Here is a 221,699-nt window from a genome sequence, read left to right as displayed (position 1 = left end):
GGCCAATGTCATTAAGTTAATCTCCGAGACAAGATCGTAAATAGAAAGTGAATCTGAAACGGCATGGGAAAAGCCCTGTGCCGTTTATTTTTTTGATGCAAGACTGATAAATAGGAACAGCAAACAAACGGATGGACGATCCGCTTAAAAAAATGTTCATATGAATCGAATTATGCTACTCTGTAGACGAAGCTGACAGCTGATTTATATCGGATTTTGCGCGTATTCTTTTGTCCCGGGCGAATGGGTCGAATCGGCAAAATGTTTTTTCGAATCAGCGCTTCAACATCGAGCGGGGGTTCATCGCCTCGAGAGCGCAAGAATTGTCTGCAAACGAGAACGGCAACCGTGAAATTGACTTGATATTGGTGCCGTTTATCCATTTGCGAAATGACGACGTGCGAGGTCATCATTTCAGCGAAGTTGTATAGAATCATTCTGGCATAAATCTCTTGGGCGATGAACGCTTGCTTCTTTGCGTGAAAACTTGTCAGACCAACCGTGTATTTYAATGCAACGAGGTTTCAATGCCCCATCGCATGTGATAAAGGGATCTGAGTTCATCGGGAGGGAAGTCTGCGGCAGAAAGATTCGTAATGACGGTTTCATAAGCGCCGTCAGGTAGGATGAAACGAACAACCCGAAAAGATAGCGGGTAAAYCATGTTCTCATGCATATCCAAAAAATCAAATGTAGAATTGGTCGGAAGGAATTTGTAACCAGGATAAGCCTGGAACGCTTTGGTTTGTTTTCTGGTAAGTGTCAGATGAATGTCCCGATCAAACTCTCCGCTAGCGGGCAAACGTAAGCTAGACAGAATACCACTGGAATTCAAATCCTTTACCCGAATGACATAGTGCCACCCTTTACGTTCAATATGCGCGAAATTGTTGTAGCTTTCATAGCCTCTGTCCGCAATCACAATGGTTTTGCTCTTGATGGGCGAACGATCAACCATGGTTGCCAGCGCCCTTCCCTCGTTAATTAGCCTTTTTGGCTGGACAAGAGCATCCACGTAAAGTCTGTTACATAGATCGTACGCTGCGTTCAAATGCAGGAGGTTATAGCCTTTCGTGTTGGGTTGACTTTGAAAGAAGCTATTCTTRTCAGTTGGATCCGTTGTGATATGTAAATCCGAACCGTCAATAGCAAGTARTCGATACCCATGGTAATCCCTGATATCCTTGTACGTTTGGTTTTTTCAAGGGGCTTCGCCACACACTTACAATCGCCTGTCAAGTTCTTTTTCCTCATTTGGGCAAAAAAAGAGCAGGCTATCTTTTTGATAACCTGCTCTTTTGCATTCTATTGAACTTACACCTTAACTTAATGACATTGGCCACGCGGCAGCCCTTTTGATTCTCAACTATCGTTCCCCGATAGCTTAGAACGGAGATTAAACGAATACTCGAGAGATTTAGAAAAAAACATTGATGCTATTTTCCCTCAGTGTTTTTTTGTACGTTTTATGAAGCAACTTCATTTCCAAGCATTCGGACGAGTTCGTCTCGATTTATGAGTCGGACCTTAGCCTTGTTGGCTAACTCGATGGCTGCTTTCGTGAAATACGAAGTGGTTATGACATAACATTCCGTGCAATCATACATAATCTTACCGGCAATTGCTTCTTGGACTGCTGCATTGCCTACACTTGTTTTTCGGCCATATCTTTTTGCTTGCACAGCGATTCGAACATTACCCTTTTGGAGTACCAAGTCAGCTCCGTGGTCGCCGCTCACCGCTGTATCTTTTACAGAATAACCGCAGTTCTTAAAATATCGTGCCAATCGTTGTTCGAATTGAATGCCGGTCATCTGGTCGATTTCATCAATTCTACTGGTATTCCGTAACCGGATTCGTTCTCGAGCCTCAGCTTCCTCTTTGTCCATCTTCTCTATAAAATTCAGAGCCTTTTGTATTTTATCGTGCACCGAAATTTGATTCCATAACTCTTCCTCTGCTTGAGTTTTTGGCGAAATAAAATTTCCAAATAAAAATCGTATTATAATTGCTAGCAAGAAATATCCGAGTGTTAGAAGAATGATATTTTTGAAGCTCAGCCATTCTGTTAAAAATCCAATAATAACACCCAAGAACGGCAACCAAGAAGATATTTGGAAGGCGTCTTTCCAAGTCCTTAGCTTATAAATTCTCTTATAGTTCTGTTTCGTGTGTTCAACCACACATTTTTTGCAATAATTCGGATAGTATCCGACTGGAGGATAATGTCGCAAGTGTAGTTGCTCTTTGAATAATGAATTGAAACTGTTTTTCTGAGCAAATTCGGTAATCTCTTTCTCGTCGTACTTTAACTTTTGACCAGGTTTAATGGAAAGGTGTCGGAATCGTTTCTCAACTTCAATTCCACATGCCCTACAATGCCCTAATCTATAAACTGTTTTTGGTGCCGGCACTTCTTCTTCTTCTTCTTCTTCAATTCCATTATCAGCTCTTATTTTGTCATTCCGACATTTTTCACATTTCAACTTAACGTATCCGAATTTGACTCCGTGGTAGCATTTTTTAAAAATCACATCATCAATGAGATAGAATTTTATAAATACCAAAACCATCAAACCAATTAAACCATATCCCAACAACGCGAAAATTGTATCTAAATAGTCAGGATACCCAAAAAATTCTTTCAACGAATCGTACAATTCCATTCACCTTCTACAAAAATTGATAGAAAAAAAGCTCTAGGGGGATTCCTTCCCTCCATAGAGCTTGTACTTTGCCGATGCTTTCGGTCTAGATTATTTTACCACGTTAATAGAAAAATGGAAATAGTGTACCTTATCGCCTTCCTATCTTTTTCACTCGAGTTCAAGCGTTTCGCGAACTAGATAGAACTGCAAACGGAATTGAAAATTAAGGAGCAGCTGCCGGCAGCCTCGTTTTAATGTTTTTGGAGCTAACGTTTCCCGTTAGTTGAATCCAAAACGTTAAATTTATGTCATTTTATCTTTGCAAATATGAATGTATCCCTAAGCTCACTTCCATCAACTGAAAGATCTTCGTTTTTAATTATACCTTCGAGGATAAACTTCAATCGTTCAGGTATCGCCTTGCTTTTGCTGTTTTTTGTATCACAGCGTATCTCCAATCTTCGAGCATTCAATTGATTAAATGCAAAATCACAGATACCTTGAACTGCTTCAATCATATAGCCTTTTCCACTATATCGCGTGTCAATCCAGTAACCTATCTCAAACTTCCTTACATCCCAGTCAATATTGTGTAAGCTTGAAGAAGCTATGAACTGCCCAGAACCCTTCAAAAATACAAGAAGCCTTAGGTTTTCACGGAGTAAAAACTTAACGTGTGCTTCTCTTATACCAACTTCTGAATCATATTCAGTATGCTGTGTCTGTGCCCACTTCATCCAAGGCTTTAGCTCCTCAATTGAAGCATTGACAGCCTCACTTACAATCTTGCCATCCCCTGGCTTTGGCGTTCTAATAATAAGTCTTTCTGTAAAAAACTCATCTGGAAAATCGATCATTATAGGATTCATTGCATAGCCTCTTTTTACCCTATCATACAAAAAAATCCTTATTATTGAAACAAATAGGCAGGATGCGGCTACGCTGCCCGTTAGTTGAGAAAATGGCAGCCAGATTCATAGCAGCCGTTTCATCGTGTTTATTCAACTATCGTTCCCATTTAGCTTAATCACGCGATGTCTCATCAAGTTATCTAACTATAATCTTCAATCAATGATATTTTCCTTCTTTAATTCCAAATACTTACTTCCCTTTTAGTTGAAGCGTAACTCCAATCTTCAATCCGTTAGGAAATTTCGGAAGTATTGGTTCGGCGTGAGCAATGGCACGAAACAATTTGGATGAATTGTTAACATAAATACGCTGTTATTATTAGTGTTAACACTGTTTACAATGTTAACAATTGTGAAGGTAGAGAAGACGAGTCGCTGGTGCGAACTCGCCGTGGGAACACCTCGAGAGTCCGCTCGAAAGAACACACCATCACTTCGTTGCCGCTCTTGACAGCGATCTTTGAACTGCCCCGCCAAGCAAGCTGCGCGAGCCACGGCGACGAGCAGCAGTGCACGAGGCAATGAACAGGCCGACTACCTTCCCACAGTGACCATGGCCACTGCGTGTCTATTCCTGACCACTCTCGGTGGCACCCTCCCTAACTAGGAGGACTCCTTGACTACGTAAAATACGATTACCCCGCAGCTCTCTCTTTTGAAAAAACAGACAAAAGCCGCCCCTATTGGAACGGCTCATATACATTGAAATCCTTAGTATGATTTTTAGAATGTACGCAAATATCATTATCTACATGAAACAAATACCAATTCCGATATAATAAAATGACAGAATTGAATTCGAAAGGGCGAACAAATTGGAGAAAAGTTGAAATAAAAGAGTATTTGAAAAATATGAAAGACCTCGATGGTGGTTATTTGTAAGTATAGTCGGCTTATTATGTTTCCTCCGGAAGATTAATCAGGAGCGCGAGCTGCAGCTTCGCCGTGCAGCGTGCTGTTTCAGTCTAATACTTTATTTTCTTTCCAAAGCGAGGATGCGCATGCAAAGATAACTAAGTAACGTTAGAGTTATAGGATTTGTTTTGATGACTTAATTCCATTCTAATATCCTGAACATCCTCCGATAGTTTTTCGTATTGTTTTACAAGCCCTTCAAACTGCTTGGCTATGTCGGAAATGAATTCTAAAACCTTACGTTCTCGCTCGATGCTTTCTTGCTCTCTTCGCCTACTTTCCTTAAGTTGGTAATAAAATAAGTAGATAAACAGAACGGCCCAAATGCCTTGCTTCATTGCAACTTCGATAATTTGCTGATTCATGAATTAACCTCCCACTATAAAGTAATGTTCTCTCCTGTTTTGTCTAAGGGATGCCCTTGCTCTTACGGAACTGTTCTTTATGAGGTTCAGCTCGGCGAGCCAAATAATTTGTTGACCGTGATCATATTTGTTTAGATCTCCTACTTCAGCTATCATCCGGTCGAGAAAAAAATTCCGAGTATACAAAGGTATCTTTTTCAATTAAAGCTCAAATTACTTCAATACAGGAATGGTCTCAGTAGATTCGACTATGGAGATACTCACCAAATTTAACCTTTGTACGTTGAACAAGTTTTCTCACTTTTGAGTTGTACGTCGTCTCACCCATTAGTGAAGCAATTTCTTTTAGCGGGTAACCATGATCTAAGAGTTGAACAACGGATGCATATCTTTTGTTAAGCTTTGAGAACTCGCTTACAAGCGTCCTTGAATGCTCCCTTTCGAAATAATGATCTTCCGCAGATGGTGATTGAACCAGTTCAAGTAAAGTAGAGCTCGCTTCATCCAAATCATCCTTTCCGGCTGGTTTATCTAATGAGAATGTGAGAAGCCTTGCCTTCTCATATTTGCGATCCGGTTGGATTTTGCCCCGAGTCTCATAACTCCGCCATACATCTGCTTCCTTTAATCTTACATTGGCGTAATAACGTGGTAAAAAATCTCCAAGCTCAATGTCGTATCCCATGGTTGCCTGAAATAATCCTTGGTTAAATTGAGAAATAAAGTCCTCCAAAGGTATATTTACCCCTGTTCGTTGTGCGCGTTGATATGAATTTCTTGCTCTATTAGTAATGAGTGATTTTAATTCCAGAAACAATTGGCTAAATGCCCACTGGTCTTGGTTTTGAGCGAAGTTATACGCAAGGTCATTTAATCGACAATTATTGATAGTTTTTTTCATAATGTGTGCATCCCCCCGATTTTTTGTTTCTATTTATGTATGTCGGATGGGAACACTTGTTCGTGACACTTAACCAAATTTATCATCTTTTGGAAGTTTGGTCAATGAAAAAAGCCGAGGTCTATACATCCTGACCACGGCTTGGGTTGAACGCGATAAGCATTCAATCTATGTTTAAAAAGTAATCAAATCCGCTAGCAATTTGTAGAAAATACTTAGTTGTAGCTGATGCTTGGTTGGCTTGAGTATCTGGTTCTTCAAGATAGGTTGAGATGGTTCTCATCCGTTTATCCTTATCTCGAAAATAGAAGCCAGCAGCAGGGATAATCACCTTTTCATTGTTGTCCTCAAAATAGATCTCTAATTCTACACCAGCCCGCTTCCCTTTAGGGTATGGGAACGGTTCAATTCCCTGATAATAAGCAAGAATTTCTTGCCTTGTTAGAGTTGAGCTTAAAGCTATTATCGCTACTACGTTCCAGTATCCCCCACTTCCTCCTCCATCAATAAAATTTTTGCCATTGAATTGATACTTTGTAATAAGTGAAGTTTCAGCCGGGAGCGGATAATTAAAAAGGTGTGCTGCAAATTGCTCTGACACCCGTTCTTTGCTTGTACCAGACTGAAGCACCAATATAACGCCAATTATGAATATGGCAATAATTGATCCTATCCATAAAATCCTTTTCATGAGCATGCCCCTTCTCATTAAATGCACTCTTTTTTTATAAACGTAAGTGAAATGGATAAAGTTTCTTTCAACATAAAAAACCGCCAAGCAAATGCTTAGGCGGTTTTAAGAGGTCCTATTATTGTTCACGGATCAATTTATTGAATTGTTCAAAAACCATGTAGTACTGATAGGTTTCATCACCATATAGGACAGCTTCATCCCCAGTACCGTTATAACGTGTAATTACTTTTTTCGTCTTTGTAGCATCATACTCATAATAAATTTGATTCAATGAAACTAGATTTGCAGCACGAATGAGAACAAGGGCACATGTACTAATATTATAAACCTGGTCCGTATTTAGCTTTTCCCAAACCAGCCCTTTGTCATTCCAATCTGCGGCATCGTATATTTGTCCAGAAATAATTCCACTTTGTACAGCATAGTTATTTGAATCAATGGCCGTACTCGCAAAAATTTGTCCGTGGCCAGTGCTACAGTCATCTACGGCTCCAATAGGGTACGTTGGGGCTGGCGTAATTAATTTAAGTGCTAGCGGCAAGTTATCCCAAGTCTCGTAACTCTTTTTATAATTGTAATAAGACCTTACAAAAGCGTCCTTCCCAATGTCCTCTGCTCCTTCGAAGCACAATTCTCGAAATAGAACAGCCTGAATCATTGCTTTTCGCATGCTGTAGGTTTGGCTAAGTTGAGTAATTAAATTGTCATACTCAAATACTTTAGCTACAGCGTCTTCCCGAAAACGTACTGCCTTCAATATTTGGGCTGCACTCATGTGTGTATTTGCAAGAGTGATTAACTGGCTTTCTAAAGTTGATCTGTACTGTTCTTTGAAAAGCTCGTCATCAAGAGTGGTTATCTCGATAGGTGAACCAACAAATGAGACACCAGGATTTCTACCCGAATTGATATTGTTATCTATCTCAATAAGACCATCACCGCTACCGATTGTAATGGTTGAAATTTGATCGAATGCCCAATCCTGTGGGAGCGGGTAACCCAAATTCCCACTAAACCCAGTCGACATATCACAGACGAAGCTGCTGATGGAATAGCCTGCTGCAGCAACACGGCTACAAACGTTTCTTGGTCCATAAATGCCTATCCGATATCTGCCGCCTAGAGCGTTCATTTTGTTAAACAAGGCTCTAAAGTGTGGGATGATATTGGTACTTACATCCCCGTCAAGAGCGTCGAAATCAACAGCAAAGTAAATAATGGTTCCGGATGGAAATCCATAGCTATTCGCTGCAATTAGAGCACCTTTAGCATCTTTTGCCCCTTGTGTAGGGTTAAAATAGTTCAAATTGTTACCTGAGGATTGATAAATGGGATAGACCTTCATCCCCGCTCCAAAAATGGTATCCAATTCGCCAGGTTTGATTTTTTTCCAGTCACCAATAATATAACGTCCGACGGTTGTGTAACCATTGCTGACTAACGTTTGAGCTCGTGCAGGGGTAATCGTGGTCACACAGTCAATTGCAGTACCCTTCCTTGTTTTGTCTCCTGTACTAACGAGCAGGGATGCCCAAGTTTGCTTACCAACATTACCATCAACTGTGAGCATACAAAAAGCTTGGAATCGACGAACAGCTTCCCGGCAACCTGGACCAAACGATCCGTCGAATCCGTTTGGATCAAAGCCATTAACATATAACGAATATTGAAGAATAGAATTGAATTTCGTTAGCGTGCTTCCCTGTGACAAGTTTGGGAGAAGAGCTGTTGTCGAAGGACCGAAGGTACCATTGGGCTCAGGAATCCCCTCTTCAATTTGCAAGGCATAAATTAATGCTTTATTTGTCGTCCTAGAGTATCGCCCGTCACAAGCAATTAAACCAATAACGTGGGAATAATTTTTATTTAAATTCTGTTGAATAATCCGCACCTTAGGATCGCCAACATTAACATATGCATCCATATTCAGTAGTGCTTTAAAGTACATGGGCGTCGTAATCCCATTTGCATTTGGCATTCCAGCATCCGTCTGAAATGTAGTAATGGCTGCTTTTGTGTTGTTCCCGTATGTTCCTGTTATGCCGGTTGGATTGTATCCCTTACAGTAAAGAGCACCTTGGAGAATTTTAATGATGTTCTTTGTTTTAGGATTTGTAGCATCCGAAGTCGTCGAAAGTGTAGGGCAGAGATTTGTTGTTGTCGGCCCGAAAGTCCCATTAGGTGATGGAATGCCAAGTTCAATTTGTAGCGCTGTTGTAAGAGCTGTAATCGTTGGCCATCCTGTTTTTCCATTTTCTTCGATTTGAGCGTAGTTAGGGTTATTTGCATAGGTTTCATTTACCCACTCTTGAACTGTAAGCACCATTTGATCCATAATATCAACCTCTTTTCTTTTAATTTGTATATGGGCTCTTCCATTCACTGAATTTGCAGCCTCTGATCATACATGTCGTAACTGTTCCTTAAATTGTGACTTATGGTAAGTAAATTAAACTATTTATATCTCGCTGCACAGCATTTGAAGCGTTCGTTTATTGGTTGGCCATATTTTCTTAATTGCGCAACATTCCTTATTTAGATTCGTCCAATAATAAACAAGGATTCCGAGTATAAGGAGGAGATATTTTGAAACTATCAAGGATTGTTGCAGGCGCGTTAGCACTTGTCTTCGTTGCAGGGGGGTCAGCTTATGCTTCAGCTGAATACACAAAAAGAAGTGAACAGGCGAGTTCTGAAAGCATGCAAAGGGATACCTCAGTTGCTTTTTCACCCGAAGTATCGTCTGTACCAAAGACTACGCTTTCTGAAGCAGACTATGTTGAGTACAACCCTCTAACAGGTAAAGAAGAAACAAAGAAGGGATACATTTTTAAGACCGACGATTCAGGTATTTCCAAGCGTATGGATACCGATGTGTTGCAATTTGTTGAGAATCGCAGTACAGAAACGAAGCTCCTACTTACACACTCGTACAAAGTGATTGATGCTTATATTCTAGGAAGTGCTGAAACGCAGGGATTGGGTGACTTCGAGCTTGACTCTTTTGAAGTTGAACGACTCCTAAATGTCGATTGGGAACAGTTCAAAACGTTGTACGCTGACGAGCTTGAGCGCGCAAAAGAATTCGTAAAGGAAAGCAGTGAAGGAGTTGCCATTCCATGGGGTAGAAAAAAGGATGGTGGACTACTCAGTATCGTTTTTGAAGTTGATAAGGCATATGCCGGTGCAATCGATAACCTTTCTTGGTCCAATACGGAACCAGCCGACGTAAATGGTATTAACGAGGAAGAAGAACATGCCATGATACGCGAATTATCCGTAGATACTCGCTTTATGAAAGCACGAGACATCCTGCAACGCTATGACACTTACATGTTCGGGAATAAGATGACAATCGATGGAGTGAAGCCCGACGAAAGGCCAATTCCAGAAGAGAATTTGTCAATGCCAATGAAGGAACAAATCAGCACTGATAAATAAAGACAATTGATAGATCCCTTGTTCAAAAAAGGTACGGTCACTCAAGTGACTGTACCTTTTTTATCACAAGGATTACCTTTGTTTATCTATACTCAAGCAAGCCTAGTTTGCGAAACAAGATGCCTTTGATTTGACAATGGCATCTTTTGCGATTTTTACCAGCTGCCATAAACCGAAATTGTGCTTTTCGTAGAACCCTTGGCTAGACCGACTGGAACGAAACCATGGTAATCCGTATTGCTGGTCCCTGCATAAATGGAATTCCAGGTACCGGTAGCCGTAGTACGATAATAACGAATCAACAACCAATCCGGATTGGACGATCCTGAATCCCCCGCTTCTGAGTCACGCATAGCCACTTGACCACCTGCAGGAATAGTAATTCCTGACGAAGAAGCATTTGGCTTATAAATCGTTGTCGCATGGCGAACATTAAAAACATCATGAGTCATGTTTTTGCTACTACTATAGTCGTACAACGATGTGGTCGAGCTTGAATGATCTCCGTAAGGACTTTGCAAGTTGCTGAAACCGGTCATAAACATGTACCCCTTGACAACTTGACCTGCGGAATTCCGGAACTTAATTACCGCATAACCTGGACTCGTATCAGCTTTGTCATAACACCAAACCTCATTGTCGTAAATTGTTCCGATTTGTGTGCTGTGGTCGCTGTCCTCAACCTTAACATTGAAACCCGATCTGTTAACATTAATCGTACCCATTTTAAATCCCCCTACTAGATTAGTTAAAGTCAGCGTGCCGACTTTATACTTAGCTATGTCGCCACAAAATTGATCCGTGTGACGGACACAAGGAGGAACTAGTAAAAAAGTTCCAAAAACCCAGTAGCATGTGTTCACCTCTAGGAAGCTTTAAAGGAATCGCTACATTCTTGAACGAACAACATGGTGAAACACCAAGGTAGCATTAAAGGAACTGGCTACATTCTGGAAAGAACAATATTATAATTCTCTAAATGAACTGTCTAAAATTGATTGAAAGCGGAATTTGAAATCCTTTACAATATTGCTAGTTATGTTGCTAAATCGGGGTGGGCTATACCATCTCACACAACTTTTAGGGAGTGCCCCCATCAATAGATGATACCCAGCCCTAAAAATTCTGATCCCCCTATATCAATGCTTGAAACCCAGCACATCAAATTCTGAAAGGCGACGCCTATCAAAATTTGATGTGCGACATACCCCCTGTTTTTTCGCCTTTCAAATTTTGATAGGGGGATATCAGAATTTGAAAGGCGAAATCCACTTATCAAAAAATGATCCCCTCCTCTATCAAATTTTGATCCCTCCCTATCAAAATTTGATAACGAATAAATACAATCTAAGCAGCACATAGTATCTAATAAAGACAATCTTTAAGATTTAAAGATTCATCATTGTAAATAATAGAAGTCTTCCTGGATCATGATAAAACAAAAAAGACTGCCCCTTAGTAGGAGCAGTCTTAAATATTATCTAAAGGAGACCCAAACCTTTGACTCCTTGCTATTCTGATAGTTATTGAGCAATATATCTAATTCTTGTGATATCTTCAGTACCTCTTTGGAAGACAATCCATACTGTTCGCTTGCTTCTATCATCTTTTGTCGCGTGCGTTCAATGGCCTCCAGAGTACGATCTATTTTATCCATGAGACCCCTCCATCCTATTTATCGGCAGATATGTATGGTTTGACCATAGCTGCTCATCTTGGAGGAGGCCGGTATCAAATAAGACTCGCCACCATGTTCGAAAAGCATTATTGATGGCTACTCTCTCTCCACCTTGAGGATAAGGACCACTTAAGCGGGTCCCACAGACCAAATACGAGTTAGTTAATCCACGTTCAAATAGCTCGTCCTCTATCCACGCTTCAAAGGCGCGGGCGAATAACTCATGATCACGCCGCCAGTATGTACCACGAGATATTGCATCAAGATAAAATGCACTTGAATCTGTCGGGACATAGAAAGCATTTGGTACTTCTCTACCCAGATCGTGAAGCATTTGGCAGTAAGTGAAACCCACCTCATGCCATTGTTTAGTCGAAAGACGGTACGTACCTTTCAATCCGCCAAGCGCCTCTGATACATTATAATCGTATCTCTCAAGGTTTTTCAGCACACCAGACTTGTAGCGTCCGGACGGCTGCGGTATTTGATCAGGTACTATAACCTCCAAGTATCCATCACCTTCTTTAAGCGTCTTCATAAGCCGCTCAAAGGCTCTAGACACTGTACGAGGTATTTTATCACCTGCACTGTTTCCAGACAGTGGTGCCCGCTTCCCGTTTGTAAAACCATGCGATAGAGAGTAGAGATTAAAGTCCAGAGCATGAGCCCATTCATGCGCTTTAGATCCACCACCACGAAGTTTGGTGAAATTGAATATATTTTGGTCAGGTTCGTAATGCGCGGACGCTGAACCACTTCCCCTGGCTCCGAATGCTATGCCAAGGCGACCATAGAAGCTAAGTGACATACGCGGTATTTCAAGAACTTTTGCAAGATCCGAATGTGCATCACCGCAACATAAGACATGGTATCGCCCAGCTGCATCATCAACCCACTTACCGAATTGCACCCCACGATAACCATAATGTTCTATTAGGTCTTCAGGTTTGTTGACACCGGAAGGTTCTAGAGATAATCGAACCACTTCTTCTGGAATCCTTCGCTCCCAGCGTTCTTTGCTGACTTTTTTAGATGCTGATTTGGATTTGGGCTCCGCCCACTTCCAATCCTTTCCGTCCTCAGAATGAAATGCCTTTTGGAACAATTGAAGGAAGCCTGCTGCTTTTCTATTTTTGCCGAAGAATGTGTATTTGAACTTACTACCAAGAGAGAGCCAAAATCGATAATTAATCAGTTCTGGATTTTTTTCTAACTCCCTCTTGTTCATCGACCAATAACCTTTATCAAATTGCTTGCTCAATTGATCGTACGCAGACCGGAAATCGTTCTCCGTGAATGATCCCGCAAAAACTAATTTAAGTTGTTCTATAGCTTGAACGAAATATTCCCGCTGCTTAGGATCGTCTTCTGGACGCTGTGCTACACGATCCCACATCATTTTCACCGCATATGCGGCTTCCGAGCTGTATCCAAGATCTCGAAGTATAGCCGGTGAAAATTCTCCAAGAAGTTCATCCTTGCAAATCGCATCAAATGCCCGTGTCGGATCAAGTTCGAGCTCTGCGTACCATTCATCGGTAAACTTAGTTATTGCGGCGAGATGCTTACGAGCACCTTTCAATTCTGCACCCACGTCATAGGAGAACGACCTCTTACCGCCGCCGGAAGTAGTTACCTGATTGTTATTAAGAACGTTAACTATTCCTGTACTGCCTTCCTTTGTCTCTGCAAAATAATCGAACAATGTGAATTCTCTTTGTTCCGCCATAATTGTATAACCTCCATAGACCCCCGCTTCCAGGCGGGGGATTTTTAGGTCCGCCCCGCCTGGCCGGGAATAACTATGGTATCTAATTAGAAAATCTGACCGTCACCCGAGTAAAATGCTCTTAGATAGGTAGTGTTCTCATTTTCTACATTTACCTCTATTGACGTGAATATAAATTTGCAAAGCAAATACATTCTCAAATTAATGCGATTTATTACTATCGGGAGACCATGCATCTCTTAGTCGCTTCATATATGGTGATTCAAAGTGAATGATCCCATCTAGTTCGGAATCTCCATTTCGAGCTTGAATAGCTCCAAATAACTGATCATTAATGAGATGGTGTATGTCGGTTTTAATGTCCTCCATAACCCCTGTAAGGTTCTCGGCAGCTGCTAGATTTATAAGTCCAGCCAAATGACCGAGTGCAAACTCAATTGAGTATACGCCTTTTTGAATGAGTAACCTTATCTGATCTCTCTCGTTATGAATAAACTGTGAAATGCTCCTTGTATCCAACATATAACCTCCTATGCGTTAACCATGATGATATTTTTTTTCTGCTAATATCCGCTTAATTGCAACTTCATCTTCCTCGTTGAATTGATCAACACCAGTTCCATAAGGATCAAATACTGAATGAAAGGATAGTCCTCGAAACGCACCTGTTACGCCTAACATCATATATATTGCCTCTCTAAAACGCCTGGTAACTGGAAAGCCCTCAATCGTTTCACGTTGAAGTACCATTTGATAGGCTGCGCGGATTTCATTTTCCCGCCATTCAATTTCAAGATCAATCATGCTTTCAAGTAGGTGTGATCGACTATCGATCGTTAAATCACCTATCCCGCTTCCGATTTTCGAGATACCCACTCTCTGGAGTCCTACCATTCCGCCGTAGCGAATGTCTTGTCCAATCGCTTTGAGGATACTGCGGAATCGGTAATACTTTTCATATTCCGGAAAGGAAGAAACTAAGTTACCCATGCTGCGATCATTGGAGATCGTACAAAGATAACACCCCGTTCTCGCGCTTTTTCCACATTGCATCATCGCTTCATTGTCGTTTACGACGGCAGCCCCTAATGGGCATTCACTGCCGGCAGCAGCTCCATAGAAAGCCAACAACTCCGTGTTTCTAGCACCGTACCGGCTCCATGGTGCTCTGTTGAATGCAAGATAGGTCACAACTTCCTGACTGGTCCAGTCACGAATCGGACTTGCCGTTCGAATGGAACCAACTGGATGATGACCATAGAAATCTTCCCCGAAGTATTTCTGCAGGCTTCGCTTGCGGTTACCACTTTCATTGTCCCGACTTCCCATGACCAAACAAGTGTCTTCGATCCCTTCGGCTAAAAAGACTGCTTCCAGAAATTCACGTGCCGGCTCAATTTTTAATCTCCGAACGCAATATTTAAAGGTCACAGATGGAGCCTGATAACCCTTGCCGATTATACATACGAGAAGTGTATTATCTTCTCTTGGCTCAACGATGTGGTATTCCACCCATGGCAGCGCCTCAGCCAGTGCGTTCTTCAGATCATGTATGAGCGATTTCACACCTGGATTTTCAACTAGGGTATCCGCACTAATAACAGTGATCTTCTTCGAAGGATCAGGATATTTAATGGCATGTTCGAGCATTAACTGTGTAACCGTCCGGCTGTCCTTTCCCCCGCTATTGAGTAATCCAATTCTCGTATTCTCATTATAGATTTTCTTAATTCGTTCCCGTGTCGCTTCCAGCAAATCCTCATCTAGCTTTTCCAAAATATCTAATGTCTCACCCTCCGTTACCCTTGTTCGGCCTCTCTTTCCAATATCCAATGTCTCGACGTTAAAATCGAGAAACGGTTGGCACCGATCTTCAGGATAAGCCTGCGGTTCACGGTTTGCTCCATAAGGAGGTATCACGTTCTGCATATATACCTCAATATGCAACGAGCAAGTATTATGAAGACAATACATTTGGAATTTATGTTTCGGACTTTGATAATGCCAATCTTCTCCATCGTCAACAATTGCATCGATCATGGCTTGTACAGGAATGTACAACTCAAAGCCGCTTTTCTCTAGAAATGAAAAAAGCGAGCCCGCTTGGGAATCGCGCTCAAAGATCAATTCCCAACTCAAACCGCTATTTGCTGGTATACAATCTTGTTGAGGCTGGTCTTTAATAAAATGGTGCAAAACATAAAAGGTCTCCTGAAAAAAAACAGCAGTCCAATCACGTACTGTACCATGAAATAGGAAGCCAGCATTCTCTAAATAATCCCAAACATCTGTCGTTAGATTGTTATAATCCTTTAGCCGTTTATCAACTGCCACCTTTTGCTTTTGATCAACGAACATATACTTTTCCATTCCAATCTCCTCCTTGATAATGGACATAAAAAAAAGAAGGTATGAAAAAAAGCATACGGATCCCGTCTGCTTCTACATACCTTCTTTTGATGGCCCTTATATATATGCTATAAAATAGCTACCCTTCTTTGCCGAATAAGCGACGGCAGAGAATAGAAAATCGAATTTCATAATAGGTAAATTATACCTTGAGGACTCGTTATGTGACAATAGGAACAAAATGAAATGCCACATAAACGGGAGTCTTTAATATTAAATTTGAGAAATGCCACACGAACGGGAGTAATTTGGGTACTAATGAATCAAGTAGCAGCAGATATCATTAAACTCCCGTCCGCGTGGCAGTCTACTCCCTTTTGTGTGACTATCCACACCCTTCCGCGTGGCAGGCCCACTCCCTCTTTTGTGATGGGATACTCCTTTCCTTGTGGCACAACACTCCCGTCCTTGTGGCACTAGCACTTAATGAGGTTAATAATCATACGGGTTTACGGCTTCCTAAAACAGATTTAAACAATAAAAATACAAAACCAAAAAAAAATAAAACTATATAAATATAAAAAGATGTTTATGGCTTTAATAATTAACAAGGTAGTGTAATATGAAACAGAGTAAATAACACTCCCGTACGTGTGGCAGTACATTTATGAAAAAAAGGATAATGCCCTTACGTGTGGCACTTCTATAATTTCTCAAATTTGAGCCAAAATACGTTCAAATGTCACTTATATTCAGTTTTAACTTAGTTATAACTCCCCTACATGTGGCATTTCTCTGGTTTTTTCTAGAATTTTACTGCCACACGAAAAGGAGTAGAAATCAAACGTAAAGTGCCATATAGTTTTATATAAATCTATTATTAAGAGAGTGGAGGCAGCCTTATGGATCAATTACAAATTGAATTAGATTTTGAAACCGATCGCATTGCCGACCACTATATCGTAACGGAATCCAACGCACTTATTGAAGCACGTACTAATCTTGATCTTTATGAAGAACGCTTAATATACATATTAGCTTCACGTATCAATCCAGAAGACACACATTTCCGTACTTGTTTTTTTAGTGTAAAAAAGATTGCAGAGAAATTGGATCTAACTGAAAAGAACTTTTACAAACGAGTTCGAGAAATAATTGATCGGCTGCAGCATAAACAAGTCATCATTGAAGACCAAGCCAGTAATTCAACACTCAAAGCAAACTGGCTTTCAGCTTCACGTTACTATCACGGAAAAGGGATCATTGAGTTAGAATTTTCACAGCTACTTGGACCTTACCTCCTTCAGCTAAAAAATAATTTTACGAACTATAAATTATGGAACGTATTGTATTTAAAAAGTTTTTATTCTTCCAAACTGTATAAGCTTCTCAAGCAGTATCTCCCATTAGGTAAAAGGAAATTTTCTACGCTTGCTGAGTTGAAAGATAAATTAGAAATTGAAGACGGTAAATACACACTTTACAGTCATTTGAAAAATCGAATACTCCTGAATGCGCAGCGTGAGCTCGAAGAAAAAACCGACATTCGATTCACCATTGAAGAAATAAAAAATGGAAATAAAGTTGTTGGGGTTACCTTTCACATCTTCAAGAACAATCGTGCTCCTCGAATCGGAATAAATGATGCCGAATACATAGATAGCGAAACGGTTTACGATTTGCTAGGGCGCTTTGAAATTAATAAAAAAACTGCAAACGAGCTCCTTTCTAATCATGGAGAAAACCATATACGTGCGAATATTAAATATGTATATGAAAAGAAGCAAAACGCAGAAATAGGCAGCCTATCAGGATACATTATTAAAGCGATAAAAGAAAACTACGCCGCATCTGATAAAGAATATATGCCCGAAGATGAAAAAGATTTGAAAACATCACTTGATCAATTAAACTTACGTATTAGACAAACCGTAACGTTTTACGATCAATGCGTTCGAGAGAAAATTAAAAGTCGGCACGCAGCACAAGAAGAACTCGTTGGGCAAATTGTTCGAGAAATAGAATCAACGAGTCACCAACGTCTAACTAAAAATATGCGCCCTTTAACGGAAGAAGATTTAGAACATCCTCACGCTCGAGAAGCATTCCTCTTACATATGTAAAAAAACTCCGTGGGCTAATACCCCCGGAGTTTTTTTTCGTCAATAGTTTCATAATTACTAAATAACAAATCCTATTTGACCAGATTGATCAAGAGATAACTTTAGATTGTCACTTTTTTCCACCCTTTGTGTTGAACTTTCTGAGGCATGCCTCCTGAAGAACACAGAGGCAATTTCATTGGCAAAACTTTTTATTACTCTTCCACAAACACTTTGACCTATCATTTCATAGATTCGATAAATGGGAATATGAGAAGGAAATTCAAACCAATCAGGTATCGAAAAAATACGACGTAACTCGCTTACTGTAAGAAAGCGCCAACTCTTTCGATCCTTGCTAAGCACATAAGAATTGCTCGCTGATTGCGATCGATATCGTCGTGGTATGCACTGTAATTCAGTAGCCTCTTCAGTCACAAACGTCTTCTCGATATTCCTCTCTGACCATGAATTATTTTTTTCTGCCTTAGACTTAAAACTATTCATCCATTTATCAAGTGATTTCCACACGTGAACAGTTGATGCCGGGTCTAAGAATTCCTTTAGACGCTTATGACGTACTGCTGGTGGCTTTGGAATTCGAAAGAGATCAAAGTCTTCCTTGTCCCTAAAAGATACCGCATATGAACGATCTCGACGTGCTATGCTGCCGAACGCATGACTCTCTAACCGGATAGGACCGACATGATAAGGGAAGTCATGAGACAGTAGTTGTTGCAGATCATTATAGGTCGACGATTGGTAGAACTGCGGAACATTTTCATAAAAAATAACACGCGGTTCTGCAGCTTTTAAAATTTTATATGTCCCGAGAATTAAATTGTCAAAATACCCTTGGTCCAAATCACCAAGCGACGAAAATTCTGAACAATCTAAAGTGACAAAAGCCACATCTCCTTTTGCAACTAAATTAACATCGCGTAAATCAGAATTAACCAAGAAGCTGTATGGAAGATTATGTTTCAATACGCTTGCACTGTCTTCCTCGATCTCAACCTCCATTGTTGCTGTATAGAAGGATGTATCAACAAATAGCGATGAACCAAGTCCGCTCCCCGCACATATTGAAATAAGGCGGAGTCTTTCATCTGCAGGAGATTCAAAAGTTTCTGATTCGAATAGTCGAAAACGAAGCGGGCGAACAATCACTTGTCCAAAGTCACCATTTCGATAGACACTGATTTCAATCTTATCCTGGATACATAGCACCGTAGAGAATTTTTCTCCACTTGCATCAACTAAGGGACGCGGCTGCCCGCTCACTCTATTAACTCTTGAGGAGACACTCACTTCGTGAACATTACCAGCATGAGTATAGGGACTATTCTGCAGCGTGATCGTCTTTTCATCTTCATCTACATGAATATAAAGAGTGACACCAGGTTTGAAATTAGCCGTCTCGTTAACAATATGCTGAAGCCATAATCGAGGTTTACCCCGTTTACTACTAACTGTATAAACCTTCTGTAAGATAAGCTTATTCTTCATATTTGGTTATCCCTAGTACGGTGGGGAAATCCCCCGCTGTACTAGGGACTTCCTCCTTCCGATATTAAGAATTTATATTTCCTTTATATAAATCATTACAGGAGCAGCTGATCTTGATGAGATGATTCGCTGATGTTTATAAACCATTTCCCGCGCTGCAGGTGGTTAATATTTAATTCGCACCAATAGTTACATTCTACGTTCTTTTCTCTGTATTAATTTTGCCCCATTGTAAGTCTTTGAAAGAAAGGCAATTCTAACGGATTTATTACCCCATCTAAGCATTCAGAATCATAATGATATTTTCCGTCGTACAACCACACATGGTAACAAACCAAACTTTTAGGTTCGAATTTTTCTACTTTTTTTCGATATTCTTGAAAATATTTAAAAGGTACACCAAGAGAAGACATAGAATCTTCTCGCCAATCTTTTATACATTCACAGTCTCCAGTGTAATCGCTAAGGCTAACATTAGAGGATATAAAATCAAATGTACAAAAGGTTTCATGCGAACTTAATCCTTCAGAAGTATATGACGAATTCAGATATTCAGCAAAATCTTCACAGCATCCTCTGTTAATTGACTTCGGAGTTAATGGTGAGAACTCTATATACGACTGTAGTGCTTTCTCTGCTACTTCTTTATGTTTTTTTGATAGTATGAATGGCTGTACAGGCTTCATCTTAAGCATAATATCTCGCTCTAATTGACCAAGCGTTTTTACCGAACGCACAAGTATATCTAGAACCGAAACTCCTCGAGCATTACTTCGATCTTTCTCAAACTCTCTTAATGCCCAAAGAAGTGTGACATTATCACGGTTCATTCGATCGACAATATATCCACACAGTTCGGCATAGTCAAGATCTACGGACCATTCACTTTTAGGCAGAATAGATACCATGCAGCGAAGAGTGGTACCGTATTTCGAGTCCCACTCCCGTAAGTTGCCCGTCATTTCCGCCTCTTCAATACCAACACCAATCACTTCTACCAGATCACTAACCTGGTAAACATCAAGGTCTTGATAATCCACTAAATGTTTAATTAAAAATTCCGATTCATTCTCCGGAATGCCATATTTAATCCCGATATTCCGTAGAAGACCTAGAAGTTCGATTTTAAATACTACTATTCTTAATTCAGCATTTTGTGACTGTCCACCATTCGCTTCATCTTGTGAGGTGAAGGTAAATGACAACGTATCTGTTCCCCTTTTGATGTAAGCTTCCGCGAAGGAAAATTCATCTGAATACGGGCCGATTACCTTGTAAGAAACTCCTTCCTTTAAATCCGCGAAATGAAGGTCTGTGCTCGGAATAAAACCTGTACCTTCGCAAAGATTACATCCAACACCAGTGCACTGACATACAATTGAAAATTTCATTTTAATTACCCCTAAATTACTCCCCGCTGCACCGAGGAGTGAAGATTGTCCCCGAGTGCAGAGGGTAAAGACTTAAAATATAAAGGTCCCGTTATCCTTTGATCGTTCTTCTATTAATAGATGAACTTATATTCGATGAGTTACTCCGCATATCCTGGATAATAGCCTCCAAAACGGCTGTCAGTTAATTATCGTTACCGTAGTAATCTCTCATAAACTGTTCTTCTTTCTCGAATTTCTTTATATTTTCTATTTCGATTCCAACAATGACTTTGGTTATTACAATTGCACATCGTTCTACCGGATCGGTATCCCGCTCCCTCTGGGAGAGAACAACATAAGGTATATCGAATCCGTGCTCGAAGAGAATCATATTCTGAGCCAATTGCTCAACTGTGACACCGGCAGCCTGCAGTTGGTCATCAGCAACGCGAATGCGGAGAGTTACCTCAATCTCTTGTGCCATTTGAATCCATCTCCTCTGCCTGTTGATATAAGACGCACAGTCCCTTTTCAATTAAAAAGACTGTATCTGGTGTCATACCATGAAAATGTATGGCCATCTCAACAATCTGTTCTTTGATACGTTGGAACTTAAAGTCGTTTGGATGACGTAAATGATCCTCGATAGCTTGAAGTAAAGTCGGCCCAAACTCGTTTGTGCCTAATAGCTTTGCATCAAATCCTTGAGGAAAAGTAAAATACTTGCGTCCAGGCTGAACAACTTTGTTATATTCTTTAATGAGCTGCTCTGCAGTATCCGCTGGCCGAGAGCGGTAACACCAATAAGATCCATTCTCAAGCCGGCACCAAATCGTTTTGTATTCCATCATTGTATTTGGCACGACTGCATACAGGCTTTCTGACTCTATTAACATACTATTCATATCAATCACTCCATTAGCTCCCGCTGCACCGGGAGCTTTTTTGTTTAGGCTCCCATGCAGGGGAATGTCTGCTAATATAAATGAGATAACTAGTTCAATAATCAACATCTAATTTCATCTTATAAAATACCGCCTGCGTCAGAAGGCAAACGCAAATTGATCAGTCGTTATTTTACCTTTTCGACTCGGTATGGCGGGTACAAGTTGAATTGGAACCTCCATCTTGTCATAACCGGTTACATCACCAGGACTGGCATACCAGGGGGCATAGAAGTACATTTGGATTTTGCAGAGCTTCACTGCGATTCCAGATATATCCTGAGCATATCCGCGAAGGAAGTAGTTTGAAGCTGGTAAAAGCATCGCACCAGTTCCAACACAGGGATCCATGACCGCTTGTCGTTTTTTCTCCTCTGGGTCTCCATCGCCATGTGTCATTTCAACCATCATACGAGTAATTGGAAATGGAGTAGGAAAGTAACCAAGCCCCGACTTATATCCCTTTCCGGTCTCGTCACACAAAACTTGTGAAAGATAATCTGTTGGATTATCCAGGACAAGAAATAGATCAAATTCACGATAGAAGTGTTCATTTAGTTTCGCAGATATACGCGGCTTCTCATCCGTACTGGCCAGGCCCCATAGGAGCCAATCCGAAAAATGATCGATAGTCGCTTCATGATGAGATAAGCAACTTGTGAACATGTTCTTAGTCGCGAGCGTCCTTGCCGATCCGAGATCGGCCCACTCAATTTGTGGAATAGGTCCACTCCCGGTTATCGTGCCCTTCTGCCTAATCTCCAACCAATAATCCCAGCGCCCCCATAAGAGAGCATCATAAGTAAATAGAAAGGGCAATAGCCACCCTCTTTTATCGAATACTTCTAAATGGCTTTTGGGCATCCCACCAATTGCCCGGGCATATCCTGATACTTCATGTGGCAGCCGTGCAAGTCTCTCTGGTGTGAAGCGGGATACTCGATACAAGTGATCTTTGTTTTTCTCCTTAGTCACTAATTAACAACCTTCCAATCCCTCCCCCTCTGCACAGGGAGGTCGATATTCCCCCGTGCAGAGGGTAAAACTATTCAATTAACATGGACGAATTGATAGGGGGCGAGCATTAAGCCCGCTATTTGCAGCGAGCTGATAGGCATCAACGATTCCTTTAGATGGAATCAAAAGGTCTTTCATCGCCTGGTTCCTATAATCGAACATGGCTACCCGATGATACCGGAGCTGGGTACCGGTTAACAATTCATAACGATTTTTTACATGCTGTAACAGCAAAAAATAATTATTTTTTGAGTTCTCTTCGCTCTCCAAGTAATGAGAGATGCTATAACTCAAGATACGTATTCCTAACACTTCCGGATCTAATCCATCTCTATCCAAGTAATCACAGTTATCGCAGCTCTCGCTTCGATTGATGCGGTTAGAAATACAGGCTATTGAGTTGATAACCCTTTTCTTTACATAGGAAGCCATTGTGTAAAAATACTTTAGCGTAAACGTTGTCTTTGTCATGGTTCATGATTCCCTTCAGCGAAATATGATGTTGGCTTGGCTATAAATTTCATGATGTAGCTTCTCAATTTCTTCCTGAGTATTCTGTACATAGTCGATATCACTCTCGTGGATCGTTGACCCGTTTGTCAGATTTAATTCATGGATTGAGAATAATACCTCGTTGTAATTAGCTGCCGTTACAAGGAAGAAGAACTGATTATTTATTCTTTTCCAAGGAGTAGTTAAACTACTCAGTTGCCTTTCAATCTCTTCAGGTGACAAAAACCATGCCTTTACGTATAGGTTTTTTGTGTTCTCAACTTCCATAAATGAATATCCTCCTTGTTTGGAAACGAAAAAAAGAACGCAAAAAAGACATACGGTCTCCGTATGCCAATGCGCTCCAATATTCGTACCTTTGTAAAATCGCTGAAAAGCGTCTCCTTCCCTGCTCGAATAAGTAACGGCAAGGAAAATTTTTCGTCATTCGTAATGTATTCTATTATACACCAGCGGGTAAACCCAGTAAATAAGTGGTCTGCGATAACGGGAATTACTTTCTGGCGAATGGATTGAATTCTGCTCTTCTTAATTTTCTTTGGACATGAAACAAGAATCGATATTTGACAATGTGTGAAGGGGGAATTCTCTGAGTGTTGATTTGAGAAGGAAGGAGCAGAATAAGAGGATCTTCTCTGCTCCTTGTAGCTTGTTCGATTTAGTGGTTTACGCTTCCTTTAGTAGCCTTCTAGTGCGAGCAAGAGCTCTCGGATGGCGTCGTKTTTKTTTTTTATTTTTAGGTTGATATCCTTGCTGTTCCTTTCGGATACAATTCGCCAGATCTATTAAATGTAGCGTCATCCGCTGATAATCAAATTGCTCAGTCAAGTATTCGCTCCAATAATTTTCATTATGCACCGTTTCATTTCTTATTTTCCGGATGGACCATTCAAATTCCTTTTCTTTATTATTCAATTGTATCGTGAATTTAATGTCTTCCAAAATTGCTTTCTTAGTGGTTTCTGATAAGAAGTAGACTTTTTCCACACAGCTTTCAAGTTGGTAGTTGTATTGCTCTGGTTTTTTATGCCGAAATTTCTTTCGATATAGCCGCTTTGCTTCTACGATAATAGGGAATAGCAGAAGGCGATATGCTCCGTGAAATGCCAACCAATAATCCTGATTTAAATATGCATTCAACGTTTGTTCTTCAATCGATTTATTCTTTTTGCCGGAGACTTCTCTTACGTTTCTCAATTCATCGCGCCGGGTTTCTAAGGCACACTCCATAGCTACCAAGTTGAGGTCTTCTAATTTCTTTGCCAAAATACAGGTCCCCTTTCGGATTAAGAGCATAGAGTCAATCGAATCCGTCTCCTCATCGTCTTCTAAGAGGTCACCGGTTGTCTCCTCGATACTAGAAAAACAGTAGAATGGCTCGACGAGGAGGACGATATACTTCGTATAGTTGTTTCGACGAACATCGCCCATCGATTAAAGTTTGTAACCGGCGTAACAAGAACTTATGAAGTAGGATCGACAAAGCCGTACATAAGCTCCTAATCTCGGCAGGTCAATCTTTCGCTTCTTCTGAACCTTCAATACACGTTCTGCTCGCTTGAGCCATTTTCAAAGCTCCGTTTCTGCTGCTTGGTAGTAGCCGGCGGCTCACTCTTAGACCTCGATGGATTCCGGCATGGCCACTTCAATCGCATCCAGCAGTTTTCCTGTTAAATTCCCCATTTCGTCCTTGAAGAAACGGTCAATTCGGTTTCCCTGCAGTTAGGTACCTTCATCCGTGATGACGGATGCATGGAAGAATGAGTTTGGACGACTTTGTTTTCTATCCCCATCTGGTTCCACGATTCTCAAATCTGTACCCGTCACGCCTGCCCTTACGTCCAGGAGCTTTCTGATACAGTTCAAATGAGCCTTCCTCAAAGCGAAATCTTAGACATTCGGCTTTGATCTCGATTCGCCCCTCCCCTTGATTGAAGATGTTTCTGGCATAGTGAATCCCGCATGTAGCATCATTCTCCGGTCACTCTCCATCTCAGCCGTCCGGAATGAGAGGATCGACACCGACTTGACTTCCCGATTGAAAGCATACTGCATCGTGATTTCCTCACCCATAGCGTAAAATAGGACCTTTCGTTCGTCGACCGTTCTTGTGTCATCATTCCTATCGTCTTCCTGGAAGGCCAGGATATGTCGCACGATAATGTGAATGAGCATCTCTGCGTCTTTCGGGTCCTCGAAATACTGGAATAGGCATTGAGCCTGTGGCAGCCATTCCACGATAAAACCTGTGCTGTCCGCAACCTCCGAGCGTAGCCGCTCCGTATGGAAAGACAGCGGCTGCAAGGTCACAACGATCTGCGAACCCAGAACCCGATTGGAGGCATATACAGCTGTGAGAGTCGGAAGCTTCGCTAGGACCACAAAAACTTCGTTGACCAGCTTCTCGATATCAAGCTGTACGATATAATCCTCCAGCGTACCCTGATTAGCGCAGCGGCGTCTCAGTACCTTGAGAATCCAGACCAACCTGCAGGCTTCCTCCACGTGTTTCCCATTGGTCAGCTTTCTCAAAACGGCCATCAGCGGTTGCCCTTTGCTGTTCCACCCATAGTAAGGATTGCGGTACTCAAACTCGTCATCCGCTATTTTCAAGCGAGCACTCATGAGAATCTCTTGCAGACAGCTCACGATAAAAAGCGGATTCAAATCGTGTTCCGCAGCGGCGCCTTGCTGTTTCACCTGTTCAAACAGTGGCTCGATATGCACGGACAGTCGGATCAGCTCACTGCGCTCTTCTCCGGTGGTGTCTACACGCCCAAAGACCGCTGCCGCAACCTTATCAATTGATTTTGCAACATAAGCCTTGGGGTCTTTAACGATAAGTGGCGGGAGCTCGAGAGGCTCTATGTTTGCTTGGAGCATCCCCATCGTTTGGCTGCTTTGCAACAGGAATGCAATTGCCCTGCTCAAATCGTCGGTCTTCGCCAGCTGCTTCATCTGCGACACCCGAAGGTAGAACGATTCCATAACCTTCGCATTCCCGACTCCCACAAGCGGCGGAAATGCGGTCAATTCGCGGGCCAGTCCGTCCCGAATCCTTTTCAATTCCTGTAAACGAACCTCCCGATCGAGCTTCCGGTTTGAGGCAATGATTGCAACTCGCCTAAGCTTCTCATGCCACAACGAAACACTTACATTAAGCGTTGTCTCCACATCCTGGGGGAACACGTCGCCTACCTCCCGGCGAAGCTGCAATTGCAGTTCGGTGACGATACTCCCGTTTGCGCTGTCTTCCCCTATAGAGCGTTTGTCGACGTTTTCGAGACTGGTTTTGGACAGCAGATCTGTAATTCTCACTTTGCCCGAATACGACTTTTCGAACTGATACAGCAGCTTGAGCAGTTTTAATTTCTCGAATTGCTGCTCCTCGCCATAGGTATCCAAATCCAAATAAAGCCGCTTCTTGAGCAGAGGGCGTAGCCCACTAGGACTGCCGACAAGCTTCTGCCTGATGTTAATGGGAGTCTCATTCTTGGACCGTTCCGGGCTTTCCACTTCGGCTTCTCCTTGAATCTCTTTAATGAGCTCTTCCATCGTCAGTGATCCACCATCATACGGTACGCCTATATCGAAGCGCACCAGCTTCTTATCGGAAATGATCATGTTCAATCCCCTCCTTTTTTCTACCAACTGTAACTGATTGATCATATCGCTTATTATAGCCCAACCTGGTTCGGACGCTTAGCATAAAAAAGTCGAAAAACCAAAAAGGAAGTGAGCCCTCACGGCCTTGAAAGGCAGCGCGTTCATCGGCCGGTGCAGCATGACATACTCCTAGCCGACGAGCCAGTAACTACCCGGCGTGAAAGTCTGGCCCAGATTATCGCCGGTTGCATATCTCAGGGAGCTCGAGTACGGGTAGTGTTTTTTGCTTTCCTTCTCTTTTGCAACTACTTTATTTTCTCTACAACTTTATTTTCTTCTTACAATTAGACTGCATCGCTCGCAGCACATCCTTAGAAGAGATAATCCTCTCCCAGTTAAAGTGAGTAAATTATGGTAAAATAAGAGTATTAGAAATTCGTCAGTTCATGACGAATCTATGATAACGAACTCATGGATATGATGAGAAGATAAGGGGTCTTCAAAATGAACATTTTAAAAGAGCAACAAGTCCACGACAACCTGCAAAACCAGAACAAAACGGAATTATGGGACGAATATCGTCAGCTCACCGAAGGACTTATCCGCAATCTCGATGGTAAGCGTTCCATCTTAGGCGGACGAGCCTTGTTGCTTGGCGCCGGCAACGGCAACGATCTTCCCCTCGAATTCTTGGAAAAAGGATTTGAAGAGATTGTGCTTGTAGATATTGATCAATCCGCGCTGGACAGGCTACTTACGAAAGTTAGCGATCCTAATAAGTTCAAAACCGTCATTGCCGATCTATCGGGCGTCAGCGATCAACTGCCCTCTTCTCTTTCAGACAAGTCCGAAGCCGAACTCATTCATCTCATGGAAGGCTTGACCTATAATCCAACATGGGCAACCTCAATTCAAGGCCAATTCGACTTCATCATGACCTGCCATATCACAACCCAATTGGTCGCTCCAGTCTTCATGAACCAAGTGTCGTTTCTGCCTTCGCAGTTCGGTGCATTCAATGTTAACCTAAACAAACTGGCAAATCTCGTTGTGGAAGGACTCATAGAGGCAATCCAGTCGCTTCTCTCGGTTAAAGGCGTCTTGTTGCATTCGACGGACACATTCGAACTGGGATTTGACGGAAACGGAAACCCACTGCGCCCACATACAGCCGAAATCATTAAAGCGGTCCAGGGTGATTTGAGTAAGCTCTATACGATCGTTCCTCTGCTCGGACAATTAGCAGAGAAAAGCAACCACATTACCGGTAGTACGGCTCCTCTAGAGGTGTTCGAAAAGCTCTATGATAGACTGACAACGTTCGTCAATGCTTGGCATTTCGAAGACAGTCCACATTTCCAGAAATATTATATCGTCTTCGGATATGCCCTCACCAAGAAAGCATAAAGGCATCGTTTCACAAGCGGCAGTCTAAGACGTTATCAATCTAGTCTTGGTCCGCCGCTGCTTCTTATATTGGATCAGTCTAAAACTCTTTTTCATTTGAATTTTTCATTTTGATATATTGCGGTAACCCGATGTCGCTTTAAAATACTACTCACTGTTACGCTAACCTGCCAGTTAGCGTAATGAAAAAATGAAGCAGCTGCTGACTGCAACTGCTCCATGGTGTGTTTAACTAACGTGTCCCGTTAGCGGAACAACTAACTTTTGGATTATTAATTATTAATTAATCATTTCTTTTAAAAATGGAATAAGAAAAATAAATCACTCCACCAACACCTAAAATCATTGATATACCAAACAATATCCATACTATTTCCATGGTGATTGTTAAACAATTGTTTCCTTAACAAATTCGTCTGACGTCGCTATTGGCTTACAGGTATTTCAATCGTGGATTTGTCAGGGTTTAATACAAATTCCCACACTTTCCCGTCATCTCCCTTGTAGAAGAATGAATACATAATAGCTTTTTCCTTTTGGAAGTTAATAAACAACTGGTTTACAACATTCCCATCAATTATATCTTCGTGGGCAACCGCTTCTAATCTTCGTTCATAGTGTGCGCCTTCTTTATTGGTAGTATCATAAAGCCAAAGTTTTCCTCCATCTGCTTCACCAGAGATGTAATTTTTTCCAAATGCTAGTTCTACTTCAGACATCGAAAGACCAATTTCTGCTTTTTCCTTGATAAAATCTATATCTAATGTTTTGGATGATTCACCTGCGCAGCTTGAAAATACAATAATTACAACAAAGCCGAGACAAGTAGTTAACAACTTTTTCATTTCAATTCCTCCCTTTTGTTGTACCATAAGCCAGTAATAAATCCAGAGGTTCCAAATAGTACTGCGATAATATTAAAGATTATATCCCTCTTTTGTGTAGTTGTTTAGTTCTAACATTTATAGTACTCCCTTCGATATCGGTAATTGTTAGAGCCCAGAAAAAACAGCCGATTGCCACCACTCAATCCTCCCGTTAGTTCAACACCTAACAGTACAACTGTACAATAACTTTTTGTGAAGATGTAAAAAGAGCTGCCGCAGCAGCTCCTTCTTCGTTTGTATAGGGTCCTTCATTGAACTAACGTTTCCCGTTAGCTCAATTTCAAACAGTATATGGGTTCATCATGGAAGCCTTTTTCAATTTCACCTGCTCATTTTGTTCGCTCTACAAAATACAGAAAAAATTCCATATCTATATTCCTAAAATTCTTAGTATCTTTATCAATAATATTCATACCGTTTCGAACAGCAACTTTTTGAGCGGCTACATTTGTGTCCCTAATAATAGAATAAACCCTATTTGCATTAAGAACTGAGAAAGCATATTCCTTGCAAGCAATTGCCGCTTCTGTTGCGTAACCTTTGTGCCAATACGCTTTTTGAAACAAAAACCCTATTTCCAAAATTTCTTTTTCTCTCCAGCCTTGCATTGTCAAGCCACATTGACCAATCATTTCGTTTGTTTCTTTTAATACAACAGCCCAAAGTCCAAAACCATACTCTTCATATCTTTTAAGATGTCTGTTAAGCCAATTTTGTGCTTCTTCTAAGTTGAATGCACTTTCATAAGCAGCACGCATTACTTCCTCATCACACAATATTCCGCACAATGCATCATAATCGGACTGCACCATTTCTCTAATTATAAGACGTTTTGTTTCTATCAAAAATCTCCCACCTTTCTATTATATTAATAACCTTTCAAAATTTTTCTTATAGGATCCTTAATTATGGCATAATCTGTAATATTTGAACAAGAGAATAATTAATTTTTATTGAACTATCCTGCCCGTTAGCGTAATGAAAAAAAGGAGCAGTTGCCTATGCAAATGCTCCTTTTTGTGTTCAACTATCGTTCTCCGTTAGTGATAAATTATTATACTTTTTCACCATACAAATTTTATAGTCGATATGACAATTAATTTCAGTTATTTCATGTACAGATACCCATTTGAAAATTGAAATAAAGCGTCCAACGAGGAAAATGTCTGTTCTTTCGTTCATTTATATTAGTCTTACTCGCCTACCATGCCGTCACCATCACGATCATCCATATATTTGTACAGCCAATGATCACTCGTTATTGGCATACTATAACCTGCCGCTTTTGCTTCTTTAATCGTTACTTTTCCATTTCCATTTGTATCAACCTTTGCAAGATCGCCCTTTGTGTTTGTACTATTAGGTTTAGAAGTTACATCGCCTGTCAAACCAAGCGATGCGTTTACCTCGTCAGGGTTCACGTTATCAAATTTATCAACAATCACTTTACCTTTTAACGTATAAGTGTACTGATAACTTGAAGGAATTTGTGTTTTGGTGTTCGGATAGGTGATAATCGCTTCGAAATTCGTTGCTCCGCCTGCTTTGCGTATCGTATCTTCCATATACGCTTGATCACCATGCCTGTTTAGCGTGCTATCTTGCGGGGTAATATTATATGCATTTGATACCCCTCCGAGTGAATCAGCAATGATATGTCCTTCATCCAATACGTCACTTTCGACACCAGGAACCTTTGCCTCATCAGGGTAGTATCTGCCAGACGATAATACAGGTTCTTTACTGTCGTCTTGTAGAATAATTTCAGTAGCACTGACTCGCACTAATTGCCCATATTCATTAGTAAATGCCCAATATTCACGGTCTCCGTAACCAATGTCAACAACAACTTTAGGTTCACGATGCCCAGACAAATCACCACCATCAACCTCAATAAGCTTGTATCCTGAAAACAATTCATTACTTGGTTTGGTACTTTCAAACAACTTTGCCGTTTTCAATACTTTCTTGTAATCACCTAAATAATCATATTTCGACTTGTCGTTGCTGTCGTAAGTGCAGGAAATCATTACTACTTTCCCAGCATCTATGTTATAGGCAAATGAATAACTCGTAGTAGAAATCACCCCAACACCTTCTGTGTCAGGGCTGGTATATGTGATAGTCCAACCAGGTAAACCCGCAATTGTTGTTTTCTCTGATTTTTGTATATCTGAGTTGGCAATTTTCCCTGCTTCCAAGGTACTCTTAACAATAGAAGGTATACTACTATTAAAATCTTCTTGTGTCCCTGAAAAATCTTTAATCTGAAATAATATAGACGCATAATAATCTTTTTCTTCAGGATAATAGTGCATCAAATTTTCCGTTGAACCTTTGTCTAACACATCGAAATAAGATGGAAAGGAAAAATCAATTCCGCTCCAAGTAATCGTTTTGTTAGATTTTGTGTCGAATCCACTTAGATTTCTACCACTTGATACTCCGCTTGCCTCCGTGACTTCAGAAGCGGATGCATTATTTTCTGCTTTTGTGCTTATGCTTGAACTTGACGGTGTTTTTGCTTTATCTTCATGCCCATTCGAATCTATAGAACATCCCACTAATGTAAAAATAAAACACGCAATAAAAAAAATGTTGATTATTTTTTTCACTTCGTTCCTCCTCGACTTATTTCTTTCCTTTTCTCTAAACCTCATAGAAAACTCCATAACCATAGAATTTACGTAGAATCTGATCCACCAGCTGCAATTTCCCTAAGTCTTTTTTTTTATTTAGCAGTTGTTTTTCATCCATAACACCTATAATACAAACTATTATCCTTATTTTATCATATAGTCTTATTGAACTAAACTGCCGTTAGCTTAATGAAGCGGCGGCAGTCTAATGCTTTATTTTCTCAGTCTACAACTTTATTTTCCGAGTCTAACACTTTATTTTTCAGTCTAATACTTTATTTTCTTTGGACACCTCGCATGCAGGAGCGGGGCCGACAGCTGGATCGTGATATAAAAGCCGGAGTACGATCGGGTGTACGTGGAGCGCTTTGCCGGGATATATTTCCCTATCCGGCTGATGTGGACGGCGAACATGTCACTCTCTAAGTACCACCTCGAGCGCCCCCCTGCGTCAACAGTGGCGAAGTTTGTGAAACAGCGTGACAGTGTAGTGGCATGCACTGGCTGTTCCACACGATGTTCCTCTTGCTGTTTGGAGAACCCTGCGCCTCGGAATACGTAAACATGTCCTTGCTGTACCGCTTGGTGGCCTCGTTCATGCTGGAAGTCCCGGTATGGCATATCGCTCCGGTCCTGCCCAAAATTCGATGACGTCTACCTCCTTCCAGCTTCTGTTGCTGTTGGTCGATAGGATACAGTACACGTCGATAGCCATAACGGAGATTGAAGCCTTATTCTACATTCGCCGAGTCAGGGCGGGTAATCGGTTCGCCGGACTGCAACAAGCTTCGGATCTTGGAGAAGTATTGAAAGACAGTTCAGTCAACAAAGTCGGATGGACACTGTTTTATTGTAAAAACTACCAAATATCGATAAAATGAATAATGTAATTGTTGTTGAGGAGGTATAAGAGAACGTGCGTATTCCAGCAGATGAATTTGAGGATTTTATGTTAAACAGGTCTGAAATAGTAATTGATTCTAGCGGTTATCTTGATTTATATCGAATGAGTCCTGAGGTTTCCGCTGACGTTTTGAATTGCCTTTGGCGAATAAATGAACTGCTTTGGTTGCCGAACCAAGTTAAAGAAGAATTTAATAACAGGTATAAGTCTGTTATTGCTGATGAGAAAGACAAACATAAAAATATATTCAAGGATTTAAAAAATTCTATCGATAGCGCAAAAGAAAAGGTTAACACACAGTTACAGAAGTTTTCGAATTACAAGATTAAAGATGCGAAGGAAGTTGCTGAATCAGCGGTTCGTAGGCTTGATGAGATCATTACAGAAATAGAAAGCGCTTCTGTTTCACTTAAAGAACAAAAGCATATAAAGAGAAAACTCCTTGAGTCAGGTCAAGTCGAAAAGCTTGTTGGCGAGTTGTCAAAAAGAGCTTCAGCAGGTACACCGTTTGGATATACCGAATTAATTGCGATTTATACAGAGGCCTACATTCGCATTCAACACGAGATCCCTCCTGGATTTAAGGATACCAGAAAAGATAAAAAGGACGAAAAAGGAACAGCGAAATATGGAGATTTCATTATTTGGAAGGAAATACTTAAACGGACAAAAGAAAAGGACTCATCATTTATATTCGTCACAAGTGATGTGAAGGCTGATTGGTGGGATCTTAGCAAAAATCAGCGAACTCAGCGAGAAGAGCTTGAGGTCGAGTTTAGTGAATACTCTAAGAACCGATTACTTATAATGACATTCGTCGAATTCGCCTCATACCTACTTAAATATTATTCTATTGATATCGAATTAGATGATATTGAAGATAGTGCTGACAATATAATGACTAGATTAGCAAGCCGAGTTGATTTCGAAGAAGTTGTCAATGGGGATGGTACGTTAACTGAATTTTTGAATCATTCGGGAGAGCTTCAACCATATTTAGATGATGTAGTGGTTGATGTGGAGGTCTGGGGAATCGGTTTTCCGGCCATTTCGTCAATTTCAACCAGAATTGAAGGCGATCACGTAACAATGTACGGCTTTTTTGAGATCGACGTAGACGCTACTGTTTATGAAAAGGTCGGAACCGACTTTCAGGTTTCCAAAACGGCCGATATAAATGTGTTTTCAAATATTAGTTTCGAGTTTGATATCGATAGAGAGATGAAACATGTAATTCAAAAATCTGTTACGATAAAGGTTGAGGATTTTTCTGTATTCGATGCGAGAATCCGCAGTGACGAGAAAATTATAGATCAGGACGACGATGATGAATCCCCTTATTTACCGGAGACTACCCACGATCTTCTTTAATACTCGCAACTGCTTTAAACAGACCTCTAACTCTATCTCTATAGAACGAGTATAAATTTCCAACTTACTTCTACATGGAAAAAAAACCTCATTACCATAATTGATGCAATAAAAACTTCCTTTTACATAGAAACTTCTTTTTAAAATTTTAGCCGTGAAAAAAAGATCGCCACAGTTGTAATAACTGAGCGATCATTTTTTTATATTCTGAAATTTAAAAATGGCCTTACTACCTCGTCAGGATCGTAATTCATAAAGAAAAATTCGGTTTCTCTGCGTCGTTCCTGACCCAGTTCTGCTTTCACAACAGCACCGACACGGGCTTCAACCGTCCGTATGTGGAAGTTTTTATAAAGATCAAGTACAAGCGGGTGTCCATAGTAAGTGACTAGGCACTTGCCCTGAATACCGTGTAGTAATTCTGCAAGATCAATATGATCTTTCTTATTAAATCCGCCCAGATAGAAGTGCTCTTTGTCTACATAGGGACTATCAATAAAAAAGAACGTATTTGGTCCATCATATCGTTTGATCACTTCTCTAAAATCTAGGGACTCAATTAAAATAGAACGAAAGCGCTGCTCGAAAGAATCCAGTCGAACAATAGAATTTTGATAATCAATCGCTGAATTTTTCACCTTACCGTAACGAAATCCACTTGGTACACCATTTGCTGGAATGATTCGTTGTCGCAGCAGATAATACCAGCGTGCTGCACGCTCCACAGGGTTCGCAGGAGCCGCGGACTTCAACATCTCATTATAGAGTTGTCTACTCGTTGGGAGAGATCTTAAGGCTTGTAGAAGATCTGTCTTTTGACTTCTTAGCGTCATTAAAAAGTGAATGAGCTCTGAGTCAATATCATTGAAGATTTCTACTGGGCTTTGAGGCTTAGCAACAGATAAGTGAGCACCGCCTCCAAAAGCGTCCACAAAACAATGATGTTTAGGAAAAAGTGGAACAATGTGTTTTGCAAGAAAATGCTTTCCACCGAACCATCTCAGCGGACTGTGGGTTTTAATTACATTTTGAACGGACTCCGTATTCATACCAATCTCTCCATTTCCAAATCGGGTTTAGTCGATTCGGAAAAGGCAGGACTCATGTTGTCCTCTTATACAATCTCGAAAGAACCGTATAAGTGCTACTCTGTCCAGTTGAACGATTGCTCGGAGGGGGCTACAGTGAACCGCAAAACGGAAAATCCCGCTCCTCCGTCGCACCTATAATCAGAGAGTTGGTCGTGGAGCTGCTCTTTTTATGACTTTATACATTTAAACATCCTCCTGCTTACTCTATCAATTACTCATACACTGGCAAATTAGTGATTCTGTGACCGGCGTGATCGAGCATTGCCCATTTATATCCACCAGCTGCAGCGTAAGAGATAATATCAAGAATAGCGGATGGAAAACTCTCTTTATTTAAAATTACATCGTAATCTGAAGGGATTTCGATAAACCAACCCATAATTGCTTTCGATTTATCATAAACTGCAACAGCAAACCGTTTTTCTTTGGCAGCATCAATCCAGGCCTTTGCCTCCTCAGAAATATGTACGGTCGATAGGATCAATACATTAGTGTTATTTTTTTTCATTTGAAATCCTCCTACCACGCCCCTTTCAACAGGGGAGCGTGATTCTAGCTCCCCCTGTCAAGGAATATACTAATTACCTAAAATAATTCATACTATTCAGTCTCGTTCAAAATACCGGCCATCTCGATACTTCTTGCTGGCTGACTTTGAACAACTGACACAAAAATACATCACACCAGTTTTATTAACGCCATCAGGGCTTAAACGATCCGCAACGAAATCTATTTCTTCACTAGGGTTTCCAAAGGATTTCATACATCCACTACAGCTTTCGAAATCAAATTCTTGATTTTCTTCAGCCTCATATTGATTGTATTCTAAGCTGCCATTACTAAAGGAATTTTTGTACTGGGTAGTTAATACAGAATCGCCAATTACATTCGAGGTAAAGACGATTAGTAAAGCATCCGCTTCTTCAAGGCCTTTTCTTACCATGTCGTCAACGACGAATTTCAAGTATTTATCCTTCATAACTAATCGGCGCATGTTCTCTTCTTCGAAAATGGGCTCAACTTCATGGTCAACTATTATCATGCAAAATGCCTCCTTATTCATGCCTCTACTGAATCATTTGAGCAAAGCGACTTGCAAGCGCAGCAGTGATTCATTAATTCTGTTTTCTGCTTGAACAGCGTACTGTCGTTTTAGCAAATAACAGGTGAATTTTGCAATTGACTTGCCAAACATGCTCTTGATTCGTTCATAATCCGTGCTGGCATGAAGGTCAGATAGTGATTTTTGAGCTTGAAGAAATGCCTTAAAATTTCCGTTCTGATCCTCCTGTTCCATCATCGTCTCAAGATCAGTTAGGGCTTTGCTCGCTTCCTTCCGTTTTTGACGGCAATTGCCAAGCAAAGATTTTAATTCACCGATATGATTTTCAATACCATAAAGCTGCGCACGAGAATCATACTCTGTTACGATTTGGCTGGCTTCTTCAGGCGTCCAATCTTTTATGATTGCCGATACATGTCGCTTCTCACGGTTTATCTCTTTTAATTTGCGTTGATTGCGTTCCTCTTCAATCAACGTTTCGTAGGAAGATGCCTTCGCACCAAGAGGCACTCCGGCACCATAGAGTCGATACTGGATTCCGTTTGCTTCTAATAATTCCATAAGCGGATCCGCCACAGTTTTGCCCGCATGGATTTCAACGAATGGAAGCGGGACATATGACAAGACATGAGCTAGAATTTTACTTGCAAAATGACGGCAGGCTTCCTTTCGTGGATGATATTCTTGAACCGGGTATGGTTCTACGATCTCATCAAAGCCGATGATACGCTGCCCGTATTGACTTAAAAAGAAAATATCTTCCCGTGGAAAATCCCGCTCCGTCATATAGTTCATGACTGCATTAACCCATCTACTTCGCTGTCCCTGATAAAACCGGTGAGCTTCCATGGGTTCGTTTTGTCTGGTAGAAGACTCTGTGATAAAAGCAATCCTACGCATGGTAGACACTCCTTCTCATTATATGAATTACCTAATCACACGCGAACATCAACTTCAAAGTGCCATTTACCAAGCTTTGCTTCTTTACCTCCAACCGGTGATACTTCCAGAATACAAGTTGGGACGGTTAGCTGCTTGGTTACCTCATCCTGCCATAGGCGTGAAGGGATCACATGTATACATGAATTGAGCCTCTTAGCCAATTCGTCCGCCTTCTTGCTTGCTTCTCCTGCAGTAAGTGTAAATTCCTCTACAACATCTGGGACGTTCGGTCCTCTGTTATAACCTGCTGTGGCAAGCAACTGTAAGCGAATTAGTTCAGGCGTCTCATTAGTAATACGGAAGCCTGAAACCAATTTGCCAGGAGCCTTTGGCTTGATTTTAACCATTTTTGACTTTGATGCCGCAGTAGCGGGAACCGGTTTTTCTACGCAAATAAATTTATTCCATTCAGTTATGCTGTTGCCCCCGCCGTCGTAGGTGTCATATCCATAGGTTCGGTTCAAACTCTCCTCGAATTGCATACGAGCTGCATATTCATCCATCCCAAAGCCAAAACCCGATCGTCTATCTCTTCCCATTTTTTAATTCCTCCTATTTTGTGTTTGCTTCAAATTACCAATAAATTACGATGCGACTTTTAATGTACGGCATCCGCGCTTAGCAAACCTGAGGCCTATTCCCTTTAGCTTGTAGATGGAGCATCTGAGTTGAGCTGAATGATAGGGTTCATCCCCGGAGAAAAGCAGGCTCATTGGAATATCCACGAACACCAGCTCTTTGCCTTTAGCACGCTTCTGGATTCCACTCTGATCGGAATACCATGAAGGCAGCAATGGCGGACGATTTAGTGACACCCCACGATTGCGAATTGCAAACAATCGTACTTTTTCGCAGCTTAACGTAGCTAAAATAGCAATTATCATTTGCAGCATTACAAATCGCTTTACCTGTAACATTTAAAAATCCCCCCATATGAAATTTAAAATGATATATTTAATCGCCAGTATTTCTTCTGACTGATTGGGTGTTTATCCACCCGTTGTCTGCTATGACTATTCCAACTTCCTCCTAGACTCTTCCCTAACAACTGAAACCCGGCTGCACGTAAAGAAGAGCCTGACTCTTCATCGAGCGTATACGTGATTAGGGAATGGTAACCCATCTCTCTCGCTACGCGTCTTGCAGCAGCATACAGCTTGCTGCAGGAGTGAACATACGCATTGTTGACACAGAGGCGAGTCACTTCAAGCGTATAGCCATTGTCTCGATGCCTGGATACAGGTCTACCCGCAGTAAGAACACCAATCAGTCTTTCACCATTAGTTAGCCCAAGAGCAAACTTCATACCCTGTGGCGCCATATGATGTCGATGATGCTCATTGATAAAGCTGCATGCCTGACGAAAAGATACTGGCGTTAGAAGCGTTTCGAATTTTTCATACTCCGGATAGAAATCGGCCATAAAACGATTCGCCTGCTTACGGCTCAGTGCCGAATCCCAAAGTAATTCGAACCCATTAATATGCAAGTCCCATCGTCGATTATTGAGCTCATCATCAGAATAGATGAGATATTTCTTCATCACCTCATGGACGAAAATCCAATAAAAGCTCACAGGTTTAGGAAAAGACAGTTGTGTATGACTAGCCAATAAGTATTTCATTTTCCAATTCCTCCTCTTTTGGGCACAAAAAAAAGGAGACGCAAAAAAACATACGTGTCCCGTATGTTTAAATGGTCTCCTATTTATCGTGCATATGTTTAATCGCTGTAAAGCGGCTCCTTCCCTGCAAGAACATTTCGAGCTGCAAGGAAAATAATGTTTGTTTCGGAATGGTTATATTATAATATGATACTTACTAATATGTAAACTATAAGAAGAATGTTAAAGCGAGGTAAGTTATAAGTCTTTTATATACTAAAAATACTTAAATCCGTGCGATCCGGCCGAGGAGATGCATACATCTGTTCCGGCATTTACCAATAGGTGTTGAGGATAGGTGGGTCATGATGTTGTTCGCGTGGTAGCGGAACAAGTTGCCGTCCATCGTGTCAGAAGCAATGAGAAAACATACCCGCTCATTGCCGATCACTACGCCCATTTGAGAATTAAAAGCACAGCACTTCGGCCTGGAGATTAGCGAGTGACTCCAGCACTGTGGTTTAAAAATTTAGAAAATCGTCAGCATTTGCAAGCTAACTGCAAATTCGCTAGTCTCCTGACACCTCGGCCGGCGAAGAGATCACGCTGCATCAGCGCATTCGGAAGAACAACTGGGAGTACGTGCTGCAGCTTCGCCGCGAGCTCGGCCCCGGCCGCAGGCGAACCTTAACGTCTGAACTGGCGCTTCGGAAGAATAACTAGGAGCACGAGTCGAAGCTTCACCGCGCGGCTGATCGCGGCGTGTGAATTGATCGCTGAACCAGCGCTTTAGCCGCCGTGACAGTCTATATCATTATTTTTCGAGTCCAACTACTTTATTTTCTTTTTACAATTATCACTTATTTGACTCTTTACTCTTCTTCCAAGTTCGATGATCCATAACTTCATCAAAGGTTAGAGTAAAATCACCATAAGCTCTAACGTTAATTTGAATCCTTCCAATCACTTCTTTTGCAGAGATCATTCCGCTTACTCCGAATTTTTCTAGATATATTTCGATAACGTCATCTTCAGTTAAATTATAATACAAAAGATCCTCAACAATAGGTGACCATATACAGTATCCACCATTAGGCTCTTTTAATATTTGCCATGACATGCAATTGTCCCTCTCAAATATGCTGGTTTTCCTTTAGATTTATCCCCGGAGTATCTTTTAAATTTACAGGCCTGAAAAAGTAGGACCATACTAACTCACCTCGTGAATTTATGAAAATAATGTAGTACCACAATAACGTGTAGGCATTGAATCAAAAAAACCGCCGAGGCCGAGGCCGAAGCGGTTTACCTTTATGCAAATGATGGTTTCTTATCAATTACCTTGCCACTATAGACCTTTACATATTCCTTGTCTGTGCCTTCAACGGATGGACCGGTGAAAACAACTCCAATGCTGGAATCTCGTTTAATTCCTTTACTTGTGGAGATCAATACGTGATTAGCTCGCCCCGTGCGATGGCGGACACGACCAGACCCGATGGTACGAACCGTAGGTTTTCTTCCAATTCTTTTCATTTCGAATCCCCTCCAACCAAAGCTTTAATGGTACCTAGGAGCTCTGCATTAATCCTGATGATCTCTTCAAAGTGTTCATCAGATAAAATTCGATTACCCGAGATGTGAACAGAGAGAACATGCTCCTTATCTAAAGGATAGCACAAGATGTAAACCTCTTCAATTCCCCGACGCAAGAAAAACTCGAATTCTCCTGTATTGAAGGCACCCACAACATAGATTTTTTGATCACCATCTGTTTTTCCATCGTTTTCGTTGAGTTTATATGTTCTTCCCCGTCCTACGTTTCCACCGACCTGCTGGATATTTTCATCATCGCTTTTTTTCCAAATCGCTGCACCAGTTGTAGTAAAGCTATGAGGTGGCAAGAGGGAGTTGCGGATCGCCTCGGAAAAAGCGGTGTACCGCTCCATAGGATTCGTAACGGTTACATTTCTAATGTACTCCCAAAAAAAACGGAGGATGCTCTGCTTACGGTCAATGATGGCCTGCTTCTCGTCTAGTAGTGTTTTCGGGTCCTGAAATAATTGCTGCTGCTCGATGGCTTTCATGATTTCACCGCAAGCAGTATCAACCGCAGCAGCATACTTGCCATCAGCACGTTGTCCGTAACTGAGTAATGTAAGTCCAGCCAAGTCCGACAGCAAATGGAAATCAGAAACATTCGTTCCCTGAATTAAATCGTCTCGCTCCGGAAGATCCCGAGGTATGATGCAGAATACGCGTCGTCTTCCTAATCTCCCCCAAAATAAACCCGCTTCAAAAAGAGTGTTATCTCGTGTTATAAATACGGGCTTTTTCCTTATCATTGCTACATCATCAGCTGCAAATACGAAAATACCGAAATCATTTACACTAAGTTCTTTTTCAAGTGCTTCCATTGTGTAATCATTGGCACCAAAGGTTCCTGCATACCAAGGATTCACTTGAGCCACATATTCAAGTTGGGCGCTCACCGCACGGGCATAATCAATCGCTTCCCGAGAACAGCCGATAAAGACGTTTGGCTTACGATTGGTTGTATTCAAGGTACTGGTCTCCTTTTAGGGTATGATAATTCCCATTGTTTATAAGTATACAGGCCTCCCCCATTACAGGGAAGGTCTGTCCAACTCCATTTTCTTGATCACCTTAATGCTGTGCCAAAAGTTGGCGGTAGCAGATCGAAGTTCATCTGAATGTCCTTATATCGATCCTCCAGAGCTGCAAGAGTCCGAACGTTAAAGCCAAGGGCTTCTTCACTCGTCATCCCCGTTGGAGCCTTCACGTCGCCAACTAAGGAGGTCAACGTACGAAAGATCCTACCGTTCAACCATGAGCTTGCGTCTGCAGAAAACCATGGGTACTGCATCAACAGCCGGGTTGTTCCGAGACCGAGTGCGTGGAAATTTGCACGGTCTCCGAAGCGTCGAAAGATTTCAGCAAACACTTCCGCCCGCTTCCTACGACTGACTAAAACAGAACCCCCTATTGCAATAACATCGTGATCCTCTTCTACCATTTCCTCAAGCACATCTAGAGAACTCTGTACATGAAAGATAGGAACCGGCTTTCGTCCGACAACCCGCTCCAAGTAAAGCGTATTTCTCCGCGTTGTCTCTGGATCTCCGATAATATCTAGTGTTAGGAACTGGTATATAGAATCAGAATGGCGTATACAAAACTCTGCATATGATTCCAAATCAATGGGTTTTATGAATTTCCCCTTCTGCGCTGCTTCTACTATCGTCTTTGCACCAGGATCTAGGATTACGCATTTGTAATCAAAACCGAGTTGCTGAAGATTTAATTTCCAGCTGTCTGTAAGATCTGAACGAAGATTAACGAAATTAAGCAATATGAAGGTTCCTCCATTCTGCTTAACTATGCGAACATCATCCTTCGATTTACTAACGCCACTGAATATATAACGTAGGCCACGCATGCTTAGACGAACCCCACCGGTCTTCGTTTCTGAAACCTTACAAATATCAACCATGATCGTTTTAATCAAACCAGCAAGCGCGCTTGAAAAAGAATTGATCTTGATCAAGGCCTTTAGGGTCGTAACACGACGATAAAAGAGAAAGGCAATCGCACGCCGTAAGCTTGCTCTAGGGATACGATTGGGACGTTTGCTCTTTTCAGTTGTAATGTATATGAAATCGGAAGTAACTTTCTGGATGATATTTGGACGTTTCCCCTTAACCGTAAGAAAGGTATACCCTTCCTTTCCGAACTTACGGAAGAATGCCCGCTCCTTTTGAACTGCTTTCATTGTGAATTGAGGATTCATAGTTCTCCACCATCCCATACATTCAGGTCCCTCATTAATGCGCTCGTGTACCAGGCGGGCGAGCCCGCCATAGTTACAGCGGAGCTTCCCTCCTTAGTTTTGAATATGAAATACATAGTAAATGCTATTTGACGAGCGAGTATGGAAAGGCATGAGCCGTAGTCTGGTCAAACATAGGTTTTCCTGCAGTCTGGCTAGCTGCCCTGCGCTTCTCAATAAGCACTACGACTTCTTGACCACCTCTCTTAGAACAAAGATGGCCCCATTTATGACTTATCTTATATTGCGTCTCCCAATGTTTCTGAATCGCATCCACTTCCCAGATGCCGACCTGTACAGAATGCTCACATTCATATTTCAGGTAACACCAACCACCATTCTCTCTGCCGCCAAAACCTCTAGTTACGGTATAGACATTAACCCATATGCCAAGACCAAACAGACTTGTAAAAATGTGCCAGGGCCATAAAAGAGTATCGATGCAGTTTTGTAAGAGAGTCTTATTCGGTAGAGGGGGATTGTTTAGATCCGGGAAAACAGGCGGCGATGCAGCCTTCACTACTCTAGTAGGTACTGGCTTCATCGCAGCTGCGAGTTGTTCTTCAATTTTCTCTAGGGCCTCAAACAAATCGATCTGTTCAACCTTCTCCATGCGGTCACCCTCCAATCCTAGAGCGGAAGCGGGATTGAATCCTTCCGATGGCATTGAAGGTGCGTACAGCGGTCATACGTATGCCAGCGAGCTTTTCAGCTATCAGATCACGCATGAGTGGTCTGAGATAATCGCGATCGCAAATGACATAGCTGCCGTCGGGGAAGACGACCTTGTTTCGATCTTCTTTCTCGAATACGCTAAATGGCTTATAGGCGACTACAGTACCAACACGGCCGACGAGTGAGTTTGAAGCATGGTTCCACCCGGCCCCCATTTTCACCTGACGACCGGCGGGATAAAGTTGAATGTTATCTGCTTGCTTCATATTGAATTACCTCCGATTTTTTTGATACCAATCCATCATTGATCTCCGAATGCCCCACTTTACTTCTTCGCGATGATGATATACTCCACAGGACGTTTCTCATGTACTTCACGAATATAATCAGCGAATACCCAGCGACCGTTCTTTTTCCAGTAATGTGCTATGTTTCGGAGAATGAGAAAATCCATGATTAGCCGAAGCCCGAAAATATAGCTTCGGCTGCCTGGAAGGATCTTCGCTTTATTCGATCTAGTTGCTGATTGAAATAGAAAAGTTTGCGCAACAAGAATGCAGTCTGGATAGCCACTATCAAACTTCTGGATCGCATCGACAAACACCCGGTGAAATTCGACTTTCCCGAGGTTGTAGAAGCCGAGATACGGAAGAAAGTGAAGGGCGTAGATGCCGTCATTCCGCCTGCTTACGACGAAATAGCGATTCAGGTATCTACCCTTATACCGCGCCCTTAAACATAGGCTTAAGGTCGACAAAGGAAGTAGGATTGCGATGCAAATTGGTATTAGCATGATCGTAAAAACGATCGTTATGAATAGGACCAGAAAATTTTCGAACATTCGTATTACCTCCTTGAAATAGAAAAAGAAGACGGCAATCTATGCGCCATCTCCCTATTTCCTTGACTATTTGCTATGATTTAGCTTCGAATATTTAACCTATCCATCTTGAATTCTAATATAGGAATCAGATTAGACCCTGCTCCTTTAAGCTAGCCCATCTGTTGCCACCAAGACCACCGATAATAATGTGGTCTATTATGGATATACCGATAATTTCTCCCGCTTCAGTGATTCGTTTTGAAATGGCAATGTCCTCCGGAGAGGCGGTCGTATCACCACTGGGATGGTTATGGCAGACTATGATGGATGCTGCACCTTGTCGAATGGCTGCTTTGAACAGCTCTCTGGGATGAACAAGGCTAGCGTTTAGATGTCCGATTGAAACCACTTCTCGTCCAATGACCATGTTCTTCGTATTTAAGAATAGTGCAACAAAATGCTCCTTATCTTGATACTTAAGGTCTTCGATCAAAGGAATGGCATCTTTTGCCGTTCTGATAAACACTGGGGAAGAGAGATTGTTTTTACCAACACGCCTCGCAAATTCGAATATGGCCATCAGACTGAAGCTGCTCTTCTCGTCTAATCCGAATATTGTTGAAAGTTCAAATTCAGACAAAGAAGCCAAATATGGCAACCCCTTTTGAAGGATATCATCCGCAGTAGTAGAAATTGGACGATTCCGTAGAAGCGGGGCCAAAATGGTAACCATCAACTCTTTGTTTGATAGCGATCCAGCATTGCATGTTTGGTAGTAATTCTCTCGTACTTCCCTAACTACAAATTTATTTAAATCTGCGACATTGTCGTACATTTTTATATCCTCCTGGTATCTGAAATGTGAAATGGGAGCGCAGCGCGCTCCCATTTTTCCTCTAACTATTTCCGTGAACTGAGTTGACCAATTACGGTGCAATTCTTTATAGTTTCACGGGCTTTCGTCATCCGAGAACATTTCATTAACAAAAGTTTCTGTTGTCTACTCATATATATTCGCCCAACCAAATGCCAGGGAATACCCCAGCACATTTGGTAGTGGGCTTCCTCCCTACATTATGGTTTTATAAACCTTCCAATTGCCTCCAACTTCTTGCTGTGATGCACGTGATCGCTGTTACCCGTTAGCCGGCAGCGAAAATATCAAATTGGATCTGAGCGTCTGGCCGAGTATTTCCTAGCAGGTTATGCTTGATCTCTTCTAGCCAAGTCGAAAATCGGTGATGCTGTATCGCTTTTTTTCCATCCTTACTCCTGACTTCAAAATGATAGATGCCGGGTCTTATCGGAAAGAATGAATAGCGATACTGCTTTTCCTCTTTTGTCCAGATTAGTGGTGATGACTCCTGGAATCCATATAGAGAATTGAATTCCTCAAGATGAACAACAGCCTGCATCCAATAAACCGTTGTTGGCGAGTACTGGCTTACGATATAGAACCATTCGGCAAGTAAACGCTCAAAACCACTCTTATCCGTGTTACCGTTTGCATGTTGCCATCGGATCCAAAAGAATGATCGTTCCTGGTTACTAACGCCCGGTCTATATTCAACCTGCAGATGATGATCACCGATGGAGCGGGTCCATTGATTGCGTTTTTTAACATCTGGTTGTAGTTTCAGCTGTTCAAAAGCTTTTACTAAACCATTAAGTGGCAAATCGATGCGCCATTTGAAAGCAATATAGTCCAGCTTCATAGCATCACGCCCCTAACTTAATGCCTTGGGCGATAGTCGTCCCAAGAGGGAGGATACCTCTATGTTGCTTACCGGCTGCCAAAATGACAGCATCTCTTGCCTCAAAGCCTTCCTCGTGCAGCTGCTCATTTATTTGTGAACCCCATATAAACAGCTCCGCAGGAGTAAGAACGAGAACACTCGTAGGAACAAGATAAGTCCCTTCTTCGACTTTGACCAATCCTTCACCAGTCAATGAATAAACCGTTTCCCCGTAATTTTTAGCGAGCTCTAAATTCTCATCCATGCGTGTCTCGAATCCACCAAGATTAAGGAGAAGACACACTTTTTTTTGTTTATGTTTCATACCAATTACCACCCTTCGGTTCAGTATTTTCATGCAGATACTAGGTAGGCCCCGATTTTGAGAGGAATGTCATGCTTGATAAATAACTCGAGCAACGACTTTTCGTAGAAATCTGCATCCTTATCCGTAAGCTGTTTGCCGCGGCTGCCTACAATAACTGTGATTGGTAGGCTCTTGACCACATCAAAAAAAATGGTTTCCGTTTGGCCATCCCGCTCCACGAAAGCACATCCACCGCAAACTAAGCTTTGGTTTAGCTGAATCGATACACGCTTAATCATTTCAATTACCCCCTATAGACATAAAAAAAGAAGACGTCAGAGACGCCTTCTAATTACAATCCAATATGATGTTATTAAGTCGGATCCTATGCGGGTGATACCCTTCTGGAAACGAAGTCCTGAATAGAAAATTTACCTTTCAGGTCTTTAAGGGAAACCTCGACTTTGCCGACGATTTTCATACTAGCGAGATGTTTGGCATATCCCGCTATCATGGCACCGTCGTCTAACAAGATTTGTTGTCCCTCTTCGCAGCCACATACTTCAGCAGGCACATCAGTAACGACTAATAGGCCACCTTCATACGGGCGTTCGCTCTTAATATACATAGTTTGAATTTCTCCTTCACAATGGTCACATCGAGACATAAAAATCCCTCCTATGACCTAATTTTATCATGGGTTTTAAATTACTCCAAACAGTTGAATTAAATTACCCGAAGATCAAATGATCAACTACAATCCAACTACCAATGATCCAAAAAAGGATAACTAATGCTTTTACACGGTCGCCCTGCTTGGTAGGCATCGTATCTCACCTTCCTAAACAAGTATAAATTAATTGCCTCCAGTAGGAATGTGCTTTGTGTAACGTTCTCGATCAGCGGGGAAAACTGTTTTGACAATAAACCGGTTCCCGGTCTTCATCAAAACAACAACCACACAGTAATCATCCGAGACAGCAGGTCCGACAATGATGCGTTCAGGATCAGGGTTTCTGCCTTTATTAGAGCCAGAACGACCATTTTCCCCACTATCATAGCCCTCAACGATCTGCCCATGGGAAATTGCCCAAAGGATATCCAGCTCGTCAAACACGCGATCCGCAAAACTCTCATTGTGATAGCGGTCGTTTATGTAATGAGGAGAGATAGTCGTTTGATAACCATCCTGTCTATTAACGCCCTTTCGGATACATTCCAGTTCTTGTAACCAGTACTTTCTCATGTGATCCACGTACTTATTACTCCTCCTTTGCCAAATAGTAGACAAAAAAATAGCCCCGAATGCTAAAAAAGGCATATCCAAATAAGAATTTGGACTGCTCTTCCTGCTTCGAGGCTACACTATAAATAGTTATCTAAACGATAACACTCCTTCTCCACTGAATACGCGACTGCGGAGATAATTATTGGTTTTTCATAATACAACAAGTATATAGGAAAAATATGAAGCGGGCAATAGAAAAGGAATATAGCAGATAGGATGTATACTTCCCGAAATATTACAGCTTTAAAAGAAAAGGACAGGAGGGTAAGATTGCAAATTCACAGAGAAAATATATAATAAAAAAGGGAACCGTGTCTGGTGTGGGTGAACACAGATTATCATCCTTTTTTATTTAATGATTTGCCTTTAATCGTAATCACGTATTCTTACGATTAAAGTTGCTTCTCATCGTACAGCATTTTGGATCAAGGTTTCTCTGATTCCCTTCCAAAAATATATCGCGATGAAGAATTTTAGAATACGTAACGTCTGTAGGGACTTGAGGATGATAATTCTGATTGCCACCCGCGCTCGTTTGTGTCCATGGTAAAAGGTAAAAAGAAAACAAAAAAGCCCTTCGGCCTGGGAACCGAATGGGCTTTTTTGCTGTCTTAGAAACTGAGTATCGGGAATAATAATAGTAATAAGAAAGAGCCACGCATATCCCTGTACGGTCGAGTTGCCCCCTAATGGGATAAAAAACTGGTTGGGTACCAGTTCCCATTACACCGTCAGTTCAGTTTGTAGCTCTTCCTTTGTATCTAGATTAACCCTTTTTACAAGGGTGGGTTTCCTCCGTCGTCTCCGGAAAAGATATTAAGGAGGAGACGGGCTAGATTAACCACTAGCCCACCCCACTTCGATACTAAATCCAACTTACGTGGGTTCTCTTTACCGATTTGGTATTGAGTCCTTGTGTTAGCTGGTTTTTGGTGCGTTTGTTGCCTCTTATTTCTTCTTGGGAACCGTCTTTGTCTTTTTTTCATTTGTGAAAACCTCCCATTATCTTAGTAAAAGGTAATGGGGGCAACACGCCTGCTTATTAAACATTATTAAAAGTATACATGGTTTAGTAGAGTTTGAGAACTATATTTTGTTTTGTTTTGACTTCCAGAGTATTAATATTGTCGAATGAAAAAATGAAAAGAACTCCTCATTCGAGACTTTTTACGCCTAAGCGGTTTGGAAAAATGTGTGTAGCGATGGATAGAGGGGAATTTCCCGCTTCCGGTCCAAATTAAGTTCAAGCCCAAGATCAATCATGGCGTTTTGTTCGCCGTCAAGAGACAGGGTATTCATTAAACGAATGAGGAGCTGATGTAGCGGATCGTATACATCCCGAAGCGGGTCTGCATCACCATCTGTAGAATTGCAGGTCCGATTAACCTGGAAGAACACATCTTCGTAACGATATACGATCAGACGGGTCATTTCGGGCTGCAGCGCGCTATCAATCTTCTCCGGTAATAATAGTGCCCGGAACAACGCTACATCATCCATAGGCATACCAGCCATTTCAAACCAAGCTTTCACTCCAACAAAGGTAATTTCCATGTTCATCATTAGATAGGATTCAAGAAATAGCTTGTCCATCATTTGAGCTCTCATCAGTATTGCCCCTTTATATATTCTACGTTTGTCACGTGAAGGTCTCCGGATGAATCAGATTCAAGGGTAACAGCAATCGCATCAGGGACGTCCTTGATGTAGATATTTGGCGCCTCTGTTTCCCCACTAAATAAGTGTAGCACATTATTATAGTTTACCAAATTAATGACCGGTTTTTTCGTATAGGGGTCTATCATATTCGAGTAGGATATGACCTCATCTTTTTTGGGATCGGGTTTGCTGCGGTGAACATGACGTGCATAATTGCCGTATACCTGCTGAATACCGAACATCACTACCACTTTATCACTCATATTCTCGACTGGTGCAGGCGTATTTATAGGAGCGGGTGGAGCTATTATAGGAGGGGTACTGACAACAGGAACAATGTTTATAGAAACGTCTTTCCATCGCTCGCCAGTAGCAGGGTCTATGCCTCGGTCCCTATCCAAACTCGTCAGGTTGTGTTGCATCATGATGCTCTTCAGTTTGTTAGCATATTGCCAATCAGTAGCGTATCCTGCCTTCTGCAGCTCGTTAGCCCATTCAAAAGGGTTAGACTTGGAGCGGGCTGTGGTATACCTCTGATTTACGATAAGAAAGTTTGCATGATCATCGAATGATTCCGCATAGCTCGAATAAGAGCGAAATTTAGCTGTTGTATGGTAAGAGGAACCTCCGCTTTGCTCACTCGTGTTTGCGCTGCAGGAGGGGCCTGTCCAGCGGCGGTCTGCCTTAATACCAAATACATTATTGCAAATGTCTACTCTACCCCATGCAGATTCAAGAGCCATCTGAGCAAGCGTTACACTTGCCTTAATTCCTGTCCTTACTTCAGATTCCATTGCATACTGTGCCCATTTTAGGAAAAATGGGTTAGATAATGTGCCGAACTCTGTGGGAACATTAATAACTGGACCAGGACCGCTTGTTCCTACCCCTCCATTTCCAACTCCTGAGCCAACCAATCCGCCTCCATTTAGAATACGAGTATAGACGGTTCCTTGCCCTTTAAAAGCAGGTGCCGCACTTTCCATATACAGGTTGCTGATATAAAGCTGGGTATCTGTTTGGTAATCGAATCCGGTTACACTAGACCAATCAACATCATCCATCGTTTCGAATGCCGAATCGGCTGCCACGTCTACAACCTGTGAAATAATAGCAATGAATGGTGTGGGATCAATCGCTTCCGTTCCATCAGGAATCATCTCGTAATGCAAGTGAGGACCAGTTGATCGGCCAGTGTTACCAGAGAGCCCAATAATCTGTCCCTTATGTACGGTTTGGCCAGTAATCACATACGCATCGCTTAGATGAAGATACTTGGTTACAATACCTTCCATATCTGCATCTGTCGCTTGTATGGCTACAAAAATCCCTGTACTCTGGGCAGTTTCTGAATCGGTCGTCTTTGGATAATTGACCGTTTTTACAATACCATCCGTGGAACTGGATACGGGCGTTCCGATTGGTATACCAAGATCGATTCCGCTATGGAAGCTTTGAAGACCAGTAACCGGATGGATCCTTTCGCCGAAGTCATCAGTCATAGTTTTTTCTATGTTTGGCACATAGATTTGCGGTGGCAGAAACTTCTCTGACAAAAAAGCAGACGCGGCGATTGTTTGGGTACTGGATATCGCCGCGGCTATGACGTAAAAGAATATGAAAATGGCAAGGATTATCGCATACACATACCAGAAGGAGGCAAAATGATTTGCGACTTGAGAGCTGACCTGACTTCTAATTTGGTCTTTAAGACGCTGCTTCAAGAAATCCTTCGCCATTTCCGTGGCCTGATCAAAGGAGGCCATGAATAATTCCTCCTAACTGCTGCTATTGTTCTCTACACGTTTCCTTGATTTGGGCATACGCGTTGTTTGAGCATTTTTAGCAACTTTAAATTCGATTTCTTTGTGCTTATGGTTCACTGTAGCTTCGGTCAGTTTTGTACCATTTGCACGACGCATAACTTCAAGCTCTTTACTCACAGAGTTCAGGTCAGAGGACATCTTGGCCGACACCTTTTCTTTCATGTTAATAAGAACGGCTGTCTTAGCCACCGTATCAATCTGAAACTTCTCACCGGGTTCGAGTGCAGCAACAGTGCGTGCTAGTCCCGCTGTTGCATCGCTCATGCTTTTTTTGAGATTTTCTGGTAGTCTGACTCTTGTCATATCCACTGATGCTTGAACCTTACCATTCGCAAGGACGGTAATCGGAATATCTTGTTTCACTACTGTTGGTACTCCTCCAGGATTAGAGAGTTGTAACTCACGTGGTGATCTCGCATTAGGCATAGCAGGCATTAATCTAGCAGCAGCTCCATTACTAAGTGGAGCTCGTTTGAGCTCAGTAATAGGCATAGGAACACCTTCCTGTGGAGCAGTTGCCTTCAAAAATGCTTCGTTTGCCCGGAGAAGATCGTCCCGCTTCTGTGTAAACTCAGGCATGTTTTGGAAAGCTGGTGCAGCAGCGATACGGCCTTTACGCGAGAGCATAAATTTGTTTACTTTTTGAGTCGTATTTAGACCTGAATTTTTGAAGCGGGTATCCATTTTATTCACGAAATCAGTGTGTTTGACAGGTTCGCCGGTTACATTAGAAGTGTCCATTGCCTGTTTATACTCCACCTTATAACGTTGGAAGAGCTCGATCATACAGAAATCATCAACTGTAGTTTCTAACTTCCGGTTCTTATTTAAAGTTCCGGCACGCTTGATTTGATTTACAGCTTTCTTTGGACGATCAATCATATACATGGATGCTTGGCGTATCGCGTTTTCGTTGGTGTACATGGTGGAGGCTACTTGTTGGTCGTTCATTCCCTCATTTACGCCTTGTGTAAGAATCGCTTGTTTTACATCCCCACCATCATCTTTAATTTCTTTAAGCCGCGTTTTTTCTTCTTTCCACTCTTTGTCCATGCCACGAAAAGGGTTTTTTGTCCCGTTTAGCATGTTATCATTTACGCGTTTGACAAATGGAGTGTACTGAACAGGCTGCCCAGATTCATTTGCATGATCTTCTGCAGCAGTTTTCTCTCTTTGAAAGCGGAGCTGCATGCTTGCAGTTGTTGCATCATTAAGGTTATCGCCAGCTTTGTGAATGGAGTTCGGATTGAATTTACTAGGGACACCCTCATGTTCTTTCCGGTTAAACAATCCACTAACGGCCCCGCCAGCTTTCTTATAGATGGAGCGTGTTACGTTTCTTTGTACAGCATCCAATAAGGTTGATTTTGCCTTTTGTTGCATTGGGACTGCCCCTACTGCTTTAGTGAACACATTACCAATTTCGTTTCTATACTTAAATACAACGAAAATCATAATAGCATCTACAAGCATTGCAACAAACCAACCAGCTCCTGAGTTATAGACAACGTTGAAAGCCATATGGCCCATCACGATGGATAAGTCCAAGAAGAAGAACGTAACTGTAGTTGTTAGTGATAATCCAATTAACTTTATAAATTGACTACGCACGACTGATAAACTCGCCTCGCGACCAGGCAGTAGCGAAGCTAATAAAGTAATTGCCATGAAAACAGCATGTAGCAACAGTTTTAGGCGAGCATAGATGGAAGCGAGAGACCAAAAACTAAGAAATCCTATGATAATTAAACCGAAAACAGCATTACAGAGAAGAATAAGCATTTGTTCATCAGAGCGGATTTTGGCAACAGCCGGATATGTGGTTTTTGCCTTTTCCAAAGCCTTTATTCTTTCGTCAGAATAGGGATCAGTTTTAAGAACCGAATCAATGATTGCTGGAGTCTTCTCATATGCAGAAGAATCATCATATTGAAGCATGCTGTAGGGCTTTATTACGAGTTCCATCCATACTTGATTAGATACAGCTGTTATTCCGTCAGATGTATTTCCACTGAGCCCTCCTGGCACAGCAAGAGCGGTATATATGGTATCTCCAAGCTCGGTAGCGGCATTATTGATAAATTTTAATACTGTGCCGGCTTGAGAGAAGAAACTTAGAGCAATAACTAATGCCAGTATGAATGATATGGCAGTTTGAAAGGTCTCCAAGAAGCGAAAACGAATCATTTGCCAAAGCATATAAAGCAGCGTTGCGCCAGCGAATATACCGAACATGCTGTCCCATAGACCTTTTCCCATTGAACCGTTGCTTACGCCAGTGAGATTTCCAATCATTTCCGAAATACCATCTATTAATGTGTTCATAAAGCCAAACGTAAAGGCTTCACGTACGATAAAATTAAAGAAGCGGGTGATCTGCACCCCAATAAGGAATACTGTGCTCAGAGAGTGATCGTAAATGGAATTTATGGTATCAGCGGCCTTAGCGCCGACATTCCAAACTGAGCGTTTGTCGGTCAATGTTTGAAAAGCATATTTAGAAACCCCGTACTTGTTATAAAGCGCGGATGCTTGGTTCTTACATGCAGGATCACCCTTTGGACAGCTAGGTATCATATTATCTACCGAGTTAGCGTGTATCACGGGAGCCGGTAAAGAAATAAAGAAAATAGAAAACAGAATTGCAAGAATAACGATGGCTTGCATAGACGGAAGTTTAGTCCTAGTCATCTTCCGAATCAAGATCATCATCCTCCTCCAACATGGCGGCCACTTCCTGATTATATCTAGAGAATCGTTGTAATACAGAGAAATCGGATTCCTCTTCTGTTTCAATTTCGGTATCATCGTTAGCCTCTGTTGGTCGAGTATCGAAGCAATCAAACAGATGTTGGAAGACCACATCAACAGTAAGAACACCTACTCGACCATAAATATCTTGCATTAAACACTGACCATTTTCTAGGTTTTTAATCATATCCATGTTCTCTTGTGTATGTTCGAGACCAAAATAGGAAAGAGTGTCTTTTACTTTCTTCGTATCTGCATCTCGGAAAGCAAATTTCATGCCGATGTTACCAGCCAAATCACCCGAGTAGTCAGTAGCATTCTGCGAGGCAACCAGAAGGCCACCATTCAGAGAACGTCCAGTACGAATGACCTTTTCTGCCATTTCTTTACCTATTTGTGTCCTGATAATAGCCCATGCCTCATCCATTGCTGCGAGTGTGAAAATTCCTCGGTCAAAGTAGATAAATCTATCCATAAATCGACCAATGGAGTACATGGTTGCGACAGACATTTTCTCAGCAAGTGAATAGTTCTCAGGTAACTTTTCAACGGCTGGCATCTTCAAATTTTGGATTTGAAGAATATTTAATGCGTAATCCATGTTAATTGTCTTTTGTTCACCGTTACCGAAAAGCAACTTTGCAAATGATAGATTTTTATAACTATTTAAAACTTCTGCGATAACAGCTGCAGGTGGTCGAGTCTTTCCAATTTCGGCGAGGAAGTCTATACACTTAGCCAAGTAAGGTGCTGGTTGGCTTGCAGTATCCATTACTGCCTGGGAAATGTAGGAATACTCAATTGAGTTAGTCTTCACTGATGCAAGATAGGATAAAGTATCCATAGCCGCTTCTTTTGCGTCTTCGATGTTAGACAGCATTAGGAAAGGATCTAACTTCCCTTCGTCCTCGGGGTCAGAAGACAGTGTTGCAACTTGAATTTGTCCTTCGAGCTCAGGTAATGCATCAGGCCAGTGTGAACGTTCCATTTTCGGGTCAAAGAGAAGGGTTTTTCCACCTTGTACAGCATTTTGATAACTTAATAGGTTTAGGAGTACTGATTTACCACCACCTAATGTTCCGTGTTCACTAATTGACGGTGATCTGTTTATCTGACTAGCATGCCGAAGATCTACATATACTGGACGCTCCAAGGAGCCAGTAGTGCCAATATAGAGACCAACACCGTCCCCAAGCTCCTGGGTGGCACCAATCATACCAGCTGCTAAAGTCTCTGGCGGAATCCTTTGTATGTAATCAGATACATATCTTGGGGACCCCGGGATAAAATCATTGAAAAGTAACCATTGATCACCTGCCGGCAGTTCTACGTGGATGTTGCCGAAATCTCGGTAATGATCTTGAATGATCTTTACATTGCTTTTGAGCATGTTTAAGTCAGTATTATAAATTCCAAAGGTCACATGTGTGAGGAAAGTAGGATTCTTACGCTTTTTATACTCATCCTCAAGGTATAGTGCTCTGTCCTGCTTTTCCTGCAAGTCGATTGGAACAGCTGCGCCCGCTTCATGGATGTTCTTCACCTGATTATCAATATCCATTTTCTTTTTGCTGAGCTTCTTTAATGCATCCCTAGCTTCAAGAACTTCAACTTTGACGCTCATTTGAACGGGGAATGGTAATGTCGCTGCGCTATAGAGCCATTCACTTCCGGGCATTTCCATAGACTCTGGAAGTTCTGATAAGGTTAAATAGGCATGGTATACATGCTTATCTTTGCCATCATGTGGTTGAGTTATCTTTATCCTGCGTGGGCTTGAAGCATCGATATCACTCTCTGTAAGGGTGAGTACCTGACGTGAGTCATATAGGAACGTGTTCAGTCCACCTCGAATTCCTTTGGACTTCTTTGGGTTCCATCCATCATTGTCAACAGAGCGTAGTGTTGGATCTGCAATGCCCCACCAGAAATTTCGCTTTATCAACCATTCAATCGTTTCATGGGACCCGCGCTTAATTTTCATTTTACGGCTAAGGCGATCAAATATTTGTTGCTCTTTGATCTGATAGGACTTAAATTCATGTTCAAATATTTCGGGTTCGTTCAGGCCGGTTAAATTCTCTATTAATCTTTTCGGATGAAGGAATAATTTCTTTAATTCGGTAGCAGCATTTTCAATATGCTCTACTATATCTTTTGCATCATTTTTTGGTAGGTATACAGCAATGTATGCCATATAGTCAGCATTGTTCGTCCCACTCTGTGAGGAGTAATTCTCATTCAGATAATCATTCATGGAATTAATCATTTTCTTTCCCCACTTTTTCATAGGGCCGTGGAGTCGTTCTTGTAATCGTGCATGGTGGTCATTAATGTCATGCGTACGTGGCAGCCATAGAATATGGAAGCTATCTGTCATTAATGCCAAAAACGAAGTTTGAGATATTAACCGATCAATCTGTTGCTGGTCACTAAGATGGTCATATACAAATGAGTCAATCTCATAAATGGCTGATACAGTCTTGTCATGATTAAATATCAAATTATTTTCAAAATAAGAAATAGGGAATTCAATATTGACCTTGCTGGTTTTCTTTTTTGGTAGAGCCAAGTGTGAAATCCTCCTTTTGAAAAGAGAGCGTGTTAACCACGCTCTCTACGTATTCGATAGACCACTTTACTCTCGTAGCCATATCGCTTGTTATGCTCTATTTTTCTATACCGGTGAAGCCGTTTGTTTCTTAACCAAAAATAAACCATACCTAAAAGCCAGAGATGCGGGGCTTTACCATCCAACTTTTGTTTTGCAATCAACCATGTCGCCAGTACCGGTAAGAACAGTCCCGTATAAGCACCAGGTAGAAAGAATAGAATTGTTTTTCCCAGAAATAGGAAGACAATCTCGCATACTACGAAAATTCCAACGACACGGAGATTCGCTGGTATCGGAAGTTTCTTTCCCTCTAGTGCATATATTACCCAATCTAGATTCCAAATCTTTGTGTAATTAGCAACCGTAACGCGTGGAGTTTCGGGTTTGTCGTTCATCGGTTATGCCAAAAACGCATTGTAAGCTTTAGAAGCAATTGCCTTTACCCAAGTCCAATTTGTAAAGACTGCAACTAGAATTGTAATCGCAATAAAACTGATAAACTTCATCCAGTCACGTACAAATATGAAATAAATAGAAATCAGCAGTAGAGCACCAGGGATAAGTGCGTTAACATTTCTTTCTACGGAGCCACCGACTTTTTCGCCGACCCCCGATGCAAAAATTGGTGAAGCAATAGTAAACAAAGCAATAGACGTAAGAATAACTTTAAGAAACAATTCGCGATTAAATTTCATAGTTAAATCCCCTCTCACTCTCAATAATTAAATTATGGTATTTCACTTTCGATAGGATCATTATTGACCGCATCGGTTATTGAAGGAACATTAGCATCATTATCTGGCATGCTTGAAGCGGGTACTTGATCATTTGTAGATATTGGATTTGTATTACTCGATGATTCGTATTGAGGCATACCATTTGAGAGGACGAATAGCTTCCCATCCTTTTCAATAACACTTAAGGACCAAGAGTTACTAAATGGTTCCTCAAGATCGCTCTTCACAATTACGTCAGCTTTGATTTGATAGACTTCGGATGTATTAGTTCCTCCATTATCAGGGACCTTGAAAACTGCTACTTTTTTCATACTATCGTAGTTGAATTCAGACTTTCGTAATGAAGTAGGCGACTTTACATTGTCAGCATAGAAGTATTTCAGTTGAGAGACGTTTCCTTCATACCATGATCGCAAATAGCTATCAGCTAATTCGGTACCTTTCTCAATTAAGCTGCTCTCCCCAATTAAAACCAGTTGGCTCTGATCCACTGTAATCCCTTTTTCTTGTTCGGATACGAAGCGGGGATATGATTCAATCACAGGACCTTCTTTTGCCAACGTAATGGGTACGACCATGTATGCTTTTTTCAAAACTGGTTTAGGTGTTTCTGCTGTCCCCTTAGCTTCTTCTATTTGATTAGGCAATTGAGATACAGTTCGCCACACCACTACGGTTATATCAATGTGCTTTTCATCAAGTACATTTGAACCGTACACTTCCGCAGAAGATACTTTACTGGAACTTTTCACCTCTAATGACTTGAGGCCCATATCGGATTCGATACCTTTAATGAATTTTTCGATACGCTTGTTTCGATCAGCTGTAAAGTTTGCATCCCAGTTGAAGTATTCAGTCGCGAAGTCAGTTGCGAATCCTTTCACAGAATCTGAGACAATTGATTCATTTGAGCCATAAACATTAGTCTCGTTAATCACTCGGGTTCCTTGTGTCCATGCGATTGTTCCCTTTAGGAAGATTAATCCTGCAGCAATCCAGATAACTGTACGGAGCACTTTTTTTCCTGCCATTGACTTAGGTGATTTCGGTTTAATAGATTTGTCAGATTTCTTTTTAACCTCCGGTTTGTCTATTGAAACCGCTTCTTCAAGTTCAACATCAGTATTCTTATCCTTCTTTTTGAACATACGCAACGATTATCACCTCCCTTGTTGACTTCTTTTGTTTTTACCTCCTGTTATTAATCCAATGATCAATACAGCTACGACGAGAAGTATGACAGCGTATCTGGCTGGAAAAACTTCAAACCATACCCATGCATCTACTATGCGCTGCCAAAGCGTAGGTGCTTGCTTTCCAATTTCTACACCTACGTCATTCACTAGCGATACTATTTTCTCGTGTGTTTTATCCAAATCTTTTGGAGGAGGAATATCCGGAACATCCGACTTTTCAATCTGATTCGTTGGCTCAGTTACAATTGCTACCTCCACTGGTTTGCGTAAGAGTAGAACGGATCCGATTAAGGCGGCCAATATTCCAATAGATGCTAGAATTATTTTTTTGTTTTTGCTCAAGGGTTCACCTCCTTTGAAAAACCATAGTTGTATATTAGTTAGTATATTAGTTTATTAATATATTTATATACAGCTAATTTCGTATGATATTAAAGATCATTTTAGGTGTAGATTCATATGAATAGTTCGGAATGGCATTTTGAGAAAATAGTTTTTGTAGCTTAAATAACCAACTAGCATATTCAGGTTTCGAGTCCCCCCTCTTGGTATTCAATAAACATAATATCACATCGGTATATTAATTAGTATACAGCTATTGGTAAAAACTGTTTAGTTGGTGTTGAAATAAAGGACATTATGATTGTCTATATTTAAACACATCAAATAAATATGATTTTAAGGAACTGACATAATAATATCTTTTATATTCTTGCCTACAAGAACAAGTTGCTCATTATTAGGAAATACAAGTGAAGCTGCCATTTTAATATTCTCAATCCTCGTTTTGTAGACTGCCTCGGGAAGTATAAATGCGATGATTCCATTTCGTTGTATTGTATTTGATGACAATTTAAGGACGTCTCTATATCTTTCCAACTTTTTCTCAATAGAGACCTGGTCGGTATGAAATGGGGATCGTTGAACGGGCTCAGTTGATCGATCTAATTCCACATAAAAAACCTGCTCTCCTATTCGAAGGACAGCATCAGGTCGAACTGACATGGTTTCATTATCGGAGTATACAGAAAACGCAGGGTGCCAATCCCAATCACGGAATTGATTAATCTCAGGGAACTTAACCATCCAGTTGTACCTAAGGTCTAAATATACTTTACCCAGCTCCCAGAAGTGTTCTTTCTTAGCTCTCTCCATGTCTAGTTCAAGCTTAGATAGTTTGGACTCCTCCAATACACCGATTCTGATTTCTACGACACGCAGTCCTCTTGCCGTCAGATAATACCACGTTTCTCCTTTGATTCGTCCTCGCCTATGAACTGGCTTGTCGGTTTCATCAGGAATCATATTTGTAGACTCTATTAAGCCTCCATTTCGTAATATTTGAAAATTTCTACGTGCTTTAATTAGAGCTCTCTGCTGATTTTTATCATTCAACTTGGCTCTCATATTCATATCAACAGAATTATACTCCGTATAGTGTTGTTCAGGGCTGTCTAAAAAAAACATGTCCACTGCCACTGTTTGAGGCATCAAGCGACATAAATATAAATCAATGAGGATGCGCCAATCTCTGCTACCTAAACCTGCAATAACGTCCCCAGTTGATCGTATTTTTCGTTTACTGACATCCTCAATAGCTGTGTGAGTGCCCCGTACTCCCCCTTCTAGTTCCTTCACCGATAACAACTCCTTTCTTGATCCATGAGTGGGCTGGGGTTGATTGCATGAAAGGTGATTTCGGTGTTAGTCGCGTTTTCATCAATGTTAGATTTGTAGAGTTACTGCGCTATTCGACCGACTTTGGGTGAAAATCACCGTTCAATGAAAAGCCCAATGATCAATATGATATACAACTTGGTATAGAGCTCTTTGGTATCACGATGTTCAATTCATTAAAAGTACGATGTACAAACAGATAATAACCTACAACTAGCATGATGTATAGATTCTGAAAACAAAAAAAAATCCTATTTCGCCCCCCCTCTAATCTTTGATACAAGAGATTGAAGGATCTTCAAGCTGCAGATCAATCAATAGCCAAATAGTAATACAAATACAAGTACAAGATCAATCAACAATTTCAGTATTATGATTTGGCTCTTCCCTACTAAGATGATAAATTTGAGTAACGAGATGGTTTTATATGAATAAGGATGTTTATATTCATCTTTATTCGGATTACACAACATATTAATACCGTTCTAATATGATTAGTATTAATCTGAGTAAATTCGATTACATCCACCTTTATACACGCCCTATCATTATGATGTTATTATAATAAGATTATAATAATGGATTAATAATATTGAGATTTCATTTGACTAGTGTTATAAAAGAGAATACAATCTTGTTAGGTTGATAGAATATATTGGGAGGAACGACAATGAAACTAAATTTTACTGTAGGAAACGATATCGGGAATAGCGAACAAGCTATTTATATCGACGGAAAATTGATTGCCCAGCCAAATGTCTATGCTAGCGCTGTATCTATCCCATGGTCAGATGATGAAACAGATGTACCAAAAAATCTTAAGAATATTTATGATAACTTAGTTGTTTCAATTATTTCTTCCGCTGTTCCTACGGGTACATATCTTATTGGCCGACATGCATTAAAGACTGAAAAGGAGAATGTTACAGGTCTTTATGTAAAAGGAAACAACGCAAAATCGGATCAATTGGTGCCTTATATAAATACACTCGGAACAATTGCTGCTCGTGCAGTTGAAAAAGCATATAAGGATGGTAGCTTGCCAGAATCTATTTCTGTAATTTGCGACCAAGCAATAGCAATGCCTGTTAAACAACACACACCTAGAAACGTAGAAACACTTCAGAAAAAATTTATGAACGGTACTCATAACGTTACCGTTCATCTGGGATTGACCAAGAAAGTGGATGTAAAGGTAGAATTTGATTATGTTCAAGTACTACAAGAGGGTACACCTCCTGTCTTTGCACTGCAGATGGATCATGAAAGTAATTGGAGAACAGACATTTATAAAAACGATTCCGATCCTAAAATAAGTGAAAATTTTAAAGAGAATGAATCTTTTCCAGGACTTTTTGATGATTTTGCGGCTGAATATCAGCTAGGGGAAATTGACGGAAGTTATTTAGAGGGAAAAAATATTCTACATACAGATCTTGGTGATGGTACTTCAGATTTCCCATATACAATTGGGGATGCAGTTGACAAGGACTTTTGCCATGGTGTCAATCATGGTGTTGGCCACGCTATAGTAGAAGCAGTAGACGATTTGCTTGAGCTTGCTCCGCATGCATTTAACTCAATTTCACGCCAACAGTATAGCGATATATTAATAAGTGAATTCAGTGGACGGAAACATAAATTCCTTCAAGAAGCAAAACAGGCCTTTAGACCACATTTGGACAATCAAGTAAATCAGATAATGCAGCATATTAGCGATCAGGTTTTAAAAATTGGAGCAAATGAAATAGATATTATTGTTGTGTACGGCGGTGGAAGCATTCTTATGAGAGAAAGTATTCTACCGAGACTCAAAACGCTAGCAGATAATAACCGAATTCAACTCTTCTATGTACCTGCAAGATATGCCGTAACCTTAAATGCTGAGGGATTAGATTGGTTTGTACGTAGTCCCCTCTACGCAAAATTAAAAGAAGTATATATGGAAACCGTTAAACGTGTTGCTGTTGCCGGTGAATAAAAGTGAATAGAAGTATAATGCAAGGTGGTGAGAAAGCTTGAAACCAACCGATGCGGTACCTGGTAAACCATATGTATTAAAAATGAAAAAGGATGAGGATCCATTAATATTTCAATGGCTCAATATGCAAGGGATTTATAGTGATTCAATTCGTTATTTGATAGAAAAAGAGATTGCTGAGAACGGATTACGCAATCTTCAACACTTCATCCCTACTAAACGTAATATTCAGTCTATGAAAGAACAAATGATAATACCTAATCATTCATATCCGAATTTGTACGATAGTTCAAAGCCCAACTTCCAGAATATTGATCCTGCTGCTAGTACTTTAACAGCTTCTGAAGAAGTAATTAGCCAACATAGGGACAACGTAAAAGAAGAGACAAAAAAGCAAGAAAGTAATCTACCTTACGAGAACACGAGTCAATTTAGCAAAGAAACCACCCCAAAGGGTCCAAGAAAAGCAGGTAAAAATTTCGGTGATGATGTATTAAATTCGTATAAATAATCATGAAACGAGCATTAAGAAATTAATGCTCGTTTTTTTTGTATAAGAAGCGAACTGATCGGGCTGAACCGACGCTTTCTTAAGAATAACTAGGATCTTGAGTCACATCTTCACCGCGTAGCTGGCCGTCGCGTGCGAATCGATGGCGCCGAACTGACGGTTTCCAGACGAATAACTAGGAACGTAAAGCACCCGCTGAGTGCGAACTGATTGGGCTGAACCAGCGCTTCCCAAAAAATGACTAGGAATACTAGCTACAGCTTCACGGCGAAGTTGGGGGCTGCCAACTGTCTGGTAATTTTCAATACATAAACCGCGTTAAATCAGGCATTTCAGTCTAAAACTATATTTTCACTGGACACCTAGTTATTCGTCTGAGCGCCACAGCTTCGCCGCGCAGTTGGCCGATGCGAGAGAATTGAAGGCTTCTTCAGACATCGGTTCAGGCGGACAAAGACGTGAAAAATAAAGTCCTAGACTACCGCTGGTCTTTACTGAACTAAAGTTCTCGTGGCCGTCATGGCGACAAGGAAGCGTCCAGCTTCGCGTTCGGGGGAAGGCGGAGCAGCGGGTTTGCGGACTGGAGGAGCTGATTGCCGAGCTGCAAAGCGCGGCCGGCGGACCTAATTCGGAAAAATACATTTCCTTCAGACCGGAGGTTACTGCAGTGAGACGCCCATACGATTTCGACGATCCGGGCTGGCCGGTCGATAATTCGAGTAGTCGGGATGAAGCGCGCGGCGGTCGTCACCGCTGGCTCCATTGTCCGCCTACAACTGAAACGCACGGCCAAGCAATCCGAACATACGACGGAAACGCAATGGGACGATTATGCGGAGGCGTTTGCGTTTCTGAAGCAGTAAGCCGGCACGGCTGGAAACAGAGGGGGCTATCCCAACGTCATCGAAAGATGACGCGGGAGAGCCCCTTTCCATTCCCGTTTGGTAAATATAAGTATGTACATCGGTAATAATTCCTTCTGCCCGTTAGTTCAGCGGCGCCCTGTGAGTCTAATACTTTATTTATCAGTCTAGAACTTTATTTTCGTAGTCTAGATATTTTTCAGTCTAACACTTTATTTTCACTAAACACTAGGAACGCGAAAGAGTGCGAACTGATTGTTCTGAACCAACGCTTCCGAAGAACAACTAGGTGTACGAGCCATAGCTTCACGTCGAAGTTGGCGGCTGCCACTTGGGAACCGATGGCGGAGCATATTTTGCACTCACAGAGCTCTCCTTCCTTCTCTTAACAAAATCCTCAATTTTATAAATGAAGAAATGAAAGTTCACAAAAAATCATATATCATATAAATTGTATTCGTATATTATTATAATAGGGTTTTAATATAATTTAGAATTTAGTATGGAATAGATGGTTTTAGGTGGATAATTACTGTTTATTCAGGCTTATTCGCATCTGGATTAAACCGTGTTTATCCGTGTAAACTCGGTTAAGTGAAAATCATTATAATCATTTAGTAATATAATTAGAATGATGGTTGGATATAGTTACAATCATTGTCTGTATAAATACGGGTTACTCAGTCTTATTCACTTAGTTATTTACTCGGATATACTCGTATTAATACGAATTGATGCTGCTTGTAACCGTCTTTATGCGCATAAATAAAATACTGAATTACTATGAATTAGCACTTTTTATTCATGCAGGAGTCGGGTAAAATGATCCTATAGATTAATTTCGGTATTTTTTTATAGAGGAGTGTAAAAGATGGATGATATTAAGACCAAAAAAGAGTTTGAAGAAGCAAGAAGAGAAGAAATGCGAGAAACACTATTTAATGCTTTTGACGGAAACTCTATTTTATTTGAAATATATATGAAACGTGGTTGGTTGGATCGGCTTTTTACAGACCGTATTCTAGATATGGATAAGGATGCTTTATATATTTCTAGTCAAGTTGCTGAGATTATTGAAACAGAACCACATGTCATAAAGAATAAGAGACGGGTATTACTGCAATATATCAATCCTGAAGAATATGGAGAGGGAAATGCACTGACTTATAAACACAACTATATCTCCGTCTTTAAGATGAAAATGATTCACGGACTAACTGGTGAAGGATCTGAATATACTTTACCGCAACTAAAGGAGCTCATTTATGGTCAAAACACTTTAAGTACTAAAAAGAATAATTCTCAAAATCAGGACAATGAAATACTTATTAAATTGATGAGAAAAATGGAACAATTTGAACAGTTCCAAGGTATGGTCGAGAGCGGAGAGTTTTTTGAAGAAATTGAAAATCGATTAAAAGTTGCCACTGATCGTCTCATGGAATCAAACCAGGATATAAATGCTATCAATACAAAAATAACTGAGATTTATGAAAAGATAATCTCTTCAAACACTTCGATAAATGATAAAGAATCTTTACAAATGGAATTAAAAATATTAGCGGAAAAACATCCAGCCCATGCATTCACAATAAATATGTTTGCAAATGCAGCTCAGGATCGGATATCTCACTTTAAACAAGCCGAGCGGGAACTTCAGATATTAACCATTAAAGAAAATGTAGTGAATCTATTTGAAAAATTTGAAGCAGCTAATGATGACTCTGAAAGAAATGCAATTCGAGCTAAACTTCAAAAAATCGCAAATGATAATCAAGATTTAAGCTATGACATTCGTTTCTGGTTATCTACAGCTGGGAGAGAGAAGAGAAAGAAAGGATTTTGGTCCATGTTTTCTCGGTAGTTCGGGCTCTCTGTTTGTTGTTTTGATTGTCTAAAGTCTAACGACGAGCTCGTTATGAAATCCTCCCCCTACAATGAACTATTTGAAAATTGTAGGGGACTTTCTTGTCGTTAGACATGGTGTTGATTAATTAATAGGACATGAAAGTCTAATTGTAATATACTAATATATATATTTATTAATATACTAATATGAGGTGATACATAATTGAAGTACGCAGGGATGATTTTAGGTGGAATATTATCAGCAATAGGGCATATGATAGCGTTCATTTTCAAAAATATCTTCATTGCAATTCGTCGATTTTCAATGGATCCAGCAAACAAGAATACGATATGGAATCTTCAAGCATTTTCAATTCTGTGTGTGTTGATGCTTCTATTTTTATGGCTCGTAGGACGTTATCAGGACGTTATCATTGGATTGAGGGAACCGGTGTTTTATAGGGCTATCCCTTTGTTAATACCGTGTTTTCTTGGACACATCATATATTCATCTCCAGCACTTTTCAAAAATACATACTCTAAGCCCATTATTCAAACATTTTTGAATGCGTTTAGTATACTGGCATTAGGTCAAATTCTTATGCGATTTATTCCTGTGAAATATGGTGTTTCAATAGCATTCTTAATGCTAATAAGCACTGTTGCGCTTACTTTATATTACACTTTAAATATGAGCATTAAGAATACAGTATGGAATAAGTTGAATATGATGGTTGAAAAGGCTGAAGGTCAGGAATCTATTGTAGTTAGTAATGATGATGAAAATGTTAATTCTAAACTAGCCGACTTAGACTTGATAGATTTGAATGAAAAAGGTTGCTTATCAAACCTAAGATATTACTCCGAGGAATGTAAATTAGAACTTTTCCAAACAGTACCTACTAAAGAAAGACAGAGTGAACTCATAACTTTGAATCGAACCGACCGGGCACAACATGGTCAATTCATTGGTGGAACCGGTGCGGGTAAAACACTATTAGCGACAAATTTGATAACACAGGATTTATTAAATGATTATATAGGGTCAACCATTATTGAACCAAAAGGATCGCTTATTAAACGTATATCAAATTTTATGGAGAGGACTGGTAGACCATACCGCAGACTTGATCCTGAATGTGAATTCACTGACTGTTTGAATCCTTTATTCGTTCCCGAGAATCAAGATATTGAACCTATGATTGAAGCAAATGTATCAGCATTTCACGGGTATTTGGGACCAGACGCAGTACAATACTTTAAATCACGTGCTACAAATCTATTGCGAGTAGGAATCAAATCATTGAAATTTGCTTTTGGAAATGATGTAACGTATAACGAACTTGACCGGTTAGTGCAGCCAAGTAATGATGATTATCGTGCAGAAGTTTTATCTATTTTAAGAGGAAAAGGAAAAGAGAATTTAGTGCCGCTGCTTATGGAATACACCAGGAATATGGCGGGTTCACAGAAGACTCAAGAACACGCGATGCAAACATATTCAAATCTATATGACTATTTAAGTGAATTGACATCCAATAGGCACATACAAAAAATATTTTGCGGTCCATCTACATTTAATATAGATGACGCTTTGGAAAACGGAGAAGTAGTTTTGGTTAACGGTGCCTACGGAACACTTCAAACACTTACTTATACAGTAGGAAGATTGTATTTGAATCTTCTAAGAGCAAGTACTTTTAGACGTAGCTTGAATGATAAAGTTAGACCCCATCAATTAACGGTTGATGAAATTGAAATGTTTGCTGATGAAGAATTCTCAACATTTATGGAAATGGCTCGTGAATTTGAGGTCTTTGTCAACGTAATTCATCAGGGTAATGTACAGTTAGAGGATGTAAGTAAACGTCTAGGAACAATGGTTAAGCAGAATGCTGTTCAAAAATTCATACTGGCAGGATTAGAAGTTGAAGATGCTAAATATTATGCAGATATGATTGGTGAAGAATATAAAATTGGTCAAAGTACTGGCACCGATGAAATGGAAGCAACGGGATTCAAGACACAATTGAAGGAAGAGAAAAGATACACTGTCTTACCCAAACAAATTTCAAACTTAAAGGGGTATAATCCTGAGAATGGTGACTATGGAGAATGTTTATTCAGAGGCGTCCATAATAACGTACGTCAAGAGCCTGTGATTGGAATTGTACTGCCATTATCAAAAAAATTATTCGCTCCTCTAATAATTAAAGATTTGGAGGTATCCAACCTCGAAGTTGTAAATAAGGATAATATTGTTACAGATAATATCGCAGTTACAAAAAATAACTCGCAGGTAAATAATGATATTTTAACTCGAATAAAGAACAATGCTAATGAAAAAAAGGAACAAAAAAATACTAATAAAGTGGAATCCGCGGCAAATGTCGCAGTTGCTGATGGCGCAGTTTATGGAATGCCAGGAGAGGAGAAGAAAGGACCGCTTGTTCGACGTAGTTCAGCTTGGGACAAAGATGACGGATCTTTAGAAGTGACCGAACCAGAAATAACAATTCAAAAAATTCCCGGAACCAAAGTGGCCGGGAATGAAAATGGTATTATATTTCAGCCGGCAACTGTTGATCAGACTGTGCATCAACTTGCTGAAAGAATGAGGACGGAAGCAAGAGGAGCACGAGATAATAAAGAGAAGAAGGAGGAGGAATAAACCTCCTCTTTTTTTTATTCTCTTTCTTCTTTTAATTCATGGAACTCAACATTAAATTCTTGATATGCAATACGTCCTAGAGGGGTTAAAGTGTAGAGTTTTTGTCTTCCCGATGAAATATAGCGTGCTAGTCCTAGTGCTTCAAGCCAACAAACGGCAAAATTTAGTTCGCCACGACGAACCTGGCTGTTTAATGATAAGTCTTCCTTATTCCAATCTTGTTTAGAGAGTGACTGCATAACCATTTTTGCTCCATTTGGAAGCTTTTTTATCATTTCTTTTAAGTAAGGTTGAAGTGTTGTGTTCATGTTAAATTCGATAGCCATTTGGATCGCGCCTTTCATAAAAAGTGGTATGTTAATTAGTATAGTATCACATATATATATTTATTAACATACAGACCATTAGTAAAGCGTGCATATAAAATATGGAAAACAGCAAATTTGATTCGTTGCCTACAAGATACTTTATCCAAATTTCCAGTATTCATAACATGAAATTCAAAAATATATGAAATGCTCAATAAATGATGCTTCGAACCAAGGCGAAAATTGGTGGTTTGATTAGTTGCAAGTTGATTTGAATGTTATTATTTTCTGCTATAGCTGACATGATTGATTTTCTATACGTTGATGCTCGACTCCAATTGAGTTTAATGGATTTACCTTGCTCATCAGAAGAAAAATAGATTCGACCTTGATTTTCATCAAAAGATTTTATGTGTCTTAAGTTTACAAAAATACCGCTATGAACTCTGATGAATTTGTTTTTTTCTAATTTCTCTTCTAATAATGTGTAATCATGAAGGGATTTAACTTCAGAAATAATTTCGCTTTGGAGATGATAATTTATCTTATTATTGCAATCAACCTGTACATAGATAACTGAATAGAGATCAAGTTCTACAAACTTAAATGATGGCTCAATTATAATACTATTAGTATGACCTGCTAATGCCATTAGTATATCATAAGATGTGTTATAGGCATCTGCAAACTTGCGAAGTGTCTGAGGCATTGGGATTATCTCTGATCCATTCTTCCTGTTTGAGCCGAGCTCAACATCTCGAATATAACCGTGGCTTAAACCGCTCAATTGTGCTGCCTTACGCAAACTGTAGTTGCAGGAAATTCTAAGTTTTTCCAGATGTAATCCGATTTGATTTTTCATAAAACGCTCCTTAATTGAGTTCGACCAATCAAAAGGTTAGATAATCAGATAGAACAAATTGAAATGATAATAAGCAAAGGATAGTGGTTATTATTTATCCTGACAAAGCTTAACATATTTTTATGTAATTGCAATATTCATCATTCCTAAGGAGTAAAATACTGTGTTGAATGAATGTAAATTAGGGTATTTTAACATTATAATAACTTGACTTTCAAATAGTTGGGATATATATTCAGTGTGTTTGATATTTGATATTGAGTGATTACCAAATATATTTTTAATATTTAATCAATAAATTTTGAGGAATTGAGAAAGGGGTATATACTAATATTATAAGATACATGAAAGGAGTTAGTCACAATGCATCTGTTCTTTGATCCTTCAGTCCTGCCAGTTACTACAACTGATAACGATGGGGAAATTCTTTATATCCGTACAAATGGTTTGCATTACTACGGTTATCCTGATCTTATAATTAATCAGGATTTTGAACAAGGAGAGCAAATGATTCTCGACATCCTGGATCGTATTTTTAAAATGAATTTTAATGTTGCAGCCACTTGGGTTTACAACGGACGGCTATTTAAACTTGATGTCGTGGCAGACGGTTTGGCCCGAATTAATTTAATAGATGAGGATGAAGTAAGAATTGTATCGGTTAATGATCCTATCACTGGTTTTATCGTTAAATATAGAACTAAAGGCCTTGAATCTTTGTACGACCATCCAGAGGTTGAGGTTGATAGTGGCGTAGAATATGGCCGCGAAATACTTGGCTATCTTGTTGACCAAGTGGAAAATGGAGAAATATATGATCATGAGACTATAATTACCTATGAGAGAAAGTTATATAACATTATCGTTACAAACGATCGCTTAGGCAATTTTGTTTTGGAAATTCATAACGAGCTTAATCTTGATTCAGTACTTAGAAGTACCAATAAGCATAAGCCGGAAAAATCATCTTATTTGAAAAGAGTAAAATAGGGTATCTTTTTTCTATAGACCTATAGTAGTATATTAGTATATATATTAGATTATTAATCAATATACGACTGTTAATCTTCAGAAAGGAGTATTTAATGGGACAAGATGCAAAGATCATCGAGGAGCTAGATTTTTTTCTAACCCATCCAGCATGCAGTGTAATGAATTTAGAGCATTTTTACAATACATGTTTACATTTCTATGACTCAGTTCCCTTATTGAGCATTGTTGGACACATGAAAAGAATGAGCCCAAGCTTATTAGCGGAGTGGTCTTTGACCAATCCTATGGTAGCGAACCTCCTAAAAGACTTGGATCCGGGGAGAAATAACGGGAAAGTACATAATATAACAATTACCATTGACCTTTCTAAGCAAGCAGCTGCAAAAAAGGGAATCTATCAAGTTGAATGGATTACGGATATAGCTGACTCGACAATAAATCATCATTTTAAAAAAAAGACATTATTAGTAACTGATATTAATGATGGAATAGTAAGTCTCCTAGGATTAAGTCTTATCGATGAAAACAAATACAATCTTTATATAAAAACGAGGAGGAAATAAAATGAATGAAGCACTGGGAGTAAAACCAATTACTGAATATAAAACATCTCTCCGCCGTAAAAGTATTCATCAAGGCACTATTATTGGAGTAGAGAATCACTCACCATTCGGTCAAAAAATGCAAGTTGCCCTTGTTGAACTAAACAATGGTTTGAAAGGACTGATATACGAGTCTCAATTTGACAAGCAAAAGTACAGATCACTTGTAGGGTTTATCGACCATAAGGTCGATTTTATGGTTTTAGATGTAACAAGACTTGGGAAAGATGCTGCAAACATAAATGTTTTCGACGAAGAAAAAGGCATTGTCCTGCTTTCACGTGTACAAGCACTTGAGGAATTGCAAGAAGAGTTTTGGGAAACGGCTGATATAGACCATGTGGTCACAGGAGTTGTATCGGGGTTTGAGAACGAAAGGCTTTACGTCAGAGTTAAGGGAGTTATCTGTGTATTACCAATTCCTGACTATGAATATGACTGGACAGTATCTGGGAGGAATCTTGTCGCACTTGGAACTGAGCTCACAGTTAAGATTACATTTATTGACCGGGCTAAGAGACAAGTCCGTGTTTCACGTAAGGAACTGCTTGAAGATCCTTGGAATCGCGTACAAGAAAAATTCGGTGTAGACAATTTTTATAGTGGACGAATTACAAGTGTGGTTGATAATGTTGGAGTCTTCGTTAAATTGGCACCTGGCATCGAAGCATTAGCTTGGTATCCTGATGAGCGGAAAATGCCGAAAGACGGCATTTTGGTTGGAAAAACATGCACGGTTCGAATAAAAAATGTGAATCCGAAGAACAGGCGTATAGGAACAAAAATTATTGATTTCCCTCATGAAATCTAAGAAGGAGATGGCCGATGCAGTATGGATAATCTCGTATCTCCACTTATTAAGCCTGAACATACAGTTGTTGCTGAAAAGCAATTTCTGGATGATCCATATGCCTATGTAACACAAATTGATAAACTTACTAAACATGATTATTACTATATTCTTCAAAAGATAGAACAAGGATGGATAACAGACCGAGATGTAGAACTTGTGAAATTCCTTCATGTCCATCGTTGGATAACACTATCTCAAATTGCAAGATTGTTTTTCTTCGACGTTGAGCGATATGGTACAGTAAGAAAACGAGTTAATCGATTATTGAAGTACGGGTTAATTCGCAAATTACAATGGTCGAGTTATTCCAGACCGACAGATAATAAACCGAGTTTTTATGAATTAGGTGCAAGTGGAGCAGATATTCTGAAATATAAATATGGAACACTTCTTGGAAATCGTGATCCTCGAAGTTTAAAACCAACAACAATGCTGTACAGACAGCGATATATAGCAACGAATGAACTCTACGTTCAATTGCGTCATTCTTTTGAACTTGTACATTTTGAATTTCATCCAACTTTGAGTTTTAAGGAGGATCAACAAGTACCAACTGCAAAGTACGTGCTAAAGAACCCAAAAGGTTACATGATACCATTTTATCTGATTTGTCATAGAGAAGATGAAAAATGGCTAAAAACAATACGTTATCAAGCTAAATTTTACGCTGACTATATTTCTGCAGTTGATAAGGATGCAACATTAGTAGTACTAGTTTCATCTGACGCTAAAGCGAGTTTGGCAAGTAAGATAGTTGAACAAGAAGGTGCTGGCCCTATTACTTGGTTTGTAACGGATAATGATCTCTATGATAGTGAGATTAGTCTGAATAAAGCATTCTTCGCATATCAAGACGGGGAGAAGATATATTATGATTTGCAGTAGATTTGCAAAATGGAGGGGAAGACGAGTTGATATGTACGATGAAAATCCAACTCCTAACGGATGTTCAACAGTATGAGCAGCTTAGAGATGTAACAAAACGTTTTAGTCAGGTGTGTAACCATATTAGTGAGGTTGGATTCGTGACTAAGACTAGTCGAAGTAAGGTTAAGCTTTCTAAGGAATGTTACCATCAAGTTAGACAAATCTACAATCTTCCGGCACAAATGGTAGTTAGAGCGGTTGGGAAAGTCGTGGAAGAATACAAAACTGGGGTAGGGTCTATGGTTACATTTGAGGAACATACTTCAGTCGTTTACGATACAAGACTATTAACGTTTAAATGGATGCAGTCAGTATCGATTTCTACATTGACCGGTCGTATTGATGTTCCTTTTAAAGTAACAGGTTATCGTCGAGGAGCTTATGATCGACGAATTACCGGTCTTGCTGATCTTGTTTTGGAAAGTGGAGTGTTTTATTTACTTCTTGTAGTGGAAATGCCAGAGGAGCCGAGTATTAAAACGTTAGAGTTTGTTGATATTGTTTCATAGTTTAATACCAGTATATTAGTTAGTATATATACAACAATTGAAAGGAGGTGTACATGTGAAAAGACTATTCTTAATATCTGATGATAATGATTTTTCGGAATGGATAGTTGATGAACTGGCTGAAACGGGTAGATTTACAAGAAGTATAGATTCCTTTGATTTTTTTATTCCTCAATGGAGTGCCTCTCAAGGGGCAGATTATATTATCTTTACCGATTCAGTGGTCACTTCGGATGAGAATCTATTGCGGATATATCGAGCAATACGCAAAGAGTCACCGGAAACTGTGTTTTTATTTATTCATCATCGAGATGAAAATGATCTGACTAAGCTTCTAGTTGCTGAGGGGAATTTATGTGTAAGCTACAATGAACTCGAAGCTGGTTTAATGGATAGTTTGATTAAACAACATGTTACCCGTGAATCAATGCCTATAATCCAGAAGCAGCTCACTGAAGAAAATTTGAGAGTCTCAAAAACAAATTTTGAAATACAAGAGAAGAGTAAATTTCCACAGCAGCTAGAGGAAGTAACCGAAGTCTTTATAGACATAAATGAAAGAAGTAATTCTATAGATGGCAATAAAGATGAGTTGTTATCAGGTGACATGTTGCCGGGTAAACAAGCTGAAGTGCTTGAACATAATACTCCAAATGATGAAACAGAAGTCAAAGAATTTAAACCACAAAAAAAGCGATCATCTGCAGAGCAAAAGGAAAAACTCGCGCGGATTAAAGAACGCATCATTATTGAAGAAAAAATAATTACTATTCATGTGCCTGTACATTACAATTCAAAACTTATTTCGATTGTTAGTCTTTATCCCAGAGCAGGATCCACATTTGTAACGTCAAATTTCGCACGTATGCTGGGAGAAAATAAAGTTCCTGTTGCTGTTTTGGAACCGGTTATCGAAAATATTGGATCAACCTATTACGAATTAATGCATGGGGAAGTTAATGCACCCAAAAATTGGGTATCATATGCTGAACAAATTAAACAATCCGGATCTGTACATCAAGATAATATATGGAGTAGCCACGGTGTAACATGGATACCATCTGGATTAGAACCAATTAAGGAATGGAATGAAGAAAACAATCTAAAACTTCTTCTTTCAGCAAATCGCTTTCCCGTGACTATTTGCGATATTTCTTCCAGATATAATGACCATAATTGCAAAAAGTTTATGTCTATATCAGATGAAATTTGGATCGTTGTAGACGGGGATCCAGTAGCTTTAAACCAACACTATAAAACTATTGATAAGCTAAAAGAGGAGTATGATACTAAAACAATTCGAATAATCGGAAATAGATGGAATCAGTATATTAACAACTCGGAATGGAAAGAGGCTGTTTTACTACCGATTCTCACTCATATTCCCGACCTTGGAAATATAGTTCTTAAACAAATGTGGGATGGAAAAATGGCTTGGGATGATATGAAAATCAAAAATATCCTAGCACTTCCCTTTAAACCAATGGTTCGAGCAGTTGTTGCTAAGGAAATGTATAACATGATGAAGAAAAATTATGGACTGAGCTCGAAATGGAAAAATATCATTAAACATATTAAAAATTTAGATGATGAGTCAAAAGCGAGAAAAATGTAGAGAGGCGGGCACGAATCAATATGCGTAAATGGTTCTCGGTAATTCTTGGATTATTATTAATATTTGGCTGCGGTTTTGGTTTTGTTCAATATATGAAATCCTACCAGCTTGATGTCACTACAATGGAAACGGTCAAGCCTGTTCGATTAATCCAAGCGGGCGAACTGATAACATCGGATATGTTGAAGATTGTCTCAATACCAACAGTTCAACACATGGATAACGCGATAACGGAGCAGCAGAAAATTGAAGGGAAACGTGCAATAGTACCGATTGGGGAAACAGAAGAATTCCTATCCTGGAAAATAGGAGAGGATACTCTTTATCCTACGGCTGACGAAACATATATTGGATTCAAAGTCGATATAGTTGGCGCGGTAAATAATATGGTTAGACGTGGAGATAAAGTGGAGGTATGGGTTGAATACACAGAACCAAAGCTACTGGATGAATCAGGTAATATTATCGATCCTGACTTACTAGCATTAACAAACGATGTAGCGATTAAGACCCTAGCTGGCATGAAAAAAATCTATAATGAATTGCTCATACCAGACCTTACGGTCGCATACGTCAAAGACCAAGAAGGTAAAGAGATTATTGATTTGATTCCTACAAATAATTTAGGAATCCCCTTGAGCTCTTGGCAGCGTGATCAAGAAAATATGGAGCGATATCGTCAAAATGCTTCTGCTCAGCCAGCATACATTACTTTCATTATAAGTGAGTCAGATTATGCTAAGTTTGCGGAAGGTCAGAAGGAAGGAGTTATTAAATTAGGTCTTCCAGGGAATAGCGAGTCAATTGGAACGATAATTCCGTCAGAAAGTACAAAAGCAGAAGATGTGAAAAATTAAACAGGAGGTATTGAAGAATGAAAATAATGTTTGCACTAAAAAACCCTCAATTGACTGAAGCGATAAGCAACATCGTTCCTAGTCATGTAGAAGCTAATTACTCTTATAACGAAACCGAATTAACTAAAACTATCACTCGTTTAAGTCAGGAACTTAATTTTCTTATCGTGCAAGAAGATATTTTTTATGATTCCCATCCATGGGAATGGTTAGGCAACATTAAGAATTTAGTTTCTGATAAAACGAAGATCATTGTAATCCTGTCTATAAATACTGACTCCTTATATCGCGAACTTTTCAACCGAATTTGCCTAGAACTTGAAATTACGCTTGTACAAGGGGCATTAACAAACCAAGATATTGTCGATGAGATCAATGGACGGGTATTTAATAATAAAAGGACCGTCGACTCTAATATAGCAGGCAGATTAACTACATTTATTGCTGCATCACCTAAAGATGGAGCAACTACAGTTGCTATTTCCACATCAATTTGTCTGGCCCAACGTTTGCCGGGTCAAAAGGTGCTCTTGCTTGATCTAAACTTAAAAAGCCCAGAAGTAAGAGATCATCTTCTGATAACAACGGACAAAGGTTACCCTTTAATACAAGCAGATTGCGATTCCGGAACACTGGAACAAAATACCTTATTGAAGGCATGCGATCAGATAAAAGGTATCGAAAACCTGTACATTCTAACTGGACTTCAGCGTAGAGAATATGCTGAGAAGATTTCAGTTGATGAGATTGAACATCTTCTAACTGTAGCAAAAGCAACATTTGATTATGTGATTGCTGATGTACATACCTTTCCAGATCAAGCTGCTACAGTAAAATGCGTTAAGAATGCTGACGACCGAGTGGTTGTGGTTCAGTCGGTAATAACAAGCTATCAATCAACATGGAATGATTGGTTTAATAGCGTGTGGCAGCATTATGGATTGAAAGAAAGTGATTTTCATCTTGCATTAAATCGGGATCTTAATGCGGCAATGGATGGATTTCAAATAGAAAAGTCAATGGGTAGTAAAATTGTTTCTCGAATATCAAACGTCGAGAAAGGTGCTGGGATTAAAGCGATAAATTACGGTACACCACTCTACCTTAATGAGGATACAGAGACTAACGAATTCCGTACTAATATTCTTACTTTGAGCGGCTGGCTTGCTAATAGAGCAAACCTTGAGCTTACAGCTGTGGAAAACGATAAAAAATCTGCACTACATGGAAAACGGGTAGGGTTTTTGCGCCGTTTAATGCCGTGATAAGGATGGGGAATAATGTTAGTCAAATCGAAGCGTAAATCAAGAAAAAAATTCAGTATTGTTGAACATTTACAGGCTGAAATCAAAGGGAATAAACAAGAAAAGCTAAGCAAAGGTTATCTGCATCGATCACTTGATGAAGTAGTGAAAATAGTTCAAGAAACGTTAAAGAGTATTGAAGGCTCAGGAGATGAACAAGAAGATTACCGGGAAACAATTCATAATGCAGGTCTAGGAAATCCCATTGCACAAGAAAAAGTTAAAGCAGTAATAAAACAAATAATTAACGAAAAGATGCTTTATGCAAATAACGGGAGCTTACATGGCATGAGTTTATCTGAAGCGGTCTTCTCTCTTACAGTAGGGGCTGGATACATTGAAGATTTATATAAAGCAAAGGATATCGAAGAGGTACAAGTTAACGATAAAGCAATATATGTAATGAAAGATGGTGTATCTGTTAAGCATCTTCGAGAGTTTGAAACAACAGAGCAAGTAATTAGACTTCAAGAGCGACTTGCATTGTACGGGCGAGCAAGGATTAATGAGCAGCATCCAATCTGTCATACCTATATGTTTAATAAAGCTCGTCTTACAATGACGCAGTCACCATATTCAGCGTTTCCAACCATTGCTATTCGTAACTTTATACTGAAGGATCCAAGTTTATCCACACTAGTTGAGAGAGGCACAATTGATGAGAATATGATGTCACTTCTCATATTACTTGTTCGTTATCACGCTTCAATTATTGTGGCGGGCGGAACAAAAACAGGTAAGACCACTACACTCTATGCACTAGCAAAAGAAATACCAATTTTGGAGCGAATTCTAACATTGGAAACCGAATTTGAAATGATGTTACATGAACGCCTACCAGGACGTAATATTGTACCATTTCAAGCACTTCCTGACTTGAATATTTCAATGGAAGATGCCTTTAAGCCACTGCTTAGAGAAAGTCCTGATCGTATAATCATAGGAGAAATGCGAGGATCTGAGGCATCGCAAGCTGTACAAGCTGCACTACGAGGTCATGACACAATGGTATCTTTGCACTCCAAATACCGGAATATGATAATTACTGACATCATGGATATGGTTAAGCAAGATGGAAGGAATCATGATAATGAAATGCTAAAAAACCGGATTGGTCGTGCATTTAACATTGTCATATTCCAGCGATTCGTGAAGGTTAATGAGTATAAAAACCGGAGGGTTATGACAGAGATTACTGAAATTATCCCTAAAGATAACGGTGAAATTGAAATGAGTCCATTATTTCTGTGGAACACAAAGACTATGAGCTGGGAAAGAACGGAAAACAAAATTAGCGAAGGTCTTATGGAGCACATGATGACACATGGTGCTGAAGAGAGGGAATTTTCCGAAATAGGGGTTTATTAATATGGGAATTATCGAACTGATCTTTCTATTGTTGTTTTCCATAGGAATATTATTAATCATAGGCCCAATGATAGGACAATTAATCGTCTTTTTATCAATTTTTAAAAGGAATAGATTTTATGATAAGAGACGGCTACATGGGAGGGTTGATACTCAGAAAAAAGAAAATCGGATTAATTCGCATCCATTTATTAGGCAGGTTGAAGAAAGCTTAAGTGTAGCAGAAATAAAAATGTCATTAAATACAATGCTGTCAATCTGTCTAGCCATTGCATTTATTACTTTTTTGTTGTGTTATCGCATAATGCCATCTCCTATAAATAATGCTCTTGTTGCTTCCCTATTTGGCTGCTTTCCGCTTCTATGGGCATGGTCGAAGTTCCAACGAAAAACCTTATCAATGTCATCCGTGATGATACCCGCAGTTCAAAATTTTATCGGTTATTTTACTGAAGCAGACAATCTTGAAGGAGCAATTTATAAATCTGCACGAACTGCTCCGCTCGAGATTGCTAGTGAGTGGAATCGACTAATAATGGATCTCCAAACTGGGGAGCCGCCGGATGTTTCCATTATTCAATTCGCAGAGAGAGTTGGGAACGACTGGGCTCATTATTTTGCAGATATTCTTATTACTCATTTAGAGACCGGTGTAGACATAACACCCTCGTTGTTCAAACTAATAAATGAAATGCAAAATGCAGTTTATAACGAGGAAAAAAGAATTACTATGCTACAGGCTTATAAATGGGGAACGTTTTTGATGGTCGGATTATCTGTATTTGTTGTTTATTACAACATTCAAATTGATCCAAAAAACAAGTTCTATTATTTTGAAGATCCGTCAGGTATAAGGATTGTTTCTCTTTCAATCTTAATTCTATTTTCATCTTTTGTTGGTGCCATGAATATGGGTAGGAAAAAATTATAGATAAGGAGGTGATAATCAATATGAGTTTCGTTATGTGGATGTTCGCAATGGTATTTATATTTGGGCTGATATTCATTATTCTACCTATTTCTAAAACGTTTAAATTTCGTAACCGTCTCCGAATCACTTCTGCAAGGAATAGAAGAAGAGATAGTATCCAGGGGTTTATACAGCATTCAATTAAGAACGAAAATACAAAGCAGTCGAACTATAAGATTATGCGATATTTAAAGACTGCTGGATATCCGGCAGGTATGCAGGCTTTTCATTTTAGATTAATTCAAACTGCTGCTCCAATTGTAATGGGGCTAGTCATGTTAGGGGTTTACGGGATCAACAATATTAAGGCTGCTAATATTCAATCATTTCCGATTATACCGTTCTTAGCAATTATTGTTCTTAGCTATATTTGTCCTTATTTTATTCTCATCTACTATTCCAACAAAAGAAGAGAAATGTTGGCGGAGGACATTGTAAAGTTTTCACATCGCTTAGTAGTTTGTATTACTGATAAAATACCGATCTACTACGCAATTAGAAGGGCTGGAAGAACTAGTAAAGTAATAAAACCGTACGTTGATGATTTGTTAATTGATTGGATGAATAACCCAAGGGCAGCGATACTACACTTTGGCGAACAAATCGGAATTTCTGAAGCATTACCACTTACCAATACTCTCTTGGCCACATGGAATGCACCGCAAGAAAAGATAATCGATTTGTTTCATCAACAGATACGAAACATTGATACCATGCGAGATTTTCAAATTAAAAAGAAAATAGAAGCTGGTCCATTACGTGTAACTTTTATTGTATTAATACCTTTTCTTGCTGCTGCAACACTTGTCATGCTGCCTTGGTATAACAATTTTATGGATATTTTGAGAGTGTCATTCTAAGAAAGGAGAGCTTTCTTTATGGAGAAATTACCACTAATTGTTGTTGTCAGTATCATTGCAATAGGTATCTGCTTCTGGGTTTTTAATAACCCAAATGGTGTAGGAAAAGGCATAGAAAATGGCGGGACCAATGTTAAATTACGTATAGAACAAGCAACATCACCAGAAAACTAAAAGGAGTTTTAAAAATGGAAAAATTACCACTTATTGTAGTTGTATCAATTATAGTTGTAGGAATTTGTTTCTGGATCTTTAATAACCCTAACGGAATTAATGATGGGCTAAGTGATGGAGCTGGTCGCATTAATACTAAGACTAGCACCTTTGATTATTCCGGCAGCGTGGCACCTGGAGCAGGTCATTCGATGCCGTAATAAAAACTTCTAGAAGCAAACTAAGGAAGGGAGTCTGAATAATCGGAAAATTAGCACTCACCGTTATTTTATTAATTAGTGCGGTTGGAAATTCGAACACTATTAATGACGGTTTAAGCGACGGTGGAACTCGGATTAATACCAAAGGACGAGTACGTTTGATTATACCGGTAGCGTAGCTCCTGGAACTTCTCAGACAATGCTATAAGACAATTAAACATATTTCAAAATGAGGAGAATGTTAAATGGAAAAATTACCACTAATCGTAGTTGTATCAATTATCGTAGTAGGGATCTGTTTCTGGATTTTTAATAATCCTAACGGAATAAATGATGGTTTAAATGATGGCGCTACTCGAATCAATACAAAGACAAGCACTTTTGATTATTCTGGGAGCGTAGCTCCGGGTGCTGGTCAAACAATGYCATAAGACAATAAAACATATTTCAAAATGAGGAGAATGTTAAATGGAAAAATTACCACTAATCGTAGTTGTATCAATTATTGTAGTAGGGATCTGTTTCTGGATTTTTAATAATCCTAACGGAATAAATGATGGTTTGAATGATGGCGCTACTCGAATCAATACAAAGACAAGCACTTTTGATTATTCTGGGAGCGTAGCTCCGGGTGCTGGTCAAACAATGCCATAGAAGAGGAGTTTTTCAGTAATGGAGAAGCTGCCTTTAATCATTGTTCTGTGTATTATTGTTATTGGACTTTTTTCATGGGTTTATCTCTCGGACGATGGAATAAACAATTCATTGACCGATGGGTACGATCGTTTAAAAACTGAAGTACGTACGTATGGGTACAAGCCTGGACCCTAACTAATTTAGTGGGGGGAGCTCTTGCTCCCCCGATTTGCATTAAAGATTCGAGGGGATATTACATATGAAAATATTGAATACTATAAAAAAACCGCTTGGAAATCAAAAAGGAATTACTAATTTAATTACATTGTTATTAATTCTCCCTGCCTTCCTGGCTATTACCGTATTTGTATTATCATTTTTCACTTTCATTATGCGGCAGGCCAAGGTAGATGATATTAAGGATAGAGCAATACAAATGGTTCAAACTGAAGGGTACCTAAACCAAGAAATCATAAATGACACTCGAGAAAAACTCTCAAGCATTGGATTTCCTAGCGTGGTTAAAAACGGAATAACATACCCTAGTTTTACAGGCAGCACAATGACAATGGTTTTACGAGATGATTTAGATCCTACAGTAAGATTAGTGATTAAGTATCCCGCTTCGGATTTAGCAAGAGTGTTATCCTTTTTTGGAGCTTCTTCAGATGAAGATCCAGGTTATTTCTACCTCGAAGGAGAGGGTAGAAGTGAAAAATTTGATTAAGTTGAAGGTTTTGGGAAATGAAAAAGGCGGGATAGAGGTAATGCTGATTAGTTTAATTGCGTTACTATTTTGCACACTACTCTTTACTGTGTCCCTTGATTACATATTGCTCTCAAAGGATCAAAATAAACTGAAGAATGATTTAAATAGAGCAGTCCACGCCGCATCATTGTCAATAGATAAGCAACAACTATCAGTAGGATATTTGAAACTAGATACGACGACTCCTGGCACGAGAGCACAAGATATGTTTTATCGATACTTAAGATCAAATATAGGGCTCGATATCACTAACAAAGGAATCAAAAACAGCATTATAGGACGTGGAACACAACTGACAATTAATGAATTGGTATATGTTAACTGGGAATCACGAGTTATTGAAAATCTAAATTCTTCACCGTCCAGCTGCGTACTCGATGTATCCAGTATAAAGGTTTCATGTACGGTCACACTTAACCAAGGAACAGACAATCAAATATCTCGAGTAGTAAATCAATCAGTAATAGGGCCGTCTATAGTTGCGGTTATAAGCGCTGAACATAAGGGGATTGGACTCATATCCGATGAGCCATTACTAATACCCGCTGTACAAGAAGTAATATTCAGAAAATAATCTAGATATGTTAGGAGAAATTTAATCTATCGCTTATAATAGTAATATATATACTGATTAATATACTACTATTAATAATCGAATCTTTATTACTCATTAAGCGGTAAGAAGATTTCACTATCATTTGTAGAGAAGGTGATATTTACGATTTCCACTTTAGCAAAAATTAAATTGCCTACTGAAATGGATACTTTGTTTGCTACTTTAGAAGGGTTTGAAAACATTTATAGCTTAACAAAAGCGCTCTTTGAATGCTTAAAAGTTCGAGATAGCTTGACTGCTGATCATTCTTTAAGTATGGCAATACTCACATACGAAATGGCTTTAAAGTTTGATACTGCTAATGCGCCACTTTATTATACAGGTGCACTTACACATGATATCGGAAAGTTAGGCATGATCGATAGAATCCTAAAAGGGAGTGGCAAGCTTAATGAGGGTGATCACACCTATTTAAAAGCACATGTTACCTCTGGTTACGAAATTTTAATGAATCTCAATATGCCTAAGATCATGTTGGATGTTGTTAAATATCACCATGAAAAGTTCGATGGATCTGGTTATTTAGAGGGACTCTGTGGATACGATATTCCGCTACCAGGTCGGATCGCTTCCATTACCGATACATACTCAGCTCTTACATCACAACGAAATTACTCTAAACCACTGAATAAAGAAGAGGCAGTTCGAATCATGTTGAAGGACCGTAAACAATTTGATCCGGACCTATTACGATATTTTGTTTCTAATATTATTTCAATAGAGATGGAGAGAAAAAAATGAAAAAATTTATTAGTACTATTCTAGCGATTACTTTGCTATTGACGGCATTCAGCATGGTTAGTGCTGCAGACACCATCAAAGTAACAAAGACTTATGAGCTCTTAAAAGAGGAGAAGGTAGTTCAGTTCACTTTAGAAGGATATGATAGTGCCTTCACTGTCGAGTTGATTATGCCGAATGGAAAGAAAATTGATAGCAAGAACTCAACGAAACTCATACGAGAAGGAAAGAATGTCTGGGTGAACGCATTGAAAATTTCAAATGCTTCTAAAGGGAAGTATACATTCAATATTCAAGCACCTAAGGTTGCTTATTATAATTTAATCATTGAATTTCCGCTATTCTCAGACATTTCAAATCATTGGGCTCAGAAGGATATAAATGAATTTGTTCAAAAAGGGATTGTAGCCGGTTATGGTAATGGTCTTTTTAAACCAAACGAAAATGTAAATGGTGATGCTTTGGTTAAAATGGCTGTATTAGCATTAACTGAAGAACAACCTAATGGTAAGCGGATGTGGAAAAAGACTTTTCGATGGAAGGTAACAAATGAGGAGCTAAGTAGCAAAATGAGCTTCCAAGAATATAGTTTTATCGGAAGTAGCAATGAACCATGGTCTAAGCCATATTTCTCAGCTGCAAGTGATTTAGGAATTACAAATAACTGGGCAAATGATGATTTTATAAAATCATTCAAAAGGAAAGACGTCGCGCTGCTGGTGGCCAATATAATGAACATGGTAAAGATAAACAATTCTAAACCTGCAGTATTTAATGATACTTCCAATTTGTCCGATGAATATATGAAAGCAATTGAACTTGTAAACAATTTCAGTATATTTGGAGGCTATCCTGATGGTTCCTTTAAACCAGACAATCAGGTAACGAGAGCAGAAGCAGTTATAGTTTTATCTAGATTGAACGAATTTTTGAAATAACGAAATGATAATTTGAGGGGGAATTAGTATGTTGAAGAAAATGTTTAGTATTGTTCTTGCTCTTAGTTTTTTTATTGTTTCAATTGGATCGATCGGGAATGGTGTGGAGGCAGCATCCGATGCACCATTTAATGATATTGATAGTCATTGGGCAAAAGAGAACATTATCAAAGCTAAAAATAGTGGTCTCATAGATGGTTTCCCAGATGGATCGTTTCGACCAGATGCAATCGTTACAGCTGACCAGTTTGTATCGATGATGCTGCGCGTGTTCTCTGATGGAAACGGAAAATTGGATCAGGAATGGATAAACGAACTAATGTACATACAGCCTAGTGCAATTGGTCGTTTTAACACAGCTATGAAAAAGACAGGCTTTAACTTTACAAATGCTAAAACAGGATATTGGGCAAAGCCATATATCGACATGCTTTATGAGGTTGGTTTATTGCTGAGTTTTGATGAAGTCTTTCCTCAAAAACCAGAGATCTATAAGAAGCAAATTACAAGGGAAAAAGCATCCTATTTGCTAGGAGTTTGGGTAAGAAAATACGAAAAAGAATATGAGAATTTATATTCAGAATTTGTTATCGCTAATAGCGGACTGAAGGACTTCAATAGCTTTACGAATACAACTGTTAAGAATTTTAGAGGGGTTGTTTTGATGGCAGGGTTAATGAATGGATACCCCGATAAAAACTTCTATCCTCATCGGTACGTGACAAGAGCTGAGGCTTTGACAATGATTCAAAGATTACGTGACAAAGAGATTAGAATTCCATTTAAGCCTAATCTAGCAGGTAAGTATTATACGGAATTAGATGGCAGAATCACTTTATATAGCGATAAGACTAAATTTGATTATTACAACAGCATCGTTAAGTTGGCAGAACAAGACATTAAAACAGGATACTTTAGTAAGTCGAGTGGAAGTATCAATGTCTGGGACAGTAAAGATACATTTGAAAAAAATGATTTCTTAACTAGAATGGGAGATTACGATTCCGTTCCGCCATACGAGTTTTCAGCAGGCGTTGTTGGAGATAACACTCGCCAAATTGGTATAGCTTATCCCATTAAAAAATCAACAAATCATAGTCTTGCTTTCCAAACATCCGTTTTTGAGCTATTAGCAGGAACCGGAAAGGGAAAAGAGCTTAAAAACCTGCTGTCTACTTATGAAAAAGCTGGTAAGCCAGCATCTTTCAAGTTTAACGGTAAGAGCTTTGATTTCTTCGGTGAAGGTAAGTACTACGTTTTAAAAATGAATTATTAATTTTTAAAAGGAGTGTAAATACTTGAAAATTAAAAATATACGTACTATTTCAATGGTCATGATTTTTGCAATGTTTGTATCAATAGCTGCACTATTTGTATCTGCACCGGAGGCAGAAGCAGCAACCGCTAAACCACCAACAACTATAAACGGGTTTGCAAACACATGCGGTTACGTTCCAGAAAGCGATGGGAAAATACCTACAGATGTGAGTCCCTGTTCTGCAGGAACTACATCGAAAAGTGTAGGATATAAGTTTAATTCTAGTTTTTACTATAAAACCAAATGGGGGAACTTACCCGACGAACAACGCAAACTAATTGTGTATGGCACCCCTGAATCAGTGTCTAGTAGTATCCAAGGATTCAAAAACGGTTGGCAATCAGCTGGTCCAGAAACAGAAAAGAAAAATCAAGGACATTTTTATGTGAATGGAGAATACGGGGAGTACAGATACCTTGGTTATACGAAAGATGGAATGTTGTTCTCTAATATTCATTTTATCGTTGATTCTAATTCTGGTAATGCCCTTCAAGGAAAACACTGGGTTTTTAGTCCATGGAAAGATTTGCCTGGTAGCTATAAATACAAACCAGCCGGCGCTGGAGATGTTTATCGTGGAGTTAATGGTGTACAGGAAAATGTAATGCTTGCGAAGTTTGATGATTTAAGGGAAAACATATCTCGTTCGATTGGTTTTGATATTAAAAAAGGTGTTAAATATGCGGATAAATATGATGTACTACCCATATCATCCATTAACAATGATCCGCGAAATTACATGAGTATTGACCAAGCTCCAACTACTCGAGAAGCTGGGTTTGGAAATATGTATCACTATTCTTGGGAAACCCATTCGCTTTGGTATCACACATATGCATTGCAAAAATTTGAACCTGAAGAAAAGATAGCACCACCGGCTTCTTGTGCAGTAACACCTGTAAGCAACCAGCCGATCCCTCTCGGAAAAGAAAGTAAAGTGAAGGTTCAGCTTAAAGTAACAGGGACATTGAGCGATACGATGATGATTGGTAGTAAGCAAGCAGAGGCGCTTTATTATACGCGTAAGGATATATCTTCTTGGACGCTTACTGCAGAAGGGACAGATAATACCGCAAAAAAGATTTCTTCTAAAAATGCGGGTCAAGTCGTGCTCAATAATAATCTGGGATCAGGGTTAATTACGGTAGAAGTCGATACGAATAAAGTGGACAAGACAAATCCAAAACAGTGGAAATATAAAATAACTGCCGAATCTACGGCATTTTTTTATAACAACACGACAGCGACACCATCAAGCGTTGATTCAGGAGAATGTTCAGTTACCGTGACCTTTAAGAGTGATGGAAACAAAGGGCCAATGTTGAGCAGCTTTGAAGTCGTACCCGAAATTCATTTTGAAGATAAATCATCTTTTACAAATGATCAAGTGGGTTATGTTGACCAATCTTATGGTAAGGAAGTTGATTATTATACTTTTGAAATCTATAACGATAATGATAAAACAAAAGTAACAAAAACCTTTAACCCTGCTATTCCTGAGGTCAAAGCACCTAAAGCTGGATACTTGGATCAGAAAGCAGTAAACAATTTCTTGTATGATTTTATTGCTTCAAAATTTCCAAATGAATCGGTTACGGAATCTGTAACCAAGTCGTTTCAAATTAAACAGACGATAGTGGATAAAGATTCAACCATAAATAATACATCGATTGATTTGAAAACGATGGTTGTTGTACAAGGGCCTAAGATGGGACCTGTTTGTGGACCGGCAAATGAAGCTCAGCCACACGTTCCTGCGTATATCTCTCCTCAGACAACATGGGTATACGATTGGTATGATGTAGTACCGTTCCCCGTTCAAGAAGCAGCTCCAACATCAATTCCATCAAAAATGTGTGATACTCCACCTGGTTATGATGAGTTTGAGAAAAAAGTTTATATTGATGGTAAAGAGATCGATGCAAGTGTCTTTTTTGATAGTGAATACGTGTTTGGAGAGCCCAATACAGGAATAAGAGAAGTTACTGTCACTTATACAGCGCCTGATGGGGCCGTATCTCATAAAACGCAATATGTAGTAATCCATGAGACTAAGCCTCGTGTGGCCATAAGGCTTGAAGGGCTATATAAAGAAAATCGTACTATGAAAGCATACGATGAATCTGCTGCGAGTAATGATTCTTGGACTGAGCAAAATGCACCATTAAAAGTTACATCATTTAGCTATAAGGCTCCACAAGATCCAAATTTGAAATGCCGTGTAGGATATTGTGAAGACAATCTAAAAGAAAAACTGTTCATGTATAAGAGTACCGGTGTCTATAAAATGACTATTGCTGCAGAACGGGTTATTAAATACGCAGGTGGATCAATCACGCGTTATTCAGATCCTTACGAAGTAGAATATGAAATTCAGCCTGATCATAAGCCGGCGATCATTGCACACGCTTATAATTCTCAGATAAGCCGCTTAGATCAGCTTGAACTAAACTATCAAGTAGAGAGTACAGACGGCGATATAATCTCTGAAAAGCATATGCAAATTTTCTTTGATTCTGATAACGATGGTACATTTGATCAACTCGTATATGAAACTAAAGGGGAGGTTACGAATCTTCCGAAGTTTAGTAGGCTAGGACAGTACAAAATATTAGTCAATGCAAAAGAGAGTACAAATCAAGAACGGCTAATGGAATTTACATCTCCATCTGACGACAGAACTAAAACGCAGGAAAGCTTCTTCTTTATAGATAATTATGCTCCATCTAGCGAGCTGTACATTGATGTTCCTGTCGAAAAGCCAGATATGGACATATTCTTCCTCTTGGATTCAGCTTTAACACAGTCCAAAGCTGACTATGTAAAGAATAATAAAGTCACTATCACAAACGCTTTTACTACAAGTAACATGCTTGCGAACGTAGGTATATGGGATATGAAAACATATACTTTTGATCAACCAGGCAGTACGACTAATAATTCTGGAAATTCCTATCCGCCTGATTCTGTGGTTTATACGAGCGAAGGTGGTTACACGGGTACGTTGTCGAGAACGAATGTATCAAATGCACCGTATTCCAGAGATGAGGGGAGATCTGTTTCTAAAACAGATAGCAAGACTGAAACAGATTCTTGTTCAAATACTGTAACTGCATCGTATGATAAAGATGGAAAACACTCAGGCAGTTCAAACTCAAGCGTTTGCCCAGGTAGTAAATCCTATAGCGACGGTTCATATTCAGGAAGTTTGAGTGAAACAGGAAGAACAAGCGTAGGTTCTTGTGGGGGTACCGGACCCAAAAATGGTACTTGTTCAACAAGTTGGACGGTGAACTATTCAGGGACTGTATATTGGACTCGCGATGTATGGGAGCCGAATATGGTTTCTTATAATAACTATACCGGATTTTACATCGGGACCATCTATAAAGATATTAGGCAGCCATATGATGCATCGTTCCTAAGAGCTGTTAAAGGCAAGTATGTTGTCTATATATCAGATAATACGATCTCACAGCTATCTGATCTGCAATATATTATGTCAAAACAAAACTCGAAGTTGATATTACTTGGCCAAAGTGGGATTACATCACAGATTACTCATGATAAGTATCTGCAGAATAATAAAGACATTGGTGAGATGATTAACAATGTAGTCTCCTATATTGCAGAAAGTAACCCGGCTATACCAAGGGTACTTAAACTGGCAGGTGAACCCGTTGAGACAAGGATAGCAAGTTTTGACTACGAAGGGGATCCAATGCCTGCAGCTACAGATGTTATGCAGATTATTCAGGATGCAAATTATTACGATAACTCAATGGGCTTTGATACCTTTGCAGGCAAGAACATCATCGCAGTAAAGAGTGAAGCAAACTGGTCAGCTTATCAATCACTAGTAACATTAAATAAGCCTGGTAAATACACATTCCTAAGAAAGTTAAAGGATTTACCTACAACTAATCCAAACTTCCCAGGTTATGATTATTATTCAAATGAATCGGCAGTAGAAGTATTCGTTCATCGAAAGCCCATTGCAGAAGTTACACTGGATTTTGATTACCTACCGGCATCCAATACGTACAAAACTACTTGGGTGGATATGTCTTACGATCTAGATCATAATGTGACCCGCGCTGCTACGGATCGCGGTATTCAAGATCGAACGATAAAGTTTACGAATCAAGGAACAGGTGAGGTATTCACAAAAATTCCAGATTCATTACCTCCAGGTACGTACATTCTAAACTATATCGCTCAAGATATTGAAGGTGTATGGTCGGATCCAGTGCAAAGAACGTTTGTTCTTCCGGATACTGTTCCAGTGCAGTTTAAAAGTAATTTGAAAACTACAAGTACTGCTTTTTCACTTGCAAGCATCCCCGCGAGTGAACAATTAACTGCTTACAATATGTGGACTCGATATCCATACGCTGTTAACTTATCCCTACAGATGGCGCCAGGTGGTGGAGTAATTAACCATGGAATTCCTTACTATTCAGGAACGAAGTCTGGTAATGATATCTCATGGAATAATGTAACAATGACTATACCTGACACAACACCTGATGGCTTGTATAACTTCCGTATTCAAGCAAATGGTTCAGTAGCTGGATCCGTGGATTATAACGATTTTGGTGTCAACGTGTTTACGCCGATCAATTTAAAACCAACGAGACCAGTTGAAAATGAATTGTATGTTGTAGGTTACCCTGGATTGGTGTCAGCAACAACAACGAAGTATCCAGCTACGACTGAGGCAATCATGTTCTATGGAACACCTTATGCAACAAAGGTAAACCTGTCACCAACGAACACTGCTTCAGGGAAGACTTGGAACTACTCATATGGATCTTTTCCAAATGTACCAAATGGTAATTATGTTATTCGCTTCACGGCGACAAATCCAAGCGGGAAAGCAGAATCTGTAAATGTTTCATTCAATGTAACCTCGAATACACCACCTTATGGATCGTTTAAAACATACACGTATGACGCGAACAACACGGCAATGCCGAAGTTTGAAGGCGATACGGTTCATATTGATCCGGTTGGAATAGGTGATGATCAGCATGATACACTGGATGTGAATTACACCGTTTTGGATCCTGACGGAGTAGTTGTATTAAATAAGAATTATGTTTGGAATTACCCATATCCGACTTCTGGTGGTCCGACACTTGTTGCTAGTAAAATCGGCACTTACACGGTGACTCAGACCTTAAGTGACAGGAAGGCGGCACCTGTAATTACAAAAGGTAGCTTCATTGTTCTACCTCTCGGTATTGCTGGAGCGGTGACGCATACACCGAAATGGGAAGAGAACCGGCTGGCTTACAATACAGCAAATCCTACCAAACCAAGGTCTCCTGATACGTTCTGGGCTGGCGAAGAGTTCATAATTGCATCAAACGTAACGAATACGGGAACATCATGGGTTAAAGCAAATCGAGTAACTGTAGAGCTGGTAGCGAAGAGCGTAAAAGTCGACCTTTCAAATAATCCTCTGGGAAGCTTGAACTGGAATGGATCAATGTGGAAACAGAACTTTGATGCGCTGCCTGATGGAAATTACAATTTTCTTTTCACGGTCACTTACTCGAATACTATTGTTAAAACGACAACAGTATCAGTAAGAATAAAGGACGACATTTGGGATGTAACAAAAACACATCAAACACATTAATATTAAATAAGCCCTGATTTCTCATAAGAGGAGTCGGGGCTTTTTGAATCTGGAGTTTTAATAATTAGACGATGTAAAAGGAAAATTCAGTTATAGACTGACGTTGTTGATTCTACGCGGATTTGGTTTGACAGCCGAAGTGTGACCGAGCACCGCGTGCCGGGTTCTAGATTCGTCAGCCTACCACATTGAGCGTAACTGCCCAAGAAAATAATGTATTAGACTGCCGCCGCTTCATTAAGCTAACTGGCAGAATAAGAACGGTTGATAAATAAACTTACCCTTGAAACTTATCTGAATCAGATATATAATCAATTCAAACGATGTATCTGAGTCAGATAACATCGTGAAGAAGAGATACGAGTGGAGGGAAACTATGACAACAAATGTGAAAGTGCCGAAGCAGTATATTGATCGTTGCTATGAGCTCATAGGTATCGTTGAGAAGATATGGTCGCAACCAGAGATCCATTTTGAATTTCTAGTTCCAAGTAATCTAGAGATCCTGGGAGCCGTTTATGCTATCGGCATTCGGGGGACAGATCAGATCCTGTATGTAGGGCGGACTAAGAACCTTCAGAGAAGGCTCTATACCAATCACTTGATGGGAAATGAAAGCACAGCACGTCTTAAAAAGTATCTCACGAAGGACGAGTTGCTCACTGCGTTTGCCGTCACCGTGGAAAAAATGCTTCCAGAACCGGAGGACATACGCTATAAGAAAGAAGCGTATCAGTTAGCCAAAGATTATATCAGGAATCATTGCTACTTCAAGTTCCTTCCACTAGACGAATCGAGACTGAGGGGATTGACTGAAGCTGGCTTGACCTTTGCGTTCAATACTAAATTTCTTGAAGAAGAACATTAAGCAGACAAACAAACGTATTGCACTAACGGGAACGTTAGTTGAACAGATAGCTCAACAAAACAGCGGCAGTCTAGGAGATTATTTTCTTGTCCAGGGCTACCGCTGTTTTTATAGTTGGGGCAAGTCTAATATTTATTTTACGTAATTTGACGGTTTACTTATATGAAAAGCCCCGTTGAACCAAGATACCCAGTCTAATAGTTTATTTTCTTTCAACAGTAATTCGAGCTCCTGGTTGTTCTTCCGGAAGCGCTGGTTCAGAGCGTTCGGTTCGACCGCGGCCGGGGCACGGCTGCGCGGCAAAGCTGCCGCTCGTGCCACTAGATATTTCTTCCGAAGCGCTTATTCAAAGCATTCGCGGCCGGACCCAGCTCTGCTCTGCTCCTAGTTATTCTTCCGAAGCGCCGGTTCAGAGCGTTCGGTTCGACCGCGGCGGCGCCAGCCGACCAGCGAAGTTGAGGTTAGCTTACCAGTCTAATACTTTATTTTCTTTGGACAATTACAGATTCGCCGTACTACTGGTCGCCGGTGTTTACGGTTTGCGAACTTGGCCGCTGTCGTGGGCGAACAGTTGGCGGCCTAACAGGAGATTCGGAAGAATAACTAGGAGTACAATCCGCAGCTTTGCCGAACAACTAGGACCCGGCCGTGGGGAAATTGATGGGCGTTTCCTGAAGAATAAAGCCGCAGTTTCACCGCATAGCTGGCAGGGGCGTGCCGACTGGCGCTTCCTGAAGGATAATTAGGAGCGAGAGCCGCAGCTTCGCCGCGCAATAACTCTCAGTCAGATCCCATTGTGCGGGTTACCAGATTATATCCCGCTTCAGTGAGCTCACTAATTAATGAAGAACCTGTAATTTGAATAAATGTAGTGATGGCATTCACACTTGACTGGAGAAATGATGATGTATCGCTTTTCCAACATAGATGGTTATAGAAGACGAACGAAATTCTCTAATATGTAACTGAATGATAATGTTTACTTTATATCAAAATTTGCTTTAGAGGGGGAACAATATGGACAGTTGTGCAGTATTTGGCGTGGTAGCCCAAGTTCTATCTAAAACGATAGAAGAAATCAAACAGGGAGAATTTAAGGACTATAACAATTTGAAAGTGATATGCATACTTCTAGAGAGAAAACTAGAATTCGGAGAAATTGATCAGCCGTGTCTGGATTGTGACGATTGCATGACCTTTGTGGAGAATAGAAGGACAGTGTATGGCTATTTGTTTTTAGGCAAAGACCAGCAATGGGTAAAAGAACAGGAACAGCATGTGAGAAAAGCAAGGGGCCAGGATCAAATCCTCCGACATTTGTATTCCTCTATTCAGGTAAACCCTGAAGATCATAATAGAAAACCATACATACCGACTAATAAACAGCTTGTTTATTTGGACCACAATGTAATTGACAAATACCATAAAGAAGAGGAAAAGAGGATAAGGCTAACACCTGGCTATGTTGATATTGAATACGTCTTCAGTCCTTCTCACCTTGAAGAAATTAAACGCATGAACAATGAAGAAGAGGAGCAGAAGGTAATATCTACAATCAGGGAAATTACCTGTTCTCTCTTCATTTCCCATTTTGAAGGTAACGAATTAAGCCTTGCATATGAGGATCCGGAATATGGTATTCGAAGGGTACTAAAAAGTGAAGTTGCACCGGACGTCGAAGCATACCGAGTTATTACCACTGATGATCGTAAAATATACCATCCCGAACGTACTGATGAAGTCTACCTGAGCAAATTAACCTTTGATCACGTATTTAACCACCCGACTGTTATCGCGGTATGCAAGAAGTTTCAATGGGAGGAGCTTATCGACGATAAAGGTAGAATTAAACACTTTTCTTTCGTCCATCAAGCGATACATGCACTTGTTCGTGCGTTAGATAATCTAGGGTATAAGACAGATAAGAACCGTGCAATAAAAAGCAGTGCACATGATATCGAGCATATGATCTATGCAGCGGGGACGGATCTTTTAGTTACAATGGATAAAAAGTTTAAGGAACGTTCGATGTTAATATATCAAAGGCTTGGCATTAGAACAAACGTTATGGACTGGGACCAATATAAGGATTATGTAGATTCTTTAGTTCATAGTAATCCGAAACATTATTAAAAGCTGAAATAAGCTGCAGTAATCTAACACTTATAAAATAAAGGGATTATTAACAGAGTCATTTCCCGCTCCCAACGCGAATTCGCTATTGGCTGGTAAAATGATTATACATCGCAAGGTCAACCCAAGCTAATTATAAAAAAAGAGGATGCATCCTTCGTGGATTGCATCCTCTTTATTCAATTCATAATTCAACAGCGTATTAAACAAGGAGTATCAGGGCTCGCCTTACTGCTGCGGGAGTCAAAAGCTCGATAACTGTAAAAAGAAAATATAGTACTAGATGGGGTGTCTTTATTCCACGTTGCTTGTCAAAATTTGAACAGCACAGCCAAGGACGAGAAAATAAAGTCTTAGACTGTCGCTGTTTCGTTGAACTAACGTGTCTTTATTAAGCTCTTGTTCCCCGTTAGCGGAATAAACAGTTTTACATTCGCGAAAAGTCCAAATCAATATATGGTGTGTTATTCAGTAAGTTGAAATAGTAGAAGCGTCGAGCTTGTTCATCCCATTCGCTCCAATCAGAAGCATTAAAATCTCTGCTTCTATATAGTGCGGATAAAACTCTAGCTTGTCTTAAATCGATAAATAAAGGTATTTTCTTTAACCATTCTTGACTTACAGTATTTTCTTTACAATAGCCGTTTAAGAAGTTGGAAAAAAAACGCTTTGTAATCTCCTTTCTTACCTCTCCATCCACAACCCATGGGATAGGGATTTCATAAAATAAAGGTGTAGCAATATCAGACACAAACCAGCTATATTCCGCCTCATCAAAGTCGATAATATTGGCCTTATCCCCATCATTTAGATAATTACCGCAGCTGACATCCCCATGAATAAGGCCGTATGTATCTTTATCCTTGGAAAGAGCGCTAACTTCCCCAATTAAACGGTCGAAACTGCTATATAATTCTGACGGACAATAGTTTTTAAATGAAGCTAATAAAGCATTGTCATTCCATTCATACCGTAAATGTTGAGGGGGATAGTGAAGTGAAAGCTTATGTATTTTTCCAACAAATTGACCTATATTCTCATAAAAAGTATTGCTTTCCTCGGCAATTTTTGCATTTCTGCCAGAGACTTTCTCAAAGGCTGTCACAACAAAAGCAGCATCAATTGTATGAAGAAGATCACCCGTTAAAGACTGAATCGGTCTAGCTACTTTTACACCGGACTCCGCCAAAAACATGATAAAGTCTAATTCCGCTTTCGTTAATATTTCATTCCGATGTGTGATATGGGCAATTCTTAGAATAACTTCACGATTTCCGACCAATCCAGAATATACGAAGTTTTGAAACCCATTTAATTCAATCACTGAGTCTTCGCATATACCATAACGTTCTGCTGCTTGTCTCAATATATCTTGATTGAATAGCTGTTTGATCTTCTTAATCATATTATTCCTTATCACCCTCCGAAAGTAATTTGATCTTATTCTAATCGAAATCAATTGATTTCGGTCAATAAAAAACGTCTATAATTAAACTATCCTGCCCGTTAGCTTAACAAAAAAAGGGAGTAGCTGCCGCAGCAAACTGCCCCTTATTTGTTCACTAACGTTACCCGTTAGCGTAATAAAGCTGCTTTTCAGGTAGCTTTAGACAATTACTTATTGTCTTAACAACTCAAGAACTTGGACAGACCCATCCCCACCAGCTTCAGCATGATTTATAAGTGGGATACCGTGAGGGCCAAGTGAATGTTTGAGATCAGGATTATCAGTAAGTACAGCGCTGACAATGTCGATCTTCCCCAACATAGCAGCTGCAAATAGATCGATGCGAGCCCCTTTACTTAAAAGAAATATCGCAATGTCTTTTCTTCCCATATGCGAAGCGGCTCCTAAAGCCGTTTCCCAATCGCCATTGCCCCAATCCCAAGCTGAATTTACAAGTCCTGGCTCTTGTTCGAGTAGTTGTTTTACGCGCTCTAAGTCACCATGGGCATTGCCTACAAACTCTTGGACCAGTTCGGGCTTGATTGTTTTTTTGGTTTCCATTAGAAATCTCCTTTTATTGTTAAAATTATTTTAAGAGCTTGGCTGACTCTCGATGCTCGTTTAAGATGGCTAATGCAAATGCTGTTTCGCCATTATCGTTTATAGCTGTTGTATCAGCATCATATTGTAATAGAAGCTTGATGATCGATTCATTGCAAAAAAACGCAGCAACATGAAGTGGAGTAAATCCCAAACGCCATTTCCCTTCACACCTAGCGTTTATATCTGCTCCATAAGAAATAAGTGTCCTCACAACATGCTCGTGGTTACCAGCAATTGCCGCATGTATTGCCATGTTGTTTAAGTTAGTGTCTTTACTCCTCGCATTCACATCAGCGCCATGATCCAGCAAAAATTTAACAGTTTCCTCGTTACCAAAATGAGACGCTAACCCTAACGGAGTAAATCCATCGGCACTATAGCTATGTACGAGATCAGGTGAACTACTTAATAATTCATTCAGTCTGGTTGTATTTCCAATTGCTGAAGCTTCAAATATGTTTAATACTGCACCGTTATTAATAAGCAACTCTTTAATCTCATTTGCACGATAATATGCGGACATGAGAATAGCGGTTTCTCCCTTGTCATTATTTGCATTCACAAGAGTTGAATCTTTGTATATTAGTTCGACAACTTTTTGAAGATTGCTTATTTTTACTGCTTCAATCATTTCATTCTTCAGTTGATGAACGTTATCTGCAAGAAGTTGAGCCTTCTTTAATAGTTCTTCTGATGATTGAATTCCAACATTAACAAAATGGGAGACCGCCCGCGAACGATTCGATTCTAATCCTGAATCAACTAGTAAATCAACAGCACGTAACGATATTTCATCTAAGCGGATGGATATAACTACACTCTGTTTCTTCTTTGGCATAAAGGCCTCCATTTGTATTTTTAATTACAAAATTACAATATCACAAATTCATTTTCTGTTCAACTATCCTGCCCGTTAGTTGAACGAAGGGCTGCCAAATGGCAGCCCTCTTGGTATTGAACTATAGTTTCCCGTTAGTTCAATGAATTTATCAAAATATTGGGCATAATTTGTTACTCAGTCTCTGTGATTTTTTGTATTTCCCCCGAACGTCTATCAATGTAGAGCCATGTAATTTCCTTAACAGCATCCACTGGAGATAAGTATACAACCCAAAAATCCCTTTCCCTGCTTATCCCTCCAACGTTCCATTTAAACGATTGACTAGCGATATATCTTTCAGCGATTTGCCTTGATTCCACTTTTGATACTGTGAAGAAATCATAAAGTAATACGGTCGTGATGATAATGGCTGTCACAAGCAAAATACTGCCACTGATTTTCTTCATAACTTTACCTCACGAATTTATTTTGGTTAGTCAGTCAGTCTATACGTCTATATGGGCATTTAGTTGCGGCTGGTTACTGCCACGCTCTACTGCCCGTTAGCTTAACACCATGCAATACATCAGTATCAATCGTTTTTTTCAGAAGTTATAGGAGCCGGCGCGTGACCTGTGTTCGAATCCGTAATTAGAAAAGGAGACTAATATATACTCTCTGAATAATATTAGAACCCCAAATATAACTGATAAACGTAGCACCTGAGATGATTGGCCCAAAGGGTAGAGTAGAGGTAGTCACTTTTCGACGTATTACTAAAAAGAAAATCCCAATAATGGTGCCAACGAAACCGAAGATGAGGAATGACAGCAGTGTGAGTTTTAATCCGAGTACTAAGCCTGTAAACAATAATAGTTTAATATCGCCATCGCCGAGTGCGTCTTCGTTTATAAGAAATCTGCCAATAATTTTAATAATGTAGAAAATGCCACCGCCAATTAATGCAGCAAGCAAATAGTTCCAATATGGGAGCGGGCCAATAAATATCCGTAGACCTGCAGCTATTACAATACCCGGTAAAATAATTTTATCTGGAATAATTAAATGGCGCCAATCGCATATGGAAATTGTGAGAAGAGCGGTAACGAATGGTATGGCGATGAACCATTCACTAGAAGGGTCCATGAATAATGCAATGCTACAGAAAGCAAACGCAGCTAAGACCCTCACTAGAAGAAAAGTATATATAGTTTCAATGCCCTCATTTCCATAACGCCTTGAAATAGAGCTCATCCATCCACCTAGCCAAAAACCAATAGCTGTTAAGAAAAAGTATAAAACAGTTGTAATCATAATTGAATTCCTTTCTGTATCTATTCCCTTGGTAAGCCCATAAGGTCCTGTAGGTGATGATCGCATGCAATCTTAATTATTGTGGGTAGCATATCTATTTGTTGTTCATATCCATTTGATGTATAACGACAATGGATACCTTCTTTGGTTATAAGCTCAAGAATTTTTATCTTTCGATTTTGCATTTGTTGGCGTGTAATTCTTTGTTCTTCCTCGATTTTAATAATAATAGTCTCAAGGTAGAGAGAAATTGCGTTCATAGAGCATACTTTTGTGATTTGTTCTATATCTCGCTTAAGAACTATTGGCAATAAGGAACCAACTATATGTCTGATTACAATTTCACGTTCATTGTTATTAAATCTCATATTTAGTCTCTATCCTCATAACCAGGAATATCAACAAATTCACTGACATCATTTTCTTTTTTTATATCACGTGCGAGATAATTATCTTCTGTAGTACGGCTCGTAGAATGATCAAGTGTTTTAGCAATCTTATCTACTGAAGCTCCGCTGTTATAAGCGGAGCGGGCAAAATAATGTCGAAAATAATGAGCTGTCGTTTTTTGATTTCGCTCCGTCAATAGATTGGCTGCAGCCAATTTTTTCGTCACGATGGCGGACAAGCTAGTAAGTAGGTAACGCTTCCCATTCCGGTTCGGGTAAAATGGTGTTTCGTCATACGGATCGATGACAATGCTTAAGCCTAGTCTTTTTCGATATTCCAATAATGCTTGTAATACATATTTCTTGATATGTGCATGACGTTCACCGCCACGTTTTGTATTAGTTCGTACATAATATTTTTTTCTAATAGAGTCGAAGTAAAGGTCTTTCCAGTCTGGTGTAATGATCTCATTAATTCGTAATCCTGTAGTGGCCAGAAGCAGCAGAAGGCTTAAGAACTTCGGATCGTTTTCATAAAATTGAATAGCTGCCTGCAGAGAAGAAGGGGATATTTCACGGTCAGGAATTTGATTCTTATCTATGATAATGCCAGTTAGCCCACGACTTAGATCCCGCTTCAGGTATTTTTCATCAAAACACCAAGTTAGAAAGGAGGAAAGAATAGCAATTTTTTTCGACTGCGTTTTTTTCTTTGGGTATTTAATTTCAATCCACTCTTGGTATGCCTCGATCTGCGATCGCTTAAGATGACGAATATCAGATATTGAGTTCCCAATGACCTGCCTTAAAAACTGAATGAGCTCTCGAGCATACTCAATTAAGGTTCTTTTCTTTCGGCTCCCATTCTTCCTATGTAGGAACATGTAGACCATACCTACATTTGAAAGAGGTTCGTAATTGTATTCTCCATGTTCATTTTCTGAGTCTGTGATGGATGAATGAATCAGTGAATAGAAGCTGTGGTCTGTTAGCTTATGTATGAGTTGTGGATCACTTAAAGATTCATGTATTGGTAGATTATAATTCGAAAACTTTAATAGAGAGGGAGTTGCATTCAAATGGTGCACATCCTTTATAGTGAAATTCATAAAGATAGTATATCAAAGTAGTTTTACAAAAGTATTAGTATAAACAATTTAATATAATAACAACGTTAAAGAAAAAATAATAGATAATTAGTTTTTGTTTAAATAGGTTTTCATATTTACTAGAATATATTATCTTAAGTTCGAATATGTATATTCATCCAAGAAGAATTCAATAACATTTCCAAGTTAATAGGTATGAAGATTAAACCTTATATGATACAATTAACGTATATATACTAATTAATATATTACTATATATGTATCAATGTTCAAACTCCATTAATAAATATTAGCAAGAAGTAGATGAAGAGCAGCTGCTCTCGAAATAGGATAGAATAACGAAATCAGTGAATAGGGGGCATGCATGGGCATTTTTATTAATTGTCGGTATTTTAGCTGCATTGGGTGTTCTTTTAATATTAGCAAGTAGATGAAGAGCAGTTGCTCTCGAAAAAGGATAGAATAACGAAATCAGTGAATAGGGGGCATTAGAGGATTGTACATTAACAATGAAGCCCTTTTAAGGATGATACCAATGAATAGGAGCGACCATTAATGGGTGTTTGGATTGTAAATGGTTCACTTACGATTATCGCATTAATTGTTCTCTTTTTAATTATTATGAAAAAGATCAATTATAAATCTAAGTTTCAAAAAATTATCATCGTTTCTGTACTTGGATTGTCTGCATTGATGAATCTCATAGCTATTGTTGGTTATGTAACAACAGGAGATCCGCATTTAATATTTCCGTAGCTGTAATGCTCGTTGCATACTTAATAGCTTTGGACGAACCGCGATGCAGCGTCATGTTACTTGGTGCTCTCATACAACATATTAAATTTCGTATATTGCCTTGTTAACACACCCATTTAATAGGGGCGTTATTCATTAAAGAAAACAGGAATAACAACTTCGCTAGTTTCTATCTTGAGAAAATGGAATACCTCAAGAAATATAAAGAAATTTAAACAGATAAATATAGTTAAACCGATTACAGAAACTTGTTCTACATGTCACGGTGAATTCGATTCGATGAGTGTTGTGGGAACAAAAATTATTAAAAAATGTAGTCGGTGTGATTGAATATTGAATTATATCGAAACGTCCTCGACTGGCTAGATCGAGGATGTTTATGGAGTGTACATTGTAAATATCGGAATTCCTGGAGCAGCTGCGTCAGGTTGTAACCAGAGGTCAGATCCGGAATAGTAATGAATAGAGCTTCTGCAACATCCGCTTCCAGGTTGTGRCCCCAGCCGGCGGATCCGGAAGGAGCTCCTGCAGGGGGAATCCGGAAAGTAAAACAAAAATTTAGAAGGGGATTATTTGATGAAATTCTTAATGTACTTACATGGTATAGCAATGTTCGCAGCTATAGTTGATTTAATTGTAAACAGACGTCTTTTTAGTCAAGGAGAATATAGTAAACTTTTTATAAGGATAGCTATTTTGATGACGTTAGTATTTTTAATACCATATATATGGTATTGATGCTGTACTTCAAACGATGCAGCATATTGAAAAGCAAAGGTTCAAGGAAGGGAGTTTATAAATGATAGTTTCTGACGAATTTTATAGCCCTTAACAGGCTTCTGCGCTTGCTATTAAATGGTGTGAAGAGAATAAAGGTTGGCAGAGGATTTGTGATATAGAGGGCGGCAGTGATCATGTGTACCAAACGTGGGAAGAACTGCCGCAGAAGGTAAAGAAGTCATGGGGTGGTGATTATCGAGATGAAGGGAAAAACGCTTGGGAAGAATTTGGCGTAAAAAAGTGCAAAGTACCTTGCGGATTTGTTACAGGAAAAGGCGAGTTTTATAGTTGGCAGGATCAGGACAAGATACCATTTGGGCATAACATCATGATGGTTTTTAAGACTGATGATCTTCGATGAATAGGGTGATTACATGGATGAAGATTTTAAAAACCTATTAAATTTTTTTGGTATTGTAATTTCTTTTATACTAGCAATCATTTTGTTTATTATTTACACTTACAATTTTACTGATTATCTCGAAGTAGCAAAATGAATAGGGTGAGTTCATGGGGAAAAAATATCATTATTCACTCATACCTGTAATGAGGGAGTTAAACACAGGAAATGATTATGTGGTTGTTAGCACAGAATATATATATTCTCCGTAGCATGAGCCGATTGGTTGGAGTGGAAAGTTGAAAATCGAAAGACTTGTTTCAGATACCGTTAGTTTCTATCATCAAAAGAGCGACAAGAAATTTTTAGAGATTTACGTTGCAACATATTGAATAGGGAGCGTGCATGAATAATGGATAAATTTTATCGCGAATTATCTGATTCAAAGCTACGAGCAGCTTACGAAACTATTAAAAAAAATATTGAGAGTGGTATTTTAGCCGATGGAATGGAGAAGGAAAAAGAGCTCATTCTCAATGTGGCGAAAGAACGGGAAATTGATTTGGAAGAAAAATCGATTATATCAAAGCTTGAAACCGTAAAGGGATATGTTGAATGGTCTTCTGATACAACATATTGAATAATGAGGAACCTCGAATGAAGAGGTTTGTAAAATGAAAATGGAGGTCATAAACAGTATGTTTAATGAAGTATGGAGGCTGTTCAAAAAAAAGAAAAAGCCTGTAGAACAGATAAAGAATCCAGTGTATATTCCTCCACGAATGAAAATGGATTGCGATTGTTCGGGAAAAGTGGAAACTAGGGATTTTGATAAAGGTCTTGGCTGCTGGTATGTCACTCGAGAGTGTGAACCCTGTGAGTATTATTGGGAAGGCCCGATATATATGTATGATGATCCTGCCCGATTTGGATCGACACAGGAATAGAAGTGTAGTTGAAGTTATGAAAAAATATACGATTGGCTACATTGGACAACGAAGAAAATAATGTTCTAGAATGACTGTTGATTCTACAAGGTTTTAGGGTGAAAAACAAAGGGGAGTTTCTTATGCTTAGTAAGAAAGTGAAAAAGGCAATGTTAATTTTGTCCACTATGCTTTTCGCTATTTTGCTTGTTTCACAAACGAATAATTGGTTTGCTCTCAGTTCTCCAAGCGGTGAGGTGTTATCTTCATTGTTGGCCTTAGCTGTTACAATTTTAATTATTGATTTGGCATTTAAGGAAAAAAATGAATAAATCTGAATTTGGCATCTACATTCATTGATAAAGAGCCAAAAGCAATTGCGTAACTATCAGCAGTTTGTCTATTGATTCCACAAGTCTAGTCGCATAATAAAGAATCAGCTTGTGAATGCGTTTTTCCATTGTTATATATTAGTATACTAATATATATGCAACTATTGTAGACGTTAACCATAGGTGATATCAAGATAGCTAACTAATTTCGTTTACTGAATATACTAATCATATATTCAGTAAAGGGAATTAGTTCTCTCGGACTCAGTAATCGTAAATGTATGGGTCTGTAATTAAAAACACAGGAGGAAGTACAAGTGAGGAAACTAGTAAACATGGTTTTAGCTTTAACTCTTTTTTTGGGAGGAGTATTCGGTAGTTTGTCCGGAGGAAGCCTTGTAAGTGCTGCCGAAAGTTTGAATTTGGTAAGTTTGGGATTACCACCTGAAGTAACTCTCAATGGAACATTTGATAAGAGGATAACCTCTTACACGGCTACAGTTCCGAATAGCTATAAAGTAATAACTATAGCACCAATAGCTGAAAGTGCTTCTTCGTCTGTAAAGTTAATAGGATCCCCAGTTTTTGAAACACCTTACGACTACACTGGACCTGCTATTGGGGCATTATCAAAGTATCTAAACGTGGGAGTTACTAGACTTAGTATTGATGTAATCAACGGATCGCAAAAGCAAACTTACACAATAGATGTGAAAAGAGAGATAGGTCCAGACAGTGATTTGATAACACATAAAGTACCTTCCCAGATCGGAGCCAGCGCTAGTGTAACTTACTTTATTAACGGAGAGGGTAAACTTTTTGGTTTGGGAGATAACAACAATTTGGAACTTGGTTCCCAACCATCTCGCGATGTCTTGATCCCTGTATATACGGGGTTAAAAGATGTGGTAGGAATAACAGGTGGAATATCGAATGGTGTTGGGTATGCAATTGCAATGCTTTCAGGTGGGAGAGTAGCCGGTCTTGGAAAAAATGTAAATCAAAAAGCGTTTTCTGAAATGGAAGGAGTAATTGATACCGACGGAAAGGTATTTAAGTATCGTGACGGATCTGTGTCTATAGCCAATGCAAATGGAGTTTACAGGACTTTATTTGAGGGAAATGTTCGTGATGTTGTTACTGTATCAGGAGCTATGGCCATTATGGAAGACGGATCTGTTAGAGTCTACACTGATATAAATAAATACAAAGTACTAACTGGTATTACTAATGCGGTCAAACTACTAAAGATAAGTTCGAGTGACGCACTTATTTTGACCTCTGATAATGAGCTCTATAGATGGTACTTTAATAGTGCACAAAATGCTTATATTCATGAAAGAATCCCTGGTTATTTTAAGGATATGGCTGCTGGAGGAGGTAAAGCAGATACTAATGCTAATCTAGGGCTCGCTACGGTATTGCAATCATTTTCAGATACCTACAGCACAATGTTTAATTACGGATACAGTACTAGTGATTGGGGAAAAGACATCGTTTCCTTCGATGCTGGGAACAATAATGCATTTTATGTTAATAACAAAAATGAATTATGGGGGGTAGGTACTACAACTCATGGTGAGTTGGGCCTCAAATCTACTGATGCTTACGCTCTTGTCATACCAAAAACAAGAAAGATAGTAGACGATATCTATAGCTATACTACAGTAGATTCTGGACCTTGGAGCCCACCTATATCGGCACCTACAAACCTAGCAGTTAAAGTAACATCAAGTTCTGCAGATCTTTCCTGGAATGCCGTACCAGATGTTACAGGTTATCAAATTAAGAGAAATGGTTCATTACTGACAACAGTTACGGGAACATCTTTTAAAGATACAAATTTGACTGCAAATACAAAGTATGATTATGTTGTAGCTGCTGTAAAGGATACTAATGTAGGAAAACCTTCTACAATCTCTGCGACAACACTTTCCTTACTAGTAGCTCCAGCAAACTTTGATGGTTCTGATATCACTGGATCTTCTATTACCATGTCTTGGAGTTCTGTAGTAGGGGCAGACGAATATGTACTGAAGCGCAATGACACTATTGTTGCTAAAGATGCCGCGTTATCCTTTGTAGATTCGGGACTAACCCTTAATACATCGTATACTTACTCGGTGGTAGCTCTGTTGGATGGGAAAGAAATATCTGAGAAAGCAATAAAAACTCTAAGCACTCTTAATAAACTCGATGCAGTTACTAATTTTAGATCAACAAGCAAAAGCAATAACAGTATTACTTTAGGTTGGAATTCAGTGCCAGGTGCCTCTTCTTACGAAATATTTGTTGGCAATGGTACAACGCCTATTTATGTAGGTAATGCTACATCTTTTGCTCATAACAATTTAATTTCAAACACGGTTTATGAGTACCATATTATAGCTAAGAAAACTGGACTTATTAGCCAAGAAACAAATCTTTCGGTTGCTACCGATCTAATGATAATTCCAGCTCCCGCAAAGATCACTGTTACAGGTGCTACATATAATTCAGCCTCATTTAATTGGACTCCGGTAGATGATGCTGAGATTTATGTTATTACCAGAAATGGAAATCAAATAGCTAGCGGTATAAGCACTTCTTATACAGATACTGGGCTTGAGGAGCAGGTAATCTACACCTACCGTGTGGTTGCAAAAATAGGTAACTCTGCAGGTGCTTACGCAGAAGCTATGATTGTGACCCCTGTGAAACCTAACCCTGAAGATTTGATACCTCAGATGCCTTCGGCAGACGTGGTACAGTTTAAAGCGAATTCTGCAGGTATTACTACTTCTTCTATATCACTGTTCTGGAATACTATAACTAGTGCGGATACTTATACTGTTAAACGTGATGGTGTCACTGTCCACACTGGATCAGCTACAACATTTACCGATACCGGATTGGAAGCAGACCACACTTATATTTATACACTTACTGCAAGTAATGTGTATGGGGAAAGTGCTTCTGTAAGTACTGAAGCAACCACCAAAACATTAGCTCCGGCTAAAGTGGAAAATCTCCGTGTAGCTAGAATTTATTCGGATGCTGCATCTATGCAATGGGGCATGGTCCCTGGAGCAAAATCTTATACTCTTGTGCGTGATGGAGACATTATTGTTTACAGCGGACCAGCAACAACGTTCCGTGATACGACTCTAAGCCCAACTCAATCTTATGAGTATAAAGTTATTGCAAGTAATGATGGAGGATCTTCGGTATCCGATTCCTTGACTGTTACTACTATTGCAGAAGTAGCCCCAGTAGCTATTTCTCCGGCACCTGCAGTTGAGGGTACCGTAACTTTTACTTTCAGAGTTATTGAAACTGCATCTGCTTACTATGTTGAGCGTAACCCTCAGTGGGTTTACACAAGACAAGCTGATGGAACTTTTAAATTAACTTATACGAACACCTCTACTGGTGTCGTAGAGGATCATGGGACTGTTACTCCAGTTAATGGTAAACTTCCATTCGCGGAATATGGTGTTGCGGGTGGTGCTAACTATCATTATGATGTGACAGCAGTGGTTACGAATCCAGATGGTTCTGAGACTTCTATTGGGAAAAGTGAGGTAGAGGTAGTTACCCCGGCGGATGGTTCGGGTGCAGTAGTTGCTCCTGAGAATGTTAATGGTGGTAATGGTGGGTTCGAAACTTCAACGCCCACAACACCGACAACCCCTCCAGTAACTCCAACCAATCCTCCGGTATCACCTACTCCGACACCAACTGTTCCGACACCAACCCCTACTCCTGGTGGAGATACAGGTTCTTCTGGTGGTTCTAACGGTGAATCGGGTGAAGGAATTAATTTCCCTGATACTAAAGGTCATTGGTCAGAGGAAGCTGTTCTTGAGCTAAGCAAGCTCGGAGTTGTTTCTGGTGATGGTAAAGGAAATTTCAATCCTAATGCTAAGATAACTAGAGCGGAGTTTACAGCTATGGTTGTCAGAGCATTAACCTCAATAGAAGTCAAAACAGATCAAATTTACTCAGATGTTATCCCGGCTTCTTGGTATTTTGGTGTTGTTAATACAGGCACTAAGTTAGGATTTGTTACTGGTATTGGTGGAGGTTTATTTAAACCTCATGCAACAGTAACAAGACAAGAAATGGCGACTATTCTTTCAAGAGTTCTCCTTGAGTACGATGAAAGCTTAGGAGTTGATGGGCGGAAAGTGAACGATATTCTAACTAAGTTTATAGATAGCAATAAAATATCTATGTGGGCTTGGTATGGTACTGCTGTTATGTTAGAAAATAAGTTACTGAGCGGAATTAATGAAGATATTTTAGCACCCCGCAAGGAAGGCACTCGTGCGGAAGCTGCTGTTTTGATTTATCGTTCTCTGCTAATGATTAAGAACAAAGCTATTATTGGATAAAAATTACTACAAACCGCACTTCACTATAGGGGAAGTGCGGTTTGTAGTATTAGACAAAGACAAGTGTGTAAACGAGTATAAGTCAAGGGGCTACACGGCGTAGTAGGTGGAGGAATTCGTTATTTTTGTGGAGATTGTTTTGCATTTCTCAAATATATTGTTGGAAAATATGAACTAAATGGTGTATGGAGGATTAATGATTTATGAGATGCTTCTAGTTCACTTTCATATGTTTGTGACAACTGGTTGTCAGCAAACGAATGTTCGGTTACTATTCTACAGGATAAACATTGTTGACAATGAAAGGACAGAATATATATGAGTGAGTATTTAGATACAATTCAAGCTGCTAGTTTATTGAATATAACTGTTGCTTCGATTTATAAAATCGTTAACAACGATGATCCAGCAAAACGCCTTGATCCTGTAAACCGAATGACGCATAAAGGAGACGGTGGTTATCGATTCACACAGGAAGAGATCGATCGCATTAAACCCTTTTACGTGAAAGAAGACTTAACACCGTCACAAGCAGCTAAAAGAATAGGTAGATCTACGACTTATATCCATCAATTATTTAAAAAGGGTTTACCTTATTACGAGGGAGAGTTTCGTGGCAAAAAAACATTCTTTATTAAAGAAACCGATCTCGATTTGTATGGAACCAATAATCCGGATTCAGGAAAATACGACACGATTTACGACCGAAAATCACAGGTGTATTTATTTCAACTCTACCGCCTGGGTAATAGGCTGGCTCGAGTATGCAGTATGAAGCGGGTAAGTCGAAGTAAGGTAGAAGTCATGCTTCAGGTCAGCACAAGTGATCGTATACCACTCGAACATGCAATTAATGAGGGATGGAAGCCAGCTGCTGCTGCTATTACTGATCGTAAAGCTATTACAAGTCACGGATACGCAATATTTGAGTTTCCACTTCCGATTACTTCAGATTCAGTGATTTACACAATTATAGATGAATTTTTTAAACTGATTGGTCCTGCAAATCTACGTATTCAAGTTGCTGATGTTATTCAGGTAGAAGTAAAGAAAGCAGTTCTAACGGGTGTATTACCATCAACTCATCCGGATATGATCGACAAGCTTAAAACCTTTATACGATCAGGCGAGATTACGCTAAAGTATGATGGGACGTTAATTGATACTGGACTTTCTCCTGTGACGTTTTATTTACCGGAGAAAGAAAAAGAAAAAATGATTGTCAAAGCAAAGGCAGCAAACAAATCGCTTCAAGAATGGCTTGAATCAACTATATTAAATACCGTGGAATAGAAAAAAAATTTATACCGGGGGTTTCTATGCACAATCCTTTAACATACCTCATGTCATTATTAGAAAGTTTCAATACACTTTCGGATCATGTACTTAGTGAAATGCTCTGCAGATGGGTAAAGGAAGAACGGAAAGGAAAGAAGAAAGCTGACATACAGGAGCTGGGGCTTGATAAATATACAAATGAAGACTGTGAATCTTTAATTGAAGAAGCGTTAAATCGACAGTTTATTATCGTCACAGATATTACGGAACATGGCCGTAAACTACAGCTGACACACGAAGGTCGGTTGACGCTTGCTATTCATTTAACCAATAATTTTTCTGCAGATTACAAAAAATATGAAGATGCATTTAACGCAATACTCAACTCGGAAAATCAGCTCCCGCTCCCGAAGATTTCCATAATGAAATTTTTTCATTCCGGTCAAGACATGAATATTGTTACAGAGCATTTCACTCAAAGCACTACTTCAAAAAAAGTATCTGTGGCTTATCATGAACATCTCCTGCAGGAAGCTACAGGATCAGGAATCAATTCGCTTGGTGATGAACAATATGTATTTCATCTGGCACCACGCCTTTTTGTCCCTTTAGATTTAATAGGCAAGAAAGTCACTTTGGAAATATTAGGACTCGAGGAGCCGGTGAAATTAGCAGTGTCTTCTCCATACCGAAACAAGCGATACTACATTGCTGGTATGAAGAAAGGTCGTATGAATACTGCAAGTGGTTTTTACCCAATAGTCGGGGAGAAAAGTGTTTTTCCGGTGTATAAAGAAATAACTCTACAGTGGACAATCGATGAAGAGATCCGGGTTGATCACCGTCTTGAAATTGATTTTAGATTCACAACTCCTATAGGGCGACTGTTCTCTACAGAACAGCGATTTACTCGAGAAATCGCATTAATGGACAATTTTACGGTTGTTACATCAATCAACAGAGAAAGTTATTCGGAACGTAATGCGAAATTTATTGTGCAAGATATCTATAATCATTTTGAGATCCATGAGAATATTTCACTTACTAATTTTCCAATGGAGCTCCACCACTTTAGTCATGCTGGCAGCTACTTTGATCGTTGGTATAAGGAATGGTCTACCAATTATTCAAAAGGAGAGAGTGAGCTTGAAAACAAATTGCGGATGTCTGGAAAAAAGTGAGGAATGGCATTTTGAAAAACAACTGGGCTGCTGGTATGCAATGCGTGAATGTGCTTCATGCACGTATTACTGGGAAGGTCCGGATTACTCAAAAACGAATCAATTCTCCCCGCCCATTAACTGGAATAGCACATCAAGCGAATGATGCTACAGATAATGTGGATTCAATTAGAAGGCATGGTCAATTTCTTATCTATTGTTACGACGAACACGGACGTTATGGATTACCGGTAGGATACGATGAAGTAAAGGATATCTTTGAGTTTTGTGAACTAAACAGATATTCGCATAGGGAGATAAAAGTCATCTCAAACGATGAAATTAATGTTTTGGTTCAGAATGGGAGCTATGTATCTCCGAAAGAATGGGACCGGTTTAATAAAAATTAACTACCATTATGATAATAGAAGATTTGTTATGAGAGGAGTAACGTAAGGTGTCTAATATATTAATCGGATCTTTGGGTGTGATTTACTATGCATCTTTAAATATCCTTGTTCTAACCCTAATGCTTGTTTTAGCCGTTCGATTACTCATACATAGGAAGAAGCGGGCATATCTGACACTTACAATTTGTATGGCAATTGTGTTGGTAGAGCAGATTTTCTTGCTCGGAGCAGGGTTGCTTGGCGTTAACGAAAGTTCCGGGTTTATATTTATTAAGAATATGTTTAATGCGGTTTCATTCGTATTAGCAAATACAGGCGTTTACCAACTCTATGCGGAAACAAATAAAAAGCTCTTAAGAGTCGTGTACGGGCTTTTGGTGCTTGCAATTATCATGACCATTAATCCTATTATTGGTGGCATATTTCAGCTGCTATTGGTTATTCTAGTCTATTATATGATTTATCCTCTATTAAATCCGAGTCGCAAGTATCTCTTGGGGTTGAGCATTTATTCTGCGGCTATAGTTGCTCAGCTAATTAATAGTTTTGTTATGGAGCCGGTAGTTCTCCTAGTTGCTATGGATAATCTTTTACGTGTAGGGTTCTATGCAATGATTTTTCTCATTTTATTTGATCGTGTTATTGAGCTCATGGAGAATATTTATCAAAAATCTACCCGCGATGCACTAACTGGGCTATACAATAGATTCTATTTTTATACGACAGTTTCATTTATGATGAATGAAAAGACACCAATTTCTATTATTTTCTTCGATTTAGATAACTTCAAACATTTGAATGATACTCGTGGCCATGGAGAGGGAGATAAAGCTCTCAAGTTGGTCGCTTCAATTTTAAAAGAGGAAGGAGAAGAAATTGGGATTGTAGGTAGATATGGCGGGGAAGAAATGGTGATGATGATTGAGGATATTGAAGTTGATGTTGTTGAATTGGCGGAGCGAATCCGATATAGAATAGAAAGTGAAACAATCGTTACCGTGAGCGTTGGGCATGCCTCTTTCCAGGAAGGTCTAACAGCAGATCAAATAATCAAGAACGCAGATATTGCTATGTATACAGCGAAAAAATCGGGTAAGAATAAAGTTATTTCTTTCAGAAGTTTAGATGAAAACCAGTATGAAAAGGACGATTCTTCTTCTTTATCGTTATTAAGCTGAGTATGGATTTAGCTGAAGCAGAACCGCGCGGAGCTCCCAGTGCGAGGTGGGACGATACGTGTTAGCAGTTGACCACTGGGACAAATAGGAGTCCGCCGCCGTGCAATTGGTCGCCGATACACCGATCGCGCTGATCCAGCGCATCCGGATGAATAACAGGGAGCAAGCGTTGCTGTTTACAGGGTTGAACTAAGCACAAGGTGTTAACACTAATAACAGTGTTAACACCTTGTTTTATTTGATAATATTTGTTAACATTATTGAATAATAGTAACGGGGGAGGCGGCGAAGATATGGGTGCAAAAGGTTTTAATAATATTGATGATGATACTAAAGCGAAGATTAATAATGCTATATCGGCATCAGGGCTGACAGATAAAGAATGGATCGACCGAGCAACAGATGTATGGATTCAGCATGAAATGAAATCCACTTTTCCAGAACACCGCTTGGAGATTGAAGAAGTCGAAAGCCTCACAAACCGAATTAGAGCCGTGGTAGTTAATCTAGCAGAGCGAACCCATTTCGATAGAGATGATATTCAACGTAAGCATGCTGAGGAACTTGAAGAATTGAAATCGCAAATATCAAAACAGAACCTTGAACTGCAAGCTTCCGCCAATGATTTGAAAGCAGCCCAAGAGATTGTACAAAGAGAGAGAGAACTCCGGCTTGAATCAGAGAAGTACGCTCAACAGGCGCAAGAAACGAGTGAAACGAATAAAAAGTTGGTTGAGTCATATCGAGAGAAAAACGACACGCTTACCGGACTTGTTAACCAATATAAAGAAGGTTATGAAGCTAGCAACCAGTTACGTATAGAACTGACAGCAGCTGGCCAACGTATTATTGAACTGGAGAGAGAATTGAAGTCAGAACAGAGTGCTCGTTTGATTGCCGAAAAAGGGCACGAAGATGAGGTTCAACGTATTTCTGATCGTAAAGACCTGGAGCATGAACGTGCTGTATTACGGATGCGCACTGAGTTACAAAATCAATTAACAGAGGCTAGCACGCGAGGTGCAGCGGAAGTAAGAGAATTATACGAACGGTTAGAGGCGCAAAGGAATGAAAATGAACGTCTTCGAAGATCAATATCCACTGATGGAGATGGTTCCACTAGTTAACGCAAACTAAATCTGGTATTATTAAGACAATCAAATACCATGTCCGGCGAAAGCATCGTCCGAATACATAAAGGTTTAACCCTTTATGTATTTGGTATGGTGCTTTTTTTTTCGGCGAGAGGAGCTAATAATAATGGAGACGGTTAAAGAACTTTCTGAATCTTATGGATTGGTATTAGCGAATATGATGGAGTTTACTAGAAGATACCCTTTGTTAATAGAATCAAAGGCGGATAGTACGCTATATGTTGTTGGTTCAAATATCCGACCTACGCACACGCAATTCGTTTGGATAGGCCACACCGGAGCAAAAGGATATATTTTAATAGTTTTGACAATGGGTAGAGGTTGTGATGAAGAAGCTAGTGCAATATTACTTGAAGGAGAAAAATGGGAAGTCCAGAGTATAATGCGTTCATCAAATATTTTAGTGAGTAGTTTATACACAGAAGCGGGTTTAAAGGATCGTAGATCGATTATTATCGAAATATGCAAAGTGGTATACGATCAGCTACTACAATTCAACACGAAACAGGTGGATGAGCCATCATGTGATTTTGATATAAGAAGGACTATTATTGAATATGGACTCTTACTGGACGTAGAATGTATTGAGGATGCGATGGGATTCTGGGAAGAGTTTAGTGAAAATAAAAACTGATAGCAAATAAGGATTGACCAGAAATTTATGACGTCTACGGTAATTTCATCTGGGGTGGTCGCGGTCGCGTGCGAATTGATCGCGCGCTGAACCGGCACTTTCGGAAGAATAACCAGGAGTACGAACCCCGGCCGCGTGCGAACCGATCGCGTTGAACCGGCGCTTCGGAAGAATAACTAGGAGCACGAGCCGCGGCTGCGTGCGAACTGATCGCGCTACCGGCACTTTCGGAATAATAACTCTAGGGGCGAGAGCCGCAGCTACGCCGCGCAGTTGGTAACCGACGTGACAGTCTATGACTATATTTTCTTTCGTTTTCTTCGGACAGCTGCGCGCCAAAAGCCTGCCGACATTTTGTCTGCAGACTGTTGTACTGGGTTTAAGTGAATTTGTTAGGGTTATCCATAATATATGCTCGAGCTTTATCAAGTATTTCGGCAATCTGCCCAGATTCATGTTCAAGCCATTCTGAAGCCATATAGGGATCCATACTGCCATGAGTAAGACTACCGATTACACGATCCAATTCATTTGTAGCAGCATCGAGCTCATTAACTAGTATTTCTTGTTCGGTTTCTTTAAGTTGTAATGGCGATGTCCCACATGTGACACAGGAATAATCTAAAAGGTTATCGATAGCGATCTCATTTTCATTGTTACAACCTCTGCAGGTTACCAGTAATGTTTCTTGATTCAACATTAAACACCTTCCAAATCATCGATCTCATATTCCACGATGTGCTTAAAACTGCCGCTGCTCATGATCTTTTCGAAAGTCCATTCGACTTCAACACTCCTATCCTTAATACTGCGGACTCTGCCGACCTTTTTAGCCCCTCGTACGCTTACATAGTCGCCTTCTCTCATCCAGTGCCACTCCCGAACCCTATAAGCTATGCCAGCAACAATCTCAGGAAATTAATCGTTACGAGGTTCTACTTACTTGGAAATTTTTCTACCCGTCGTTGCCGCATCCTATAAAATTAGGACCTGTACGTATCCTGATGGTGTTACAGAGGACATCGGCACACCAGGAAGAGCCATTCCTGGTGTCATGATACGTTATCCTTTGACTTTGCTGCGTTTTTTCGTTTGCTCTTCGGAGGAGAAGATTCTGGCAGCGGCTTCGTTACGTCTAAGCTAGCTTGCAGGGCAGCCATAAGATCAATGACATTAGATCTTCCCTCTGCAGTAGGCGCGAAGACGACATCCACACTTTCACCAGCGATTTTTTGCTCAATGAGTTCGAGCAGTGCTGTTCGATAATCGTCAGTATATTTACGAGGTTCGAATTTTTCACTTAGTTGCTCAACAAGTGTCATGGCCATTCCAAGTTCCCTTTCATTAACAACGGTTTGCTTAGGTAGATTGGGCACTTGAGAGAGGGAGCGTATCTCATCCGGATAATACATCGTCTCCATACAGATACAGTTATCGACGACACGAATCGCTGCAAGGCTACTCTTACTACGAATGGATATTTTAGCTATACCAATCTTACCCGTCTGCTTAATCGCCTCCAGCAGCAAGTTATAAGCTCCAGCACCTGCCAAGTCCGGACTAAGGTAATAGGCTTTTTGAAAATAGAGGGGATCGATATCGTTGAGATCGACAAAATCTAATATTTTGATTGTTTTCTCGGCTTCGGCCCTAATGCTTTCGAGGTCTTCTTCTTTACTAATTACAAATTTATCTTTCTCATATTCATACCCTTTCATAATTTCATCTGCGCCAATTTCTTTGTCGCAATGCCTACAAGTTTTCACTGATGAAATCGGCATGCCACAGTCTTTATGCAGACTGCGGAAGTGAATATCTTTGTCTTCTGTTGCGGTATACATTTTAACCGGTACATGTACCAGACCGAAGCTAATCGCGCCTTTCCAGACTGTATGCACGAATATCACATCCATATTTTTTAGTATTAGGTTACCCTCGTATAAGAAAAACATACCAATATTAAATGCATATCTAGGTATATAATTCACGAAACAAATTAGATCATGGAAGGCCATGCTACAATGAAACATGGTTGAAAAAGATTTATAGAAGGAGATTAGATAATGTCACGTCTTGGAGTTTCTATGAATGCAATCATTAAACTTCTAGTAGCCTATGAATTCGATGAGTTAACATTAGCCAAGGAATTTGTTATCAAACGTCAAAAAGAAAGTTTAATATTTATAGCAGGGGATGATCATAAGACATGGCTTGTTACTAAAGGGAATTCATTGAAACTAAAAGACTTAGGATACAAAGAAATTACTTAAACGATAATGAAGCAAATGCTGCCCAAGTTCCCCAGATGAAGTAGACCAGACCATCAACTAAAAGCTAAAGCGAACCAGCGGTGCTGCACTGGGTTCGCTTTAGCTTTTTAACTTTGCTTTGCTCCGAAAGAGCGGGTATGGCTGCCGTCGCATCTGAAGAGCCAATTGTTCAGAACAGAGTAAAGTTCATCATAAACTGCAGCTTCTCCACGACGCTGGTCAAACCTTTTACCGGCGAGCCTGCAAGCTCAAAAAATGAATGATTATCTGAAGGAGTAGGCAACATTCACCGCTGGCTGCCGCAGCTCCAATCAAGCCGAACTGACGCTTACTGTACAACAAACAGGATCAAGAACTACCGCGGCTCAAGCCGGGCAATTAAAAATGTCTACCACGTTGGAAGTCTGAAGAGGGTATGCGTATATCTACTTAAATTGGAAGAGTTGGGGGGGGATGTGGATCGAGAGTTAATTGCATTCGACAAAATATATCAAAATCAAGAAAACTGTACTATCATTAGTACATAAAGTGGAGTATTATGCTAATATAAACTAGAAATTAAATAAGAAGGGCAAACTTGTTGAAAAGCAAGGACGCAAAGCCAAGGGTCTAAAGTTCTACTTAGAACTAAGATAGCCTGGTTACAATTGAAAAGGGCTTTCTCTATTTGGAGATAGCTTTTTTTAATAAAAAAAAGCTCCCTGCTAGTAGTGGGAGCATAGTTTATTCTTCTCTATACGGCAGTTTGAAGCTTCTCATTGTTCTCTGAATCTGCTTGTACTTCAACATCAACAAAATAAACTTTGGATATGAACCTAGACTTGGCGGGGTTTCTTTCTAGTTCCATTTGTATGAGGTCTTTTGCAAGATCCAGTGCTTCTTCTTCTGTATCACCAACTGCACTTAAACGTAGTTCGGGTACGTATGCAGTGAAATTATTGGATCCAAAATCAGCTTCAACCAATATAGTAAATTGCGTATTCATGAGATATTCCTCCTGGTGGATGGTTTATTAATTAAGATTATAGTCCTATTATATATTCAAGTTTAGGGAAAATGGACCATATTCATATCTGGTTCAAAGTTCGTCATATTTGGTGCGAAAAATGTCGAATTATAAGATATTGTGTCATGAGAAATGAGGGTGAAGTTTTGAATAGGAAATTGACCGTTATTATAGCTGAAGATCAGGAGGTAATTAGAAGGCTACTAGAAAGTTATGCAAAGCAGCTTGATTTGAAGATAGTAAGTTCTATTGGATCGGGTGATTGGCTTGTTGAAGATTGCTTACAATACGAACCAGATTTATTGTTTCTGGATATTGGGTTGCAGGGTATAGATGGTATTGCAGCGTACAAGAAAATTTTAGAGAGTGGTTTATCTCCATATTTGATTATGATCTCTGGAACGCAAGATTTTAAACTAGTACTTGAGGGAATGGCAATGAATTGCGTTGATTTTGTTCCCAAACCCGTCTCGTTTGAAAGAATCACAACTGCAGTAGAAAAGGCTCGAATAATGATTGAAAAAGACTTGGTCTATACAAAGTCTCCTGTAAGCAAAATAATACAATTAAAAAGTAATTATCGTACGATATTTATTAATGAAAACGATTTACTATACGCTTCGAAAATTAAAGGTGAACATAAAACCATAGTAACTGTTGACGGCGGTAAGGATACTGGTATTGAAACTAGTAACTCCATTTTAGACATTCAAAGCCAATGTTCCGAGCAAATTTTCTCACCAAACCAATCTAGCTTGGTTAATATGAGGTTTATTAGATCTGCATACGCAAATGAGAATTTGTTCGGGACGTATGTTATTCAAATGACAGCAAGTGATGTTAAGTTCGCTCTGCCACGTAGAAAGAGAAAAGAGTTTGAATTACTATATGCCAGGTATCAGTCAGAGCAAAGGCAGTGAAAATTTTTATCATCATCTTGTAACCCAGCACATGTGAGGACTAGGAGAATAAGAATGGATTTAACGAAAATATTAGACAAGACTAAAAGTGAAATACGATCATCATTTCTTGGTACATTTTTTCGATTCGACTTTTATGATGATAACTTACATTGTTATTGGTACGATGGGCCAACAATCTCACAATTAGAATATTACATCAATAAGATATTCCCTATGAATAAAGTGCTTAGTCCATATTTTGAAGCAATAAAAATTAATAAAGGCCTGGAATTGCTGAGCACGAGAGGCACGTTGTCTTTACGATTATTCCGCAGTATATCACTGGAAAGAAAAAAAACCATCGAGATCGAATTAAAGAAACAGGGTATAGATTCTACCCTGGATTATGAGATGAATGGTATGGAGCAATTATTAATTGATCAAGATCAATTAAGTGGGTACATTCTTCATCAAGATGGAATGAACTATGGGCTAAAAGATCAGGGGAATAATGTTCTTTCTTTCTGGAGCAATTCAAACGTTGTCAGATACGGACAATCGTATAAATCAATGACTTCTGATCATAAATTAATCGTTACAGTGTTACTTCAAATATATGGCCAATCGCGTGTAATGGAATTGTTAGATGATGATGAGTTCACGCTGGAAGAGATATTTGAATCAGCTGCATATGTAATGTTTGGTGATGGATCATAGACGTATTAAAATCGCTTCATATCGAATTGGATTATATATTGGAGGATCAATTAAGTGGGTACGCTTCGTAAAGCACAAAAATTCAAGGTGTCTCTTTCAGCATTATTGATCTTTATGTTCCTATTTATTATGACGAATATTGCTTATTTAATCTTAACGAAAGACGCCTTAATTTCAGAAGCCAATAAGAGGTTAGATGTTCAAGCTGAGTACGTTCGGCAGCATATAGGACAAATTAAAGAAAGTGATGCAATCATTCAGCGAGTAGAGAATTCATATATGACAAGTGTAATGCGAAATATTGAGAAGAAATTAGGTCCAAGCTTTACTAATATAAATGAAGAGATTCTCGAGGAAATTGCAAATGAATTTGAAGTAGATTCTATAGCAGTACATACTCGGAATTTCGGGGATGGTAAATTTGTCAACATCACAACTGAAAGCCCTATAAACCTCGAACTAGATGATGGTTTAACTGTTAGGAATGATAATTATGGGCCGACACATTTTTATTATCGATCAGATTCCAATGACTACGTGATACAAATTGATTCAAAATCCAATATCCCTGCAGATATATCGAAAAGGGTAAGCGAGCATATAGCGCAGCTTCATAATAACCCTGTAAATCTATATAATAATGAACCACTTACACTGGAATTTATTTTAACAGAAACTACAAATGATGATTTTAGTGCAATTCAGAGTATGGTAACACTTGGCTCATACAAATTTGCTAATAAATCAGACATCGATTACGTGAAAAAGGTTACTGTTTCTGGAAAGAAAAGTTTCTACATCGAAAAAAATGATGGCAAGAAGTATGAGAAGTATTTCATGCCGCTTGAATTTGAAAACGGAAGCTACGTACTTTTTTTAATAACTGATTATGATCTATTGGAGCGGGTACTTTATGATCAGGTAATAAAATATGTCTATGCTATAATACTGAGCTCAGCTTTGTTTCTAATTTTATGTTTTATCGTTTATCGGGTCTTTTCATTCGGAAGAGAGCAAGTATTAAATACCATTGAATCTTCATATAGAGGGAGCTTGGATAGCTTATTTCAATCATTAAGATGGCAAAGACATGATTTTAATAATCATATGGCTACGGTTCATGCACTTGTTAGCATGAAAGAGTATAATGATTTGATAAAATACACATCAAATTTAGTTGATGAGGCTACCTCGATTAATGAGATATTAAACATTAATTGCCCGCCGATAATGGGGCTTATACAAGCAAAGGTAGCTTACGCTGCGACTAAAAAAATCGATTTTACTTTTGATATACTTGATTTTGGGGACATAAATATAAAGCACATTAAGGAGAGCGAAATTGTTTCAGTTTTGGGAAATCTCATTGATAACGCTTTTGAAGCCATTCTTGAAAATAAGATTTCTGAACTGTCCAAAGTAAAAGTTAGTGGCAGTGTAGACGGGCGAACGCTTAAGTTCAAAGTATATAATAATGGTCCAGAAATATCGGCAGCATTAAAGCGTAAAATTTTCGAACCTGGATTCACTACGAAGAAAACTGGTACGGGGCTTGGGTTGCAAATAATTGGCCAACTGACAAAGAAATACGATGGTAAACTAACTTTAGATTATTCCAATGAGGATGGTACGCAATTTACTGCTGAGTTTTCACTTTAATTTGAGGCCACGTCTGATTCAGATTCACAATACCGATCATATTGATATTGCTTTAACACAAAATAAGAGATATCCGAATTAGCGGACATCTCTTATTTTGATTTTTTTGATTTTCGTTTTTTTAGGGGTAAGCCGATTTCTTTAGCATATGCAATAGCATCTTTTCCGAAATTTCTCTTGTCTGCCAGTGACCATTTAGAAAATGGTTTAGTTATGGCCATTGTAAAACATCCCTTCTGAGTAAAGAATATGTGCTTAGTATGGACAAACTTTCAGCATATTATTCGCCTCCCTCCACATAAAAATATATTAAGAAAGCTGGAACAGAGGAACTCCGTTCCTGCGTTAAGAGAAGGAGTGTCAAAGATATGAGTGGGAATAGAGGGGGAGCAGGACAAAAACGTAAAACTCGATCGGACAAAAAGGTCGTAGTTGCGCCGAACATTAGTGATAGTAACCGTGTTTGGATACATCGATTGGCTCGCCGTTTAGAGATCCCTGAGGGTGAGGTTGGTTCAAAACTGGTTTTAGCTGCACTTAACGATGAGAAGTGCATTGAATTTTTTAGAGCCTACTTCCATCGGCCTTATCATATTAATGAGCATCATATTATGTATCCATTATTTAATCCTATTAACATCTATGATTTTCTAGATATGGATACTAATCAGCACTGCCGATTTAAACTTAAATTTTCTAAACCTATAGCTGAAAGAATGACCGAATTTCAAATTGCTTTGGGTATTTCATTTTTTGCTCATGGAGTAAAGGCGTTACTTGAGTATGCACTTACAGAGATTAGAATTATTCAAATCGTTGCACCGGGAGTAGAATTCTCGCAACAAAGGAGAACGTTACCTCCTGGGAACGTTAATTCAAATCCAAATTTAAATTCAAATGTATGGAGCATTTTTAAATAAGAGAGGAGGGGTTGCGAGTGGGTATTATTCGCAAGTTTATTGATCCGTATCTACAATATCGTTCACTTCTAATTGGACTAAAACGTAATGATTTTCAAAAGCTTCAAATGATTGCGGATGATCTTAATGAGCATGTTAATGGGGAGTATGAGTTTACTCCAGAAATAATTGCTTCCAGAGTCATGAAAACATTCATCGATGAGGCATACGCAGATAGCACGAAAAGGATAGTTAAAGCGATACTACCGGAAACTGCTGCAATGCGCCGCCGTCATTAATGTCAAGACTGCAATGCTGCCTGAATAATTCGCGCCGAACCGGCTCTTCCGGAAGAACAACATAGAGCAAGAGCTGCTGCTTTGCAGCGCAACTGGGCGTTACCTTAGCCAGCATAGCGATGCTCCGAACCGGCTCTTCCGAAATAACAACTATGAGAAAGAGCTACGGCTTCGCCGCGCAGATGGCTGTCGCCGTCGCGAGCATGGCGATGCTCCGTATCGGCTCTTCCGAAATAATAACTATGAGTAAGAGCTGCGGCTTTGCCGCGCAGCTGGCTGCCGCCGTCGTAAGAATACTGATCCGCCGAACGGGCTCTTCGGGAAGATCAACCAACGAGACAGCTGCGCAGCGCAAATGGCGGCTGTTTGGCTTGTAAGATTTATGAAGCCAATAACAAATTATGCTAGAGGGTCAACCTTTAAGATGTCTTGAAAGCATTAACAGTTCGGAATACAATAAGCCCTATGATTAATAATAAGGAGGGCTTTTTTTGAGTTTAAAATCATTTTTATTCTGGAAAAAAAACTTTATTAAAGAGATAGAACCAGAAGCTAGTAGTATAAAACAGAACTTCGATCCCGTGCAATTCCAGCATATCTCACATATTAATTACGCTAGTCCCCTTTTGAAAGTTGTTAAAAATGCTCATAAAGACAGGGGTTCTGCTGATATATATCTTGCCTTCACTCGTGATAAATCGGATCATGAGATTATTATTTCAGTAGATCTTGATGAATTCAATAATATGTATGGGAGTAAAAGCACTGCTAGTCTTGCTCTTAGATTATATTATAAAGTTAGTGAATATCCCTCACCATCATATATGTATCTCAAATATGAAAGTTTAAAAAATCGTATTATTATCAATGATTGCAACGCCAACGCTAAAATTCGGCGCGAAGGACACGGATCAATTATGCTTCATCATGCTAAGGAGCTTTGTACGTTTTTGAATCAACTTATTGATCAAAAGAACCAAGTTCTACTTCTAGAGTATAAAGATAAACCGGAAGTTCTTTGTGATTGGCTAACTAATGACAGTGGTTATATTAAGGGGAGAATAAAGTACATATTCGGTGAGATTTTTCCTGATAACTCATTATCAAGAGAGGATCTAATTAATTTCTATGATACTAATGCTGCATTAAAAGTACACATATCGATCGATTAGTGATTTATGATAAATCAAACAAGGGATAATCATAGCTTTTGAAACCGCGATTATCGCGGTTTTTTTGTAATAAGGATATCGTGTACAAGAGCGCAAGCTAATCATACTGCACAAATAAGGTCAGGCAAAGATGCTTCTGTTAATGTATTATCATAGTTACGGGGGTTGAGACATGTCAGATTGGTATCTTGAAGCTATTGACGGCACAGTGCATAGGGCGTTTTTCGTGAATGCAATTGCAGCTGATGCAAACAAAATGAAATGGACACCTGGCCTGTCCTGGTTGACTGAAGTGAAAAACAAATCCCGCTCCGTCTATAAATTGGTGGATAGTAGTGGGACAATCTTGGGGGGGATATCAATTACGGATGAAGGGGATCACGTTTTCATTCATCTTGTTGAATCCGCTCCTAATATGCGAAATGGTGTAATCCCTCCAAGATACTATGTAAATGTTCCACGGCTGCTCATTGGATTTGCAGGCAAGGAAAGCGTTGACTTGGGATACGATGGATTCCTAGCCTTGACGCCTAAGACGAATATGCGCAATTACTTCGCTAGTCAGTTCAATGCTGTTCCTGTTTCTGGACGTAATATGGGTATCTATGGTGTTGTTTCTATTAAGCTAATTGGGTTATACTATATGTAAAGGAAGTGATCTTATGACAACTCGTAAAGTCTTGCCCGGTATCCAAAACGCTGATGGACAACTTATACGGGTAACTGTTGGGGCAACTGGTGTAAAGGAAGCTCGGGTCATAGATCCTGTTGGTCCACTCACTGTTCCGGGCGGACATACTGATGATTCGAAAGCAGCAATGTCAGAGTTCATTAGGAAATGTAAAAGTGGCGAAATTGAAATGACTACACTTCGATAGCATTACCATGAAGCACTCACAATATGTGGGTGCTTCTTTTATACGGCTTGCCCAGAAGCACGCAAAATCTTGCTGGTGAAAGTCCGGTCGCGGGAGGGATCATGAAGAACAACCAGGAGCACAAGCTACAGCTTCGCCGCGCAGTTGGCCACCAACTTGACAGTCTACAACTTTATTTTCTTCGGATATTTGGCCGCAGCTGCGTGGCAACCGGCGCTGGAGCTTCCGGAAGAACAACTAGGTGTTCAGGGAAAATAAAGTTCTAGACTGAAAGACTTGATCTAACGGGGTTATGAGGATTGAAAATCGTCAGACTTCGAAAAATAAGTATTAGACTGACTATAAAAATGAAACCGCGGTGGACCAAGACTTGAAAAATAAAGTTTTAGACTACCGCTGTTGTACAGATAAAAAAGAGGGTTTTGTCCTAAAGAATCTGTCTCATGCAGTCGGTCGATTGCTATTGGTACACCTTTGAATCCCTCAAATCACGATCCTTTAGCCTTTCAAAGAAAAACTCTTTTGGTATATTTCCCATGACTGAATTCAGGCAATAATCTATAGGAAATTGAGCAACCAATCTACCTTCCCAAAGCTCGTTAAGCGTGTAATCCTCGAAAAAAGTACACTCATCATCACGCCATACAAAAATTCTCGTAGTATCCTTAGCTCTAAAACTATCAATATGTAAAGAACCCCACTCCCCTGCGTCAAGACGAGCTAAGGGTTTTTTCTCACTCCAATGTTGAGGTATCCTTTCTTTTATACCATCGTTACGACTAGCAGTTCCTATGTAAACTTGACAATACTCATCTAAGACCATAACATAGTGCCCGTAAATACCAGCTACAGAATTAAGATCTTTAATTTCATAAAACTTATTTGAAGCTACAAACTTATTGAGTTCTTCATTGAATTTCTCCCGAGACAACGTCTTGAAGTATTTCATATTGAGATCAAAACGAGTCATAACCTTTTCTAATTTAAGCTTTAATTCTTCAGAGGAATTGGCATTATCTATGTCACTCATTCTCACATAATTATCGGCGGTTAATTTTAATCCTCCTTCTATATTTTTTAACTTTCTCCCAAAATGTATGGTCATATATTCCGCCTCCAAGCCCTGCCCCTTTACAAGTCCACCTAAACAACATTATTTATTGTAGATGCTGGATAGTAAACCCAAGGTTGAGTCTACAACTTTATTTTTTTCTGACACCTATGGATCACGGCAAGGGAAATTAAACATTTTTAAAACAAAGATTGATAATAGAGTTGCAATAAGTTAAATATTTCTGCGGTTTTATCAATGACCAATAGGTGTCTGAGCTAATATTCAATAACAACACATGCGATTGTAATGTGCAAACTGTTGTTCCCTACCAGTTCGATCGATTCTAAAGAATAGCAATGTTTCTTCCGATTTATCATCTAAAATTGCGGATCTCAATGTTTCTAAAGTTTTAATTAAAAAAATGTTTTCATGTCCTGAATCACAAATTAGCTGAAATCTCACATTATGAATATCTAGTTTGTCATGAAAATCATGTAACCTTCCATCACATTCTTGGCAAACTACAATGAAAATGCCATTATTATCAGTCTCCATACATGCGCTCATCTAATCACTCCATTTCTCGATTGGCGGTTTGTTTGTCATCGTTATTTTTGTAACGCATTTTTCATCATTCGAATATAGGTATGCAATCGATCAGAAATGTCACCCGTATTTCTGTAGAGTTGGATATCCTCCTCACACTCTTTTATCCGTACTGAAAATCCAGGAGCTGATTCGACTAATGATGAATTACGCATTTCATTTAAAATTGCTATGTAATGATTTATTGACTCATCGATGTTTGATGCGTTGGAGGGAGAAGAATCAATAGTAGTGAATTCATAAGATGAGGCAACTTCAGCAGCACTAGGTTGTTGCGTATAATAAGCTTGTTTTTTTATCGATTGTTTTCTTAGTTCTTCTTCTTTTGAATGAGCTGCACGGCGTGCTTCTATTATCATTACCATTTCGCTTAGTTCATCATTAGTGACTTGATCATTCTCCCATGTAAACGATTTAGAACGGGCATCAAAAAGAAACAAATCATTATTTGAGATGTGTTTGCTGCTACCGATTATCATATACCATTGGTCTGGAATCTCAGAGAGCTGATCCGTTATTTGGCGTAGCTCTAATTGCGATATCTTATATAAATAACCGTCTATTTCATCATTTACATAAAGCAAAAGATCAACATCTTTATTTTTTAATTTGAGTCTTCTGTCTGGAACTAGTGAAATATCTCCATATTTTTTAGCTAAATCATGAAGTAGACCTTCCCAAGGGGAATCCCCCTTTAAAAATGACAAAGATCCTTTTTCAGAAAGACTTAACGCTAAAGCGTTTTGCGCCTCCTTGTATGCTATCTGGCTGTGGTCAAATAAGAAATAGCTTTTAAAATTTTTTGAATGATACAACTCTTGTTTCTTTTGAAGATAACGCTGGTATTTAGCGTTCTTGGTTCCGGTAACATAATCAAAAGTCCAGACTTCGCCGGTAGGCCACTGTGCAATGAAATCAGGTACATAACTCAAGTCATCATTATGTAAGTACCCATCAATAACAATTGCATCTGTTCTAGATAAGCCCGATACAAGCTGATTTTTAATGATTGCTTTACCTACTCTATGCTTGAGAGACTCGTGATTAGTTGTTGCTGTCGCGTACCTGGTATAGTTTCGTTGACCTGCGCAGTCTTCTTTATTTTCATGGCTAAAATGACAGGCCTTATCTTCACACAGTCTCATTGTGGTTTTTGCATTGCAGCACAAGCATCTAAATAATCCTTTTTTTGAATTCTCACGATATTTTGCATTTAAAGTATCCTTAATGGTTTTCCATGTCATTCCGGTCTGCTCTAGTTGCATACGTTCATATTCAATACATATCTCATCTGCAAGTAACCATGAAATTTCCATACATAACGACCCCTTTTTAAAAAATGTATAATAAATGTACGTAATTCTACTCCGACCAGGCTAAATACAGAAATATTTTTATATGAATAATTTATCATAAGCGAGGAATTAATATGGGAATTTTATTCTTTTTTCCAGTTCGCTCTGTTTTTTGACATAGCGCGATCCTAACTGTATCTCCCTTTAGCACTTTCTTAGCCCGTTGTTACTAAAAAGAGAGAGCAATGGTGGGAATTAGAAAATCGATATACTAAGATGTTACTCATAACGAAGAAAGTAGTGATTAGAGTGGTCGAATTTTCGAAAGTGATGAAGTTTTTTGAGGAAAATAAAGAAGAATATTATAAGGAGCTGCTGGAAAAGGAAGCTGAAGAGTTAGCAAAAGCGCGCAAGGAAGCAGCTGAAAAAAAGCGGAAGCTAAAAGACGGCCTATGTAGGCCGTCTTCTTTCATTCACTCCGGACTTTAATTTTCAAAATAAATGTATATAGCGGTAAAATAGCGGCAAATATGATATAATGGATATATGGAGGGGATGTTATGTTTCAACCGAAATTCTCAAATACAATGAAGATGGTTAATAAACTGCTAGAGATTCAGAGGGCGAGTGTCGTTATTGATCAGTTACCGTTGCCCGTGGATATACTGGAGCAATTACAGAAGGAAGCCAAAGAGACAACGGTATTACTTTCCACCAGAATGGAAGGCAATGACCTGGATGAAGAACAAAAACGTAAAGCTCTTTATCAGAGTAGTGACGTTGATGCAGAGCAGGAAGTATATAACCTAATGAAAGCTATTGAGTTCCTAGAAGATTCAGAGCGTAGAAGCCTACCAATTACAGAAGAATGGATTAAAAAGCTTCATTGCATTATCCGTATTTCTCATGGAAGACGGCCAAGGCTGAGCGAATATCGCACAGAGCAAAACAGGGTAGGGAATCGAAATCAATCAGGGTTTTACATGCCGCCAGAGTATACGGATGTTCCTATTTTAATGGAGGACTTTGTCGCATGGCTCAATTCTCCGGAAACGCATGAACTGCCGGCACCTATTCGGGCGGGTATTGCCATGTGGCAGTTATTAACCATCCATCCTTATATGGATGGTAATGGACGGACGGCCAGAATGATTGCGACCTATATTTTGCGGCGGGGGAGCTTCGGATTAAAGGGATTATTCGTGCTCGAAAACTTCTATGATCGGAATTTAAACGATTATTACAAGGCGCTTCAAATGGGATTGGCACACAATTACTACTTTGGCCGTCATGATGCGGATTTAACGGTTTGGTTGGAATACTTTTTGAATGGTCTGGCAGAAGTTTACACGCAGGCAGCGCAAATTGTTCAAGAGAAGAATTCGGAGCTGCTACGGGTAGAACCGGAACTAATCAGGCAGTTGGATATTCAGCAGCGGCAGTTATTCAGGAAATTGGTATTTAGACAGGATGAAATTACGCCAACAGAAATCATGATGCTACTTAGTATGGGAGATCGGACAGCCAGGGATAAAATAAAACAATGGATCGAGAGCGGATTTTTACAGCCGAAAGACCCGAACGCTCAGCGCATACGAACCGTTACTTTATCGGAATGGTATGAGGAATTAGCTGATCAAATTAGAGAAAATCCCGAGCAGTATCGTTACTTATTATCGAAGGAAGATCTATAGTTAACTAAAGAGGAGCTGCTCTAAAAGGGCGGCTCTTTTTTGTACCCTGCTATTAGAGAAGAGAAATAAGCGCAAAAATGAGCGGACTTAGATCCGATCTTTTTCTTTCCCAGTCCCGATGTTATCGAAGAAGAATACTTATTGCTTTGATCTCCCTCACGGTGACGATCTGCAAAGTATTCTTCTTTTTTTCCGGGTCTATTAGTACTCTGCATCTCTATTAAAAATAATGAAAGACGTATGAAACTCCATTTTCAAACCCATAATAATCTTAAAAAATGGTAGATATTGAGGGTGATGAATATGGCTGCTCCTGACAAACTGGAATATCAAAAGCATTGGTCCAGGAATAAAGTTAAAAAAGTAAAAAATCAGTTAGAGCAAATATATATAAAACTATGGGAAGAGTTAAAACGAGGGAAAATCGTCTCAGAGGAAGAATGGTTTCTTTTTTTTCTAGAAGAGAAAGAGCTCACAAAAAAAATTTCAAGAGTCCCTTTAATACCGAAATCTATAGCTTATAAGACACCGCACTTAATCCACGAATGGCATTCAACGATGAACAAAGAAAAAAATCCTTGTAATATAAGTAATGGCTCTGGACTGAAAGTTTGGTGGACTTGTCAAAGAGGACACACATATGATCTGATTGTCCGGGACAGAACCCAAAAAAACGGAGCACAAAATTGTCCTTATTGCGCAGGAAAAAGAGTATCTAACGAAAACTCATTAGGGGCAATGTTTCCTGAATTAATATCAGACTGGCACCCTACGTTAAATGGTGAATTAACTCCATTTGATTTCACTCATGGATCAAATAAAATTGTTTGGTGGAAATGTCCAGAGGGACATGACTATGATTCTAAAGTTGTATCAAGAACAAAGGGGAATGGTTGTAGGTTTTGTTCGGGGAATGATATAAATTTTGAAACGAGCCTGGCTACCACGCATCCTGATATTGCCGCTCAATGGCATCTAAGTTTGAACGGTTCTCTGAAACCAACTGATGTAAGATGCGGTTCAGTTAAAAAGGTGTGGTGGTTCTGTGATAACAATCACACTTATGAAAGATCTATTTACCATCGGTCACAGCGAAACCAGGGCTGTCCATATTGTTCTGGACGCAAATTGCTGCCTAACAACTCTTTAGCAGCTAAAAACACTAAACTTTCCTTAGAGTGGCACCCTATAAAAAATGGAACATTAAGCCCATGGGGTGTTCATTCGAATAGCACATTAAAAGTATGGTGGTTGTGTAGGAAAAACCATGAATGGGAAGCCAATATAAACAATCGTAATAACGGAAATGGATGTTACTTTTGCAGCTTTTCAACACAGTCATCATTTCCTGAACAAGCAATTTATTTTTACATTAAACAAATTTATCCTGACGCAGAAAATAAGTACAAACTAAAATATAAAGGAAAAACGCTCGAAGTGGATATATTTATTCCATCCCTTGATTTATGTATTGAATATGATGGATACTACCATAAAAGAGAAGTGGCAATTATAAGGGATAAAAAAAAGAATACGCAGTTGCTTGAGCTTGGGAAAAAAGTGATTAGGGCACGCATTAAGTATCTTCCTGATATTGAACAAAGTGACGTACATGTGCTATATAGGGAAGACGAGAAAAGTAACGAATCTTTGGAAAAATGTGTCCAGGAGCTATTTAAATACATTCAATCTGCTTATAAAGATAACGAAGCCTTAAAGTTAAAGCTTCATTTTTTATCTATTAACCTTGAAAGAGATCAGGCAGTTATTTATGAGAAAGTAGCAAACCGGAATGACTCAAAATCATTGAAAATAATGAGTCCAGAGATAACAAAAGATTGGCATCCAAACTTAAACGGAAACTTGCAGCCTGAAGATGTGTCTTATGGATCGGAAATGAAAGTGTGGTGGATGTGTGAGAATGGACACAGCTTTCGATCTAGAATAAGTAATAGGTTACATGGAAACGGGTGTCCTGAATGTTCTAATTTAAAGAGAACTGAAGTAACCAAGGAAAATTGTTTGGCTGCTAAATGCCCAAAAATATCCTTGGAATGGCATCCCGTTATGAATCAAAATACGACTCCTTTCGATGTACGGCCAACTTCTTCATACAAGGCATGGTGGAGATGCAAAAACAACCACGAATTTCAAGCGTCCGTAAGGGGTAGATATTATCATAGTGGAGGATGCAAAAGATGCAGCTATGATCGAAAGGTTGAAAAGAAGCAGCTAAAGTTAGAAACTATAAAAAGACTGCTGGACGCACAAGTTGGAAGAGAAGAAATAGCAAAAATAACGAATATAAAACTTAGTACGTTGTATCAATATCAAAGTGAGCTATTAATACCATATCAAAAATAAAAAGAGAGCAGCGATCGCTACTCTCTTTCTTCTTTCGCATTAAAAAACTACAAAAATACAAGAGAGGATGCAACCGTTAGGTCGCACCCTCTTTACTCCTTGCTCTTTCGCCTCTTAACGAGGATATCGTTCACTATTATATGTGTCTAGAGTAGAACATTTTCTCCAAATAGTCAATACGATTGGCTTTCCTGTCGTTTTTGCTTTTTCTGTATTAAAAAACTTCTTCATCAATAAACCTTCAGGCTATAAAATAAATGGTACACATGTTAAACTGCTTTTTTAAATAAAACAGACTAGAGGTGAACGACTTATCGCCGTATACACACTTTTGGAGCCTGATGATCCGGAATATTTTAATCAATGTGAGTTTGTTAAAACTTATATGCTAGCCAATTTCGGGCTAAAACTGATAGATTGGGGAACTGCTCATTCCGAAGCCATAAGTGTTTATTGGGAATTACTTGGTATTGTGATAGATCCTGAAGAAGATGCTTTCATTTTTCCTGAAGACTTAAAAGAAGCAATTATTCAAACAAAAATAATTAATGAAGAAAAATATAGAAAAGCTATGGAATTAAATCGCCACTTCGCAAAAGCTGAAAGTATCATAATAACTTCAAATATTGAAGCACTATATAAACGGCAATTGTATGGTGAAGCAACTGGATCGCATGTACGAAATGAAATTTGTAAGTGGTATGGGTTAGATCCTAACCTTATAGATTAAACACATGGAATAAGGAGTGAATTGTATTGTCACGTTATGGTGTCCCTATGAACGCAATTGTTAGATTAAAGCCACAAAATAAAAAATCGAAATTTCAGTGTAGACTATGTGGAAAAGAACATACGAATGAAAATTTTGGATTTTGCTCAAAGTCTTGCCGGAAGGCGCATCCGTCGTTCCTAGTATCCTATGAATTTACAGATATATCTTTGGCCAAAGAATTCGTTGTGAAACGGCGTAAGGAACATTTGATCTTTATAGTAGGAGATAATCATAAAACCTGGCTAGTTACTAAAGGGAATTCATTGAAATTAAAGGAAATAGGATATAAAGAAATTACTTAAAACGCTGCCTATCACCACAAAACATAAGACACAAAAAAAGGCCTGAAGGTTTTCCCTGAAGACCTTTTTATTTTTTTGATTTGAACTTTGTGAGAAAAGGCTCACAATCAATATATATGCTGAAGCCATCGTCTTCTTGGTGAGGTAGAGGAGGGGGGATTGAATTACAAAGATGCTTTCGTCGCGCCTTCTTGTAAAAAGTTTGGGCTTTCCATATCATGTCAGAAACGACCATATTAGATTTTCCAACGTTACATAATTTACAAAGAGATTGAAGGTTATTCATATTATTAGTTCCGCCACGGGAAACAGGGATAATATGATCTACCTCCATAATTACCTTCGGTGCTTTGCGACCACATAATTGACATGTCGATTTGTCGCGGATTAATACAGCAGCTCTAACTTCAACTGGTACATTAACACGAATATGCTTCATGAAATTTATATCCTTTTTTATTAGTCTATAAAGATAGTATTACCGTGCTAAGTAGGGAATAGACAGTGAAAAACAAAATGTTCGAAATCAGTGCAAGGGAGCGGGAACCATACCTTCGCCGCAGCGTGCGAACCGAACGTGCTGAACCAGCGCTTTGGAAGAATAATTATGAGCTATGAGTCGCGGCGCGTGGGATTAAGTAACATCTAAAAGATAAACTCTACAAAAATCGGAGTCATAAAATTCCCGCTTCGTAATACTCCCCTATGCTTTACTTTGCAACGAATCAATGGTTTTATCCATACAATATCATTCATTTCCTTAGTAATAATTGTTTTTGCAATCTGATAAAAAGCAAGTTTATGATCAGGTGAAGCACCAAATTCCATTAACCCCACATTCTTGAACTTATTCTCAACTGTAGGTATTGCAATGTACCACCCGCTTTTGTTTTTGCGGTACCCAACAATATAAAAAATATCGTAACGCCAGTTAATTATTTTTACCCAAACGTCTTTTGGACGGACGCTCACGTGCCCGTCCCTTGAATAATACCGGGAATCTTTGGACTTAGCGACCATGCCTTCAAGTTCAAATTGTTTGATTTTTTCGAAGAGCTCAATTCCTTTTTCTTGTATATAAAATAATTTGTTTAAATGTGGTTGATTAACAATCACCTCAGCTAGCAGCTGCTTTCGTTCGAGGAGCGGCATATTCATTACAGACTTTCCACGATGCTTTAATATGTCGAAAACAATGTATGTTATGGGATTTGATCTAGCTGCAATCTCTGTTCTTTTAGTGGTGTTAATTCTCTTCATTACAGCTTCGAAATCTTCTTTGAGAGAATCCTCTGGATAATAGCACACAATTTCACCATCAAGTAATGTTCCTTTATCGATCTCTAACCTTTCGATCTCTGGTAATCGATTCGTTATGTCGTTTGAATGCCTGGTATATAAAGCTTTATTTGTATCGGTGTAGTCATATAATAATCGAACACCATTTCCTTTAGGCTCAAATAGAAAATCAGGATCATCGAACGGTTCCGATCTAACATCTAAAAGCATAGGAGGGGTGAACATTTAGATTCCTTCTTTCCTTTTTACATAGGATTCGCTTTTTAATATTGAATATACTTAAAATGCGATATTGACTCTAATCCAATGATTTGCTGATGATCTTTCAATGAGCCAACAGCACACCCAACACCCACTTATCGTCTTGATTTACAACAGGGGGGTTGTGTTATGCTTCTCATAAATGAAATGTGAGGGGAAAATGTATGATTCATTTTGAAGACGTATGGCGGTGCATTATGACTCATCAAGGCAGTGAGTTCACACAAAAAATGGGGAAGAGATTTACATATACGATGAAGGGTACTACACTCGTTCCAAGCACAACAAATTTCAATATTCCGAAGAGCCATATTGAAAAAGCCTGGAATCGGATGCCTGTAAATGGCCCGGGTGAGATTAATGATTTGATCGCTCCGTCCTACCTGTATGCTATATTGAATGACAAACGAATATTTCAACTCGGTGAATAAACTCTTGAGGCTAAAAACGGAGCGGGTTTTTGCATATGCTTTACTCGCCACCTTGAATCAAAATATAGGGGGACATATGAATATATTCAGCCATTACGCACATAGGGAAAATCATTGCACCAATGTTCTGATGAATCTACTTTCCTTGAATGATTCGCAGTTAATGAAGCAGTTCGCAAAAAGGTTTCTCCTTGAGTCAGAATATCTTGAATTTGGAACGACAAAGTATTTGCTCTTTACAGAGAGTGCATTTGTAGCCTCGAAATGGTCGTCAGAATGCTGGCCTGAATATCGTCTCCGATTGCAACAACGCCGCAGTCGAAATTTCGGACGCCGAGCGAGCGGAGCGCTTCCTCGTCCGTACAATCAGCGGACACAGCGTAGGTGAGCACGCTGCTCATCTCCTGCACGGCTTCCTCGTCCTTATCAATGCCCAGTACCTCGTTGCCCAGCTCAATCAGCTCTCGGCCCAAACTTGAACCGAATCTACCTAACCCGATAATGACAAATTGCTTCTTTTTTGCTCCCACCTGGTGATTGAACGACCTGTCCAATCGTACCCGGCATACAATTCAGGTTCGGAATATATTTGTTTGGCAATGTAGGCGATCACGGCTTTCGGTACTTCAAACTTATGGCTTGGAAAACGTGCCTCATTTTGAAAAAACTTGAGTAGCACGGCAAATCCAATCTTGGTTTCCCCTGTCTTATTCTCAATCAAACTCATTTCGTTCGGCAGTATCGTGAAATGCTCGATTAATTCGTCCAGTTCCCAATTTCGCTTCATATTATCCCCTCCAAATAAAGTTCCTATAACAGTGAGTATCGGAACTTATTACTTGAAATAAGTATATCCAAGCTGTATATTTTAGACAATATGAGTATCAAATAGCTCGAAGTTCCGTTTACAAAAATAGATTTGGAACTTTAATTTATAATTTGGACTAAGCTAACTGGCAGAGAAGGTTATATCGCTATATAAAGTTATACTAGGATGAATTAGAATATGTTGCCTTAGGTTTTTATTACGCATTCATACTTTTCATCGACCAGCTGAATACACAACTACCCCAATCCAGACATGAACATGAATATAACCACCTTATACATGTAAAAATAATGAAAGATGAGGTGCATAATGAATCGAATATTGCTTGTTGAAGATGATGAAAATTTGGTGTTTGGTATTGAATATACCTTAACGAGTGAAGGATATACCGTTGTTGTTGCCGGTAGCTTAGAAGAAGCCAAAAAGGCATTCAAGACAAATGTCGTCGATCTAATTTTGTTAGATGTGAATTTACCGGATGGTTCTGGGTACGAACTCTGTAGGGAAATCCGGGCATCGTCTCAGGTTCCCATCATATTCTTGACTGCTTTGGATGAGGAGACAAATGTTGTTGTAGGGCTTGATTTGGGAGCAGATGATTATATGACCAAACCGATCCGGACCAAAGAACTTCTATCCAGAATGAAAGCCGTATTAAGGCGAAATCATAAACCTAAGGATGAAGTAAATAGATGGATATCCGACGATATTGAACTCCGAGTTCTCGAAGGAACTGTCTTCAAGTGCAATCAAGAGCTTTTGTTGACGGGGCTGGAATATCGATTACTATTAATGCTAATTACTCACCCGAAACAAATTTGCAGCAGAAGTACCCTTCTTCACAGTCTTTGGGATATGTCAGGAGAATTCATTGATGACAACACCCTTTCGGTCCACATCAGAAGGTTAAGAGAGAAAATTGAGGATGTTCCTGCTGCACCGAAATATATCATTACCAATCGAGGAGTCGGATACAAATGGAATGCAGATGTCATAGGACGATAAACCATGATTGAAGTCGTCCGTAATCCAGAGTGGAAGTCCATCGCCGGTAAAGTCATTGTATTACAAGTATTGTTAGCGGTACTCGTGTTCGTTTTTATGAGTCAGCAAGTCGGGCATATCAATAAGGCCATAGTTAATCAGAATGTTGCGCTGATAGGTCACGTTTTAAAGAAAGAGCCGCAATTTGAAAATGAAATCATCCACTACATCACTCAGGGAGCCCAAGAACATGAAGTAACAGAAGGCAAAAGGATATTGGCGCAATATGGTTACAACGAAGAGATGTCAGTCGAAGATCAACCAGCCCTTTCAGGCATCGCATTGCCCAAGATTACGGCAGCTCTCGTTTTGCTTCTTGTCATTCCATTCATGCTGTTGTTGCTATGGGAATATCGTAAATTGTTTGGCAAGATCAGGACCGTTGCCGTTGCCGCGGAGGAGGTCGTAGAACATCATTTCGACAAACCGCTTCCCGAGAACGATGAGGGCGACTTTGGTTTTTTAGGACGCAGCTTCAACGCCATGGCGGGAAGGTTGCACAACAGTCTCGAACAACTGAAACAAGAAAAAAGATTTCTGCGCAACTTGCTCTCCGATATTTCGCATCAGCTCAAAACGCCGTTGGCATCGCTAATTGTTTTTAATGAGAATTTGCTAAATGGTCCAAATATGAAGAATGAAATGAAAATGAAATTTCTAGAACGGAGCCAACAGCAACTTGAACGAATGGAATGGCTGATTATCAGCTTACTGAAGCTGGCGCGGGTCGAAGCGGGTGCAATCGTGTTTCACAAGGAAGAGACTCGATTAAGGGAACTGATCGAAGATGCAGTACAGTCGTTGCGATTGTTATCCGAGCAAAAGAGGCAAACGATCTGTATCTGCGGTGGCGAAGAAATGCTCGTAAAAGCGGATGCGGAATGGCTGACAGAAGCTTTTATTAATTTGATCAAAAATGCACTGGAGCATACCCAGAGAGACGGGGAAATCAAGATCGTTTTGGAAGAAAACGCACTATTTTTTACGGTCAGTGTTCGCGATAACGGGGAGGGTATTTCCCAGGAAGACCTTCCTCATATTTTCAAACGATTTTATAGCGGGAGAAGCGCAACAAAGCCACAAAGCATTGGCATTGGATTGTCGTTAACCAAGTCAATCATTGAAGGACAAGGCGGGATCATAACGGTTGATAGTAAACCAGGAGAGGGGACCGAATTCAAGATTTCGTTCATTAGAGGAAACGGGTGAAGAGGAAGCTTACGAAAAAGTAAGCTTCCTCTTCACTTTATCGTAAGCTTCGAGGCTTATACTAACAAAGAGAAACGTGAAACATAAGCTTAGGAGGTAGACAGGTGGATATACTAAAAACCGTGAATTTATGCAAAACCTATGGAAGCGCAGAGGCGAAGGTTGAAGCATTAAAAGATGCAAATTTCTCCGTTCAACAGGGGGAATTTGTTGCTATCGTAGGGGCCAGCGGATCAGGGAAGAGCACTTTGATGCATCTATTAGGCGGGGTGGACCGCCCGTCTGGCGGACAAGTCATCATCGATGGTACGGATATTTATAACAAAAAAGAAGCGGAGCTCGCTATATTCCGGAGACGAAAGATTGGATTTATTTTTCAATCCTACAACCTGATCCCGGTCCTATCTACGGAGGAAAATATTAAGTTGCCGCTATTATTGGAGAACAAAAAGGGTGATGAAAAATATGTGCAGGAATTAATGGGGATATTAGGCCTCACCGAGCGAAGGCACCATCTTCCATCCGAATTGTCAGGCGGACAACAGCAAAGAACGGCTATTGGACGTGCTTTAATCAATAAACCCTCGATTATTTTAGCGGATGAGCCCACCGGAAATCTGGATAGTAAAAGCAGTAAGGAAATCATGGATTTACTAACGTTCTCCGTTAAAAAATATCATCAGACATTAATTATGATCACGCATGATCTAAATATTGCCAAAACCGCAGATCGAGTCGTAAGAATCGAAGACGGCCTCCTTCAACAGCCAAATGAGGTGAATGAACGTTGAATAGCTACACGGGTCTTACCGGGAAATATTTAAAGGGACAGAAAAAAAGATCGCTGCTTACGATTTTCGGTATTATCTTGTCGGTTACGTTGCTCACATCCATTGGAACGATCGGGATGAGCTATTGGGATAAATTAATCAGACAAACCATAAATCACTACGGAGATTACCACGTCTCCATCAATGGCATTTCAGGAGAAGCCGTCCCGAAGGTAAAAAACAATGCATCCGTGGAAAGTGCCGGCGTCATCAGTAGGGAAGGATACGCCATCATTAAGGAAACAAACGAGAAGGAAATGCACGAAAATCCGTTTGCCGCACCCTACCGATACTTGAATGTCAAGGGATATGATGCGAATGCGATATCCATGCTTCAAGTACAGCTCGACTCAGGCAGGCTGCCTAAAAATCCGAATGAGATTGTCCTTTCATCATCGAGTTTGAGTCTCTTTTCAGAAAAACCGAAACTTGGCGATACGATGGAGCTCAAGCTTGGGATTCGGAAGGTGGCGTCCACCGGTGAAGACAAGAAAATTAACGGATTTGGTGATTTTGGCTGGGATCTTGACGAAGCCTTCCAAGCTCAATCCCAAAAAGATTATACCATCGTCGGCTTTATGAAGTCGCCAACGGGGAATTGGTCTTCAAGTTACATCTTTCCTGCCATTACTTTCAACGATAACAAGACCATCGACAACAAGAAAAAGTACTTCATTTATGTCAAAATGAAATCTTTGAATGGAGTCCAAAATAAAACAGAAGCCATCATGTCCTCTTTACAGTTGGGTAATGTCGAACAAGGTTCAGCAATGCAACTGGGTAAGGATAATTTTATTAAGGATGTAAGAATTGATTACAATAATGAGCTGCTTAAATTGTATGGCAAAAGTATTTATAAGGGGGTAAACAACAGTCTAACCCTTGCGTTTGTCGCAGTTATTGTGATTATTATGATTTGTACGATTGCCGTAATCTATAATACTTTTCATATTTCTGTACTAGAACGAATTTCACAATTTGGCATGCTGAGATGCATTGGAGCTACACCAGCCCAAATTCGCAAAATTGTAATGCAAGAAGCGAGACTGTTGAGCTTGATCGGCATACCCATCGGGCTTCTTACGGGAACCCTTTTTATGAAGTTATTGTTCTACAATATCAGCTTGTTAACATTAGGTTTCTTAAACGATATGAGAATGGTCATCTCCATACCGATTCTGATTGCTGCCGGTTTATTAGGCCTGCTGAGCGTATTTTTTTCCGCCATTGGACCAGCAAAACAAGCAGCTCGCGTATCACCTCTGGAAGCGCTAAAAAGTACGGGGAACACGAAGGTTGAACATATCACGAAGGTCAAAAAGTCCCGGTTCGTTAAAAAGCTGTTTGGCATCGTAGGGCAATTCGCCAGCAGGAACTTGCAGCGGAACAAAAAACGGTTCCGGATAACAGCCTTTTCCATGATTATTAGCATTACTTTGTTTATTGTATTTAGCGGTTTGGTTGATTTCATGCGGCAAGCAACACAGATCTCTGGTGCTCAGTATTCTTATTCGCTTTCCTATGATGGGCCTTCAAAACGAATAGATGATACCGTGTATCAGCATATTGCCAAGCTTGATGCTGTTCAACAAGCTTACAAGTATTACAATGATCAAGTAGAGGCAATCATCCCTAAGGATAAGGTTGATCCCAAATATTATGAATTAAGAAAGGGTCGATATCTCGTTGCTGAAGGCGAGGGGTATCGAACAGATAATAATTTTCTTACGTCCTATGGAGACAATGGCTTGGATGCTCTGCAATTCAAACTCACGGCCGGAAAGATCGACAAGGAGAAAATGAACCAAGAAAACGGAGTTGTCGTTCTACAAAAAGTAAGCACGAAAACGGAAAGTGGAAAACAACTGATTATCGATCAAACCCGCTTTAAGGTTGGAGATCGCATCAAAATTCGAGCAACGAACGGAGACCGAAAAGTTTACCAAACCGTGACAGTGGCCGGAATCGTTGATCAAGACTTGTTGATGAAGGGATATACTAGCAGTGAAATTATTTCATTCATTACGACGACGGAAGTTTATTCCAAGATTATGGGGATCGACGCATATTCCAGAATCTTCATTCTTGCAAATCCGGATATATCGAACCAGCCTATAACAGACTATCTCAAATCGTTAAATGAAAAAGACTCCGGATTTAACTACAATGATCGAGTGGCGGAAGTCGCCCAAGCCAAAAACGACGCAATGACTTTTAGCATCTTGCTTTATGGTTTTATCGGTGTCATTGTGCTAATTGGTTTCTTGAACATTATGAATACAGTAAGTACGAATCTAATTCTTCGTACGAAAGAGTTTGCAGTTCTCAAGGCCATCGGCATGACCCAGAGTGAAGTGAGGAAAATGATTATTTTAGAAGGCATATTTTATGGTTTATTTGCCGCCGTGATCGGGATTATCATAGGGACGGCTCTGAATTATGGAATACATGTTCTCTTCGCAGGTGCTTTGGATACAGCCTGGGTGATCCCATTGGACAGTATCGGCATTGCTTTCGCGGGTGCGATGATTACGACGCTCGTCGCAACGATTTGGCCGATGTACAGGTTAAATAAAGTAAATATCGTAGATGCTCTTCGGAGGGAGAATTAGGGTAAACTAGCTGAAAAGGTCCCATAAATTTCGAAATGACCATCGAGTTTTAGACAGAGATCCCCGCTCAATCAAAATGGTTAGAATAAGGAGATCTGTGCCTTAAGCTCGTGTCGGGGGACAAGAGCATACCTCATTAGAACCGCGTACTACGCGGTTTTTTCATTTAATGGGCGCAAGTTCTTGTACTGGCATAAGGAAAAGAAACTTTAATACCCGGTAGGTCATACCTAACGGGCACGTTAGTTTAATCGAACAGGTTGCAATTTCAACATTTAGTAATCATAATATGAACTCTCCTGAAATGGAAAGATCTCTTACATTTTTATCCACATGTTTGCGGGTGGTGTCAGCTACGCTGGTATTACCCGATATATGGAGAGTGTTAAGCTGGACAATGTTCACATCCAGCAAGGACAATTAGAGCGGATGTTACTCCTCGCTGTACTATTGACGAAGGAGATCAAGTCAAATGCGACTGTAGCTTCAGCAATCCTGGATGCGGACACACGTACGATCGACATGTCCAATGCTTCGATGAGTCCAAAAGAGGAAGGGAAGCGGGATCTTGTTGACGAGCTGGTTAAATACACCGCACATTCATTATTTCAGGGAAATTTTCCTTACTTCCGATCAATTGGCACCTATTTGTTGACAGGTAACTTCAACCGAGTAGATTTCTTGGAAGATTTGAAGTTCTTCCGGAATGAGCATGAAGCGAAGAAAAGACCAGAGAAACAGAGGGCCCCAGAGGAGCTGCTTATCGATCAATACTGGAAGTTAACAGACAAGGAATTTACTGATGCTGTGGTTACCGTTCTAGACAAAGTGGAAGTTGGAAGCTATTTACTATTAAAATACGCGCAATTATATGTATATTTTATCCATTTTCTCGAGAAAGTGATTCTACCTGGGCAATACGAGGAGGGGCTACTAGCTAAGTTTAAGAAGGGTATTGATATCGTGATCGAATCTATCGATGCCTCCGAGGAGTTTATTACGGTTCCTTTTGATTTTTTAAGCGATAATGATAAGGTGAAAAGATTAAACATGTACATCAAGCAGCAGATGAGCAACAAACGAAATCAAGACTTCGATCGGATTGCTCGCGAGTTAGAGTATATGCTTAAAACAGAACCGAAACAGTTCGTAAGTAAGTTGTACCAGTATCAGAACAAACTGTATTTTCCACTGTTTAAATATTTCGACGCGGTTACCTTTGTGGAGGACCTATTTGCCTTGGATAATGAAGTGTTAATGGATGTTCGCAACGCCATTGTCAACCGTTATCAAGCAACAAATATCGGCGATTTTCTAGAGGGTGACCGAGATCCGCTTAAGACCATTTTGGAACATATAGAGATTAAGAACCAGGCTACGCCCGCTTCATCTTTGTCAAGAGTGCTAAGGGAGCGATTTGCGGATCATTTTGAAGAAGTTGAGTCAAAGCGAAATTGGGTCAAAAACCGGAGTGAACGATCTTATGATCGGATAAAAGATCTGACTCTTTGCCAATTTATTTTGGTTGTAGGAAGAAGCTGTAACTCAAAAGTGTACCTAAAACAAGACGAATATTTTTGGGTTTCATTGAGTTTAAATCTTGAGATTATTGAAGAAATTGATAAGTGCATTTTCTCAAAATTACTAGAGACAGGAAATAGGTTCGAACTGTTTGAACAAAGAAAGTTGAAGATGGAGAAATTATTTAAATAGTGTTTTTTATTGTGGCCACATGGGGATAATAATTCCCATGTGGTTTTTATAATTGACGAATTTTGAAGCTAAGTGCAACGCTTCTTTCAATAAGGGCTCACCAGCCGATTTGACCCGGAAGTTCTTTGTGATTAGTTAACTAATGACCGTCGGTATATAAAAGAGAGAATTAAGTACATATTCAGTGAGATTTTTCCTGCATTAAATTTGCAAATAACAAACGATACGAGTGAGTAAATAAGCGAGAAGAGCAAACTGCATCATTGTGACACAAGCCATTGTCAGAGGACAAGAACTTATATCCTTAGCCGATTTGCTGAACCGTGCTGTTGCTCGGTGGGGACGAGCGAGGAATGCGAAAATTTGTCGGAGTTATGTGTGTCGAGTAGTGAGATGTCGTGTGACAGAATATAGTAACATTGAAAACCGCATAAATTGCGGTTTTATTTATGATATTAAGTTCTTGTCAAAATGAAATGAAAAGAACTTGATAACATTGCTGATGAGTGATAAGAACTTTGCAACATTCCCGACATGATGCTTATTCCGCAAGTTCCGAATACTCGTTGTCGGGATCATACATCGACTCCAATTCGCAATACCTGAACTGCTTGGTCGTCTTAGATCCACTAGGCTAAACCAAATATAACAAGACACAATCCCTTGCGAAACAAAGGTTTTTTGCTATATTTCCGAAATGAAACGCGCTGCGCCGCCAACGGGAGGCGGCAGGTTCACCTTTCTTAGCTATGCGTCTCGACTGGTCCGAACATCATAAAAATGGACAGTGTCAGTCAAAAAATGATCCGTAGATGGGGCAAGAAAAAGTAAGCTACAATGACGTTATGAAGGAGGAGAAGACAGATGCAAGCGGATACAACAGGTAATGATATTAATGCGATTCGACAAAACCGGATATTATGGAAGCGGTTTAAAAGACAAAGTTTGCCACAAACATTTGTCCTGCTCGGCATATTGTTTTTGATTATCTTTTCTTACATTCCCATGTTCGGGATCCTCATGGCATTCAAGGACTACCGTATTACAGACGGTGTGCAGGGAATATTTACGAGCGAATGGGTAGGGCTAAAATATTTGAATGAATTTGTAGGCGATTACAGGTTTAACGATTTGGTTCGGAATACGTTGATTCTTAGTATCTTGAAAATTGTATTTGCTTTTCCTATTCCGATTTTATTCGCTTTAATGCTTAACGAGCTGAAGGGAGCTGGGTTCAAAAGGTTCGTGCAGACTGTGAGTTATTTCCCGCATTTCATCTCCTGGGTCGTTGTGGTGGGTTTAGCTTTCGTGTTTTTTTCGTCAGAAGGCGGCCTCGTTAATTTACTGCTCTTAAAATTAAACGTAGTGGACGAGCCTCTTACAATACTGACGGACCCTCATTCATTCTGGGGACTTGCTGTAGGGAGCGCGGTATGGAAGGAAGCGGGTTGGTGGACGATTATCTTCCTGGCTGCAGTAGTAGGTATCAATCCTGCGTTGTATGAGGCGGCAGAAATTGACGGAGCTGGACGGTTGAAGCGAATTTGGCACATTACGCTGCCGGGCATTAAGGGAGCGGTCGTCGTCGTACTGATCCTGTCGATTGGAAGTTTGTTGGGGGGCGGACTGGTTGGTTCCAACTTTGAGCAAGCTTTCTTGTTGGGTAACTCAGTCAACAGCGATACGTCAGAAATTGTTCAGACGTATGCCTTCAAGATGGGGCTTGCAGAAGGACGTTTTGCCTACGCTACTGCGATCGATCTGGTGCAATCCGTCATATCGGTTTTCCTCATCTTTACAAGTAATTTCATAGCCAAGCGAATTTCAGGACAGGGGTTATTTTAATGGTGAGCATTCGGAAGAAGTGGAAACGGCGGACCCTTGAGGATTGGCTCGTTGACAGTATTAATATGGTGTTGATCTTGTTTGTCGTCATAATGACGTTTTATCCTTTCTATTATTTGTTGATTATATCATTCAATCAAGGCCTGGACGCGGCAAAGGGAGGTATTTACTTCTGGCCGAGAAAATTTACACTGGATAATTACTCGACGTTTTTCCAAGATCCCAAATGGCGAGTAAGCTTTCTAGTATCATGTGCGAGAACGGTTGTTGGAACGCTATTGGGAGTAATGTTTACAAGTTTAGTTGCTTACGGGTTGGCTTATAAGCAGCTTTTGTTCAAGAAAACGTATTTTGCGATCGTCATCGTCGCGATGTATTTCTCCGGTGGTATGATTCCTTATTATGTGGTGCTACGGGAGCTGCAACTGCTTAACCATTTCGCTGTATACGTCATCCCTTCCATGTTGAATCTGTTCTTCTTGCTCATCGCGATTTCATTCTTCAAAGAAATCCCCGATGAACTTCAAGAATCGGCCCGTATCGACGGTGCCAATGATTTGACGATCTTTTACAAGATGATCCTCCCGATCTCGCGGCCGCTTCTAGCTACGATGTCGTTGTTCCTCGGCGTTGGGCAGTGGAACTCTTGGCTCGATTCCGCCTATTTCGTGCAAAGTAACAATCTGCGTACGTTAACGTACCGCATGATGGAGATCATCAATCAAAGCACGATGCCGACAGATGCGATGAGCGCGGATTTCGCATCGATGAATACGGTGACAACATTCTCCATTCAGGTTACGGCTATGGTTGTCGCCATTATCCCGATCATGCTCGTATACCCGTTTTTGCAGAAGCATTTTGTTAAAGGCGTTATGATTGGAGCAGTCAAAGGCTAGTGATCATAATATTACGACCGCAAGGTCCTGATATAAATTTTATTAGGGGGTACATCCATGATTCAATTGGGCAAAAAGAAATGGGTCAAATTAACGTTTGCTGCACTTATGCTTCTTACTACCCTTTCGGCCTGTTCGGGCAAAGACGAAAGTCCGGAAAACAAGGGAGCTAACACGTCAAGCAATACAGAAGGGACGAGCACTGAGCCGGTAGAACTGAGCATATTCGTAAACCATCCTTGGTTTCCGGTACATGACTGGGCCGGCTCTGTCCCAGAATTAATCACAGAGAAGACCGGTGTCAAATTAAAGGTGACGATTGCGGCAGATGATAAGCAGCTACCGCTCATGATCGCATCCGGTGATTTGCCCGATCTTGTCTTTACGGCAACAAATTTGGATCGGTTGGCCGATCCGAAAGTCTCTTACGCCTGGAATGACTTGATTGAGCAGTACGCACCGGATTTCAAGGTTGACCAAGCTCGCATTGCAATCAACACGTCAACCGATGGGAAGTTTTATACGGTACGCAATAACTATGCTACGAAGGAAGAGTGGGATGCCTATCCGAACGCGATCATCAATTCAAGCGCGCTCGGTATTCGCAAAGATATTATGGAGGAGCTTGGCAATCCGACATTGAATAACTTCGAAGACTTAGAGAATTTGCTCGGAACAGTGAAAGCCAAATACCCGGATGTTATTCCGTTAATGCTCGATATCAACTGGGGACTCCGTTATTTCAAAATGCAAAATGGGGTGCCTTCGGCTTACACGGATCTGTATGAGCAAGACGGCAAAGTGCAGCAGTATTTGAGACATCCAGGCATGCTGGAAGTATACAAATATATTAACCGTCTATACCGAAACGGTTATATGACCGCTGAGAACTTCGCTTTCAAAGATACGGTCAGAGACGATGATTATGTCATGAAGGGCAAAGTGTTCGCGCTTGCGGACAATACAAATATTTTTGATACGTTCAACAGTCAAGCATCCGATCAAGGTAGCGGATACAGCTATACACAGCTTACGAAACCGCTTGGCAGCAATCCCAAAGAGTATTTTGCGAGCGTAGGCTGGTCTGGCGTTTACATTACGAAGAATAACAAGAATCCCGAGGCTGCGATTAAATTCATGCAATATATGTTCTCGGAAGAAGGACAAAAGCTTGGTTTCTGGGGCATCGAAGGGAAGCACTGGAAATGGAACACAGAGCTTCAATATCCGGAGCTGCTGTATAAGCAAGGAGACGCGGACTATATTAATAAAGAAGCGATTGGATTCTGGGGCTTGATGTCTAACAGCGCTGCACTAGATCAGGTCGTGCCGGGAACGGAGTCGGCAGAAGTCAAGAAGATGTCAAAGCAATACACCGAGTTTGTCCCAGCGCTTGGCATGCTCGTTCCCGAATCCGATTCGGAGATTGGAGTCATTCGCACGAAGTTGGATGAAATGATTAAGAACGAAGAGGTCAGGATTTACATGGCTGACTCTGAAGAAGAGGCGGTTAAGTACTATCATGACTTGATGGATAAAGCGGAGCAAATCGGACTTAGTCAGTATGAGGCTTGGGCGAACGAAAAGTACAATAGTGTGAAGGATACATTCAAGTAGGGATACGCAGCATTATAGGTGGAGTCAGCGCATTTCACTGGCTTCCCTTCTTTTTGTGTTACGATACAACAAAAAAGAAGAAGTTGATAATATGTTCGAATGGTTCGCGATGAAAGTACTCAGGCTTCTCCCGAAGACAAAAATCGTCAGAAAGCTGTTCTTGGGCTATGTACTCATTATTCTATTTCCTATTCTCATTTTCGCTTATTTGTTATATCACCAGGCACACATCCGATTTCTGGAAGAATATATGCGCAACCGGCAGGATTTAATTGAACAGGTAAACAGTAATCTGAAGGTGGATCTAACGCAGGTCGAATCTGTCTATCAACTTTTTCAAAACGATCAGTATGCTTTGGAATATTTGAGCGGCGCTTATGAGACGGCAGCTGAGCACGTATACAGCCTTGTTAAATACATCCGGCCGAGATTCTCTTATGTATACACCGGCAATCCAAAGATTGTGGCTATCCGGTTGTACAGCACCAATTCGGACGTGTACGCATTAGGGCCAGAATTCGGGGACATCGATGAGCTTGTCTATAACGATCCTTTGTATGAGAAGGTCAAGCACCTTACGCCGGGAAAAGGAATATGGCTTTATGATCAACCCGAACAGAAAGCAATGCCTGTATGGCGCTATTACCAAAACATCTACACTGAGTCATTCTCGAAGCTGATCGGAATCATGGAAGTTAAAATTACGGATGAAGTCATTAGCGGAATGATCGACAAGGTGAAGACGAAGCCGGATGATTCGATTATTGTCTTATCCCGGGATAACCAGTTGTTATTCACGGATATTGAAGAGACGGGCAGACTCAACGCGCTAAAGAGAGCAGCGGCGGATGCCATGACAGATGGAGTATCCAAATATGCTTATCTCCGTGACGTCAATTTGTTAGGGAACAGCATTAATGTCGAGCCCTTGGCGATAAAGATCATTTCGTTCACGAGCGGAAGAGAAGTCAATATTCAACGCGAGCTGCAGTGGTTTGCATGGGGAGGTGTCTTGTGTCTGCTCGTGCTTTCTATTATTTACTATTGGATTGCGACATTGCTTACGCGCAGAATTCTAAAGTTGGCCAAACATATGCGAAATGTGGACTCCGACAATCTCTCCAAATATGAAGACACAAGCCACGACCGCGACGAGATATCTTTCCTAGCTGTCTCTTATAACGCGATGCTTCAACGGATCGATGATCTAGTCAATACGGTTCATCGTGCAGAGCTCATGCGGAAGGAAGCCGATTACAAAGTGCTGCAGGCGCAGATCAAACCTCATTTCTTATACAACACGTTGGAGTCGATCCGAATGCTAGCCGAAGTGAAAGAGGCACCCGAGGTGGCGGATTTCACCCATACGTTTGGCAAGCTGATCCGATACAGTTTATCGAATGACCAATTCGAGACGACGCTTAGGGATGAGCTTGAGCATGTAAGAAATTTTCTAACTATTCATAAAAACCGCGTCGGCGAACGATTGCAATTTGAGATTGACGTGGCCGCACCGATTACCAGCTTCGTCTGTCCACGCTTTATCCTGCAGCCTTTGGTGGAGAACAGCATTATTCATGGCTTGAGCAAGCTGAGGAGACAGTGGTTACTTCAGATCCGGGTGTTGGAGACGGCGGGATACATGGAGGTTCATATCACTGATAACGGACTTGGAATCGAAGAGGACCGCCTCTTGGTGATTCAGGAGATGTTGGAAGGGAAGCGGGAACTTAACCGATTCCAGACGACTTTGGGCGGACTTGGGGTGTACAATGTCCATGAGCGAATCAAACAATTCTACGGCCATGATTCCGGTCTGACAATTACGAGTCGAAGTTTGGAAGGTACGACATGTGTTATTCGAATGTATAAAGGCGGTGGGCAGTGATGTTGAATTTATTAGTGGTCGATGACGAGCCGCTTATCCTTGCAGGGCTTAGCGCGATTATTCGGAATGCCAACACTCCCTTCCAACGGATTGAAACTGCGAATGATGCAATTGAGGCATTGGAGAAGCTCCAATCGTTCCAACCTCACTTGATTATTACCGACATTCATATGCCTGAGATGAGCGGTCTTGAGTTCATTAAGCTAGTGAAGGAAAGCAATCTCTGCCACCAGTTCGTCATCTTGACGGGATATGATGACTTTTCATACGCTCGGCAGGCATTGCGTTATCAAGTACTCGATTATTTGTTGAAGCCCGTAGATAAGGAAGAGCTTCTCGTCATTCTAGAGGATGCCGCGCGGACCATAGAGATGGAAACTGAACCGCTGACCGCCAAGGCAAAGACAGATGAAGTCACACAGGTATTCACCGGCTTGCTTAATAGCTGCACTTATACGGAACAAATGAATAAGACATTGGAATATATTCATAGGCATTACGCCCAAGACCTATCCTTGGAGCAGGTCGCCAAACACATTGGTTTGAGCCCAAGCTATGTAAGCGCCATGTTCAAAAAGGAATCGGGTATGAATTTCATCCCGTATCTCCATACTTGCCGAGTGGTCAAGGCGCAGCAACTGATGAACGAGCAGCCAAAGCTGCCCGTGGACAAAGTGGCCTTACAGGTGGGATACGAAAATCCAAGGCATTTCTTTAAAGTATTCAAGAAATATTCCGGACTTACGCCAGGCCAGTACCGAGATTGCGAATCTGATTTATGGGAGAACGGCAAACCAAAGGAGTGATTTTCACGCTGGATTTTGCAGCGTGTAGTACGGACAACTTGTTCACGGCTGAGAACAAGTTACAAGCAAGCGACCACACGTACAAGCTACCAATGGACGAAAAGACGAAAAGACGATTTTGCAAATTTTGCAAAAGCAGATGGGCGTTAGCGGACGAAAGCAGGTCATGTGAACCGAATCTTTACCAACCGTTACATGATGAGAGGAGTCCGTTAAACGAATAAAGCGAATTTGGCAGAAAGGAAGGATATAAATGGGAATCGTTAATTGGGAGCATCGTCAAATGAATGGCGAATATACTCTTTTGCTTGATGAAAAGGAAATCGGCCGCGTGTTACCGTTCGAGGATGATCGTTTCGAAGTAAACGATACATTCGAATCAGTGCGGGACGGGGTAGTCAAATGGACGAGGACGTTTGTTTATCTCGGTCCTGTATCGGAGTCTGGCAAGATTACAATGGACTTTGCAACCTCATACGAACCTCAGTACTATATGATTCCTTCCGTTACCTATAACGGAAACGGGTGGGGCAGCGGTTTGGAGCCCAAAGGCTTGCAACGAGATGGTCAGCCTTGGGTATTCGCATGGCACCGAACTGCGGTCGCAGGAGCAACTTACTCCGAGGGCGAAGGTATTGCCGTGTCTATGTTCAGCGAGCCTCCAACTGAGATGCAGAATTATTCATGCTCGCTTGCGGCCGAACCCGGCTGTATTATTCATCGATTGATTTGGCCCGAAGAAGAAACGCCAGAGGTATACATTAGTCGCGACAAGTATTGCGATGCGTTTGAAGCGGGACGGATATTCACACCTGGCGAGAGCTTCGAGACTTGTGCTTATTTGACGATAGAAGCATATACCCAGCCGCGCGTATCGTGGCGCAAGATGCTAGATGAAGCATGGCACATTCAAAAACAGTTGGTGCAACCTCGTTTTAATGCTGAAAGCGTGTGGAATCTGGGCATGGCTTATGCGAAGGAAGGTTTGTGGGCTGAAGACGGAGATTTCCGTGGTTTCGCAATCGGCAGGAAATGGGATGGCGAGGAATGGGCGCAGGCCCGTCATTACGAAATCGGATGGTGCGGCCAAAATGCCTCTTTGGCCAATTCCATGCTAGCCGATTACTTGCGATTCGGTAACGAGGACTCGCTTCAACGCGGTTTGGCGGTGCTGGACGGATGGGTGAAAGGCGGCAGACTCTCGAACGGCCTCATACATTGTCACTTCGATTATGTATTGTTCAAGAAAGACCAACCGGAGGTGCAGGATGCCTGCAACCTCGGGACTGCGGCCATGAATTTGTTCGAAGCCGAGGAGCTGGCTCTCCTCTGCGGTTTCGAACGCCCGATTTACCGCGAAACGGCACTAGGCATTTGCGATTTTGCCTTGTCGGCTCAGTCGGGAGACGGAAAAATAGGTAAATCTTGGACAAATGATGGCGAACCACATGATCCGGAGGGTACGGTGGGCTGTTTCCTTGTAACGCCATTCGTCAAGGCTTACGAAATAACGGGAGAAAAGGCTTATTTGCGCGGTGCCGAGCTTGGATACCACTATTATATCAGAGAGCTGCTCGACAACGGGTATACAACGGCAGGTGCGCTCGATACGTATTGCGTGGACAAGGAATCAGCGATTCCTTTATTGAAGGCAGGTATCGCGCTGTTTCGTATCACTGACAATCGGACGTATCTTGAATGGGCTGAGCTTGCAGCCTGGTACTTGGCAACTTGGCAGTGGCACCATTCAGTTGAGTATGAAGATGGAAGCGCCTTGGGAGAAATTGGTTACGATACGTTCGGAGGAACGTCCGTCTCAACGCAGCATCACCACATTGATCCATTCGCGCTTGCGTTCATTGAGGATTGGGTGGAGCTGGCGTCGCTTACAGGCAACGAAGCATGGCGCGAAAGAGCTCGTGCAGCATGGGCGAATGCAACATTCGGCATCTCAGATGGCAGTCTGACGGTCATGGGAAAAACGCGTCCAAAAGGCAGCCAGGATGAAGGATTTTTCCATACCCGCTGGGGAGATCCATTCAACGTGTCACAATGGCTGGTCGCATGGCCGACCGCCTTCCGGCTTGAAGTGCTGCGCCGCGTGAATGAAGAAGATCTTGGAATATAGCTTGTATGAATCCCCCCAAGCCCCATTAAGGGGTTTGAGGGGATTCGTTTTCTGCGGTAGTTTCTTCTCGTATGGATAAATCTTAAACCTATATGGACAAATAATAGCGTTGTTAACTATTCCCGCAAGAGAAGACGCTGAATCGTCCATGTTTCCCTAACTGTGTTGAATACTCATGCACGCCTATTTTAACTATGATGGTATTAGTAAAGCGCTTTCTTTTATAGAAGGATGAGGCATCCTTATTAGTACTAATGAGGAGGTTGGTTATGAAACGAATGTTCGAGCCTGTCGCGTTTCGAAATACGAAGCTTTTTTGGGATTACAGGTTGAAGAACACCGAGAATTATCAAGGCTATCATCATTGGCATCAATGCTGCGAGATGTTGTATGTTCACGAAGGTGCCGGTCGTGTTGTGCTGGATGGTGAAACGTATCCGATACGCAAGGGAATGCTTTTCTTCTTCCGTCCATATCAGTTGCATCATGTTTTTGCGAACGTGAGTAAGGAACAGCCATACTCGCGCACCATTTTTTTCTTTGATCCGCATCTTATGGAGGAGCAACTCCAACCATTTGCGAAGCGGCATGCCTTATTTAAGGCGTTATGGCGAGGACAGAACAAAGTGAAAGCTTTCGATCTCTCCTCGTACAGCGAGAGCATAGAGCGCAACTATGAAAATTATCAATCAGTAAGAAGCCAAGGAATGGGGGAGGATGTTGAAGAAGTAGCCATGCTGATCCTCCGTAATTTGGATTGTATGCTCCACAGTAAGACAGCTCCGTCAGAGCAAATTCAGCTGGCTGAGGAGCGCAAATCGATAGGATATGCGCAGCAAGCTATGAAATGGATTGATGAACATTATCAGGATAGCTTCTATTTGGATGACTTAGCGGCTGCCATGCATTTATCCAAGTTCTATTTATCTAAGCTGTTCCACGGAGAGACCGGAAGCACTTTGAAGGCTTATATTACTGCCATTCGAATCAGGCATGCTTGCAGACTGCTCGAGACTACGACAAAATCGGTCGAAATATTAGGCAGCGAGGTTGGCATTCCCAATACTTCTTACTTTGTTCGGGTATTTAAGCAAGAAGTCGGAACGACCCCATTGAAGTACCGTACTGGATCTGTTTTTAATACCAATAAACCAACATTTTATAACATGGATTTGTCATTATAGCATTTGGAATAAAGGTACAATTGCTTTGTAAATGAAACAAGGTTCTTAGGAATATGGATATGGCTACGATATAAACAATTGAAAGCGGTAGCAAATAATAATAGTCGTAATAACGTCAATATGATTTTGAAAGGATTGTTGGAATTTGAATAGGGCAAATGTGGAGCGTTCTGTTAAGGTACCCGGTCATAAAAGACCGAGATGGACCAATACCTGGAGAGAATACAAAAAAAATAAATACATGTTCTTCATGCTTTTTCCAATATTGGTTTGGTACGCAATTTTTTGCTATGGACCACTATACGGTATCCAGTTAGCTTTTAAAGATTTTAGTCCGATTCGCGGAATATGGGGAAGCGAATGGGTCGGATTGGAATATTTCAAATTTTTGTTCTTTCAATCCCCGGATTTTCTAAGAATATTGAAGAACACGGTGATCATTAGCTGTTATAACATCGTATTCGGATTCCCAGCCCCGATTGTGCTGGCCCTATTGCTGAATGAAGTACGATACGGATTGTTCAAAAGAATCGCCCAGTCCATATCCTACATTCCGCATTTCTTCTCATGGGTGGTTCTTTCCGGCATCATTATTATGATGCTCTCGCCAAGTCAGGGACCAATCAATTATCTTCTGTCGCTCGTACACATCGAACCGATCTACTTTCTGGCCGACTCCAATTATTTTCGCCCGACTTTAGTAATAACAAATATATGGAAAGAAGTGGGTTGGGGCACGATCGTTTATTTGGCGGCATTAACGGGTGTCGATCCTACATTGTTCGAAGCAGCCAAGATAGATGGAGCCAATCGTTTCAAACAAGTATGGCATATTTCAATCCCGTCTATATTACCGGTTGTGACCATTATGTTCATATTATCGCTAGGCGGCATTCTTAATGCTGGCTTCGACCAAATATTCAACCTGTATTCGCCTTCTGTTTACAATGTTTCAGATATCATTGACACGTATGTGTACCGAGCAGGTATCGTTAACGGTCAATTCGGCTTAACGACAGCGGTCGGGCTATTCAAGAACATTATTGGCATCACGCTGGTGCTCGGCACAAATTATGTAGTGAAAAAAATGGGACAAGAAGGGGTTCTGTAAGAGCCGTCAGGAGGGAACGCGCATCATGAAAACGTCAGTTGGCGAAAATGTATTCCAGTTTATACTTATTGTCTTTATATCCGGTCTTTGCGTGGCCATGTTCTATCCGTTTATTCACATCGCGTCCGTATCGTTAAGTGGACCGGCGGAATCGACTCGCATGGGATTCCATCTCTTCCCGAAAGACATTGACTTGTTCAGTTGGAAACAGGTTGTGAGTCAAAAGAAAATTTGGTGGGGCTTTGGCAATTCGGCGTTTCGGACGGTGGTTGGCACCTTGTTGACGCTTGTCGCCATGTCCATGATCGCCTATCCGTTATCGCGCAAAACTTTGCCTCACCGTTCTTTCTATACGATGATTATTTTGTTCACCATGTTTTTCAGCGGAGGCCTCATTCCCAGTTATTTGCTTATCAAAGAGCTGCATTTGATGGATAGTAGATGGGTTTACATTGTTCCTATGTTAGTACCGACTTTCTCCATGCTTGTCTTGCGCAATTTCTTCATGTCGATCCCGCAAGAAGTCGAGGAATCGGCCAAGATCGATGGGGCGAATGACATACGCGTGTTGCTATCGATTGTGTTGCCGTTGTCGAAGCCCGTATTGGCAACACTGGCGTTATGGACGGCAGTCGGGCATTGGAATGCTTGGTTCGATGCGGTACTGTATATTTCCGATCAATCCAAACAAGTGTTGCAATTTTTCTTAAGGGAAATTGTTGTCCTTAATACGGACAAGGAAACGTTCGGTAGCACGGTTGTCGGGAATTTCAAGTATGAAACTTCGATTAAAGCCGCCACCGTTATGTTCGCCGTATTGCCGATCCTTGTCGTGTACCCGTTCCTGCAAAAGTATTTCGTTAAAGGAACAATGATCGGCTCGCTTAAAGGTTAGAGTGATTTAACCGGGGAAGGTTAAGCCATTCCCTGTTTAAATAAATTTGATTGGCATATAAAAGGGAGGAAAAGAAATGAAAGACAGAAAGAGACTTATTGTTGCGGCCATGTTGTCTATGTCTTTACTTGCAACGGCTTGTTCGGCCGGTTCGAACGGGGTAAACAGTGAAACGAACGCGCCTTCGCAGACGAATGTACAGGAACAAGAAGCACCGATCGAGCTCACGATTAACCCAAGCACATGGTTTATTCCGACAAATGACGGCAACGAGGTTCAGAAGTACATCGAGGAAAAGTACAACGTAAAAATCGTGAACATGAGGGCGACAGACGAGAACTTTAAGGTCAAAGTGTCAGCCGGAGAAATTCCGGACATTTTCCCTCAAAATATTAGCGAAGGCGATATGGTCAATTATGCAAGGCAAGGCGTAATCGCAAGCATTTCGGTAGACGAAATCAAACAATATATGCCGTCTTATGTGGCTGACGTAGAAGCTGTGGATCCGAATGCGTGGGATATCGGCTTATACGACGGGAAGAACTGGGGCGTTCCGAGGGTATGGTTGAACGGTTCTTACGGATTCATTCCGGCTTACAACGGCGCGTGGCTAAAAGCAATTGGTTACAATGAACCGCCGAAAACGCTTGAAGAATACGAGGATGTCGTGTACAAATTCCGTAATAACGATCCGGATGGCAACGGTCAAAAGGATACGTACGCCTTTACGACCCGCGGGACAGGCAATCAGCAATTCAATGAGATTTATGCGGCACATGGCGTAAATCCTTATCAATTTATGTTAGCTGCTGACGGAACGGTTACTTGGGGTGGACTTTCGGATCAGGCTAAGGAAGCGTTAAAGCTTTTGCAGAAGTGGTATAAAGACGGCGTTCTCGATCCGGAATTTCTAACGGACAATAACGATACGATTACGCAGAAGTGGAACAACAAAAAAATCGGCATTCTCGACTATATGATGTATCACCATTTATTCAATCAAAAAGAGGCCAATGCGGCAAACGGTATCGAAGCCGTTTATGGCAAAGGTTTAGTCGGTCCTGCAGGTAAATCGCTGGCGATGTCGAACGGTGCCTTGCAAGTGCCTCTTCTGTTCGGAGCGCAGGTTGAAAAGGACGAGAAGAAGAGAATTAAAATTTTGCAAATCCTTGAAGATTTGGTGAGTAGCGACGATGCTTATCTGAAGACAGTGTTTGGCACCGAAGGTGTTTCATATGAGCTTAAGGACGGCGCCGCGGAAGCATTAGAACCTTATAAGAGCGATACGAACAAAATGCTCGAATTGGGCTACGGCGGTTACTATAATCCGCTCGGCGAGCGCAGCTTGAAGATGTGGAAATACCACTTCTCGGCTGAAAAACTGGCATTCAGAGATACGTTGAACGAAGGCAATGAATTGATTACGGACATCCTTGGACCAACGCCGCTGGAAGCTAAGTCCAAATATTCGGCAACGTTGAATCCGCTTCAAGATGAGTATTATGTAAAAGCCATTATCGGTACAGATGATATTGATAAAACGTTCGAAGAGTTTAAAGAGAATTGGCTGAGATCCGGCGGTAAAGATCTGCTGGAAGAAGCGACTAAAGTGTACCAGGAGCGTCAAGCCGCCAAATAATTGACGGATAATACAGCAAGCCTGAGTTAGGCAGAGCGGACTTCGAGGACGATTGTCAGCCTTAGGGATGACCATTTGTCCGAGCAGTCCCTTCTGTCGTTGAGATGCAATGATATCAATAAATTTATTAAGTTAAAGGAGTATTTAAGTGAACCACACAAACGATACATTTCCCGTTGCAATATTGCCCGGCGACTATCCGGATCCGTCCGTGGTCCGAGTAGGGGAAGACTACTACATGACCCATTCTTCATTCGATAACATGCCGGGGCTTCTCGTATTGCATTCCCGGAATTTAACGGAATGGGAACCTATCGGACATGCTGTCCATCAACGCGTCGGCTGTATTATGGCTCCTGAATTAATCTGGTATGAAGGCTTGTTCTACATCTACTTTCCGGCTGATCGCACGAATTGGGTCGTAACGGCCGAATCGCCAGCGGGACCGTGGTCGGAGCCAATTAACCTGAGTGTCGGTTTGATCGATCCGGGACATGCCGCAGATTCGGAAGGAAACCGTTATCTCTTCCTTTCTGAAGGTTGCAGAATTCGCTTGGCGTCTGACGGCTTGTCGACGATCGGCGAGCTCGAGAAGGTCTATGAAGGCTGGCGTTATCCTACTGAATGGCGGACGGAAGGCTTTTATCTGGAGTCGCCCAAGATTACGTATCGAAATGGCTATTACTACATGACAAGCGCGCAAGGTGGAACCGCAGGACCTGCAACCAGCCATATGATCGTATCGGCCAGATCGGAATCGCTCAACGGACCTTGGGAGAACTCGCCCTACAATCCAATCGTTAGAACCGAAAGCCGCGCAGAGCGTTGGTGGTCCAAAGGTCATGGCACGTTAGTGGATACGCCTGACGGATCTTGGTACGTCATCTATCATGCCTATGAAAAAGACTTTTTGACGCTTGGAAGATATACGCTTATGGAGCCTATTCAATGGGAAGACAATGGCTGGTTCCGAGCTTCGAATGAACCTAAGGCGAGCAATCTGCCATTATCCGGCGGCATTGCTTTATCCGACAATTTCGAGCAAGAGCGCCTTGCGCCGCAATGGCATTTCTTTGGACGTTCTAGCTTGACCGGTTACGATGTTGGCGGCGGGAACCTTGTGTTGCAAGCCCTTCCGGCTGAATCGATCGAGCCTTTGCTATGCATTCCCTATCATCACGCCTATGAAGCAGTTGTATCGGTGCAACTCGAAAAGGCGACGGAAGGCCGCTTAAGCTTGTTTTACAAGCCCGGCTTCCAATGCGGCATTGGCTTCAACGGCAGTCATGTTTTTTCGTTCCGCGATCAATACCGTTCCGAATATACCAAGGTTGACGGCGGCCTTATCCAGTTGCGCATCGTGAACGATTGCCATGACGTGGATCTGTATTACAGCACGGCAGTTTCGAGTTGGATCAAGCTGGATCACGGTTTCGAAATGTCTGGGTTCCATAACAATGTGTTAGGCAAATTTTTAAGTTTAAGGATTGCTTTGGATGCCGTTGGCGTCGGAAAGGCTTCGTTCAGTCATTTTATTTACAACGCTTTGGAGAAGAGCGAACGACTATAAGGAGGAACACGAGCAGACATGGACAACGTGACGAGGGCTCCCTTATTCAGGGATCCCATATATGACGGTGCGGCTGATCCTGTCCTTATATGGAACAGAGAAGCCAAGGAATGGTGGATGTTATATACGAATCGCAGGGCGACAGCCGAGGATCGCAATGTCGCCTGGGTGCACGGAACGGATATCGGGGTAGCTTCATCCATCGACGGCAAGGAGTGGGTATACAGAGGCACGATAGAGGGACTTGACACGGAATGGGGCAGAAATACATTTTGGGCGCCGGAAATATATTGGCACGAGGGCACTTATCATATGTATGTCTCTTATATACAAGGAGTACCCGAACGTTGGGGGCATCAAGCGGACATGCTCCATTACACGAGTCCGGACTTGATTGCATGGACGTTCCGATCCAAATTGAATATTAGCGACTCGAAGATTATCGATGCATGTATTTACCAGATGCCAGGCGGAAAGTTCAGAATGTGGTTTAAGGAAAACAATCATACGTATGCCGCCGAAAGCAGTGATTTGTACGACTGGACACGCGTCGGCCTCGTTATTGAGGGGCGTTTCCACGAAGGGCCGAATGTATTCCGTTTCAAAAACTATTATTGGTTAATCGTGGACGAGTGGAGGGGACAAGGCGTATATCGCTCCGAGGATCTTGTTCATTGGGAACGCAACGGGCTCATTCTGGACCAACCGGGTACGCGGGAAGACGACGGCACGATTGGCCTTCATGCGGATGTTGTCGTTCAGGGCGAACAAGCGTACATCTTTTATTTTACGCATCCCGAAAGGACGAACGGCAACGAGGAGTCAAGTAGTTATGGCAAAAGGCGCTCATCGATACAGGCAGCCGAATTGGAAGTCGTGGATGGCGTCCTTGTTTGTGATCGCAACAAGCCGTTTGATCTGAAGCTATTACCGGAATAAGAGGGGGATACTAACTTTGCAGGCGTATTTATTTGTGCATTTTAAAGAAAAGAGAACACCGGATGGCGAGCAGGTTTATTTTGGTGTCAGCAAGGACGGCTTTAACTGGGAGAAAGTAAATGATGGGAATCCCGTGTTATGGAGTTATTACGGAGACAAGGGAGTCAGAGATTTCACGATAACGAGAACAAAGGAAGGTAAGTTCGTTATTCTGGCAACGGATTTAAGTTTGTCATATGGGATGCTGAATCAATATAACCATTCTTGGTCCGAAGCCGCCCGAAACGGGAGCAAATGTCTGTCTCTATGGGAGTCCGACGATTTGATTCATTGGTCGGAGCAAAGGCTGATCAAGCTCGGCAATGAAGATTTCGGATGTTTGTGGGCACCGGATATTATATATGATAATAAGAGTGATGATTACGTTATTCATTGGTCTTCAGCCCATAGCAGCAATAATTATGGATTCAAAGGCATTTATTATTCCCGGACCAAAGATTTTAAATCATTCACACAAGCGCAATTATTGTATCAAAAAGAAGACAGCGGTATCATCGACTCCGCGATGTACGAGGAAGACGGAAGCTATTATATGTTTTTAAAGAGCGAACAAAATCCCGGCAAAATTATTTTAATGGCGTCGGACGATTTAACGGGTCCTTTCAAGAGAGTAGATGCGTTTGACAAGAGTATGGAGAATGTCGAAGCCGGACTATACGAGGCTCCAACGGCGGTTAAATTGGAAGACGGAAGATGGTGCTTGTTCCTGGACTTCTATGGCGCCTCGGCTGAGGGACAAGGATATGTACCGTTTATCGCGGACAATCTGGCAAGCGGGCAATTCGTTCGGTCAGATCAAACCTTTAAATTCCCGTATGGCTTCAAGCACGGTACCATTCTGATCATTACGATGGAGGAATACGAAAGACTGAAGTGTTTCCAAAAGAAGCCTTCGGAGTATTAGACATGATTAATAGAACAGGGATGGACAGCGACGCTGCCTATTCCTGTTTTTTGTCGGTAAGCTCCTGTACAACGACATAAACTTTTACTTTTGCAATTATTGATCCATAATGCCATCATGGAGGGTATGACTGATAAGGAGTTGTGGTGAGATGTTCAGCATGCAGTTCGTGAGAAGCAGGAAAGCTTTGAAGAGCTTCCCGATCGGGTTTCAACTTTCCGTTCTAGTAGCCATTATAATCGTTATTGTCTTGGTCATCGTATATACCAATTATTTGAAAGCGGCTGAAGTCGTCGAGAAGAAAAACAGCGAATACCATAAGGAAATGATTGCTCAAATTAATCGGACCATAGCTGCCAACAGCGACGCAGTCAAGCGGATCCTTCTAAGCATTGCCTACAATCCTAAGATCGTGCAGCCGTATTTGAATGAGAAGGATCCCGTCAAAAAGTATACGCAATATACGCAATTGATGAGCTATATGGCAGACATGAGGAATATGAAAGACGGCATACTGGATATTGCTTTGATCGGCGTCGACGGCACGACGTTTAATTTGAACGGAGACGTCAATAATTTGAAGCCGTTTATGGATGAAATACCAATAAATCAATTTTTTAACTTTACCGGCGTGCAAAAGATGCGAATTAATAACATCACCAGGGATGTTTTTATTGTGGGAAGCCCCATCTATTCGACGATTGATTTCGGGAACGATAAGAAATTCGGCGTTATTATGATTGTTCTGGATGCTAAGGTAATATTGGGATCGCCGCCCAGCATGGATAAGATGGGAGGGAGCAAGCTTTACGCGCTCGACCGCAACGGAAATGTGTTTTATTCCAATGTGAATGGCGTAAAGACCGGCACGCCTTATACACAGATCAGTTCCGTTAATTCGGATTCTAGTTTTTATATGCAGAGGGGGGAGATTCCCGATATTGGGGGAGAGCTCGTGTTCAATCTGCCGAAAAGTGAATTGCTGCGTGGACTGGAAGATATCCGCAAGCAATCGTTGCTGATTCTGTTCATATCCTTGCTGGTGCTGTCTCTCCCATTCTTGCTTGTCGTTAATAATATACTGATGCCTCTGAAAAAACTGATGCGATTCATGAATGACTTCAAGCTTGGACATCTTCGCAACTTGAACAATCGCATCAGCCTGCAGGGGTATGCCGAAATCAGCAGCATGGCAAGCGATTTCAATCGTATGCTGGATGAGATTGATATGTTGACCAGGCAGCTGGTTGACAGCAATACGAAGCTTTATCGAGCCGAACTTGTAAAGAAGCAGTCCGAATTGGCATTTTTGCAGAGCCAGATCAATCCGCATTTTCTATATAATACGTTGGAATCGATCAAAGGCATGGCAGTTGAAGAAGGCTCGGATAAAATCTTTCATATGGCGAAGGCTCTCGCTTTCGTTTTTCGATACAGCATCAAAGGCACAGATTTCGTAACGCTTCAGGAAGAGTTAACATTGGTTAAAAGCCATATACACATTCAGCAAATCCGCTTTGTCAACCGACTTAATGTCCAATATCGCATTCCAGAGGACTTGTTATCCTGCAAAGTTCCCAAGATGATCCTGCAGCCGCTGGTTGAGAACGCTATCTTTCACGGCATTGAACCGCGGACCGGTAAAGGAGGACTTCTTGAGATTATTGTCGAGCAATTCGAGGAGATGCTTATCCTTTCCGTTGCCGACAATGGTGCGGGCATTGATCAGGAACAGCTTCGGATACTGAAGTACAAATTGTCGGTTATTCTGGATATGACGGATAATCAGCGGACGAATATCGGTCTGGTCAACGTCAATAATCGAATCAAATTGAACTTTGGCGAAGCGTACGGTATAACGATTTCAAGCAAACGCGACGCCGGAACGACGGTAATCATAAGCCTACCGCTTGGGAGAGATGATGATGTATAAAGTGTTTCTGGTTGACGACGAGGAACTTGTTATTAAAAGCTTGATCGCAAGCGTCGATTGGGAGGCATACGGTTTCCAAGTATCCGGTTTCGCATTAACCGGGTTGGAAGCATTCGATGCGATCCAGGCAATCGAACCTCACCTTGTTTTTACCGATATTCGAATGCCAGGGATTAGCGGATTGGAGCTTATCAAGCAGTTACAGGATGTTTCTTCTAGAGCGCTGGTCATCGTGCTCAGCGGATATGCAGAGTTTGCGCTCGCCCAAAAAGCAATCAACTACGGCGCTTTCGGTTATTGCTTGAAGCCGTTCGACGAATTCGAAATATCCGGATTTCTCAAAAAAGCCTCAAAGATCATTAAGGATAATGAAAAATACAAAGATGCGGATATCCTGGAGTATCTGGAAGCGGGAGCTCTGGAACATACGGAGCGGCTGAAGAAAATGCTGCTAGCCGCTGGGATCATCCAAGAGAGTCAAGAGGCTGTTCGGAACATTGGGGGAACGCAGCAAGTAAGGAACAGATCATTTAAAGGCATATTGGAATATGTTGACGAGCATTATCGTGAAGAGCTTACGATTTCATTCTTATCGGAGCATTTTAATGTCAATGCCAATTACATCAGTCAATTGTTTAAGAAGGAAACGAATACAACCTTTACGCAATATGTAACAGCGCTGAGAATGGAATACGCATGCCGCCTATTGTCAGAAACGGATCTGCCGATCAATGAGGTTGCGGAGCAGTCGGGATATAGCGACTATTTTTATTTTAGCCGGATTTTCAAGCGCGCGAAGGGAACGACCCCAAGCAGCTATCGGACATCAACCTATATTTGATCTTCGAATCCCGTTATCGACGGGATTTTTTTTCTTTCGTTTCTATCGATATAGATTAGAAGAACATGGACGATCGTTAGTGCCATTCGACAAATCGCGTATCAAACTGTAAATTGTCCATATTTCCCTAACTGGGCTAAATACTCTATCGGAAACAATTTATATATGATAATTGTAAAGCGCTTTCAACAAAAAGAATGGACGAGGTGTATAGCGAGTGAACAGCGTGGTAACTTATGATGCCCCGAGGGGGGCGGTTTTACTCGATTATTTTAAAGTAAAGGTGCGGGTTTCCGGCGGGGATTGGCAGCATGTGCCTGTCTATAAGGTGAAGGTTGATATGCACGATGTGCGGGAAGCCTCCATGGCCAGTTTCGATATGGAAGGGACTGTAGAAACGGAAATTACATTTCGGCGTGGGAAACTGAAGGAGACGGTTATTCGACCTCTGTCCTATTCTTTCGGTTATGAAGTCGAAGAGGACACGATTCGATTGACGCTGGATGGACCGAGGAAGCTTGTTATCGAATGCAATGGCGAACGATTCAGCAATTTGCATTTATTTGCGAACCCCGTTGAGGAGGATGCGCCAAATCCTGACGATCCGAATGTACTCGCGATTCAGCCAGGGATTCATCGCTTGCCGGATATATTGCGGCAGTTCAATGACCGTAACAACGAACGTGAAGCTCCAGATATATTGTATTTCGCTCCGGGCATGCACTATATCGAAGAGACGGTGCTTCCCGTTTCGTCAGGCAAGACGGTCTATCTCGCAGGCGGGGCTATCCTAGTCGGCTCGATCTTATGCGAGCATGTGCGAGACGTTACCATACGGGGAAGGGGGATTGTTTACCTTGCCGATTTCCATCGATTTTCGGCATTCCGGGGCGTTCGGATTATTTTTTCAGAGAATATTGCAATCGAAGGGATTACAGTCATCGACCCTCCTCATTACAGCGTATTTATCGGTAAGTCGCGCGGGATATCGATCCGGAACTTCAAGTCGTTCAGTACGAGAGGCTGGTCGGATGGAATCGATATCATGTCAAGCGAACAGATTAACATCGATGATATATTCATGCGGAATTCGGACGATTGCATAGCAGTCTACGGCTCGCGTTGGGATTTCTACGGTGATACAAGAGAGGTATCGGTGCGAAATTCCATTCTTTGGGCGGATGTTGCGCATCCGATCATGATTGGCACGCATGGTGATCATGGCCGCAACGGCGATATCATCGAAGGACTTCGATTCGAAAATATAGATATTCTTGAGCACCACGAGCTTCAACCTAATTATTGGGGAGCTATGGCGATTAATGCGGGAGACGGGAATACGATCCGGAACGTCGTATTCGAGAACATTCGCGTCGAAGCGATCGAGCAGGGGCAATTGTTCGATATCCGCGTCGTTCAGAATGAAGATTATAATCCCTTGCCAGGCAATCGAATCGAAAATGTCGTATTTCGGGACATTCATTACGCAGGCAGAACGCCTCACCCTTCCCGTATTCACGGCTTTGATGATGAACGCGTCGTAGATGGCATCCTATTCGATAACTTGCGGATCGGGAATGAACGCGTGGAAGGAAACGGTCATCGGAATCTTGTTATGAACGATTATGTACGCAACATCGTTTTCGTCAAGGAATAAGAAGAATATGCGAGATGAGGGAAGAGGATAATGAGTACAACAGGAACAATTTCGATATATACAAAAGAGCAAGGGGCCGCTTTGGGCGATCTGTTCGGCATATTTTTTGAGGACATTAATCATGCGGCGGATGGAGGGCTGTATGCCGAGATGGTCAGAAACCGTTCATTCGAATTCGATCCGATTGATCGGCCTGATTATGACGGCTTATCGGCATGGGAGATGGTCGAGCTGGGCGGAGGAAAGAGCAGCATACGCATAGAGCAGGCGCATCCAATCCATCCCCGTAACCCTCATTACGTTGCGGTCGAGATTATAGAGCCTGGGGATGGCGTAGGCATTAAAAATTTGGGCTTCAATTCGGGATTGCCTTATCGCGAAGATGAAACGTATACGTTCTCCATGTACGCCAGACGGAGTTCAAGCTTCGATGAGCCGGTAACGGTAAGGCTGGAGGGGATCGATGGTACGGTATACGGCGAAACGAAGGTTGCGGTCACTTCGGAGTGGAAGAAATACGAGGTCGCCGTTGCTTCTTCGGCTACTGATTTCAGCGGTAGGTTGGCCGTTGTAACCAAGGGAACGGGAACCTTGTATTTGGACATGATCTCGCTGTTTCCAACCAAGACATTTCGGAATAGACCGGGTGGAATGCGTGAGGACATCGCGACGTTGCTTGCCGACCTGAAGCCGAAATTTATGCGTTTCCCTGGCGGTTGCCTTATTCACGACGGATCGCTAAATCACCAGGACCGCGACTCCATGTACAGATGGAAAAATACGATCGGGCCTGTCGAGCAAAGACCGCCGAGGAAGAACAACTGGCGATATCATCAGACGCTGGGTTTAGGATATTTGGAATATTTTCAATTGTGCCAAGATATCGGAGCAAAGCCGATTCCGATTCTGCCGGCTGGAAGCGATCCGCATAGCCAGCGTTATGTTCCGATTGACGAGCTGGGCCCATGGATCGACGATGCGCTCGATCTCATTGAATTCGCGAACGGAGATGTTTCTACCGAGTGGGGGAGCTTGCGCGCGCTGCTCGGCCATCCTGAGCCCTTCAATCTGGCGTATATCGGCATAGGTAATGAAGAGATCGGTGAGCCGTTCTTTGAGCGGTATACCTATTTCCATCAAGCTATTAAAGCAAAGTATCCCGACATTAAGATCATTAATTCAAGCGGTCCGTTCGCTGCCGGCGGAGAATATGAACGCGGATGGCGTTCCGCGCGGGACAACGGCTCGGATTTCGTAGACGAACATTATTATCAGTCTCCGGACTGGTTACTGGCTCACTATCATCGGTACGATTCCTTCAGCGCCGATGATCCTAAAGTGTTTCTAGGCGAATATGCTTCCTGGGGAAATACGTATTACAATGCACTTGTTGAAGCGGCTTTTATGACCGGACTCGAGAAAAACGCTCATGCTGTCGGTTTGGCATGTTATGCTCCGCTGCTGTGCAACGTGGATTATGTGGACTGGAAACCGGATTTGATTTGGTTCAATAATCATCATGTGTTCGGTACGGCCAATTACTATGTTCAGCAATTGTTCATGCATCATCAAGGCGACCATTTGCTGCGCATTGAAACCGAAGGATTTGCTGCTCCAGCCCAACCGTCAATCAACTTAGACCGACTAGATGGAAAGCTGTTGGTAGGGGCGAATCTTTGTGAAGCGGTTTATCGCGATATTCGCTTGATCAACCACGAGACTGGCGAAGTGAAGTCGATGACGGATAAAGTCGTAATTGGGGAAACGGAAGCTGACCGGCGTCTCAGCTCTGAATTAGGCCGAAATGCGGTAGTCGGCGAGACGGATTTGAAAACCTACTCGCTGAGGATGAAGGCAACAAGGACAAATGGTTCGAGAGGATTTATTATGTACTTCGGTTATCAGGATGACGCCAATTATGTGATGTGGGAAGCGGGCAGCCATTCAAACCAGGAATCGATGATTCACGCCGGCTCGAACGGGTACAGAGGTTGTCTGACACAAAGTTTATTCTCTGCAGAGACCGGCGTGGAGTATGATCTGGAAGTGCGAGTAGACGGACGTAGAATACGTACGTATATTGATGGTGTTCTGATCAATGACACCCAGCACCTTGCACCAGTTATCGAGCCGCTGTACTGCTCTTCGAGTATGGACGCGGCAACTGGGGAGATCATAGTCAAAGTCGTGAACGTACAGGGCGCGGACGTACAGTCGCAACTTCAGTTTGCAGACTTGGATGCGGACCACTTTTCGATCGATATATACGAGATGTCGGGTTACGAGCTGGATGAGACGAACAGCTTTGAAGAGCCGAAGAAGATTGCTCCAAAGTATAAGAGCTTGCTAACGTCAGGTAATCAAATAAGCTACGAGTTCCCTAAGCATTCAGTTACTGTGTTCCGGGTTAGGAAAGGATGACCGTTATCTCTGTTATCCGACAGAATCCCCATAGAATTCGAATAAATAAATAATTGTGAGAAGGATGCTGTTCAGTGCGGCATCCTTCTCATGCTGTGATACTGGAATCTGGGTACGTGAGGAAATGGTACTGCATGACTCAATGACATGCCAATAGTCCAACATTTTCAAGCAATGTTTCAACACTATTGAATAGGGGATGCAATTAGAATGAAACTGAATTACCGGACACGGTAATCCCCCGCATGCGACTAGTTTAAGAAAGGAGTAAATTACATCTACAAGTGAAAGCGCTTCAAATCGAATGCAATAGATCGGGAGGTGAGCTTTTGGCATGGAATTGTAAGCGATTTGCACGATACCCATAGTCTGCAACGGAGAAGATATATTGCAGCAATATTATGTAAGCGTTCTCTTGTCAAAATAAATATTACTTGGTGATAAAACCTACCTCTAAACGTGGTCGTTTATCTTCGAAAGGCTTCAATAGAGGTTTTCTCAATCTGTAATTGATTAGGGCAAGAGAGTAATTTGAAGAAATATTATATCTGGAGGAACGAGATGACATTCATAAATGTTAATACGCAATCGCGCAGGATGATAGCGCTTATGCTCTCCCTGATAATGCTGTTCTCTCTGGCATTGCCTGTGCATGCTGAAGAGTCCGCAAGTTCGGGTGAGTCTGTTACGGAGTCTACTTACGCGCAGACTGTAACGAAGTCTACTTACGAAAGTACTCCGAAGCCGATTGTTTACGAGTTTGAAGGGAACACCGACAGCACAGGCGGATCGGCGAACGGCACGGTGACCGGAACCGCCTCATACGTGGACGGGGTCGTCGGGCAAGCGATAAGCCTGAATGGCTCTTATGTGTCGCTGCCTGCCGACCATCCGATGTCAGGCTACGAAGCCATTTCGATATCGACATGGGTGAACTGGAAAGGCGGAGCCGACTGGCAGAGACTGTTCGACTTCGGTAAAGGCACAAACAACTATATGTTCCTGACCCCGAAAAGAGGGAGCCTTATGCGGTTCGCCATTAAAAACGGCGGTGCCGAGCAAGTTGTCGATACGGCTCAGTTGCAAATCGGGCAATGGACACATGTGGCTCTGACACTGGGAGGCGGAGCGGTTAAGCTTTATGTAAATGGTCAATTGAAGGCAACGAATAATAATGTCACGATCAAGCCAAGCGATTTTGCGCCGAATTTGAACTATATCGGGAAAAGCCAATTCGCTTCCGATGCATTGTTCAACGGCTTGGTTGACGAATTCCGTATTTATGACTATTCCTTAAGCGCGGAAGAGATTGAAAGGGTTTACAAAGAGTCCAATTTCGATTCCGCGCTGAATAAAGCTGGAAAAATCATTGCGGTTGGCCAGCAGTACTACTCGGACGAAACTTGGGCTGTATTGCTGGAAGTTAACGATCGCGCGGAGTACTTGAAAGTGGACCCTGAAGCGACGCAGGAGCAGTTGGACGCAATGGCTGCTGAATTGCTTGCAGCTATACAAGGTTTGTCCGAGCCTTTGCCGACCCTCGTCAACAATACAGGCACAGCGCTTGTTCATCCTGCCGTCAGTGTGGCGCCAGCGGATCTGATACGCATACGGGAGCATATCCGCAATAAAGAACAGCCGTGGTACGGATATTTCGAAAACTTTGCGGCCAGTTCGTTCGCGTCCAAATCGTACGGGATCAGAATCGATAAAAATCCGTCCGCTGGTTTTGACGCACTTGAGGCGAACTACACCTACGACAACTATAGCACCAGCCTCTTTAATGGCGCAATGACGCAGGATGCCACTGCAGCGTACTATCAGTCAATTATGTATTTCATGACAGGGGATCCCGACTATCGGGAGAAAGCGATGCGGATCGTCCTGTTATGGGGCAGTCTGGATCCAGCTAAGGCGAAGTATGTAACCGATGCGCATATTCACAACGGGCCGCCAATGTATTATATGAATGCGGCTGCCGAATTGCTGCGTTATACGAGCACCAATCGCGAGAATTTGCAATGGAAGGACGAGTATTCCGAAAATTACAGCACAAACTTTCTGGAACCGCCGCTTCGGCTTTGGATGAATCGAAATACGAATTGGATGAACCAGCACCAAACGACCATAATGGCTCAATTATCTTCCCATATATTCATGGATAACAAGGCCGAGTACGAGCGTTCGTTGGAGTATGCAACCGTAAATGCCGCAACTCCTGCAGATCAAAAATATCATGACGGCTCCTTTGCCAACGGCATGTTCGAGTTTATCGTCGACCACGAAGGGAATGTTTTGGACGAACCGGTAGTGGCTGTCAAGGAGATGGTGCGGGATCAGCCGCATTCCTATGATAACATTGAAGGAATGGCCATTCTGGCTCAAACCATTGCCGCACAAGGCACCTTGCTTGATCCGGTTGACGGTACAGCAACGACGAACGCGGATGGAGTCGACGTTTATTCCTTTATGGACGATAGGCTACTTAAAGGAACCAATTTCTACTATAAATATAATATGGGCTATAAGGTGCCGTTTAACGACGGCAACAATAATCCGATCAGTTCGGACAGACGCGGACGTATAGGCGGACGCGAGGACTACTATTACATTTATAAATACGACAAAGGCTACAGCGATGAAGATCCGGATTTTAAGTATGTAGCTGAACAAATGTATCGGACTTGGGAAATTTTTGGTCTGACCGTAAACGATATGTGGCTCTATATTCCCGACGCTGCTTTAGGCCAACCTGTTCCGGCGGTTGTAACTGCGGAGAACGGCAGTGCGGTTCCTTATCAGTTCGAGACAAGGTTTACTCCGTTTAACGACGGCATTACAAGGACAAATGATGCGAATAACGATGCAATCCGTGTGGAGGCGACAGGTGCGGATTCCAGGTTCGTTGTTTTCGGTGCAGGCGTCTGGCGAAACGGCAATCTGGCTTTCCGAATCAAAAGCAATGCCATGACGACCTTGAAATTCCATGCCAATCATGGCAAGGATGCGTTCGCTTCGGTCATCCTTCCTGATACCGGAGAGGAATGGAAATATGTGATCGTCAACTTGAGTACAGTGAAAGGCACCGACTTCCAGGCCGACTCCATCATTTATTTCAATGTCATCGGCGAGACCGGAGAATATGTGGAGTTTGATCATATGCTGGTAAATAGCACAACGGTGAAAAATCCTCTCTTCAGCGGAGGCGTAAACGTTCTGCATTTCGACACTTACCAGTCGGGGCAAATGCAATATGACCTATCCAATTCCGCAAGCAATACAGGGCAAAGCATTACGTACGCTGTCGTGGAGGAAGCAGGGTTTGCAAGCGAAGCCAATATTCAAGTAAGTTCCGCGGGCATACTGTCCGGAACGATTCCGGAATCCATGCCAGCAGGCGATTATACCTTCCATATGACGGCTACCAATGGCACATCCATTAATGTGCTTGCCGTTACCGTTACACTAGCAGGCAACTATGCAGAGGCTATCGATCAAACGATCGAGTCTTACGACTCCGCTCAAGTGTACGAAACGTCAAGCTTTACTGTATTCAAGCAAGCGCTTGATGCGGCGCTCGTCCTGATCGAATCCGGAGACGAAGCGGACAGGAATGAAGCGTTGCTTGCTCTGAAGGCAGCTGTTAGCGGACTCCGTTTGTTGAATCCGTTGATAGAGGACGGAGCGCTGGATTTGTCGGGCATCGCGGTCGGGGCGCCGGACAGCGCCAATGTCAGCGGGGCTTCGCTGGTAGACGGCCATGCTTCTGGCGTTCCAATCAGGTGGATTGTTGACAGTAAGATGTTTACGATCGATTTTGGCGAGGGCTTTAAGGTTAAACCGCGCGAAATGAAGATATTGGCAGACGGCGGTTTCCCGGATCGGTCAGAGGGAGCAATCATTCTGGCATCCAATGACTATACGAACTGGGTGCGCATCTCTGACGATATGTCGCTTTACACGACAGACTGGTTTACGTATTCGATCATAGACGAATACAAGGATAACGGCTTCCGTTTTTACCGATTAAAAGATCTTACCGCAGGCGTATTGAACAAAGATGATTATACGGAGGATCAGCCGTTCACCATCGCCGATCTTCACATTTTTGGAGAACGATATGAAACGGTTAATAAGCTGAAGGATATAGTATTGAAAGTGGAGAACGCCGTTCCCGTTCAGGATACTCTTGTTGTTGCGCCAAGAGCGGGTACGAGGGACAAGGTCATTCTCACATTCAAGGAAACCGAGCCTGTTTCCGATATCGAAGCGACGATTCAGGGTGAGCCCGTTGCTGTCATACCGAACGGAGATGGTTCCTATACTGCGGAGTATACGGTCCATGAGGGATCGAAGTCCGGTTATGTCGCCATTACGCTGGATTATACCTATGAGGATGGCAAAGCTGCCGATACGATTTATTCCTATCCGGAGACACTGCTTACGGATCCGATGACCAATACGGTTGTTTCGCAGAAAATATTAGTTTCCAACACATCCAATGAAATTTCCTTGCAAATAAAGCCGTTCTTAAAAGGCTCGGACAATACGCTGGATGCGAATGAAGTCAATTATTTGTTCGACGGCAAAGTATCTACTTTCTCTGATGTAAGGTTTAGTAACGGAGGTTGGGGATATTATGAGTTGGATTTCGGAGCGGATAAATTGATGAAGCTGGACCGAATCGAGATTCTGGGTCGTCCCGGCTTTCCTGGAAGAGCGGGAGCCGTTAGCGTAAGCGCTTCTGTTGACGGGATAGCATGGAGCGCGATTTCCGAGGTTTCGAAAAGCTACAGCTATAACATTTGGCAGCCGATCAACGTATTGGATCGATATAAGGATGCAGGCTTCCGTTATGTGCGTATTTATGGAGGCAACTGGTTCGGCAATATTTCGGAGCTGCGAGTATTCGGGGAAGCTGGTGATAATCTGGAGGTTTACCTGCCGGAGCACACGATCACAACAGCGGCTAATGATCCGGCAGCCGGTACGACCTTGGCGTATATTAATACGAACGGTTTGCCGCCTGCTCCGGAGCCGCCTGCGGATGCGGGTACCTCGTTGACCTTGTACGATGATGCGACATCCGTCACGGTCGTAGCGATTCCGAACGAAGGCTACGAATTTGTGAAATGGGTGGAACCGTCAGAAAGCTACGGGCTTGCAGCTGATTATTTGTGGACAAAATATCCCGTATTCAATCTGACTACCTATGCCGGCGGTTATTTGGGGGGAGGTAAGACCTACAATGTCGCAAGAGACTGGAATCTGAAGGCCGTCTTTAGAAAAAAAGTAGAATCTGATGCCACGCTGTCCAGCTTGGCATTGGGCGAAGTATCGCTGATCCCGGCATTTCAACAAGACGTAACAAGCTACTCTGCCAGTGTGCCTGCAAGCACATCAACCATTAATGTCACGACGGTTGCAAGCCAAGATGCGGCCACAGTACAGATTAACGGTATTGTGGTGGAAAGCGGAAGCTCGCACAATGTTGAGCTTGCCGGCGAAAGCACCATACTTCAGATTTTAGTAACGGCAGAAGATGGAACGGAGAAGCTGTACTACGTCACGATCAATAAGGAAATAGCGGCAACGATTGATCCGGTCGAGCCGAGCGGCAAGAACGGTTGGTATACGTCTCCAGTAACGGTGACTCTGTCTCCTGCGGATTTTGCGGAATACAGTTTGAATGGCGGGAGCTCCTGGACTGCCTATAATGCGTCATTGGTCTTTGATCAAGAGGGAACGCATCTTGTACAGTACCGCCGTTCCGTTAATACGGGAGAGACGGGTTCGGTCGAGATCAAGTTAGATCAGACGGCTCCACAGGCAACTATTGTCGGGGAGCAGACTTACACGATCGATCAGACGGTCAGCATCACGTGCAGTGCGCTGGACTCCGAATCCGGCGTGACTTACTCGCCGTGCGATTCACCGCTCGTGTATGTAAAGGCATATACGCTAGAGCCGGACCTTCACAACGTAACGGCGGAAGCGGAAGATGCCGCCGGAAACCGGGGATCGACCGTACATTCGTATAGCATAGTGGCGACATTCGACAGCCTGTCTGCGTTGACCGGTACGTTCGCGGCCGAGACCGGCGCTGCGGGGTCTCAGCAGGTTGCAGCATCGCTTAAGCAGCAGTTGGCTAACGCCAAAGCGAAAGCCGAGCAGCGCAAAGGCGCGGAAGCCCGCGAACTGCTGAAAGCGTATATCGTGGAAGTGAACAAGCAAAGCGGCAAAGTGTTTACGGCCGAACAGGCGGCGGCGCTGGTCCGTTGGGCACAGTGGCTGCACGACATAACACCGCTTGCCGGTAGCGCTCCGGGGAAACCGGTTCTGTCCGACAACAATGGGCATAACATGGGCCTGAAGAATGGCAACTATACCGTCACGATGAATCTATGGTGGGGGAACAACGGTACCGAATTCAAGCTGTACGAGAACGGCGTGCTGATCCATACACAAACGCTGACGGACAGCTCGCCGGAGGCGCAAACCGTGAAGAAGGATATTGCGGGCAAAACGAACGGAACTTACACGTATACATGTGAGCTGAGGAACAGCTTCGGCACGACGAAATGCGACCCGCGTGTCGTCAAAGTCACTGACGCTGCTCCGGGTAAGCCGGTGCTGTCCCATGACAATTGGGACGGCGATGGGAATTATGGCGTCACGATGAACCTGTGGTGGGGGACGAACGGTTCCGATTACCGCCTGTACGAGAACGGAGTACTGATTGACACGCAGACGCTGAGCAAAGCGTCGCCGAATGCCCAAAAGGCGGTCACGAATATCACCGGCAAGGCGCCGGGGGTGTTCGAATACCGCGCCGTATTGCATAATGCAGCGGGCGAGACGTCTAGCGAGACGATCACCGTTACCGTCAATTAAGAAAATTGACATCCTAGAAGAAAACATTTCCGCTGCCGTCCAAGCATCTAATGTCTTGACGGCTTCAAGGGATGCTCCGATTGCGATTTTTGCTTCCGGGCATCCCTTGTTTTATAAAGAAAGCCGGATCAAACGAATGCCAAGTTAGACAGGGGTTGTTTTGCCGTTCTCTCGAATCCATCTAACCAAGGAGGAAAATAATATGGTTCTCCCTAACTATAAGGAAAGAAAACTCTATCATCGGATTATTTTCGGTATGCTTTGTTTTATTTTGGCAGTAACAAGCTATTTCGGTTTGGGGAGCGGCGTTACCGCGAATGCGGCTATTTCACCGCTGATCACTTCTTACAAGCCGCAGGTGCAAAATGTTGATGTGAATGCTTCCTATACCGATTCTTCGGGGAACACGATATCGGAAACCATCCACCATCCGGGCATTGCCATGAGACAGGCGGATTTGGACAATATGCGCGATCATGTAAGAGCAGGCGACGAGCCTTGGAATACAGCATTTAATACTTTCGCCAGTGATGCGCAGTCCAGCAAGACTCCACCCATCTATTATCAGGTCGGGAATGATATATTCGTCAATATTCTTGGCCCTTGGGCGTTTACTGACGCCAACGGCGTCTATTGGTCCAATCCCAGCGATTATGTAGGAACCCGTGCCAATACGGATTCTCAAACCGCTTTCATGCAGGCGATTATGTGGTATATTACCGGCGATGAAGCTTACCGTTCCAATGCCATTTATATCATAAGAACCTATTCTGCAATCGAGTCTGTCGTTCCACATACAAGCTTTCGTTTTGCAACGATGACGTATTTGCTCGCGGCCGCGGCAGAAATATTACGCTATTCCGATACCCAGACGGAGAGTCTGAAATGGACCGCTGAGGATACCGCGAATCTAACCAATGCTATGAGTCTCCTTTCCGTTACTTATAACGCTCATAACTTTTTTATGAATCAGCATCAATTCACGGTTGGAGGAACGATGGCAAGAGCCATCTTTACCAATGACTTGCAGCTTTATGCGGAGGCCGTAGAAGCAACGACGGTGAATTCCACAGGCGATCAAGGAGGAAGAAACGGTTCGATTAAGTATCAGATGCGCATGATGACGACTAATGAAGTAACAGGAGCAGCATTGGACCCGTCGGACTATCACGTCCAGGAAATAGAAATGGGACGCGATGTGGGGCACTCTTACGCCGATATCGCCGGACTGTCTACATTGGCACAAATGATCTATGCGCAAGGCACGAAAGTTGATCCGGTAAATGGAACGATGTCTACGGCCGCTAATGGGGTGAATGTATTCAATTTCCTGGATGACCGGTTGTTGGCAGGCACGTCATATGTTCTGAAGTATCATCTGGGTTATGATGTGTTATGGACGCCTGCATGGGCAAACCAAAGCAGTACGAATCAATATTACAATACGATCAACGCAGACTACAGAGGCAGAATCGATGCTTACTTCAGTGTTTTATATAACTACTATAAATATATCGAACAACGGGATATGACTGGGGAAAAATATAAATATTTGGCCTATGCTTATGAGACGAGAATGCCGGAAGTTGCAAGTAAAGATTATCCGCTTGCTACTTTGTTGTACACGTCTGATGCCGCTAAGACGGTCGGCCTCGGCAACCAGAAAATTTTGGGCGGAATAACAGGGTTAGCGGCAACGATGGAAGGCTCGAATGCGATCAATTTAAATTGGACGGCTGTACCGGGGGCACTTGGTTATAACGTATATCGATCCACAGCGCCGGATGGGACTTATACAAAGATCAACAGCGCGCCATTTACGGCAGAATCTTATAGCGACACCGGATTAACGCCTAATTCGATTTACTATTATCAGATAGGTGTAGCTGGTGGATCGATGTCAGCTGTCGTTTCGGCAACAACAGGAGGAACCGGCGTTCCGGCTTTGGATGCAAGCAGTTATACCATTATGGTGAATGATACGCATCATACAGTATTAAAGATCTTGTATCCGGACAGGAGCAGCCAGGATCTTACCGGTCAAGCAAGCTACTCTTCATCTAACCCAGCGGTGGCGACCGTGGATACGGCAGGTATAGTTACGGGGGCAAGTATTGGTACAGCTACGATAACAGCTACCTACAACGGACAGATTTACAATGCCATATTAAAAGTAGTAGCAGATACTAGTTTAAATACTTGGTATAAATTTGACGAAACGAGCGGAACTATAGTCGCAGATTCGTCCGGATACGGGAATAACGGGACAATCAACGGCGGTACGAATGCAACGTGGTCAACAGGTATATATGGCAATGCGATTACCTTTAGCGGAACGAATACGACCGGGGCTTATGTGGCGCTGCCAGGCAATATTGTGGATAATTTAGCAAGTATGACCGTTGCGGCTTGGGTGAACAGCAGTAATACGGCTGATCAGATTAGCTTATTTACGGCCGGACCGGCGGTTGCCGCAACGCCAACAAAATACATGATGATGCTCCTTAAGGGAAGCCGATTTACGATTACCGCTAATGGTAATACGGCGGAGCAAAGTATTTCACAGGGAGGCAACGTAACCGCTGACATGTGGAAGCATATTGCAGTTACGCTATCCGGCAGTACGGGTACTTTGTATATAGACGGAGTACAGGTAGCAACCAATACGGGTATGACTTTTAAACCTTCCGATTTGGCACCGACGACCAGCGGAAATTTTATCGGAAAATCGGAATGGAATGGAGACAAATATTTGAAAGGGCGGGTTGACGATTTTAGAATCTATAACCGTGCATTAAGTTTATCTGAAGTTACAAGTGTGATGAATGGGCAAACATTGGCAACCGTACCGACAGCGCCAACGGGCGTAACGGCGGCAACAGTGGATTACAACTCGATCAACCTGAGCTGGTCGGCAGTAACGGGAGCAACAGGGTACAATGTATACATGTCTGACTCTTCCGCCGTTAATGCTGTTTATACGAAGGTAAATACGGATGTGATTACAGGAACATCCTTTGCCGGCAAAGGATTAAAATCGTATAAAACATACCATTTTAAAGTAACTTCGGTAAATGCGCTGGGGGAATCCGGCATATCGGTTATTGCTTCTGCAACGACTTCAAATGCCATGCCGGATTCAAGCTTAATAGCCTGGTATAAATTTGACGAAACTAGCGGGACCGCAGCCGTAGACGCATCCGGATATGGGAATAGCGGTACGATCAATGGCGGGTTTCTTGCAACGTGGATAGCAGGCAAATACGGGAATGCCATTGCCTTCGGAGGAGCAAATACCGATGCGGCCTATGTGGCGCTGCCGGGTAATATTACGGATGATTTGAGCAGTATGACATTTGCCGCATGGGTTAAGTCCAGTAATACGGCTAATCCGATCAGCTTATTTACTGCCGGGCCGGTAGCTGCCGCTACTCCAACGAAATATATGATGATGCTGCTTAATGGAAGCCGATTTACGATTTCCGCTAATGGCAATACGGTGGAACAGAGTATTTCAGCGGGCGGTAATGTAACCGCTAACACTTGGAAGCATATTGCAGTTACGCTATCCGGCAGCACGGGTATTTTGTATATAGACGGGGTACAAGCAGCAACCAATACGGGGATGACGATAAAACCTTCCGATTTGGCGCCAACCGCCAGCGGAAACTTTATAGGGAAATCGGAATGGACAGGAGATAAATATTTGAAGGGGCAGGTTGATGACTTTAGAATCTATAACCGCGCTATTAGCCCATCAGAAGTTACGAGTGTGATGAACGGGGAAACATTAGCCGTACCGACAGTGCCGACAGACGTGTCAGCCAAGGCGTTTAGCGGTTTGACAATGAATTTGAACTGGACGGCTTCTACGAATGCCACCAGTTATAACGTCAAGCGTGCAACTGCCAGCGGCGGGCCATATACTACCATAGCTACGGGCGTACTTGGAACAAGCTATACGGATTCAGGCTTGACTGCCGGTGCCTCGTATTATTACGTCTTAAGCGCCGTTAATCCAGGTCATGAAAGCGCGAATTCTAGCGTAGCCGGTGCAACTTTGCCTATCGTGCAGCTTCAATTTGACGAAACAAGCGGAACAACGGCAGCCGATGCCACTGGCAGCGGTTGGAACGGCATTCTTGTGGGCGGCTCGTCACGGGCTGATGGAAAAAGCGGCAACGCAGTAGATCTGGACGGGATAAACGACTATGTCACTCTTCCTGCCGGCGTTGTCTCCAATGCTGACAATGCCACCATTGCGGCTTGGGTTTATCTGGATTCCGTGAGCAACTGGATGCGGATTTTTGATTTTGGTTCCGGAACGTCTACCTATATGTTCCTCACGCCGAAAAACGCAGCTAATGGTAAAATCCGCTTTACAATAAAGAACAATGGCTCGAATGAGCAAATTATCGATGGTACGTCGGGGTTGGCAGCAGGAGGTTGGCATCATGTTGCCGTAACATTAAATGGCGCAACAGGCAGCCTCTACGTTGACGGCGTCAATGTAGGGAGCAATAACGCTATGACTTTTAAACCATCCCATATGGGTTCTACCACGCAAAATTGGATCGGCCGCTCCCAGTACAATGATCCATACCTCAATGGGCGAGTGGATGACTTCCGTATTTATAACAAAGTTCTTGCTGCGGGTGAGATTGCAGCGCTTGCTCAGTAAATTTTCAAGAAGCTATTCGGTATTTAGCACGGCGCGGAAGTGATACAAATATGTTTATAAAATTGAAATGGGGCCAAGGAGGAATCTTGGCCCCATGTGCCTTGGCTGTGCGACCGGGCAACAAGAGACGGACAGTCTCTAATTTAATTTTGCAGGCAAATAACCGTAGTCGGTAATTTTTATCGACTACGGTTATTTTTTTTGGTATCAATCCGGATTATAAATAAAAGGGGGGAAACGCGATATTTGATGTGTCAGGATAAGGCCTAAAGCCAATATAGTGACATATGTACAAAATGCGCCTTTTGTGCAGTAGTGCGTTAAAGCGTTAACTGATTAAACTGTCAACCTGGTTTTTGCTTGAGTTGAATACTTTAGAGTGAATTCAGAGGGATCTCCTCTATTAATGAAGAACTCGTGTTTTTCACATTTCCTACCTCTCTTGATACAGGGTATTTAATCATTTGGTCAGCGGGGTATGGTCTTAGCAAGCTTAATACTTCTTCAATATTATCAACGTTTGGGTTCAACCATTCAGCAGCAGCCGTATCTGATAAAATGACGGGCATACGATTGTGAACTTGTGAAACAATCTGATTAGGGGTTGTCGTTATAATTGTGCAACTTCGAATTTCTTCACCACTAGAATCACGCCAAATATCATACAAACCAGCGAATGCATAAACTTTTTTTGTCGCCAACTGAAACCGATAGGGCTGCTTAGTACCTCCTACCTCTTGTTCCCATTCATAGAAGCCATTGCTCACGATTAAAATCCGATTTCGTTTTAATAAATGACGAAATGCCGGCTTCTTTTCAATGCCCTCTGCACGGGCATTAATCGTTTTGTACGCTATCTTTGAATCCTTGCTCCAGAAAGGAATTAACCCCCATTTAAACCCTTCTAGCACCCTTTTACCCTCTCGTTCAATTACACCAGGGATCAGCTGCGTTGGCGCTACATTATATCTTTTGGAGTAATCATATTTCTTTTCATCTACCGAGAAAGTTTCTAGAATTTCCTCTAGCTCTGCTGTAATTGTAAACCGACCACACATTAAATATCCCTCCTTCTCTTATATTTACCTTATATCCTGCAGGTTAATCAGAATGCAGTATGAGATTTCAGAAGTTTAATAAATATCCTTCGTATAACTGTACATAACAAAAAGAGCCCTGCATTTTAGAGTAGGCCTCTTTTGCATTGAGTGCTGTCGCGCCTTGCAACACTTCAATTACCTTATTCTATTGATTTTAATCACATAGTAGAACCTCTTTAATTCTTAATCTGGATGTTTATGATCGATTGAAGCGGGATATTGAAAGATTCCTTCCCAGCAACGGATTCTATTTTTATAATTTGAGTGTTTAAATCAACTTTACGAACTAGACCCATCACCATGCAATTGCGCTTATTACTGTGATAAGTTATGGAAATTTCACGGTTGTACTCGAGTGCCAGTGAGATCGTTTCTTGCAACGTATCTAGCATTTGTTCGTCTAATTCTGGTTGCTTAACATCGTCTTCTGCAACATATAATTGGGCAATTCTTTGTTTGTGTTGAGGAATAAGGAATGGAGCCCACTTTATTCGGCCGCGATCTTTCATGATTTATGACCTCCTACTTTCCCGCTCCGATCTATAACTGTTCCGCCATCGGTTAGGCTACGAGCCCAAACAACTGATGCTGTTCCGTACTTATTACGAATCTCATCCATCGTTGACATAAGTTGTCGCTCTTTTGAATCATCTTCAAATAGATCGAGCTGCGCAATATCATCCGTTGATAAATTGGTTAGACCAACATGAATGTTACGAACAGGTCGTTTGACATCATTCTGATAAAAGAGTACCTTACATACTTCAAATATTTTCCGAGTCAAATTTGTCGGTGTTGCGATCGTGCGAGATATACTGAATCCGCCTCCCCCAACGTCATCTGAGTATCCAATGGAGAGTGATATAGTCCTTCCATTCATTTTTACTTCGCGTGCCCGGCGAGCTACTTCTTCAGTTTGGTCGAGCAGAGCGGTAATGATATCTTCACCCTCGTAATTACGCATTAAAGTAATGCCGCTCCCAAAACCTTTCTGAGTGATGGCATTTTGATCTAATTTAGGTTTAAAATAGGGATTAGTTAAATCAATTCCGCGTGCATGAAAAACGAGTTGTTCTCCAATGACACCAAATTTCGCTTTCATCTTGGGAAGATTGGCATTTGCTAAATCACCAATCGTATAAATTCCTAATCGGTTAAGATTACGTTCCATTTGTCGTCCTACTCCCCAGCAGTCACGGATTGGAAATTTCCACATTAGGTCAGGGAATGTTTCGTATGTGACCTCAGCGATATATCCAGTCTCTTCACTATGCTTACTTATGCAATCAAGACAGCTCTTACTCTGAAAATAGTTCTGTCCGATTCCTATGGCTGTTGGTAAACCGAGCTCTGATTTAAGCGTTTTTTGAATTGTTTTGGCTGCCGTCCACTTGTCACCAAACAGACTCTGAGAGTCATACGTGTAAAAAATTTCATCAATGGAATAAATTGAAATACATTCCATTGGTCCGAAACGATTCAGGATTTTTGGAACTTGCATGGAGAAATCTATATACGTATTCATCCTGGCTTCTACAACATGAATCCGTGGATCCTGAGGAATTTCAAAAAGCCGAGAGCCTGTTTTAATTTTGTACGTTGATTTCATTAATGGACTGGAAGCCAGAACAATTGAACCACGCCTAGATAAATCTCCAACTACTACTAAATAAGTTGTTAGAGGATCTAGACCACGCAGCACACACTCAACAGAAGCATAGTAACTTTTGAAATCAATACACAAAATGTCATATCTAGGTAGCTTGCTGATATCAAAATCCATCGTATCCCTCCAAATTGGAACATATGTTCTTATAGTATATGTTAGGGACAACGTTTTATACAAATGTAAATTTATCTCATACTACACCAGCGCAGCTGTAACCTGTTTGCAGAACCCCTTCTTTTTAACACAAAAAGAGCCGCTCATATGAGTGGCTCTCGTTGGTCTATTGTGGGAGAGCAAGCTCCCTTACTTACTACCATGCGCTGCAGGAGCAGATCCTGGAATCTGTCACCGAACTGCAGCAGGAGGTCGGCCTTAGAGCGGGGCTGACAGCCCGTGGTATAGAAGCCGGAGTACGATTAAGCGACCGGCGGCAGATGCCTGCGGTAGCACCGGCAGAAGCACCCGGCAGGTGTATTTCACTAAGAAGCAGATTGCTTATAAATGTGTTCCAATACCTTTGTCCCTATATGGTTATTCAAGAGCTAAGGCGAGGCGAATATCTGTCTCATTCATGGTGATAAGCTCTTGAAGTAGTGCTAGATTGTTGTCATTTATCGGATTAAGAGCGGCTAGAGTACGGAAATGTTTCCCTAAAATCGGATGAATATACACAGATTGTAGGCACTCCATGTACGTTCGGAACTCATCAGTAGTTAATTCAGCGTGTCTTCCATCATAGGTTTTTTGGATACTATTATAGATTGATCCTTTGAAGACAATGAGAAATACCCCGCTATACCACCTATAAATGTGCATTAAGTGTTGATATTTCGGCATGTCTGGACGATAAAATCCTCTAGGAGAAACATAAAGGAGTTCTGAGGGTGGTCCATTAATACCTAAATTCTGAAGGTATTTGATGACTTTGGGAAATTTAGGATCAAGGATATCAAACTCCAACCGAAAATAACTAAAGAGCGGATCGTCATTGGGGACTTCCCATACCAATCGCTTTAGTTTAAACACATGCTTAATACCAAAGCCAAAAGAAAGTGAAATCATGTTGGGTTCTTTTAGCCAGGTTGCGTGTTCGACACTAACTGAGTCCATTCCCCCACCCTGGGGCACAAATGTATGATTAAAATTCAAGTGAGTGAGCTTTTGTAATATTTCAACCACTTGTGTGGCATCTCTCCATATTAACGTACTCGGTGCCTTTTCCTTGAGGAGAGTGCGCTCGATGTATTGCCAAAGACTTTTAGATGCTTTATGCTCGTCTTTAGCAGTCTCCTCCCACACATTAAATCGCTCCAAAAACGATTTCATCGTCGGCCGTTTTGCAGGATCTTCAAAAGTTGCATCTGCTAAGAGGTCATAGAGCTCAACAAAATGCTGTTCGAAATGAATCAGCTGAAGCTTATGATTTTCTAAAGGATTAAATTGGCCGTCGAAGGCGAATTCCTCATTTGTTAAGATCATCCAAGCTGTTTTGGCAAAGGAATATACATCTGCAGGGCGATGATCACTTTCAAAATTGGAGTTTATTCTTAGTTCTGGAGCCACCGTTTTTCGATTTCCAATGAGCTCATCATCGGGTGTGATATGCTCCTTTTCGGGATATGCAAGCAAACCCAAATCACTTAAACAATAACAGTCATTATAGAATAAGATATTTTCAGGTTTGATGTCTCGATGACTGTGCTCACGAGCATGCAAGGCTACGAGGACTTGAGCGAGCTCTCGCACAATGGCAGTAAGTTCATAAATATCAAGTTTCTTTTTTATTATATCGGATAAAGGCACAGCTAGGGGCATGACGAGAAAGTAGCTATGTTTTGGATCACATTCAAATTCAAGAATGGGAATGAGGCCACGCATCCCTTCTTGAATGAGTTGTTGGCCTTTACGCGCTTCGATTTCAAATCGTTTTAGCCGTCGCTCGGTTGTCTTTTCGCTATCAGTTTCAATTTTTTTTGGCATTTTTTGTATTGAAATTTTAAGAGCAAATTGCTCCCCATTTTCCTTTGTTGCACGGTATACTTTGCCGCTCCCCCCTTTGCCAAGTAGATCTTTTTTATCGTCGTACAAATAATCTTTGAGTTTCTTTTCGCTCAAATCGGTCACCTTCATCCTTTTTTCTAACTCTATATTAGACTGGATGTGTAAAGCAAGCGTAAATCGTCGCCCTATATGAGTGTAGACTCGACTCTATCATGGCCTAACAGGCGCTTCAGGAGGAGTGCGAGTTGCTACTTAATATCGAAGTTGGTAGTCGCCGGCTAACCGATCTCGTTGAGCCGGATCAGCTGGCCGCCAACTTAGGATATTCGATAACTTTATTTTCTTCCGACAGAAATAAAAAGGCCCCATTTACCAGGGGCGGCGGTTTCTATTAAGAATAATTACTTCTTAACAGGTAGAGGAATATGAATCATTTCCATAATTGCGTTGTTATCCTTAGGGATTTCCCTGCCGTCGTTCATGCGTGCTTCCAGTTCCATTAACAACAAATCTTTTGCATTTTCTCTTACTTCCTCAAGAGTATCACCGTGAACACCAAGTCTTAGAGCAGGGATGTAGGCAATGAAGTCGTTTTGTACGTTGTCTCCCTCGATCATCACTTGAAATACTAATTCATTATTATCATTTTGTTTAGACATAATATAATAACCTCCTCGTTTTTTATAAGTAGTAGGTTCCGGATTAAACGGGCACCTAGTTGGAGAACCGAAGCGATATTGTCTGCTTCCATTCTCCTCAAGGTGTCCGTTGCTTTATCCAGCTGCTTGCTGAAGATGATCACTGAGATTCTTCTGGTGTTTGTACTCGTACACTCGGCGAATCTCGCCAGTAATTACATTTAGAACATAAAGCCGATCAGATGGGTTTTGCTTTTTATTCTCCAGCACGGTCTGGCCTTGTAACCATTCGCGTTGAAAGGATAGCACTTGTTTCATGTCGTTGAGTGGAAAAAGATGTGTTCCGCAATCGTATACATACCAAGCGAATAGTCCCGGATCGTTACATCTTTCTATTGAAAGGCGATCGTTAATTTCAAAATCCGAAAGGAATTTTGGATTGACGATAACAGATCGAGCAATGTTCTGCATTTTATCAAACAAAATGGGGAGTTGATTATTAGGTTTTTTTTCCTTGAATATGGACACGGTATTACCTCCTAATTAAATATGAATATATGAGATTGGCTTCAAAATAAAGGCAATTGATCCTCTTTGATGAAAGCTGATAGCGAATGTGATTTTCCATCCTTACTTTTCATGGTGTGTCCGATATCTTGCTCCATCTGCTTTAGATACTCCCAATCTTCCGGATACAGCTTTGATGTTTGCTGCAGCTCCGAACAGGTATTGAAAATGCAGAATTTGCAAGAGCAGCGAGAGACCCATTCATAACAAGGGTGTAACTCAATATCATGATCTGCGGCCAACTGGCGGACCTGGCTTTTGAGCATGTCCTTAATCGGTTTCAACCAGTGGACGACTCGATTCTTTCTTCCAACCGCGTGTGAAGTGTGCAACTGAAACACATTCTTCGCTGCTCGTTCAGTAGATTCTTCCGAACGTTCGCCAGTCAGCAAGAGAATCTTACAATCATCGAATTGACGAACCCATTTCGCATACACATCTCGTTTCATGTATGAAGTACAGAATCGGCATTTTGAGTCTGGAAACATGCCACGATCGCGAATTCTTTCTTCGAGACTCATGTCACCCCATATAACTATCATGGGGATTTCCAGAGTTTTGCTTAAATACTCCAGGTACTCATCGGTTTGTGGCCAATCAAACAATTGTCTCTTTGATTTATCGTTTGGATCGCCATCGACACGCATGTGAACCATTTTGATTTTATCCTTTGGAATGTGATATCCGTGTATGGCAATCAACACGGTAGCTACGCTATCAGCCCCTCCAGATACATTCACATGTACCTCATCATACTCATGAAGCGGGAGCATTTCAGAAGGCAGTACCGGCAGAACATAATCTTCTGCACTTCGTTTTATTTTCCAATCCTTCACGTTAACCGGCATTGGTTGCATCCGCTCCTTCCGTGAAGGAGAACAGAAATTCGTTTTGATCGGTTGTTTCTTGAGGGTGAAGTACGAATGCCCCTTCAGGTGAGAACAATAGGCCATATTGACCGCGTGAGAGATTGAACGACATATTCAACTTGTCATACCTGAGTCGGTCACCTGCGCGTAGCAGAGCGTCTTCTATGCTCTTTCGGTATTCGGGTTGCAGAGCATCCTCCATACAAAAATATGTGACCTGATGGGATCGCGCTGTTACCCAACCTCTGGGGTTACTTTTGCGGCTTGGTTTGACCTCAGTTTCCCAATGACCTTGAATAATGACATATTGACCTTGGTAACAGCAGGACTGAACGTGAATACTCCAACAGCCTTTTTGCAGGTAAAAATGGACTATCGCTTTGTATCCCTTTGAAGACGCCAATTGATAACCTCCTGTTTTGGGCAAAAAAAAAGCTATAGAAACACAAAAAGACACCAAAGGTGTCATGCGTCTCCATAGCTAAAAAAGCCCTAATATATATACCGGGTTCCCCCGGTTCACACCTTCTTTGTCGAATTTCAGCGACAAAGATAATCGAATCACAATGTAATAAGACAATATTAGTATATTTGTCTTGCTTCGTCAATTAAAAAGAGAAGAAGTTGTCGAATGTATATGAAGACAGCTATTTCCTGCACATAAGTGAAAAGGACGCTATCGCGTCCCTTTCGGTTTTTAGCTATAAAAATAAAATGCTCAGTGCAAAATAATTAACGTCATACGTTGCGGTTAGGGTTCATTGTAGCCTCATCCACATAAACTGGACGGCAATTACCTGTCCTACTGGAAAAATTAGAAACATGGATCAGAATGCTATCAGAAGCAAATAGCTCATTGATAACGGTAGATATCTGTAAAGCAGCATTCTCGTTTGAGATCATGCGTTGAGGCTGGTAGGGTTCGACGCCGCAGCTGTGAGATGGTGGAATCGCATCCTTAGCATCTATTGGATAAACTTCATCAAGAGGCGGTAGGATGACCTTCCCTTTTTTCTTCAAGCCTACGACGACTTGACCCGAATAACCACTATCGACATGCTCCTGTCTTTCTTCTTTCGTCCATTTTTCGGGCTCTCTGTTCCCACTGGGTATAAAAACACCTTCGATACCTGCGTCAATGTAGATCAGGTCATCGGACTTTTGGAAGTAATCATTCATAATCTTGCGGGAGAAGTCATTATCAACTGCCCCGATCAACACCTTCTGAAGATGCTTGCCACTTGTTTTTAAGTAATCAGTATGTGAGAAGAGGCTATCCAGTTGTTCGATCGATTCGATATATGCTTCGGAGTATGATCCTATTTTCAATCCGTAAGTCCCACCATATCGCTTTGCCAGTACATCAGCTTTTTTCTTTCCGATATCGGTGCCGATAAATGGCTGCCGAAGTAGATTTTTTTCTTCTACAGTATCCGGATCAGCAAGCATGAGAAATGAGGATACGCCTGTAAATGCACTCATCATTTTAGCAATACGCTGTACGGCGTAGCCCCCGTTTCCTCCACAGCCAATCATTACGATGTAATAGTATATCTTGGATATTTTTGATTCTCCGTAAGCTTGAACTGGATCTTTATCGTGATACCCGAGTATATTAATCATATTAAATTCCTCCATTAGTTAATTGTCTAAATTTCATATGAACACGTTTGTTCCATCCTTCTGGATAAGAAACAGGATCAAGCACTTTTATCTTATCCTCTGGATAGTTTCCTTCAACAATGGCGTTAGGCTTGATGGGAATAAATCGACCGGCTACCCCAGCACGGGTGCAAAGATCGTAAGTGATCTGACAGACTCCCTGCTGCAGGCGCCCAACCACACCGTATAACATTGTACCTAACTCATCTTCATTGTCTACGTTGCTGAAGTATGCTTCCATTGTGTTATGAGAATGGATTTCCGCAACCTTGATATAGTGCAACGGAACTTCACTATAATGTGGATCGATGGAAACCTTTGTAACAATTTGGAATGGTACATCCAGGACGTAACGTTCATCTTCCGTATCCCAATAGAAAACGCCCATTACTTCAACTTCGTGCATGGCGTAATCTGAAAAGAACGAAATCAATTGTGCAAATAGATATTCCGGTATCTTCGGCAGCTTCATCTTGAATCCATCGTGGCAAGACTCTAATTCCTCTACTATAGGTGCCTTAGCGATGAATACACCAATTGCATTTTCACGTACTTCGTAATACCCATCTCGTGCAGCAAGTATGTTGATAGGTTCTATCTTTTCAAAGAGATCTTTTGATCGAAAAAAGAAGCCTTTCAGCCCTTGGCTGAATGAGGCTCCTTTTTTACCGCCGGTGACCATGGGGCAGATGATGTTCTTCTTCTGTAACGATAGGTAAGAGTAGACGTTGGCTTTACCCATTACGCCTCTCTTTTCCCCCGTTTCACACCGTGCGTGCGACTTTCATCGCACACGGCGCTCCATCAACAGGTCTGTAGCGAGCCCTCCAACTTTTCTCTGAAATCAACGATTTTACCCCAAAACTTCTTACCCAGATAACCGTAGTCGTCACTGCAATGGATCATGCGGTGACAGCTGCTATGGACACTGGCGAGGTTCATTACGCGATTAACAAGAGCCATGGGTAGATTCGGGTTAATATGGTGAATATGTACGTTCTCGGGAAAAAGTTCCTCCGAGCATATCCTACATTTGCCCTTGTCTCGCCTAAAGGCATACGGTCGGTTGAGGAAGTATTCAAAGTTGTACAGTTTCTTGGTCATTCCGAGGCTAATTAACCGAGAGAATTCAAGACTGAGCAATTCATCGGCTTTAGATGATACCGACTTTTTGCCTGTACGCATTGCGTATATTTCCCTTCCTTCCAGCGAATAAGGTGTTTCCTCCTGAATTTTGTAGTCCATTCCCCGCCATTTGCAGAAGCTAAGGGCGGTTATACCGACTAGATGCCCGTTATACTCGATAGCGGGAATCTTTTGCGTATATGTGGCATGGACAGATTGAAGGTTACTGACCTCATTAGCAGGAACGAATTTTCCGCCGAATCGTTTGATAGCCTTATAGCTGGCGTGGACTAGAAAAGCACTTGGCTTCTTTAAGTCCACATTGACCCATGTTGCAATCTCGTAGTATTGGATTATTCCACGGATTTTAGAGTTCAGGTTGTTGATTTCGTCGACCAGACCTTCCTTGAGGGTTTTGTTACCCATCAGTCGGAAGCCCTTGATCCGCTTTAGATCGCGTCGAATCTCAACAATTTTTCCTTCTAATTACTCCGGATTGGGCCTTATTCTTGGCACCCAACCTTTTCTGGAATTTCCTATTACCACTTTTTGCTTGAATCCGACAAAGTGAATTGATTTCTTGCTGACGTTCGTAATTAGCGTCTTTTCCTCTGAAAGCTTGAGTTTCAGCTTCACATCTAGGAATTTTGCAATACGTCTTTTCCACTTTTCTGCACTGCTCTTGGATGCTGTAACGAGAACCCAGTCATCAGCGTACCGAACGAGATAGGCAGGTTTCAGGTTGGTCTTCCTCATGGCTTTCCGTTTATTGCTCAGATCGGAATATGAGGTTCTCAACTTTTTGTTTTCCCATTCTCTCGTGACCCATTGGTCGAAGGTGTCCAGGTATGCGTTGGCAAGAAGAGGCGAAATGATTCCGCCTTGTGGAGTGCCTAAAGGGTTGACCTTCAGTTCATCCATGATTCCTGCATTCAGCATGCCTTTAATGATCATCAGAACTCTTCTATCCCGTATACCCATATGCCATAGCTTCTTTAGAAGAATGGAATGGTTAACGTTGTCGAAGAATTTGCTGATATCGCCTTCGATAATCCAGTGATGTCCGGTCCGGTGAATCGTGGTAGTGAGCTTGCCGATAGCCATGTGAGCGTCACGCATTGGTCTAAATCCGTAGGAATACCGGAAAAACTGGGCTTCCAAAATCGGTTCTATGACCATGCGGACACATTCTTGTATGATACGGTCGATGATAGCGGGAATACCAAGCGGTCGTTTCTCCGTCTTACCCGGCTTCGGGATAAAAACCCTTAGGACCGGGAGTGGACGGTAGTTTAACAATCCGTTCTGAACTCTGGCTATGATCTCCTCGTAATCTTTTTCGAGAATGTTTTCCCTCATTACTTCCCCATCAGAACCGGGAGTATTGCTACCCCTGTTGGCTTTGATTTTATGGATAGCTTTAAGGATCGTGGTTTCCGCGCTCATGATCTCTAACAGACCTTTGAATCGTGGCAGGTCGTCGTTTTCAATTGCTCTTTTTGACTCCGCGTATAACGTATCAATTACCGTCCTAAGGTCGTTTTCGGATTTCGGATAGTCGAATTTTTGAGCCAGCGCGACCACCTCCTTGAAGGATTTGCCGTAGCTGACGTTAGTCAGGTATGCACAACGGCTTCCTCGACAAGTATTGTGGCTCGCACAAACAAATTGACTATGCCCCTTCGCTCCACAGGCATTACCCTGCTTCAACGCTACTACGGGCTGCCGTCCTTCGGATTCATCGGTCATTACCTACCGAATAGAGGCATCAGGTTTTACTCCCTTTAGCATCCTCTTCCGAAGTTCCTTTGTTCCGCATATCTTAGCCTTACCGCTTACCTTAGCCTTCTCCTATGACCCGCCAATCACCTTTTTGCCCATTGTTGGGGGACTAAAGGCACCGATCATTTCCGAACGGTATGAATCCTCGCGGGACGATGCGAGAATTCGCGATTGAACCCACATAATGGGCGAACATTTTCTGATTAAATGTCCTTGGAGTTACGAGCCTTACATAGAGAGATTCACGCGTTATCTTGCATTAGGCATAGTAAGCTTCGTGGCCCCCCGGTTACTTCCCTAACCACTTCGCAGGTCTGGTTTTTACCGACTTTACCGAGCTTCATACACTATGATAGTAAATTCTTAGTGCATGTCGGAGTCTCAGGGAAAGAACGCCAACATTCGTTCTTTAGCGGGAACTTCCCCCGCCTATTCAGATATGAAGTTAGAGCAACATTTTTATTAGGGACTGGGTTGGTATTGCCTAGTTATGAAAGATACAGCAATTGAGTCGGATAATTTCCTCACTGTTACGACAAGATGCAATAGCAGCACGAAGATTTTCATCAGTTTCTGCATTGTATCGTGTGAGGCGAATAGTTCGGGGCATTCCGTTTATAGACAGGGAAGCAGACCATATTGATTCATAACATTCGATATGATCGATCTTTTCCACCTGAAGGACGGAAATATCCTCGGACATTACGTCGGGGAAGTTTCTTGGGTCATTGCACCCAAAGAAACACTGGTCGGCAACATGCGTACCCCAACTATCGTATCCTGGCTTAACATATACATCTTCAGCATCACACCAATCGCATTTACCTATTTCGCAGGGTTGTTTTACAGATGTCATATTACATCTCTCCTTTTCCCGCTAAGGGGACGTAGTATCCCCCTAGTCGGGGGTAAAGAGCAACCCAGCCCCGGCTAAATAATGTTACTCCCCTAGTTTTGTTACGTATTTCTACGTTGTTTGACTAGGAACAAAGCGCACCATCCCACTCCATTTTAGTCCGCTGTTTCGACAGCTCCGGAAAGTCTTTCTCCAAACGCTTACGAACGTTCTCTAGATCGAGAGTGGCCAGTGTTTCTTGATCGAAAAATTTAGTGATCAGGAATTTATGTCCTGCATAGCAGATATACGTGACATGATTGAAAACTGGTTTCTTCTCTTCCTTTTTGGGTTCGGAGCTCCCTGCGATTACCGCTTGCTTTGAATCCGATTTGATGATTTCCGTATTGGCGGAATTACCGCCAAGTTCAGCAAGGTCGGCTTTGGAATCGTCCACATCAGGTTCATCTTTAAGTAGATCTTCATCTTCATTGGTGTGGTCATTCGTTCTGCTTTCCTGTGTATCGCAATCGTCTTGTTGTTGATCAGATGGGCTCTTATTACCCCTGAGCCGGTCGGACGCGAGATAAACGACTTTATTGCGATCGGGCCCTGCACCAGAGCAATCATCTGAAGCATGTGCAGTTGGCGCCGTAGGTGCTTTTTCCCCTTCACTTGAGGGAATGCTAGCCGGTTTTGTAGCAGCAGTAGAATCATCAATACCAAAGTATGAAAACAGATCAGACATATTTAAAAACCTCCATAAATTTTATGTGTTTGAATTACCATCCATTAAACTAGATTGAGGATGTCAACTTTTTGACCCATTCCAGGAATGTATAGCCTGTTGGTTTCAAGTACTCATCCGGAAACTTCTTGTTTTTTATCGATTCAATAAGCTCACGGTACGTCATTTTGCTGTTATTAGCAGAGTGATAATAGCAATCTGAGTTCGGTGAATTAAAGAATAGATCCGGAAACGTGGTGAGCTGCGATATGCGTTCGATAACAGGTAGCTGCTGTCCACCCCAGCACACAGAGAAGTCATTTTGAACATTTGTGTAGGGGTAGAAATTGAGTGCCGCTTCTTCAAGATTTATCGTATTGCTCTCGAGCGCTGCCACATAGACATCCTGAATATGCAGCTTCTCTTGTTGATTCTGCATTTTGAAAATCATGACAAGCCGTGGGAACGGAACATTTTTCAGGACTGCACTATGATAGAAAGCATTGCGTTTATGCGCAGGTATTTCCATCACAACATAGCGTTGCATCGGTCCTTCAAAATACATGATAGTGTTCTTTGGCAAGATAGGTGTTATTTGAATTGCGTCATACTCCACGGACTGCAAAATGGCTCTAGCTACAGCTTCATGTGAGTAAGCCCCACTCCCTAGGCTGACTCCATTTGAAAACTCCTCTATCGACGGCATACGGTGATCTTGAATTGTTATGACCATTTTTGTGCCTGTTTCTTTCTCTATTAGCGCAGATGTATTACTCACGCTGCCACTTCCCCTCTGTGATTATGAATTGCACCTTGATTAATAATCGTACTTAGCGTATCGATCATGTCTACGTATGAGAATGCGTCATTTGGTCCAAAAACATGGTTTACCTCCAGCAGTTCTAAAATCCTGGAGAAAACTACATTGACGTCATCTTGCAACGAAATTTCGACAGTGATACCAAGACGATCAAAGACCATTTTAGAAAGTACGACATTCTGCAGCCCGTTAACAATCATCTGCTTACGTTTGCAGATTTCCTCTCGGACTAACGTTCGAATTGCCACTAATTGCTTGAGCATAGGCGAGTAAAGACCCATTTCATTTGTCATTGTGATGTGAAGGCTGGAATTCTCAACCGTGCCCTCCATTTCGAACTCGCAGAAATATTCGTCGCTGTGAGCCATCATGTTCTGAAACATGGTCACGTATTTTCTATGTTCGTCATGATTGATGATTAAGAAAAACTCCCGGAGCTCTGGCATTGGTATACGAATACTCATTTGTGAGGATCCGTACTCATTTACACCATTAAAAGTATGATTAACTTCACCAAAAATCCTCGACATACATTGCTCAAATACATCTGCCTGGTTGCCAAACTGATACACATAGTAATCGATGGGATTGGATACCACATCGCAACCCGCGTCAAACGCAATTTTGATGAGGTTCATCGCATCGTACTGCGCCTGCATTTGACTAACCTGTTCTGCACACATATATGCTTTTTCCAAATTACCTCCACCTCTCTTAGAAGAACTCGACGTTTTCTGTTTGTTTCTCCGGGACTGAGTGCTTAATCGCGTAAACAACTTCAGTATTATGGAGATACTCATGAATGGCGTTGCCTTCATTCGGGTATGAATCCAAACCATCCTGAAATTCAAGCTCATAATCCACATACTCGCTATCTACGTAGTTCATAGCGTGCTCAAGAGCCTGCTCAGCTTCTGACAATGTGAACATACTCCAGTCAACATTTGCGCTGTTGCTATTGTAGTGAGCAGCTTCTATTGCGCGAAATAAGCCTGGCGTATACTTTTGTATGTAGGCTTCAGGTACAGGTAAACATTCCTTCAACATTGCTAGGTTGATCCTCATTTTTATGTCTCCTCCGATTTTTGGGCATAAAAAAAACCGGGAACAAAAAAAGCATGCCGAAATAGGCATACTTGATGTTCTCCGGTTACTACACCCTACTGTTTAATGACGATCAGTGACCGCCTCTACCCGCTCTTTGCTGAATCAATGACAGCAAAGAAAATTCTAGTTTTGCTCGTAATATGATCATTATAACATACGTACATGATAGGATAAAGATGGAAAAGCCCGCAAAGCGGGCTTTTAGAAATATATAATAATCTATTATTCATACTCAGGAGACTCGATAGAATTATTTCACATTGTTTTGCTGAGAATTTTTGAGTTTGTCATTGGAACGCGAGTCAGCATTAGGTTTACCATTGAGGCTGGTAAGTTCATTAATAGTTCGACGCAGTTGTAATCTTGCTTTCGGATCAGACTTAACCGACTCCAATATTTTTTGGTTGACTTGAAAGAGTAGGCCCATATGAAAAACTCCTTTCATTTGCATGTCTAGTGCTCATGAACATCGGTAGTAAGGTATCACGAAAAATTGCTGTCTGTATTTCACTTTTGGAGCGGGCATTGAGTTTGATTTGAATATTTGAAATGTGATTTTGTGTAATTTTTTCTGAAATGCCAAGAAGGTGGCATAGTTCGCGATTAGTGGAACCATGAAGTGAAAGAAATTGCACAACCTCTAGCTTACGTCTTGTTAACGAAAAACGAGCTCCAACCATCCAAAAGAAGTTATTGATTAGTGGATTATCTATCAAATTTTCATTCATAAAAGGACTCCTCACTTATAAAAAAGGTTGTTATATATTCAGATCACGGAAGAATACAAGCCACACTAATATGGCAGTAAGACCAATGAATCCATTTTCAACCATTTTCCCTTTCCACGTACCGGTACTCATCAGATTAAACTTTAGGCGCCAATCAAATGGTGGCAATGGCCGTATACCACGATTGGTTATAGAATCTGCTAAAAGGTGAAGCAAGTATGATAGACCGCCTGAAATCCAAATTGCTGAATCGTATTGATGAGTCGAGAAATATAAAATTAACATCCAAACGACTAATCCATACACCGTATGGGTTAAGCCGCGGTGCGGCAAAAGTGCGCAAACAATCAACAAGCAGCCGATCAGATAATTCCACGGCATAAGAGAATGACCGAATACGATGAGACCAGCACCGATCAGAATCATTACGACGTTTCGAAGGGAGCGGGTAGGCATGAAGGAAACGAGTCCTACCAACAAGGCTAGTAGAATATTCCATGGAGCAAAAGCTTGACCCAGAAAGTAGACAGATGCGCCTAGACCAACAAGCGCGACCTTGAATAACTGAATGAGGCGTTTAGGGATGGCTCGTGACACAAGTAGGGAATTTGGTTCGTCAATATCTGGTAGAAGCGCGCTAACTGCAGTTACTGCAGCAACTGGAAGTGAAATCTTATAGTCTGCCATACCAATAATGGAAAGCGTGATACCAGTACTGATTATCAGGTGGGATTTCCCCATCATGGTGATCAATCCTTTCTATACAGGTAATATGTGGATCATGTCCTGCAAGGATCCAGAATATTTGCATTTAGGTAAGCTTTTAATAACCATTTTCCCATAACGTTTCGTTCGCATCCGATTATCCAAAATAATTACTGCTCCCTGGCAATGGATTGAACGATTCAGACGGCCGAAGCCTTGTTTTAGCTTGATCATCATCTTAGGAAACATGAAATCAAAGAAACTGCTTCTTTTGGCATTCTCAATCAGTTCAAGCTGCGCTTGTATGAGTGGTTCATTTGGCATTGGAAATGGTAACTTCGGAATGACTAGTGTTGTTAGCGCATCACCCGGAACATCTACCCCCGTCCAAAAGCTTGTACAGCCGAATACGATCGTACGTGGATCGGTTTTGAGTTGATGGATGATCTTCTCCCGGTCACAGCCAGAATACTGAGTAAGCAAACAATATCCGTAATCGGTACAATGTTGTTGGAATTTCTTAGCGACCTGATTCATAGTATCAAAGCTAGTAAACAACACAAGCATCCGTCCACCCGAGTACATTAAAATTTCTTCAAGTGCTTCAATGGTATAAGGGATGAATTCCTCACTGCTCGGATCTGGAGCATTTTCGGGACAAATTATCATTGTCTTATTCTCATAATCAAAGGGGCTGCCAACCATCACGCTATCGTAATCTTTTACACCAATCCTTCCGGCAAAAAAAGAAAACGTGCCGTTGGTTGACATAGTAGCACTAGTAAGTACGACAGGCACTTTGTCGAACAATCCGAAAGCTAGGACGACTTTAGGAAATAATGGAGCAGCATGAAGTGTTATATGATCTCTTCCCTGAATGGTCACCCAATAGCCCCATGATTTTTTCTCTTTTTCACCAATGAAATCAAGGTCATCGTTTCCTTCAAACAGTCTTTCAAGGATGTCAGATATACCGCGGATATTTAAGCTTTTGACACGTTCGATAAACTCTGTAAGTGCCTGGCACACGGAGGCCACATCAATTTTCTCATCCATAAGTTTAAATGCATTGTTGTCCATGCTCTTATTGATTTTGGAATATAACTCATCGAGCGTCTTTTCGATATTTTGCCGCATTTGCGTTAAATCAAGCTGAGTACTGTGATCTAGTGCACAAAATGATTCTCTTTTAAACAAATAATCGAAAAGTGTTTCGAAGCGTTTCACATCGACTTTTTTTTCAAAAATGTTGCAGCATACATCCTCAATCTCATGAGCCTCATCGAATATGACGGCATCATAAGATGGAAGCGAACCGTTTCCAGTTTTTTTCCGCATGATCAGATCACTGAAAAAGTAAGCATGATTAGTGACAATGATATGTGCTTTCTGCATTTTCTCTTTAAGCTCTTCCAAAAGGCAGTTATCTGGCTTCGTAATAGCAATACAGGATGAGGCAGAGATTTTGTTCCAAAGCGAGTCATCAATATCAAAGCCAAGTCCTGCACGATCGGCAACACGCTCCTGGCTAACCTTTTTGAATATCTTTTGAACGACCTTAGATTCCTGGTTATCACTTCGAAGTGTTTCTTGCCATAATGCCTCAAGCTTTGTGTTGCAGACATAATGTGATTTCCCTTTGACGAGCTGATAGCGGAGATTTTTCTTCTCCATACTGAGAATTTGTTCTACTCGTGGTAACTCTTCATTTACGATTTGAGTCATAAGGGGGATCGTATGCGTGCAAATTACGACTGTTTTTTGATTTGAAACTGCCCACTTCGCAGCAGGTATTAAATAGCCTAGTGACTTCCCAGTACCGGTACCTGCCTCGGCTAATAAATGCTGTCCTTGTTCAAGGGCTTGACCCACCTTTGTCGATATTAGAATTTGAGGGGCTCGCGGGCTATAACCTTTAACAAGCTTAGATAAGTGCCCTCCACTCCCCAGGGCCCTATTTATAAAATCATCCAACGGTCATCGCTCCCAATAGTTGTATGTATATTAGTATACTAATATACAACAATTAAGCGAAGCATTTTCTTTAAATTGTGACTTAGTCTCTTCTCAATTCATTTTATGAAACTTCATTTCCTTTCATAGCAGTCAATATAAGTTTTGCTTGATCATCACACCACCTTAGTCAATTGGATTCGTCATGCTGCTCTACAGTACAATACTTGCCTTTCTTCTTTTGAAGCGAAGCAGCTTCACTTTCACATCTAGCGAGGACACTATAAAAAGCGCGAGCCTTCATGGAGTTGAAGCTGCTGGCTACATTCATCATTTAGACTTAATTCTGTCTTCATACTTAACGATTACCTCAGCTGGAGCTTTCTTCTTTATGTGACTAGGAATATGTTGGAAGCAATAAACCATTTTCTCGCGGTTTAGAGAGGGAATTAACCCCAGGAAATCCCATTCATCTCGTGACAGTTGCTTACCGCAACCAGAGAAAATGCAACAGTGAACAACGAAAGTTCGTGATTGATTGTCCGGATCGCGGCCTCCTGAAGAGGGAGTAGAATTAAGCAAGTGACGAAGAGCAGGATTGCTACCCCAATCTTTTTCTGCTTGATTATAAGGGGCTAGATCTTTCCAACCAATTTGCCAAGTATCCAGGGCTTCACGAACTGCCTCCGCAAAGGCTTGGTCCACTTTATTGGCCAATGATTTTCCTTTGCCGTTCTGATCTGTCTCGATTTCTGAAAAACCGATACCGTCCCGGCAATGCTCACCAATGGTCACGCGTGCAACGACTTTCACGTATCCATGTGGTATGTTTATCTCGACTTCCTTAATTTCACGGTCCCACATGCTGCCTGTCGCAGCTTCAACGCGATCGGTATAAACCTGGTTAGGGATGTATGCTCTGCCGTTGTCTCCCCTCTTCTGAACGGTTCCAGAAGGAAACGGGGCTTTGATAAGCTCTATTGCTTTAGCGTAATCAAATGGATCCACACAAAGGCTCCTCTCTTAGCTCAGATTCATCTTTCCGTACTTGTCCATATAGGTTTCGAATCGGTTATAGACGTGCTGCGCGCGTTTTACACGATCGGGCAGCTCGCGCATCAAGCTCTTGAAATAATCGATTCCGACGTCTGTGATACGATAGTACCGGTTATAACGATTATCTCCAACCCACTTCCTGGTCACATGACCTTGCTCCGCGAGCGTCTTAAGTCGTTGGCTCAAATACCCATCATTCACACCAACCGATCCACCTAATGCTAAGATAATACATTCTTCAAGTTCCTTGGCGTAGAGTTCTCCGTCCTGCAGCTCCGATAATACGATAAAATCGATGACCTGTTGAACTTTAATGACATAACCAAGCGACTCTTGCTTTTCAATCGGATTTTCATTGCGAGCCATAAAGCATCTCCCTTCTATTCGTTTGTTGCATTCATGGTTCCATTTATGTTGCGAAGCAGGCTAAATTGTGGTGTATAATAAAAAAGTTTACCGTCACCTTGTAGTACTTCGACTAGTGCTCGTTCGATATCGCTGCGAGGAGTATTCGTCTTAATATCACCAATAGGCGTCTCAGGTGGCAGAAACGGTCGATAATCAATATGGGAAGGTATTCGAACTATAAAAGTGCCACTCATCTCTTTCCTTAAACCTCTATCCTGAGAGGTCCATTGGACCGGATCACCTTTATCAAATCTCATTCTCCAGTCCGCCTTTCGCTAATGTCTGATCGTAACTTATTCTGCATAGATTCGGCAGGGAGGGGGATGTCCATCAAGTTGATTTGCCCTGAGCAACAAATTCCCGCTTCCGTGATATATACGTACTCTCGTGTCCATAAGTGTTTATAGGCAAATCCTTGTTCGGTAACATACATGAATCGATAGTTCCCAATCACTTGATCCCTCTTCGCACCTGTTAGTCCGAGTGCAGCAATGGAAATAAGCAGCGGAGCAAAGTGACGTTCATTTCTTTCATTATCTGTATTCTCCAAACATCATACCTCCACTCATCCAAACGTGTATTCCCCTATATACCCATTATATCACAAATAAGCTTTCAATCAATATACTTGTTAACACGTATATATAGCCTAACTAGTGCTACTTTAGTGTTCTACTTATCTATCCCATTTCCGCCGGTATTTCTACTCTTCTGTATCTAGATTCGTACCTAGTAGCAGTCTACTAATCTGCAACTTTATCCGGTTTTATCCCTTGGTTTTATTCTTTTCTAGTCGCAGATTTAAACTCTGCAACTAGATCCGTACCAAGGTTCTTATTCCGTCCGTCGGGGGGGCCGCCGCGCGCTTTGCGCAAAAACAAAACCGGCCGAAATGGGAAAACCATGTCCCACAGTCGAAGTCAACACAAACAATCCTGTAGGTGCAACAAAAGTTGAAGATCTTCACTGGAGCCTAAATTCGCTGAGTACGTTGGTAGCTGCAGGGATAATAAAGTCAAGCTGAGGAGAGTCTTGGAGGAGCGGGATCGAAAGTAAGGAACTTCCTGGGTGCAGGCAAAAAAATCAATAACTAAGGAACGGCAGCCGATCAAACGAGAAACGGTGATCAGCATGGATAAGGTAGCAGGTATCGGCGCCAAGCCGCGAACTCCCGTACTACTGGTTCATATACGTGGAAACAAGTATATTTTTATAAAGTATATGTGCCTCGAAAACCTATGACCCCTTTAAAGAAACACCTCCAACAGTAGGCCCGGGAGGTGTTTCTAACGAAGACATATTCTGGACTGTGTCAGTTGAACTAACGAGCACGTAAGTCATACTAACTATTGCCTTACAATTCTGTATCTAATTTTTTTCGGAACGAATCTTTTCCTGGAATATTCTATATGTTAGTACTTCGGTTTCTGAGAGCTTAGTATTGGAGACTATAAATTGATCTGCAGATATAAAAATCATTGAGTTTAATATCCTTACATCATTCTCATTTAATAACTCTTGAACGTTTTCTTCCTCTTCTGAAAGAAAATTGTTATCTACATTTTCAGAACAGGTTAGTATTAAAGCACACTCTGTACTCAATGGATAATATAGTGCATTCTTTCCAGAACTCTTGTAATTTTGAATAAATAAGACTGGATTATCAGACGTGATCAAAGAACACGTAGTTGTATTTTTCCCAATTTTCACATGGTTAAATTCGTTAAATAAAAAATTTACGAAAGTGCTTTCGCGTTCATCATTCAATATGTCTAACAATTCTTTTAAAAACAGAACGTTAGTAAATTGATCTTCTAAATTCTTCCCGCTCAACTTACTTTTTATTTCTAAAAGCATTTTTTTGCCACTCACAGTTCTTAGCATTTGAATAACAACTAACTGATAAATCATATATCGAATGAACCAATTATTTAGCGTGCTATGGGTGGCACTACTTTTTGCCAAATCAATAATTTTTTGCAAATGTCCTTCGCACATCGAAAGAATTTTTTCGTTTATTTGCTTTTGTGAGTGAAATTCAAGAGGTATACCTTTTCTTTTATATTCTGGTAGACTCTCAAGTCCTTGAAAATCAATATCGTACCAATATCTCCTTCTTATTATTTTTTTCACATTTGTTGCCTTTGGAAAAAAGTAGTCCTCCACTTTATCATATACGTAAGCTTTCACAGTTCCTTTCTCAGCAAAATTTAATAGATAAGTATGAGGAACAATATGTTGATTTTTTCTAATATCATTATCAATCATTTAGTTCTCCTCCAATCGTAACTTCGTCTAAATTATTATCTTCCAGTCTAATTCGTTATTTTCTTCTTAAATGTTTTTCTGTCAAAGTGTCCCTAACGAAATCGTAGCACATGACCAAATTTAATAGAAACAGACGGTTGATTTTCGGCCGTCGCTTCCAGATCGCCCAGTTGCAGCCATAAACTTACATGTTAGCAAACCGTTCGTGACCGTTTGCGAACTTTCCCAAACCCGCATTCACCATCAACTTACATTCTTCGTCTTTAGTTCTAGGAATGAAAAACTGCAAAACAAACGTTCTTCTGGCCAAATCGATAAAAAATCCGAGGATAAACTCCTCTTCAAACAAATTGAAATTCATTACCTGCAGTTCTTCCTGCCGCGGTTCCAGCATCGCCGATTTGATTTTACGCAAGATTGGTTGCATCAGCGCATTTGATATGGCATCGCTCGTAAAAAACGAGAACAGCCTCACCGTCCTAATCTCGCAGGATAGCCCTGTCATCTGAGTTATAATACGGTCGAACTCTCCAGCTGCCAGTACGATTGGTACAGTCTCGTTTACGATCATCTGCGACAACAAAAATTCGTTCCATACGCGCATTGTGCCTAAATCAGGAACAAGCATCGTTTTATTAATCATTTGATTACAAACGGTACCGATGTCCACCAGCAGCAAGTACTCGTCCAGCCTTCCCAGATTCGCGTTAATTCTTCGTTCCAGTTTGATTGTCCAAACCAGTTGAAACACTTCCTCGACATTCATCTGTTTCGTCAACTTTTTTAAAATAGACGTTAGCGTGCGCGGTTTCCCGTCTGCTAAATAGTACTCATTCTTAAAGGCGTTCTCATCATCCCCCTCACTCAAGGAGTGACTAAGCTCAATTTCCTGCAAGCAGCTGAGCAAGAAGAGCGGGGTCAGTTTCTGCTGATCCCCCATCTTTTGCTTATTGTACAGCGCCAACATTTCGGGAACGGCAGTTGCCTGTTTCAACAAAAATCGCCTATGCTTATCATTTATCTTCTCACCTGGGTAGATAAACGTTGCAACAGCATCCATGTACTCCCGTACGAACGTAACTGAGTCCATGATAATTGAAGGGGGGAAAGGTATCATCCGTACTTCTTGTTTTCTGAGGTCCTTTGTCTGTTTGGAGCCGTTAATGAAGTTTGTAACCCGATCGATGTCGTGAGTCCGTGCGATTTGCTTCAATTGGAGCACTCGCAAATAGAATGACTCAAGCAGATTTTTGTCGGACACCGGTTGTGGCTCGTCCAGTCTTTCCAAAAGTAACTTCCCATAGTCCCGTATTCGCTCTAGTTCCGCCATACGGACTTCCCTCGGTAGTGGCGAGTAAGTTAGTGCACCGATTTGTAGCAACTTTTCGTTCCAAGCCATCGTCAAGTCGATGATCGCTTGATTCGCGATGGCGGGAAACCCCTGTTCTATCGCTAAATGTACTTGCGTCAACAACTCCGTAACGACATTGCCATGAACGCTCATCTCGCCTAAGACACTCCGGTCGACGATTTCGAGAGATAAGTCACCGAGCAGTTTCGTGATGTTCACCTTTTCACTGTGATGTTTTTCGGTGCGGTACATAATTTTGAGTAACTTGAGCTCCTCGTACTTCTGAAACTGCCGGTACGACGAAGTATCAAAGCCGACACGCTGATTCAAATTATCGCGCAGCCCACTCGTGCCGAACAGCTTGTTCTTAATATTCTCGTAACTGTACTTCGGCTCGTCGTCCCATGGGGTACCCGCTAGCTCGTTGAATGTCTCTAGCCGAATTTCCTCGATCAGATCGTTCGCATCGACTGGCTTTCCATCCCACTTCGCTTGCGGATCGAACCGCCCTCTCGCCCCCGCTACAGTCACGTTAGGAAACCATTCCTGGCGGATGTAATAATCCAACGTGACGAAAATATGCTTGTAGAACACTCTCTCATTTTTTATTTCTGCGTAAAACGGGGCGTCCAACAACGAAGGTTCGTCTGGGTCGAGTCCTTCATCACGAAGTCTCTTTTTAAGCATGTCATCGAAAAACTGTTGCATTGTCGTTCCTCCCCTAAAATCAGTTTATTATTTTTTCTTGTTCTCATCATAAATGGAGGAGGGGCGAGTTCCAATTATAAAAAACTCGCAAAAAAGATCGCATAGTAATATTCGTTGAAAACGAACCGACCACAGGGTGTCATAAGGTGGGAAGCGGTCGGTTGGTAGCATGTGCTCGCATTTTTCTTGGAAAGTGGTGCGTACTGACATCCCCCCAACCATAAACGTGAAGTTGGTTCAACGGCTGGGCGGACCGCTGGCGGCTACCGCGAGAACACAGACCAGTCGCAATATATGTAAAAAAATATCCATCTGAATCGAATCGGTTACGGATCTGGCCAATATGTTAATCGCGCAGAACCCTCGTTTCCGATAGAACAACCAGGAGCTCAAGCTGCAGTGAATCTTGTCTGATACCCTAACAACAGTCTAAAATTTAATTTAATCGGACATTAATTGTTTGTTCTCGTTCTCTAACTCTGCAACCTCCCCTTTCCTGCTCCTCGCTTAAACCAGAATAGAACATTATGTTATCAGTAAATCGGCCTCCTGCGAGTATCTCACTACATCCCCCAAAATGACTATTGGCCTCGCCCTCTGTAAATAAGGGACGAGGCCAATATTTTTTAATTTGTTAGAAAATATAAGCTCAACCGCGAAAATAGGGATAATTTGATACTTACTAAAATGGGGCGTTTCGTTTATTTCACAATGCCTATTTCCAGACATTCTCGACTTTAGTCCATACTGGGGAATGATATGCATGTTTCTTCGCATCCCAAATCATAGATACTTCATTTATCTCGTCTTCCATTGTGGAATAAGGGGCTTTAGAGAAAAGATGTCGCTCGATCCACCGAATTTGATACTCTGGCACTTTGGGTTTCTCCCAATGTTTCTCAATAAAAATAGAATCAAAAAACGCTATTCGAATCTTTGTGGCAATGAATTGGATTTTGTCTTGAATACCCACTGATCCTTCCCGCTCTGTAATGATAACCGTAACAAGCTTACCCAGCTTCATATCATCTTCCTGGCCTACACGCAGTTCAACATCACAGTGATAAACCTCTACCTCGTTTTCTTCGTTTCTGTTATGCCCTCCAATATAGGGAAAAGAAAAACGATAAATTCCGCCATGAAAATAAATACTCTCTTCTTTCATATAGACTCTCCTTTGATTTTTAAGATTCTTTTATTGGTTTTGCATTCCTAAATGATTTATCGGCTATACACCCTGCGTATATTACCATTTCCTTTCCTATTCCTGTTTGGTGAAAAACCAATTTATTCGACTCAGCAGCATCGATCTGAACAATCAAAAACTTTATTTGTTCCAAAAAACCTTCTCCTGAACACAAATAACAGTTTTCATTAGAAATATGAAGATCCTCGCAAACGGGACAAACACTTCTATCGAAGGATTCTGGATCTAAACCTAAAAATACTTTATTATCTGGCAATTTGATCACCCCGATAATCTAATGATATTCACTTGTATATATATTAATAATATATTATACAGCTATCGTATGTTTGTATTATCATCCTCTGGCTTTATTTCCTCAAGAATGGTTTCAAAGATATTCCTAGCTTCTTCAGTTGAACATCCATTGAGAAAAGATAATTCAACTGCTGCGCGAAAAGCTTGATTAAGTGTATTTCGTCTTTTTTCTTTGACCTGTTCATAGCCAACCATCACGTACGTACCTCGTCCTGCTACTGAGCGGACCAATCCTTCCCTCCTCAATTCTTGATATACGCGTTTACTTGTGATGAGACTGCAATTATATAAATTCGATAGTTCTCTGTACGATGGAAGAAGTGCACCCTTCAAATACTCCCCATTTGTAATTCGGTACATAATGATTTCTTTAATCTGTTGATATAGGGGGAGTCCATCCTTAATTATCAGCGGTGTTATCATCGAGACACAGCCTTTCAATTTTATTCATAGAAATTCAGTTGATAGGACCAAATGTACTCTTAGCCCACTCTTCCAATGTCATCCCATGTCTCTCATGGAATTCTTCAGACTCATCATTTGAATCAAAGACAAGAAGGACACTATCAGCATCCTCATCAACAAATTTACCTGCTGGTGTCTTACCATAGTTATATTCATTAGGCACAGCATGAAGCAGCCGTACATAATCACCAGATTTGTTACAAGCAGCTGCTAAAGCTGTATTATCGACCCGATCCTGAGAAAGAGCTCCAAAGATCGCACAATGTGTCATTTCGGCATTCAACTTGACGCAAATTCGGCAAGTTGGATGAATCTTCGCATTTGCCATGATAAATATTCCTCCTCTGCTATATTAAATAATCATAATACGAAAATTCTGATTCACAAAATTTTTTTGAATTTTTCTCGTGTAGCTTTATAATAAAGTTTGATAATTTTAAAGTTACATACTCATTTGCTTCGAAAACCCAACCATAGAGATAGTGCCCCGTGCTGGGGATATATAGAAAAGTGTCGTAAATCCGTTGGATTTCCGACACTTTAGTTTGATATATTAGTGTTTAGTAAGTAAAAACTATACTCTTACCTTGGGTATCAATAGAACCTTTTACTACACTATATGAAACTGAAAACGCACTGATATTGACACCATAAGTTGCATAAGAAGAAACCTTGGTATCATGAGCATAATTCATAATAACTTTATTTGAAGCATTCGAATTTATCTTTTTTGCCCTAAACCAAGAAGTACCTTTTGCCCTCCAGCTAGAGTTATCATCATTGGACCGTAAAGATGACCACGAATAACCATATGAAGCGGCATTAGATGGTGCTCCTCCGCAATCACTAGGACTAGCATCAAACCATGAAGTACCCGTAATAAAAAATGCCTCTTGAACTCTACAACTTGTTTTGTCCGAACCTTGAACCTCCCAACCATCTGCTATAGCTGCAGCCATGGTATCATTATTGACGGATTCCACAATTTTCCATTCAAATGAAGGGTATATATCAACCATTTTCACGCCATTCACTGTAACAACGAAAGCTTGAAGCCCCAAAATCAAATCAGTAGTCGGTATGGTTCCCCTAGTAGAAACACCATCAGGATTACTAGGTATTTCTGTTAAGGTACCATCTATATTTTTGTGAAAGAATGACTCACCAGATCCACTGTATTTCAGATTCTCCCCAGATTTCGAAATAACAAATGATTTTTCATCATAATCCATCTTAGCCAAGACATCTTCTGGAACACCTGCGTTTGTCAGTATTCCATCAATCTGCTTTTCCGAATAGACTTCTTTTGACGTATTTTCGTCCGCACTTACAACACTACTTGACGAAGGCAGGAGTATGGATATCAATAAGGCAGGCACTACTAAAAGGCTGACAACTCTTTTTTTGATTTTGTTGTTCATTATTTCCTCCAATAGATTTATTTAGGAATATTCCCATGTATTAGTATTTCGACATAATAATCGATATTCCTCCTTTCAGAATAATATTTTTAAATTTATTCGTTAGATTTACTATCAATAGGCCCTATATCATCCAAAACACCACTTGTTCCAGCTTTATATACACTATAGGATGCATAATATTCATCTCCAATTGTAATTAAGTTCCAAACCATCACTTCTTTAACTTCTAGTTTTAAGATGTTTTTCTCTTGTTTATTATTTGAGTCGTATGCATAAATCCAGTAATGGGAATTATCATTTGAATGTTCTTTATCTGTTATTGTGATTGATGACGCTGTAATTGATGTTATTAAATTTTCTTTCTGACATCCAATAATCGATAATAATAGTGACATGGATAATAACCATTTAAATAACGATTTAGCCACTAAATTCCCTCCTTTTTTTTAGAGTTTATCTATCGTAATACATTAGCCAAGATAAGAGAAAACGAAGAGATCCAAAACACCATAGCTTGAATTGCTTTCCCCCTTAGTTATTGTTTTGTAGAACGTATTTTACCATAAAATCCATTCATTTGGTTGCTTATTCATCTTTTTGCAAATGAACTTACAGTTTATAAAGCAAATAAAAAGGTTCGGGTTAAAGTGCTATTTGATAGTGGTTAGAGGTGCTGTAACTGTTTTGCAAGCAATTAAAAATGGGAAAAGTGTAAAGCCGTTGGGCTTCATTAGGGGATACATTATAGATGTCTCTAATGGAGGTTAAGAGAGAAAATAATGGGAGGCAATCAAAAATACAAATTAAAGGGGCGACATTGTCACCCCTTTAAAATTTAGAAATTAAAAGCGAATTGGCCATCAGATACATTGTAAGATTTTTTGGTTTTGGTTTTAGCGGTCTTCCCTTCAACCAATAGCTCAAATCCTTTCCACTCCGTTTGAGCGGCAGACTTATTCCGTTCGGAAGCGGGCATATTGGTCATTTTAAAAACCCATCGCCTAAATTCTTCTGATTCAGAAGGTGCATCTATAGGATTCCAATGTAGAGCGATCTCCCCTAGCAGCGACTCTTGAACAACAGCCAGTCCAGGATAACCCTTCATAAGGTTTTGTTCAACATATAATATCTGCTTTTCGATACGATCAAAGAGATCAGTAGGCACTTCTTCCTCGGCCCATTTCAAGATGGCTTTTTGCAGAGATTCAGCACAAAACATGCGTATTGCAGATATAGGCGCTGCGAGTTTACTGGAAGCGAGCTCGCTTTCCAATGCTTCCTCCTCTTGATAGACTTCAACTGGCGGTTCAGACGCCACAACGGCCAACTTAGAGGCGTCAATTGTCATCTTGCCCCATATGGACTCAGCGCTCTCAACACCTACGATATTGTTACCAACAAACCGTTTAGCAAGCTCAGTTGCAAGGCTGCCACCTGAACCTTCGGTTAGCGCTGCAAGACCTTCCTGGCTGAATTGACCCTCAAGAGCAAGCGCCGCATTCATTTTCGCGGCCATGAGATTAATTGCTAGCTCTTGCATCGTATTTTTGTATCCAGAATACACCGTCTCACATAAATTCTTCTGTCCTATCCGCCAGTGACGACGGCTTGCCTGTCGCACAATTGATAAGCGGTACCCTGTTTGATAGAAAAACAAAGATGGAAACCCGTAGAGGTCAAGCCCCGTTGAAACCAGAATTGGATTCGTAAGTAGTACTTGAATACCTTCCTTTTCCCGCTTCGCGATCCATTCTTCCCGTTCTGGTCCATTAACTTCTGATTCCAAAACGGCCGTTTTGATTCCACGCTCCTCCAATAGCATTTGCAAGCGTTGCAGCGTTCCCATTTTCCCTGTAAAAGTAGCATAAACACCCACTTTACGCCCTGCTTTGAGACGCTCACGCACATATTTTATCAACTGCAGCTCCTTCGGGTACAAAAGCCTGTCGCTTAGTCGATAATTGGGAGATACGATCTCTCTACCGGTATCCGGATGATACACGCCTTCAAAGTTAAAAGGAACATCAGGATAACTGAGAGTCGTACTAAGAAGACTGCCAAGTAGTACGGACTGTCCGCCGGCACGAGACTCCTCTTCTACAGCTTTACGAAGTAAGCCTTCAACTTGGGTTAGATTACGTTCAAGGTACCAAGAAGGGGCAAGCAAGCGCATTGCCTTATGTACTCTCCTTTTTCGTCCTGGCCTTCGTTCGATTCTCGTTACGCAGGAGATAAGACGACGCTCTCCGTTTAGAGAAACGTTCATCGGCCCTTCCTTTAGTTCCGGTAGAACTTCGAACATATCGCCCATTTGAATGAAACATGATACGTCACTCAGCATATCCGTGAATAGCTGCGGAGCCGCAGCCGGCAATTCCTTCGTGTTAACGCGTTTAGTGGATCCATTGCTGGAACTGTTCAGGTTACTACTATCATCCCTAATTTTTGTAACTTTCTCCCGAACACCATACAGATCGATCCATTTTCCAACCTCACCCCACTTAAAACCCATTTCTATTAATCTAGCAGGGAACAAGCGAAAGGTAAGTTCAAATAAATTTGAAGCGTATCCATTGAGAAGTGTACCCGTCATAGCGATAGAATGCTTCGCACATAAAGTTAGAATATGAAAAGCATGAGCTTGAGCACTTCCACCAGTCAATTCATGGCATTCATCCCCGATCGCCAAATCAAACTTGTTCTTGAAATAACGCTTAAACAAGTCCGCAGGTGAAACTTTTCGTGCAGCTGTACCATTTACCTTCTTTGGTTGCCCCGAAAAGCTGCTTTTATCCTTGTTTTTGGCTTGCCAGAGCGGAGCCTTGCATTCCCGGTACTCATCTTTTTCTGAATCCGCATTCTTATATAGTCGAACGAGGCTCGAGCAAAACAAATTATTCTTTTTTCGCGTTGGTTTTCCATGCTTATTAAAGAAGTCTTCATGTTCCATAGGAACCATACTACCTTCTTCTTCCTTCATCAGCTGTCCGCCGCAGTCTGGACATACCCAGCCTTTGAATGCGGTCCGCGGGATCGCCTCTAGGGTTTCTCCATGCGAGCTCCGCTTCACATAGCTACGATGAACCCATTTTGCAACAGGCTCGAAAGTATATCCCAGCTTGGCAGTATCCCTAGCAATGATATATACTTCTATTTTCTTAGCCTTCGTATTCATTTTTCCGCTGTCACGAAGTCGGATCACATCCTCATAGCCATTTATGAATTCGACTTCAAACAAATTCTTGTCTAGTAAAATACCAATTTCCCTCTTCGTCTTTTTGATCAAATGGTTGGGTACCATGTAAATTACACGCCCCTTCCCTTTGAACATCGACTTTAAGAGAGCATAAAATACAGAAATAGACATAGCCGTTTTTCCAGTACCTGGTTCCCCTATAATATACAGATTACGATTCCGCTCAAAACCCTTCAAAATCGCAGTAACCACATGCGCTTGAGCATTAAAAAGCGGACGCTTAATGTCATTAAGCAAATCGAGTGTACCCTCGGTTCCTGGATGATGGACTGGCTTGTATTCATCGTTCAATCGACGAATCAAATCTCCTCCAAACAAATTGAGGTAATCACCGATATTCTCCAAATCAGCCAGTGAAGGCATCGTAGTTTCTGATAATACATTTGCAGGTACATCAAGCTCTTTAATTTCATCTACTGACTCCAGATTATTCGTCATATCAATTTCCCTCATAAATTAAATTGCCTCCTCTACATCATCGTCTTCCGTTAGATTGATTGCACCAAAACGCAGACCGTAGGTAATATAACCATCCAGAACTTCCTCGCCAGCAAGTAATTCGTACGCAACCAGATCCGGGTAATCACCGGTAAAGTCATGAATGACCAGTTGAACAAGATGCTGGTCTTTGACAAGCTGATTGAATAAGAACGACGTCCACTCCTGAAGCATCGGCGTTTCATAGTACGCCTCTATAGCCCAGAAAAGCTTCTCATGGATATTCCCATCCCAAGCAAATATCACGTAACCTTCCGGCTGCCGTGATAGAACCTTTTCACTGATCACAAGTCCAGTAACCAGGGTTTCATTCTCTCTTTGGGATTGGTGTTTGTATTTCCCTTGCGGCCTTATGCTCATTTGAGACCGGTCATAATCTTTTTCACCGATTCGTGGTGCATGTCTTATCCAAAAGGAAACGTCGGTCGCCTTCCTTGAATGATGGAACTGAGCAAACACTGCCTGTACACGAGAGTCAATATCTATGACATTCGCGTATACAAGTTCATGATGCTGTTTATCATCCAAACGAGTGACGATGAGTGGTGTGTGGACCCTTACATTTATATCCTTGTGAATAAACTCCATATGTTTCATCCTATTACCCCCAGCTTCGATCTGATTTTAATTCTCGAGACGTCTAATATTTCCGTTTCGATCTACGATTTTAAAGAAGATACGGAATGTCTCGGTTTCGGTGATTATGGTCTCCTGATCTGTATCTTGAATATCTTTAATGATCTCCTTTTTCACTATTCCTTTCAGCACATGCAGTTGTTCCCCTCTTCCGACTTTACCGTTTAGCCTTCCGCTTGCCATCCGCAGTACACGGTGCATTTCCTTATCCGGTAAAAGTGGTTGAAGTTTCAATGCTGGCTTCTTAGGGGTAGACCACTCCATACCTCGTTTGGTTAAAGCAGATGCATTTACCACCTCCCGAACAAAGTCCACGTCCATTCGATTAGATCGAAATAACTTGGGAGTAATGTTTCCTGGAAGCACTTTGTACATCGGCGCATCCAGTAACGGGAGGCGCTCTAAATCACTGCCTTCATCCATGAGAGCTAGAATACGATCTACTTCATTCCGGTTAAGAAACTTCTCTTTACGCTTACGGCCGATCGCATAAACTTGGTGATAGGTATCGTCATGCGATTGAAACACCCGAATGTCATCCAGGTTAGCAACAAGCATTTTTACAATGTCCGACGTCATTCGTCCGCGTGGTATGTTGTAAACAAGAATCCCGTCTACCGCTACATACATAAGAAGATGCCGCAAAAACCGTTTTTCTTTTCGCTCCACTTTAGATTCAACCGTTTCGCTGTCCGAATCGTATGGCGGATTGAGATACATTAGACGGAAATTGTCACGGCTGATTATAGCGATAGGTAAGGGACGACATCGGCATTATCCGTTATGCCTCCCTTTTCCCCCGCTTCGCACCGTGCGTGCCACTTTCATGGCACACGGCGCTCCATCGATCTCAATGTCAATTTAACTAGTCCGCTCGACTTTTTCTCTAAAATCCAATATTTTCAGCCAAATCTTCTTTCCTAGGTGTTCCAAGTTCTGATTACTATGAATGAATTCATGGCACCCCTTGTGAACACTTGCAAGATTCATTACTCGGTTGACCACAGTTAAGGGTAATTTTGGAGAGACATGATGCGTTTCAATATCCCATGACGGTAGAAACTCGCTACATACTCGGCATTTACCTTTATCTCTATTAAAGGCATAAGCTCTATTTAGGTAGTATTCGAAATTGTAGATCGGACCGCTTAGTCTTTGGCTTAGAGCCTTAGACTGGTTAAGCAAAAGGATTTCATCAGCCCGGACTGCAACTGGCTTCTTCGTTGTTCTTGTGAAGTATGCCTCTCGACCTTCCTTAGAGTAAGGGGTTTCCACCTGATTTTTGTAAGTCGGATTCGTTCTCTTACAGAATTTGATATTCGTGATACCTACCTTAAGACCGTTGTAGTCTATGGTAGGAATCTGAGTATCATAATTCATGTGAATGGAGGTTAAATTGTTAACTTCACTGGCTTTGCACCAGTAGCCCCCATATCTCTTAAGAGCTTTGAACGCCGCAAATGAAAGGATATTGGCGTACTTATTCAGGTCGTAGTTTACCCATGTGGCAATCTCATAGTATTGGATTAAACCCCGGATTTTAGAATTGACCAAATTAATCTTGTGAACTACTTGTTCCTTGAGAATTTGATTTCCGACTACTCTCAGACGCCTTAAGCTCCTGATTTCGTCGTGAATCTCCTTGATCTTGGATTTTAGTCGTTCTTGATTAGGTCGTGTTCTAGTAATCCAGCCTGTACGGGATTTACCTTTTACCACCTTGAACTCGAAACCAACGAATTTAATGGGTTTCCTACGAATATCCGTAATAACTGTCTTTTCGTCTGAAAGCCTAAGCTTCAAATTGGTATTCAGGTATCTAGATATTCGATTCTTCCATTTTTCCGCGCTACTTTTAGAGTTTGTTATGAGTACCCAGTCATCGGCGTACCTAACAAGGTAAGCCGGTTTAAGGTTCGTCGATTTCAACGCCCTTATTTTCTTGTCCTGGTCACTATATCCATGCCGAGTTTGTTTTTCTTCCCATTCACGAACAATCCATTGATCTAAGCAGTTGAGGTACGCATTAGCAAGTAGAGGAGAAATGATTCCTCCTTGGGGTGTCCCAAGTTGGTTAACGCTCTTTTCATCCATGATTCCTGCTTTAAGCATCTGTTTAATGATCATCAATACTCTACGGTCCCTAATACCAAGATGCCAAAGCTTTTTCAGCAGTAAGGTATGATCGACATTATCGAAGAATTTACTGATGTCACCTTCCAGAACCCAGTGATAACCCGTGCTGTGTGCTTGCTTCGTCACTCTTCCGATCGCCATATCCGTATCCCGCATGGGTCTAAACCCATATGAATGCTTGAAGAATTGTGCTTCAAGTATCGGTTCGATAACCATACGCACGCATTCCTGTATAATCCTATCTATTACAGACGGGATGCCGAGTGGCCGTTTTTCATCGGTACCAGGCTTAGGAATGTAAACTCTTCTTACAAGGATTGGACTATAGTTGATCAAACAGCTTTGGACTCGATTGATTACTTCATCGTAGTTAGAATGAAGAAATTCTTCTCTCAACTTTTCTCCATCTGAGCCCGGGGTATCACTGCCTTTGTTTGCCTTAATCTTGTGGATCGCTGTTAGAATAGTTGCCTCTGCGGATATAATCTCTAACAAACCTTTGAAGCGCGGTAATTCCTTGTTCTCGAGTGCATTTTTAGACTCCGAGTAAAGATTTTCTAATAACTCCTTTAGCTGTCCTTCGGATTTTGGATAGTCGAATTTTTGAGCCAATGCGACCACCTCCTTTTGAGGATTCGCCGTATTGACGTTAGTCAGGTTTGCACAGCGGCTTCCTCGACATGTTGAGCGGTCTTATTGTACGTTGAGTTCGACTATGCCCCTTCGCCATGTGCTAGGTTTTCCCTAACTCGGACTACTACGGGCTGCTGTCCTCCAAATACAACGGTCATTTCCTACCGTTTAGAGATATCAGGTATGACTCCCTTTATCACTCTCTATTGGAGTTCCGTTGTTCCCTATGTCTTAGCTTTACATATCGTTTTAGCCCTCTCCTATGACCCGTCAGCCGTTCCTTTGTCCTTGGTTGGGGGACTCGGAACTGTAATCCATATTGGATGACAACAGTCAATTAGATGTAGATCTAACTAACCACGACTGATCCCGCCATTGGCGGGTGAATGTCTTCTTATTAAACATTCCCGAAGTTACGAGCCGTACAAACGGAGATTCAATAGTTAGGCATGACGATTTTATAGCCCCGCGCTTACTTCTCTAACCGCTTCACAGGTCTGATTTTCAGCTCTTCACCGAGCTTCGTACAACGAGAGAGTCATTTCTCGATGCACGTCGGAGTTTAGGGGAGGATTACCAACCTTTAATCCTCAACAGGAACTTCCCCTGTCTATTCAGACATAGAGTTAGTCTTTGAAGTCAAAGACTCTAGGTTTTATTGCGCATTTCTGCGCAGATTGTCCTAGAACAACGCGCACCTACATTCCTCGTAGCCTCCATACAAAGCATTTGGGATTCGAGAACGGAGCTCCAAATACTTTTCTTCGTTAGGCTCGATACCGAAGGAAACAGCCGAGGATTCCTCAGTGAGTATTTCAAGTGCTCGCCCGCTCCCGGCGCAAAAGTCTGCAACAGAGAATGGCGAGTTAGGGAATTGAAGCAGGCTGCGGACGCAAAGCATGTCCTGATCAGTTGTTTCAAAATTCCCCATCCTCACTTTATTTCGAAGAACGCGGTCAAACATACCCTTCATGTTTCCTGCTGCCATTAAAATTACCCCCTCAGTGAAATAAAAAAGAGCAGTCGCAAAGGCGAACAGCTCTTTTTTCATACATTTGATCGCAGAATAAGACAGTCCAAAAGTACCGTGGAATGTCTTACTTTGCTTCCAATCGCCGATGCCGGCCCCTTACCTATCTAACCTGATTCACAATGACAATAACCGAATCATCACCGTCGAACTCGATGAATCCCGGTAACCCAATGCCCATAGTTCTCAAGGAAACAGATTTGACGTCTCTACTCCCAACAAGAAGCGCCTCTTTCAGATACTTAGCGTTGAATCTAATACTCGGGAAGCCTTCATCAACCTCGGAACCTGGAAACACTTCGCAGATATCACCTGTTTGAGAATGAGAATGTACTGTCAATTCTCCATTCGTGTCTACTTCCAATGTCATCCGATTATTCTCTACTCCATCAAGAGATAACATCCTATTCAAGGTTGCGTCCATTTCTCCGCGCGAGACCTTTATCGCAGCACCTTCTTTAACCTTATTAAAAAGGTGAGAAATATCCGGATATGTACCGTCAAGTAATCTCCCGAAATAGATGGTATTTGAATCACGCATGACCAAGTGCTTAGTATCAATGGCCACATCTATTAGACTGGCTTTTATCGAATCAACAATCCCTTTGATCTGGAGCGCGGGTATCATAGCGTTTTGGAACTTTTCCGGATCTTCTATAACTACGTCAGAGATATACCGGTAAACTCTATGTCTGTCTGTACCCATAAACGCCAGCTTCCCATGATGATTGTGAATATAAATTGCCGACAGCGTAGGAGTCTTCTCATCCGACAATGTAAATTGCGACGCAAGTACGCCTTTTTTTAACATTTCGATCGGAACCGATATGAATCCCCCTCTCGACAGCTGCGGCAGAGAAGGGTATTCTTCTGAATTTAAGGCAGAAAGTTTTGCCTTGCCTCTTACCCCATATGATATAACGACCATAGAATCATTCTGAGTGAATGACACTTCTCCAGAGGGTAATTTCCTGACAAAATCGATTGCTTCACCTGCTGGGAGTAAATAACTCCCATCAATGCCATTATCGTTAGATACCTTCAACATACGAAGTACTGCTTGCGATAAATCCATGGCCGTAATAAATAATGTGTCTCCTTTGAGGTCGAACTTGATGCAAGATAACAACGGAATAGCCGATCTTTTCTGAACGACTTTTGCACATAGTAATAAGGCATCAAGTAATTCATCTTTCTCCACTTGAAAAGCCATATTCCCCGTTGCGATAATCCCAAGTTGTTTTTCCTCTGTTGCTGTCATTCTAATTTCCTCCCTGTTTTTGGGCACAAAAAAAGCCTCGGGGAATAGAAAAAAACATACCTATGGTATGTCCCAATCAATTCTCCGAGGCTATAATCGCGCCTTAATGTGTTGTTGTCCGTCTCCAGACGCTCCTTCACTAGCCGAATATATGACGGCAGTGACAATAAAAAAATGTAATCGTAATAGCCACATTATAGCAGGTTGATAATAGGGCTATCAATAGGGATAAAGAAAAAGCCGACAATTACTACCATCGGCTTTCCCTTATTACTCCAATATAACGTGTTCAAAATCTTAGACTTAGCAATTTGACAGCACGCTAAAATCCTTAAAAGAAATTTGTACTACCTATTTACAGAGATAACACGCTTCTTAATTCAATCCACGCTTTCCGGAAATAAACGACTTCTTCAGGAAGAAGATAGTCCGGCTTCAGTCGTAGGAATGCCGTATCAAAAAGTAAATCTGTTTCAGATGCCAAAGTACTGAGCCCCTGGTCCATCCACCTATCTACAAGCTCATGCTTGGCCATAGCTGGAAATATTACACTTATACCCAAATGATATGCACGGATCGTAAGCTGCAATTTATCGCCGAACGTTTCCACGCATACCATGGAGTATGTAAGATTAGACATCGGTCTGAAATGAGCAATTGCCATATTGTCCATCAGGTATGAATCCGGCCCATTGCAAACTCTGCAAAGTGAAAGGAACATACAATTAATTGATATGTCTTTAGGAAGAAACTTGTGATTACAACAATCGCACTCAACTCTATTATTTTCGCATATACAAAGACTACTTATTGAGTCAGTTTCCTCGCAGCCATACCGCACTGACATCCCGCAATCTTGACAGTAAACCTCTTTATTCAATTCGATCGCTCCTCTCGCCCCTTCCTCTCCGAAGGGGCGCAATAATAATGGCCCCTTCTGAAGAAGGAAAAGAAAGTAACGAAACATCTTATCGTTTATAGAAAGGACTGGATGACAGGATTATGATAATCTGGACCACTCTCTTGTTCAATTTTATGTTTAAGAAGCTTCCGAATAAATGCTGGCCCGCTATTTGCTGGGACTGCCCTAAACGTAATACTGTCAAAAGGACAATAATCCTTAATCGTAAGCCACTCGTCTCCCCCATCAACTTGGTTTATAAATACCAGGTTCTTATATACAAAGGCTTGACCGAGGCTCCAGGTACCACACTCGAACTCTTTAATCAATGCTTCGACGCTTTCAAAAATGCGAAAACTCTTTCGTGTGAAAAACGGATCGTTTGCTTGATTTATCCAAGGGTTTTCGTATCCAAGGTATAGCCACAAGTCGATCATCTTCCTTTTTCCACAATTCATGCAAAGAACCTTACCGTTTGAAAGATTGCTATAGCATTCTTGTCCTGCAGAAACCGTTTCACCACAATAACACTTATCGTTTGATGTAATGCCATGCGACTTCCAAACCAATCTCCCTGGCAAGTCAATGAAATCTTGACCTAATTTCTCACCGAACCAAAGCCATATCACAAATCTATTTGTTGTTGATTGCCACACCAAGAAACTCTCGGTAATCCCTTCTGTAGAAGGATCGTGAGTAAGATTCTCAAACAAATTCCAAAGTTGTTTAAGTTGCTCTTTTCTAAACATGGATATTTGTTTACTTGTCGGTTTATTCTCAATTTTAAGCACACTTTGACATTCAAGACAGCGTACGGCCTTATATGGTGTATCCGACACATATGTTTCACCGCACTCGCAGAAATACAAACCAACATTCATAAATTTACTCCTTATCAGCCCCTTTCACATGGGGGGCTGTTTCTTCTCCCCCATGCAGGGCACTGATAAAGCATTTTCATATTACGAAAAACTTAAACTAATAATCATGACCGTCTATTGAATACAGATCTACTCTTTAAAATGGCAAATCATCCTCTGATATATCAATCGGACGTCCGTCGTCCTGGAACGGATCACGATTATCGTTACGTGAGTTATTACCAGTTGGTCGGTTGCCACCTCCGCTTTGAGAAGTGTTGCTGTTGCTTGTTCCCCCGCTGTAGCTGCCCCCTTCTTCTTGAGATCCTCCACCACGTTCACGATTGGATTCCAAGAAACGAACATTATCAGCGATAACTTCCGTTACGTAGACTCGTTTGCCTTCGTTGTTCTCATAATTCCGCACTTGAATGCGACCTTCAACCGCTGTTAAACGGCCTTTTCGCAAATAGTTGGCGCAAGTCTCGGCTAATTGACGCCAGGTTACAACTGGTATGAAGTCCGCTTCTCGCTCCCCTTGACCACCGCTCGTAAAAGGTCGATCTACAGCTAACGTAAATTGTGTAACTGCAACGCCTGCAGGCGTATAGCGAAGATCCGGGTCTTTTGTCAATCTACCAATTAGAATTACACGATTCAACAATTAAATATCCTCCAATGAATAATTATTTATTTTCTCCAAACCAAAATGATTCTTCCTGAACTTATTTTGTTGCCTTCAGTCTAATATTCTAGCTATTTGCGGCAGGAAGCCTGCATCCGTAAGATCGTCAATTCCTTTCCCCTGTGAAATATCCCACATTGCTAAACTCAGTGTCATATCCGTATTCTTTGCAAAAAATTCGACACATTGTTCTAGTGCCATCTCGACCTCAGGTGTACTCACAACATCTGCGTCGTATGCGAATACAACATGTTTACATCCGAGTTGCTTAAGTGGTTCAAGCAGTAGGGAAAAAGCACCAACACCAGGAATACCAAACACAGGCTTAACAAGCGCGTCAGCAGCCTTGTCAGCTTTTATCGGCCCTTCCGTAACCCAAACCTCTTCACAACTGATCATCGTATCCGGGGTTTCTCCTACCGACCACAGTTTTAGACATGGATACGGCAGAGCTAAATGTATGGGGAGCGGACCACCGATTGATGATCCATTTAGCTTATCGCCGCTGCTCCACCACCAATAGCGGTTACCAGGTCTTAATACAATCCTAAATACAAATTGACCGGATTTAGAATAACATTCTTTTTTATCTTTCTCCGTAAGAATGACTTCCATTATTTTATCCTGAATGAATAGCTTACACTTTGCTCTCCGATTCCCATTTTCATCAGGGTTAACTTCTTCTAAAATTTCTCCTTTGATTGCACCTTCCATATGTAGCTCTAGAAGAGGCTTATCCACTCGAATCTGCCAACCAGTAATCTCGTTCTTTATCGATCGAAATGGAATCATAAGCCCCTGAGAGCCACCCATGGTCCAATATGGACCATAAGATCCTTCTACGCAGAAAAATCCCGGAACGCCTAAAAGATCGCTTTGTTCGCCTACGCGACTTATTACTTGTTTAGCAACCTTGTAACGTTCTGGACCTGGCATCGTTCGGTATTCACGCAATCTGATTGCTTCATCCTGCATATTACGATCATTTCGTAAATGTTGGGCATGCTGTGTAGAAAGCGGGAGCTCCTTCGTTAAGGCACGATAGACGCGATTAAGATGATAATCCGGCTTCTTATCGACAGCACGATTAACTTCAATCTCAATCTTTGTCTTGGGAGCAGCCTGCGGATCAAGATAATGGCGGTACTGCCTCCCAATCGTGGAATCAAAGAAATCGTCAGACACAACTCGCATGCAGTGGACAATGGTTTGTTCTTTATTAATTCTGCACCACCCACGTTGTCCGCACACGATACATGCCGACGTAATTTCATACCATCCCTCGTGCTTAGTTCTTCGAAGCTTCATGCCTCTGCCTCCTATATCTACGATGCTTGATTTTGACTTTCATTTTTCAAATTTTCCTCAACAATACGCAACTGTTGTAGATCAAGAGAATTGAATCGACCGTCCCAAGTCACATGTAACCAAGATTGCACAAGATTTTTTAAATGCAATGAGTTAACATGCATCTTCATTTCCATTAGACGACCTACAATATGATTCTTCTCTCTCTTTGCACTTTTTTCATCGTCGGCTGCGCTAGTTCGCTTGCCAGATGAAGATTGTCTTGGATCTTCCTGAAGCTCTTGATGGTTATGAGACTGGCTATTGGAGCGGGATGTTTCTCCACTCTGAGGGCCGCTTCCAATGCGTTCTGGTCGCTGTTCTCCTCCCAGCGTTCCGTTGTCCGAATTTTGATCGGCGGTAGGTGGCTTCAGTTCCTCCAACGCCTTTCTCTTAGATTTCTCAATGTAGTTCTCTTCAAATGAAGACAATCCGGATCCAATGTTGCCGTATCCACCGTGAGATAGGGCTCGACCTATAGCACTTGTAGATGCATTCTCGATCGGGTAATTTGCATCGACTCCGGATCCACCGAAACCAATGATGGCACGTTCCTTTGTCTTAAACGGCAGCCCATTCTTATTCAATCCCTCAAACGAACAAGTCATTACCCATACGGGCCCAATCTGCTCTGGGTACGTATCGAGTACATAAGATGCACCGTGAATCTTATGAACATCAATCATTTCAGTAAGCCTACCCTCTACATCGAAATAAGGCCGGAAAGTCTCAACAAAGGTTTTCCCATTGTAGGAATGTAAACCCTTATCTCTTTGTAAGGGGGTCAGTGTAAACTCCCGATCATAAACTTTTTCTTTCTGTGATATCAGGCGAATATGCTTGTGATATTGTTTGGGTACCGTCTCATAAACAGCTAAAATGTGTTGATGAGCTAGATTCCGTATATCCAAAGCTTTATTCAAAATAAACGATTCCTGATTCCCCGCCAAGGAATCTTTCTGTCCGATATTATTTTGATTTCTGCCCATTTCGCATTCCTCCAGATTTAAGTTTAGAATTGCCTCCTGCTTCTTTTTTTGACCTTGATAAATTAATTAACCTCCTAATCTTTAAATAACTAAAAAAGACGCATTCCAATGAATGCGTCTCGTGTATGGAAACAAAAAAAGACATACTGATAGCGTATGTCGTTTAAGCGTCCATTGTTTGCTTACAAGCCAATTGGCTTCCCCATCTTCGCTGAATCAGGATCGGCGAAGAAAATTAGTCTTACTAGAATGTATAAATTATAGCATCCAAACAGTAGATTGGTAAAGTATAGGTACGAAATGATATACGTATTTATTCGATTGAATATACGCAATATTTACCGATAGCTAGCCTGTTGAATAGCTATGTTTCTCCAATTTTTAAATGAACGATTATTGATTCTTTTCACAACAAATGTGGATTATTGTCATTTTCGTCCTTTACCAGTTCCAACAGAAGTGCTATATTTTACTTGCATGCTTGTCGGGTTTTGTCTTACTTTTTCCAAAAATGGAGTCCGGCACTATAAGAAAAGCATGTGTTTTAATGCCAATCTTGGAATCACACAGTCCATTTAATTAAAAAATATTACATAATAAAATAAGAAAAAGCCCCTACCAGGTCACATTCATTGTCCTCCGGCCGCCAAGCGTTGAGACATTGAATGATTCAGGAGTAGAAGCTTTATTCACAGTATCATTGTGCTCATTGTAGCATAGCGATAATGAAAAATAAAGCGTCTATTCTCTCTTGAGTATTGCCATTTATGGGGCGTCGTCGAGGGAGTTTTTTTATGTCAGATAAGAAAAATTTAAAAGGTGGATCATCGAAGCTTCTTTACTATCGTAGCCGGCCTACAGGAAACCGCACACCAAAAACAAAAATAGCTCATGGGAAACAAATTCCATATTATGAGGAAGAACTTGAAAGAATCTACTTTAAAGAAGAAGACGTTCAAAAATTTTCTCTAGATAGACATGGACAGAATATTCCTTACGTTGATGGCCACCTTACCATCATCAATAACTATATGTTTGATTATTGGAGTCACTTCCTCTCTGCTGAGGGGATCGCATTATTTGGTCATCTCTTACGTTATTGCTATGGAACTAAAGATATATGTTGGCCAAATCTCGAGTTAATAGCCTTAAAAATGAATAAAAGTCGTAATACTGTTAAAAAGTATCTGGGTATTCTCGAAGAGTATGGCTTTGTATATCACTTTAATGTGCAAAATGCAGACAAGAACAATACTGATGAAAGTCCTTTATTTAAGGTTCGAAAGAAAGTCCCTTTTCTTTCACATGAACTCTATGAGCAAATGCCATTGGTTTTGCAAGTCGATCATGATCGATACATTTCTCACCTTTTGGAAACCTGTGAAAAGGAAGATTTAGAGTTGGACACTTCCGTCAATTATAATGATCTTTACAATGAATTGATCGATAAAGGTAGAATTCAGCGCAAGCCACAGCAACTCTCTCTTTTCGAGGCCGAGAAGCAAATGCAGATCAAAAAGCAGCTTCTACACCAAGATGTCACAGATGTAGACAAGCAGCTCTGGTCAGCATTCATAGAGGAAATTAAAAATAAAATTTCAAAACCATCTTTTGATACCTGGTTTAAAGGTACCTTTGCAATAAAACGTGATGGACTATATACAATTTATGCACCACATCAACATGTTACAGAATGGCTTGAAAGTAGATACTATGATCTTATTACGGATGCACTTCATACTGTCGATACTAATTTCACCGGGATAAGAATTGAAAGCACTAGTTAAAGACAAAAGGACTCTCGAGCAAGGACTCTCGAGAGTCCTTTTTTATTTGGGCATTTTGAAATAATAAGACCCCTGTCTCTTGAAAGCAGCCCCGTGAGGTCACCATAGCAAGTCGCTTTTCGTTGTAGCTTTATAATAAAGTTTGATAATTTTAAAGCTACGTTTTTCGTTAAGGAGACCAAATATTTTTAAAATAAGGTTTGATAAAAACTGAACTTAACAACGAAAGGCTGCCAGTTATTCAACTAGCGTTATCCGTTAGTTCAACGTTTCTGCAACTTAATAATGGAAATTACGTTTGTATGTGGGGTAAGACAAAAATACAATTCTTAACAGGAGGTTACTATGATTAAAAAACTGACTTTCACGCTGTTTGCAATTGCCATGCTGATTCTCCCAGCTCTACCGACTCTAGGTTCTGCGGCCAATCAAGTAGCGACTGTTGCTAATGGCAAATTACTTAACAATCGTGTACTGGTTCCGTTACGCGCTATTTCTGAAAATTTAGGGACGCCTGTGGAATGGCATCAGGGAGAAAAAACAGTAGTAATCAACAAAAGGGACTCTGTAATACTCATTCCCACAAACTTTAAACGAGCGGTAATTATAACTCCATCCCTTGATCCCTCTATTAGTAAAGATATAAAATACATTGATTATGATGCGCCAGCCCAGATCATCCAAGACACAACCTATGTTCCGCTGCGGTTTGTCAGCGAATTGTTGGGTGCGTCTTTGACGTGGAACAAGCAGTCCAAAGAAGCAACGATCACATTGGATGGTAAGCAAACTGTGGTGAAAATGGAGCATCCATCCTTTGAACCCACACATAAGCTCTCGAATGAGCGACTTAAACTACTGTCAGAAAAATTGAACGAAGCCACAGATGTTTCTAAGGCTAACAATATAAAAACTGATTTTAAGCCTTATTTTACGAATACTCTTATCAATTCAATAGTGAAAAATAAAGGGCTTGATAAAGAACATAAGCAAGATACTCCAATAACATCTGTTTACTATACGAGCAAGACAACTGCAAGTTTAACGCAATCAATTATCTTTGGAAATGGTTTGACTGCAGAAGATCATTATGTTTCGGATCGAACTTCCTATTTTGTATATACGGGGGGAGTATGGAAAGTTGATAGTGTAAAGTTCACATTCAGAACGATTATCCAATTGGGTTTATAATGCTTACCCAGAGAATTAAATGTATAAATGCTGTCTTTTAAGTCAGTAACTAAGTTAGAAAAAAAGTATTCCGCTCCAGTTTATCATTTTTTGTTACTTAACTAAACTCCCTCTATGGAGAATCATTTTTCTCTTAAATGCTCATGTTTCCTTAGGTTTTGAACGATTTCCTTTCGTACAAGACAACCTTTAAATGGAACAAGATTGTAGATAGTGTAAAATATGGGGCGAAGAATGTACAAAAAGCCTCTCCACTCAGACCACTCGTTTAAAAAAGTGGACTTTGGGAAGATTTATGG

204 protein-coding genes, 3 pseudogenes and 1 riboswitch are annotated in these 221,699 nt (G+C 41.1%); of the genes and pseudogenes, 88 read left to right on the top strand and 119 right to left on the bottom strand.

Annotated elements, in window-relative coordinates:
* Window positions 1-170 precede the first annotated feature (170 nt).
* The 8 genes from AB4Z50_RS15120 to AB4Z50_RS15085 all read right to left on the bottom strand — a co-directional run bounded on the left by AB4Z50_RS15120 (window position 171) and on the right by AB4Z50_RS15085 (window position 8,769).
* Entirely contained in the window at window positions 171-437 is a 267-nt protein-coding gene (locus AB4Z50_RS15120; protein ID WP_441880230.1) for a hypothetical protein, read from the bottom strand.
* Window positions 438-508: 71 nt separating this feature from the next.
* Window positions 509-1,180: a transposase gene (locus AB4Z50_RS15115; RefSeq protein ID WP_441880238.1), complete on the bottom strand. Its 672-nt coding sequence runs from the start codon at window positions 1,178-1,180 to the stop codon at window positions 509-511.
* 286 nt (window positions 1,181-1,466) lie between these two features.
* A complete protein-coding gene (locus tag AB4Z50_RS15110) occupies window positions 1,467-2,660 on the bottom strand; it encodes a restriction endonuclease (protein ID WP_441880228.1) in 1,194 nt (397 codons plus the stop codon).
* Between the two features lie 296 nt (window positions 2,661-2,956).
* The gene (locus tag AB4Z50_RS15105) at window positions 2,957-3,517 is read right to left on the bottom strand and encodes a GNAT family N-acetyltransferase (RefSeq protein ID WP_441880226.1); all 561 of its coding nucleotides are present in this window, start codon (window positions 3,515-3,517) and stop codon (window positions 2,957-2,959) included.
* A gap of 1,055 nt (window positions 3,518-4,572) precedes the next feature.
* Window positions 4,573-4,839: a BhlA/UviB family holin-like peptide gene (locus AB4Z50_RS15100; protein WP_441880224.1), complete on the bottom strand. Its 267-nt coding sequence runs from the start codon at window positions 4,837-4,839 to the stop codon at window positions 4,573-4,575.
* Between the two features lie 235 nt (window positions 4,840-5,074).
* Window positions 5,075-5,740 (bottom strand): hypothetical protein, encoded by a 666-nt coding sequence (locus tag AB4Z50_RS15095; RefSeq protein ID WP_441880222.1) that lies wholly within the window; start codon window positions 5,738-5,740, stop codon window positions 5,075-5,077.
* Window positions 5,741-5,903: 163 nt separating this feature from the next.
* Window positions 5,904-6,431 (bottom strand): hypothetical protein, encoded by a 528-nt coding sequence (locus AB4Z50_RS15090; RefSeq protein WP_441880220.1) that lies wholly within the window; start codon window positions 6,429-6,431, stop codon window positions 5,904-5,906.
* Between the two features lie 118 nt (window positions 6,432-6,549).
* Complete coding sequence (locus tag AB4Z50_RS15085; RefSeq protein WP_441880218.1) at window positions 6,550-8,769, bottom strand: glycoside hydrolase domain-containing protein; 2,220 nt, start codon at window positions 8,767-8,769, stop codon at window positions 6,550-6,552.
* A 251-nt stretch (window positions 8,770-9,020) separates the two neighbouring features.
* Between AB4Z50_RS15085 and AB4Z50_RS15080 the strand changes: the two genes are divergently transcribed.
* On the top strand, window positions 9,021-9,875 hold the full coding sequence (locus AB4Z50_RS15080; RefSeq protein WP_441880216.1) for a hypothetical protein: 855 nt from the start codon (window positions 9,021-9,023) through the stop codon (window positions 9,873-9,875).
* A gap of 155 nt (window positions 9,876-10,030) precedes the next feature.
* Here the strand turns inward: AB4Z50_RS15080 and AB4Z50_RS15075 are convergent, their stop codons facing one another.
* The 5 genes from AB4Z50_RS15075 to AB4Z50_RS15055 form a co-directional block, all read right to left on the bottom strand.
* Window positions 10,031-10,600, bottom strand: a complete 570-nt coding sequence (locus AB4Z50_RS15075) for a hypothetical protein (protein ID WP_441880214.1) — start codon at window positions 10,598-10,600, stop codon at window positions 10,031-10,033.
* Window positions 10,601-11,352: 752 nt separating this feature from the next.
* On the bottom strand, window positions 11,353-11,532 hold the full coding sequence (locus AB4Z50_RS15070; RefSeq protein WP_441880213.1) for a Spo0E family sporulation regulatory protein-aspartic acid phosphatase: 180 nt from the start codon (window positions 11,530-11,532) through the stop codon (window positions 11,353-11,355).
* On the bottom strand, window positions 11,525-13,282 hold the full coding sequence (locus tag AB4Z50_RS15065) for an LPD1 domain-containing protein (protein ID WP_441880211.1): 1,758 nt from the start codon (window positions 13,280-13,282) through the stop codon (window positions 11,525-11,527). Before AB4Z50_RS15065 ends, AB4Z50_RS15070 begins: the two co-directional genes overlap by 8 nt.
* Window positions 13,283-13,483: 201 nt before the next feature.
* A complete protein-coding gene (locus AB4Z50_RS15060) occupies window positions 13,484-13,801 on the bottom strand; it encodes a hypothetical protein (RefSeq protein ID WP_441880209.1) in 318 nt (105 codons plus the stop codon).
* 18 nt (window positions 13,802-13,819) lie between these two features.
* Window positions 13,820-15,652 carry a phosphoadenosine phosphosulfate reductase domain-containing protein gene (locus tag AB4Z50_RS15055; protein ID WP_441880207.1) on the bottom strand — a complete coding sequence of 611 codons (1,833 nt, stop codon included), beginning with the start codon at window positions 15,650-15,652 and terminating at the stop codon, window positions 13,820-13,822.
* An 881-nt stretch (window positions 15,653-16,533) separates the two neighbouring features.
* Between AB4Z50_RS15055 and AB4Z50_RS15050 the strand changes: the two genes are divergently transcribed.
* Window positions 16,534-17,754, top strand: coding sequence for a replication initiation protein (locus tag AB4Z50_RS15050; protein WP_441880205.1), 1,221 nt, complete (start codon window positions 16,534-16,536; stop codon window positions 17,752-17,754).
* 57 nt (window positions 17,755-17,811) lie between these two features.
* Here the strand turns inward: AB4Z50_RS15050 and AB4Z50_RS15045 are convergent, their stop codons facing one another.
* From AB4Z50_RS15045 to AB4Z50_RS15005, 9 genes are all read right to left on the bottom strand, one after another.
* A complete protein-coding gene (locus AB4Z50_RS15045) occupies window positions 17,812-19,242 on the bottom strand; it encodes a DNA cytosine methyltransferase (protein WP_441880203.1) in 1,431 nt (476 codons plus the stop codon).
* A 215-nt stretch (window positions 19,243-19,457) separates the two neighbouring features.
* Window positions 19,458-20,633 carry a hypothetical protein gene (locus tag AB4Z50_RS15040; RefSeq protein ID WP_441880201.1) on the bottom strand — a complete coding sequence of 392 codons (1,176 nt, stop codon included), beginning with the start codon at window positions 20,631-20,633 and terminating at the stop codon, window positions 19,458-19,460.
* A gap of 184 nt (window positions 20,634-20,817) precedes the next feature.
* On the bottom strand, window positions 20,818-21,099 hold the full coding sequence (locus tag AB4Z50_RS15035) for a hypothetical protein (RefSeq protein WP_441880199.1): 282 nt from the start codon (window positions 21,097-21,099) through the stop codon (window positions 20,818-20,820).
* Window positions 21,083-21,628: a hypothetical protein gene (locus AB4Z50_RS15030; protein WP_441880197.1), complete on the bottom strand. Its 546-nt coding sequence runs from the start codon at window positions 21,626-21,628 to the stop codon at window positions 21,083-21,085. Before AB4Z50_RS15030 ends, AB4Z50_RS15035 begins: the two co-directional genes overlap by 17 nt.
* A gap of 30 nt (window positions 21,629-21,658) precedes the next feature.
* Window positions 21,659-22,534, bottom strand: coding sequence for an N-6 DNA methylase (locus AB4Z50_RS15025; RefSeq protein ID WP_441880195.1), 876 nt, complete (start codon window positions 22,532-22,534; stop codon window positions 21,659-21,661).
* Between the two features lie 78 nt (window positions 22,535-22,612).
* Entirely contained in the window at window positions 22,613-23,047 is a 435-nt protein-coding gene (locus AB4Z50_RS15020) for a hypothetical protein (RefSeq protein ID WP_441880193.1), read from the bottom strand.
* A gap of 15 nt (window positions 23,048-23,062) precedes the next feature.
* Window positions 23,063-23,356, bottom strand: a complete 294-nt coding sequence (locus AB4Z50_RS15015) for a hypothetical protein (protein ID WP_441880191.1) — start codon at window positions 23,354-23,356, stop codon at window positions 23,063-23,065.
* Between the two features lie 399 nt (window positions 23,357-23,755).
* Window positions 23,756-24,355: a hypothetical protein gene (locus AB4Z50_RS15010; RefSeq protein ID WP_441880189.1), complete on the bottom strand. Its 600-nt coding sequence runs from the start codon at window positions 24,353-24,355 to the stop codon at window positions 23,756-23,758.
* 624 nt (window positions 24,356-24,979) lie between these two features.
* Window positions 24,980-26,713 carry a hypothetical protein gene (locus AB4Z50_RS15005; protein WP_441880187.1) on the bottom strand — a complete coding sequence of 578 codons (1,734 nt, stop codon included), beginning with the start codon at window positions 26,711-26,713 and terminating at the stop codon, window positions 24,980-24,982.
* A gap of 486 nt (window positions 26,714-27,199) precedes the next feature.
* On the opposite strand from AB4Z50_RS15005, the gene AB4Z50_RS15000 reads away from it, so the two are divergent.
* On the top strand, window positions 27,200-28,102 hold the full coding sequence (locus tag AB4Z50_RS15000) for a hypothetical protein (RefSeq protein WP_441880185.1): 903 nt from the start codon (window positions 27,200-27,202) through the stop codon (window positions 28,100-28,102).
* 425 nt (window positions 28,103-28,527) lie between these two features.
* Here AB4Z50_RS15000 and AB4Z50_RS14995 read toward each other — a convergent pair whose 3' ends face one another.
* From AB4Z50_RS14995 to AB4Z50_RS14985, 3 genes and pseudogenes are all read right to left on the bottom strand, one after another.
* Entirely contained in the window at window positions 28,528-28,947 is a 420-nt protein-coding gene (locus AB4Z50_RS14995) for a hypothetical protein (RefSeq protein WP_441880183.1), read from the bottom strand.
* A 371-nt stretch (window positions 28,948-29,318) separates the two neighbouring features.
* Window positions 29,319-29,834 carry a GNAT family N-acetyltransferase gene (locus AB4Z50_RS14990; protein WP_441880181.1) on the bottom strand — a complete coding sequence of 172 codons (516 nt, stop codon included), beginning with the start codon at window positions 29,832-29,834 and terminating at the stop codon, window positions 29,319-29,321.
* 348 nt (window positions 29,835-30,182) lie between these two features.
* Window positions 30,183-30,914, bottom strand: a pseudogene (locus AB4Z50_RS14985) (DNA/RNA non-specific endonuclease); the annotation flags it as partial.
* A 1,328-nt stretch (window positions 30,915-32,242) separates the two neighbouring features.
* Here AB4Z50_RS14985 and AB4Z50_RS14980 point away from each other — a divergent pair.
* A complete protein-coding gene (locus AB4Z50_RS14980; protein WP_441880179.1) occupies window positions 32,243-32,509 on the top strand; it encodes a hypothetical protein in 267 nt (88 codons plus the stop codon).
* A gap of 35 nt (window positions 32,510-32,544) precedes the next feature.
* On the top strand, window positions 32,545-33,903 hold the full coding sequence (locus AB4Z50_RS14975; protein WP_441880178.1) for a PIN-like domain-containing protein: 1,359 nt from the start codon (window positions 32,545-32,547) through the stop codon (window positions 33,901-33,903).
* A gap of 200 nt (window positions 33,904-34,103) precedes the next feature.
* Here the strand turns inward: AB4Z50_RS14975 and AB4Z50_RS14970 are convergent, their stop codons facing one another.
* The 7 genes from AB4Z50_RS14970 to AB4Z50_RS14940 form a co-directional block, all read right to left on the bottom strand.
* The gene (locus AB4Z50_RS14970; RefSeq protein WP_441880176.1) at window positions 34,104-34,952 is read right to left on the bottom strand and encodes a DNA adenine methylase; all 849 of its coding nucleotides are present in this window, start codon (window positions 34,950-34,952) and stop codon (window positions 34,104-34,106) included.
* 253 nt (window positions 34,953-35,205) lie between these two features.
* Window positions 35,206-35,502 carry a DUF5983 family protein gene (locus AB4Z50_RS14965; RefSeq protein ID WP_441880174.1) on the bottom strand — a complete coding sequence of 99 codons (297 nt, stop codon included), beginning with the start codon at window positions 35,500-35,502 and terminating at the stop codon, window positions 35,206-35,208.
* Window positions 35,503-35,598: 96 nt separating this feature from the next.
* On the bottom strand, window positions 35,599-36,036 hold the full coding sequence (locus AB4Z50_RS14960; protein ID WP_441880172.1) for a hypothetical protein: 438 nt from the start codon (window positions 36,034-36,036) through the stop codon (window positions 35,599-35,601).
* Between the two features lie 33 nt (window positions 36,037-36,069).
* On the bottom strand, window positions 36,070-36,957 hold the full coding sequence (locus AB4Z50_RS14955) for a hypothetical protein (RefSeq protein WP_441880170.1): 888 nt from the start codon (window positions 36,955-36,957) through the stop codon (window positions 36,070-36,072).
* Window positions 36,958-36,992: 35 nt separating this feature from the next.
* Window positions 36,993-37,538 carry a hypothetical protein gene (locus tag AB4Z50_RS14950; RefSeq protein ID WP_441880168.1) on the bottom strand — a complete coding sequence of 182 codons (546 nt, stop codon included), beginning with the start codon at window positions 37,536-37,538 and terminating at the stop codon, window positions 36,993-36,995.
* Window positions 37,539-37,583: 45 nt separating this feature from the next.
* A complete protein-coding gene (locus AB4Z50_RS14945) occupies window positions 37,584-37,916 on the bottom strand; it encodes a hypothetical protein (protein ID WP_441880166.1) in 333 nt (110 codons plus the stop codon).
* A gap of 23 nt (window positions 37,917-37,939) precedes the next feature.
* A complete protein-coding gene (locus tag AB4Z50_RS14940) occupies window positions 37,940-38,623 on the bottom strand; it encodes an XF1762 family protein (RefSeq protein ID WP_441880164.1) in 684 nt (227 codons plus the stop codon).
* A gap of 337 nt (window positions 38,624-38,960) precedes the next feature.
* Here AB4Z50_RS14940 and AB4Z50_RS14935 point away from each other — a divergent pair, with 337 nt between their 5' ends.
* Complete coding sequence (locus AB4Z50_RS14935) at window positions 38,961-39,101, top strand: hypothetical protein (RefSeq protein ID WP_441880162.1); 141 nt, start codon at window positions 38,961-38,963, stop codon at window positions 39,099-39,101.
* Between the two features lie 357 nt (window positions 39,102-39,458).
* Here AB4Z50_RS14935 and AB4Z50_RS14930 read toward each other — a convergent pair whose 3' ends face one another.
* The 22 genes from AB4Z50_RS14930 to AB4Z50_RS14825 all read right to left on the bottom strand — a co-directional run bounded on the left by AB4Z50_RS14930 (window position 39,459) and on the right by AB4Z50_RS14825 (window position 59,702).
* Complete coding sequence (locus tag AB4Z50_RS14930) at window positions 39,459-39,722, bottom strand: hypothetical protein (protein WP_441880160.1); 264 nt, start codon at window positions 39,720-39,722, stop codon at window positions 39,459-39,461.
* Between the two features lie 191 nt (window positions 39,723-39,913).
* Window positions 39,914-40,138 (bottom strand): hypothetical protein, encoded by a 225-nt coding sequence (locus tag AB4Z50_RS14925; protein WP_441880158.1) that lies wholly within the window; start codon window positions 40,136-40,138, stop codon window positions 39,914-39,916.
* Window positions 40,135-41,166 carry a TIR domain-containing protein gene (locus AB4Z50_RS14920; protein WP_441880156.1) on the bottom strand — a complete coding sequence of 344 codons (1,032 nt, stop codon included), beginning with the start codon at window positions 41,164-41,166 and terminating at the stop codon, window positions 40,135-40,137. The genes AB4Z50_RS14925 and AB4Z50_RS14920 overlap by 4 nt, the downstream gene beginning before the upstream one ends.
* A gap of 98 nt (window positions 41,167-41,264) precedes the next feature.
* Window positions 41,265-42,395: a hypothetical protein gene (locus AB4Z50_RS14915; RefSeq protein ID WP_441880154.1), complete on the bottom strand. Its 1,131-nt coding sequence runs from the start codon at window positions 42,393-42,395 to the stop codon at window positions 41,265-41,267.
* 142 nt (window positions 42,396-42,537) lie between these two features.
* Window positions 42,538-43,065, bottom strand: coding sequence for a hypothetical protein (locus tag AB4Z50_RS14910; protein WP_441880152.1), 528 nt, complete (start codon window positions 43,063-43,065; stop codon window positions 42,538-42,540).
* Between the two features lie 4 nt (window positions 43,066-43,069).
* Entirely contained in the window at window positions 43,070-43,393 is a 324-nt protein-coding gene (locus AB4Z50_RS14905; protein ID WP_441880150.1) for a hypothetical protein, read from the bottom strand.
* Window positions 43,394-43,452: 59 nt separating this feature from the next.
* Window positions 43,453-43,968: a hypothetical protein gene (locus AB4Z50_RS14900; RefSeq protein WP_441880148.1), complete on the bottom strand. Its 516-nt coding sequence runs from the start codon at window positions 43,966-43,968 to the stop codon at window positions 43,453-43,455.
* A 127-nt stretch (window positions 43,969-44,095) separates the two neighbouring features.
* Window positions 44,096-44,785, bottom strand: a complete 690-nt coding sequence (locus tag AB4Z50_RS14895) for a JAB domain-containing protein (protein WP_441880146.1) — start codon at window positions 44,783-44,785, stop codon at window positions 44,096-44,098.
* 307 nt (window positions 44,786-45,092) lie between these two features.
* Complete coding sequence (locus AB4Z50_RS14890) at window positions 45,093-45,665, bottom strand: hypothetical protein (protein WP_441880144.1); 573 nt, start codon at window positions 45,663-45,665, stop codon at window positions 45,093-45,095.
* A 4-nt stretch (window positions 45,666-45,669) separates the two neighbouring features.
* Window positions 45,670-46,011, bottom strand: coding sequence for a hypothetical protein (locus AB4Z50_RS14885; RefSeq protein ID WP_441880142.1), 342 nt, complete (start codon window positions 46,009-46,011; stop codon window positions 45,670-45,672).
* Between the two features lie 29 nt (window positions 46,012-46,040).
* On the bottom strand, window positions 46,041-46,292 hold the full coding sequence (locus AB4Z50_RS14880; RefSeq protein WP_441880140.1) for a hypothetical protein: 252 nt from the start codon (window positions 46,290-46,292) through the stop codon (window positions 46,041-46,043).
* 86 nt (window positions 46,293-46,378) lie between these two features.
* Window positions 46,379-46,660: a YgiT-type zinc finger protein gene (locus tag AB4Z50_RS14875; protein WP_441880139.1), complete on the bottom strand. Its 282-nt coding sequence runs from the start codon at window positions 46,658-46,660 to the stop codon at window positions 46,379-46,381.
* A gap of 189 nt (window positions 46,661-46,849) precedes the next feature.
* A complete protein-coding gene (locus AB4Z50_RS14870; protein ID WP_441880236.1) occupies window positions 46,850-47,239 on the bottom strand; it encodes a DUF4258 domain-containing protein in 390 nt (129 codons plus the stop codon).
* 1,215 nt (window positions 47,240-48,454) lie between these two features.
* Window positions 48,455-48,889 (bottom strand): hypothetical protein, encoded by a 435-nt coding sequence (locus AB4Z50_RS14865; RefSeq protein ID WP_441880137.1) that lies wholly within the window; start codon window positions 48,887-48,889, stop codon window positions 48,455-48,457.
* On the bottom strand, window positions 48,889-50,706 hold the full coding sequence (locus AB4Z50_RS14860; protein WP_441880135.1) for a glucosaminidase domain-containing protein: 1,818 nt from the start codon (window positions 50,704-50,706) through the stop codon (window positions 48,889-48,891). Before AB4Z50_RS14860 ends, AB4Z50_RS14865 begins: the two co-directional genes overlap by 1 nt.
* A gap of 12 nt (window positions 50,707-50,718) precedes the next feature.
* On the bottom strand, window positions 50,719-53,469 hold the full coding sequence (locus tag AB4Z50_RS14855; RefSeq protein ID WP_441880133.1) for a CD3337/EF1877 family mobilome membrane protein: 2,751 nt from the start codon (window positions 53,467-53,469) through the stop codon (window positions 50,719-50,721).
* Window positions 53,450-56,089, bottom strand: coding sequence for an ATP-binding protein (locus AB4Z50_RS14850; RefSeq protein WP_441880131.1), 2,640 nt, complete (start codon window positions 56,087-56,089; stop codon window positions 53,450-53,452). Before AB4Z50_RS14850 ends, AB4Z50_RS14855 begins: the two co-directional genes overlap by 20 nt.
* Window positions 56,090-56,121: 32 nt before the next feature.
* On the bottom strand, window positions 56,122-56,526 hold the full coding sequence (locus AB4Z50_RS14845; protein WP_441880129.1) for a TcpE family conjugal transfer membrane protein: 405 nt from the start codon (window positions 56,524-56,526) through the stop codon (window positions 56,122-56,124).
* A 3-nt stretch (window positions 56,527-56,529) separates the two neighbouring features.
* Complete coding sequence (locus tag AB4Z50_RS14840) at window positions 56,530-56,826, bottom strand: hypothetical protein (protein WP_441880127.1); 297 nt, start codon at window positions 56,824-56,826, stop codon at window positions 56,530-56,532.
* A gap of 32 nt (window positions 56,827-56,858) precedes the next feature.
* Window positions 56,859-58,016, bottom strand: coding sequence for a conjugal transfer protein (locus tag AB4Z50_RS14835; RefSeq protein ID WP_441880234.1), 1,158 nt, complete (start codon window positions 58,014-58,016; stop codon window positions 56,859-56,861).
* Between the two features lie 12 nt (window positions 58,017-58,028).
* The gene (locus tag AB4Z50_RS14830) at window positions 58,029-58,406 is read right to left on the bottom strand and encodes a hypothetical protein (protein ID WP_441880125.1); all 378 of its coding nucleotides are present in this window, start codon (window positions 58,404-58,406) and stop codon (window positions 58,029-58,031) included.
* A gap of 336 nt (window positions 58,407-58,742) precedes the next feature.
* On the bottom strand, window positions 58,743-59,702 hold the full coding sequence (locus AB4Z50_RS14825) for a replication-relaxation family protein (protein ID WP_441880123.1): 960 nt from the start codon (window positions 59,700-59,702) through the stop codon (window positions 58,743-58,745).
* Window positions 59,703-60,411: 709 nt separating this feature from the next.
* Here AB4Z50_RS14825 and AB4Z50_RS14820 point away from each other — a divergent pair.
* The 5 genes from AB4Z50_RS14820 (at window position 60,412) to AB4Z50_RS14800 (ending at window position 67,615) form a co-directional block, all read left to right on the top strand.
* Window positions 60,412-61,722, top strand: a complete 1,311-nt coding sequence (locus AB4Z50_RS14820) for a ParM/StbA family protein (protein ID WP_441880121.1) — start codon at window positions 60,412-60,414, stop codon at window positions 61,720-61,722.
* Window positions 61,723-61,759: 37 nt separating this feature from the next.
* On the top strand, window positions 61,760-62,233 hold the full coding sequence (locus AB4Z50_RS14815; RefSeq protein ID WP_441880119.1) for a hypothetical protein: 474 nt from the start codon (window positions 61,760-61,762) through the stop codon (window positions 62,231-62,233).
* 667 nt (window positions 62,234-62,900) lie between these two features.
* On the top strand, window positions 62,901-63,203 hold the full coding sequence (locus AB4Z50_RS14810; protein WP_441880118.1) for a hypothetical protein: 303 nt from the start codon (window positions 62,901-62,903) through the stop codon (window positions 63,201-63,203).
* A 764-nt stretch (window positions 63,204-63,967) separates the two neighbouring features.
* Window positions 63,968-64,960, top strand: coding sequence for a hypothetical protein (locus tag AB4Z50_RS14805; RefSeq protein ID WP_441880116.1), 993 nt, complete (start codon window positions 63,968-63,970; stop codon window positions 64,958-64,960).
* A 207-nt stretch (window positions 64,961-65,167) separates the two neighbouring features.
* Window positions 65,168-67,615 (top strand): type IV secretory system conjugative DNA transfer family protein, encoded by a 2,448-nt coding sequence (locus tag AB4Z50_RS14800; protein ID WP_441880114.1) that lies wholly within the window; start codon window positions 65,168-65,170, stop codon window positions 67,613-67,615.
* A 14-nt stretch (window positions 67,616-67,629) separates the two neighbouring features.
* On the opposite strand, the gene AB4Z50_RS14795 is transcribed toward AB4Z50_RS14800, so the two are convergent.
* Both AB4Z50_RS14795 and AB4Z50_RS14790 read right to left on the bottom strand, forming a co-directional pair.
* Complete coding sequence (locus AB4Z50_RS14795) at window positions 67,630-67,941, bottom strand: hypothetical protein (protein ID WP_441880112.1); 312 nt, start codon at window positions 67,939-67,941, stop codon at window positions 67,630-67,632.
* A 193-nt stretch (window positions 67,942-68,134) separates the two neighbouring features.
* Window positions 68,135-68,785, bottom strand: coding sequence for a LytTR family transcriptional regulator DNA-binding domain-containing protein (locus AB4Z50_RS14790; protein WP_441880110.1), 651 nt, complete (start codon window positions 68,783-68,785; stop codon window positions 68,135-68,137).
* A gap of 363 nt (window positions 68,786-69,148) precedes the next feature.
* Between AB4Z50_RS14790 and AB4Z50_RS14785 the strand changes: the two genes are divergently transcribed.
* The 24 genes from AB4Z50_RS14785 (at window position 69,149) to AB4Z50_RS14670 (ending at window position 93,683) form a co-directional block, all read left to right on the top strand.
* Entirely contained in the window at window positions 69,149-69,775 is a 627-nt protein-coding gene (locus AB4Z50_RS14785; RefSeq protein ID WP_441880108.1) for a hypothetical protein, read from the top strand.
* Window positions 69,776-69,870: 95 nt separating this feature from the next.
* Window positions 69,871-70,341: a hypothetical protein gene (locus AB4Z50_RS14780; RefSeq protein WP_441880107.1), complete on the top strand. Its 471-nt coding sequence runs from the start codon at window positions 69,871-69,873 to the stop codon at window positions 70,339-70,341.
* A gap of 1 nt (window position 70,342) precedes the next feature.
* A complete protein-coding gene (locus AB4Z50_RS14775) occupies window positions 70,343-71,191 on the top strand; it encodes a S1 RNA-binding domain-containing protein (protein ID WP_441880105.1) in 849 nt (282 codons plus the stop codon).
* A 21-nt stretch (window positions 71,192-71,212) separates the two neighbouring features.
* Window positions 71,213-72,118 carry a replication-relaxation family protein gene (locus AB4Z50_RS14770; protein ID WP_441880103.1) on the top strand — a complete coding sequence of 302 codons (906 nt, stop codon included), beginning with the start codon at window positions 71,213-71,215 and terminating at the stop codon, window positions 72,116-72,118.
* Between the two features lie 38 nt (window positions 72,119-72,156).
* Window positions 72,157-72,669 carry a hypothetical protein gene (locus AB4Z50_RS14765; protein WP_441880101.1) on the top strand — a complete coding sequence of 171 codons (513 nt, stop codon included), beginning with the start codon at window positions 72,157-72,159 and terminating at the stop codon, window positions 72,667-72,669.
* Between the two features lie 55 nt (window positions 72,670-72,724).
* Complete coding sequence (locus AB4Z50_RS14760; RefSeq protein WP_441880099.1) at window positions 72,725-74,284, top strand: hypothetical protein; 1,560 nt, start codon at window positions 72,725-72,727, stop codon at window positions 74,282-74,284.
* A 20-nt stretch (window positions 74,285-74,304) separates the two neighbouring features.
* The gene (locus AB4Z50_RS14755) at window positions 74,305-75,141 is read left to right on the top strand and encodes an SAF domain-containing protein (protein WP_441880097.1); all 837 of its coding nucleotides are present in this window, start codon (window positions 74,305-74,307) and stop codon (window positions 75,139-75,141) included.
* A 17-nt stretch (window positions 75,142-75,158) separates the two neighbouring features.
* Window positions 75,159-76,406, top strand: coding sequence for an AAA family ATPase (locus AB4Z50_RS14750; protein WP_441880095.1), 1,248 nt, complete (start codon window positions 75,159-75,161; stop codon window positions 76,404-76,406).
* Between the two features lie 15 nt (window positions 76,407-76,421).
* On the top strand, window positions 76,422-77,813 hold the full coding sequence (locus AB4Z50_RS14745; RefSeq protein ID WP_441880093.1) for an ATPase, T2SS/T4P/T4SS family: 1,392 nt from the start codon (window positions 76,422-76,424) through the stop codon (window positions 77,811-77,813).
* 1 nt (window position 77,814) lies between these two features.
* Window positions 77,815-78,744, top strand: a complete 930-nt coding sequence (locus AB4Z50_RS14740; protein WP_441880091.1) for a type II secretion system F family protein — start codon at window positions 77,815-77,817, stop codon at window positions 78,742-78,744.
* A 20-nt stretch (window positions 78,745-78,764) separates the two neighbouring features.
* Window positions 78,765-79,643, top strand: a complete 879-nt coding sequence (locus AB4Z50_RS14735; protein ID WP_441880089.1) for a hypothetical protein — start codon at window positions 78,765-78,767, stop codon at window positions 79,641-79,643.
* A gap of 18 nt (window positions 79,644-79,661) precedes the next feature.
* Window positions 79,662-79,817, top strand: coding sequence for a hypothetical protein (locus AB4Z50_RS14730; protein WP_441880087.1), 156 nt, complete (start codon window positions 79,662-79,664; stop codon window positions 79,815-79,817).
* Window positions 79,818-79,831: 14 nt separating this feature from the next.
* A complete protein-coding gene (locus tag AB4Z50_RS14725; protein ID WP_441880085.1) occupies window positions 79,832-80,017 on the top strand; it encodes a hypothetical protein in 186 nt (61 codons plus the stop codon).
* 245 nt (window positions 80,018-80,262) lie between these two features.
* Window positions 80,263-80,448, top strand: a complete 186-nt coding sequence (locus tag AB4Z50_RS14720) for a hypothetical protein (protein ID WP_441880083.1) — start codon at window positions 80,263-80,265, stop codon at window positions 80,446-80,448.
* Between the two features lie 37 nt (window positions 80,449-80,485).
* Entirely contained in the window at window positions 80,486-80,671 is a 186-nt protein-coding gene (locus tag AB4Z50_RS14715; protein WP_441880081.1) for a hypothetical protein, read from the top strand.
* Between the two features lie 18 nt (window positions 80,672-80,689).
* Window positions 80,690-80,848: a hypothetical protein gene (locus AB4Z50_RS14710; RefSeq protein WP_441880079.1), complete on the top strand. Its 159-nt coding sequence runs from the start codon at window positions 80,690-80,692 to the stop codon at window positions 80,846-80,848.
* 64 nt (window positions 80,849-80,912) lie between these two features.
* Entirely contained in the window at window positions 80,913-81,380 is a 468-nt protein-coding gene (locus AB4Z50_RS14705; protein WP_441880077.1) for a hypothetical protein, read from the top strand.
* A complete protein-coding gene (locus tag AB4Z50_RS14700; RefSeq protein WP_441880075.1) occupies window positions 81,364-81,996 on the top strand; it encodes a hypothetical protein in 633 nt (210 codons plus the stop codon). Before AB4Z50_RS14705 ends, AB4Z50_RS14700 begins: the two co-directional genes overlap by 17 nt.
* Before the next feature lie 135 nt (window positions 81,997-82,131).
* Window positions 82,132-82,779, top strand: coding sequence for an HD-GYP domain-containing protein (locus AB4Z50_RS14695; protein WP_441880073.1), 648 nt, complete (start codon window positions 82,132-82,134; stop codon window positions 82,777-82,779).
* Window positions 82,776-83,717 (top strand): S-layer homology domain-containing protein, encoded by a 942-nt coding sequence (locus AB4Z50_RS14690; RefSeq protein ID WP_441880071.1) that lies wholly within the window; start codon window positions 82,776-82,778, stop codon window positions 83,715-83,717. Before AB4Z50_RS14695 ends, AB4Z50_RS14690 begins: the two co-directional genes overlap by 4 nt.
* A 28-nt stretch (window positions 83,718-83,745) precedes the next feature.
* Window positions 83,746-84,993 carry an S-layer homology domain-containing protein gene (locus AB4Z50_RS14685; RefSeq protein ID WP_441880069.1) on the top strand — a complete coding sequence of 416 codons (1,248 nt, stop codon included), beginning with the start codon at window positions 83,746-83,748 and terminating at the stop codon, window positions 84,991-84,993.
* A gap of 22 nt (window positions 84,994-85,015) precedes the next feature.
* Window positions 85,016-90,682, top strand: a complete 5,667-nt coding sequence (locus AB4Z50_RS14680; protein ID WP_441880067.1) for an Athe_2463 domain-containing protein — start codon at window positions 85,016-85,018, stop codon at window positions 90,680-90,682.
* 376 nt (window positions 90,683-91,058) lie between these two features.
* Window positions 91,059-91,550: a GIY-YIG nuclease family protein gene (locus AB4Z50_RS14675; RefSeq protein WP_441880065.1), complete on the top strand. Its 492-nt coding sequence runs from the start codon at window positions 91,059-91,061 to the stop codon at window positions 91,548-91,550.
* Window positions 91,551-92,567: 1,017 nt separating this feature from the next.
* Window positions 92,568-93,683: a hypothetical protein gene (locus AB4Z50_RS14670; RefSeq protein ID WP_441880063.1), complete on the top strand. Its 1,116-nt coding sequence runs from the start codon at window positions 92,568-92,570 to the stop codon at window positions 93,681-93,683.
* Between the two features lie 427 nt (window positions 93,684-94,110).
* On the opposite strand, the gene AB4Z50_RS14665 is transcribed toward AB4Z50_RS14670, so the two are convergent.
* The 7 genes from AB4Z50_RS14665 to AB4Z50_RS14635 form a co-directional block, all read right to left on the bottom strand.
* Window positions 94,111-95,088, bottom strand: a complete 978-nt coding sequence (locus tag AB4Z50_RS14665; RefSeq protein WP_441880061.1) for a phosphotransferase enzyme family protein — start codon at window positions 95,086-95,088, stop codon at window positions 94,111-94,113.
* Window positions 95,089-95,301: 213 nt separating this feature from the next.
* The gene (locus AB4Z50_RS14660; protein ID WP_441880059.1) at window positions 95,302-95,691 is read right to left on the bottom strand and encodes an ankyrin repeat domain-containing protein; all 390 of its coding nucleotides are present in this window, start codon (window positions 95,689-95,691) and stop codon (window positions 95,302-95,304) included.
* 25 nt (window positions 95,692-95,716) lie between these two features.
* Window positions 95,717-96,571 carry an ankyrin repeat domain-containing protein gene (locus AB4Z50_RS14655; protein ID WP_441880057.1) on the bottom strand — a complete coding sequence of 285 codons (855 nt, stop codon included), beginning with the start codon at window positions 96,569-96,571 and terminating at the stop codon, window positions 95,717-95,719.
* A 173-nt stretch (window positions 96,572-96,744) separates the two neighbouring features.
* Window positions 96,745-97,020: a hypothetical protein gene (locus tag AB4Z50_RS14650; RefSeq protein ID WP_441880056.1), complete on the bottom strand. Its 276-nt coding sequence runs from the start codon at window positions 97,018-97,020 to the stop codon at window positions 96,745-96,747.
* Between the two features lie 184 nt (window positions 97,021-97,204).
* On the bottom strand, window positions 97,205-97,867 hold the full coding sequence (locus tag AB4Z50_RS14645) for a prepilin peptidase (RefSeq protein ID WP_441880054.1): 663 nt from the start codon (window positions 97,865-97,867) through the stop codon (window positions 97,205-97,207).
* A 20-nt stretch (window positions 97,868-97,887) separates the two neighbouring features.
* Entirely contained in the window at window positions 97,888-98,235 is a 348-nt protein-coding gene (locus AB4Z50_RS14640) for a hypothetical protein (protein ID WP_441880053.1), read from the bottom strand.
* Window positions 98,236-98,237: 2 nt separating this feature from the next.
* Entirely contained in the window at window positions 98,238-99,335 is a 1,098-nt protein-coding gene (locus tag AB4Z50_RS14635) for a tyrosine-type recombinase/integrase (RefSeq protein WP_441880051.1), read from the bottom strand.
* A 585-nt stretch (window positions 99,336-99,920) separates the two neighbouring features.
* Between AB4Z50_RS14635 and AB4Z50_RS14630 the strand changes: the two genes are divergently transcribed.
* The 10 genes from AB4Z50_RS14630 (at window position 99,921) to AB4Z50_RS14585 (ending at window position 110,901) form a co-directional block, all read left to right on the top strand.
* The gene (locus AB4Z50_RS14630) at window positions 99,921-100,121 is read left to right on the top strand and encodes a hypothetical protein (RefSeq protein WP_441880049.1); all 201 of its coding nucleotides are present in this window, start codon (window positions 99,921-99,923) and stop codon (window positions 100,119-100,121) included.
* A 916-nt stretch (window positions 100,122-101,037) separates the two neighbouring features.
* Window positions 101,038-101,262 (top strand): hypothetical protein, encoded by a 225-nt coding sequence (locus AB4Z50_RS14625; protein WP_441880047.1) that lies wholly within the window; start codon window positions 101,038-101,040, stop codon window positions 101,260-101,262.
* A gap of 391 nt (window positions 101,263-101,653) precedes the next feature.
* Window positions 101,654-101,881 carry a hypothetical protein gene (locus AB4Z50_RS14620; RefSeq protein WP_441880045.1) on the top strand — a complete coding sequence of 76 codons (228 nt, stop codon included), beginning with the start codon at window positions 101,654-101,656 and terminating at the stop codon, window positions 101,879-101,881.
* Between the two features lie 34 nt (window positions 101,882-101,915).
* Window positions 101,916-102,188, top strand: a complete 273-nt coding sequence (locus tag AB4Z50_RS14615) for a hypothetical protein (RefSeq protein WP_441880043.1) — start codon at window positions 101,916-101,918, stop codon at window positions 102,186-102,188.
* Window positions 102,189-102,325: 137 nt separating this feature from the next.
* Window positions 102,326-102,499 (top strand): hypothetical protein, encoded by a 174-nt coding sequence (locus tag AB4Z50_RS14610; protein WP_441880041.1) that lies wholly within the window; start codon window positions 102,326-102,328, stop codon window positions 102,497-102,499.
* Window positions 102,500-102,816: 317 nt separating this feature from the next.
* Complete coding sequence (locus AB4Z50_RS14605; protein ID WP_441880039.1) at window positions 102,817-106,875, top strand: S-layer homology domain-containing protein; 4,059 nt, start codon at window positions 102,817-102,819, stop codon at window positions 106,873-106,875.
* Between the two features lie 318 nt (window positions 106,876-107,193).
* Window positions 107,194-108,168: a hypothetical protein gene (locus AB4Z50_RS14600; protein ID WP_441880037.1), complete on the top strand. Its 975-nt coding sequence runs from the start codon at window positions 107,194-107,196 to the stop codon at window positions 108,166-108,168.
* 50 nt (window positions 108,169-108,218) lie between these two features.
* Complete coding sequence (locus tag AB4Z50_RS14595) at window positions 108,219-109,334, top strand: hypothetical protein (RefSeq protein WP_441880035.1); 1,116 nt, start codon at window positions 108,219-108,221, stop codon at window positions 109,332-109,334.
* Between the two features lie 11 nt (window positions 109,335-109,345).
* Window positions 109,346-109,723: a hypothetical protein gene (locus tag AB4Z50_RS14590; RefSeq protein WP_441880033.1), complete on the top strand. Its 378-nt coding sequence runs from the start codon at window positions 109,346-109,348 to the stop codon at window positions 109,721-109,723.
* A gap of 47 nt (window positions 109,724-109,770) precedes the next feature.
* The gene (locus tag AB4Z50_RS14585; RefSeq protein WP_441880031.1) at window positions 109,771-110,901 is read left to right on the top strand and encodes a GGDEF domain-containing protein; all 1,131 of its coding nucleotides are present in this window, start codon (window positions 109,771-109,773) and stop codon (window positions 110,899-110,901) included.
* Here AB4Z50_RS14585 and AB4Z50_RS14580 read toward each other — a convergent pair.
* Window positions 110,893-111,045, bottom strand: a complete 153-nt coding sequence (locus tag AB4Z50_RS14580; protein ID WP_441880029.1) for a hypothetical protein — start codon at window positions 111,043-111,045, stop codon at window positions 110,893-110,895. The genes AB4Z50_RS14585 and AB4Z50_RS14580 overlap by 9 nt on opposite strands.
* Before the next feature lie 149 nt (window positions 111,046-111,194).
* On the opposite strand from AB4Z50_RS14580, the gene AB4Z50_RS14575 reads away from it, so the two are divergent.
* On the top strand, window positions 111,195-112,028 hold the full coding sequence (locus AB4Z50_RS14575) for a hypothetical protein (protein ID WP_441880028.1): 834 nt from the start codon (window positions 111,195-111,197) through the stop codon (window positions 112,026-112,028).
* Between the two features lie 133 nt (window positions 112,029-112,161).
* Entirely contained in the window at window positions 112,162-112,689 is a 528-nt protein-coding gene (locus tag AB4Z50_RS14570; protein WP_441880026.1) for a hypothetical protein, read from the top strand.
* Window positions 112,690-113,068: 379 nt separating this feature from the next.
* On the opposite strand, the gene AB4Z50_RS14565 is transcribed toward AB4Z50_RS14570, so the two are convergent.
* The 3 genes from AB4Z50_RS14565 to ku form a co-directional block, all read right to left on the bottom strand.
* Window positions 113,069-113,389 carry a hypothetical protein gene (locus AB4Z50_RS14565; protein WP_441880024.1) on the bottom strand — a complete coding sequence of 107 codons (321 nt, stop codon included), beginning with the start codon at window positions 113,387-113,389 and terminating at the stop codon, window positions 113,069-113,071.
* Window positions 113,389-113,556: a hypothetical protein gene (locus AB4Z50_RS14560; protein ID WP_441880022.1), complete on the bottom strand. Its 168-nt coding sequence runs from the start codon at window positions 113,554-113,556 to the stop codon at window positions 113,389-113,391. Before AB4Z50_RS14560 ends, AB4Z50_RS14565 begins: the two co-directional genes overlap by 1 nt.
* A 185-nt stretch (window positions 113,557-113,741) precedes the next feature.
* Window positions 113,742-114,587 carry a non-homologous end joining protein Ku gene (gene ku, locus AB4Z50_RS14555; protein WP_441880020.1) on the bottom strand — a complete coding sequence of 282 codons (846 nt, stop codon included), beginning with the start codon at window positions 114,585-114,587 and terminating at the stop codon, window positions 113,742-113,744.
* Between the two features lie 165 nt (window positions 114,588-114,752).
* On the opposite strand from ku, the gene AB4Z50_RS14550 reads away from it, so the two are divergent.
* Complete coding sequence (locus AB4Z50_RS14550; RefSeq protein WP_441880018.1) at window positions 114,753-114,959, top strand: hypothetical protein; 207 nt, start codon at window positions 114,753-114,755, stop codon at window positions 114,957-114,959.
* Between the two features lie 560 nt (window positions 114,960-115,519).
* A riboswitch (cyclic di-GMP riboswitch) is annotated at window positions 115,520-115,608 on the top strand.
* An 84-nt stretch (window positions 115,609-115,692) separates the two neighbouring features.
* On the opposite strand, the gene AB4Z50_RS14545 is transcribed toward AB4Z50_RS14550, so the two are convergent.
* A complete protein-coding gene (locus tag AB4Z50_RS14545) occupies window positions 115,693-115,944 on the bottom strand; it encodes a type II toxin-antitoxin system HicB family antitoxin (protein WP_441880016.1) in 252 nt (83 codons plus the stop codon).
* 146 nt (window positions 115,945-116,090) lie between these two features.
* Here AB4Z50_RS14545 and AB4Z50_RS14540 point away from each other — a divergent pair, with 146 nt between their 5' ends.
* Genes AB4Z50_RS14540 through AB4Z50_RS14530 form a run of 3 tightly spaced genes read left to right on the top strand, consistent with a single transcriptional unit; the run spans window position 116,091 to window position 119,243 of the window.
* Window positions 116,091-116,885: a LytR/AlgR family response regulator transcription factor gene (locus AB4Z50_RS14540; protein ID WP_441880014.1), complete on the top strand. Its 795-nt coding sequence runs from the start codon at window positions 116,091-116,093 to the stop codon at window positions 116,883-116,885.
* Window positions 116,886-116,939: 54 nt separating this feature from the next.
* Window positions 116,940-117,584: a hypothetical protein gene (locus AB4Z50_RS14535; protein WP_441880012.1), complete on the top strand. Its 645-nt coding sequence runs from the start codon at window positions 116,940-116,942 to the stop codon at window positions 117,582-117,584.
* Between the two features lie 54 nt (window positions 117,585-117,638).
* Window positions 117,639-119,243, top strand: coding sequence for a sensor histidine kinase (locus AB4Z50_RS14530; RefSeq protein ID WP_441880010.1), 1,605 nt, complete (start codon window positions 117,639-117,641; stop codon window positions 119,241-119,243).
* A gap of 92 nt (window positions 119,244-119,335) precedes the next feature.
* On the opposite strand, the gene AB4Z50_RS14525 is transcribed toward AB4Z50_RS14530, so the two are convergent.
* Window positions 119,336-119,464, bottom strand: coding sequence for a hypothetical protein (locus tag AB4Z50_RS14525; RefSeq protein ID WP_441880008.1), 129 nt, complete (start codon window positions 119,462-119,464; stop codon window positions 119,336-119,338).
* A 147-nt stretch (window positions 119,465-119,611) separates the two neighbouring features.
* Here AB4Z50_RS14525 and AB4Z50_RS14520 point away from each other — a divergent pair, with 147 nt between their 5' ends.
* The 6 genes from AB4Z50_RS14520 to AB4Z50_RS14495 all read left to right on the top strand — a co-directional run bounded on the left by AB4Z50_RS14520 (window position 119,612) and on the right by AB4Z50_RS14495 (window position 122,491).
* Window positions 119,612-120,163, top strand: coding sequence for a hypothetical protein (locus AB4Z50_RS14520; protein ID WP_441880006.1), 552 nt, complete (start codon window positions 119,612-119,614; stop codon window positions 120,161-120,163).
* Window positions 120,164-120,180: 17 nt separating this feature from the next.
* A complete protein-coding gene (locus AB4Z50_RS14515; RefSeq protein WP_441880004.1) occupies window positions 120,181-120,441 on the top strand; it encodes a hypothetical protein in 261 nt (86 codons plus the stop codon).
* Between the two features lie 203 nt (window positions 120,442-120,644).
* On the top strand, window positions 120,645-120,818 hold the full coding sequence (locus tag AB4Z50_RS14510; protein ID WP_441880002.1) for a hypothetical protein: 174 nt from the start codon (window positions 120,645-120,647) through the stop codon (window positions 120,816-120,818).
* A 114-nt stretch (window positions 120,819-120,932) separates the two neighbouring features.
* Entirely contained in the window at window positions 120,933-121,613 is a 681-nt protein-coding gene (locus AB4Z50_RS14505) for a hypothetical protein (protein ID WP_441880000.1), read from the top strand.
* Window positions 121,614-121,785: 172 nt separating this feature from the next.
* Window positions 121,786-122,262: a hypothetical protein gene (locus AB4Z50_RS14500; RefSeq protein ID WP_441879999.1), complete on the top strand. Its 477-nt coding sequence runs from the start codon at window positions 121,786-121,788 to the stop codon at window positions 122,260-122,262.
* A gap of 13 nt (window positions 122,263-122,275) precedes the next feature.
* Window positions 122,276-122,491, top strand: coding sequence for a hypothetical protein (locus AB4Z50_RS14495; protein ID WP_441879997.1), 216 nt, complete (start codon window positions 122,276-122,278; stop codon window positions 122,489-122,491).
* Between the two features lie 460 nt (window positions 122,492-122,951).
* Here AB4Z50_RS14495 and AB4Z50_RS14490 read toward each other — a convergent pair whose 3' ends face one another.
* Both AB4Z50_RS14490 and AB4Z50_RS14485 read right to left on the bottom strand, forming a co-directional pair.
* On the bottom strand, window positions 122,952-123,596 hold the full coding sequence (locus AB4Z50_RS14490) for a hypothetical protein (RefSeq protein ID WP_441879995.1): 645 nt from the start codon (window positions 123,594-123,596) through the stop codon (window positions 122,952-122,954).
* 557 nt (window positions 123,597-124,153) lie between these two features.
* Entirely contained in the window at window positions 124,154-125,467 is a 1,314-nt protein-coding gene (locus AB4Z50_RS14485) for a hypothetical protein (protein ID WP_441879993.1), read from the bottom strand.
* Window positions 125,468-125,776: 309 nt separating this feature from the next.
* On the opposite strand from AB4Z50_RS14485, the gene AB4Z50_RS14480 reads away from it, so the two are divergent.
* From AB4Z50_RS14480 to AB4Z50_RS14465, 4 genes are all read left to right on the top strand, one after another.
* Window positions 125,777-125,935 (top strand): hypothetical protein, encoded by a 159-nt coding sequence (locus AB4Z50_RS14480; protein ID WP_441879992.1) that lies wholly within the window; start codon window positions 125,777-125,779, stop codon window positions 125,933-125,935.
* Window positions 125,936-126,006: 71 nt separating this feature from the next.
* Window positions 126,007-127,140 carry a Fic family protein gene (locus AB4Z50_RS14475; protein ID WP_441879990.1) on the top strand — a complete coding sequence of 378 codons (1,134 nt, stop codon included), beginning with the start codon at window positions 126,007-126,009 and terminating at the stop codon, window positions 127,138-127,140.
* Between the two features lie 303 nt (window positions 127,141-127,443).
* Complete coding sequence (locus AB4Z50_RS14470) at window positions 127,444-129,504, top strand: zinc-ribbon domain-containing protein (protein ID WP_441879988.1); 2,061 nt, start codon at window positions 127,444-127,446, stop codon at window positions 129,502-129,504.
* A 331-nt stretch (window positions 129,505-129,835) separates the two neighbouring features.
* Window positions 129,836-130,234, top strand: a complete 399-nt coding sequence (locus tag AB4Z50_RS14465) for a hypothetical protein (RefSeq protein ID WP_441879986.1) — start codon at window positions 129,836-129,838, stop codon at window positions 130,232-130,234.
* A 411-nt stretch (window positions 130,235-130,645) separates the two neighbouring features.
* On the opposite strand, the gene AB4Z50_RS14460 is transcribed toward AB4Z50_RS14465, so the two are convergent.
* Together AB4Z50_RS14460 and AB4Z50_RS14455 are read right to left on the bottom strand one after the other, a co-directional pair.
* Window positions 130,646-131,017: an HNH endonuclease gene (locus AB4Z50_RS14460; protein WP_441879984.1), complete on the bottom strand. Its 372-nt coding sequence runs from the start codon at window positions 131,015-131,017 to the stop codon at window positions 130,646-130,648.
* 206 nt (window positions 131,018-131,223) lie between these two features.
* Window positions 131,224-132,087 (bottom strand): ATP-dependent DNA ligase, encoded by an 864-nt coding sequence (locus AB4Z50_RS14455; RefSeq protein ID WP_441879983.1) that lies wholly within the window; start codon window positions 132,085-132,087, stop codon window positions 131,224-131,226.
* A 215-nt stretch (window positions 132,088-132,302) separates the two neighbouring features.
* Between AB4Z50_RS14455 and AB4Z50_RS14450 the strand changes: the two genes are divergently transcribed.
* Window positions 132,303-132,569 (top strand): hypothetical protein, encoded by a 267-nt coding sequence (locus AB4Z50_RS14450; RefSeq protein WP_441879981.1) that lies wholly within the window; start codon window positions 132,303-132,305, stop codon window positions 132,567-132,569.
* A 263-nt stretch (window positions 132,570-132,832) separates the two neighbouring features.
* Here AB4Z50_RS14450 and AB4Z50_RS14445 read toward each other — a convergent pair.
* Both AB4Z50_RS14445 and AB4Z50_RS14440 read right to left on the bottom strand, forming a co-directional pair.
* Window positions 132,833-133,099 (bottom strand): annotated as a pseudogene (locus tag AB4Z50_RS14445) (potassium channel family protein); the annotation flags it as partial.
* Window positions 133,060-133,356, bottom strand: a complete 297-nt coding sequence (locus AB4Z50_RS14440; RefSeq protein ID WP_441879979.1) for a DUF4158 domain-containing protein — start codon at window positions 133,354-133,356, stop codon at window positions 133,060-133,062. The pseudogene AB4Z50_RS14445 and the gene AB4Z50_RS14440, both read right to left, overlap by 40 nt.
* Window positions 133,357-133,707: 351 nt before the next feature.
* Here AB4Z50_RS14440 and AB4Z50_RS14435 point away from each other — a divergent pair, with 351 nt between their 5' ends.
* The 24 genes from AB4Z50_RS14435 (at window position 133,708) to AB4Z50_RS14320 (ending at window position 176,718) form a co-directional block, all read left to right on the top strand.
* On the top strand, window positions 133,708-134,403 hold the full coding sequence (locus tag AB4Z50_RS14435) for a response regulator transcription factor (protein ID WP_441879977.1): 696 nt from the start codon (window positions 133,708-133,710) through the stop codon (window positions 134,401-134,403).
* Between the two features lie 3 nt (window positions 134,404-134,406).
* Window positions 134,407-135,651 (top strand): sensor histidine kinase, encoded by a 1,245-nt coding sequence (locus AB4Z50_RS14430; RefSeq protein ID WP_441879975.1) that lies wholly within the window; start codon window positions 134,407-134,409, stop codon window positions 135,649-135,651.
* Window positions 135,652-135,755: 104 nt separating this feature from the next.
* Complete coding sequence (locus AB4Z50_RS14425; RefSeq protein WP_441879973.1) at window positions 135,756-136,442, top strand: ABC transporter ATP-binding protein; 687 nt, start codon at window positions 135,756-135,758, stop codon at window positions 136,440-136,442.
* Window positions 136,439-139,093, top strand: coding sequence for an ABC transporter permease (locus AB4Z50_RS14420; RefSeq protein ID WP_441879971.1), 2,655 nt, complete (start codon window positions 136,439-136,441; stop codon window positions 139,091-139,093). The genes AB4Z50_RS14425 and AB4Z50_RS14420 overlap by 4 nt, the downstream gene beginning before the upstream one ends.
* A gap of 333 nt (window positions 139,094-139,426) precedes the next feature.
* The gene (locus AB4Z50_RS14415; RefSeq protein WP_441879969.1) at window positions 139,427-140,806 is read left to right on the top strand and encodes a hypothetical protein; all 1,380 of its coding nucleotides are present in this window, start codon (window positions 139,427-139,429) and stop codon (window positions 140,804-140,806) included.
* Window positions 140,807-141,670: 864 nt separating this feature from the next.
* Entirely contained in the window at window positions 141,671-142,651 is a 981-nt protein-coding gene (locus AB4Z50_RS14410; RefSeq protein ID WP_441879967.1) for an ABC transporter permease, read from the top strand.
* Window positions 142,651-143,550, top strand: coding sequence for a carbohydrate ABC transporter permease (locus AB4Z50_RS14405; RefSeq protein ID WP_441879965.1), 900 nt, complete (start codon window positions 142,651-142,653; stop codon window positions 143,548-143,550). The genes AB4Z50_RS14410 and AB4Z50_RS14405 overlap by 1 nt, the downstream gene beginning before the upstream one ends.
* Window positions 143,551-143,607: 57 nt before the next feature.
* Window positions 143,608-145,167 (top strand): extracellular solute-binding protein, encoded by a 1,560-nt coding sequence (locus tag AB4Z50_RS14400; protein ID WP_441879963.1) that lies wholly within the window; start codon window positions 143,608-143,610, stop codon window positions 145,165-145,167.
* A 55-nt stretch (window positions 145,168-145,222) separates the two neighbouring features.
* A complete protein-coding gene (locus tag AB4Z50_RS14395; RefSeq protein WP_441879960.1) occupies window positions 145,223-147,055 on the top strand; it encodes a sensor histidine kinase in 1,833 nt (610 codons plus the stop codon).
* Entirely contained in the window at window positions 147,055-147,861 is an 807-nt protein-coding gene (locus tag AB4Z50_RS14390) for a response regulator transcription factor (RefSeq protein ID WP_441879957.1), read from the top strand. Before AB4Z50_RS14395 ends, AB4Z50_RS14390 begins: the two co-directional genes overlap by 1 nt.
* 253 nt (window positions 147,862-148,114) lie before the next feature.
* Window positions 148,115-149,989 carry a hypothetical protein gene (locus AB4Z50_RS14385; RefSeq protein WP_441879954.1) on the top strand — a complete coding sequence of 625 codons (1,875 nt, stop codon included), beginning with the start codon at window positions 148,115-148,117 and terminating at the stop codon, window positions 149,987-149,989.
* Between the two features lie 269 nt (window positions 149,990-150,258).
* Window positions 150,259-151,173, top strand: coding sequence for a helix-turn-helix domain-containing protein (locus AB4Z50_RS14380; protein WP_441879951.1), 915 nt, complete (start codon window positions 150,259-150,261; stop codon window positions 151,171-151,173).
* A gap of 250 nt (window positions 151,174-151,423) precedes the next feature.
* A complete protein-coding gene (locus AB4Z50_RS14375; RefSeq protein WP_441879948.1) occupies window positions 151,424-152,284 on the top strand; it encodes an ABC transporter permease in 861 nt (286 codons plus the stop codon).
* 25 nt (window positions 152,285-152,309) lie between these two features.
* Entirely contained in the window at window positions 152,310-153,179 is an 870-nt protein-coding gene (locus tag AB4Z50_RS14370; protein WP_441879945.1) for a carbohydrate ABC transporter permease, read from the top strand.
* A gap of 76 nt (window positions 153,180-153,255) precedes the next feature.
* Entirely contained in the window at window positions 153,256-154,818 is a 1,563-nt protein-coding gene (locus AB4Z50_RS14365) for an extracellular solute-binding protein (RefSeq protein WP_441879943.1), read from the top strand.
* 148 nt (window positions 154,819-154,966) lie between these two features.
* On the top strand, window positions 154,967-156,388 hold the full coding sequence (locus AB4Z50_RS14360; RefSeq protein WP_441879940.1) for a family 43 glycosylhydrolase: 1,422 nt from the start codon (window positions 154,967-154,969) through the stop codon (window positions 156,386-156,388).
* A gap of 18 nt (window positions 156,389-156,406) precedes the next feature.
* Window positions 156,407-157,327: a glycosyl hydrolase gene (locus tag AB4Z50_RS14355; protein ID WP_441879937.1), complete on the top strand. Its 921-nt coding sequence runs from the start codon at window positions 156,407-156,409 to the stop codon at window positions 157,325-157,327.
* Window positions 157,328-157,343: 16 nt separating this feature from the next.
* On the top strand, window positions 157,344-158,291 hold the full coding sequence (locus AB4Z50_RS14350; protein ID WP_441879934.1) for a glycoside hydrolase family 43 protein: 948 nt from the start codon (window positions 157,344-157,346) through the stop codon (window positions 158,289-158,291).
* Window positions 158,292-158,460: 169 nt separating this feature from the next.
* On the top strand, window positions 158,461-160,224 hold the full coding sequence (locus tag AB4Z50_RS14345; RefSeq protein WP_441879931.1) for a sensor histidine kinase: 1,764 nt from the start codon (window positions 158,461-158,463) through the stop codon (window positions 160,222-160,224).
* The gene (locus AB4Z50_RS14340) at window positions 160,217-161,065 is read left to right on the top strand and encodes a response regulator transcription factor (RefSeq protein ID WP_441879928.1); all 849 of its coding nucleotides are present in this window, start codon (window positions 160,217-160,219) and stop codon (window positions 161,063-161,065) included. Before AB4Z50_RS14345 ends, AB4Z50_RS14340 begins: the two co-directional genes overlap by 8 nt.
* A gap of 217 nt (window positions 161,066-161,282) precedes the next feature.
* Complete coding sequence (locus tag AB4Z50_RS14335; protein ID WP_441879925.1) at window positions 161,283-162,722, top strand: glycosyl hydrolase family 28 protein; 1,440 nt, start codon at window positions 161,283-161,285, stop codon at window positions 162,720-162,722.
* Between the two features lie 30 nt (window positions 162,723-162,752).
* Window positions 162,753-165,143 carry an alpha-L-arabinofuranosidase C-terminal domain-containing protein gene (locus AB4Z50_RS14330; protein WP_441879922.1) on the top strand — a complete coding sequence of 797 codons (2,391 nt, stop codon included), beginning with the start codon at window positions 162,753-162,755 and terminating at the stop codon, window positions 165,141-165,143.
* 561 nt (window positions 165,144-165,704) lie between these two features.
* On the top strand, window positions 165,705-172,037 hold the full coding sequence (locus AB4Z50_RS14325; protein WP_441879919.1) for a LamG-like jellyroll fold domain-containing protein: 6,333 nt from the start codon (window positions 165,705-165,707) through the stop codon (window positions 172,035-172,037).
* A gap of 202 nt (window positions 172,038-172,239) precedes the next feature.
* Entirely contained in the window at window positions 172,240-176,718 is a 4,479-nt protein-coding gene (locus tag AB4Z50_RS14320; protein ID WP_441879916.1) for a LamG-like jellyroll fold domain-containing protein, read from the top strand.
* A gap of 374 nt (window positions 176,719-177,092) precedes the next feature.
* Here the strand turns inward: AB4Z50_RS14320 and AB4Z50_RS14315 are convergent, their stop codons facing one another.
* The 44 genes and pseudogenes from AB4Z50_RS14315 to AB4Z50_RS14100 form a co-directional block, all read right to left on the bottom strand.
* On the bottom strand, window positions 177,093-177,776 hold the full coding sequence (locus AB4Z50_RS14315; protein WP_441879913.1) for an SOS response-associated peptidase: 684 nt from the start codon (window positions 177,774-177,776) through the stop codon (window positions 177,093-177,095).
* A 218-nt stretch (window positions 177,777-177,994) separates the two neighbouring features.
* Window positions 177,995-178,327 (bottom strand): YolD-like family protein, encoded by a 333-nt coding sequence (locus tag AB4Z50_RS14310; protein ID WP_441879910.1) that lies wholly within the window; start codon window positions 178,325-178,327, stop codon window positions 177,995-177,997.
* On the bottom strand, window positions 178,324-179,601 hold the full coding sequence (locus tag AB4Z50_RS14305) for a Y-family DNA polymerase (protein WP_441879907.1): 1,278 nt from the start codon (window positions 179,599-179,601) through the stop codon (window positions 178,324-178,326). The genes AB4Z50_RS14310 and AB4Z50_RS14305 overlap by 4 nt, the downstream gene beginning before the upstream one ends.
* A gap of 417 nt (window positions 179,602-180,018) precedes the next feature.
* Window positions 180,019-181,602 (bottom strand): protein kinase domain-containing protein, encoded by a 1,584-nt coding sequence (locus AB4Z50_RS14300; RefSeq protein WP_441879904.1) that lies wholly within the window; start codon window positions 181,600-181,602, stop codon window positions 180,019-180,021.
* Between the two features lie 287 nt (window positions 181,603-181,889).
* Window positions 181,890-182,147, bottom strand: coding sequence for a type II toxin-antitoxin system HicB family antitoxin (locus tag AB4Z50_RS14295; RefSeq protein WP_441879901.1), 258 nt, complete (start codon window positions 182,145-182,147; stop codon window positions 181,890-181,892).
* Window positions 182,148-182,261: 114 nt separating this feature from the next.
* Entirely contained in the window at window positions 182,262-182,654 is a 393-nt protein-coding gene (locus tag AB4Z50_RS14290; RefSeq protein WP_441879898.1) for a hypothetical protein, read from the bottom strand.
* Window positions 182,655-182,695: 41 nt separating this feature from the next.
* Window positions 182,696-183,529 carry a phosphoadenosine phosphosulfate reductase domain-containing protein gene (locus tag AB4Z50_RS14285; RefSeq protein ID WP_441879895.1) on the bottom strand — a complete coding sequence of 278 codons (834 nt, stop codon included), beginning with the start codon at window positions 183,527-183,529 and terminating at the stop codon, window positions 182,696-182,698.
* Between the two features lies 1 nt (window position 183,530).
* Window positions 183,531-183,965, bottom strand: coding sequence for a hypothetical protein (locus AB4Z50_RS14280; RefSeq protein WP_441879892.1), 435 nt, complete (start codon window positions 183,963-183,965; stop codon window positions 183,531-183,533).
* 335 nt (window positions 183,966-184,300) lie between these two features.
* Window positions 184,301-185,185 (bottom strand): ThiF family adenylyltransferase, encoded by an 885-nt coding sequence (locus tag AB4Z50_RS14275; protein WP_441879889.1) that lies wholly within the window; start codon window positions 185,183-185,185, stop codon window positions 184,301-184,303.
* 1 nt (window position 185,186) lies between these two features.
* Window positions 185,187-185,966 (bottom strand): hypothetical protein, encoded by a 780-nt coding sequence (locus AB4Z50_RS14270; protein ID WP_441879886.1) that lies wholly within the window; start codon window positions 185,964-185,966, stop codon window positions 185,187-185,189.
* 62 nt (window positions 185,967-186,028) lie between these two features.
* Entirely contained in the window at window positions 186,029-186,775 is a 747-nt protein-coding gene (locus AB4Z50_RS14265; RefSeq protein ID WP_441879883.1) for an HNH endonuclease signature motif containing protein, read from the bottom strand.
* A gap of 60 nt (window positions 186,776-186,835) precedes the next feature.
* On the bottom strand, window positions 186,836-188,098 hold the full coding sequence (locus AB4Z50_RS14260) for a reverse transcriptase domain-containing protein (protein ID WP_441879880.1): 1,263 nt from the start codon (window positions 188,096-188,098) through the stop codon (window positions 186,836-186,838).
* 1,013 nt (window positions 188,099-189,111) lie between these two features.
* A complete protein-coding gene (locus AB4Z50_RS14255) occupies window positions 189,112-189,714 on the bottom strand; it encodes a hypothetical protein (RefSeq protein WP_441879877.1) in 603 nt (200 codons plus the stop codon).
* 49 nt (window positions 189,715-189,763) lie between these two features.
* Complete coding sequence (locus AB4Z50_RS14250; protein ID WP_441879874.1) at window positions 189,764-190,471, bottom strand: hypothetical protein; 708 nt, start codon at window positions 190,469-190,471, stop codon at window positions 189,764-189,766.
* Window positions 190,468-191,211, bottom strand: coding sequence for a hypothetical protein (locus tag AB4Z50_RS14245; protein WP_441879871.1), 744 nt, complete (start codon window positions 191,209-191,211; stop codon window positions 190,468-190,470). Before AB4Z50_RS14245 ends, AB4Z50_RS14250 begins: the two co-directional genes overlap by 4 nt.
* Window positions 191,212-191,227: 16 nt before the next feature.
* Window positions 191,228-191,578, bottom strand: coding sequence for a hypothetical protein (locus tag AB4Z50_RS14240; RefSeq protein WP_441879868.1), 351 nt, complete (start codon window positions 191,576-191,578; stop codon window positions 191,228-191,230).
* Window positions 191,579-192,000: 422 nt separating this feature from the next.
* On the bottom strand, window positions 192,001-192,348 hold the full coding sequence (locus AB4Z50_RS14235; RefSeq protein WP_441879865.1) for a LuxR C-terminal-related transcriptional regulator: 348 nt from the start codon (window positions 192,346-192,348) through the stop codon (window positions 192,001-192,003).
* 30 nt (window positions 192,349-192,378) lie between these two features.
* Complete coding sequence (locus AB4Z50_RS14230; RefSeq protein ID WP_441879862.1) at window positions 192,379-193,092, bottom strand: metal-dependent hydrolase; 714 nt, start codon at window positions 193,090-193,092, stop codon at window positions 192,379-192,381.
* A gap of 15 nt (window positions 193,093-193,107) precedes the next feature.
* Window positions 193,108-195,027, bottom strand: coding sequence for an ATP-dependent DNA helicase (locus AB4Z50_RS14225; protein ID WP_441879859.1), 1,920 nt, complete (start codon window positions 195,025-195,027; stop codon window positions 193,108-193,110).
* Window positions 195,028-195,196: 169 nt separating this feature from the next.
* On the bottom strand, window positions 195,197-195,340 hold the full coding sequence (locus AB4Z50_RS14220) for a hypothetical protein (protein WP_441879856.1): 144 nt from the start codon (window positions 195,338-195,340) through the stop codon (window positions 195,197-195,199).
* Window positions 195,337-196,014 (bottom strand): hypothetical protein, encoded by a 678-nt coding sequence (locus AB4Z50_RS14215; protein WP_441879853.1) that lies wholly within the window; start codon window positions 196,012-196,014, stop codon window positions 195,337-195,339. The genes AB4Z50_RS14220 and AB4Z50_RS14215 overlap by 4 nt, the downstream gene beginning before the upstream one ends.
* Window positions 196,015-196,029: 15 nt before the next feature.
* A complete protein-coding gene (locus AB4Z50_RS14210) occupies window positions 196,030-196,428 on the bottom strand; it encodes a PadR family transcriptional regulator (RefSeq protein WP_441879850.1) in 399 nt (132 codons plus the stop codon).
* 14 nt (window positions 196,429-196,442) lie between these two features.
* Window positions 196,443-196,664 (bottom strand): hypothetical protein, encoded by a 222-nt coding sequence (locus AB4Z50_RS14205; protein WP_441879847.1) that lies wholly within the window; start codon window positions 196,662-196,664, stop codon window positions 196,443-196,445.
* Between the two features lie 59 nt (window positions 196,665-196,723).
* Window positions 196,724-197,020, bottom strand: coding sequence for a hypothetical protein (locus AB4Z50_RS14200; RefSeq protein WP_441879844.1), 297 nt, complete (start codon window positions 197,018-197,020; stop codon window positions 196,724-196,726).
* A gap of 818 nt (window positions 197,021-197,838) precedes the next feature.
* Window positions 197,839-198,738, bottom strand: coding sequence for a DUF4238 domain-containing protein (locus tag AB4Z50_RS14195; protein WP_441879841.1), 900 nt, complete (start codon window positions 198,736-198,738; stop codon window positions 197,839-197,841).
* Window positions 198,739-198,922: 184 nt separating this feature from the next.
* On the bottom strand, window positions 198,923-200,797 hold the full coding sequence (locus AB4Z50_RS14190; RefSeq protein WP_441879838.1) for a hypothetical protein: 1,875 nt from the start codon (window positions 200,795-200,797) through the stop codon (window positions 198,923-198,925).
* A 715-nt stretch (window positions 200,798-201,512) separates the two neighbouring features.
* On the bottom strand, window positions 201,513-201,962 hold the full coding sequence (locus tag AB4Z50_RS14185) for a hypothetical protein (protein WP_441879835.1): 450 nt from the start codon (window positions 201,960-201,962) through the stop codon (window positions 201,513-201,515).
* 19 nt (window positions 201,963-201,981) lie between these two features.
* Window positions 201,982-202,260, bottom strand: coding sequence for a hypothetical protein (locus AB4Z50_RS14180; RefSeq protein ID WP_441879832.1), 279 nt, complete (start codon window positions 202,258-202,260; stop codon window positions 201,982-201,984).
* A gap of 62 nt (window positions 202,261-202,322) precedes the next feature.
* Window positions 202,323-202,499, bottom strand: coding sequence for a hypothetical protein (locus AB4Z50_RS14175; RefSeq protein ID WP_441880240.1), 177 nt, complete (start codon window positions 202,497-202,499; stop codon window positions 202,323-202,325).
* A 9-nt stretch (window positions 202,500-202,508) separates the two neighbouring features.
* Window positions 202,509-202,724: pseudogene (locus tag AB4Z50_RS14170) on the bottom strand (GntR family transcriptional regulator); the annotation flags it as partial.
* Window positions 202,725-202,758: 34 nt separating this feature from the next.
* Window positions 202,759-203,094 carry a hypothetical protein gene (locus tag AB4Z50_RS14165; protein ID WP_441879830.1) on the bottom strand — a complete coding sequence of 112 codons (336 nt, stop codon included), beginning with the start codon at window positions 203,092-203,094 and terminating at the stop codon, window positions 202,759-202,761.
* A gap of 232 nt (window positions 203,095-203,326) precedes the next feature.
* Window positions 203,327-204,187: a hypothetical protein gene (locus AB4Z50_RS14160; RefSeq protein WP_441879827.1), complete on the bottom strand. Its 861-nt coding sequence runs from the start codon at window positions 204,185-204,187 to the stop codon at window positions 203,327-203,329.
* Window positions 204,188-204,282: 95 nt separating this feature from the next.
* The gene (locus AB4Z50_RS14155; RefSeq protein ID WP_441879825.1) at window positions 204,283-204,618 is read right to left on the bottom strand and encodes a hypothetical protein; all 336 of its coding nucleotides are present in this window, start codon (window positions 204,616-204,618) and stop codon (window positions 204,283-204,285) included.
* Window positions 204,619-205,025: 407 nt separating this feature from the next.
* Complete coding sequence (locus tag AB4Z50_RS14150) at window positions 205,026-207,899, bottom strand: DEAD/DEAH box helicase family protein (RefSeq protein WP_441879822.1); 2,874 nt, start codon at window positions 207,897-207,899, stop codon at window positions 205,026-205,028.
* Between the two features lie 3 nt (window positions 207,900-207,902).
* Window positions 207,903-208,541, bottom strand: coding sequence for a hypothetical protein (locus AB4Z50_RS14145; RefSeq protein ID WP_441879819.1), 639 nt, complete (start codon window positions 208,539-208,541; stop codon window positions 207,903-207,905).
* 27 nt (window positions 208,542-208,568) lie between these two features.
* Entirely contained in the window at window positions 208,569-209,324 is a 756-nt protein-coding gene (locus tag AB4Z50_RS14140; protein WP_441880232.1) for a DUF6094 domain-containing protein, read from the bottom strand.
* A gap of 117 nt (window positions 209,325-209,441) precedes the next feature.
* On the bottom strand, window positions 209,442-211,328 hold the full coding sequence (gene ltrA / locus AB4Z50_RS14135; protein WP_441879816.1) for a group II intron reverse transcriptase/maturase: 1,887 nt from the start codon (window positions 211,326-211,328) through the stop codon (window positions 209,442-209,444).
* Between the two features lie 703 nt (window positions 211,329-212,031).
* Window positions 212,032-212,337, bottom strand: a complete 306-nt coding sequence (locus tag AB4Z50_RS14130) for a hypothetical protein (protein WP_441879813.1) — start codon at window positions 212,335-212,337, stop codon at window positions 212,032-212,034.
* A 145-nt stretch (window positions 212,338-212,482) separates the two neighbouring features.
* On the bottom strand, window positions 212,483-213,640 hold the full coding sequence (locus AB4Z50_RS14125; RefSeq protein ID WP_441879810.1) for a DNA polymerase III subunit beta: 1,158 nt from the start codon (window positions 213,638-213,640) through the stop codon (window positions 212,483-212,485).
* 355 nt (window positions 213,641-213,995) lie between these two features.
* Window positions 213,996-214,313 (bottom strand): hypothetical protein, encoded by a 318-nt coding sequence (locus AB4Z50_RS14120; RefSeq protein WP_441879807.1) that lies wholly within the window; start codon window positions 214,311-214,313, stop codon window positions 213,996-213,998.
* Window positions 214,314-214,615: 302 nt separating this feature from the next.
* Complete coding sequence (locus tag AB4Z50_RS14115; protein ID WP_441879805.1) at window positions 214,616-215,422, bottom strand: hypothetical protein; 807 nt, start codon at window positions 215,420-215,422, stop codon at window positions 214,616-214,618.
* A gap of 136 nt (window positions 215,423-215,558) precedes the next feature.
* Complete coding sequence (ssb, locus tag AB4Z50_RS14110; RefSeq protein WP_441879802.1) at window positions 215,559-216,065, bottom strand: single-stranded DNA-binding protein; 507 nt, start codon at window positions 216,063-216,065, stop codon at window positions 215,559-215,561.
* Between the two features lie 75 nt (window positions 216,066-216,140).
* Window positions 216,141-217,394, bottom strand: a complete 1,254-nt coding sequence (locus tag AB4Z50_RS14105; protein WP_441879799.1) for a toprim domain-containing protein — start codon at window positions 217,392-217,394, stop codon at window positions 216,141-216,143.
* 17 nt (window positions 217,395-217,411) lie between these two features.
* Entirely contained in the window at window positions 217,412-218,422 is a 1,011-nt protein-coding gene (locus tag AB4Z50_RS14100; RefSeq protein WP_441879796.1) for a hypothetical protein, read from the bottom strand.
* Between the two features lie 794 nt (window positions 218,423-219,216).
* Here AB4Z50_RS14100 and AB4Z50_RS14095 point away from each other — a divergent pair.
* Entirely contained in the window at window positions 219,217-220,209 is a 993-nt protein-coding gene (locus AB4Z50_RS14095; RefSeq protein WP_441879793.1) for a DnaA N-terminal domain-containing protein, read from the top strand.
* Window positions 220,210-220,554: 345 nt separating this feature from the next.
* Window positions 220,555-221,400: a copper amine oxidase N-terminal domain-containing protein gene (locus AB4Z50_RS14090; protein ID WP_441879790.1), complete on the top strand. Its 846-nt coding sequence runs from the start codon at window positions 220,555-220,557 to the stop codon at window positions 221,398-221,400.
* Window positions 221,401-221,699: the final 299 nt, after the last annotated feature.

Origin of the sequence: Paenibacillus sp. 2TAB26, from assembly GCF_052115145.1 — a bacterium.
Lineage (GTDB): Bacteria > Bacillota > Bacilli > Paenibacillales > Paenibacillaceae > Pristimantibacillus.
Note: the sequence above shows the minus strand (reverse complement) of the source record. Positions and strands in the feature narration are given on the sequence as shown.

What these genes read in the sequence shown, in the direction of transcription:
- AB4Z50_RS15120 (WP_441880230.1), bottom strand. Translation starts at nt 437, where the DNA reads ATGATTCTATACAACTTCGCTGAAATGATGACCTCGCACGTCGTCATT.
- AB4Z50_RS15105 (WP_441880226.1), bottom strand. Translation starts at nt 3,517, where the DNA reads ATGAATCCTATAATGATCGATTTTCCAGATGAGTTTTTTACAGAAAGA.
- AB4Z50_RS15100 (WP_441880224.1), bottom strand. Translation starts at nt 4,839, where the DNA reads ATGAATCAGCAAATTATCGAAGTTGCAATGAAGCAAGGCATTTGGGCC.
- AB4Z50_RS15095 (WP_441880222.1), bottom strand. Translation starts at nt 5,740, where the DNA reads ATGAAAAAAACTATCAATAATTGTCGATTAAATGACCTTGCGTATAAC.
- AB4Z50_RS15090 (WP_441880220.1), bottom strand. Translation starts at nt 6,431, where the DNA reads ATGAAAAGGATTTTATGGATAGGATCAATTATTGCCATATTCATAATT.
- AB4Z50_RS15085 (WP_441880218.1), bottom strand. Translation starts at nt 8,769, where the DNA reads ATGGATCAAATGGTGCTTACAGTTCAAGAGTGGGTAAATGAAACCTAT.
- AB4Z50_RS15075 (WP_441880214.1), bottom strand. Translation starts at nt 10,600, where the DNA reads ATGGGTACGATTAATGTTAACAGATCGGGTTTCAATGTTAAGGTTGAG.
- AB4Z50_RS15070 (WP_441880213.1), bottom strand. Translation starts at nt 11,532, where the DNA reads ATGGATAAAATAGATCGTACTCTGGAGGCCATTGAACGCACGCGACAA.
- AB4Z50_RS15065 (WP_441880211.1), bottom strand. Translation starts at nt 13,282, where the DNA reads ATGGCGGAACAAAGAGAATTCACATTGTTCGATTATTTTGCAGAGACA.
- AB4Z50_RS15055 (WP_441880207.1), bottom strand. Translation starts at nt 15,652, where the DNA reads ATGGAAAAGTATATGTTCGTTGATCAAAAGCAAAAGGTGGCAGTTGAT.
- AB4Z50_RS15050 (WP_441880205.1), top strand. Translation starts at nt 16,534, where the DNA reads ATGGATCAATTACAAATTGAATTAGATTTTGAAACCGATCGCATTGCC.
- AB4Z50_RS15045 (WP_441880203.1), bottom strand. Translation starts at nt 19,242, where the DNA reads ATGAAGAATAAGCTTATCTTACAGAAGGTTTATACAGTTAGTAGTAAA.
- AB4Z50_RS15040 (WP_441880201.1), bottom strand. Translation starts at nt 20,633, where the DNA reads ATGAAATTTTCAATTGTATGTCAGTGCACTGGTGTTGGATGTAATCTT.
- AB4Z50_RS15035 (WP_441880199.1), bottom strand. Translation starts at nt 21,099, where the DNA reads ATGGCACAAGAGATTGAGGTAACTCTCCGCATTCGCGTTGCTGATGAC.
- AB4Z50_RS15030 (WP_441880197.1), bottom strand. Translation starts at nt 21,628, where the DNA reads ATGTTGATTATTGAACTAGTTATCTCATTTATATTAGCAGACATTCCC.
- AB4Z50_RS15020 (WP_441880193.1), bottom strand. Translation starts at nt 23,047, where the DNA reads ATGACAAAGACAACGTTTACGCTAAAGTATTTTTACACAATGGCTTCC.
- AB4Z50_RS15015 (WP_441880191.1), bottom strand. Translation starts at nt 23,356, where the DNA reads ATGGAAGTTGAGAACACAAAAAACCTATACGTAAAGGCATGGTTTTTG.
- AB4Z50_RS15005 (WP_441880187.1), bottom strand. Translation starts at nt 26,713, where the DNA reads ATGATCATTTCCGATAAGAAGCTGGTGCGCTTCGATATAGGCGTACCG.
- AB4Z50_RS15000 (WP_441880185.1), top strand. Translation starts at nt 27,200, where the DNA reads ATGAACATTTTAAAAGAGCAACAAGTCCACGACAACCTGCAAAACCAG.
- AB4Z50_RS14995 (WP_441880183.1), bottom strand. Translation starts at nt 28,947, where the DNA reads ATGAAAAAGTTGTTAACTACTTGTCTCGGCTTTGTTGTAATTATTGTA.
- AB4Z50_RS14980 (WP_441880179.1), top strand. Translation starts at nt 32,243, where the DNA reads ATGGCATATCGCTCCGGTCCTGCCCAAAATTCGATGACGTCTACCTCC.
- AB4Z50_RS14970 (WP_441880176.1), bottom strand. Translation starts at nt 34,952, where the DNA reads ATGAATACGGAGTCCGTTCAAAATGTAATTAAAACCCACAGTCCGCTG.
- AB4Z50_RS14965 (WP_441880174.1), bottom strand. Translation starts at nt 35,502, where the DNA reads ATGAAAAAAAATAACACTAATGTATTGATCCTATCGACCGTACATATT.
- AB4Z50_RS14960 (WP_441880172.1), bottom strand. Translation starts at nt 36,036, where the DNA reads ATGATAATAGTTGACCATGAAGTTGAGCCCATTTTCGAAGAAGAGAAC.
- AB4Z50_RS14955 (WP_441880170.1), bottom strand. Translation starts at nt 36,957, where the DNA reads ATGCGTAGGATTGCTTTTATCACAGAGTCTTCTACCAGACAAAACGAA.
- AB4Z50_RS14950 (WP_441880168.1), bottom strand. Translation starts at nt 37,538, where the DNA reads ATGGGAAGAGATAGACGATCGGGTTTTGGCTTTGGGATGGATGAATAT.
- AB4Z50_RS14945 (WP_441880166.1), bottom strand. Translation starts at nt 37,916, where the DNA reads ATGTTACAGGTAAAGCGATTTGTAATGCTGCAAATGATAATTGCTATT.
- AB4Z50_RS14940 (WP_441880164.1), bottom strand. Translation starts at nt 38,623, where the DNA reads ATGAAATACTTATTGGCTAGTCATACACAACTGTCTTTTCCTAAACCT.
- AB4Z50_RS14930 (WP_441880160.1), bottom strand. Translation starts at nt 39,722, where the DNA reads ATGTCATGGCAAATATTAAAAGAGCCTAATGGTGGATACTGTATATGG.
- AB4Z50_RS14925 (WP_441880158.1), bottom strand. Translation starts at nt 40,138, where the DNA reads ATGAAAAGAATTGGAAGAAAACCTACGGTTCGTACCATCGGGTCTGGT.
- AB4Z50_RS14915 (WP_441880154.1), bottom strand. Translation starts at nt 42,395, where the DNA reads ATGAAAGCAGTTCAAAAGGAGCGGGCATTCTTCCGTAAGTTCGGAAAG.
- AB4Z50_RS14910 (WP_441880152.1), bottom strand. Translation starts at nt 43,065, where the DNA reads ATGGAGAAGGTTGAACAGATCGATTTGTTTGAGGCCCTAGAGAAAATT.
- AB4Z50_RS14905 (WP_441880150.1), bottom strand. Translation starts at nt 43,393, where the DNA reads ATGAAGCAAGCAGATAACATTCAACTTTATCCCGCCGGTCGTCAGGTG.
- AB4Z50_RS14900 (WP_441880148.1), bottom strand. Translation starts at nt 43,968, where the DNA reads ATGTTCGAAAATTTTCTGGTCCTATTCATAACGATCGTTTTTACGATC.
- AB4Z50_RS14895 (WP_441880146.1), bottom strand. Translation starts at nt 44,785, where the DNA reads ATGTACGACAATGTCGCAGATTTAAATAAATTTGTAGTTAGGGAAGTA.
- AB4Z50_RS14890 (WP_441880144.1), bottom strand. Translation starts at nt 45,665, where the DNA reads ATGAAGCTGGACTATATTGCTTTCAAATGGCGCATCGATTTGCCACTT.
- AB4Z50_RS14885 (WP_441880142.1), bottom strand. Translation starts at nt 46,011, where the DNA reads ATGAAACATAAACAAAAAAAAGTGTGTCTTCTCCTTAATCTTGGTGGA.
- AB4Z50_RS14880 (WP_441880140.1), bottom strand. Translation starts at nt 46,292, where the DNA reads ATGATTAAGCGTGTATCGATTCAGCTAAACCAAAGCTTAGTTTGCGGT.
- AB4Z50_RS14875 (WP_441880139.1), bottom strand. Translation starts at nt 46,660, where the DNA reads ATGTCTCGATGTGACCATTGTGAAGGAGAAATTCAAACTATGTATATT.
- AB4Z50_RS14870 (WP_441880236.1), bottom strand. Translation starts at nt 47,239, where the DNA reads ATGAGAAAGTACTGGTTACAAGAACTGGAATGTATCCGAAAGGGCGTT.
- AB4Z50_RS14865 (WP_441880137.1), bottom strand. Translation starts at nt 48,889, where the DNA reads ATGAGAGCTCAAATGATGGACAAGCTATTTCTTGAATCCTATCTAATG.
- AB4Z50_RS14860 (WP_441880135.1), bottom strand. Translation starts at nt 50,706, where the DNA reads ATGGCCTCCTTTGATCAGGCCACGGAAATGGCGAAGGATTTCTTGAAG.
- AB4Z50_RS14845 (WP_441880129.1), bottom strand. Translation starts at nt 56,526, where the DNA reads ATGAACGACAAACCCGAAACTCCACGCGTTACGGTTGCTAATTACACA.
- AB4Z50_RS14840 (WP_441880127.1), bottom strand. Translation starts at nt 56,826, where the DNA reads ATGAAATTTAATCGCGAATTGTTTCTTAAAGTTATTCTTACGTCTATT.
- AB4Z50_RS14835 (WP_441880234.1), bottom strand. Translation starts at nt 58,016, where the DNA reads ATGTTCAAAAAGAAGGATAAGAATACTGATGTTGAACTTGAAGAAGCG.
- AB4Z50_RS14820 (WP_441880121.1), top strand. Translation starts at nt 60,412, where the DNA reads ATGAAACTAAATTTTACTGTAGGAAACGATATCGGGAATAGCGAACAA.
- AB4Z50_RS14805 (WP_441880116.1), top strand. Translation starts at nt 63,968, where the DNA reads ATGGATGATATTAAGACCAAAAAAGAGTTTGAAGAAGCAAGAAGAGAA.
- AB4Z50_RS14795 (WP_441880112.1), bottom strand. Translation starts at nt 67,941, where the DNA reads ATGGCTATCGAATTTAACATGAACACAACACTTCAACCTTACTTAAAA.
- AB4Z50_RS14790 (WP_441880110.1), bottom strand. Translation starts at nt 68,785, where the DNA reads ATGAAAAATCAAATCGGATTACATCTGGAAAAACTTAGAATTTCCTGC.
- AB4Z50_RS14785 (WP_441880108.1), top strand. Translation starts at nt 69,149, where the DNA reads ATGCATCTGTTCTTTGATCCTTCAGTCCTGCCAGTTACTACAACTGAT.
- AB4Z50_RS14780 (WP_441880107.1), top strand. Translation starts at nt 69,871, where the DNA reads ATGGGACAAGATGCAAAGATCATCGAGGAGCTAGATTTTTTTCTAACC.
- AB4Z50_RS14775 (WP_441880105.1), top strand. Translation starts at nt 70,343, where the DNA reads ATGAATGAAGCACTGGGAGTAAAACCAATTACTGAATATAAAACATCT.
- AB4Z50_RS14770 (WP_441880103.1), top strand. Translation starts at nt 71,213, where the DNA reads ATGGATAATCTCGTATCTCCACTTATTAAGCCTGAACATACAGTTGTT.
- AB4Z50_RS14765 (WP_441880101.1), top strand. Translation starts at nt 72,157, where the DNA reads ATGAAAATCCAACTCCTAACGGATGTTCAACAGTATGAGCAGCTTAGA.
- AB4Z50_RS14755 (WP_441880097.1), top strand. Translation starts at nt 74,305, where the DNA reads ATGCGTAAATGGTTCTCGGTAATTCTTGGATTATTATTAATATTTGGC.
- AB4Z50_RS14750 (WP_441880095.1), top strand. Translation starts at nt 75,159, where the DNA reads ATGAAAATAATGTTTGCACTAAAAAACCCTCAATTGACTGAAGCGATA.
- AB4Z50_RS14745 (WP_441880093.1), top strand. Translation starts at nt 76,422, where the DNA reads ATGTTAGTCAAATCGAAGCGTAAATCAAGAAAAAAATTCAGTATTGTT.
- AB4Z50_RS14740 (WP_441880091.1), top strand. Translation starts at nt 77,815, where the DNA reads ATGGGAATTATCGAACTGATCTTTCTATTGTTGTTTTCCATAGGAATA.
- AB4Z50_RS14735 (WP_441880089.1), top strand. Translation starts at nt 78,765, where the DNA reads ATGAGTTTCGTTATGTGGATGTTCGCAATGGTATTTATATTTGGGCTG.
- AB4Z50_RS14730 (WP_441880087.1), top strand. Translation starts at nt 79,662, where the DNA reads ATGGAGAAATTACCACTAATTGTTGTTGTCAGTATCATTGCAATAGGT.
- AB4Z50_RS14725 (WP_441880085.1), top strand. Translation starts at nt 79,832, where the DNA reads ATGGAAAAATTACCACTTATTGTAGTTGTATCAATTATAGTTGTAGGA.
- AB4Z50_RS14715 (WP_441880081.1), top strand. Translation starts at nt 80,486, where the DNA reads ATGGAAAAATTACCACTAATCGTAGTTGTATCAATTATTGTAGTAGGG.
- AB4Z50_RS14710 (WP_441880079.1), top strand. Translation starts at nt 80,690, where the DNA reads ATGGAGAAGCTGCCTTTAATCATTGTTCTGTGTATTATTGTTATTGGA.
- AB4Z50_RS14705 (WP_441880077.1), top strand. Translation starts at nt 80,913, where the DNA reads ATGAAAATATTGAATACTATAAAAAAACCGCTTGGAAATCAAAAAGGA.
- AB4Z50_RS14690 (WP_441880071.1), top strand. Translation starts at nt 82,776, where the DNA reads ATGAAAAAATTTATTAGTACTATTCTAGCGATTACTTTGCTATTGACG.
- AB4Z50_RS14685 (WP_441880069.1), top strand. Translation starts at nt 83,746, where the DNA reads ATGTTGAAGAAAATGTTTAGTATTGTTCTTGCTCTTAGTTTTTTTATT.
- AB4Z50_RS14675 (WP_441880065.1), top strand. Translation starts at nt 91,059, where the DNA reads ATGACAACAAATGTGAAAGTGCCGAAGCAGTATATTGATCGTTGCTAT.
- AB4Z50_RS14670 (WP_441880063.1), top strand. Translation starts at nt 92,568, where the DNA reads ATGGACAGTTGTGCAGTATTTGGCGTGGTAGCCCAAGTTCTATCTAAA.
- AB4Z50_RS14665 (WP_441880061.1), bottom strand. Translation starts at nt 95,088, where the DNA reads ATGATTAAGAAGATCAAACAGCTATTCAATCAAGATATATTGAGACAA.
- AB4Z50_RS14660 (WP_441880059.1), bottom strand. Translation starts at nt 95,691, where the DNA reads ATGGAAACCAAAAAAACAATCAAGCCCGAACTGGTCCAAGAGTTTGTA.
- AB4Z50_RS14655 (WP_441880057.1), bottom strand. Translation starts at nt 96,571, where the DNA reads ATGCCAAAGAAGAAACAGAGTGTAGTTATATCCATCCGCTTAGATGAA.
- AB4Z50_RS14650 (WP_441880056.1), bottom strand. Translation starts at nt 97,020, where the DNA reads ATGAAGAAAATCAGTGGCAGTATTTTGCTTGTGACAGCCATTATCATC.
- AB4Z50_RS14645 (WP_441880054.1), bottom strand. Translation starts at nt 97,867, where the DNA reads ATGATTACAACTGTTTTATACTTTTTCTTAACAGCTATTGGTTTTTGG.
- AB4Z50_RS14640 (WP_441880053.1), bottom strand. Translation starts at nt 98,235, where the DNA reads ATGAGATTTAATAACAATGAACGTGAAATTGTAATCAGACATATAGTT.
- AB4Z50_RS14630 (WP_441880049.1), top strand. Translation starts at nt 99,921, where the DNA reads ATGGGTGTTTGGATTGTAAATGGTTCACTTACGATTATCGCATTAATT.
- AB4Z50_RS14620 (WP_441880045.1), top strand. Translation starts at nt 101,654, where the DNA reads ATGGATAAATTTTATCGCGAATTATCTGATTCAAAGCTACGAGCAGCT.
- AB4Z50_RS14615 (WP_441880043.1), top strand. Translation starts at nt 101,916, where the DNA reads ATGAAAATGGAGGTCATAAACAGTATGTTTAATGAAGTATGGAGGCTG.
- AB4Z50_RS14600 (WP_441880037.1), top strand. Translation starts at nt 107,194, where the DNA reads ATGAGTGAGTATTTAGATACAATTCAAGCTGCTAGTTTATTGAATATA.
- AB4Z50_RS14595 (WP_441880035.1), top strand. Translation starts at nt 108,219, where the DNA reads ATGTCATTATTAGAAAGTTTCAATACACTTTCGGATCATGTACTTAGT.
- AB4Z50_RS14580 (WP_441880029.1), bottom strand. Translation starts at nt 111,045, where the DNA reads ATGCGCTGGATCAGCGCGATCGGTGTATCGGCGACCAATTGCACGGCG.
- AB4Z50_RS14575 (WP_441880028.1), top strand. Translation starts at nt 111,195, where the DNA reads ATGGGTGCAAAAGGTTTTAATAATATTGATGATGATACTAAAGCGAAG.
- AB4Z50_RS14570 (WP_441880026.1), top strand. Translation starts at nt 112,162, where the DNA reads ATGGAGACGGTTAAAGAACTTTCTGAATCTTATGGATTGGTATTAGCG.
- AB4Z50_RS14565 (WP_441880024.1), bottom strand. Translation starts at nt 113,389, where the DNA reads ATGTTGAATCAAGAAACATTACTGGTAACCTGCAGAGGTTGTAACAAT.
- AB4Z50_RS14560 (WP_441880022.1), bottom strand. Translation starts at nt 113,556, where the DNA reads ATGAGAGAAGGCGACTATGTAAGCGTACGAGGGGCTAAAAAGGTCGGC.
- AB4Z50_RS14550 (WP_441880018.1), top strand. Translation starts at nt 114,753, where the DNA reads ATGTCACGTCTTGGAGTTTCTATGAATGCAATCATTAAACTTCTAGTA.
- AB4Z50_RS14545 (WP_441880016.1), bottom strand. Translation starts at nt 115,944, where the DNA reads ATGAATACGCAATTTACTATATTGGTTGAAGCTGATTTTGGATCCAAT.
- AB4Z50_RS14540 (WP_441880014.1), top strand. Translation starts at nt 116,091, where the DNA reads ATGAGAAATGAGGGTGAAGTTTTGAATAGGAAATTGACCGTTATTATA.
- AB4Z50_RS14535 (WP_441880012.1), top strand. Translation starts at nt 116,940, where the DNA reads ATGGATTTAACGAAAATATTAGACAAGACTAAAAGTGAAATACGATCA.
- AB4Z50_RS14525 (WP_441880008.1), bottom strand. Translation starts at nt 119,464, where the DNA reads ATGGCCATAACTAAACCATTTTCTAAATGGTCACTGGCAGACAAGAGA.
- AB4Z50_RS14520 (WP_441880006.1), top strand. Translation starts at nt 119,612, where the DNA reads ATGAGTGGGAATAGAGGGGGAGCAGGACAAAAACGTAAAACTCGATCG.
- AB4Z50_RS14510 (WP_441880002.1), top strand. Translation starts at nt 120,645, where the DNA reads ATGGCGATGCTCCGTATCGGCTCTTCCGAAATAATAACTATGAGTAAG.
- AB4Z50_RS14500 (WP_441879999.1), top strand. Translation starts at nt 121,786, where the DNA reads ATGTCAGATTGGTATCTTGAAGCTATTGACGGCACAGTGCATAGGGCG.
- AB4Z50_RS14495 (WP_441879997.1), top strand. Translation starts at nt 122,276, where the DNA reads ATGACAACTCGTAAAGTCTTGCCCGGTATCCAAAACGCTGATGGACAA.
- AB4Z50_RS14490 (WP_441879995.1), bottom strand. Translation starts at nt 123,596, where the DNA reads ATGACCATACATTTTGGGAGAAAGTTAAAAAATATAGAAGGAGGATTA.
- AB4Z50_RS14485 (WP_441879993.1), bottom strand. Translation starts at nt 125,467, where the DNA reads ATGGAAATTTCATGGTTACTTGCAGATGAGATATGTATTGAATATGAA.
- AB4Z50_RS14480 (WP_441879992.1), top strand. Translation starts at nt 125,777, where the DNA reads ATGAAGTTTTTTGAGGAAAATAAAGAAGAATATTATAAGGAGCTGCTG.
- AB4Z50_RS14475 (WP_441879990.1), top strand. Translation starts at nt 126,007, where the DNA reads ATGTTTCAACCGAAATTCTCAAATACAATGAAGATGGTTAATAAACTG.
- AB4Z50_RS14470 (WP_441879988.1), top strand. Translation starts at nt 127,444, where the DNA reads ATGGCTGCTCCTGACAAACTGGAATATCAAAAGCATTGGTCCAGGAAT.
- AB4Z50_RS14460 (WP_441879984.1), bottom strand. Translation starts at nt 131,017, where the DNA reads ATGAAGCATATTCGTGTTAATGTACCAGTTGAAGTTAGAGCTGCTGTA.
- AB4Z50_RS14455 (WP_441879983.1), bottom strand. Translation starts at nt 132,087, where the DNA reads ATGCTTTTAGATGTTAGATCGGAACCGTTCGATGATCCTGATTTTCTA.
- AB4Z50_RS14450 (WP_441879981.1), top strand. Translation starts at nt 132,303, where the DNA reads ATGATTCATTTTGAAGACGTATGGCGGTGCATTATGACTCATCAAGGC.
- AB4Z50_RS14440 (WP_441879979.1), bottom strand. Translation starts at nt 133,356, where the DNA reads ATGAAGCGAAATTGGGAACTGGACGAATTAATCGAGCATTTCACGATA.
- AB4Z50_RS14435 (WP_441879977.1), top strand. Translation starts at nt 133,708, where the DNA reads ATGAATCGAATATTGCTTGTTGAAGATGATGAAAATTTGGTGTTTGGT.
- AB4Z50_RS14430 (WP_441879975.1), top strand. Translation starts at nt 134,407, where the DNA reads ATGATTGAAGTCGTCCGTAATCCAGAGTGGAAGTCCATCGCCGGTAAA.
- AB4Z50_RS14415 (WP_441879969.1), top strand. Translation starts at nt 139,427, where the DNA reads ATGTTTGCGGGTGGTGTCAGCTACGCTGGTATTACCCGATATATGGAG.
- AB4Z50_RS14410 (WP_441879967.1), top strand. Translation starts at nt 141,671, where the DNA reads ATGCAAGCGGATACAACAGGTAATGATATTAATGCGATTCGACAAAAC.
- AB4Z50_RS14405 (WP_441879965.1), top strand. Translation starts at nt 142,651, where the DNA reads ATGGTGAGCATTCGGAAGAAGTGGAAACGGCGGACCCTTGAGGATTGG.
- AB4Z50_RS14400 (WP_441879963.1), top strand. Translation starts at nt 143,608, where the DNA reads ATGATTCAATTGGGCAAAAAGAAATGGGTCAAATTAACGTTTGCTGCA.
- AB4Z50_RS14390 (WP_441879957.1), top strand. Translation starts at nt 147,055, where the DNA reads ATGTTGAATTTATTAGTGGTCGATGACGAGCCGCTTATCCTTGCAGGG.
- AB4Z50_RS14385 (WP_441879954.1), top strand. Translation starts at nt 148,115, where the DNA reads ATGGGAATCGTTAATTGGGAGCATCGTCAAATGAATGGCGAATATACT.
- AB4Z50_RS14380 (WP_441879951.1), top strand. Translation starts at nt 150,259, where the DNA reads ATGAAACGAATGTTCGAGCCTGTCGCGTTTCGAAATACGAAGCTTTTT.
- AB4Z50_RS14375 (WP_441879948.1), top strand. Translation starts at nt 151,424, where the DNA reads ATGCTTTTTCCAATATTGGTTTGGTACGCAATTTTTTGCTATGGACCA.
- AB4Z50_RS14370 (WP_441879945.1), top strand. Translation starts at nt 152,310, where the DNA reads ATGAAAACGTCAGTTGGCGAAAATGTATTCCAGTTTATACTTATTGTC.
- AB4Z50_RS14365 (WP_441879943.1), top strand. Translation starts at nt 153,256, where the DNA reads ATGAAAGACAGAAAGAGACTTATTGTTGCGGCCATGTTGTCTATGTCT.
- AB4Z50_RS14355 (WP_441879937.1), top strand. Translation starts at nt 156,407, where the DNA reads ATGGACAACGTGACGAGGGCTCCCTTATTCAGGGATCCCATATATGAC.
- AB4Z50_RS14340 (WP_441879928.1), top strand. Translation starts at nt 160,217, where the DNA reads ATGTATAAAGTGTTTCTGGTTGACGACGAGGAACTTGTTATTAAAAGC.
- AB4Z50_RS14330 (WP_441879922.1), top strand. Translation starts at nt 162,753, where the DNA reads ATGAGTACAACAGGAACAATTTCGATATATACAAAAGAGCAAGGGGCC.
- AB4Z50_RS14325 (WP_441879919.1), top strand. Translation starts at nt 165,705, where the DNA reads ATGACATTCATAAATGTTAATACGCAATCGCGCAGGATGATAGCGCTT.
- AB4Z50_RS14320 (WP_441879916.1), top strand. Translation starts at nt 172,240, where the DNA reads ATGGTTCTCCCTAACTATAAGGAAAGAAAACTCTATCATCGGATTATT.
- AB4Z50_RS14315 (WP_441879913.1), bottom strand. Translation starts at nt 177,776, where the DNA reads ATGTGTGGTCGGTTTACAATTACAGCAGAGCTAGAGGAAATTCTAGAA.
- AB4Z50_RS14310 (WP_441879910.1), bottom strand. Translation starts at nt 178,327, where the DNA reads ATGAAAGATCGCGGCCGAATAAAGTGGGCTCCATTCCTTATTCCTCAA.
- AB4Z50_RS14305 (WP_441879907.1), bottom strand. Translation starts at nt 179,601, where the DNA reads ATGGATTTTGATATCAGCAAGCTACCTAGATATGACATTTTGTGTATT.
- AB4Z50_RS14295 (WP_441879901.1), bottom strand. Translation starts at nt 182,147, where the DNA reads ATGTCTAAACAAAATGATAATAATGAATTAGTATTTCAAGTGATGATC.
- AB4Z50_RS14275 (WP_441879889.1), bottom strand. Translation starts at nt 185,185, where the DNA reads ATGATTAATATACTCGGGTATCACGATAAAGATCCAGTTCAAGCTTAC.
- AB4Z50_RS14270 (WP_441879886.1), bottom strand. Translation starts at nt 185,966, where the DNA reads ATGGGTAAAGCCAACGTCTACTCTTACCTATCGTTACAGAAGAAGAAC.
- AB4Z50_RS14265 (WP_441879883.1), bottom strand. Translation starts at nt 186,775, where the DNA reads ATGGGTAACAAAACCCTCAAGGAAGGTCTGGTCGACGAAATCAACAAC.
- AB4Z50_RS14260 (WP_441879880.1), bottom strand. Translation starts at nt 188,098, where the DNA reads ATGACCGATGAATCCGAAGGACGGCAGCCCGTAGTAGCGTTGAAGCAG.
- AB4Z50_RS14255 (WP_441879877.1), bottom strand. Translation starts at nt 189,714, where the DNA reads ATGTCTGATCTGTTTTCATACTTTGGTATTGATGATTCTACTGCTGCT.
- AB4Z50_RS14240 (WP_441879868.1), bottom strand. Translation starts at nt 191,578, where the DNA reads ATGAGGATCAACCTAGCAATGTTGAAGGAATGTTTACCTGTACCTGAA.
- AB4Z50_RS14235 (WP_441879865.1), bottom strand. Translation starts at nt 192,348, where the DNA reads ATGAATGAAAATTTGATAGATAATCCACTAATCAATAACTTCTTTTGG.
- AB4Z50_RS14230 (WP_441879862.1), bottom strand. Translation starts at nt 193,092, where the DNA reads ATGATGGGGAAATCCCACCTGATAATCAGTACTGGTATCACGCTTTCC.
- AB4Z50_RS14220 (WP_441879856.1), bottom strand. Translation starts at nt 195,340, where the DNA reads ATGATGAATGTAGCCAGCAGCTTCAACTCCATGAAGGCTCGCGCTTTT.
- AB4Z50_RS14210 (WP_441879850.1), bottom strand. Translation starts at nt 196,428, where the DNA reads ATGGCTCGCAATGAAAATCCGATTGAAAAGCAAGAGTCGCTTGGTTAT.
- AB4Z50_RS14205 (WP_441879847.1), bottom strand. Translation starts at nt 196,664, where the DNA reads ATGAGTGGCACTTTTATAGTTCGAATACCTTCCCATATTGATTATCGA.
- AB4Z50_RS14195 (WP_441879841.1), bottom strand. Translation starts at nt 198,738, where the DNA reads ATGATTGATAATGATATTAGAAAAAATCAACATATTGTTCCTCATACT.
- AB4Z50_RS14190 (WP_441879838.1), bottom strand. Translation starts at nt 200,797, where the DNA reads ATGCAACAGTTTTTCGATGACATGCTTAAAAAGAGACTTCGTGATGAA.
- AB4Z50_RS14185 (WP_441879835.1), bottom strand. Translation starts at nt 201,962, where the DNA reads ATGAAAGAAGAGAGTATTTATTTTCATGGCGGAATTTATCGTTTTTCT.
- AB4Z50_RS14165 (WP_441879830.1), bottom strand. Translation starts at nt 203,094, where the DNA reads ATGGCAAATGCGAAGATTCATCCAACTTGCCGAATTTGCGTCAAGTTG.
- AB4Z50_RS14160 (WP_441879827.1), bottom strand. Translation starts at nt 204,187, where the DNA reads ATGAACAACAAAATCAAAAAAAGAGTTGTCAGCCTTTTAGTAGTGCCT.
- AB4Z50_RS14150 (WP_441879822.1), bottom strand. Translation starts at nt 207,899, where the DNA reads ATGAGGGAAATTGATATGACGAATAATCTGGAGTCAGTAGATGAAATT.
- AB4Z50_RS14145 (WP_441879819.1), bottom strand. Translation starts at nt 208,541, where the DNA reads ATGAAACATATGGAGTTTATTCACAAGGATATAAATGTAAGGGTCCAC.
- AB4Z50_RS14130 (WP_441879813.1), bottom strand. Translation starts at nt 212,337, where the DNA reads ATGGCAGCAGGAAACATGAAGGGTATGTTTGACCGCGTTCTTCGAAAT.
- AB4Z50_RS14125 (WP_441879810.1), bottom strand. Translation starts at nt 213,640, where the DNA reads ATGACAGCAACAGAGGAAAAACAACTTGGGATTATCGCAACGGGGAAT.
- AB4Z50_RS14120 (WP_441879807.1), bottom strand. Translation starts at nt 214,313, where the DNA reads ATGGACAATATGGCAATTGCTCATTTCAGACCGATGTCTAATCTTACA.
- AB4Z50_RS14115 (WP_441879805.1), bottom strand. Translation starts at nt 215,422, where the DNA reads ATGAATGTTGGTTTGTATTTCTGCGAGTGCGGTGAAACATATGTGTCG.
- AB4Z50_RS14105 (WP_441879799.1), bottom strand. Translation starts at nt 217,394, where the DNA reads ATGAAGCTTCGAAGAACTAAGCACGAGGGATGGTATGAAATTACGTCG.
- AB4Z50_RS14100 (WP_441879796.1), bottom strand. Translation starts at nt 218,422, where the DNA reads ATGGGCAGAAATCAAAATAATATCGGACAGAAAGATTCCTTGGCGGGG.
- AB4Z50_RS14095 (WP_441879793.1), top strand. Translation starts at nt 219,217, where the DNA reads ATGTCAGATAAGAAAAATTTAAAAGGTGGATCATCGAAGCTTCTTTAC.
- AB4Z50_RS14090 (WP_441879790.1), top strand. Translation starts at nt 220,555, where the DNA reads ATGATTAAAAAACTGACTTTCACGCTGTTTGCAATTGCCATGCTGATT.